Origin of the sequence: Brevibacillus sp. HB1.4B (assembly GCF_013284285.1) — a bacterium.
GTDB lineage: Bacteria > Bacillota > Bacilli > Brevibacillales > Brevibacillaceae > Brevibacillus > Brevibacillus porteri.
Genome location: NZ_JABSUT010000003.1, coordinates 403,700 through 566,836 on the forward strand (window position 1 = coordinate 403,700; position 163,137 = coordinate 566,836).

171 protein-coding genes, 2 pseudogenes, 1 riboswitch and 1 other annotated feature (1 of these 175 running past the window's edge) are annotated in these 163,137 nt (G+C 47.2%); of the genes and pseudogenes, 133 read left to right on the top strand and 40 right to left on the bottom strand.

From position 1 onward, the window contains the following. From HP398_RS09800 to HP398_RS09830, 7 genes are all read left to right on the top strand, one after another. On the top strand, window positions 1-66 hold the final stretch of the coding sequence (locus HP398_RS09800) for an IreB family regulatory phosphoprotein (protein WP_007727936.1). The gene continues 195 nt to the left of window position 1, outside the view; only the last 66 of its 261 coding nucleotides appear in the window; its start codon lies off the left edge, out of view; its stop codon occupies window positions 64-66. Window positions 67-75: 9 nt separating this feature from the next. Continuing rightward, the gene (gene ruvX, locus HP398_RS09805) at window positions 76-492 is read left to right on the top strand and encodes a Holliday junction resolvase RuvX (protein WP_017247599.1); all 417 of its coding nucleotides are present in this window, start codon (window positions 76-78) and stop codon (window positions 490-492) included. Window positions 493-497: 5 nt separating this feature from the next. Continuing rightward, window positions 498-788, top strand: coding sequence for a DUF1292 domain-containing protein (locus HP398_RS09810; RefSeq protein ID WP_007727932.1), 291 nt, complete (start codon window positions 498-500; stop codon window positions 786-788). Window positions 789-935: 147 nt separating this feature from the next. Further along, on the top strand, window positions 936-2,036 hold the full coding sequence (gene mltG, locus HP398_RS09815) for an endolytic transglycosylase MltG (protein ID WP_017247600.1): 1,101 nt from the start codon (window positions 936-938) through the stop codon (window positions 2,034-2,036). Between the two features lie 106 nt (window positions 2,037-2,142). After that, on the top strand, window positions 2,143-2,793 hold the full coding sequence (locus HP398_RS09820) for an O-methyltransferase (RefSeq protein ID WP_017247601.1): 651 nt from the start codon (window positions 2,143-2,145) through the stop codon (window positions 2,791-2,793). Between the two features lie 36 nt (window positions 2,794-2,829). Further along, window positions 2,830-3,474 (top strand): uridine kinase, encoded by a 645-nt coding sequence (gene udk, locus HP398_RS09825; protein WP_017247602.1) that lies wholly within the window; start codon window positions 2,830-2,832, stop codon window positions 3,472-3,474. 106 nt (window positions 3,475-3,580) lie between these two features. Next, window positions 3,581-5,407, top strand: coding sequence for a peptidoglycan D,D-transpeptidase FtsI family protein (locus HP398_RS09830; RefSeq protein ID WP_173622471.1), 1,827 nt, complete (start codon window positions 3,581-3,583; stop codon window positions 5,405-5,407). Here HP398_RS09830 and HP398_RS09835 read toward each other — a convergent pair. Then, window positions 5,319-5,810, bottom strand: a complete 492-nt coding sequence (locus HP398_RS09835; protein WP_082192159.1) for a Mov34/MPN/PAD-1 family protein — start codon at window positions 5,808-5,810, stop codon at window positions 5,319-5,321. The genes HP398_RS09830 and HP398_RS09835 overlap by 89 nt on opposite strands. 217 nt (window positions 5,811-6,027) lie before the next feature. On the opposite strand from HP398_RS09835, the gene HP398_RS09840 reads away from it, so the two are divergent. Together HP398_RS09840 and HP398_RS09845 are read left to right on the top strand one after the other, a co-directional pair. Next, window positions 6,028-7,092, top strand: coding sequence for an HD-GYP domain-containing protein (locus HP398_RS09840; RefSeq protein WP_017247604.1), 1,065 nt, complete (start codon window positions 6,028-6,030; stop codon window positions 7,090-7,092). Window positions 7,093-7,283: 191 nt separating this feature from the next. Then, window positions 7,284-7,850 (top strand): GNAT family N-acetyltransferase, encoded by a 567-nt coding sequence (locus HP398_RS09845; protein ID WP_017247605.1) that lies wholly within the window; start codon window positions 7,284-7,286, stop codon window positions 7,848-7,850. Window positions 7,851-7,923: 73 nt separating this feature from the next. Here HP398_RS09845 and HP398_RS09850 read toward each other — a convergent pair whose 3' ends face one another. The 4 genes from HP398_RS09850 to HP398_RS09865 form a co-directional block, all read right to left on the bottom strand. Continuing rightward, on the bottom strand, window positions 7,924-8,553 hold the full coding sequence (locus HP398_RS09850) for a LysE family translocator (protein WP_017247606.1): 630 nt from the start codon (window positions 8,551-8,553) through the stop codon (window positions 7,924-7,926). 166 nt (window positions 8,554-8,719) lie between these two features. Further along, entirely contained in the window at window positions 8,720-9,412 is a 693-nt protein-coding gene (locus HP398_RS09855) for a DUF1266 domain-containing protein (RefSeq protein WP_173622472.1), read from the bottom strand. Between the two features lie 20 nt (window positions 9,413-9,432). Next, window positions 9,433-11,427: a J domain-containing protein gene (locus HP398_RS09860; protein WP_173622473.1), complete on the bottom strand. Its 1,995-nt coding sequence runs from the start codon at window positions 11,425-11,427 to the stop codon at window positions 9,433-9,435. Beyond that, window positions 11,427-13,127, bottom strand: a complete 1,701-nt coding sequence (locus tag HP398_RS09865; protein WP_017247609.1) for a molecular chaperone HscC — start codon at window positions 13,125-13,127, stop codon at window positions 11,427-11,429. The genes HP398_RS09860 and HP398_RS09865 overlap by 1 nt, the downstream gene beginning before the upstream one ends. A 190-nt stretch (window positions 13,128-13,317) precedes the next feature. Here HP398_RS09865 and HP398_RS09870 point away from each other — a divergent pair, with 190 nt between their 5' ends. The 3 genes from HP398_RS09870 to HP398_RS09880 are packed head-to-tail and all read left to right on the top strand — an operon-like array spanning window position 13,318 to window position 15,630. Beyond that, the gene (locus tag HP398_RS09870) at window positions 13,318-14,637 is read left to right on the top strand and encodes an SMI1/KNR4 family protein (RefSeq protein ID WP_017247610.1); all 1,320 of its coding nucleotides are present in this window, start codon (window positions 13,318-13,320) and stop codon (window positions 14,635-14,637) included. 56 nt (window positions 14,638-14,693) lie between these two features. Then, window positions 14,694-15,122 carry an immunity 22 family protein gene (locus HP398_RS09875; RefSeq protein WP_017247611.1) on the top strand — a complete coding sequence of 143 codons (429 nt, stop codon included), beginning with the start codon at window positions 14,694-14,696 and terminating at the stop codon, window positions 15,120-15,122. Window positions 15,123-15,135: 13 nt separating this feature from the next. Beyond that, window positions 15,136-15,630 (top strand): ankyrin repeat domain-containing protein, encoded by a 495-nt coding sequence (locus tag HP398_RS09880; protein WP_254475998.1) that lies wholly within the window; start codon window positions 15,136-15,138, stop codon window positions 15,628-15,630. Between the two features lie 20 nt (window positions 15,631-15,650). Here HP398_RS09880 and HP398_RS09885 read toward each other — a convergent pair whose 3' ends face one another. Beyond that, the gene (locus tag HP398_RS09885; RefSeq protein ID WP_173622474.1) at window positions 15,651-15,848 is read right to left on the bottom strand and encodes a hypothetical protein; all 198 of its coding nucleotides are present in this window, start codon (window positions 15,846-15,848) and stop codon (window positions 15,651-15,653) included. 182 nt (window positions 15,849-16,030) lie between these two features. Between HP398_RS09885 and HP398_RS30900 the strand changes: the two genes are divergently transcribed. Then, entirely contained in the window at window positions 16,031-16,579 is a 549-nt protein-coding gene (locus HP398_RS30900; protein WP_254476000.1) for a sigma-70 family RNA polymerase sigma factor, read from the top strand. Window positions 16,580-16,697: 118 nt separating this feature from the next. Here HP398_RS30900 and HP398_RS09895 read toward each other — a convergent pair whose 3' ends face one another. Continuing rightward, window positions 16,698-17,108 carry a hypothetical protein gene (locus tag HP398_RS09895; RefSeq protein WP_173622475.1) on the bottom strand — a complete coding sequence of 137 codons (411 nt, stop codon included), beginning with the start codon at window positions 17,106-17,108 and terminating at the stop codon, window positions 16,698-16,700. Window positions 17,109-17,477: 369 nt separating this feature from the next. Here HP398_RS09895 and HP398_RS09900 point away from each other — a divergent pair, with 369 nt between their 5' ends. From HP398_RS09900 to HP398_RS09910, 3 genes are all read left to right on the top strand, one after another. Continuing rightward, window positions 17,478-18,668: a hypothetical protein gene (locus HP398_RS09900; RefSeq protein ID WP_173622476.1), complete on the top strand. Its 1,191-nt coding sequence runs from the start codon at window positions 17,478-17,480 to the stop codon at window positions 18,666-18,668. A 106-nt stretch (window positions 18,669-18,774) separates the two neighbouring features. After that, window positions 18,775-18,975, top strand: a complete 201-nt coding sequence (locus HP398_RS09905) for a hypothetical protein (RefSeq protein WP_173622477.1) — start codon at window positions 18,775-18,777, stop codon at window positions 18,973-18,975. Window positions 18,976-19,107: 132 nt separating this feature from the next. Then, window positions 19,108-19,695, top strand: a complete 588-nt coding sequence (locus HP398_RS09910; RefSeq protein WP_173622478.1) for a hypothetical protein — start codon at window positions 19,108-19,110, stop codon at window positions 19,693-19,695. Between the two features lie 521 nt (window positions 19,696-20,216). On the opposite strand, the gene HP398_RS31365 is transcribed toward HP398_RS09910, so the two are convergent. Then, the gene (locus HP398_RS31365; protein WP_173622479.1) at window positions 20,217-20,384 is read right to left on the bottom strand and encodes an IS3 family transposase; all 168 of its coding nucleotides are present in this window, start codon (window positions 20,382-20,384) and stop codon (window positions 20,217-20,219) included. Beyond that, complete coding sequence (locus HP398_RS31370; RefSeq protein ID WP_371736731.1) at window positions 20,318-20,578, bottom strand: DDE-type integrase/transposase/recombinase; 261 nt, start codon at window positions 20,576-20,578, stop codon at window positions 20,318-20,320. Before HP398_RS31370 ends, HP398_RS31365 begins: the two co-directional genes overlap by 67 nt. Before the next feature lie 330 nt (window positions 20,579-20,908). On the opposite strand from HP398_RS31370, the gene HP398_RS09925 reads away from it, so the two are divergent. From HP398_RS09925 to HP398_RS30905, 10 genes and pseudogenes are all read left to right on the top strand, one after another. Continuing rightward, window positions 20,909-22,408: a recombinase family protein gene (locus HP398_RS09925; protein ID WP_173622480.1), complete on the top strand. Its 1,500-nt coding sequence runs from the start codon at window positions 20,909-20,911 to the stop codon at window positions 22,406-22,408. A gap of 427 nt (window positions 22,409-22,835) precedes the next feature. Then, on the top strand, window positions 22,836-23,150 hold the full coding sequence (locus HP398_RS09930) for a hypothetical protein (protein ID WP_017247623.1): 315 nt from the start codon (window positions 22,836-22,838) through the stop codon (window positions 23,148-23,150). Between the two features lie 255 nt (window positions 23,151-23,405). Then, on the top strand, window positions 23,406-24,209 hold the full coding sequence (locus HP398_RS09935) for an extracellular solute-binding protein (RefSeq protein WP_173622481.1): 804 nt from the start codon (window positions 23,406-23,408) through the stop codon (window positions 24,207-24,209). A gap of 38 nt (window positions 24,210-24,247) precedes the next feature. Beyond that, a complete protein-coding gene (locus HP398_RS09940) occupies window positions 24,248-24,736 on the top strand; it encodes a hypothetical protein (RefSeq protein WP_173622482.1) in 489 nt (162 codons plus the stop codon). A gap of 96 nt (window positions 24,737-24,832) precedes the next feature. After that, window positions 24,833-25,378 (top strand): RNA polymerase sigma factor, encoded by a 546-nt coding sequence (locus tag HP398_RS09945; protein WP_069850421.1) that lies wholly within the window; start codon window positions 24,833-24,835, stop codon window positions 25,376-25,378. A gap of 59 nt (window positions 25,379-25,437) precedes the next feature. Further along, window positions 25,438-26,097, top strand: a complete 660-nt coding sequence (locus tag HP398_RS09950; RefSeq protein WP_254476002.1) for an anti-sigma factor — start codon at window positions 25,438-25,440, stop codon at window positions 26,095-26,097. Between the two features lie 381 nt (window positions 26,098-26,478). Beyond that, window positions 26,479-27,033 (top strand): GNAT family N-acetyltransferase, encoded by a 555-nt coding sequence (locus tag HP398_RS09955; protein WP_173622484.1) that lies wholly within the window; start codon window positions 26,479-26,481, stop codon window positions 27,031-27,033. A gap of 185 nt (window positions 27,034-27,218) precedes the next feature. Next, a pseudogene (locus HP398_RS09960) lies at window positions 27,219-27,593 on the top strand (sigma-70 family RNA polymerase sigma factor); the annotation flags it as partial. A gap of 63 nt (window positions 27,594-27,656) precedes the next feature. Then, entirely contained in the window at window positions 27,657-27,815 is a 159-nt protein-coding gene (locus HP398_RS30690; protein WP_217368612.1) for a hypothetical protein, read from the top strand. 118 nt (window positions 27,816-27,933) lie between these two features. After that, a pseudogene (locus tag HP398_RS30905) lies at window positions 27,934-28,107 on the top strand (glycoside hydrolase domain-containing protein); the annotation flags it as partial. Between the two features lie 585 nt (window positions 28,108-28,692). On the opposite strand, the gene HP398_RS09970 reads toward HP398_RS30905, so the two are convergent. The 4 genes from HP398_RS09970 to HP398_RS09985 all read right to left on the bottom strand — a co-directional run bounded on the left by HP398_RS09970 (window position 28,693) and on the right by HP398_RS09985 (window position 31,299). Continuing rightward, window positions 28,693-28,845 carry a hypothetical protein gene (locus HP398_RS09970; RefSeq protein WP_170831622.1) on the bottom strand — a complete coding sequence of 51 codons (153 nt, stop codon included), beginning with the start codon at window positions 28,843-28,845 and terminating at the stop codon, window positions 28,693-28,695. Between the two features lie 192 nt (window positions 28,846-29,037). Continuing rightward, window positions 29,038-29,907 (bottom strand): discoidin domain-containing protein, encoded by an 870-nt coding sequence (locus HP398_RS09975; RefSeq protein ID WP_173622485.1) that lies wholly within the window; start codon window positions 29,905-29,907, stop codon window positions 29,038-29,040. A gap of 201 nt (window positions 29,908-30,108) precedes the next feature. Then, on the bottom strand, window positions 30,109-30,900 hold the full coding sequence (locus tag HP398_RS09980) for a DUF2935 domain-containing protein (protein ID WP_026042976.1): 792 nt from the start codon (window positions 30,898-30,900) through the stop codon (window positions 30,109-30,111). A gap of 210 nt (window positions 30,901-31,110) precedes the next feature. Then, window positions 31,111-31,299: a hypothetical protein gene (locus tag HP398_RS09985; RefSeq protein ID WP_017247634.1), complete on the bottom strand. Its 189-nt coding sequence runs from the start codon at window positions 31,297-31,299 to the stop codon at window positions 31,111-31,113. A 314-nt stretch (window positions 31,300-31,613) separates the two neighbouring features. Here HP398_RS09985 and HP398_RS09990 point away from each other — a divergent pair, with 314 nt between their 5' ends. From HP398_RS09990 to HP398_RS10010, 5 genes are all read left to right on the top strand, one after another. Then, window positions 31,614-32,108 carry a DUF1648 domain-containing protein gene (locus HP398_RS09990; RefSeq protein ID WP_173622486.1) on the top strand — a complete coding sequence of 165 codons (495 nt, stop codon included), beginning with the start codon at window positions 31,614-31,616 and terminating at the stop codon, window positions 32,106-32,108. A gap of 138 nt (window positions 32,109-32,246) precedes the next feature. Then, window positions 32,247-32,672 carry a DMT family transporter gene (locus HP398_RS09995; RefSeq protein WP_017247636.1) on the top strand — a complete coding sequence of 142 codons (426 nt, stop codon included), beginning with the start codon at window positions 32,247-32,249 and terminating at the stop codon, window positions 32,670-32,672. Window positions 32,673-32,695: 23 nt separating this feature from the next. Next, window positions 32,696-33,394, top strand: coding sequence for a Crp/Fnr family transcriptional regulator (locus HP398_RS10000; protein ID WP_017247637.1), 699 nt, complete (start codon window positions 32,696-32,698; stop codon window positions 33,392-33,394). A gap of 21 nt (window positions 33,395-33,415) precedes the next feature. Then, entirely contained in the window at window positions 33,416-33,883 is a 468-nt protein-coding gene (locus HP398_RS10005) for a DMT family transporter (protein WP_017247638.1), read from the top strand. A gap of 102 nt (window positions 33,884-33,985) precedes the next feature. Beyond that, a complete protein-coding gene (locus tag HP398_RS10010; RefSeq protein WP_017247639.1) occupies window positions 33,986-34,489 on the top strand; it encodes a CarD family transcriptional regulator in 504 nt (167 codons plus the stop codon). Between the two features lie 68 nt (window positions 34,490-34,557). On the opposite strand, the gene HP398_RS10015 is transcribed toward HP398_RS10010, so the two are convergent. Both HP398_RS10015 and HP398_RS10020 read right to left on the bottom strand, forming a co-directional pair. Beyond that, window positions 34,558-35,526, bottom strand: coding sequence for a GNAT family N-acetyltransferase (locus HP398_RS10015; RefSeq protein WP_017247640.1), 969 nt, complete (start codon window positions 35,524-35,526; stop codon window positions 34,558-34,560). Between the two features lie 151 nt (window positions 35,527-35,677). Continuing rightward, window positions 35,678-36,745, bottom strand: a complete 1,068-nt coding sequence (locus HP398_RS10020) for a CapA family protein (RefSeq protein ID WP_026042978.1) — start codon at window positions 36,743-36,745, stop codon at window positions 35,678-35,680. Between the two features lie 151 nt (window positions 36,746-36,896). Here HP398_RS10020 and HP398_RS10025 point away from each other — a divergent pair, with 151 nt between their 5' ends. Next, window positions 36,897-38,063, top strand: a complete 1,167-nt coding sequence (locus HP398_RS10025; protein WP_173622546.1) for a UDP-N-acetylmuramoyl-tripeptide--D-alanyl-D-alanine ligase — start codon at window positions 36,897-36,899, stop codon at window positions 38,061-38,063. A 132-nt stretch (window positions 38,064-38,195) separates the two neighbouring features. Further along, window positions 38,196-38,546 carry a transporter gene (locus HP398_RS10030; protein WP_082192161.1) on the top strand — a complete coding sequence of 117 codons (351 nt, stop codon included), beginning with the start codon at window positions 38,196-38,198 and terminating at the stop codon, window positions 38,544-38,546. 59 nt (window positions 38,547-38,605) lie between these two features. Here the strand turns inward: HP398_RS10030 and HP398_RS10035 are convergent, their stop codons facing one another. From HP398_RS10035 to HP398_RS10060, 6 genes are all read right to left on the bottom strand, one after another. Next, window positions 38,606-39,379: a FixH family protein gene (locus tag HP398_RS10035; RefSeq protein ID WP_173622487.1), complete on the bottom strand. Its 774-nt coding sequence runs from the start codon at window positions 39,377-39,379 to the stop codon at window positions 38,606-38,608. Window positions 39,380-39,385: 6 nt separating this feature from the next. Beyond that, on the bottom strand, window positions 39,386-39,997 hold the full coding sequence (locus HP398_RS10040; protein ID WP_173622488.1) for an SCO family protein: 612 nt from the start codon (window positions 39,995-39,997) through the stop codon (window positions 39,386-39,388). Between the two features lie 34 nt (window positions 39,998-40,031). Beyond that, window positions 40,032-40,901 carry a cytochrome c oxidase assembly factor CtaG gene (gene ctaG, locus HP398_RS10045; RefSeq protein ID WP_017247646.1) on the bottom strand — a complete coding sequence of 290 codons (870 nt, stop codon included), beginning with the start codon at window positions 40,899-40,901 and terminating at the stop codon, window positions 40,032-40,034. Between the two features lie 177 nt (window positions 40,902-41,078). Then, window positions 41,079-41,549, bottom strand: coding sequence for a thioredoxin family protein (locus HP398_RS10050; protein ID WP_017247647.1), 471 nt, complete (start codon window positions 41,547-41,549; stop codon window positions 41,079-41,081). Between the two features lie 3 nt (window positions 41,550-41,552). Continuing rightward, on the bottom strand, window positions 41,553-41,981 hold the full coding sequence (locus HP398_RS10055; RefSeq protein ID WP_017247648.1) for a disulfide oxidoreductase: 429 nt from the start codon (window positions 41,979-41,981) through the stop codon (window positions 41,553-41,555). Window positions 41,982-42,152: 171 nt separating this feature from the next. Then, window positions 42,153-42,938, bottom strand: a complete 786-nt coding sequence (locus HP398_RS10060; RefSeq protein ID WP_173622489.1) for a metallophosphoesterase family protein — start codon at window positions 42,936-42,938, stop codon at window positions 42,153-42,155. A 178-nt stretch (window positions 42,939-43,116) separates the two neighbouring features. On the opposite strand from HP398_RS10060, the gene HP398_RS10065 reads away from it, so the two are divergent. From HP398_RS10065 to HP398_RS10080, 4 genes are all read left to right on the top strand, one after another. After that, window positions 43,117-43,872 (top strand): cupin domain-containing protein, encoded by a 756-nt coding sequence (locus HP398_RS10065; RefSeq protein WP_173622490.1) that lies wholly within the window; start codon window positions 43,117-43,119, stop codon window positions 43,870-43,872. A 103-nt stretch (window positions 43,873-43,975) separates the two neighbouring features. Then, a complete protein-coding gene (locus HP398_RS10070; protein ID WP_017247651.1) occupies window positions 43,976-44,698 on the top strand; it encodes an NAD-dependent deacylase in 723 nt (240 codons plus the stop codon). Window positions 44,699-44,962: 264 nt separating this feature from the next. Continuing rightward, window positions 44,963-46,879, top strand: coding sequence for an ABC transporter ATP-binding protein (locus HP398_RS10075; RefSeq protein ID WP_173622492.1), 1,917 nt, complete (start codon window positions 44,963-44,965; stop codon window positions 46,877-46,879). Between the two features lie 90 nt (window positions 46,880-46,969). Beyond that, a complete protein-coding gene (locus HP398_RS10080) occupies window positions 46,970-47,191 on the top strand; it encodes a hypothetical protein (RefSeq protein ID WP_017247653.1) in 222 nt (73 codons plus the stop codon). A gap of 47 nt (window positions 47,192-47,238) precedes the next feature. Here the strand turns inward: HP398_RS10080 and HP398_RS10085 are convergent, their stop codons facing one another. Together HP398_RS10085 and HP398_RS10090 are read right to left on the bottom strand one after the other, a co-directional pair. Then, window positions 47,239-47,610 (bottom strand): L,D-transpeptidase, encoded by a 372-nt coding sequence (locus tag HP398_RS10085; RefSeq protein ID WP_017247654.1) that lies wholly within the window; start codon window positions 47,608-47,610, stop codon window positions 47,239-47,241. Between the two features lie 77 nt (window positions 47,611-47,687). Then, window positions 47,688-47,933 (bottom strand): hypothetical protein, encoded by a 246-nt coding sequence (locus HP398_RS10090; RefSeq protein ID WP_007727802.1) that lies wholly within the window; start codon window positions 47,931-47,933, stop codon window positions 47,688-47,690. 201 nt (window positions 47,934-48,134) lie between these two features. On the opposite strand from HP398_RS10090, the gene HP398_RS10095 reads away from it, so the two are divergent. The 4 genes from HP398_RS10095 to HP398_RS10110 all read left to right on the top strand — a co-directional run bounded on the left by HP398_RS10095 (window position 48,135) and on the right by HP398_RS10110 (window position 52,585). Further along, window positions 48,135-48,893 carry a DUF4931 domain-containing protein gene (locus tag HP398_RS10095; RefSeq protein ID WP_017247655.1) on the top strand — a complete coding sequence of 253 codons (759 nt, stop codon included), beginning with the start codon at window positions 48,135-48,137 and terminating at the stop codon, window positions 48,891-48,893. Window positions 48,894-48,915: 22 nt separating this feature from the next. Beyond that, complete coding sequence (locus HP398_RS10100) at window positions 48,916-49,776, top strand: GNAT family N-acetyltransferase (protein WP_017247656.1); 861 nt, start codon at window positions 48,916-48,918, stop codon at window positions 49,774-49,776. A gap of 102 nt (window positions 49,777-49,878) precedes the next feature. Then, the gene (locus HP398_RS10105; RefSeq protein WP_173622493.1) at window positions 49,879-51,009 is read left to right on the top strand and encodes a virulence factor; all 1,131 of its coding nucleotides are present in this window, start codon (window positions 49,879-49,881) and stop codon (window positions 51,007-51,009) included. A 280-nt stretch (window positions 51,010-51,289) separates the two neighbouring features. Continuing rightward, entirely contained in the window at window positions 51,290-52,585 is a 1,296-nt protein-coding gene (locus tag HP398_RS10110) for a phytoene desaturase family protein (RefSeq protein WP_017247658.1), read from the top strand. A 107-nt stretch (window positions 52,586-52,692) separates the two neighbouring features. Here the strand turns inward: HP398_RS10110 and HP398_RS10115 are convergent, their stop codons facing one another. Next, window positions 52,693-53,505: a serine hydrolase gene (locus HP398_RS10115; RefSeq protein WP_173622494.1), complete on the bottom strand. Its 813-nt coding sequence runs from the start codon at window positions 53,503-53,505 to the stop codon at window positions 52,693-52,695. Between the two features lie 111 nt (window positions 53,506-53,616). Between HP398_RS10115 and HP398_RS10120 the strand changes: the two genes are divergently transcribed. The 6 genes from HP398_RS10120 to HP398_RS10145 all read left to right on the top strand — a co-directional run bounded on the left by HP398_RS10120 (window position 53,617) and on the right by HP398_RS10145 (window position 58,567). Then, window positions 53,617-55,242 (top strand): peptide ABC transporter substrate-binding protein, encoded by a 1,626-nt coding sequence (locus HP398_RS10120; protein WP_173622495.1) that lies wholly within the window; start codon window positions 53,617-53,619, stop codon window positions 55,240-55,242. A 27-nt stretch (window positions 55,243-55,269) separates the two neighbouring features. Continuing rightward, window positions 55,270-56,007, top strand: coding sequence for a gamma-glutamyl-gamma-aminobutyrate hydrolase family protein (locus HP398_RS10125; protein ID WP_026042981.1), 738 nt, complete (start codon window positions 55,270-55,272; stop codon window positions 56,005-56,007). Between the two features lie 292 nt (window positions 56,008-56,299). Beyond that, entirely contained in the window at window positions 56,300-56,776 is a 477-nt protein-coding gene (locus HP398_RS10130; RefSeq protein WP_173622496.1) for a hypothetical protein, read from the top strand. A gap of 22 nt (window positions 56,777-56,798) precedes the next feature. Further along, window positions 56,799-57,239: a peroxiredoxin gene (locus HP398_RS10135; protein ID WP_069850362.1), complete on the top strand. Its 441-nt coding sequence runs from the start codon at window positions 56,799-56,801 to the stop codon at window positions 57,237-57,239. A 73-nt stretch (window positions 57,240-57,312) separates the two neighbouring features. Beyond that, entirely contained in the window at window positions 57,313-58,365 is a 1,053-nt protein-coding gene (locus tag HP398_RS10140; RefSeq protein ID WP_017247664.1) for a DNA polymerase IV, read from the top strand. Between the two features lie 13 nt (window positions 58,366-58,378). Then, window positions 58,379-58,567, top strand: a complete 189-nt coding sequence (locus HP398_RS10145) for a hypothetical protein (protein WP_173622497.1) — start codon at window positions 58,379-58,381, stop codon at window positions 58,565-58,567. A gap of 51 nt (window positions 58,568-58,618) precedes the next feature. Here the strand turns inward: HP398_RS10145 and HP398_RS10150 are convergent, their stop codons facing one another. The 3 genes from HP398_RS10150 to HP398_RS10160 all read right to left on the bottom strand — a co-directional run bounded on the left by HP398_RS10150 (window position 58,619) and on the right by HP398_RS10160 (window position 60,934). After that, window positions 58,619-59,065, bottom strand: coding sequence for a GNAT family N-acetyltransferase (locus tag HP398_RS10150; protein ID WP_017247666.1), 447 nt, complete (start codon window positions 59,063-59,065; stop codon window positions 58,619-58,621). Beyond that, the gene (locus HP398_RS10155) at window positions 59,062-60,279 is read right to left on the bottom strand and encodes an MFS transporter (RefSeq protein WP_173622498.1); all 1,218 of its coding nucleotides are present in this window, start codon (window positions 60,277-60,279) and stop codon (window positions 59,062-59,064) included. The genes HP398_RS10150 and HP398_RS10155 overlap by 4 nt, the downstream gene beginning before the upstream one ends. Before the next feature lie 106 nt (window positions 60,280-60,385). Then, a complete protein-coding gene (locus tag HP398_RS10160; protein WP_017247668.1) occupies window positions 60,386-60,934 on the bottom strand; it encodes a TetR/AcrR family transcriptional regulator in 549 nt (182 codons plus the stop codon). Between the two features lie 214 nt (window positions 60,935-61,148). On the opposite strand from HP398_RS10160, the gene HP398_RS10165 reads away from it, so the two are divergent. The 9 genes from HP398_RS10165 to leuS all read left to right on the top strand — a co-directional run bounded on the left by HP398_RS10165 (window position 61,149) and on the right by leuS (window position 69,105). Continuing rightward, window positions 61,149-61,673, top strand: coding sequence for a YqeG family HAD IIIA-type phosphatase (locus tag HP398_RS10165; RefSeq protein ID WP_017247669.1), 525 nt, complete (start codon window positions 61,149-61,151; stop codon window positions 61,671-61,673). Next, window positions 61,670-62,791, top strand: coding sequence for a ribosome biogenesis GTPase YqeH (yqeH, locus tag HP398_RS10170; RefSeq protein WP_017247670.1), 1,122 nt, complete (start codon window positions 61,670-61,672; stop codon window positions 62,789-62,791). The genes HP398_RS10165 and yqeH overlap by 4 nt, the downstream gene beginning before the upstream one ends. 75 nt (window positions 62,792-62,866) lie before the next feature. Beyond that, window positions 62,867-63,718: a shikimate dehydrogenase gene (locus HP398_RS10175; protein WP_069850353.1), complete on the top strand. Its 852-nt coding sequence runs from the start codon at window positions 62,867-62,869 to the stop codon at window positions 63,716-63,718. A 30-nt stretch (window positions 63,719-63,748) separates the two neighbouring features. After that, window positions 63,749-64,039, top strand: coding sequence for a ribosome assembly RNA-binding protein YhbY (gene yhbY / locus HP398_RS10180; protein WP_007727776.1), 291 nt, complete (start codon window positions 63,749-63,751; stop codon window positions 64,037-64,039). Window positions 64,040-64,053: 14 nt separating this feature from the next. Then, window positions 64,054-64,647, top strand: coding sequence for a nicotinate-nucleotide adenylyltransferase (locus HP398_RS10185; RefSeq protein WP_017247672.1), 594 nt, complete (start codon window positions 64,054-64,056; stop codon window positions 64,645-64,647). After that, window positions 64,631-65,221, top strand: a complete 591-nt coding sequence (gene yqeK, locus HP398_RS10190) for a bis(5'-nucleosyl)-tetraphosphatase (symmetrical) YqeK (RefSeq protein WP_017247673.1) — start codon at window positions 64,631-64,633, stop codon at window positions 65,219-65,221. The genes HP398_RS10185 and yqeK overlap by 17 nt, the downstream gene beginning before the upstream one ends. Continuing rightward, window positions 65,221-65,577: a ribosome silencing factor gene (gene rsfS, locus HP398_RS10195; protein ID WP_173622499.1), complete on the top strand. Its 357-nt coding sequence runs from the start codon at window positions 65,221-65,223 to the stop codon at window positions 65,575-65,577. The genes yqeK and rsfS overlap by 1 nt, the downstream gene beginning before the upstream one ends. A 6-nt stretch (window positions 65,578-65,583) precedes the next feature. Continuing rightward, window positions 65,584-66,333 (top strand): class I SAM-dependent DNA methyltransferase, encoded by a 750-nt coding sequence (locus HP398_RS10200; RefSeq protein WP_173622500.1) that lies wholly within the window; start codon window positions 65,584-65,586, stop codon window positions 66,331-66,333. A gap of 39 nt (window positions 66,334-66,372) precedes the next feature. Beyond that, window positions 66,373-66,618: a binding site (T-box leader), on the top strand. A 69-nt stretch (window positions 66,619-66,687) separates the two neighbouring features. After that, the gene (leuS, locus tag HP398_RS10205; RefSeq protein ID WP_173622501.1) at window positions 66,688-69,105 is read left to right on the top strand and encodes a leucine--tRNA ligase; all 2,418 of its coding nucleotides are present in this window, start codon (window positions 66,688-66,690) and stop codon (window positions 69,103-69,105) included. A gap of 93 nt (window positions 69,106-69,198) precedes the next feature. Here leuS and comER read toward each other — a convergent pair whose 3' ends face one another. The 3 genes from comER to asnB all read right to left on the bottom strand — a co-directional run bounded on the left by comER (window position 69,199) and on the right by asnB (window position 72,855). Beyond that, the gene (gene comER, locus HP398_RS10210) at window positions 69,199-70,032 is read right to left on the bottom strand and encodes a late competence protein ComER (protein WP_017247677.1); all 834 of its coding nucleotides are present in this window, start codon (window positions 70,030-70,032) and stop codon (window positions 69,199-69,201) included. A 74-nt stretch (window positions 70,033-70,106) separates the two neighbouring features. Beyond that, a complete protein-coding gene (locus HP398_RS10215; RefSeq protein ID WP_173622502.1) occupies window positions 70,107-70,811 on the bottom strand; it encodes a helix-hairpin-helix domain-containing protein in 705 nt (234 codons plus the stop codon). Between the two features lie 118 nt (window positions 70,812-70,929). Next, a complete protein-coding gene (asnB, locus tag HP398_RS10220) occupies window positions 70,930-72,855 on the bottom strand; it encodes an asparagine synthase (glutamine-hydrolyzing) (protein ID WP_173622503.1) in 1,926 nt (641 codons plus the stop codon). Window positions 72,856-73,059: 204 nt separating this feature from the next. Here asnB and HP398_RS10225 point away from each other — a divergent pair, with 204 nt between their 5' ends. The 4 genes from HP398_RS10225 to holA all read left to right on the top strand — a co-directional run bounded on the left by HP398_RS10225 (window position 73,060) and on the right by holA (window position 78,202). Further along, a complete protein-coding gene (locus HP398_RS10225; RefSeq protein WP_173622547.1) occupies window positions 73,060-75,462 on the top strand; it encodes a DNA internalization-related competence protein ComEC/Rec2 in 2,403 nt (800 codons plus the stop codon). A 53-nt stretch (window positions 75,463-75,515) separates the two neighbouring features. Then, entirely contained in the window at window positions 75,516-76,061 is a 546-nt protein-coding gene (locus tag HP398_RS10230; protein ID WP_012685711.1) for an RNA polymerase sigma factor, read from the top strand. Beyond that, complete coding sequence (locus tag HP398_RS10235) at window positions 76,061-76,924, top strand: hypothetical protein (protein ID WP_173622504.1); 864 nt, start codon at window positions 76,061-76,063, stop codon at window positions 76,922-76,924. The genes HP398_RS10230 and HP398_RS10235 overlap by 1 nt, the downstream gene beginning before the upstream one ends. Window positions 76,925-77,164: 240 nt before the next feature. Next, window positions 77,165-78,202: a DNA polymerase III subunit delta gene (holA, locus tag HP398_RS10240; RefSeq protein WP_173622505.1), complete on the top strand. Its 1,038-nt coding sequence runs from the start codon at window positions 77,165-77,167 to the stop codon at window positions 78,200-78,202. 64 nt (window positions 78,203-78,266) lie between these two features. Here the strand turns inward: holA and rpsT are convergent, their stop codons facing one another. After that, window positions 78,267-78,542: a 30S ribosomal protein S20 gene (gene rpsT / locus HP398_RS10245; RefSeq protein ID WP_005833151.1), complete on the bottom strand. Its 276-nt coding sequence runs from the start codon at window positions 78,540-78,542 to the stop codon at window positions 78,267-78,269. A 177-nt stretch (window positions 78,543-78,719) separates the two neighbouring features. Here rpsT and gpr point away from each other — a divergent pair, with 177 nt between their 5' ends. The 8 genes from gpr (at window position 78,720) to HP398_RS10285 (ending at window position 87,534) form a co-directional block, all read left to right on the top strand. Continuing rightward, window positions 78,720-79,820: a GPR endopeptidase gene (gene gpr / locus HP398_RS10250; RefSeq protein WP_017247683.1), complete on the top strand. Its 1,101-nt coding sequence runs from the start codon at window positions 78,720-78,722 to the stop codon at window positions 79,818-79,820. Between the two features lie 140 nt (window positions 79,821-79,960). After that, window positions 79,961-81,139 (top strand): stage II sporulation protein P, encoded by a 1,179-nt coding sequence (spoIIP, locus tag HP398_RS10255; RefSeq protein WP_017247684.1) that lies wholly within the window; start codon window positions 79,961-79,963, stop codon window positions 81,137-81,139. Between the two features lie 5 nt (window positions 81,140-81,144). Further along, complete coding sequence (locus HP398_RS10260) at window positions 81,145-81,453, top strand: YqxA family protein (RefSeq protein WP_007727739.1); 309 nt, start codon at window positions 81,145-81,147, stop codon at window positions 81,451-81,453. A gap of 313 nt (window positions 81,454-81,766) precedes the next feature. Beyond that, the gene (locus HP398_RS10265; protein WP_173622506.1) at window positions 81,767-82,735 is read left to right on the top strand and encodes an ABC transporter ATP-binding protein; all 969 of its coding nucleotides are present in this window, start codon (window positions 81,767-81,769) and stop codon (window positions 82,733-82,735) included. Between the two features lie 18 nt (window positions 82,736-82,753). Next, complete coding sequence (locus HP398_RS10270; protein WP_371736730.1) at window positions 82,754-83,725, top strand: ABC transporter ATP-binding protein; 972 nt, start codon at window positions 82,754-82,756, stop codon at window positions 83,723-83,725. Between the two features lie 128 nt (window positions 83,726-83,853). Then, window positions 83,854-85,509, top strand: a complete 1,656-nt coding sequence (locus HP398_RS10275; RefSeq protein WP_173622508.1) for an ABC transporter substrate-binding protein — start codon at window positions 83,854-83,856, stop codon at window positions 85,507-85,509. Window positions 85,510-85,601: 92 nt separating this feature from the next. Continuing rightward, window positions 85,602-86,612: an ABC transporter permease gene (locus tag HP398_RS10280; protein WP_017247688.1), complete on the top strand. Its 1,011-nt coding sequence runs from the start codon at window positions 85,602-85,604 to the stop codon at window positions 86,610-86,612. A 16-nt stretch (window positions 86,613-86,628) separates the two neighbouring features. Then, on the top strand, window positions 86,629-87,534 hold the full coding sequence (locus HP398_RS10285; RefSeq protein WP_017247689.1) for an ABC transporter permease: 906 nt from the start codon (window positions 86,629-86,631) through the stop codon (window positions 87,532-87,534). A gap of 58 nt (window positions 87,535-87,592) precedes the next feature. On the opposite strand, the gene HP398_RS10290 is transcribed toward HP398_RS10285, so the two are convergent. Further along, window positions 87,593-88,414 (bottom strand): alpha/beta fold hydrolase, encoded by an 822-nt coding sequence (locus HP398_RS10290; protein ID WP_254476005.1) that lies wholly within the window; start codon window positions 88,412-88,414, stop codon window positions 87,593-87,595. 73 nt (window positions 88,415-88,487) lie between these two features. Between HP398_RS10290 and HP398_RS10295 the strand changes: the two genes are divergently transcribed. The 11 genes from HP398_RS10295 to HP398_RS10345 all read left to right on the top strand — a co-directional run bounded on the left by HP398_RS10295 (window position 88,488) and on the right by HP398_RS10345 (window position 100,044). Next, window positions 88,488-89,582, top strand: coding sequence for a M24 family metallopeptidase (locus tag HP398_RS10295; RefSeq protein ID WP_173622549.1), 1,095 nt, complete (start codon window positions 88,488-88,490; stop codon window positions 89,580-89,582). Window positions 89,583-89,595: 13 nt separating this feature from the next. After that, window positions 89,596-89,795, top strand: a riboswitch (cobalamin riboswitch). 170 nt (window positions 89,796-89,965) lie between these two features. Further along, complete coding sequence (locus tag HP398_RS10300) at window positions 89,966-90,985, top strand: ABC transporter substrate-binding protein (protein ID WP_173622509.1); 1,020 nt, start codon at window positions 89,966-89,968, stop codon at window positions 90,983-90,985. Window positions 90,986-91,009: 24 nt separating this feature from the next. Beyond that, on the top strand, window positions 91,010-92,068 hold the full coding sequence (locus HP398_RS10305; RefSeq protein ID WP_371736732.1) for a FecCD family ABC transporter permease: 1,059 nt from the start codon (window positions 91,010-91,012) through the stop codon (window positions 92,066-92,068). Then, window positions 92,065-92,880, top strand: coding sequence for a heme ABC transporter ATP-binding protein (locus HP398_RS10310; RefSeq protein WP_173622510.1), 816 nt, complete (start codon window positions 92,065-92,067; stop codon window positions 92,878-92,880). The genes HP398_RS10305 and HP398_RS10310 overlap by 4 nt, the downstream gene beginning before the upstream one ends. 181 nt (window positions 92,881-93,061) lie before the next feature. Further along, window positions 93,062-93,529: a RidA family protein gene (locus HP398_RS10315; protein ID WP_017247695.1), complete on the top strand. Its 468-nt coding sequence runs from the start codon at window positions 93,062-93,064 to the stop codon at window positions 93,527-93,529. 1 nt (window position 93,530) lies between these two features. After that, entirely contained in the window at window positions 93,531-94,181 is a 651-nt protein-coding gene (locus tag HP398_RS10320; RefSeq protein ID WP_173622511.1) for a helix-turn-helix transcriptional regulator, read from the top strand. A gap of 22 nt (window positions 94,182-94,203) precedes the next feature. Then, the gene (locus HP398_RS10325; protein WP_173622512.1) at window positions 94,204-95,247 is read left to right on the top strand and encodes a dipeptidase; all 1,044 of its coding nucleotides are present in this window, start codon (window positions 94,204-94,206) and stop codon (window positions 95,245-95,247) included. Between the two features lie 24 nt (window positions 95,248-95,271). Continuing rightward, a complete protein-coding gene (locus HP398_RS10330) occupies window positions 95,272-97,446 on the top strand; it encodes a CocE/NonD family hydrolase (RefSeq protein ID WP_173622513.1) in 2,175 nt (724 codons plus the stop codon). Between the two features lie 6 nt (window positions 97,447-97,452). Beyond that, the gene (locus tag HP398_RS10335) at window positions 97,453-98,466 is read left to right on the top strand and encodes a methyltransferase domain-containing protein (protein ID WP_017247699.1); all 1,014 of its coding nucleotides are present in this window, start codon (window positions 97,453-97,455) and stop codon (window positions 98,464-98,466) included. Window positions 98,467-98,521: 55 nt separating this feature from the next. After that, on the top strand, window positions 98,522-99,070 hold the full coding sequence (locus HP398_RS10340; RefSeq protein WP_026042989.1) for a sigma-70 family RNA polymerase sigma factor: 549 nt from the start codon (window positions 98,522-98,524) through the stop codon (window positions 99,068-99,070). Beyond that, window positions 99,040-100,044, top strand: a complete 1,005-nt coding sequence (locus tag HP398_RS10345; protein WP_173622514.1) for a hypothetical protein — start codon at window positions 99,040-99,042, stop codon at window positions 100,042-100,044. The genes HP398_RS10340 and HP398_RS10345 overlap by 31 nt, the downstream gene beginning before the upstream one ends. 54 nt (window positions 100,045-100,098) lie before the next feature. Here HP398_RS10345 and HP398_RS10350 read toward each other — a convergent pair whose 3' ends face one another. Further along, window positions 100,099-100,977 (bottom strand): GNAT family N-acetyltransferase, encoded by an 879-nt coding sequence (locus tag HP398_RS10350; protein WP_173622515.1) that lies wholly within the window; start codon window positions 100,975-100,977, stop codon window positions 100,099-100,101. 303 nt (window positions 100,978-101,280) lie between these two features. Between HP398_RS10350 and lepA the strand changes: the two genes are divergently transcribed. Beyond that, window positions 101,281-103,098 (top strand): translation elongation factor 4, encoded by a 1,818-nt coding sequence (gene lepA / locus HP398_RS10355; protein ID WP_017247703.1) that lies wholly within the window; start codon window positions 101,281-101,283, stop codon window positions 103,096-103,098. A gap of 271 nt (window positions 103,099-103,369) precedes the next feature. Then, entirely contained in the window at window positions 103,370-103,501 is a 132-nt protein-coding gene (locus HP398_RS31175) for a hypothetical protein (RefSeq protein ID WP_256436338.1), read from the top strand. 157 nt (window positions 103,502-103,658) lie between these two features. On the opposite strand, the gene ycaC is transcribed toward HP398_RS31175, so the two are convergent. Next, the gene (ycaC, locus tag HP398_RS10365; RefSeq protein ID WP_173622516.1) at window positions 103,659-104,291 is read right to left on the bottom strand and encodes an isochorismate family cysteine hydrolase YcaC; all 633 of its coding nucleotides are present in this window, start codon (window positions 104,289-104,291) and stop codon (window positions 103,659-103,661) included. A gap of 392 nt (window positions 104,292-104,683) precedes the next feature. Between ycaC and hemW the strand changes: the two genes are divergently transcribed. The 12 genes from hemW to HP398_RS10425 all read left to right on the top strand — a co-directional run bounded on the left by hemW (window position 104,684) and on the right by HP398_RS10425 (window position 116,291). After that, entirely contained in the window at window positions 104,684-105,826 is a 1,143-nt protein-coding gene (gene hemW, locus HP398_RS10370; RefSeq protein WP_017247714.1) for a radical SAM family heme chaperone HemW, read from the top strand. A 153-nt stretch (window positions 105,827-105,979) separates the two neighbouring features. Next, window positions 105,980-107,005, top strand: a complete 1,026-nt coding sequence (gene hrcA / locus HP398_RS10375; protein WP_017247715.1) for a heat-inducible transcriptional repressor HrcA — start codon at window positions 105,980-105,982, stop codon at window positions 107,003-107,005. A gap of 58 nt (window positions 107,006-107,063) precedes the next feature. Beyond that, window positions 107,064-107,606 (top strand): nucleotide exchange factor GrpE, encoded by a 543-nt coding sequence (gene grpE / locus HP398_RS10380; RefSeq protein ID WP_173622517.1) that lies wholly within the window; start codon window positions 107,064-107,066, stop codon window positions 107,604-107,606. Window positions 107,607-107,658: 52 nt separating this feature from the next. Next, window positions 107,659-109,485 carry a molecular chaperone DnaK gene (dnaK, locus tag HP398_RS10385; protein WP_017247716.1) on the top strand — a complete coding sequence of 609 codons (1,827 nt, stop codon included), beginning with the start codon at window positions 107,659-107,661 and terminating at the stop codon, window positions 109,483-109,485. Between the two features lie 150 nt (window positions 109,486-109,635). Next, window positions 109,636-110,763, top strand: a complete 1,128-nt coding sequence (gene dnaJ, locus HP398_RS10390; protein ID WP_017247717.1) for a molecular chaperone DnaJ — start codon at window positions 109,636-109,638, stop codon at window positions 110,761-110,763. A 99-nt stretch (window positions 110,764-110,862) separates the two neighbouring features. Next, window positions 110,863-111,804, top strand: a complete 942-nt coding sequence (gene prmA / locus HP398_RS10395; RefSeq protein WP_017247718.1) for a 50S ribosomal protein L11 methyltransferase — start codon at window positions 110,863-110,865, stop codon at window positions 111,802-111,804. 18 nt (window positions 111,805-111,822) lie between these two features. After that, window positions 111,823-112,581, top strand: coding sequence for a 16S rRNA (uracil(1498)-N(3))-methyltransferase (locus HP398_RS10400; protein WP_173622518.1), 759 nt, complete (start codon window positions 111,823-111,825; stop codon window positions 112,579-112,581). Between the two features lie 101 nt (window positions 112,582-112,682). Beyond that, the gene (gene mtaB, locus HP398_RS10405) at window positions 112,683-114,041 is read left to right on the top strand and encodes a tRNA (N(6)-L-threonylcarbamoyladenosine(37)-C(2))-methylthiotransferase MtaB (protein ID WP_017247720.1); all 1,359 of its coding nucleotides are present in this window, start codon (window positions 112,683-112,685) and stop codon (window positions 114,039-114,041) included. Continuing rightward, on the top strand, window positions 114,038-114,466 hold the full coding sequence (locus tag HP398_RS10410) for an NUDIX hydrolase (protein ID WP_017247721.1): 429 nt from the start codon (window positions 114,038-114,040) through the stop codon (window positions 114,464-114,466). The genes mtaB and HP398_RS10410 overlap by 4 nt, the downstream gene beginning before the upstream one ends. Before the next feature lie 4 nt (window positions 114,467-114,470). Next, entirely contained in the window at window positions 114,471-115,136 is a 666-nt protein-coding gene (gene deoC / locus HP398_RS10415; RefSeq protein WP_069850293.1) for a deoxyribose-phosphate aldolase, read from the top strand. A gap of 101 nt (window positions 115,137-115,237) precedes the next feature. Continuing rightward, window positions 115,238-115,633, top strand: a complete 396-nt coding sequence (locus HP398_RS10420; protein WP_173622519.1) for a CidA/LrgA family protein — start codon at window positions 115,238-115,240, stop codon at window positions 115,631-115,633. Beyond that, window positions 115,626-116,291, top strand: coding sequence for an LrgB family protein (locus HP398_RS10425; RefSeq protein WP_173622520.1), 666 nt, complete (start codon window positions 115,626-115,628; stop codon window positions 116,289-116,291). Before HP398_RS10420 ends, HP398_RS10425 begins: the two co-directional genes overlap by 8 nt. Here HP398_RS10425 and HP398_RS10430 read toward each other — a convergent pair. Then, window positions 116,257-117,240 carry a Na/Pi cotransporter family protein gene (locus HP398_RS10430; RefSeq protein WP_173622521.1) on the bottom strand — a complete coding sequence of 328 codons (984 nt, stop codon included), beginning with the start codon at window positions 117,238-117,240 and terminating at the stop codon, window positions 116,257-116,259. The two genes, HP398_RS10425 and HP398_RS10430, sit on opposite strands and share 35 nt — an antisense overlap. A gap of 89 nt (window positions 117,241-117,329) precedes the next feature. On the opposite strand from HP398_RS10430, the gene HP398_RS10435 reads away from it, so the two are divergent. Next, window positions 117,330-118,625, top strand: coding sequence for a class I SAM-dependent rRNA methyltransferase (locus HP398_RS10435; RefSeq protein WP_173622522.1), 1,296 nt, complete (start codon window positions 117,330-117,332; stop codon window positions 118,623-118,625). Between the two features lie 58 nt (window positions 118,626-118,683). Here the strand turns inward: HP398_RS10435 and HP398_RS10440 are convergent, their stop codons facing one another. Further along, window positions 118,684-118,872 carry a DUF4177 domain-containing protein gene (locus tag HP398_RS10440; RefSeq protein ID WP_007727654.1) on the bottom strand — a complete coding sequence of 63 codons (189 nt, stop codon included), beginning with the start codon at window positions 118,870-118,872 and terminating at the stop codon, window positions 118,684-118,686. A gap of 102 nt (window positions 118,873-118,974) precedes the next feature. Continuing rightward, window positions 118,975-119,466: a hypothetical protein gene (locus HP398_RS10445; protein WP_017247727.1), complete on the bottom strand. Its 492-nt coding sequence runs from the start codon at window positions 119,464-119,466 to the stop codon at window positions 118,975-118,977. A 233-nt stretch (window positions 119,467-119,699) separates the two neighbouring features. Between HP398_RS10445 and HP398_RS10450 the strand changes: the two genes are divergently transcribed. From HP398_RS10450 to HP398_RS10490, 9 genes are all read left to right on the top strand, one after another. Continuing rightward, on the top strand, window positions 119,700-120,827 hold the full coding sequence (locus HP398_RS10450; RefSeq protein WP_173622551.1) for a D-alanine--D-alanine ligase: 1,128 nt from the start codon (window positions 119,700-119,702) through the stop codon (window positions 120,825-120,827). A 114-nt stretch (window positions 120,828-120,941) separates the two neighbouring features. Then, the gene (locus HP398_RS10455; RefSeq protein WP_173622523.1) at window positions 120,942-122,087 is read left to right on the top strand and encodes a WD40 repeat domain-containing protein; all 1,146 of its coding nucleotides are present in this window, start codon (window positions 120,942-120,944) and stop codon (window positions 122,085-122,087) included. A gap of 270 nt (window positions 122,088-122,357) precedes the next feature. Continuing rightward, complete coding sequence (locus HP398_RS10460; protein ID WP_173622524.1) at window positions 122,358-124,163, top strand: IucA/IucC family protein; 1,806 nt, start codon at window positions 122,358-122,360, stop codon at window positions 124,161-124,163. 40 nt (window positions 124,164-124,203) lie between these two features. Beyond that, entirely contained in the window at window positions 124,204-126,069 is a 1,866-nt protein-coding gene (locus HP398_RS10465) for an IucA/IucC family protein (RefSeq protein WP_173622525.1), read from the top strand. 1 nt (window position 126,070) lies between these two features. Further along, on the top strand, window positions 126,071-127,315 hold the full coding sequence (locus HP398_RS10470) for an AMP-binding protein (protein ID WP_173622526.1): 1,245 nt from the start codon (window positions 126,071-126,073) through the stop codon (window positions 127,313-127,315). Next, a complete protein-coding gene (asbD, locus tag HP398_RS10475) occupies window positions 127,312-127,578 on the top strand; it encodes a petrobactin biosynthesis protein AsbD (RefSeq protein WP_017247733.1) in 267 nt (88 codons plus the stop codon). Before HP398_RS10470 ends, asbD begins: the two co-directional genes overlap by 4 nt. 32 nt (window positions 127,579-127,610) lie before the next feature. Then, a complete protein-coding gene (locus HP398_RS10480) occupies window positions 127,611-128,594 on the top strand; it encodes a DUF6005 family protein (RefSeq protein ID WP_069850273.1) in 984 nt (327 codons plus the stop codon). Between the two features lie 7 nt (window positions 128,595-128,601). Then, a complete protein-coding gene (locus HP398_RS10485) occupies window positions 128,602-129,441 on the top strand; it encodes a sugar phosphate isomerase/epimerase family protein (RefSeq protein WP_017247735.1) in 840 nt (279 codons plus the stop codon). Window positions 129,442-129,551: 110 nt separating this feature from the next. Continuing rightward, window positions 129,552-130,682, top strand: coding sequence for a TolB-like translocation protein (locus HP398_RS10490; RefSeq protein WP_017247736.1), 1,131 nt, complete (start codon window positions 129,552-129,554; stop codon window positions 130,680-130,682). A 52-nt stretch (window positions 130,683-130,734) separates the two neighbouring features. Here HP398_RS10490 and HP398_RS10495 read toward each other — a convergent pair whose 3' ends face one another. Next, complete coding sequence (locus HP398_RS10495; RefSeq protein WP_017247737.1) at window positions 130,735-132,117, bottom strand: UDP-N-acetylmuramoyl-tripeptide--D-alanyl-D-alanine ligase; 1,383 nt, start codon at window positions 132,115-132,117, stop codon at window positions 130,735-130,737. A gap of 149 nt (window positions 132,118-132,266) precedes the next feature. On the opposite strand from HP398_RS10495, the gene HP398_RS10500 reads away from it, so the two are divergent. The 25 genes from HP398_RS10500 to HP398_RS10620 all read left to right on the top strand — a co-directional run bounded on the left by HP398_RS10500 (window position 132,267) and on the right by HP398_RS10620 (window position 153,560). Beyond that, on the top strand, window positions 132,267-132,590 hold the full coding sequence (locus tag HP398_RS10500; protein WP_012685763.1) for a histidine triad nucleotide-binding protein: 324 nt from the start codon (window positions 132,267-132,269) through the stop codon (window positions 132,588-132,590). Window positions 132,591-132,703: 113 nt separating this feature from the next. Then, window positions 132,704-132,877 (top strand): 30S ribosomal protein S21, encoded by a 174-nt coding sequence (rpsU, locus tag HP398_RS10505; protein WP_007727630.1) that lies wholly within the window; start codon window positions 132,704-132,706, stop codon window positions 132,875-132,877. Window positions 132,878-132,894: 17 nt separating this feature from the next. Continuing rightward, the gene (locus tag HP398_RS10510; protein ID WP_017247738.1) at window positions 132,895-133,341 is read left to right on the top strand and encodes a GatB/YqeY domain-containing protein; all 447 of its coding nucleotides are present in this window, start codon (window positions 132,895-132,897) and stop codon (window positions 133,339-133,341) included. Window positions 133,342-133,508: 167 nt separating this feature from the next. Then, a complete protein-coding gene (locus tag HP398_RS10515; RefSeq protein WP_017247739.1) occupies window positions 133,509-134,852 on the top strand; it encodes an NfeD family protein in 1,344 nt (447 codons plus the stop codon). 7 nt (window positions 134,853-134,859) lie between these two features. Next, window positions 134,860-135,864 carry a flotillin-like protein FloA gene (floA, locus tag HP398_RS10520; protein ID WP_017247740.1) on the top strand — a complete coding sequence of 335 codons (1,005 nt, stop codon included), beginning with the start codon at window positions 134,860-134,862 and terminating at the stop codon, window positions 135,862-135,864. An 11-nt stretch (window positions 135,865-135,875) separates the two neighbouring features. Continuing rightward, window positions 135,876-136,382, top strand: a complete 507-nt coding sequence (locus HP398_RS10525) for a hypothetical protein (protein WP_017247741.1) — start codon at window positions 135,876-135,878, stop codon at window positions 136,380-136,382. A 162-nt stretch (window positions 136,383-136,544) separates the two neighbouring features. Beyond that, on the top strand, window positions 136,545-136,742 hold the full coding sequence (locus tag HP398_RS10530; protein ID WP_017247742.1) for a hypothetical protein: 198 nt from the start codon (window positions 136,545-136,547) through the stop codon (window positions 136,740-136,742). A gap of 205 nt (window positions 136,743-136,947) precedes the next feature. Beyond that, complete coding sequence (yqfC, locus tag HP398_RS10535; RefSeq protein WP_007727617.1) at window positions 136,948-137,244, top strand: sporulation protein YqfC; 297 nt, start codon at window positions 136,948-136,950, stop codon at window positions 137,242-137,244. Window positions 137,245-137,272: 28 nt separating this feature from the next. Beyond that, window positions 137,273-138,457: a sporulation protein YqfD gene (gene yqfD / locus HP398_RS10540; RefSeq protein ID WP_017247743.1), complete on the top strand. Its 1,185-nt coding sequence runs from the start codon at window positions 137,273-137,275 to the stop codon at window positions 138,455-138,457. A gap of 56 nt (window positions 138,458-138,513) precedes the next feature. After that, window positions 138,514-139,485 (top strand): PhoH family protein, encoded by a 972-nt coding sequence (locus HP398_RS10545; RefSeq protein WP_017247744.1) that lies wholly within the window; start codon window positions 138,514-138,516, stop codon window positions 139,483-139,485. Window positions 139,486-139,488: 3 nt separating this feature from the next. Continuing rightward, window positions 139,489-139,998, top strand: coding sequence for an rRNA maturation RNase YbeY (ybeY, locus tag HP398_RS10550; RefSeq protein ID WP_173622527.1), 510 nt, complete (start codon window positions 139,489-139,491; stop codon window positions 139,996-139,998). Window positions 139,999-140,007: 9 nt separating this feature from the next. Beyond that, complete coding sequence (locus HP398_RS10555) at window positions 140,008-140,379, top strand: diacylglycerol kinase family protein (protein ID WP_017247746.1); 372 nt, start codon at window positions 140,008-140,010, stop codon at window positions 140,377-140,379. 155 nt (window positions 140,380-140,534) lie between these two features. Beyond that, a complete protein-coding gene (locus HP398_RS10560) occupies window positions 140,535-140,933 on the top strand; it encodes a cytidine deaminase (RefSeq protein WP_017247747.1) in 399 nt (132 codons plus the stop codon). Next, complete coding sequence (gene era / locus HP398_RS10565; RefSeq protein WP_069850248.1) at window positions 140,926-141,843, top strand: GTPase Era; 918 nt, start codon at window positions 140,926-140,928, stop codon at window positions 141,841-141,843. The genes HP398_RS10560 and era overlap by 8 nt, the downstream gene beginning before the upstream one ends. A gap of 104 nt (window positions 141,844-141,947) precedes the next feature. Continuing rightward, a complete protein-coding gene (locus HP398_RS10570; protein WP_012685773.1) occupies window positions 141,948-142,103 on the top strand; it encodes a YqzL family protein in 156 nt (51 codons plus the stop codon). Continuing rightward, window positions 142,094-142,867 carry a DNA repair protein RecO gene (gene recO / locus HP398_RS10575; RefSeq protein ID WP_173622528.1) on the top strand — a complete coding sequence of 258 codons (774 nt, stop codon included), beginning with the start codon at window positions 142,094-142,096 and terminating at the stop codon, window positions 142,865-142,867. Before HP398_RS10570 ends, recO begins: the two co-directional genes overlap by 10 nt. Window positions 142,868-143,185: 318 nt before the next feature. Continuing rightward, complete coding sequence (gene glyQ, locus HP398_RS10580) at window positions 143,186-144,112, top strand: glycine--tRNA ligase subunit alpha (protein ID WP_035290997.1); 927 nt, start codon at window positions 143,186-143,188, stop codon at window positions 144,110-144,112. Continuing rightward, complete coding sequence (gene glyS / locus HP398_RS10585; protein WP_173622529.1) at window positions 144,105-146,174, top strand: glycine--tRNA ligase subunit beta; 2,070 nt, start codon at window positions 144,105-144,107, stop codon at window positions 146,172-146,174. Before glyQ ends, glyS begins: the two co-directional genes overlap by 8 nt. Window positions 146,175-146,296: 122 nt before the next feature. After that, window positions 146,297-146,941, top strand: a complete 645-nt coding sequence (gene ccpN / locus HP398_RS10590) for a transcriptional regulator CcpN (RefSeq protein WP_012685777.1) — start codon at window positions 146,297-146,299, stop codon at window positions 146,939-146,941. A gap of 11 nt (window positions 146,942-146,952) precedes the next feature. Continuing rightward, window positions 146,953-147,789 (top strand): pyruvate, water dikinase regulatory protein, encoded by an 837-nt coding sequence (locus HP398_RS10595; RefSeq protein ID WP_017247752.1) that lies wholly within the window; start codon window positions 146,953-146,955, stop codon window positions 147,787-147,789. Between the two features lie 204 nt (window positions 147,790-147,993). Then, window positions 147,994-149,868 carry a DNA primase gene (gene dnaG, locus HP398_RS10600; RefSeq protein ID WP_173622530.1) on the top strand — a complete coding sequence of 625 codons (1,875 nt, stop codon included), beginning with the start codon at window positions 147,994-147,996 and terminating at the stop codon, window positions 149,866-149,868. A 34-nt stretch (window positions 149,869-149,902) separates the two neighbouring features. Continuing rightward, window positions 149,903-151,033 (top strand): RNA polymerase sigma factor RpoD, encoded by a 1,131-nt coding sequence (gene rpoD / locus HP398_RS10605; RefSeq protein WP_007727582.1) that lies wholly within the window; start codon window positions 149,903-149,905, stop codon window positions 151,031-151,033. A 93-nt stretch (window positions 151,034-151,126) separates the two neighbouring features. Next, window positions 151,127-152,041: a hypothetical protein gene (locus HP398_RS10610; protein ID WP_017247755.1), complete on the top strand. Its 915-nt coding sequence runs from the start codon at window positions 151,127-151,129 to the stop codon at window positions 152,039-152,041. 76 nt (window positions 152,042-152,117) lie between these two features. Then, on the top strand, window positions 152,118-152,282 hold the full coding sequence (locus tag HP398_RS10615) for a hypothetical protein (RefSeq protein ID WP_017247756.1): 165 nt from the start codon (window positions 152,118-152,120) through the stop codon (window positions 152,280-152,282). Window positions 152,283-152,420: 138 nt separating this feature from the next. Then, window positions 152,421-153,560, top strand: a complete 1,140-nt coding sequence (locus HP398_RS10620) for an acyl-CoA dehydrogenase (RefSeq protein ID WP_173622531.1) — start codon at window positions 152,421-152,423, stop codon at window positions 153,558-153,560. A gap of 79 nt (window positions 153,561-153,639) precedes the next feature. On the opposite strand, the gene HP398_RS10625 is transcribed toward HP398_RS10620, so the two are convergent. Further along, a complete protein-coding gene (locus HP398_RS10625; protein WP_017247758.1) occupies window positions 153,640-154,929 on the bottom strand; it encodes a S8 family peptidase in 1,290 nt (429 codons plus the stop codon). A 382-nt stretch (window positions 154,930-155,311) separates the two neighbouring features. Between HP398_RS10625 and HP398_RS10630 the strand changes: the two genes are divergently transcribed. The 5 genes from HP398_RS10630 to HP398_RS10650 all read left to right on the top strand — a co-directional run bounded on the left by HP398_RS10630 (window position 155,312) and on the right by HP398_RS10650 (window position 162,306). After that, the gene (locus HP398_RS10630) at window positions 155,312-156,046 is read left to right on the top strand and encodes a tRNA (adenine(22)-N(1))-methyltransferase (protein ID WP_017247759.1); all 735 of its coding nucleotides are present in this window, start codon (window positions 155,312-155,314) and stop codon (window positions 156,044-156,046) included. Beyond that, window positions 156,022-157,137 (top strand): Nif3-like dinuclear metal center hexameric protein, encoded by a 1,116-nt coding sequence (locus HP398_RS10635; RefSeq protein ID WP_017247760.1) that lies wholly within the window; start codon window positions 156,022-156,024, stop codon window positions 157,135-157,137. The genes HP398_RS10630 and HP398_RS10635 overlap by 25 nt, the downstream gene beginning before the upstream one ends. 56 nt (window positions 157,138-157,193) lie before the next feature. Then, on the top strand, window positions 157,194-159,194 hold the full coding sequence (locus tag HP398_RS10640; protein ID WP_017247761.1) for an S-layer homology domain-containing protein: 2,001 nt from the start codon (window positions 157,194-157,196) through the stop codon (window positions 159,192-159,194). After that, window positions 159,191-160,687, top strand: a complete 1,497-nt coding sequence (locus HP398_RS10645) for a S41 family peptidase (RefSeq protein WP_173622532.1) — start codon at window positions 159,191-159,193, stop codon at window positions 160,685-160,687. Before HP398_RS10640 ends, HP398_RS10645 begins: the two co-directional genes overlap by 4 nt. 134 nt (window positions 160,688-160,821) lie before the next feature. After that, window positions 160,822-162,306, top strand: coding sequence for an alkaline phosphatase family protein (locus tag HP398_RS10650; protein ID WP_173622533.1), 1,485 nt, complete (start codon window positions 160,822-160,824; stop codon window positions 162,304-162,306). Here the strand turns inward: HP398_RS10650 and HP398_RS10655 are convergent. Beyond that, window positions 162,260-162,940 carry an endonuclease/exonuclease/phosphatase family protein gene (locus HP398_RS10655; protein ID WP_173622534.1) on the bottom strand — a complete coding sequence of 227 codons (681 nt, stop codon included), beginning with the start codon at window positions 162,938-162,940 and terminating at the stop codon, window positions 162,260-162,262. The two genes, HP398_RS10650 and HP398_RS10655, sit on opposite strands and share 47 nt — an antisense overlap. Window positions 162,941-163,137: the final 197 nt, after the last annotated feature.

Sequence of the window (163,137 nt, forward strand, 5' to 3'; positions counted from 1 at the left end):
GGCAAATTGGAACGGGACAAAATCATAGAAGAGTTGGTGACCGTTTACTTGTCAGAGCGCAAGTAGACCTTAACGATGACACGATTGATGGGTTTGGATGTAGGCGACAAGACGATTGGAGTGGCTGTCAGCGATGAGCTGGGATGGACTGCGCAAGGAGTAGAGACCATCAAGCGACAATCCAAGGAAAAGGATTTTGCTCGCCTGAGCGAATTAGTTTCGCAGTATCAAGTTGGGGCTTTCGTTGTTGGTTTGCCCAAAAACATGAACGGAACCATTGGCCCGCGTGCTGAAATGTGTCAAGCATTTGGCAAGCTTTTGGAGGAACGCACGTCTCTTCCTGTCCACATGTGGGACGAACGCTTGACGACCATGGCGGCAGAGCGTATGCTGATCTCTGCTGATGTCAGCCGTCAAAAGCGAAAGACAGTGATAGATAAAATGGCGGCCACTTTAATCCTCCAAGGATATTTGGACGCGAAATCGAGGTGACCACAATGAGTGAAGAGATGATGGAAGAGTTCGAAGTGGGCGATGTGATCGCGCTGACGGAAGAAGGTACCGAGGAACCGCGAGATTTTCGTATCATGTACATTTTTGACATTGAAGACCGCAGCTATTTGGTGCTCGTACCAGTAGATCAGGAAGAGGAAGAAGAGTACGAGGTTCACTTCCTGCGTTATGATGGTACAGACATGCTCATGCCAATCGAAGATGATGAAGAGTGGGAGCAAGTAGAAGCTACCTTCGAAACGTTGATTGCCGATTTGGAGAAAGACGGAATTTAATAGATTCGTGAGAAAAGGGTCCGCAACTGGCGGGCTCTTTTTTTATGACTTTTTTCGCCAAAATCATCCATGAAGTGACAGTTGGATAAGCCTCTTGTATAATGGATGGGATGGAGATAAAGAGACCCTAAAGGGAGGATTTCTAGCTTGAAACCAATGTCAGCGAAGCCTGATTTTAACCCCGGCCGCCCTCTGGCGCATCGACGCAGACGCGGCGGACGAATTGTGATGTGGCTGGTTGCCTTGTTGTTGTTGATCATTTTGGCTGCGGGGGGAGCAGCGTGGTACGTGTACCAGCAATTACAACCCGTTGCAGGTGAACAGACGGTGAAAAACGTGGCGATTCCGTCCGGGTCATCCGTACAAAAAATTGGTCGACTTCTGGAAGAACAAGGTCTGATCCGAAATGCCGATGTATTTAATTACTACGTGAAGTATAAAGGCGTGGCCCCTGATCTTAAGGCGGGAGAATACCAATTTACGACTGGTCAAGCCATTGATGAGATACTAACTGCTATGGTGGAAGGAAACACGGTGATCAATGCGAACCGATTTACGATCCCAGAAGGCTGGAATGTTGAACAGATCGCAGATCATCTCGATAAAGAAGGCATTGTAGAGAAGGCGGCATTCTTAAAAGAAGTAAATGAAGGTGCATTCCCCGACTATCCTTTTGTCGCAGCCATACCGAAGCATGCAGACCGAAAACACCGTCTGGAAGGATATCTGTTCCCGGAAACGTATGAGGTGGACAAAGATGCTACAGCACATGATGTCGTCTCGCGTATGCTGGCTCAATTCCAAAAGGAATGGAAGCCAGAGTGGACAGAGCAGTTGAAGCAGCACGATTTAACACTGGATAAGGCGGTTAATCTCGCATCGATCGTTGAGCGTGAAGTAACAGTAGACAAGGAGCGCCCACTTGTAGCAGGCGTGTACTATAATCGGATTCGCGATAAGTGGCCGTTGCAGGCTGATGCTACCGTCCAGTTTGTTCTCGGCAAACAACGAGACCGTTTGACCTTCGAGGACCTAAAAGTAAAAAGTCCGTACAACACATACACAAATCCTGGATTGCCACCGGGGCCGATTGCCAACCCAGGCAGAGCTTCGCTTGCAGCCGTCGTCAATCCAGCTAAACACGATTACTTTTTCTACGTGACGAAAAAAGACGGAACGGCCGAGCATTACTTTTCCAAAACACTGCAAGAGCATGAAGCAAATGATAAGAAAAGCAGGGGAAACTAACCAAGTTTCCTCTTTTTTTTTGCATGCGATCAACAGCGCTTGACGTAGCCAAGCTTTCTCAAGGTGTGCTATAATAATTCGGTTGTAACGAAAGAGGAGTGAAATCATGATTACCAATCCGGCAATTGACGACTACGTGTCAAGCCTGGTACCCGAGCGTTCTCCGCTGCTCAAGCGACTGGAGCAGGAGGCGGCAGAGGAAAACATTCCGATTGTGCAGCTCCCGTCCGCTCAAGTCATGCGGATGTTGTTATTGCTGCATCGTCCCAAAGCGATTCTGGAAGTGGGTACGGCAATTGGCTATTCCACCATTTGGCTTGCAGAAGCTGCGCCGGAAGCGCGAATTGTCACGATGGACATAGATGAAGATCGATTGGCGAGAGCACGGGAAAATATAAAAGAAGCAGGATGTGCAGATCGTGTGGAAATACTCTCACGTGACGCCACTTTAGGGTTGCCGGAGTCATATCAATTTGACTGCTTGTTTATCGATGCGGCTAAAGGTCAGTATCGAGTATTCCTCGATTTGTATCTACCGCTTCTCCGCGAAGGCGGTTTGGTAATCAGCGACAATGTCCTGTTCCGAGGACTGGTGGCGACCCCAGAAGAAGCGGGCAAGCGCCAGCGTCCGATGGTGGACAAGCTGCTTTCTTATAATTCGCATCTGATGGAGCGTCCTGATTTAGAAACGACATTTATTCCAGTCGGAGACGGGCTGGCCATCAGTATGAAAAAGAGTAAAAACATAGGGTCGTAAACGGTGTAAAGCATCATGAGGAAGGGGACATGAAGCATGGGTAACCCCGTATTGATTGGGGTAGCGGGAGGCAGTGGTTCTGGAAAAACGACTGTAGCAAAGGAGCTGTACCGCCAGTTCCAAAATGATAGTGTAACGATGATTGAGCAGGACTCCTACTACAAGGATCAAAGCCATTTGAGCCCAGAAGAGCGGGCGTTGACTAACTACGACCATCCCTTCGCTTTTGACAACGATTTGTTGCTTACGCATTTGCAAGAGCTGATGCAAGGAAAGGCGATCCAAAAACCGATCTACGACTTCAAGGAGCATAACCGTAAGCCAGAGCAGATCCAGGTCGACCCGAAGGATGTCATCATTCTGGAAGGAATGCTGATTCTGGAGGATGAGCGAATTCGTGATTTGATGGATATTAAGGTATTCGTTGATACCGATGCGGATGTGCGTATTGTACGCCGAATCGTACGTGACATCGAAGAGCGCGGTCGTTCCCTCGATTCTGTCGTGACACAGTACCTAACCGTCGTTCGACCGATGCATTTGCAGTTTATTGAGCCGACCAAGCGATATGCAGATGTCATCATGCCAGAGGGCGGCTACAACCGAGTAGCATTGGATCTGTTATCCACGAAGATCAGCAATATTTTATTGGAGAAGCAACAGTTCGCCAATCAATCTTAAATACCTAAAAGTGCACCGTGACATACGGTGTGCTTTTTTCTTTGTTCGTTGTTTCTGTCGCGTACATTCCGGCAATACTGGTGAAAAAAGCCAGGGAGGGAATTCGATGCAGCTGGATCGACGAATCAAAAGACGTCACTTTCTTGTATTGTTGTCCATGTCGTTGTTATGGCTCGGTTTGGTCATGCGATTGTGGTGGATTCAACTCGGATCGCCCCATCGGTTTTCTCGGCATGGCGTTGATTTGGTAAAGGCAGCAGTAAAGCAAAGACAGCAAAGCATCGTGCTGCATAGCGGGCGTGGCGATATCGTGGATCGAAGTGGGTACGCCTTTACCGGAGAAGAGCATCTCGCCTTGATTTTGTTCCCATTGGCGCGTGGGAGGCTGCAAGGAACAGATGGCTTGCAGCAATTGGCTCAAATAACCGGAGAATCCAAGGAACGGCTGTCGGAGACCATGGAAAAGGCAAAAGTACCACTGCTCATGCGAGAGGAGTCAGGCAAGCTGGTGATGCTCACCGAGCGGCAGGCTGATGAAATCAATGCACTTGCCATCCCAGGAGTTGTGGCATTGGCGGTGACAGAGCGATATCGCGCTGATGAAGTAGCCAAGCATCTGATTGGTTTTATCCATAAAAATCCTGACATGGTGCAAAAGCTGTATCCAGATGAATGGACAAGCGGCAAAATGAATGCCGAGAGCACGCTGGGGGCATCGGGTTTGGAGCGAAGCTTTGACCGGTTTTTACAGGGAGTAGAGCCGTCTGTCTTGTCCTATTATGTAGATGGGCACGGACAACCGCTCCGAGGGCTGGATATTCGCTATACGAAGCAGTCGAATCAATACTATCCGCTTTCATTAACGACTACCTTGGATGCAGCAATCCAGAGAAGTATGGAGTCAGCAGCCGATCAAGTAGGATTAAAAGAGGGCAGTATCGTCGTTTTGGACGTACAAACAGCCGATGTTCTTGCAGCTGTGAGCCGCCCTACCTATGATCAAACGAATGTTGCAGGAAACATCAGCGACTGGAAGAATCGCGCATTCAAACAACTCCCGCCTGGTTCTGTCTATAAAACAGTGGTAGCGGCAGCCGCTTTGGCGGAAGGAATGGTTTCACCAATTGACCGTTTCACATGCACGGGGGAGTACGGGAAGTACCATTTCTCCTGCTGGAAAAAAGAAGGTCACGGCAGTGTGACGCTGGAAGAAGCGTATGCCCAATCCTGCAATATTGCGATTGCCCATATCGCCAAGCTGGTGGGTGGAGAAAAGTTGGAGGAATATGCAAAAAAGCTAGGCTTGACCACTCAAGTAGGGCATGTTACCCCTCATCTGTATAAACTCAAAAACTTTAAGCAGCTGGATGGCGAAGAGCCGGGGAGAGTCTTTGCAGAGGGTATATCCCGCGACGATGAAGGCGTCCTGATTCAAAGCGCCATTGGTCAGCGGGATGTACGTATTACCCCCTTGCAAGCAGCCAACATGATGGTAACGATTTTGCGTGGCGGTCAAAGCTCTCAGGTACGGCTGGTAAAAGAGATCGCATACCGAAATGGTCAGTCGTTCCACACATTCCCCGAGCAGGAGCTCTCTTTGGACGGAATTGACTACGTCACAGCCAATAAATTGCGAAAAATGATGCGTAAAGTCGTCACAGAGGGAACAGGACAGATGCTCATGAATGCCGCTTGGCAGGTGGCAGGTAAAAGCGGGACTGCGCAAATCGGGGATGCGAATGGAAACAACCATCTGTGGTTTCTCGGGTACGCTCCGCTAGAAGATCCGCGTTACGCCATTTGTGTCGTGGCAGAAAATCAGCCGAGCTGGGGAAAAAACCAGGCTATGGAGCTTTTTCACCGAGCTGTCGCTGGGCTTGCCGATCATACAGCTCAATCTTCCCAACCTCGCGAAGAGTATTTCCGAGGATGAATCCTCTTGCGTTAATTTGATTGTTTTTACCTAGCCCGACGATCAGCATGAGGGGAGAGGAGGACATGTACATGGATTGCGACGCTTTTGCCCAAATGGTTCGCTTATCACCTTTGCTGGGAGATAGGCGTTTTACCGTATGGCTATGCCAATCACCAATGTATTTCCATTGTCGATGTGTGCTTAATTTGCGGACGAGCTTATTGAGATGCGTGTCATCGAAAAAAATAGAATGTGGCTGGTGAATCGCATTTGGGCCTGGTTCACTTGCATACGTAACGACCCATCTATCCTCACCAAGTGGGTATCCCATCATCACCCCTCCTGTTTCCAGCGAGGGTTTTTTTCGTACGGCCTGCTCAATCTGTTTCCACGCTTTTGGTGTGATGTACAGCGTCGTCATGAGACGTTCGTCCCTCCTTGATAAAACCACTGACATTTGCTTGATATCATATGTATGCGAATAGTGAAATGTACCGTTGTCCAGCAAAGTTATGAATGGTCGAAAAAAAGATTGTAACTCACCCTCTTCCTTTCTATAATTTGAGTAAAAGTGTGAGTTCAAAAAGTCGCCTTTTTGAACAACCTCTAAAAAGACGGAGACTGGAAAGGTTGATTGTATGCCTTTGGCACCTGTTGATCTCTCACTGATTGGACAAGTTTTAGCGGCTGATTTGTACACCGAACAAGGAATTTTGCTGCTGGGACAAAACACGACGATCACGCCGGCCCATGTGATCCTATTGCAAAAGCAACGAGTCCGTGAGGTTGACATTATACAGAGTCTTACGGAGGGAACCGGTGAGGAAGTAACTTCTCAACTATTCCAACTAGAGGCAGATTCTGAGACCGTTGCTGCTTATGTACAAGCCCTCGACAAAACGAGACTACTCTTCGATGAACTGACAGTTGGCGGGACACCGAGTCTCGATCATTTTTCCAACATCTTTTTTGATGTATCAGAAAAATCGACGAAGCATTTGGGTTTGTTCCGGAACTTGTACGTACTGGAAGGGGCAGATAGCTATACATACCGACATTCATTAAATGTAGGCATTCTCTGTTCGCTCATTGCTCGCTTGATGAAATGGGATGAAGAGCGAATATCATTCATGGGGACAGCCGGATTTTTGCATGACATTGGAAAAATGAGAGTACCAAAAGAAATATTACTTAAGCCAGGCAAGCTAAGTGAAGAAGAATTTGCGATCATGAAGAAGCATACCATTTACGGCTATGAAATGATCCGTGAGATGAAGGGTGGGTCTGAGCTGTTGGCATTGTGTGCCTTGCTGCATCACGAGCGACTCGATGGGTCTGGCTATCCGGAGCAAAGAAAAGGCGATAGCATTCCGATCGAATGTCAGGTGCTCGCCGTTGCCGACATGTTTGATGCGATCTGTTCTGATCGGGTGTACAAAGGGAGGACGTCCCCATTCGAGGCGGCACAGCTCCTGTGGAAGGAAGCCTGTAACGGGACGTTGAACGTTGAGATTGTTGCACAGTTTGTCCGCTACATTGCCTTGCTGTACGTAGGCGCGAAGGCGAGGTTGAGTAGCGGGGAAGAAGTCGAAGTGATTCTTATCCATCAGGATGAGCCAATGCGTCCGTTGGTAAGAAGAATGGGTGAATTCCTCGATTTGCGGCATGATCGTAAACTGACGATTGAAAAAATGATAGGATAGGAAAGTCGATGCAAAGAAGGTGAAACCGCTCTTGGGAAATGAGAGCGGTTTCATTGTTGCTGATCTGTGAACGATCATCGGGAAAGCTCGATCAGATTGGCAGATTGTGACACAATGAAAGTGTGCATGATAGACCAAGAAAAGATAAAGAGCCGTGTCGTGCGAATGCTCGAAACGCAAGGAGGAAACACATGATACGCAAAGCGGAACCCACAGATGCAGCTTTTGCTGCGCCATTAATTTATGATGCCATTGGAGATATCGCCCATACGTTGACAGGTGCAACGGAGGAAGCGGATGCGATTCGCATGATGGAGGAGTTTTTTGCGAAGGAAAATAACCGACTCAGCTACGAAAACGCGGTGATTGCCATGGATGGAGATGTACCGGTAGGACTTGCGCTCTTTTATCATGGAAGCCAAACAGAGGCACTCGATCGCCCATTCGTTGAGCATGTCCAACGTTTGACTGGCGAGACGATTACGCTTGTAAAAGAAGCAAAGGATGACGAATTCTATTTGGATTCTGTCGCGGTTGATTCCTCATGCAGAGGGAAGGGGATCGGATCACTTCTGCTGGATGCCTTTGAAAAAGAAGCGATTCAGCGCGGGCATGACCGAATCGCTTTGCTCGTAGACGAGGAAAAACCACGTGCGCGCAAGCTGTATGAATCGCTCGGCTATCGTGAGGATGGGACAGTGATCGTAAGCGGGCATAAATTGAGCCATATGGTGAAGGACATAGCGGAAAAGGCGTAAGAAGAATACAACAGCGGCCACCTAAGACCTGAAAATAAAGTCTTAGACTGGTCGCTGTTTTTTATTGAACGATCTATCTGCGATCAAAAGCAAGACTCGCAGCAAGACCTGTCAAGACGCTTGCCATTAGCCAGCGTTGCACCCGTAGCCATGTTGGGCGTGTACCAAACCACAGAGCAACTCTGCTCGCTACAAGAACAATAAGCAGGTTAATGGTAAAGCTGACAGCTATTTGTGTTAGACCTAACGTAGCACTTTGCAGGAGCACCGATCCCCGCGCAGGATCTACAAACTGCGGTAAGAGTGAAACATACAAGATAGCAATTTTGGGGTTCAGTAGATTTGTGATCAATCCCATCAAAAATAACTTTTTCGGCGGTTCAATAGGAAGAGTATCAGGCTTGAGAATGGAGGAAGCACCTGGTTTGACCGCATTCCAAGCGAGCCAGAGCAGGTAGACAGCCCCGGCCCACTTGACTGATTCGTAAACGAACGGAACCGTTATGAAAAGAGCCGAGAGACCGAACATGGTTGCAATCATGTAAATTACGAATCCAAGTATAACACCAAGAAGCGAGATGACTCCGGCTGTGCGACCTTGCGAAATCGTACGAGAAATGAGGTAAATCATGTTAGGACCAGGAGAACAGACCATACCAAGCGAAACAAATACAAAGGTAATAAGAGTACCAAAACTCACCAATTTTCATTACTCCTCTCCGTGGTTCATCAAAGTTACCAAGATCGCTGCAACTATTCCATTAAACTGCCAAGACAGGCAACACATCGGCGAGCGAAGCCAGCTTACTGGGGCAGCAAAGCGGTGTCTAGCCCCAGTTTCTTTCTATTAACCTGCCTTTACAGAGAGATTAATTGGGTGAGGGCAGGTAAGGTGTGAGATCAAATTTCCAGTCAAATTCATGGATCGGACTGTACTTACCCGTCAGGAGCTTCAAAATATGAGCTTCGGTTGCTTTACTCGTATTTTTGGACGCACCTGCTTCGTCGTAAAGATTGCCACATGCATACGCAAATAAATACTCTTCCCAGCTCGAATAAGCGAGTTGGATTCGCTTGGCTACGTCTAGCATGCTTTCTACGGCATCCGCTTTGGGAAGATAGGACTGCTGGGCGCCTGCTTTGCAAATAATGAGATACCAGGCGTAATCAAAGGCGGCAATGCCGGCATGTGGGAGTCTGTTCATATACGAGTATACGATCAACTGCCGGGCTGACTCTGTGTCGCCTTTTTTTAAGGACTCGATGTAGTTGGAACGATTGGCAGCGCTGAGTGCAGATAATACGTGGCGATGCTGATCAAATTCAGCTCTTCGCCCATGTTCCAAAAACCAAGTCAAGCGCTCTTGCGTTTTGGCGGCATCTCCCGTGTCCCATCTGTTATCAATTCGAAGCCGCAAAAACGTATCGCGCAGGCGGTTGTATTCGTGGATGGCCAAATAATACGCGAGTTGCTTCTGATTTAAGCAAACAGAGGAGAGAGCATGCAAGTAGCGGCTTAATTTTGGGTCGATCTCTTTTTCGTTTTCTGCTTCTTTTGTCATGGAATTCCTCTCTGCCTCCTTTAGTGGAATGTCAATGCTTTGCGAGTTTTGGGAATCTCACGAATGATGCGGATGTAATACAGCATGGAGATGATTGCGAGAATGCCCAGAAGCCATGATCCCGTCCATCCTTTTTCTTCTAAATCAGGCTTGGCATTGATATACATATTGGTCACGAGAACTGCATTGTGAGGATGCTTGCGTTTGTCCAAAGCATTCACAATGACAGGTAACATCTCACCATCCGGTATCGCCTTGAGCGTTCCTCGCATCGTAATGGAATGTTTGTCATGAATTTCTTTGGCATGATCGTAGTCCGTAATGACAATGATCGCTTGTTGATCCAGATAACCCACATTTACATAACCGGTGTCAGAGTTTAACAGATCTCGCTCTTCGGCTTTGGCAGCAGGAATGAACTCGGCTTTTGGCTCGGGATGCTTCTCTTTGTCATAGACGCGGAGCATATTGATATAAGAAGCTTTGGTCAATGTAAATTGCACCTGGTAGCCAAGAGGCGTTTGTTTCAACTCGTCCATCGTCTCAATTGGGACAGGCTTATATTTATTGACCAAGGAGTCAAATATCTGCTCCGAAGTCATCTCCAGCTTCATGGATACAACAGCAAACATAGCGTAATGGAGCAGAAGGAGAAAAATAATCGTCCAAATGTTACGTCTCGTGTAGATGGCAAAAAATTGCTTGAACCTTACTAGCTTGCCAGGAAGCCCGAGTACGCGTAAGGTTTTTCTCCTAGCTGCTTTGGCTTGCTTGTTCGCAGTTGGTTCGGTCATCTTGTTAAACGGAGATTGTATTTGCGTCAGACATATCTTCGCATCAATATCGGAGGGATTATGCGAAAGCATCTCCTGGAAAACCTCTTGAGCCTTCTCCCATTCGCCCAGTTGAAGATAACTTTTCCCCAGCAAGCTGCGAGCGTCCCACAGTTCTGGCATGCGAGTGAGGATTTCCTCGCAATCTTTGATCGCATCAGCAGCATCTCCCTTTTCGAGAAAAAGTCGGGCACGATACAAATACGCATCGATGTTATCTGGATCAAGACGTATCAGTTGATCAAAGGTATGAAAGGCACGATTCTTATTTCCGGTTCGTAAAAAATATTCGCCCTGTAAACGGATCAAATCGGGATCAAGAGGGTACAGGGCATGGGCGTTTGCCAAATAGCTCTGAGCCGTTTCCCAATCATTTTCCATGAGGGCAAATAACGCATCGCTGCGCCATTCTAGAAACGCTTCAATATCCAAGTCCTCGCGATTCTCAAAAGAGTGGTAACGCAGTGTGAAGGTCTGATTGAGCTGGCCGTTCAGGTAAGCGACAAAACGCCCTGAGAGCTGGCTTGCGAGCTTTTCCGATTTCTCCCGCCATTGAAAATGGGAATTGAGCAGCTTCCACACCTCATGAGGCAAGTGATAGTGTTCTTCTAAAAAGTGGAGAAATTGCGTATCGATGAGTTGATGGCAACCGACATTCCACATGGCCTCGTCATTCAGCAACTCACGCCAGTTTTCAAGCTTGATTCGTTCGTGATAGTTATCGTACAACTCTTGCGTACGGCGGAAAAAACGCTCCACCATATCATTGGGGTTCATGGAGCGTTCGAAATGAGCGTAGCTCTCCGTGAAATCGTACCGCTGGGGAATGGGGATTTCTTCTTGAGAGACCACTTCTTGCGTTGTTTCCTCTAAAAACCTGTCAAACAGGGTGAGTCGCTGCGGTGGATCGTAGTTAGGCTGCTCTTCTTCTTCCGATTCATGATTCTCCCCCTCATCGAGCTGTCTCGGCTGTCTTCTTTCCGGTAGGGGCGTTTCTTCGAACATTCGATTGCGCTTGGTATTGCGTGTGTACTTCAGGGCGAGGTCATACGCCTCTCGCAATCGCTGAAAGCCTTCAGGATCAACCTCCGGATTGTGCACCTTCAACATTTTGGCATACGCCTTTTTTATCTGGGCAGGATTGTCCGTCGGTTCAATCCCGAGAATCTCCCAAATCCCCATTAATACTCATTCCACCCTTCAAACATGTCCAGCTGCTGCTTCAATTCTTCTGCTGCTTTGGCGATGTCTCTTTCATTTTGGGTGGAGAGGACACTTTCGAAGCGGCGTAAGTAATTCGCAATGATCATACGGTCTTCGCCCAACGCTTCCTCATACATACGCTCGCCTTTTGCCAGAAGCAATCGATTTTCGGTTCGCTCTCTAGGGTGGATCTTAATGTTTTGAAGAGCTTGGAAACGCTCCTCAATTTCTTGTTTTGATAGGCTACCCGGATTTTTTTCGATGACGGCCTTGGTTTTGACACCTGAGGATACGACAGTCACTTCGACTTCCAGAATCCCGTTGATGTCATATGTATAACGAACATCGATAGATTCCTCGCCCTTTTTGGCAGGAGGAACTTTTACATTCAATTCGCCCAGCTTGAGGTTATGTTCGACGCGTCGGCTTTCCCCTTGATACACGTCAACGAGAATAGAGCGTTGATTATCGAGAACGGTGTATAGCCGTTCTACCCGACTGACCGGGATTGGCGTATTGCGCTCGATGATCGGAAAGAAGTAGCCATCCTCGTGTTTGCCGTTTGCCATGGTTTGTACAATACCCGTACCGAGTGTGTATGGGCAAACATCGGTCAAAACAAGCTCGTTTAACGCCTCGTTGCGTTCCTTGAGTGCTGCTTGAATCGCTGTTCCCAATGCAACAGCCTCATCGGGATTAATATGGGAATGGGGCAGGCGCCCAAATATCTTGCTAACGATGGATTTGATAAGCGGCATCCGTGTCGCACCGCCAATAAGCACGATTGCGTCCAGTTCCCGGGGTGAGATGGAAGCGTCTCGCAAAGCACGTTCGATCGGCTGACGCAGTCGTTGCAGCAGAGGAAACGCGAGTTCTTCCAGCTGATTCCGGCTGAGCGTTGTTTCAACCAGCTCTCCCTGGATATTGACACTCATTTTCCCTTCTTGGTCGGAAAACAAGGCGCGCTTGCACAGCTCAGCTTGTTTGTGGATGGACGAACGCGTTTTGCTGTCCAGCGTGTTGATATCGAGTCGATGGGCTTCTAAAAAATAAGAGGCAATCAGATCGGTAAAGTCTTCGCCGCCCAAAAAGTTGTCTCCAGCGATTGATTTTACTTCCATCACACCTTCGAACATTTCTAAAATAGAAACGTCAAACGTTCCGCCACCTAAATCGAATACGAGGAATTGTGTCTCGGATTCCTCTTGATGGAGCCCATATGAGATCGCGGCGGCTGTTGGTTCGCTGATCAAACGCTCTACTTTCAGTCCAGCGAGCTCTGCTGCTCGTTTCGTTGCTTTGCGTTGTGTGTCATTGAAATAAGCAGGTACACTGATAACCGCTTCGTGAACGGAGTGCCCGAAATGAGCCTCAGCATCGGCCTTCAAAGATTTAATCACAAAGGAGGAAAGGTCTTCGGCAGAAAGAGAATATCTCCCCAGTTGGTATCTTTTTTCTGTCCCCATAAACCGTTTGAAGGTAGAAGCAGTACGATCTGGGTGTGTTAAGAGGCGCTCTCTGGCGATTTTTCCAATCAAGATCTCGCCGTTCTCATCGACGCTGACCACAGAAGGAGTCAGTGTTTCTCCGAGCGCGTTTGGAATGAGCACGGATCCATTCTCAGTCCAGTAGGCCACCAGACTGTTCGTCGTGCCCAAATCAATTCCAATGGTGGTCATCAGTTAGGTCCTCATTTCCGTGTTTTTTCTACTAATATCGGTAAAATTAGAGACTTTGTAGATAATTTTACCATGAAAAAAATGGATATAATTGGTGCTTTAGTAGGATATGAAATCGAATTTTAGATAAAGAAAATAGAAATAGAATTCGGAAGATAGAAAACGACAAACGAGAGAGGTCGTTATGCCAATGGAGCAGCGAATGGAAAAGTGGTTTAAAGCGTGGAAGTTACTTATGCATGATATGGAGCGACAAGGTGCCCAGGTTTGGCCGCTCACGGTAGAACCACCGGCGGCGCTGGAAGAAATCGAAAGAAGAGAGGAAAGTCTCGGGGTTAGCTTTCCCCCGACGATCCGTACCATTTTGCTTGCGGGCAGCAGTCAAGTTCAAATAAATTGGTCGTTGCCATCTCGAGCGTTAGACCCTTTTTCACTCAGTGGAGATTTGGGATGGTCATTGGATGCATTTGAGTGGCCGTACTTTGGCGGAGACGAAGAGAGTGAGGACGAGAAAAGGTATCTCTGTTTTCACGTCGGCGGTAATGGCGACATGCTCCTCATCGATTTGTCGACAGGCGCGGATGACCCACCTGTCTATTCTTGGGGGCATGAGACAGACGAGTTCCAATTACTCGGCAAAAGCTTCACAGAGTTCGTAGAGCGAGTTACGGAGCTGGGCTGTATTGGGGCAGAGTGCTGGAATTATGAAGCACTCGCTGGTGCAGATGGGCTCGATGTCGAGGGGCAAGTCGCACAAGAGTGGAAAGAATGGCTGCAAATCTATCGAACGCTCACCTTTGAAGAGGCGGCGCAAGATTTCGAGAAGCTGGTCTTGTTTGCAAAAATGCATGGTGCAGGAGATACACGTATCCAAAAGGCATTTGCTCAGTACGATTGGGAGCCGGTTTTGCATAAATGGGTAGCGCAAATCGAGCAGGAAACCTCATCAAGCAATCTGCTACTCTGGTGCCAGCTCATTGTCGAGACAGTAGGTAAAAAGGCAGAGGGGTGGGTGCGCTCGCTCTGGGAGTCCGGGCCACATTATGAACGGATAGGCTCGAGTCTACGTGCATACGTGACGGCAGCTTGTTTGCCAGAAGAAGAGGGCTTGCAGCGAGTTTTGGCTGAGATGGACGAAGTTGTTGCCAGAAAAGAATGTCTGGTAGGCTATGCTGCCAACAGTCATTTGCATCACTTTCGCTCCCGTGAAGTCATTTTGTGGATGGAACCGCATGTGGCGTACCCGATTGAAGGCTGGGATGAGCTTTTCGCGATGTCACGTCCACAATGGGATGATCTGATTCGCTGGCTGGACGGAAATGAAGCACAGCGGCAGATTGCGTTAAGTGCTTGGGGGAAAATGCTGACGAGTGGCGAGTCGCCTTCTGGTGAAGCGAATTGGCAAGAAATCAATCGGTTGTTGGATGTAGCGTACGAGAAAGCCATTTTGCGCAAGGAAAAGGAGCGTGTAGATCGCATTCTCTCTTCCTTGGAAACAGCAAAGCATTAGACGAAGGGGCATTGACCCGTGTTTGTGCAAGAGGAATGGACCAAGGGGGAAAGACAATGAGAAATGTGGTAACGGTATGGGGAACAACCTTGCAGTCTTCTGATGAACTAGCGGATTTTCTGACTCCGGTTTACGATGAGGACGGGGATGTGATACCGTCTGGCTTTTTAACAGCGTCAGGCCTTGAATGGGTAGACGAAGATTTTTTTGAAGTGCATGAGGTGCAGGATGCAGAAGCCAGAGCTGACTTTTTCACGTATTTGGAAAACGAATATGCGATGAATGCAACGCTCGATAGAAAAGAATGGCCCAAACAGCTAACAGAGGAGATTGGCAAGTACCCCCATGTCATTTTGCTGTACGGCAATGAATCACGCTATGGTCCGATTAACGAAAAATTGTTCGATCTCACTGAGGGCGGGTTAGAAAAAGATTCACCGGTGGTCCTGCTCGCCAAACTTGTATTTGAGACAGAGGAGCGGTAAGGAGCAGGGAGGAATGCGTAAGAAAGGAGATACAGATATGGCTTACAATTTCGCAGATTTATATGATGCAGCTGAAGTCGGAGACCTTGAGCTCGTAAAAAAGATCGTCACGAAACAGCCGGAATTGCTGCATGAAAAGGATGAGTATGAGTTTTCCGTCCTGCATGGCGCTGTGATGACAGACGATGTTGACCTTATTGCGTATTTGGTCGCACAGGGAGCAGATGTCCATGCGAAAAACGATGAGGGTATTACCCCGTTGCATATCGCGCTCTATCCAGAGGTCGCAGAGGCGCTAATCGCGCACGGTGCAGACATACATGCCAGCGCTCATGATGGAAGTACTCCGCTGCATACACAGGTAGCGGATGGAGAGGAGCGTGTGGATGTGGTAGAGCTGCTGCTGGCTAAAGGTGCGAATCCTAACAAAAAGGACATGGAGGGGCAAACACCATACGATATAGCACGTGAGAGAGAAGACGAAGAGATGATGGCTTTATTTGAATAGGGGAAAAAGGGAAGCGTCCGTTATGATTTCGGACGCTTTATTTCTTGCTCGAGTGTTGCGACGCGTTTTTCCAGCTCGTCGATGGCTTTTTGCTTGGTTGCTGTGCGTTTTACGATGAACAAGCAGCAAGCAATGACTAGTGCTAAAGGCAGTAATAACATGACGAGTTGAAAGAGCACTGTACGCCATTCGATCGATACGGCGCCAAATTCTACCATGGGTGATCACTCCAATCATTCGTTTTGTTCATTTTGCCAAAATATCTCAATTCTTCGAAACAATCCTTTACCATACAAGCAACAGTGAATTAATCGATAACAACTCCCTGCGTACAGGCACGCATAGGCAACCGCCCACATAAGGATAGAAGTAAGCTATTCCAGACGTGGAGGTGGCAGCCATGTCCAGCATTATCGCGGCGCTTTCCCTTGTTTTTAAAGAACTTCTTGTTTTCGTGGCTTATGTCAAGAACAATGCCTTCCCGCAACCGCTTCAGGACACTGAAGAAGAAAAGTACCTCCGACTCATGGCCAAAGGCGACCCTTACGCCCGTAACAAGCTGATTGAGCACAATTTGCGTTTGGTGGCGCATATTGTGAAGAAATTCGAGAACACAGGTGAGGACAGTGAAGATCTGATTTCCATCGGTACCATCGGCCTGATCAAAGCAATCGAGAGTTATCAGGTGGATAAGGGCACCAAGCTGGCTACGTATGCTGCGCGTTGTATTGAGAATGAGATTTTAAAGTCAAAAGGGTGTCTTGTGATGAAGAGTTATGAAAAAGGGGACCCTTATGGTCCCTTTAAACTGTTATCAAGTGATTTGGGCATTCATCGTATGTTAGGCCATCAATCATGCTTCCGTTTTGATATTTCTGAACGCCGAACCCACTTTTGCTTTTTGGACGAGCACCTGGTCCAGATTCTCCACCAACAAAAAGCGGATTAGTGAAAAATCAAAATAGGTACTAAAGCAAACTAACTCTAAGAACAGTATCATTATTTTATTTGAAAAGAAGAAGACTGTCGAAAAATCGACAGTCTAACAATCTCCATGCTTCAACCAATTAAAACCAAAAACGCCAATTGTCATTTTGTTTTGCTTCAAAATCTTTATACCACGATTGTCCGACTTGATTACCGAACTGGTCTAAAGCACGAACCATAATACTGTAATGATTTCCAACTCTTAAGCTACGAGCCGAAAATTCTGTAGATGTTTGTCGGCTTTTTTCCAAAACATAACCATCTGTAACGTTTGTAACAATAACTTCAAATCTTGTTGCAGTTGGTGGTTGATTCCAATATAAGTTTATGGTGACAAACTCAGCGAAAGGCTTTACCGCTTGTTTATCAGATGCTTTTTTCGTGCTGGCAACATTGGTAACTGGTGCAAGCTGCTGTCCCTCTTGCGCAAATACAGGTGTCGCTGAAGTCAATAATGCCAGTGTTGCGAAAGCAGTAATAAACTTCTTCATTCTAACCACTCCTTCTATTTTCTTGCGCCCGATACAAAACAGGTTTGTTTGGACAACCACAATATACACCTTTTTCCAATATGTGTAAATATATGGAAATTTTAATTTTTTGTTACAATTTCTTTTTGCGAAATAATGTTCAAATAATTTTTGAAAGTGTGTAGATTAGTCTAACTGCCTAAATTAGTAAAGGACATCAATGGGGTTGGCTTGCGGAGGAGACCTCTGCCCGAAGGTTGAGTATCTCAGGGGAATCATGGGTGAGATGTAACTTTATTCAAGAAGCGTTCGTCTATCAAATGTATTTGCAAACTCCCGTGAATCAAATTCCGATACGTTTGCCACCACACTGAGGAGGGAACAAAATCCATGAAAAAGGTTGTGTTCACCGCTGCAATCGCAGCCGTTCTGTCTGTCGGACAGATCGCCTATCCAATTCAAGAAGCAGGAGCGGCAACGGCGGCATCCTATCGCATTGCCTACAATTTGCCCACGGTTCATACGCTGGAAGAAAAAGAAGTTTTTCATTCTCTCCTAAAAGATGCGCTTAAGATCAAAAATCCGCATCCCGCAAACATCCTGGACAAAAACAGAAAAAGCCTCACGGAAATCGTCGGCGAACTTAACGGTACAGACACGCCGCGCGGTTTCATGATCGATGAATTCAGTGTCTCTAAAGATGGGTATTTGCTGGCCTTGTACAATGAGATCGGAATATTGGATCCCGTCTATCCCCAAGGTTACGATCCGGCCGCCATCAGCAAGCAAATAAAGCAGCAGCAAGCCTCTGGCCAATGGGAAGGCGAGCTACGGCAAAAGCGGGGAGAAATGGAACTAAAAGCGCGGATAAACGCACTTGTCCAGGCGGGGTACGTACTGCCTGAGGACCTGAATGACCAACGGCTTACGAAGCAATTTATTGCGGAGACGTTGTACCGCATGTACAAAAAAGTTAGGCCTTACAAGGGGAGTGTAGCTCCCAAGGACAGCCAAAGTGAAGCGGTCCGCTGGGCAGTAGAGGTGGGAGTGCCGGGATTCCAGGTCGATGCAAAAGGGTATGTGTATCCGCAATCGCAGCCGTACTACACAGAAATGCTCAACTTCATCCATCTGTTTTTGCCGAGCAAAAAAACTGCGACTGGATGGGAGTATTTTCAATACGAAGTCAATCAAGACTTGTTGCTAGAGACCGTGCACAACTATTCGGGCGAATTGTTGCTTGTAAACAACAAGCCAATGTCTTCCCTTCCCAACTATGTGATGCTGTCTGATCTTCCGGAGAAGAAGAAGGCCGAAACGCAGTTCAGCGCCTCTCTTGCACCTAAAGTAATTGAGATGGTGGAACAGGTCCGGCAAGAAGTCCAAAAACCGCGCGTGTGGGACTGGCGAACAGACGTAATCCGGCATCCCTCCTTTGTCAAACTTGTGAGCGAGTACCGGAAAACGAAGAGCCAAAAAGCGCTGAATCAGGTCTCTCAAACAGTCAAAGCCCGCTATAATTTATTCGATCGGCAGGACTCGCCGCAGGTTATGAAAAGCGTACTAGATCATATTCGGTGAGCGTCCGACGAGAACGGTTGGGGAGGGCCATTCCTAATTATCTATATACAATTATCGAACAAAAGCACCCGTGTGGTGCTTTTTTCATGGAGGTGGGTGAAATGTAGTGCGCCAGTCGGACGAGATTGTAAAAGTCTTTCGTCTAGTTCGAACCGCTGGAGAATCAAGCCACCTCTGTCGGGCATTTCTCAACGGCAGAGGACGACCAGCAGACAACCTAGATTATGAGGTCGATCCTTATATGCAAAAGCTCATTATGGCTTGCCAAGCAATTGAAGCAGAAGAAGAGGAGAAAGTTAGCACATAGCTTTCTCCTTCTCCCGAGCGATAGGGGGCTGGGGAGAGGAAGAAAGTCACATTTTGTCGTATGCACTCGAATTATATGGACTGACGCCTTTTGGTAGGAGAGGTAGAATGTAGACAGGAGGGAGTAGTATATATGAGACAGATTTTAATTTTATTAGTATTTCTGCTTTTAGCTGGCTGTTCTAATGTATCGGATAAAGAAAAGACCTTGGTTGAGGTATTTGGCGAATCTACTAGTGAAATAAAAGATAAGTTGACCAATACGTCTGACTGGTATCAAAGTTCGCAATCGTTCCCAAATCTTAAAGCTTCATCAAAATGGTTCGAACGTGACGAAGGTAACGGATTCAAGACATATTTTACTTTTTCTGAGGACAGTACTCATGCATTCGGATTAGTTGTAAACAAAAACGAGAACAAGTTAGTTCAGGTTCTGGTAATGTCGGTTTTGGATCCAAAGTTTAATGAGAACGCGAGTGAAAAGGCAGTTGCATCAGCCCAGATGATAACCACTGCGGCAGGCTGGACATTAGATGAATCCAATGAAAAAATCAAGCAAATAACAGAAACAAGCATAGAGAAAGATACAGATCAGGTTAGTCACAATGGATTTGTTTTGAAAAGAGAAAGTAGAAGAGTGGAACAAATGGTATTCTATTCGATAAGACTGGAGAACGAAGAGGTTCCTGTAGAGTTTATGAGAGTATTAACTAATACATAGCAAAAGCGAAAACCATCTTATTTAGGTGGTTTTTCTATTTGGAGGTGAGACAGTGGGTGCAGTTGTAGGGCTTACCGCGTATATCCAAGCGAAAAATCGTACATGGAAAAAGAGTAAAGGATTCGAGCTGACTCCTGTTTATTCATACTAAGCGTTCATGATTTTACAAAGTTTTATAATTTGCGTCGACGTTTTTGCAATATTTTCAAGTAATTACTATTATTATGATTAAGAGAACGATGATTTGAGGTGAGTGATATTATCAGAAAAATTCTTTTGGTCTTACTTCTGGTGCTGCTAGCTTTCAGTTTTTTTGATCTTGACGTTAGCATGGGAATAAGCAGAAAGATTGTTGTAGTCCTCACAGTTGTAGTGGCTTTTGGGATTATTTATCTGGATAATAAAGGTGGAGGCAAGTTTTAATATACTCCTTGAAATTGCAAAATCTGATTTGGAAGAAAACACCTTTGTTAAGAATGGTCAAGACCCCATTTCGTAGACAGTAAGAAAAACCCCGGCCGTTAGGACGCTAACTGAGGCCTAAATTCACTAGGCGTCAGCTTTTTTAATTTCAGTTGAAGACGTTCGTCGTTGTAAAAATGGATATATTCTTCAATTCTTCTTAGGGATTTAGAGCTTCGGTTTTCAAATGAGAAAAGAAGCTTTCCATCGAGGAGTTGTCTAGGCAATTACCTCGTCGTGACATGCTGATCTGGGCGCCAACAGTAGGCAGCATGTCGTGGTATGCATGGGACGTGTACTGGTGACCCTGATCGCTGTGAACGATCACACCAGTCACGTCTTTTTGTGTTCTAAATGCTTTCTTGAAAGTCTCAAGAACTAGCGCATTGTCGTTTCGAGAGCTGATATGATAGGCAACCATTTCGCGCGTACACAAATCTTTATTGGCTGAGAGATAGATGCGTTCCTTTCCTTTGCTTATAGATCGACCTGATCTTCTCTTTCAAAGACCCTTAAAGTTCATCGGTAAACCACAGGGGTTATTCCAATGTTTACTTTAAGGGGTGCACTTCATTTTGAGGAGACGGGTTTTTCATGTTTCTCCACTACTTTTGACAAGCCGTTCACGCATATCTTCTCGACAGGAGGGGATGAACGGTGAATGTAAAGATGATACCGGGCAGTTCTACTGACAGTATTCGTTCCGCCTGTTACCACTATTTATTAGGAAAATACAGGAGGGAGAAGCCGTATGATCGGAATATATGCCAGGGTGAGTACAGAGGAGCAGGCGAAAAGCGGGTTCAGCCTCGACGATCAGGTAAGGGAATGCAGGAAAAAGGCAGCGACGAGTGAAGCTGCCGAGTACATAGATGATGTATCAGGCGAGTTTCTAGATCGTCCGGCTCTCTCAAGGCTAAGGCAAGATGTGAAAGATGGAGTCATTACAAAAATTGTTTGTCTGGACCCTGACCGTTTATCGCGTAAGCTAATGAACCAGCTGCTTATTACAGATGAATTTGATAAGCGTGGTATAGAGCTTGTGTTCGTGAATGGCGAATATGCAAAAACGCCTGAAGGTCAACTCTTTTATAGCATGCGTGGAGCGATTGCTGAATTTGAGAAGGCAAAAATTAATGAACGGATGAGTCGTGGGAGAAGAGAAAAGGCAAGACAAGGCCGCGTTCTCCGTGACTTTCAAATATATGGATACAGTTATGATTCAGAGAAAGAACAGATCGTAATTAATGAAGTTGAGGCAGCAGTAGTGCGACTAGTATTCGATCTGTTTACTCAGCCCAACGAGCTAGTTCAAGGTATCAATGGGATAGCTGTTTATTTAACCAATAAAGGAGTCCCTACAAAGCGCGGTGCGAGCGTATGGCATCGTCAGGTGGTACGACAGATGCTGATGAATGAGGCGTACGTGGGGAGATTTTATCAAAATAAGTGGAATACAGAAGGGATGCTGGGTAATCAGTTTCGCCAGCCAGATGAGAAAGTCCGTATGAAAATGCGTCCAAAAGAAGAGTGGATATCCATGCCCTGCCCATCCATTATTGACGAAGTGAAATTTGAACATGCCCAGCGACTACTAAAGGAATCCAGAAGAAGATGGGCGGGACGGAGCTTCAACGAGTACCTCTTAAGCGGCCTAGTACGTTGTGGGTCCTGTGGAAATACGATGTCAGGAAGAAAAGCGAAAAACTGGAGCCAGCATGTTTTTGAGTATACTGATGTTAAGAATACAGCAGGTGCAAAAACTAAGGGGTGCGGTCGTCGTGTAAGATGTGAGCAATTGGACAATCAGGTTTGGGAAGCGGTTGCGTCCTGGTTGAATAATCCTGATGAGATTGCGGCGGTAGTGGAAGATAAAGTGGAAACTCCATTCGAGCAAGTGGAGTTGGAGCGATTGCAAAAGGAACTCGAAAAAACAAAAATAGGACGCAAGAGATTGCTTAAATTGTTTGCGTCTGGTGAAGGAGATATTGGTGAAGAAGATATTCGCCAGGAGTTGAAAGAACTGAAGGAGAAGGAAGATAAACTGAATCAGCGTCTAAACGAGCTGCTGGATCAAACAAAACAGCAGGTCGATTATGAGTCTAGTCGCAACTTGATTCAAGAAGCTGCTGAATATTATTTATTAAAAGCTCAGGATGAGCTCACCTTTGAGGATAAAAAAGAGCTGATCCGTCAAGTGGTTAGGGAAGTAAGAGTTTTCGAAGAGGGTGTGGAGATATTCACGTTCTAATGTTCTGAGTAAATAAAGTTGTGGAAGTTAGACCGGAAAATAAAGCGTTAGACAGAGCCGCCGATAGTTACAATTCTCCAATCAGAAATATTAGAAATATAGTCATAACCCTGTTGTACGAGGATAAAATCAGCTCAAATCAATTTCGCGCTTCCTGGTATGAGTGGAATAAGCAGACGGACATTAGCGTTCTTGGGGAGCAGACCTTACAAATAGACCTTGTTGAAGAGGGGGAGGTATCACCAATCGGATCGGAACAAATGAGTTTATTCTAAGTCAAAAGCCTGCCTCTTTATAAGGTGGGCTTTTTTGTTATTACCAATGTCATATTAATTTGTAAGCATTCTCCACAATAACTAACATGCGTTTGAACTTCCAAAATAAAGGGAAAAGATTTGTAGAATCATAACCATAGGGAGAGATATCATTGCGCTATTTTATCTGGCTATTCCGTATCGTCATGCTATTATTGGTTTTTAAAACAGGTTCAGACCTCAGTGGATTACAAAGTAGTTACCGCTTTAATGTAGAACTTGGGGCTAATACTTCTGCTGTTCAAGCGACCCAACTTTCAAATGAGTATTTGTTAAAAGCCGTTAGTCAGCTTGGTATATTGTTGTGTGCTTTTATGGGGTACATTGTATTTGAATTTATGGCTCGACCAATCAGGCATTCAGAAAAGAAGGTCGAAAAGAAAGTGGAAAAAGTAGCTCCTGCTGCTACACCTACACAAAAAAAGTAACGTAACAAAAAACCCACAAATTGTGGGCTTTTTTATTTATGTTAACAGACCATGGATCGTCTTGAGGCTTCCGTAAAACCTGGCCAAGCTGGCATAGGTTGTGTGGCGTTCTTTCTTTATTTTTTACCAGACTAGTTTTCCATAGATTTATGAAACTTTCTAACTATTTTGCGATTACAATCAAACCGTTTACAGCCTCCCTTCGTTTCCTTTGATAGTACCGTTAAAAAACATGTGTGAAATGGAGGAAGAATCATGAAGAAGACCGTGTTTCTAGCAGCTCTACTGCTCTTTGTCTTTACAGCTGCTGGAATGTCAGCCTATGCACAAATGGACGGTAAGCAGGCGTCCCAGGCAACATCAAATGCCAGCCAAAGTAATAAAGTCATCCGGGTGTACGGACCAGGTGGACCACTTGGACCGATCAAGGAAGCTGCTGAACAATTTTCAGCTGAAACAGGAATGAAGGTGGAAGTAACAGCCGGACCAGAGGGCAATTGGATCGGCCAAGCAAAGCAAGATGCAGATATTATTTTCGGCGGCTCCGTGTATATGTTGCAGGACTTCATCTTTAACCACCCCGAAATGATCGACACTAAATCACGTACGGAGCTTTACCCGCGTGCTGCAGGAATCTTGGTGAGGAAAGGAAATCCTAAGAAGATTGAAAGCCTGGAGGATTTAACGAAAAAGGGAGTAAAAATAATCGATGTGAATGGGGCTGGCCAGCTTGGCCTGTGGGAAGACTTGGCAGGCAGAAAAGGGCTGATCGAAGGCATTTCCCAAAATATTAACCTTTCTGTAAAGTCGAGTGCCGAAGCCATTGAACGATGGAAATCGAATGACAGCCTGGACGCCTGGATTACCTATGAATCGTGGCATTACCGGCTCCAGGATGTGACTGACCTGGTCAAACTGCCCGAAGAAGAAAAGCTCTATCGTGGAACGCCGATCGCCCTGACGAAAATCACTGATCAGAAAAAAGAGGCACAGCAATTTATTGATTATTTAAGAACGGAAAAATCTCACCAAATCTTTCAAAAATGGGGCTGGAAGTAAGGTCGAGTCATACATCTAAAAAACTGGGAGGAACATACATGAAAAAAGCAGTTTTTACCCTTGCGATACTTTCGATTATTTTTGTTTTGGCTGCCTGCGGAAAAAGCACGGAGGTAAAAACAGAGACGGTTCACCCCGATCAAGCCCAAACGGAATCAACTAAATCGGAACAAGCCCCGGTTGACAGCCTCCAGCTTTTGAAGAATGAGAAAGCTGGAGAGTACCTGGCGGACCCACAGGGAAGGGCCCTGTATTACTTTAAAAAGGACGAAGCAGGAAAAAGCAATTGTAGCGGAGACTGCCTGGCAAACTGGCCGGCATTTACCCAGGAGGATTTCGCCGTCCCGGAAGGTTTTGACAAAAAGGATTTCGATACGATCACAAGAGAAGACAACGGAAAGAAGCAGGTTACGTACAAAGGCTTTCCTCTCTATTATTTTGCAAAAGACCAGCAAAAAGGGGATGTAAACGGACAAGGAGTAAAAGATGTATGGTTTGTCATAAACAGCGAAACAGCATTTGAATAAGCTTGCCCAGGGAACGATTAGTCGCGGTCGTTCCCATCTTTACTTTTAAAATAGTGTTATGGCAATATATTTTTATCCAAAAGCAGGGAGTGCCCCATGAAAGAAAATTACGATGCGGAATTAATGCGATTGGTAAATGAAAAAAATGGTCACGCATTAGAGGAGCTCTATGATCGATATATAAAGCTTGTTTACGGCTTCGTTATGAAGTTTTGCAATGGGAATGAGGATAAGACGAAAGAGATTATTCAGTTGGTCTTTTTGAGGCTATGGACAACAAACTGCCATTACGATCCTGCTCAAGGCAGCTTTGTAAATTGGCTGCTCACGATTACTCGCAATATTTGCATTGACTACCTCCGAAAAGAGAAGAGGCATACGCAACACCATCAAGAGGAACATGAAGAGATCGCTGACCCTGCTAATGAAGTCGAGCAACGAGTAAATACGAATGATATTGCGATGGCGAAAAACAAATTGCCGACGGCGCAAAGAAAATTAATCGATTTGCTTTATTGGAAAGGGTATTCTCTTTCAGAGATCGCCAAGCTGGAACAAGAGCCGCTCGGCACGATTAAAAGCAGGCTTCACCAGGCTCTTAAAGGATTGAGGAAGCATCTGGAACTGGAGGATTTAAAATGAGAAGGGTTTGTGATCAGTTAATTCCATATATAGCAAATGAGCTCAAGGAGAGCGAACACATGGCCTTTGCTGAACATTTAAAGAATTGTACGGAGTGTAAGAAAGAATATCAGGAATTATCCCAGGCCTGGCATGCTTTGCCATTCGATTATACCGAAATCGAGGTGCCTGAATCGCTAAAAGGCGAGGTGCTGGGGTTTGTTTTTGAGCACAAAAGGAAAAGCGGTACGGAAACATTCATGGCTAAGATGAGCAAGCTCGCCATGAGGCTCAAAAGCCAGTTCACTCCAGTTTCAACCAGTATCGTGGCCGTCTTGTTACTCGCGTTTATTGGTCTTGGAATAGCGAATGTACAGGTAAAAAATCGTCATGTCGAAAATATACCCATTGAAATTTTAACGGCGATTCCCTTAAAAGCAGCCAATCAAAGCCACCCGGGAACAAACGGCATCGCCTATATTGTCCAGCAGGGATCAGAGAAAAATTTGGTGGTGCAGGTTCACGAATTGCCCGGCGTCGAAGGTTCACAGGTTTATCAGGTTTGGCTGCTGAAAAACAGCACGAGGGAAAATGGTGGCATATTCAAGCCGGACGAAAACGGATCCGGAATACTGACCTACCAGCTCGCCGAAGGGCAGACTTTTGATCAAATCGGCATCACTGTCGAACCGGACGCCAATAGCAGACAACCAAGGGGAAAAAAAATAGCCGGGTCATAGAAATATCTGGCTAACCTGTCGCAGAAGTTTTACGAGGCGGGCCGGGACTGACGAGTTGTAAGAGCATATTATTGTGTGGCAAGAGCAAGATCGATCCGTAATCCGCCATGATTCGTGAGTTGATCGAAAAGGAAACACCCTATAATTAACGGAAGTAGTAGGAACAACGAGGCAGTAATTATACGCGTGATCAAGCTAACGGGCTTAACGATTATAAAGCTGTCGCACCTGCTAAGCAATGCTTGTACAATTATCTAAAGAATCTAAATGCTACATAATACTTGGAGGTTATGAAAATGATGGAGCAATATGTATTCCGTTAAGTCCGTGGTCCCCCTTGCTATCTCTATTCTCACCTTATAAAAATAGAGGAGGACGAATATGGATATTTTCATTAGAGAACTGAGAGCTGGGGACGATGAGTGTGGTGCAAACATTGATGGGAGCTTTATCGTGGACTCTACCCTTGTCTTGCAACTAATGGGACAGCGAATCGGATATACGGTGATGGAGAGACCTCTTAGAAATAAAAGCTACGAAGATGAACAGCTTGAAGAAGATACAGTTGAGGATTATTCGAACTATATCGGCAATCCCCATCAAATCATTTATTTAGCGCTCGTAAACAATCAAGTTGTGGGTCAAATTGTTTTGAAAAGAAATTGGAACAAATTTGCCTATGTGGAAGATATCAAAGTTGATAAGCAATATAGAGGATACGGCGTCGGTAAAAAACTAATCGAACAGGCTAAATGCTGGACGAAGGAAGGCGGCATGACGGGAATCATGCTGGAGACACAAAGTAATAATGTCCGCGCATGTAAATTCTACGAAAGTTGTGGTTTTGTCATCGGAGGTTTCGATTCCTACCTCTACAGAGGTCTAGATAAAGATAGTGATGAGATAGCAATTTATTGGTATCTCATGCTTGATTAATAAGTGATTGATCTTCAGCATATGTCTTAAAAAGCCGAAATAAGGGAAGCTTCTTAAAGACATTCCCCAAGTTTGGGAATAAATTTTTCTTGAAACAACTCCCGGCATATCAAGGATTCCAGTCTATTGCTTTATTTTCAATGAACATCTAAATCTGTCGATGCTCCCCTTTTGACATTTAGATTGAAATCCTCATGCATCTGAGAAGCTTGAAAAAAACCAAAAAAGACGTATCCTTGCACGACCCAATCGGAACGGACAAAGAAGGCAATGAAATCACTTTGATCGACGTCCTTGGCACAGAAACCGACGAAGTGGTCGACGCTGTGCAGCTCAAGCTGGAGTCCAATAAAATTTACCAGCACATCCACATCCTCGATGAGCGCGAAAAAGAGGTGATCATCGGCAGGTTTGGGCTGGATCAGGACAAAGAAAAGACACAGCGCGAAATTGCGCGTGAGCTGGGCATTTCTCGTTCGTATGTATCCCGTATCGAAAAGCGAGCGTTAATGAAGTTGTTTAATGAGTTTTATCGGACGAAACAGCCGCAGAATCGGTAGTTTTTTCGCAGCGGAGGACGCTATTTTGATGGAGGCATTTCGTAGTTCGTTCTCTGCAAAGAAATGACATTTCATTCCAGTAACATACAGACAAGTGAAAGGGATGAAGCCACTCGGATGCCGGGTGGCTTTTCTATTTGCTTGCTGTATCGTTTCGGCGAGTATACGGCAGCAGATGTCACCCGTTTTGTAGAGCTAGGAAAATTAACACCCGAACAATAATGAAGGGATTACCGGTGAAAAATATGATGCATCGGTAGTAGAACAGCAGGAAACGGTGCAATAAGCGTCTTGTAGTGACTTTGGCAGTGGGCGGTGGGGTATGTAATTTGTCTGCCGCTATCTTGTTCCTGTGCAGTATGAATGGAAACGTCTCACACGAGCAGAAGCGGAGGCGATCACGGTAGCTGGGATGCAAATGGTCTCCGTCTTTCAGCGGGGAACAAACGATGCTGCTGGTGGAGCAATCAATGGCAAAAGGGACGGAAAAGCAGCAGCTTTCCAAATCCTTTAGTTACTTTTAAGGAAATGGCGCTCCAATAAACACATGATTCAGTTGCTTAACATCCGTAATGGTCACTGGAAAAATAAGCGGAGTGAAAGCGACTAAAAGGAAACTTGTAATGAACGTGTATAAGACAAACTTTTTACTCATTTTTATCTTCCTCATAATGTCGAATACCAGTATCTTACAATGGGGTCATTGTGAACTTACGGTTTTTCTTCCGTTCAAATGTTCCTAAAGAAGCCATGACAACGGCAAGGCATAGCATCGTTACTATTCGTAAGAAAGTCACATGTGTAAAAACGTTCACTACTGCCATGGAAAGGGCAACTACTGAAAAGATATTGAACCAAAGAGGTCTATTTTTCATGAACGATCACCAGTATTTTCCTTTTCGCAACAATTTTAACAGATGATTTGATTGTATGCACTACAGCGAATGCCATCAGTCTGTTGTTTGATAGTCAATGTTTACTAAACACAAGATTTTTAAATTGGTGCCAGGAATTGTAACAAGAAAAACTCCCTAATAATCAGGGAGTGGTGATAACGCAACCAATGTGTTTAGCATGATGTTTCTTGGAGAAGGTCACATTACATAACGGGTTCTGGGCACCACCAACCGCACCCATGACGCATGCAAATCCAGATACAACCTCCAGCTTGAGCTGGATAATAAGATGAATGTTGTACCAATTGACCTTTTACTTTCTTGTATTTCTTAGAATTAGATTTCTTCTTTTTCATGGGATATTTCCTCCTTTATAATGATCTAAAATAAGGTATTAACATAATTTTCCTTTTGACTGTACGAGTGTTCTCAAGTGACGGAAATGGACGCAAAAAAAGGTATTAGGAAGGTCGCCACAGATAATATCGACAGTATAGATATCAACACGATGAGGCACCATCCTGTTTTATAGGAGGTGCCTCGTTGTATTATTTGGTATATTCCATGACCTCAAAGGATTGGATCTTACTGAATGCTACATAATCTTTTCTAGCGGTAAATAGCCCCTTGTTAAAGTCCTTATCGAACATATAAGTTTCTTTTCCACGTCCGTCTGCACGGCCATTATACCAGTCGATAAAGTCTTGAACTTCGGATGTAGTTAATTCAAACTCTTTCTCGAGTCCACTGATCATCTTGATAACAAGAAGTGCGTTATCACCGGATGGCTGAGGATCGGGATTAGGATCGGGATTAGGGTCTGGATTAGGATCCGGATCTGGATCTGGCATCTCAGCATTTCCTTGCATGAATTCAACTTCACTAATTACGGTATGAGTATTGCCATGCCCATTATTGGCAGTAATATTGAAGCGATACGCTTTATAGGGCTTGGAGTTATCAAATGTAAATTCTCTTTTCTCACCAAGCTTCCATCCGGTTATATTCGTTTTTATGTCAAGGGTAATCCAGTTCGTACCATTCCATCCTTCAAACGTCCAAGTGGTAGGAGCTTCTAAATGTCTATATGTCATGTCAGAGGCTAATTTTATCGTATACTTTCCAACTACTGTTTCAGTTGGAAACTCATACCCCAAATAATAGGGGAAATGACTAATATTGGCCGGATGCCAAGAGGTTTTTTCATCATCGTCGAAGGCTTTATATGCATCATTTTCTGCATTCCAAATGTTATTCGCACTTGCGATGCCTGTAGGTGATGTGTTACTCGTCATCGTTGGAATTAAATCAACTGAGTTTTGATCTTCTGCATGCCCAATGCTTTGACCAGAAAATAGAATAGAGAACATGAGTGCCAAACTAAAAATTTGCTTACGATACCTTTTTGTTAAAAACATCAAAAACCTCCCTGAATTGTTAAAAATGGATAATTTGTCTATTTCCAATAAAAATATAGTATAGTTCTTTCGTTTAAGCAAAACATAAAAAGGAATAAATTACAAATAAAAGGATAAATTTGTAATTTTATTTAGGTCGTTCAAGAAATACAAAACCCGTCCCTGTTTTTATAGGAGACGGGTTATTCTTATTTCTGATAGCTATTTTGTGTGTGTAAGGGATACCTCAAAGGCATCTAAAATCTCTAGAAAATGCGAGGCTTCTCTAAACACATGGTCAGCGAGCAATGGGGGGATTATGCTCTTAATTTTGCATTCCTCAATCAGATCACGAGCTGTTTTTTTGAAGTCACGCAATTGACGGACGGATACGCGATTTTGATCGACAAATTGATTCAGTAGCGGTTTCGTTTGAGACTGGGGGCGCATGGAATCTAGATCCTGAGCTTGGAACAATAATTGATCAAAATCATGACTAAACTCTCTAGCCTGATCCACTAGCTTTCTTTCGGAAGGATCGAGCAAATGGTTAATAAATTTCGCATGGTCAGCCATGATTCGTAGGAAGAAGACATTTTCATTAATCACCGCATCTGGTAAGGGATCAAGGTTTCCCGTATTCAGTTGTTCTAATCGATTCCGAAAATAGGCAGCCTCTCTACTTGTGTGATCGACCAACAGCGGAAAGTTGTTACCACCGATTTTGCAACGAATAATGAGTCCGAGTACTTTGCGTTTAAAGGCCCAAATATACGAAACGGCATTGTGAACCATTTGATTAAAGTCATAGATTCGTTGGGGGTCTACGTCAGAAGAAAAGGCCAGGGCTTGGCTTTCAATTTCTTCAAAAATGCTGTAAAAGCGATTCGCTTCTTCAATCAATTTTGTGTCTTCGCAGTTAAAGCCTAATTTGAGAAACAGGGAGTGTTCTTTCATGATGCGAGACCAAAAACGTATTTCCTCTAACGAGCGTTCAACAAAAACATTTGTCATATAGTACCTCCGCATAAGGATGTGGGCGGATCATAGCCCATTTTCCACTTTTGATCACACATGATGTATGTCTATGCGTTTACCCAGTTTCGTGAATGGGCATGAGCACAGAATCCACATCCGAACCAAGCCCATTTCTCCATACGATTGTTTCGGGCGTTTTCTCGCTTGTCCCATAAAAAAAACTCCCAATAACGGGAGTTTTCCAAGTTAATAACGACGCATCGAATGCATTTGCGTTCTGTGGTGATGGGCCCGCATGCGATGGAAGTGTTCTCTTTCTCTAAAGGTATGATGACGCATGCGATCATGGCGATGTTCAAAAGCTAAAGAGCGATAACGTTCTGCTTGCCTCATGTGGTGATGCATTCGCTGTCTATGATGCTCAATCGGATCCATGACACTTCCCCCTTAACGGTTGGTACTTTATAGGATATGAGGACAGCTTCCTGCTTGCTTATGCATGAGTGGATATCGCAAAGAAGGAATGAAAAAGAGGCGTAAAGCCTTTAGCTTTCGCCCTGTTCTGAAAAAGGTTAATCCTCTACTCGATGTATACGGCTCTTTCAATCGCCTGCTCTTCATTCGGAGTGAGTGATTGAAAAATAAAGCGGGCATAATCGCCCAGAAGTGTGTGACGGATTGACCTTGACTCGCAAATAAACATTAATGGTAAAATACTTGTAGGAGGAGCAGCAGTAAGGGGGGAGAATATGAAGCGACCAATCATAGATATACCAAAGACAGGCAGCGAATGGTTATGGGATGTAGTTGGTTGTTTATTTTTCGTGGGATCACTTCTCTTTTTAGTCTTTGTCTGGAATCAGCTTCCTGACGAGGTGCCTGCCCATTACAATGCTTTGGGGGAAGTAGATCGCTGGGGCTCAAAATGGGAACTGCTTCTTTTACCTGGGATTGGCGTCTTTATCATTTTCCTCATGCAGGTACTCGAAAAACATCCGGAGCTCCATAACTATCCGGCACGCTTCACTGAATCGAATGCCGATCAGTTTTATTTGCACAGTCGAAAAATCGTGAACCAAATAAAAAATAGCTGCTTAATTATTTTTTCCGTAATCTTGTTGGAGTCGGTTTCCATTGCTCTAGGATGGGGAGACGGCTTTGGGAAGTGGTTTCTGCCGATCACCATCATTGGGATGATCGTTCTGCTTGTGATAGGAATCGTGAAACAAAAGAAGATTCAATGAGAAGAATGAGCGAGAGGTCCTTCTAACGGGAAGGTCCTCTCCTTTGTTTTTTGCAACGAAAATCATGAGGACATATGTCCTTCCCTATCCACCTTGCGATCCTTTTTAATTAGGAACAGATCAGTGTGAGGTGAGAGGATGAAAGGAATTATTTTTGCTTTTTTGGGCGGTGTTTTCATTACCTTGCAAGGTGTAGCGAATTCAAGAATCAGTCAAGATATTGGTACTTGGCAAACCGCGACACTTACGCAGTTAACGGGCTTCCTCACGGCTTTTTTACTCCTGTTGATTTTTCGAGATGGAAAATGGCAGGCATACAGGCGAGTGAAACCGTTATATTTGACAGGTGGGGCATTCGCCGCGTTTATCATTTTTAGCAATGTTACAGCTATCCACCATATCGGGGTAACCATGACGATTTCAGCCCTCTTGATTGCGCAGCTTAGCCTGACTTTTCTCATTGACAGTAATGGGTGGTTCGGTGTTGATAAACAAAAGATGAGGCTACCGCATTTTATCGGGATCGGGATGATGATTCTGGGGGTACTGATACTGAGGGCCTGATGACGAGAGGGTGAAACAGAGGAATGAAGGAAATCGAAAATCGTGAGCTTTTGCAAGATTATCTCCATGCCCATCAGTTAGCGTCTGTTTTTCATGAGCCTTTTCTGCCGCATTTGTCCTTGTATCAATTTGATCAAGGGGAGCTCATTTGTGCTCAAGGCGAATCAGCCTGTCATCTGTACGTTTTGGTGCAGGGAAAAGTAAAGATTTTTACGACTTCCCCCGAAGGAAAAACCCTGATCCTTTCCTTTAAAAAACCGCTTGAAGTGATCGGAGATATTGAGTATGTAAGAGGAATTCCTTATCTAAATTCGGTGGAAGCGGCCTCGACTGTTCTGATGATCGGAATTCATTATCGCTGGTTGAAAAAATACGGAACAGACTACGCTCCACTCTTGCAATTTTTACTGCAAATCATTACGCATAAATTTTGTGTAAAGTCCAACTCATTAAGTATCAACCTTCTGTACCCAGTAGAAGTACGTTTTGCTCGTTATTTGTTGTCCGTTTCGATAGAAGAGTGGAATCCTGCCAACAAAGAACAGATCAGTACGAGCAATCTCTTGGATGCAGCGAATATGATCGGAACGAGCTACAGACATTTGAATCGGGTCATCCAGCAGTTCTGCAAGGAGGGACTGATTGAGCGTGCCAATGGATTCCTTCTGATCAAGGATCGGGAAGGTTTAGCTAAAATGGCGAGCGAGACTCCGAATGAATAATGAGACAGGAGTGTCAAAATCATGGTAGTCGGGCTATTCTTCGCGTTACTGGCTGGCTTGTTGGTCAGCCTCCAAAATATTTTCAACAGGAAAGTAAGTGAACAGGCAGGAACATGGTCTACGACGACACTTGTGCTTGGGATGGGATTTCTGTCTTCTTTGACGATGGGTCTCATTTTCGAAGGAACGCAGTTGTTTTCACTTCCATCTATGCAGCCGTGGTACTGGTTCAGTGGCATGATCGGCGTTGGGGTGGTCTTTTGTCTGGTGCAAGGGATGAGACTGCTTGGCCCAACGTATGCCATCTCCATCGTTCTCACTGCCCAGCTTGGCTTCGCTTTATGGTCGGATTCAATCGGCTGGTTAGGGCTGGTTCAAGTGCCGATTACTTTTACGCAATTGTTAGGGGTTCTGGTCATTGTTGGCGGTGTGATCGTATTTAAACTAGGCGGCGAATGGCAACAGAATCGCTCAATAAGTAAGATGTAATTTTTTTGTTGACTTAATTTTAAACGTCATGATAAAATAAAAAATTTTAAATTCAATATTTGTGCTATAATGGATATAGATTGCTTTGAAGGAGGTGGACGTATGTTTCAAGTTGGAGACAAGGTTTTTTATCCGATGCACGGGGCAGGCGTAATCGAGGCGATGGAGGAGAAAGAATTTCTGGGTGAAAAACACCTCTATTATGTGCTCAACATGCTGCTGAAAGAGTTAAACATCATGGTCCCGGTTGAAAAGATGTCCGCTCTTGGTATTCGAAAGGTGGTCGAAGCCGACATTCTGGAGAATGTTTTGGCCGCCATGCGAGAGGGGCAACGCGACACCACCTTGAATGCAGCGCAGCGCTACAAGCTTCATACAGAGAAAATGAAGAGTGGCGATATTTACGAGCAATCTGAGGTCATTCGTGATTTGGTTGGCATGAGTAAAGAAAAAGTATTGGGAACGAGTGACAAAGTGATGCTGGATAATGCGCAGCAGCTCCTCATTAGTGAGATTGAACTGGTAAAAGACGTAAATACGGATCAGGCAACAGAGATGCTAAAGCAAGCTGTATGCCCAGAAGAAATGTCTGAGATTGTGCCATAAATTTTGTTCATATGAGGTAAGCAAGGGGAGTGATTGTTACTACAATCGCCCCCTTTTTTGTATGTCCATTACAGCAACAAGCCAGAATCTAGAGAAAATTCTTGGCGACTGGCAAACTGGTGGTATCCAGCCCGTAAAAAGGCTTTAGCCATTGGCGTGTTTTTGACATCGGTATCTGCGCGGATGTATGTTTCTCCTGCTTGTACAAGAACGTCAGTGGTCTGCTTCAGCAATCGATCAATATAGCCGTGTCCTCTCTGCTCGGGGAGAACACCGATGTATCCAATTGTAGCAAAGGTGGGGCTGACCGTAGGCATCAAGAAACCAATGAGCTCATTTTTTTCTGTATAGGCGAGCTGCCACCATTCCGGTTCGTATTTCATTTGTTGCAAATCTTGGAACATTTCCTGTGCTTGGGCTAGAGGGCCTTTTTCCAAGCGCTCCTCTGTAATTTGTTGATCATGGGTGAATTGCGAGACGCGCATGATGGCATCCACAAATGCAGCCTCACCAACCTCAGGAAGACTGCGGTACACGATCAGATCATGCGTTCCTTCTGACGGTATAGCAGTTGCCTCAATCGGTGCATGCCATTCGAAGCGGTTTGTTTCCCGGCTAATTCGAAAACCGAGCGCTTCCAGAACATTTCTTCGCTCTTGGTGATCCGTTTGCCATTGGGGAGAGGAGGAAGGTGAATCCAGAATATAGCCGATTTTCTCCGAAAGATTCCCTGCCATGAGTGTGAAGACTTCGCGTAAGAAATGAGCTCCGAGCGAAGGACATTCTGTTTCTTTCCATGGAAGCTCCCACAATACCAAATCGGTTGCTTGTTTACTGCCAGGCAATGTCCAGAAGGCAAGACGACCAGCGATCTTACCCTGTACCTCCAGAATGAAGCACCAGTCCTGACGCATGGCTCCTTGTGTGAACATTTTGTCGAGGTAAAGAGCGATATCATCCCGAACGGACGCAGGGTGATCCGGGAAGGCAAGAAATGCAGGTAAATCTTCTGGGTGGATACGGCGAACAGTGATCATGCAAGTCATCTCTCCTTTGTAACTACCTAAATTAATTTCGTTAGTTACAAAAGAATTTTACCAAAATGTTCTGTGAATCGTCAATCGTGGTCTATGTAGGAAAAGAGGAAGGGTAGGGAGCAAACTGCCCGCTCCCTCGTTTGCTCCCGTGTTATTCAATCAATACGCCCCGCGACCTGCCTATGATGCGGATGGCGCGATTCCATAGCAAGAGGAGCTTTTTTCTCTGCAGGGGTCGTACATACAGATCAGGGCTTTTCAAATAGGAACGCATGGGGATGACACGAAAGCGTATACGCCCTTGACTTACATACCGTTGCGAAAACGTCGGGATGACTGAAATTTGCTCGAGTGAAATCTGATTCCTCTCATCCTTTTCGACAGTAAATCGCAGGATTGCTCCGCACAGAGATTGATCAAACGAGAGCATTTTCTCTGATGTGAAATTGCCCAAAGAATACGCGACTAGCGTTTGTCTCTTTGTTCCGTGAGCAGTCGTGATACTCGGGGTGACAACAGGCTGTAGAACATGTGGATGAGCCCCGAGGATGACATCAGCACCGTTGTCGAGCAGGCTTTGTACGAGCTGTCGCTGGCGAGTCGTCGGTGTATAGCGGAATTCAATCCCAAAGTGAAGGGAGATGATCACAACATCGACGAGAGGACGGACTTTTCTCAGGTCGGATAATATCGTATCAAGATGGAGAAGTCGGACAATCCATGGCGTATGAGCGGGGATCACCTGCTTGTTTGTCCCGTAGGTGTAAGCAAGCATAGCGATGCGAATGCCGTTTACCTCCTTGATCAGGTAGGTATTTGCCTCCTCAGGGCTTCGATAGGTTCCGGTATGAGCAAGCTTGTATCGATCCAAAACATCAAGGGTTCGGCATAGTCCGGTTACTCCGCCATCCAGACAGTGGTTATTCACTGTAGTCAATACGTCAAAGCCAGATGATTTCAAGTCCCGAGCCAATTCATCTGGACAGTTGAAGCGAGGGTAACCGGTTCGTGCCGAACCGATTTGATAGGGCTGTGTTTTCCCGGAAAAGGTGGTTTCTAAATTGCCAATCGTGAGATCTGCCGCTGAGAGAATCGGTGTCACGGAATGAAACATATCCGTAAAAGAGAATTGATCTGTACCAGGCAGTCTGGCAGTTGCCACCTGCTCTTTCCACATTAGGATGTCGCCTACAGCGGCGATGGTGGCCTTCTTTTTCATGCGCTTCACCTCCCCTCCCACTCTATTCCAGAAGTCGTCCGTCTGATTTGGATAGTAGCGGAACGTTTTCATAGATAATGGTCTATACAGGCTGTCTATGCCGTTCATACAATAGGTAAGCTGATCGAGAGAAGAACGAGGCAAAGGGGTGATACCCGTGAAAAAGAAGAGAAGAGCTGCTGTACCGGTAAAGACACTGATTCTCGACAAGCCGGTTATCGCTGTGACGGGAAGTGCAGGAAAGACCACGACAAAGGAAATGATCTATACCATCCTGAATCTTCGCATGCCCACATATAAATCGATGCACAACAAGAACTTCCTGGGAAATACAAGAGCGCATACCAAAAGAATTCGGGACGAGCACAAGGCCGCAGTGCTTGAGTATGGTATTTATCGAAGTGGTCATTTGCGACAGCATTGCAAAATCATACAGCCGTCGATGGGAGTCATTACGAATATTGGCACGGCTCATATCGGAAATTTTGGCGGTGACGCTAGGCAGCTGGCATTAGCAAAAACGGAGTTAATTCGTCATATGAAACCCACAGGAACCATTTTTCTGAATAGGGACTGTCCCTATTCTCGCCAGTTTATTCAACAGCCTTATCTGGGTTCGTTCACGGGAAAAATCATTACATTTGGCAAGGAGCAGGAGGCGGACTATAAGGCGGGGCGAACGAAAATAGAGGGCAATGGGTTTCGATTCGAATGTTCTTTGCGTGGAGAAAAGGAGTCATTTTTTGTCCCTATTCCCGGCGAGCATAATTTATACAATGCATTGGCTGCTATCGCAGTCGCTCATACGATGGGGATTCCCGTCGATGATATTCGTCGCGGATTAAGTCAGTTTCGCGGACAGCGAAAACGCCTAACCAGCTATCGACTTGTGAATAACATTCAGGTGCTGGATGATACCTACAGCTCGAATCCAGATGCGGCAAAGGCAGCGATTGATGTGTTAAGCCAGGTAGGGCATACCACAAAGATTGCGGTGCTCGCCAGTATGCTGGAAATGGGCAAATACGACGTGAAAGGTCATGAGGATGTCGGGAAATATTTGAGTCAAAAAAATGTAGACTACTTATATACGCTGGGAAGAAGTGCTAGGAATATTGCCAGAGCAGCGATTCTCTCCGGTTTTCCGGCAAATCGGGTCAGGCATTGCTTGAGTAAGGCAGGATTGCATCGTTGTCTAGCAAAACAACTGAAGCCAAATACAGCCTTCCTCGTAAAAGGATCGCATCGGTTGAAAATGGGAGAGACTGTACAATTTCTGTGCAGAGTAACAGCCAATCGGAGCAATCAGCAAGGATGAAAGAGTGAGGACGTCAGCGGGGACTATACAGGCTATTGCGGAAAAAATAGGTGAATGACGGCGGGCAAACGCACATACCATCTGTGCGTTTGATGCATTTCCTATAGGGAGACTAGTAGGAGGTGACACGTCATGTCATATCAATTTCCCCCTGGCGGCCGCGAAGGTTCCTCAGATTTTCCCGGCTCGCCTGGTTCCCCCGGTTCACCAGGAGGTTTTCCCCCTCCGCCATCAGGCCCTCCACCGAGCAGGACGCCAAGTGCACCGGGAGCAAGAGGTTATGGGGGAACACGCCGGATTGATGCTGGCGGATTCTATCCCTGTTTATATCGTTACACATACGTTTGGCTGCGAAATGGTCGCTCTTTCTGGTTTTACCCCGTCCATGTCAGTCGTCACTCTGTAACTGGATACCGCTGGACAGGATATCGATGGGAGTATTACGGGACAGACTTGAATCGAATCGCTTATTTTACCTGCTAACTCCATTTACGAGCAAAAAGGCCAATCCCTGGGAGGATGGCCTTTTTATTTTGAAGTCCTTATTTTATGGTGAGGGAAAAATCCTTGTGATCATGAATATCTCCTTTTTCCACATGGACCTTCACTGTATAATCTCCGGCTGTCGGGAACTGTACGTTGCCTTCATACTGGCCAGCCGCAGTTTCCGTTGCATCGACGAAGCTGTGCTTCTCGTCATTTCCCAGCCAGAACTCGAATTTGACTGTCGCTTTGTCCAAAGCTTTGTTGTCCTTCATCAGATGAACAGTGAGAGCAGCAGGTGATGCTACTTGAATATTGTCGGCTGGGGAGAAATGATAATCAACTGTTTCACCATTCGCGTGACCTGCAGCCCCATGATCGTGTGCCTGACCTGCGTCAGCTTGCGGCGCAGATGGCGTCACCCCAGGCGTCTCACCAGCCTTGCTGTTTACGGTAAATGGGGTCTTCTGCATATTGTGGAAATCACGTGCCGTTACATGGTAGTAGACAAAATAAGAACCTGGCTCGCTAATGGTTTGTTGGGCCGTGTAAACACCGTCTCCTTGCAGCGAAGCCGGGATCGTTTCATGCTTTTCTTGCCCATCTTTCCACCATTCGAACTTCACTTCCTTGGCATCATCCACGGGTTGGCCATCTTGTGTAACTGTAACGGAGAAGGTAACGGTGTCGCCCGCTACTAGCTCCTTTGGTTCCAATGTAAAGGCAGCCTCGACGGGAGATCCGGGTAGCAAGGCTTGTTGCTCGTTCTCTTTTCCACAAGCGGCTAAAAGGAGCATGAGCATGGATAAGAGCAGAATCGTTGTACGTTTCATGTTGGTTTACCCTTCCTTCTTCAATTTCAACAGTTCCTGATAAATTTGTTCGGGATCGAAATCGTCACCCATGCCGAATTTTTGAATAACGGCATTGTTATCATCCACGAGATACGTACTCGATGTATGAGAGATGAATCCATCATCCATCTTATTGGCAAAAAAGCCAAGCGAATTTGTAACCGTTTTGATCGTTTCGTCATCACCCCGAAGCAGGGTCCAGCCTTGGTCTTGAATCCCCAACTGCTTGGCATAGTAGCGCATGACCTCAGGGGTGTCGTTTTGCGGATCAATCGTGATGGTCAAAAATTCAACGTCTTGCCCCATCAAGTTTGCTTCGAGCAAGCGCTTTTGCAGCTGAACCATTTTTACCGTTGTCGTGGGACAAATATCCGGGCAACGGGTATAAATCAACTCCACCAAGCGAAACGTTTTCTTTTGCGGTGCTAGCGAATAGGATTGTCCATCGATGGTTTGCAGAGTCACATCAGGTAATTTCGCCTGGGCGTTTTTGGGCCCAAACCAAACCCAAGAAGCGACAAGAGCAACAAGGACAAGGACGGGTAACAACAAGAGCAACCGTCGGATTCGGATAGCGGTAGCAGGGGCGATATTCACGTGTGGGTGGCGCCTCCTTTCTGATTCTTTTTGGCTATGGCGTCATGAGGCCGTCCTCTTCCTGATTCTTTTCTTTTCGATACCAGGTAGAGAAGATGTAAGCCAGGACGACTCCGTACGTCAGCTCCTGCATGAGCTTCATCACAATTCCGCCCAGCCGTTGATCCTCCAGAGGGAGCAGTGGAACGGCAAACATCGATTTGTCGATCGGCGTGGAAAAGAATGGCGCGCAGAGCATGGAAGGACCGTCTACATATGTCGCATACAACGGTGTGGCTGAAAAAATAATCAGTGCACATGCAGGCGTAATCAAAACACCGTTAGCAAAGATGTAGGCAAGCTTTTGCAGTTCCGACAGGCGGTGAATTTCCGGTATCGGTGCGACAACAGGCATCCACATCAATATCGCAGTCACCAGCAGCAGTAAATGAATCAAATTATGTAGGGCTAGGTTGTTCATTGCCAAGTCTAAAATAACAGGCATATGGTAAAACGAGAACAGGGCATTGAACATGAGAATAGCAGGTATCGGGTGACTCGCTATTCGCATGAAAAGCTTGAGCCCTCGACGATAGAAAAGGCCGCGGATCAACCATGACGGGGTCCCTGCCAAGAGCAGCAAGGGCATTACGAGATAGAGTAACGATTGCTGCAGCATGTGGGCGCTAAACAAAAAATGCCCAGCTACGTTTAAAGGACTCCCCATACTAAAGTAAAAACCAAGTAAGCCGAGAGTGAAAAAAGTCTGTTGCTTTCGTGTAACAGGTGTGGAATCTTGAAAAGTTTGGCGTAATGGTCCGATCAGCGCGAAATAAGCCAGACCGATCAAAAAGGTCAAAAGAATCAGCTCTGGATTCCATGTCGCCCGAAAGCCAAAGGTTTCAGTGAAATAAGTGAGGGTCATGCGATTACCTCCGTTTTCAAGGATTATCCCCAGTACTCATTATAGGCAAATAACTGGAAAAGCCTAATGACTCGTTCGGGCTATTTCTTCCAAGGGAACAGAAATCTTCACATATTTGTCACGTATGTCCAATATGAAAAGAGCCTCCCGCAAAGAATCGAGGGAGGCTACCAAATGTTATGATTTTTTCTGTTCTTCCAACCATGTTTTCCATTCGCTTGCTTCGCGACCACCGACGAGTCGAGCTACTTCCTTGCCGCCCTTGTAATGAACGAGGGTCGGGGTGAATTCGATGTTGTATTCACCATAGCTGGCGTTAAACTCTAGCAAATTGAGCTTTTTCATATCGATGTCCAAGCTTTTCACGATCGGTACAAGGACGGGGGTAGTTGCTTTACAATGCTCACAAACCGGGCTGTAAAAGTAAACAAACGCGTCCTCCTGATTATTGAGCTTACCTTTGAGCTCATTAGGCATAATGAGATTATCGTACAGTGGGTCACTCAATTGTTCGAGAGTAGCGGGGTGCAAATTGGCTTTACCGTAAGGGTTTCCTTCCGCAAGCTGACGGTTCGAAATGTCAGCATACACGATCGCACCGATCAGGAGCGCAGCCACAAGGATGGATAGAAAGATGACTTTCTTCATGAATCATTTCTCCTTTGCATTTTTCATAACGATGATAAGCAGGATGCTGATCAAGGTGAAGGCAATGAGAGCAAGGAACGGAATAGTGATAAAGCCTAGCCAGTTAATATAGTCCGTGTTGCATGGCACAATGCCGCAAGCGCTACCCAGATCTTGCAGAGCAGGTATTTTTTGAATCGAGTAATGATACAGCGATGTGAGTCCTCCTATGATGGAGAGAATCAAGGCGTACGAAGCGATCTTGTCATCTTTCTTCGCGGAGGCCACCCCGAGTAAGATGACGAGCGGGTACATCAAGATTCGCTGGTACCAGCACAGGTCACATGGTATGTACTTTAATACCTCTGAAAAAAACAAACTACCTCCTGTTGCGATCAGGGACACACCCCAAGCGGCAAACATGGCTTGTTCCACGATTTGCTGACGTTTCATATAAACACCTCGTCCATATCTTAACATATTACAAATCGAAAGTAGATTATAAAAAGTAATAATTTGTTGAACGAATGGGCTTGTCTCTCGAATCATACTGGATGCACTACCCGATGCGCTTGCAGCAGGTAGGAGCACCAGTGCGAAAGCTCCCAGTTTTCCCTAGCACGATCAGTAGACCCGTACTTGTGGAGAGGATTGCCTATCCCGAATCGGTACGAAAATGGATTGAAGAGAAGGCCATTCGATGAGCATGACGCCTCGCCAATATCCTGCGCCACCATCAATGCCGACCATATTGTCTCTGCGCCAAGGACCGCTGCCTGAGTATTGAGGTAATCCTGGAACAGGGGTATGGCCAAAGATGATAGGGAGTTCTCCATCATAATAAAGGTAAAAAGGCTCGCGAATCCATAGTAAATCTTGTGGGTTTTGTTCCTGCAAGGGGATGCCGGGTCGAATGCCTGCGTGTACCAAAAGTGCGGCTGGAGTTCCGGTTCGCGGATCGGCTGGCAGTTCTATATACAAAGGAAGAGACGACAAGGCTGGCAAAATTGTTGGATAGTGAGAAAGAATAAATTGCCGCGCTTCTTCTTGTTCCTGCAAAGAAGGCATCCGGTTAAGAAAAGCTCGCCGCAGCGGGTGATTCCCTAAGAAAGAACGCATGGTGGCATCGCCGCCATTGTAGCGCAGGTATAGCTCCGGATTGCCGTTTCCGGACAGCCAATCCTCGAGCATTTGCTCGTGGTTCCCTTTTATGAGATAGATTTGATTCGGATACACCTGCCGAAGAGCGAGTAGATCGAGCAATACTTCCTTTGATTCAGGTCCTCGATCGACCATGTCCCCCAATACGTACAGACGATCACCAGCTTGGGGAGAGAAGGAAACGTCCCGCAGCGCCTTTTGAAAAGCTTGATTCTGACCATGTATGTCCGAGACCAAATAAGTAGCCAAACAAGATCACCCTCCTCGAGTACCCGTTATGCCTTTTAGTAGGATATGTTTGTGTAAAGGGGAGGGTGAAAGGTGTGTCTCTTTCTCGATGGAATAGATGGGTGCACATATTTTGTGAAAGAGAATAAAGATACAAAAATGAGTCAAATACCCATACGGTGGGAGGATCAAACGACAGATGGCTACTTCCTATCGCGACTATACATCGCCAAATACTCAGTTCACGTACGATATGAGAAATAATCTGTTTTTTAAAAAGGACGATCGGAATTTCATCGATTCCCTGGGAATCGCACAGTTAAATACATTAGGTAACAGTTCGTTGCTGGATATTTTCCTGACAACCGGAAATGTTGTCGAGCCACACATCCATCAAAATGCATCGGAGCTGGTGTACTGCATCGCTGGTGAGGCCATTGTGTCCCTAATCAATCCTTTTACCAATCAATTGCTCAATTACAATATTAAACCGAGACAAGTTGCCAATATCCCGCAGGGCTGGTGGCACTATGAAATGGCCTTGACTGACGATACGCACTTACTGGCTATTTTTGATGCGCCAACTCCTGAGGTGATCTTTGGCTCCGATATTTTGCGGTTGACTCCAGCAAGTGTGTGGGCACATACGTATTGTTTAGATGAAGCAAAGGTAAAAGAAACATTTGCGCCTCTTACCAAAACAGTCGTGATTGGCCCGCCAGTAGGATGTCAGCAGCAGGGGCAGTTGCCAGATAGAGCTGCCTCAAGCCAGTACCCGTACTATGGCTACTCGAGCCAGTTGCCAGACAGTTACGGTTATTACGATGCCAACTATGTGCAGCAGGGTGGGTATGGACAGCACCCAGTCTATCAACAATCGACCGGGTATCCACAATATGGCACGAATCCCTACCATACCGGATATACGCCACAACCCGTTTATCCATCCTATTGAATGGTAAGACAGATAGTGCCTTGATGGGCAGGTCTCCCAAATTCGGCATTCTTCTATTACAATCAGGAGAAGAACATTTTCAAAGATGAAGGGGAGAACCATGATGGATCATCTGGCACACTGGTTGCGGACATCTTCCTTTACCGTTGTATTCACCGGAGCAGGCATGTCGACAGAGAGTGGCTTGCCTGATTTTCGTTCACAGTCTGGGCTGTGGCGCGGCAAAGATCCGATGCAACTCGCGAGTACACGCGCAATGATGGAGAATCGGGAAGCGTTTGTGGAATTTTATCAGATGCGCATTCAAGGTCTACTGTCTTGCAAGCCACACACCGGACACGAGTGCTTAGCTGAATGGGAGCGGCGTGGATTGGTTCATGGAGTCATTACACAAAATGTGGATGGCTTTCATCAAGAGGCGGGAAGCTTGGCTGTAGCCGAACTCCATGGCTCCCTTGCGAAAATCCGCTGTCTTGCCTGCGGGACCGAGTATGCCAATACACGTTATCTGGAGGATCAAGGGACGATTTGCGCATGCGGAGGATTTTTGCGTCCGGGTGTTGTCCTGTTTGGCGAATCTTTGCCGCAATCACAAGTCGATCAGGCCATCTCGTGGACGGAACAAGCCGATTTGTTCATCGTATTAGGTTCTTCGCTTACGGTGAGTCCTGCCAATTGGTTTCCGCAGCATGCAAAAGAAAGAGGAGCCAAACTGGTCATTGTCAATCAGGAACCAACCCCATTGGATGCGTGGGCAGATGAGGTTATCCAAAATGAACGGATTGGCAGCGTGCTGCAAAGAGTAGGACAGTCGTTAGGAGAGTAAAAGCAGGCGTGCTCGATGAAAAGAGTACGCTTCTTCTGTTTGGGCCCGTTGACATGCCTGATTGCTGGTGACGCTTCCTATTTTATTTTTATATTTGTGTCATTATTACTTCATATTCAATATTTTACCATTAATGAGATGGTATTCCAATATTTGTACAATCCATTTGAATCACCCTAGAGCTTGCGCGAAAAACATGATACCATCGAGTGTAAGATTCATATGGCTTCTCGATACGCAAATAGAAAAGTACAGGTGACGTTCATGCAAATATTATCAGTAGAAAACCTCTCCAAAGGCTATGGAGAAAAAGTATTGTTTGATAACATTTCCTTTCATATTGCCGAGCAAGAGCGCATTGGTCTGATCGGTGTAAATGGTACGGGAAAATCCTCGCTCTTGAAAATCGTGGCGGGCTTGGATACAGCGGATAGCGGGAAGATTATTCATGCGAATCATTTCCATGTGGAGTATTTGCCGCAAAATCCCGATTTCGACGAAAACTCCTCCGTACTGGAACAAGTATTTTACGGCGATTCTCTACTCATTCAGCTTTTGCGTGATTATGAAACAGCGCTTGAGGCTGTTCAAGAATCGCCTGACGACGAAAAAAAGCAGGCGCGATTGTTTGCTGTTCAAAACAGGATGGATGCGGCTGATGCGTGGGAGAGCAATACACAAGCCAAAATGATCCTGACCAAGCTTGGCCTGCACAATTTCTCGCAAAAGGTAGGAGAGCTCTCTGGTGGACAAAAAAAGCGGGTAGCAATGGCACGAGCTTTGATCCAACCAGCAGACCTGCTCATTTTGGATGAGCCTACGAACCATATTGACAATGAGACAGTCGAGTGGCTGGAAGAGTATTTGTCACGCTACAAGGGTGCTTTGTTGCTCGTCACCCATGATCGCTACTTCTTGGATCGCGTGACGAACCGCACGTTTGAACTGGATCGCGGCAAGCTGTACAGCTATGAAGGCAACTACGCGATGTTCTTGGAGAAAAAGGCAGAGCGTGAAGAAAATGAAGCGGCCGTAGAAAGCAAGCGGCAAAATCTGCTTCGCCGCGAGCTGGCATGGCTGCGTCGTGGAGCAAAAGCGCGAACGACCAAACAAAAGGCGCGTGTGCAACGGGCTGAGGAGTTACGAGATAAAGCCGTAGATGGACCTGCCGCCAAGATGGAAATGGCACTCGGGGCCAGTCGTCTCGGCAAAAAGGTGATCGAGCTCACAAATATCAATAAAGCATACGGTGAGCGAAAACTGATCAACGATTTCAGCTATATTGTCCTGCCGGGTGATCGTGTGGGAATTATCGGGCCAAACGGAAGTGGAAAAACGACACTTTTGAACATGCTCGCAGGAAGAATTCAACCGGATAGTGGTTCATTGGAAATCGGGACGACCGTTAAAATCGCCTACTACACGCAGGATAGCGTCGAGATGGACGAAAAGCTGCGCGTCATCGAATATGTAAAGGAAGCAGCAGAGGTCATTCAGACGAGCAATGGTGAGTCGATCACGGCTTCGCAAATGCTGGAGCGATTCCTGTTTTCGCCGCATATGCAATGGACACCGATTTCCCGCCTGTCTGGTGGAGAACGTCGTCGTCTCTACCTGCTCCGTACACTGATGGGAGAGCCGAATGTGCTGTTTTTAGATGAGCCTACGAATGATTTAGATATTCAAACGCTCAGTATTTTGGAGGACTATCTCGAGCAATTCCCAGGCGCAGTCATTACGGTATCGCATGACCGCTATTTCCTCGATCGTACAGTTGACCATTTGTTTGCCTTTGAAGGGCAAGGAAACATTCGTCAGTACTACGGCAACTATTCCGAGTACCTGGAAGACAGACGTCAGGAAAAAGCAACACAGGTGCAAGAAGCGGATCAGCAGGCAGAAAAGGCGCAAAGCAACAGCGGGGCTAATCGCGGCAACAACCGCACGCGCAAGCTGTCCTACAAGGACCAGAAGGAATGGGATGCGATTGAAGGAAAGATCGCGGCTTTGGAAGAGCGCAGCGTCAAGCTAAAACAAGAGATTGCAGCGTCTGGCAGCGATTACGGCAAAATCGAAAAGCTCTATGCTGAAGAACAGCAAGTGGCGGCAGAGCTGGAAGCAACCATTGAGCGTTGGGCGGAATTATCTGCATTGGTAGAGGAATTGGAGCAAGGGAAATAATTAGTGGCGTAGCCAGTAATTGAGGGCTGGGAATGGGACGCTTCCACCTGTAGACTAGAGTAGATTACTAGAGTAGAGGAGTCGCTGTCGTTGCCTGCCTATAAGTTAGACCCGGAATGGGTGATGTCTTACCTAGAGCTACAAGAACAACAGCTCTCTTCCGAAGTGCATCCAGAGGATAAAGAAGTGATCATGAACAAGATCAGGGAAATGACGTTATCGATCATGTACAAGCAAGCAAGAAGATATCTTGTATTCTTGGAAGCGGATGAAACGGAAGCAGAAAGAACGAAAAAGACTCATCTTATGTAAAGAAGACCCGCCCTTGGTTTAAGAGAGGCGGGTCTTTGCATGTTTATTTATTGCTGTCTGATTCGAACGGGCGTACCAATGGGCACGATTTTTGCCAGAGCATTCACGTCCTCATTGTACATGCGAATACAGCCGTGAGATACATACTTGCCGATTGAGGAAGGATCGTTCGTGCCGTGAATGCCGTAGTGTGGCTTACTTAGTCCCATCCAGATGGTTCCGAATACACTCAGAGGACCTCCCGGATAGGAATTCGGATAGGGGACTTTGCTGATGATGGTAAAATCCCCTCGTGGCGTCGATGTGGCAATTTTGCCCAAGGCAACAGGATAAGAACGGATGAGTCGGTTCCCATCGAACAGATCGAGACGTAGCTTTGCAATCGAGATACGGATGTTGTAGGACGTCAGCTTCTTCACCTCCCCCACAAACGATACGAAATGCCGCTCTTACTATGTTATGAAAACCGACGATACCGGTCCCTTTCCTCTCATGATTAATGTAGTTTGAAATCTAACGAAAACGTATCCGGATAGCGAAGGCCGTCACGATAGAACAAGGTTCGCACCCAGACGTACATCCGTAAAGGAATGGAAGGAAAGACGATGGCCAGCTTACCTTCTTCCAAGACAGGCAAATCGAGCGGGGATTGAATTTCATAAGGGACTCCTTCTTGATCAAGCAACGTTTTGTAATGTTGGGCCTCGCTCCAGCTAACAGGATAATAAAATGATTTTTCCATCCAATTCCAACACCTTTCCAGGTTTCACTGCTTTCCATTGTATGTAAAACATTTGAGATAAAAAAAGAAACAAACGCCACAGACATTGAAAAATAGGCAGTCCAATTGTGGTTTCAAAAGTGTCGTCTGGGCAAAAAACGTCATGATTTTCCCAGGAAATGCGTGTAAAGTGGAAGTAGCACAAACTGGAGGGACATGGGAATGAAGCAGACGCACTTGCACTTTAACATGCAAATAGGCAGAAAAAAGCCAGTGAGTGTAAACAACACAGAAACGGCCTGTCCTTTTTGTGATCGAAACAGTCTCACAGACGTTTTGGAGCAGCGGGGCTCCATGATTTGGCTCATGAACAAATTCCCTGTTTTGGAGGAGACACATCAGACTGTTTTGATTGAGACGGATGAATGCCAAGGGGATTGGTCTGTCTATTCCAAAGAGCATGTACGAGCATTGCTGGCATTCGGGGTAGAGAAGTGGCTGGAAATGGAGCAAAGTAACTCTTATCGTTCTGTTCTGTTTTTCAAAAACCACGGCTCGTATTCCGGGGGGAGCATCCGTCATCCGCACATGCAGATCGTCGGATTAAATGACTATAACTATCTGGATCAGGTAAAAGACAGTGATTTTAATGGCATGACTATCGATCAAGAGGCAGGGATTGAATGCAATCTGTCTACGCATCCCCGTGCAGGTTTTTTTGAATACAACGTCATTCTATCGGACTTTGATCGATTGCCGAAAATGGCAGACTACTTACAAATTTTAGCACATTGGATACTGACTCATGTCAATCCGCGCAACCAAAGCTATAATTTTTTCTTCTACCATTGGGGAGAAAAGCTGATCGCCAAAGTGGTTCCCCGGTTTGTTACCTCGCCTCTTTACGTAGGCTATTCTATTCCGCAGGTCGCCAATAATTTGGAAGATATGGTCGCTGAAATGCAACGCCGATACTTCTAATCATAGAAAGGGTGCTTACGCTATGACGTATACGATCACGGCAAGAAAAACACTCACCTCAGAGGAACTGGCACAAATTAAAGAATTGGTTGGGATTTGCAATGAGCAGGATGGGATTGATCTCAAAGTAAACCCGAGTATGCTGGAAAAGCGTTCGGGAGAGCATGAAGAAGATTTTGTATGTTATGCAGATGGAAAGCTGGTTGGCTTTCTGGGGCTCTACGTGTTTCATGGCGGTGAGGCAGAAGTGAGCGGCATGGTCCACCCAGCCTACAGAAGAAAAGGCATATTCACAGCGTTGCAAGCACAAGCCGCAGATGCATGCAGACGAAGAGGCATTCCGGCGCAGTTGTTTATCGTTCAGCGAGAATCAGAAAATGGTAAGTCATATATGGAGCGAATCGGTGGGGAATATCAATTCTCGGAATATTGGATGGATTTGGGAGAGAAGCAAAGAGCAACGGTTTCTGGAAAGGTGCTGCTTCGACCGGAGATCGCCAGTGACTACGAAACGTTGATTTGGCTGAACGTCCATGGTTTTCAAATGGAGGAAGAACGCGCGAGGGAAATGGCCGAAAACATGGCGGGTGATCCCAAGGCCACCACACATTTGATGATTGTCGATGATAAGGCCATTGGCAAAATAAGCGTGAACAAGGATGAGGGCAAGGCGTTTATTTATGGATTTTGTGTCCACCCGGATTACCAAGGGAAAGGATATGGACGCCAGGCATTGGCACAAACGATCGAGATGCTGGGGAAAGAGGGATACCAGAACGTATCACTGGAGGTAGCCTGTGAAAACAGCAATGCTTTGGGACTGTATGAATCATGCGGCTTTTTCGTAAAGTCGGCCAATGATTACTACAAGCTGGCGTTGTAGTGGGCAAACTGCTTTTCCCTATCTCTCGGGTTGGAAAACGTATCAGGATACATGCTACGATAGAAGAGAAAGCAAGTGTGTTGTAAAAAGGAGTGACTCAATATGAAACTGTTGTCCATCGAACCGACGCCGAGTCCAAACGTCATGAAGCTGAATGTAGACGAGCGTTTGCCGGATGGGGTCCAACATGTCTATACAAAGAAAGATGCGAGTAAAGCACCAGAACTCATGAACAAGCTCTTGGAGATCGAAGGGGTTACTTCCATTTTTCATACGGCAGATTTTCTCGCGCTGGAGCGAAAATCTAATGCAGACTGGCAGCGTATTTTGACAGTCGCGCGCGAGGTTTTGCAAGCAGGTGGAGGAGCGGCTGTTCCTGACATGTCTGCGGAGGAAGCGGGGGCATTTGGAGAGGCGCAAGTGTACGTTCAAATGTTCCGCGGTGTACCGATGCAGGTCAAGGTGACCATGGGAACAGAACAGATTCGTGCAGCCCTGCCAGAGCGTTTTGGACAGGCAGCCGTGCGTGCAGGCTCTGCTTCGCCCAACCTTATTATGGAGCGAAAATGGGTCGAGCATGGCGTGCGTTACGGCGATTTGCGTGAGATTGGTGAAGAGGTCGCATTGGAAGTCGATGCCTCCTATCCGGAGAGTCGTGTAGAAGAAATCGTGGAACAGGCCATGGCGCTTGGTCCCGGGGAAACCCCAGAGCCAGTCGTGCGTGAAAAGAAAGTCGTTACGCTGGAGATGCTCGATGATCCGGATTGGCAAAAAAGATATGAAGTGCTGGATCGAATGGAGCCTACCGAAGAGGATTTGCCTGTTTTGGAAAAAGCGCTTCGTGATGGCAAACCGTCGATTCGCAGGCTGGCGGTTGTATATCTGGGCATGATCGGCGGCGATGATGTTTTCCCGCTGTTGTTTGAAGCGCTCCGCGATGATTCCGTCTCTGTACGACGCACAGCGGGCGATACCTTGTCTGACTTAGGCGACACGCGCGCGATTCTACCGATGTGTGAAGCGTTGAAGGATAAAAACAAGCTGGTACGCTGGCGCGCTGCTCGCTACTTGTTTGAGGTGGGGGATGAAACCGCCTTGGACGCTTTGCGTGCTGCACAGAATGATCCCGAGTTCGAGGTCAGCTTGCAAGTCCAAATGGCCGTGCAGCGCATTGAAAGCGGCGAGGCGGCTAGCGGTACCGTTTGGCAGCAAATGACTCGCCGAAACGATTAATTCGCTGCTTGCAATGACGCAAGAGCCCTCTATCAAGCAGATAACTGCTATAGAGGGCTTTTTTGTCGTGTTTTCATTGGCTGGATATACGGCGAATAGCGGGGCATACTGCTTCAAGAAGAGCGGTAAACAAGTTGGTTCATTAGGTAAATATTGGTATAAGTCAGTATAAAAATAGACACAGTCCAATAATAGTTGACTTCCACCTTATCCATCCCTTAGACTAGGATAGGGTTTAGCTTATGTATTCAACATCGCTAGTGCGTAGGGGAGATTGTGTATGACAACCAATCACTATGACGTTGTTATTGTAGGTGGGGGACTTGCTGGTCTTTCCAGTGCCGCCTACCTGTCGTCGAAAGGCAAAAAAGTTGCAGTTTTGGAACGCGGTCAATTGGGTGGACGTGCCGTTACACTGAAGATCAAAGGATTTAACTTCAACTTCGGTGCCCACGCCATTTATGCTCGCGACAGCTCCGTTTTGAGAACGTTTGAAAAAGAATTGGGTCTGAACATCGATTGGCAGGATTTCAATCCGACGAAAGCCAAGTACGATATTGGTAGCGATCTGACTGCAGTTCCGGCGAATGTACAAGGACTTTTCCAAACGAAGCTCTTAAAAGGCATGGACAAAGTATTGTTCACGTTTGAGATTTTGAAAACGATGCTAAAAATGGAGAAAGGCCATCCACATATGTCGATTCAAAAGTGGATGGAGAAAAAGCAAGTCAACGAAGAAGTGCGAGAAATGATGTTGACGCTTGCATCTTCTAACTTCTTCACACGTGAGCCTGAAAAGATTCCTTCTGACGTATTCTTTGCGTACTACAGTCGTTTGTTTACAACGAATAAACCGGTAGCGTATATCGGTGGTGGTTGGCAAGCGTTGATCAATGAATTCGTACGTATCATTGAAGCAAATCAAGGTACGATTCTGATCAAAACCAAAGTAGAGAAGTTCCAAGTAGAGAATGATCGTGTGGTTGGAGTGGTGACACCGGAGGGCGAATTTACGGCGGATGAGTTTATTTGCTGTATTCCGCCGAAGGAGATGGCGAAGGTCTTTGCGGAGACGCGCCTGGAGCATGCGGTTGCACAGCATGCTGAATACGAGCCAACGGTTGTTATGGTGTATGACATTGGCTTGAAAGAGCGAATTGACGTACCGTACTCTTACATCTACGAAAAAGCAAACAATATTTTCATTACCGATATTTCGTATTATGACCGTACTTGTGTACCTGAAGGCGGACAGCTGCTGCAGGCGACTGCTTACATGCGTCAGGATGAAGTAGGGAACAAGGAAGCGGCCGAAATCCGCAAACAAGAGATTGAAAACCTGTATGACAAGCATTTCCCAGGCTGGCGTGAGCAACTGGTTGTGCCGCGTGTTTCTGCTCGTGCAGTCGTACAGGAGATCAAGTGGACCATGAATCAGAAGCCAATGCCGATCTTCATGCCAGATTACCGCAACCTGTTCTTCGCGGGTGACTGGTGTGAAGGACAAGGTCAGCTGTCTGAGCTGTCTTTCTCTAGCGCGATGAACGTTGCCAAGCTGATTTTGGAAAAAGAATAAGTCGATGACGAGCGGGTGTTCCTTGAAGAAAGGAATGCCTGCTTGTTTTTTCTCATGCAAAGTTACATAGAAAAAAGCCCGCCAATGGAGATGGCAGGCCACATGGATTATGCTTTCTGACTATATACGTGATAAACGAGATTGCCGATTTGCGCCATGACGTCGGCAGCATCCTTTTGCTCGAGTCCCTTGTTTAAAATGGACAAGGTGACAGCATGAGAACCGATGTAGAGGATGCCGACATCATGCGTGATTTTGGTCACAGAGCCAGTCTTGTTGGCGAATTCCCATTTCGGAATCATCCCGATCACATCACCGTCTGGGTCAGGCAAAAGGAAGGGGATGCGGTCACGGTGCTGCTGAGTCTTCAAGATGGCGACCATTTTCAAACAGCTGTCGTAGGAGATCACTTTTCCTGTTGCCAAGTATCGGAGGTGGCTTCCCATGTCTTTTGCCGTCACCTCATTGTATCCTTCTAATTCGGCTGGGATGACCATGAGCTTATTGTAGAAGTGACTGTTTGTCATTTCTGTTTTCTGCATCGCGTTGCGAATGCTCTCTGTTCCGACGAGATCAATCATTATGTTCGTCGCTGTATTGTCGCTTTGGATGATCATCAGGGTAACCAGATCGCGAATCGTAAATTCAGTGCCGGGAGTCATATGCTGAAGAACACCTGCACCGCCAACGAGATCCTCTGCACGCAGCTTGATTTTGTCCTCTAAGGCAAACTTGCCTGCGTACGCCTCTGCAAAAACAGCTGTCATGATCGGGACTTTGATCACACTGGCTGCATAAAAGCGTTGAACTTCGTTGATGGATAAGGTTTCACCGGTTTGTAAATCTTCGAAAAAGATTCCCCATTCCCCTCCTGCGTCCTTAATCAGGCTGGATATTTGGGCAAAAAGACTGGATAACATGTAGACCCATCTCCTTTTGTTTCGATGTAGACAAAATTTTCTCAAGATAATATTATTTAGTCATGCTCCTAACAATCAAGAAGAATTATTCCTAAGATGGGGGTTTTGCTGTTGCAAAAGTGGAAGAAACTATCATTTTGTGCTGTTCTGTTAACCAGTTTAGCGTTCGCTGGTTGTGGAACACCGCAAGCAAGCACCACGGGGGAGACGACAGGTGCAAAGCAGGAGCAGAGTAGCGCCCCTCAAACAATGCAGGTCAACCTGAATTCTGGTGAGCCAAGCACGATCGACCCTGGACTGGCAGAAGATATCCCTTCGATGTCTGTTGCCCGTGCAGCATTTGATGGCCTCCTGCGCTTGAATGAAAAAGGCGAGCTGAAAGAGGCGGTCGCAGAGAAGTACGAGGTTTCCGCTGATGGTCTCACGTACACCTTTCATCTGCGGGAGTCCAAATGGACCAATGGAGATCCGGTTACCGCTCATGACTTCGAGTACGCATGGAAACGGGTTCTTGACCCGAAAACCGCATCCGGTTACGCGTACCAGATGTACTATTTGAAAAATGGGCAAGCCTTTAACGCCAACAAGGCAAAAGCCGAAGATGTCGGCGTGAAGGCAACCGACGACAAGACATTGGTTGTTACACTGGAAAACCCTGCACCGTTTTTCCCGGAACTGGTTGCATCTGTCACCTATTTCCCGGTTAACAAAAAAGCGGTTGAGGGCAACAAAGAGTGGGCTTCTAAGCCAGAGACGTACATGACAAACGGGCCATTCACCTTGAAAAATTGGGAGCACAAATCAAAGATCGAATTCGAGAAGAGCGATTCTTACTGGGATAAGGACGCTGTCAAATTGTCCACGCTGACCTTGAACATGATCGAGGATGCCAATACGGAGCTGTCGATGTTTGAAAAAGGTGACCTGGATTGGGCAGGCTCACCATTGGGCGATTTGCCACTGGATGCGCTGGATGCTCTGAAAGAATCCGGAAAGATGCAAGCTCAAGCGACAGCAGGTACGTACTGGTACATTTTCAATACGACGCAAAAGCCGTTTGATAACAAAAAGATTCGTCAGGCGTTTGCTACGGCAGTCAATCGTCAGGAAATCTCCGATAATGTCGTACCATACAAGAGCACGCCAGCGACGGGGATTCTCCCGCCAACCATGGCACTTACACCAGAGGGCTACATCAAAGACGGCAATGTAGAGACCGCGAAGAAGCTCTTGGCAGAAGGCATGCAAGAAGCGGGGATCAAAGAGTTGCCACCGATCACGATTGCATACAATACGTCAGAGGTCAATTCACGTATTGCGACAGTCATTCAGGATCAATGGCGCAAAGCATTTGGCATCGAAGTCAAACTGGTTAACAAAGAGAACAAGGTTCACCGCGAGGACATGAAGCAAGGAAACTTCACAATCGGTCGTGGTAGCTGGATTGGCGATTTCAACGATCCGATTAACTTCCTGGAAGTCTTCAAGGGTGGACTGAATACATCCAAATGGGAAAACAAGGAATTCATCGATTTGCTCGCGCAATCTGCCAAAGAAGGGGATGTAGCGAAGCGTAAGGAAATCCTCAAGAAAGCTGAACAAATCGTCATGGATGAAATGCCTGCGTTGCCAATCTACTATTTCACCTATGCGTGGGTGAAGCAGGATAGCGTAAAAGATGTGGTGGTAGATGCACTCGGGTTCATCGACTTCAAGTACGCTTCCAATCAAAAGTAATCATGAGTCTATGAAGGAGTGACTGGCGTGCGTCCGATCATTGGTGTGGCATGTACGAAAATGTATTTTCCGAAGAACGATCTCGACCAGTTTTTCTATGTAGGTTCAGGCTATGTGAACGGAATTGCGCGCAGTGGCGGTACTCCACTGATCTTGCCACTGCTGACGATTCAGGAAGCTCCGTTTCGTGAGATGATCGAATCCCTGGACGGCTTGATTTTGTCCGGTGGTGAAGATCCGTCGCCGCATTTGTACGGCGAAGACCCGCTGCAAGGGCTGGGCGATATCAATTACGAAAGAGACATCACAGAGCTTGAGATTATCAAGATTGCGCTGGAGCTGAAAAAGCCAATCCTGGGCATTTGTCGCGGGATGCAAATTTTGAATGTGGCGTGTGGCGGCACCCTCATTCAAGATATCCCGAGTCAAGTACCAGGAGCATTACAGCATGCGCAGAAGGGTTCACGGCAATACGGGGCGCATAAGATTACGCTGCAACCTGGCTTTGTAGCGGATGCCCTCGGAAAGACAGAGGTGCTCGTGAACACTTCTCACCACCAAGCAGTCAAAGACATAGCACCGGGCTTCAAAGTCACAGGATGCGCGGCTGATGGTGTGATTGAGGCGATGGAAAGCCTCGACGGGCTACATGTAGGTGTACAGTGGCATCCAGAACGGATGTGGGCACACGACGACGACATGTTGAAGATTGCCGAGGCATTTGTTGCCCGGGTAAAGCAGTTGAAGCTGCAAGCGACTAAATAGAATAGAAATGAGAGAAACCGTTCTGGGGTTACCCAGAGCGGTTTTTTGCATACAGGAGGGCTTTCTAATCTAGTGAAAAAGGGCGTTTCAACCAGACTGGTGCAGTACTGTAACCAAACTAAGAGGGCAATATAGGGCGATCAAAAGCAGGCGTAAAACATGAAGGTGATGGTAGAGCCTCGCGTATCGCAGCGGATACGTGGGTTTTTTCAGTGTTAGGGTGGTGAAACAAGGATAAATGACAGGCAGAATCGAACTTCACGTAAGAGAATTGATTCCGTGAGGTGAGTTTTTGAAGAAAATAATTGTTGTTATTTTGCTTTTTCTACTCGTTTTTCCACGGTTCCTCTTCACGGAGTATTTTGCAGAACGCGAAATGAAAATGATAACCACAAACTATTATCAAGCGCTTATCGATGAAGACTATGAAAAAGCATTCAACACCCTTTATCTTTATGATTTTGCGGAGGATAAGCATCCAGTTGATGGCACGACGTTAAGTGAACAAGAAGCGAAAGAATTTTACATGAAAAAGATCGCCTTCTTAAAAGCTCATCAGTACAAACTGAACGATTATGAGATCAAAAAGATTAGATACGAAGATGGGCATACCGCCTTTCTTGAAATGCAGCTTGAAGTTGAGCATGATGGACAAAAATTTCAATATGCTGAAACCGTACATATTTGGGAAGGAAAGGTATGGACTATGGGAGAGGAAGAAGATCCGTTCACAAAGTATCGGGATGGGAAAATGAATTTTCCTCTGTAAACTGAGCATAGAGGTGAGAGAAATGTTAAAGGTTGGAGACTCGGCTCCCGTCTTTACGGCGACGAGCACAAAAGGAACCATTGATCTTACAGCACACATCGGCAAAGAAAATATCGTCCTCATCTTCTATCCGGGAGATGATACCCCGATTTGTACGAAACAGCTATGTGCAGTTCAGGAGCATTACACGACAATCGAGCGAGCAAACACCGTTGTTTTTGGCGTCAATCCAGGTGGCATGAACAAGAAACGCTCGTTTGCTGATAAGTTCCGCTATGAATTTCCATTAATCGTGGATGAAGACGAATCGATTCGAAAAGCATATGATGTCGGAAAGGTTCTCGGATTGTTTTTCCAGCAACGCATCGTGTACATCATAGGCAAAAACGGAAATATCATCTACGCCAAAAAAGGCAATCCGCCGGTGTCTGAGCTGCTACAGGTAATCGAAAGCCAAGCCTAGAACGTTCTCGCTTGCGTCAATGGAGCAAAACAGGGATAATAGAAATGAGAATGTATGTTTGGTGGGTATCCCTATGAAAAAAATTCTTCACTTGGATATTGACGCATTTTTCGCGAGTGTAGAGCAGTTAGATCGCCCCGAATTGCGGGGCAAGCCAGTCATTGTCGGGGGAACTGGCAATCGCGGTGTCGTATCGACTTGCAGCTACGAAGCTCGAAAGTTCGGTGTTCGCTCCGCAATGCCTGTCGCCATGGCGAGGAAAAAATGTCCGCAAGGCTTTTATTTGCCTGTCCGCTATAGCCGTTATATCGAAAAATCTGCTGAAGTCAGACAGATATTTACTTCTTATACAGAGCGTTATCAAACAGTGGGTCTAGACGAGGCTTATTTAGATGTGTCCCACTATGAGAATGCGGTGCCCATCGCCCGCGATATCAAGAGGCGAATCAAACGGGAGACCGGACTTACTTGCAGCATTGGACTTTCCTACAATATGTCGTTGGCTAAGATTGCCAGTGACTTGAAAAAGCCGGATGCCTTTGTAATCATTCGACCTGAGCAGGCTTTGGATGTACTGCGGTCGTTGCCAATTGGCACCTTGCATGGAGTCGGCAAAAAGTCGCAGGAGCTGCTCGCGAAAAAGGGGATTGAGACGGTAGAGGATTTTTGGCGACTTACGCTCGATGAGGCTACTACCTTATTTGGGAAGTTCGGTCGTTCCCTCTATTACCGGGCGAGAGGAGAAGACAATCGCGAAATCGAAATGGACCGCGCGCCGAAATCATCGAGCCGCGAAACGACACTGCCCTTTGATTTGTTTGACAGGGATGCGATTGCTCCGATTGCCACCTCCCTTTTGCGTGAGGTCGAAGAGGACATCCGCGAGGAAGGGGTCGAGCCTCAGACGATAACGCTCAAAATTAAGTACGCGGACTTTACCCAGCGGACCAAGCAGCTCAAGGCTGTAGCCGGGGCCAATTGGCAGGATTTGTTGGACGATCTACTCGACGCCTTTGACTATACAGCGGGCGTTCGATTGGTGGGCGTTGGCTTTTCGAATTTTGCCGAGCAGCAAGGGGAGCGGTACGAACAGCTCTCAATGTTTTCGTGGAAGCTGGGGAAGTAAGGGAGGGAGAGCCGTGGAGACAGAGAATGCCTTTCATTGCTGTGCGACCTGTATTCATTTTCGCGTAGAGAAAGGGACGGGAGGAGTCAGCTATCGATGTTCTCGTCTAACCTACGAGACACGTCCGGACTATCGATTCCAATGCTGGACTCCGACAGAGAAGGTCAAGCGACTGATGGAAGCGCGTAAAAGGCAACGATAGCGACAAAAAGAGGCACCCCCTACGTCAGTTTCGACAGAGGGGGTGCCTTTTCTATTCATGTGTCAGGTCGAGGACCATCACTTCCTCCGGACCATCCATTTCGCCATTTGAGGAAAAGCCGATCGCCTCATACAGCTTGCGAGCGAACTCGTTTTCAGGATGAATACTCAAGTAAATGCGCGTACAGCTGTAGCGTCTGCACATTTCTTCAACGAGCATGCGCAGGAACCTTTTGGCGTACCCCTTACCCTGATGGCTACCATCAATCATAAAGCGATCCAGCCAAATTCGGCCATTCTCTACTTCGATTCCATGCATGGCATAACCGATAGCGATGTCCTTGTCATACAGACCGCATGATATCCATTCCGGTTCAAAACCTGATTGGGCGATGGAAAAAGCGTTGCTCTCGATAAAGGAGTGTTGACCTTCCGTTACAGTCAAGCAGGCTATTTGGCGCCAATTTTCTTTCGTAATTTCACGAATAGACAAGCTCAAAATTTCATCTCGCTTTCATTGGTGATGAAACTGGCGGATTTGCTTGCTTTTAATTGGACAAAAAGTAAAATGCCGAAGCCAAGGATGGATGCTGCCACGATCAGGAGGGCAGAGGATACTGGTAGTAAATCCGTCAAAATTCCCCCAGCCAGTGGGCCTGCAACCATTCCGATTCCGTGAAACATATTAAAGAGAGAGTATGCCGTGCCGTATGCGCCGCTTCCCCCTTGGTCAATGATGGCCCCCAGTGTAGCCAAGGTAGGCGATAAGGTAAAGCCAATACTAGCCCCGACCAATGCCATTGCGAGCATTGCCTGCCAGAGGGAGTCCGCCCACGCCAAAAATGGCAGAAACACAGCCAGCGTAATGATTCCGACAAACATGAGCTTATACGGATTCATGCGGCTGGAAAGAGAGCCGGCAACTGGGGCGATCAGTCCGTATGCGAGTGTCATGACCCCAAACAAAAGACCAATCGTTGTCGGCGTCATGTTGAGTTTCTCTGTAAAAAATACGGGCAACGTCGGTTCAAGCAAACAAAGGGAAATCTCAGCCAACATGACGATTCCAGCAATAAAGATGACTTGCGGATTGCGAATGAATCCACCGACATGAAGCTTTTCACTGACAGTTCTCGTCGTGTCTTCCTTCAAGAACAAGTAGACCAGCACAATGTTGATCACGGTAAAGGCTGCTGCTGCCAAGAAAGGCATGCGATGGTCACTGATTTCAAACAACCATCCGCCAATCGGCGCTCCAAGCAATGTACCGGTCGAAATCGCCGTCAATGCAATTCCCATTACAGTTCCGCGCATTTTGGATGGGAACAAATCCGCCAAGAGGGCAAGGGCAGTTGGCCATGTAGCCGCAGCAGCTATACCTTGAACAAAACGAGCGGTAATCAACATGGCCATTGTCTCAGAGAAAGCAAACAATAACGTGGAAGCGGCGAGACCGAGCAAGCCGATCAAAAGCAGGGTCCGTCTGCCGATCCGATCGGATATCGGCCCGAAAATAGGGGTGGCAATGAGCATTGCGATGGCATAGCTGCTAAACAGCACGCCCATCATGGTGGAGGAAGGCTGCAGCGCTTCCGTAAAATAAGGAACAATCGGAATCAACAAGCTGTACAACAGCATATCGATGAAAAGGATCAGGATGACAAACAGAAGTCCTATTCGTTGTTGTTTGGTCATTTTTGTAAAGATGGACATGATGGAACACCTCTTAACTATAAAAACTATTTTTGTTTTATCGGTTTTCTTGCGAAAAACGATATCGTGGCCTACCAAAGTTAGTGGAATGACCACGAGCCATTTGTTACCTTTTATTCGCTGGTACCAATCCAAACAAGAGGACATCTACAATAGCGGAAAGCGCCTCTGTAACTGTAATCTGGTTTTTCATGTAAAAACGTTGGTCGAGTGTAGAATTCAGGGCATCGACAATGACCTTCAGCATGAGCGTGACGTCCATATTGACGATGAGTCCTTCTCGAATCGCTTGCTCGAGAAGGACGCGAAGCGTCTGCCAATCCTCGGATAGAGAAGCCTCGACTTGGGCATATTGCTCAGGATAATATCGCTTCATCTGTTCGAGGATGCGCAAATCATAAAATTCATAGTGTGTCGGTAAAACCATCATGACGCCTTTGATTTTATGGATAAGAGAGAGACTGTCATCTGCGAGAATTTGCTGTGTTTTTTCATCGCCCTCTTCAAAGGACTGTTGAATGATTGTTTCCAGAATTTCTACCTTAGATGAGAAGTGCTCGTATAACGTGCGTTTGCTGATCCCGAGCCGCTTCGCCAAATCATCCATGGAAAATTTCATGCCTTTATCGCGAATCTCTTCAATAAAACCTTTCATGATCCGGTTTTTAATTGCAATCGACCCCCAGTCAAAACAACCTAGTAGAAAACCGAAAAAACAAAAACAGTTTCCTCAGTAACGTCATTTTACACAGGATGACAGAGCAATGCAAGCAGTGATCATGCTTTTTGTTTTGCAACCAAGTGGTCGATTATGGTATAGTAGGTGCCGAAATCGCGGTTGATTGCTTCACATCATTTGGAGGTGCCCCGTGTTTTTAGAGAAGCTGATGCCTAGTCAGTTCGTCGAATCAATCCATCACATTGACATAGATCAATTGAAACGAAATAACATCCGTGCGGTGATTACAGACTTGGATAATACCTTGGTGGAATGGGACAGGCCACATGCAACCGAGGAGGTCATCAACTGGCTTGCTCGCATGCATGAGGCAGGCATACAGGTCACTGTTGTCTCCAACAACAACAAGGAGCGTGTAGACCGCTTCTGTGCCCCATTAGATCTCGGGTTTATTTATGCGGCCAAAAAGCCGACAAACCGTGCCTTTTTGCAGGCAGTGCGGCAGATGAATGTAACCATCGCTGAGACTGTTGTCATTGGCGATCAATTGTTTACCGATGTGCTGGGAGGGAATCGATTAGGATTTCATACGATCCTGGTTGTTCCTGTGGCCCAGACGGATGGTTTTTGGACGCGCTTTAATCGTCAGATGGAGCGTGTGGCCCTTATTTGGATGGAGAGGAAAGGAATGGTTTCGTGGAGGAGAAAAGCATGACGGAACAAATGCATGGCTCTTGTGCTGGATGTGGGATTGCCATTCAGACAGCAGATGCAAAAAAGCCTGGCTATGCACCTGAATCCGCGCTTGGCAGAAAGGTAGTCATTTGCCAGCGTTGTTATCGCATCAAGCATTATAATGAAGTAGCTCCCGTAGGAATGGGCGATGACGATTTCCTCAAGATTTTGGATGGCATCGGTTCTACGGAGTCTCTTGTCGTAATGGTAGTCGATATTTTTGACTTCCAAGGCTCCTGGCTCAAGGGTTTACCACGCTTTGTCGGGAAAAATCCGATTTTGCTCGTGGGTAACAAGGTCGATCTGCTGCCGAGAAACATCAACCTGAACCGCGTGCGCAACTGGATGCAGCACGAAGCAAAAGAACGCGGACTGCGCCCAGAGGATGTCGTACTTATCAGCGCGCAAAAAGGGCTTCATATCGATGAACTGTTGAATCGCATTGGAGAGCTGCGCAAAGGTCGAGATGTTTACATCGTCGGTGTAACCAACGTAGGAAAGTCGACCATGATCAACCGCATCTTGCATGACTACGGTGCGGCTGAGCTGGAGATTACGACTTCGCCGTTCCCAGGTACGACGCTGGACAAAATCGAGATTCCGCTCGAGGATGGCCGTTCCATTTTTGATACACCGGGAATCATTAATCGCGACCAGATTGGACATATGGTATCCCCGACTGATCTGCGAAAAATTACCCCGACCAGCCGGATTAACTCCAAGGTGTATCAGCTCGATGCTGGACAATCACTCTTTTTGGGTGGTCTAGCCCGTATCGACTTCGCACGTGGAGAGAGACAGCCGTTGATCGTCTATGTCGACAACGACCTGTACATCCACCGGACGAAGCTGGAGAAAGCAGACGAGGTGATGCAAAAGCACCATGGAACCCTGCTGGTACCGCCAACAGGGGAGGAAGCTGCGAAAGCACTTCCACCATTTGTGAAGCACACCTTTAAAATCAACAAGTCCACCACGACGACTGACATCGTAATTTCCGGTTTGGGCTGGGTCAGCATCCAAGGAAAACACGAAGCAAGTGTTGTCGTGCATGCACCTAAAGGCGTAAGTGTTGGGATGCGCAAAGGGCTGATCTAGCTTAAGCAAGAAAAGTCGAGTTAGCCTTGCCCCTTGCCATATGCTATAGAGAGACGTCCGGGGAGGAAAAGCTCCATGATTACAAGCAAAACACAACTGGTTGGCCTGTTTGGACATCCAGTTTCCCACTCGCAATCACCGATGATGCACAATACAGCTTTTTCAGAGACCGGGTTGGGGTTTGCCTATGCTGCGTTCGATGTTGAACCGGAAAATCTGGAAGATGCAGTCGCGGGTATTCGCGCGTTAGGCTTGAAAGGGATTAACGTCACGATCCCCCACAAGGTTGCTATCATGCCGATGCTGGATGAAATCGATCCGCTCGCCAAACGAATCGGCGCCGTCAATACCGTCGTTTCTCGTGATGGACGCTTGATTGGCTACAACACAGATGGTATGGGCTATGTTCGTTCGCTTGTGGAAGAGACGGGAATCGTTCTTGAAAAGCAAGTGGTAACCATGGTAGGGGCTGGAGGCGCAGCGCGTGCAGTGGCGTTTACCTTGGCTGAACAAGGAGTCAAGGAAATTCGCATCATCAATCGTTCCCGGGAAAGAGCCGCGGTATTGGCTGAGCATGTCGGGACGATTGTACCTACGAAAATCGTAGAACAGGGCGAAGGGGCAGCTGCCATCGCAGACTCTTCGCTGTTGATCAATACGACATCGATCGGAATGCTGCCAAACGTACAGGAGACACCTGTGCCAGCAGAATGGCTTCATTCTGGTTTAACCGTTAGCGATCTGATTTATAACCCCCTCGAAACGCGTCTGCTCAAAGAAGCGCGTGCCATCGGTGCCACTGTTCATTCCGGAATCGGCATGTTCGTGAATCAAGGTGCACTAGCTTTTGAGCTGTGGACGGGCGAACGAGCACCAACTGGGGTTATGCGTGAGGTCGTCTTGCAACAATTAAAGAAAACAACCTGATTTTGCAGGATGAAAAAGGAGGCATTGCCGATGTTGACCGGCAAGCAAAAGCGCTTTTTGCGCGCAGAAGCACATCATCTCACCCCGATTTTCCAAGTAGGAAAAGGCGGCGTAAACGAGAATATGATCACTCAGATCAAAGAAGCGTTGGAAGTACGTGAATTGATCAAGGTAGCGATTTTGCAAAACAATAACGACGATAAACATCAAGTGGCAGAAGATCTGGCAGCAGGTGCTGGAGCAGAGCTCGTGCAGTTGATCGGCCATACGGTTGTCTTGTACAAAGAGTCCCGGGAGAACAAGACGATCAAGCTGCCATAAGTGATCTGCATGCAATGAGACAGCCAATCAAGCAAGTAGGGATCATGGGAGGAACGTTTGACCCGATTCATTGCGGGCACTTGCTGGCGGCTGAACAAGCCAGAGAGCAAGCGGGCCTGGATGAAGTCTGGTTTATGCCTACACACGTTCCACCGCACAAAAAGAGAGAGAGTCTGACGCTGGCGAATCACCGCTTGCAAATGGTTCAGCTCGCCGTGTCTGATCACGAGGTGTTTCGTGTAACAGATGTGGAGTTCGCAAGAGAAGGTCCATCGTACACCTATGACACGATGATTCAGCTCATCAGGCAGTTCCCAGATTGCCGTTTTTCTTTTATCATGGGAGGAGATATGGTAAAAATCTTGCCCAAATGGTACCAGTACCAAGAGCTGATTCATATGGTACGCTTTATAGGTCTAGCGAGGCCTGGAACCGAACTAGATCAAGAATCGAGCGAGGATGTCACATTTGTGGAGATGCCTGTTTGGGACATTTCCTCCACGATGATTCGCGAGAAGGCAGCTGCCAGGAAAAGCATTCGTTATCTTGTACCTGATGCCGTGGAGCGCTATATAAAGGAGAACCGAATCTATGAGACTTTTGGATAATCGGGAAGAGCTTCTCGTTCGCGTACGGCAACAAATGCATGAAAAACGCTACATGCACACGCTTGGGGTGGCTGCGTCAGCTCGCGAGCTGGCAGAGAGATTCGGGGCTGATCCTGACAAAGCCGAGCTTGCTGGACTGTTGCACGATTACTGTAAGTGCTGGCCTGTGGAAAAAATGTTCGAGATTCTCGTTCGCCACGATATGCCTACAGAGCTTTTGGAAGGGGAAAAAGAGCTGTGGCATGCCTTTGCAGCAGCTATTGTGATCCAGACTGATCTAGGTGTGACGGATGCAGATATTTTACAAGCTGTTCGCTACCATACAACGGGTCGGGCTGGCATGTCCCTGTTAGAAAAAGTCGTCTGTGTGGCAGACTATATAGAACCAAACCGGGTTTACCCGGGTGTCGATTTTATTCGCGGCAAAGCCATGCTTGATTTGGATGCCGCCCTGGCACTCGCCTTGGGAGGCACGATTCAATTTTTGATAGAGAAGCAAAAGACGGTTTTCCCGTTGACATTGACCGCATATAACGATTTGGTTTCCCGCAAAGGGAGAGAAGGAGGGTTTTGATGGTTAAAACAGTAGAAGATTTGGCACAGTTGGTAGTGAAGGCAGCAGAGGACAAGAAAGCAGAGAACTTGAAGGTGCTCGATATTAGAAAGCTGTCCGTGATCGCAGACTATTTCATGATTTGCCACGGAAACAACGAGCGTCAAGTACAGGCAATTGTTCGCGAAATCCGTGATCAAGCCCACAAAAACGGCTTTGACGTCCGCGGTATCGAGGGAGCAGATGAAGGTCGCTGGGTACTGGTTGATCTGGGCGATATCGTTATTCACGTTTTCCATCGCGAAGATCGCGAGTTTTACAATCTGGAGCGCCTGTGGAAGGACGCAGAGGAAGTTTTCTTCAGCGTGCAAGGGTAAGGACAGATGGCATACGCACATATGGCCGCAGTATATGACAGGCTGATGGCGGATACTCCGTATGACCAGTGGCTCGATTGGGTCGAGCGTCATTGGACAAAGGGAGAGAAGCCTGTGCGGGTCATTGATCTTGGCTGTGGGACTGGCACGATTGCGATCCCACTCGCCAAGCGGGGATACCGTGTTACGGGCGTGGATCTCTCAACAGAAATGCTTGCGATCGCCTATGACAAAATGAGGCAGGAACAAGTGGATGTAGCGTGGGTCGAGCAGGATATGCGCGAGCTGTCCTTGCCCGAAGCGGATGCGGTCATCTCCTTGTGTGATTCATTGAGCTATCTTACAGAGGAAGCGGATGTGCAGGAAACGTTCAAGCGCGTTTTCGCTCATCTCGCGCCCGGTGGGAGCTTTCTGTTTGATGTGCACAGTCCGTACAAGATGCTGCACATTTTCGGAGACGAGACATTCACACATGTAGAAGATGAAGTTTCGTACATTTGGCAATGTTTTTGCGACCCGCTGCGACTGGAGGTAGAGCATCAGTTAACGTTTTTCATTCGTCAGCCAAACGGATTGTACGAGCGGATGGAAGAAGAGCATTGGCAACGGGCTTACCAGCCTGTCCAACTGATGCGCTGGCTGACAGATGCCGGCTTCACAGACATTGTCATCACCGCTGATTACTCGGATATGCCGCCACAAGAAACGAGTGAGCGCCTATTTTTTTCAGCCCGCAAGCCGAAAAGTTTGACATGATTGGTTCGGATTGACTATAATGGCGTTATAACTACAGATTTCGACGCGTTTAAGAGGAATAGTAGGCATAGGATTCGAGCATTCACAGAGAGTTGACGGATGGTGCAAGTCAACCCGAATCTATCTGAACTCACCTCCCAGCACTTGCCCCCAAGGTCATTCAAGCAATGACTGCGTAAGGGTGAGCGGCTTATCCCCGTTACGGATGAAACAAGTGGGTGAATGCTTGTCATTTGCCAATCTGGGTGGTACCGCGGGAATGTTAAATAACCTCTCGTCCCTTTCGCAACAGCGATCTGGGATGTGAGGTTTTCTTTATTATTTTCACCTATTTTAAGATGGGAGTGCTTTACCATGGTATTCAGTCATCAAAATGTCGAAAAGAAGTGGCAGCAATATTGGGAGCAGAACAAGACCTTCAAAACCTCCGAGGATGAGGGCAAGAAAAAGTTTTACGCACTCGACATGTTCCCATATCCATCTGGAGCTGGCCTGCACGTAGGACATCCGGAAGGCTATACGGCTACTGATATTTTATCCCGCATGAAGCGGATGCAAGGATATAACGTTCTCCATCCAATGGGCTGGGATGCTTTTGGTTTGCCAGCGGAGCAATACGCTCTCGATACAGGAAACGATCCGGCGGAATTTACCGAGCACAATATCAACACCTTCCGTCGCCAAATTAAGTCACTCGGATTTTCCTACGACTGGGATCGCGAAATCAATACGACCGATCCGAATTACTACAAGTGGACACAATGGATTTTTACGAAGCTGTATGAGCACGGCTTGGCTTATATTGACGAGGTAGCTGTAAACTGGTGCCCTGCTTTGGGAACGGTTTTGGCGAACGAAGAAGTCATTGACGGAAAAAGTGAGCGTGGCGGACACCCAGTAGAACGCCGCCCAATGAAGCAATGGGTCTTGAAAATTACTGCGTATGCGGAAAGACTCTTGGCTGATCTGGATGAACTGGATTGGCCAGAGAGCATCAAGGAAATGCAACGCAACTGGATCGGTCGTTCTGAAGGGGCAGAAGTAACCTTTGGTATCGAAGGTCATGACGAATCCTTTACCGTCTTTACAACTCGTCCAGACACTCTCTACGGAGCAACTTACGCGGTATTGGCTCCTGAGCACAAGCTGGTTGAGCAAATTACCGTACCAGCTCAAAAAGAAGCAGTGGAAGCATACCTGGATCAAGCGAAGCACAAGAGCGATCTGGAGCGTACTGATCTGGCGAAAGAAAAGACAGGAGTATTTACCGGAGCATATGCGATCAACCCGGTTAACGGCGAACGTCTGCCAATCTGGATTGCAGATTACGTGCTGATCAGCTATGGAACAGGCTCCATCATGGCGGTTCCAGCGCATGATGAACGCGACTATGAGTTCGCAAAAACATTCGATCTGCCAATCAAGCAAGTAATCGCTGGCGGAGATATCTCCAAAGAAGCGTATGCAGGCGATGGAGAGCACATCAACTCCGGTATGCTCGATGGCTTGAACAAAGAACAGGCGATCACCAAAATGATCGAGTGGCTGGAAGTGGAAGGCAAAGGAAATCGCAAAGTAACATTCCGTCTGCGCGACTGGCTGTTCAGCCGTCAACGCTACTGGGGTGAGCCAATTCCGATTCTCCATCTGGAAGACGGCACGATGAAAGTCGTTCCAGAATCCGAACTGCCAATCGTATTGCCAAAAACAAAAGAAATCAAACCATCTGGTACAGGTGAATCGCCATTGGCAAACATCTCGGAGTGGGTAAACACCGTCGATCCGGAAACAGGTATGAAAGCACGCCGTGAGACAAACACGATGCCACAATGGGCGGGTAGCTGCTGGTACTTCCTGCGCTTCATCGATCCGCACAACGATAAGGCAATGGCTGATCCAGACAAACTGAAAGAATGGCTGCCAATCGACATTTACATTGGCGGTGCCGAGCATGCGGTGCTGCACTTGCTCTACGCTCGCTTCTGGCACAAGTTCCTGTACGATATCGGTGTCGTACCAACCAAGGAACCATTCCAAAAGCTGTTTAACCAAGGAATGATCCTGGGTGAAAACAACGAGAAAATGAGTAAGTCCAAAGGTAACGTCGTAAACCCAGACGATATCATCGACAGCCATGGTGCCGACACACTGCGCATGTACGAAATGTTCATGGGACCACTGGATGCTTCGATCGCTTGGTCGACAAAAGGCTTGGATGGCGCACGCCGCTTCCTGGATCGCGTATATCGTCTATTTGTAGGTGACAACGGTGAGCTGAACGGAAAAATCGTGGAAACCTCCAACGTGGCTGGCATGGAGCGCGTGTACCACCAAACGGTGAAAAAAGTAACAGAAGACTACGAAGGCCTGCGTTTCAATACGGGTATCTCTCAGTTGATGGTATTCGTTAACGAAGCGTATAAAGCAGAAGTTCTGCCGAAGAAATTCATGGAGGACTTGGTAAAAATGCTGTCTCCAATCGCTCCGCACTTGGGTGAAGAGCTGTGGGAAAAACTGGGCCACAGCGAGAGCCTGGCATACGAAGCATGGCCTACGTATGACGAAGCGAAGCTGGTTGAAGACGAGGTAGAAATCGTCCTGCAAATTAACGGCAAAAACAAAGAGAAGCTGCTCATCGCTTCTGATTCGACGCAAGAACAGATGGAAGAGATGGCGAAAAACAATGAGATGATTAAAGAACTGATCGAAGGAAAAACGATCGTCAAAGTCATCGCTGTTCCAGGCAAACTGGTGAATATCGTCGTTCGTTAAGAAAAGGACGGCAAGAAATAAGGAGAGGAGTGGAGCCTGTGAGTGACAGGTATCCACTCCTTTTTTCGTAAATCAACGCTTCTTCGCCTTGCGCTAATGTGGCTGATTGCTCAAATTTCGTGCAACCAGTTCCTGGTCCTCGGCAAACTTTGCTTGTGTACGACGAAATACTTGGGCGAAAAGACCGGGAATACCGTTTTGCAAAGGAATCAGACCTTCCCCAGTAATTCCACCGGGCACGCAGACCCTCTTTTGCAGAGTAGGAAGGGTGAACGCTTCTTCTCGTAAAAGATCTGCGATCCCAATTAGCATTTGCGTGGTCATGTAGGTAGCAGCTTCTTCGGAAATGCCAGTTTCTTCAACAGCTTCTTGAATCATTTGCTGCAAAATATAGCTGATAAAAGCTGGCCCACAACTCACAATGTCAGAAGTAATTCGTAAAAAAGGCTCCGAAATCTCAATAGGGGAGCTAATGTGGGCAAACAGACTTCGTATAAAATGACGTTGTTCCTCTTGGATTCGTGATCCAAATTCACATAAGCTGACACCACTCATTACGGCATTTGTGATAGAAGGAACGACTCTGGCAACCGCACATGGAACTTGAGTCTCCAAATCCGCAAGCTTGATCGGACTGGTGATCGTAATCAATAGGTGGTCTGGCGTTAAGGCAGGAGCAATTTGTTCGAGCATCACGCTATATTCCAGTGGCTTGACGCACAGCACGATCGTTGTAGCTTCTTTGACCAAATCGGCATTGCTGTGCGCGACAATGAGCCCGGGATGTTTTTCTGCCAGTTGCTGCGCCTTCGAAAGGGTTCTGTTGCTGATAATGACATGACCAGGAGTCAGCGCCTTGGCTGACAGCAATGATTCAATCAAGATACTGCCCATGCTGCCCGTACCAATAAACCCAATTCTATTCATGGGCATACCTCCCTCCGATATTCTTTTCCCATTCTATGTAGGAGTGCCTATGATCATGACCGGATGCTGAGCACTCATTTTACCACCAGCCGATCTTTTATCCGTGCAAACATCTTCTCGCCAATTCCCTCAATCTGTTTCAGGTCATCCGCTGAACGAAATGGCCCTTGTTTTGTCCGGTACTCCACGATTGCCTTGGCACGAGCTTCTCCAATCCCGGGAAGACTCATGAGCTCTTCGACAGTTGCCATGTTGAGATTAATGGCTGAGGAGGCACCAGTGGTGGATACGCTGGAAGCAGATTGTACAAGGCCAATGGATGCGGAGACTGGCGCGGTGGCCCCTTTAGCCGGGATGACAAGAGCAGCTCCATCTGTGAGCGGCACTGCCAAGTTGATCTGGACAAGGTCAGCATCAGGAAGTGCTCCTCCTGCTTTCTCGATGGCATTTGCGACACGCGTACCTGGTTCGAATTGGTATAATCCAGGATTTTTCACTTGTCCTTTCACATCGACATAGAGAGGAGAGAGGAGTGGTTCCTTATCCTTATCTTTTTCCGGTGTCGCTTTTACAGATTTGGCAGGTTGAGCAGCTGCTGAATCATCTGTCAGTTCTTTTGTTTCAAGATTCGATGCTGCATAAGCAGGAGAATGCAACGGTAGTTCGTCAGTCTTATGTGATTGGTCGCGTTGATAGATCCAATAGCTACAACCGACAAACAGAACAGCCGCAGTCAGCAAGATGATACGACGATAACGCTCCCACCACTCCAGCACCATAACAAAAACCCTCCCGTCCTTCACATAGCGATACGTTCATAGAGTGAACTTGTTCTCTATCAACGATGCTACGAAAAGTAAGAGAGGGTCTGCAAATCTATTTATTGCGTTGTCGCTGTTAGCCGATATGCTGCAGCGAATTTTTTTTGCGGCGAAGGTCTACATTTGGGCTGACAAAAGGCTCAAAATTGTGCTTTTGCTCAATGAAGATTTGATGCCACAACATGAAGACCAGGATCGTCCAGATTTTGCGACTGTAATCCGCATTTCCTTCGCGGTGTTCATCGAGCAAGTACAGCACATAGGCCTTATTGATCAAATTATCCACCTTGGATTCAAAAATGATCTCTTTTGCCCATTTGTAAAATTCGTTTTTGAGCCAGTGACGAGTCGGAACAGGGAAGCCCAGCTTCTTTCTCGTTTGGATCTCAGGTGGCAGGAAGTCTTTCATTGCTTCACGAAGCACGTGCTTGGTCGTGCCGTTGGCAATTTTGTACTTCGTTGGAATGGTAGCGGCGAATTCAAATACCTTAAGATCAATGAAAGGTACTCGTAACTCCAAAGAATTGGCCATCGTCATCTTGTCGGCCTTCATCAAAATGTTGCCTCTGAGCCAAGTGTGAATGTCCAAGTATTGCATCTTGGTCACATCGTCATATTCGGAAGCGCGTTTGTAAATCTCTTCTGTGATGGTGAAAGGAGATACATACGATTCCGAACGGGTGATATCTTCCATGACGACACGCTTTTTCATCTCTTCGCTGAAAATCAGTGCGTTTCCGAAGAAGCGTTGCTCAACTGTTTTCGATCCGCGGATGAGGAAGTTTTTCCCTTTTACCTGATCAGGGAGGCGTTCTGCCATATATCCGATGGAATGGCGCATCCAGCCAGGCATCCCGGAAAACATTTTGAGAGAATGAGGCTCTCTGTAAATATTGTATCCGCCAAAAAATTCATCTGCACCTTCACCGGACAATACGACGGTTACGTGTTCACTCGCCATCTGCGCTACAAAATAGAGCAGGATGGCAGAGGGGTCCGCTACTGGTTCGTCCTGATGCCAGATAAGTCGCGGCAATTCATCCATGTACTGCTTGGCGTTTATCACGCGCTCGAAATGCTCCGATCCCAAATATGCGGCGGTTCGCTTCGCATAATCGAGCTCGCTGTAACCAGGAATATCTGAGCCGACAGAAAAAGATTTGACTGGCTCGAATGTACGCAACATCCCAACGATACTGCTAGAGTCAACACCACTAGACAAGAAGGCTCCACGAGAAACTTCGCTAATCCGGTGTTTGTCGACAGATTCGAGCATGACACTGCGCGTACCCTCAACAAAATAAGAGAACGGCTTGCTTTCATCTGGCTTGAATTCTACATCCCAGTACCTTTCCAGCTTGATCTGGTCGTTTTCAATCACAAACGAATGAGCAGGCGGTATACGGTAAATGCCAGCAAACATCGTGTCAGGATCGGGTACATATTGGAACGTCAAATAGTGATAAAAAGCGGTTGGATTCACTTCGCGATTGAATCCTGGCAGCTCCAGCAAGCTTTTAATCTCGCTGGCAACCCCGATCGAATCATTTGTCTCGACATAGTAGAGAGGCTTGATTCCAAAATGGTCGCGTGCCCCAAACAGACGTTTTTTACGGGAGTCGTAGATCGTAAAGCCAAACATCCCGCGCAAATGCTTAGGTGCATCTGTTCCTACCTCTTCATAAAGGTGGAGGATGGTTTCAATATCAGAATCGGTATGGAAAACGTGACCGATGTCCTTTAACCATTGTTGTAACTCTTTGTAATTGTAGACTTCACCGTTACCAATAATCCAGATGTCACGTGTTTCGTTAAACAGCGGTTGATGTCCGCCTTCCACGTCAATGATGCTTAAACGACGAAAGCCCAGGGCGATGTTGTCTTCAAGGTGAAAACCATCGTCATCTGGACCACGGTGCAGGATGACACCCGTCATTGCACTAATCGCTTCTTGTTGAACAGGCTTTTGCCGCTTGTTATAGAGTGATACGATTCCGCACATAAGAAATGACTCTTCCTCTCACTGGATTGCTCCTGCTAACTCTATCATGTATCGACCATCAGCGCAATCTCTTATGAGTGCCAGTAATTGACCTCGAAAACGCTGATTCTACAAGGGAATTAGCCTTTCGTCTTTTCTATTTTTGTCCCCATTCGGTTAGATATACTCCCTTAGGAGACCATGATTCGTTCGACAAAACGGTTCATGAAAGAACAGGACGGGGGAATTGCAGTGTCAATATGGATAGCAAGCCTAGCGATGATGATCGGCCTCATTTTGTCCGCCTATTTACATCCTGCTTGGCTGCTGTTGGCTGCAGGCGTATCATGGGCAATCGTTGCATGTATCCCGTTACCATACCGCAAATTCGTTGCATGCTACTCACTGATTATTATTCTAGCAGGTCTCTTTTTTTGTGGGTACGAGATTCTCCACAGCTCTGAAGTGAAACCATTGGCAGAAAGGGAGCAGAGCATCTGGATAGAAGGTGTCATTGATTCACCTGTGAGACGGGACGGGGATGTAGCACGATTTTTTGTCACGATAACATCCTGGGGTGAAAATCAACCTGATCAGAACGTGCATCGGTCTCTCGAAAAAATCGCGCTTCGTGTTAAACTTGCTTCTTTCCAGGAAGCATCACAAATAGAGCAGTGGAGACGTGGCAGTGTTATCGTGGCTCCGATCCGATTATCCCTACCAGCTCCTACGCGTAATCCTCATGCCTTCGACTACGCCAGCTACTTGTATTGGCAAGGCGTCCATGTTACAGGAGAAACAAGCTATCAAGCGATTGATGTGATACCTGCTTTTTCTGTATCGGCGAGCTTTCAAGAGTGGCAGGACTCGGGTGCAAAGAGAATTGAATCATTATTTACTGATCCAGAAACAGCGGGTTACATGAAGTCGCTGCTGCTTGGTCTTGGACAAGAGGTGAACCTTGAGCTTGCGGCGATGTATTCGAATTTGGGCTTAAGTCATATCCTCGCGATTTCCGGTTTGCATGTGACGTTGGTTAGCTCCATGTTTATGTGGTGCTTGGAACGGATTGGAATCAGACGCAGACTCGCATTTGTCGTAACGATTTTGTTTTTGATCGGATATGTGCTTCTGGTGGGAGCCAGCGCGTCCGCGATCCGATCTGGACTGATGGGGAGTGTGGGTCTTCTCTGTCAAGTATTTGGAAAGAGGTTGGACGGCAAGGACGTCTGGGCAGGTGCACTCATTCTGATGCTGGTGTTGAATCCGTATCAGCTGTGGCATGTCGGTTTTCAGCTTTCCTTTGCGGTGACACTTGGTCTGATTATTTTTGTGCCATACAGCTTGCATGTGTTTGTGCGGGTACCCGTCTGGATTCGTACACTTGTGTCGGTTACTTTGTCAGCCCAGCTCGTTTCTTTCCCGTTTCTTATCTATCATTTTCATTTGTTTTCACCAGTGTCTTGGCTGGTCAATTTGGTAGTGACACCGATTCTCTCGGCTATAGCGCTACCGTTCGGGTATATCGCGGTTGTCCTCGATTTCGTCCATCCGTTTTTGGCCGTGATCCCTGTTTGGGTATCAACGGCTATGCTGAAATGGATTCATCTCCCGCTGTTTGCTATCGAAAAAATGAGGCTCCCTTTCACATATTGGCCGCATCCTTCGTGGTGGTGGCTTGTTTTGTATACCTGCTTTTTGGGTGTTCTGCCCATTTCATGGAAGTTGGGCTATCATCGAAAGCGTGATATAATGCTTACTTTCGTTATATTTCTCATGTTTATTGTAGCAGCTAGACAGCCGTTTTCAGGAGTCGAAGAAGTGCGAATTACCTTCCTTGATGTCGGACAAGGGGATTCCATCGTTGTCGAAATTGGTGATCAGAAGGTATACTTAATGGATGCAGGTGGGACAATGCGGTTCCCAGCTGCTGAACCATGGATGGAAAAGCGTGACCCATTTGAGGTGGGGAAAGACGTCGTTCTGCCGTTTCTGATGGCCAGAGGAATCGAGAAAATCGACCGCGTCGTCATGACGCATGGTGACCTGGATCACATCGGGGGAGTAAAGTCGCTTATTCCTCATTTTTCTTTTGGAGAGGTATTGGTGAATGGGACAGCACCTTCCAAATTGGAGGGCGAGATTGTCCAGCTTTTTCAACAAGAAGGGGTTCCGATTGTAACTGGGCTCCCGGGTCAATCTTGGTCAGATGGGCCGGGAATCGAGTGGAAGTGGCTGCACCCGGGGGAATCGACCTTCTCAGGAAATGATGCATCCGTAGTACTCCAGCTGACTGCTTATAACAAGACTGTATTGTTTACGGGTGACATTGAAAAGGATGGGGAAAGCCAGCTTGTTCAAAACGGTTTGACTTCTGTGGATGTTTTGAAAGTAGCCCACCATGGAAGCAATACCTCGAGCACCGAAGAGCTCCTTGCAGTCACAGCACCAAAAGTTGCTGTAATCTCTGCCGGGGTGAAAAATCGGTACGGGCATCCATCGTCCGAAGTACTGCATCGCTTAAAAAAATCGGGTTCCGCCGTGTACAGGACTGATGCTCATGGAGCGATTACGCTGGTTATTACACCTTCGGGATTATATTGGCAGACCCAAATATTGGATACATAAACTGTTTGCAACTTTTTCAATGAGCGAACCGTCTGTAGGGGGGAGAAGAGAATATGCATGAAGCAGAGTTGATCAGGATGGCGCAATCCGGGGATCATGACGCGCTAGTCGAACTGCTTCGATCTATTGAGACCTCCGTTTACCGAAGCGCTTATTACATTCTAGGGAACGAACAAGACGCGCTAGATGCCTCCCAGGAAGTCCTCATTCGTATTTATCGAAAGTTGGACACCTATCAGGAAAAAGCAAAGTTCTCAACCTGGGTACAACGCATTGTCAGCAACGTCTGTATGGATAAATTTCGCGCGAAGAAGGAAACGGTCTCAATTGACGAGCACGAGTTGATCATTCCTGATCGTAACAACGTAGAAGAAGAAATCCTTCTCACCGGGCTGTCGAATGACATCCAGGAAGCCATCGGAAGATTGCCAAAGCAATACCGGATGGTTGTAGTACTCCGCTATCTAGAGGATTTGTCCTATCAAGAAATAGCGGAGGCACTAGATTTGCCGCTTAACACGGTAAAGTCGTATTTATTTCGGGCTAGGCAACAGTTACAGGAGCTGTTGTACGACTACCAGAAAGGGGGGATCGGTTGATGACCAACGAAGAGATTTTTGAACTCATGCAGCGGGATCTGGATCGAGATCTGGTGGAGTCAGAGCAGCAATTGCTCCATCGTTTGATTCAGAAAGATGTTGATCTGCAGCTTATGTACAACCGTTTGAAAGATGTGTCACAACAATTGGAACATCTGCCCCCTGTCGTACCTCCGTTCAGCATCGTAGATTCTATCCTGCCCAAGCTGGAATCAGCCGCTGCAAAGCCTGCTGCGGTGACATCTACGATGAACGAGGAAATCCTGCCCACTCTGGAAGTTAAGCGTGAGTCGTCTTCGCTGCCGGAATCAAAAAAGTGGAAGCGGATGAAAGTGTGGATGGCCAGTCTTGGTAGTACGGCCGTCGCTGCTAGCTTATTGGTTGGCATGCTGTTTTCGGGCGGTGATGGTAAGAAGCAAGAAGTCGATTCGTTCCAGAACGGAACGGACATGACGCCAGCGGTCGTGGAACAACCCAAAACCCCTGGGCCAGATGATCCGACTCCTCCAAGCAATAATCCAATACCATCGAATTCAAAAGAGGAAACGGACAAGGCAAAAAAGTCAAGTGGAGCAACTACTCAGACGAAGAGTAAAAGGCCACCGGCAAAGACCGAGAAAAAGCAAACATCGCCACCGAAGAAAACGAAAACGCCGCCACCACCACAAAAGAAGCCTGTACCTCCAACGCCAGTAATAACAGATGATAAGCCACCGGTATGGCCGATCGGACTGGAGGAGAATCAGGACAGAGAAGACAAAGAACCTGCTAATGACGATAAGGACGACGGTGGGGACAAGCAAGAGGAGAAAAACAAGGGAAAAAATAAAGAGAAGAAAAAAGATAAAGATGATAATGACTAACTTTTTTCCACGTATGGACCGGCACCGCTTGCGAGGATTTTGCGTATAGTACATTATCAAGCACCCCCTGCTTACCGTTTGGGGAGGAGGAATCCCGGGGCTTTTCCCTAAACGTTTACATAGAGGTGCCAACGGATGAAAAAACCGCTACCGATTCACTGGTGGCGGTTTTTTTCGCTTTGTTCTGAGCAACATGTGCTATAATAACGCAGGTAAGAAGAAGGAAAGGGGAGAAAACGTATGCCACTCCTATCGGCTATTCGCGAAATACGGCAAAAACAATTCTCGCCGATCTACGTCTTATACGGGCCGGAGTCTTTTCTGGCCGAAGATTTTTTGGCGTTGGCTCGTAAAGAAATGATTGATCCAGAATTTACGGATTTGAATATGAGTGTGTATGATTGTACTGAAATAGGATTGAGTGAAATTCTACAGGATGCGGAAACCTTGCCGTTTATGGGCGAGCATCGATTGGTGATTGCCAGACAAGCCTACTTTTTAACAGGAAGTAAGCCTTCGACTAAGGTAGAAAGCGACCCGGATGCTTTGCTCGATTATTTGCAAAATCCGCCTCCCTACACCACACTTATTTTACATACAGAAGCTGACAAGCTCGATGAACGAAAAAAGCTGGTCAAGACGCTGCAGCAAAAAGCGAAAGTGATCCCCTTTCCGTTGTTAAAAGACGGAGATTTGTACGGCTGGGTAGAGCGGCATGCGGGTAAATACCAGGCGAAAATCGATCGTCAGCAAGCCATGAAGCTTGTGGAGCGAGTAGGAGCCGAGTTGCGTCTTCTGGACAAGGAAATCGAAAAGATGGCTCTGTTTGTCGGGGTGGGTGAAAGCATCACGGACAACGTCATCGAGCTGCTTGGAGCACGTACGCTGGAGCAGGATGTATTTGCGCTAATTGAGCAGGTCGCTTCGGGGAGATTGGACAAGGCACTCAGGATGATGTACGACTGCATGAAAACAGGAGAGGAGCCGATTAAGCTGCTGGCTCTCTTGGCGAGGCAGTTCCGCATGCTGTTGCATGTCAAGCAATTGGCGCCGCGTGGTTATTCGCAGCAACAGATGGCAGGTATGATTAAGATGCATCCTTACGCGGTAAAAAAAGCAATGGAGCAAGCACGTCATTTTTCTGAGGAGTCGTTGAAAAAACTACTGGGCATTCTGGCGGAAGAAGATTTTCGGATGAAGTCAGGGCAGGTAGACAAACGTCTCGCCCTCGAATTATTCATTGCACGTGCACATGACGAACGAACAAAACGGTCATGACGTTTATTACAGTAAAAAAACCCCTAGAACAAGATGTTCACGGGGTTTTTTTGCGCTTGGTCTCTTACGCTACAGGAGCGCTCAGAACGTTAAGCTTTTTCATCAAACGAGACTTTTGACGGTTTGCTGCGTTTTTATGAATGAGACCTTTCGAAGCGGCCTTGTCCAGCTTTTTCACAGCCACCAGAAGAGTAGATTTCGCCAATGCTACATCGGAAGCAGCGACAGCTTTCTCAAAGCTCTTGATGGAAGTACGCAGATCAGACTTTTGAGAAGCACGGTGTGCGCGACGCTTTTCGATTGTTTTGGTGCGTTTAATCGCGGATTTAATATTTGGCATGTGTGTCACCTCCTTAGACGACCATAGACATACAGTCATACAACAAAGTAATTCTAGCATGGGGCGAACCCATTTGCAAGAAAGGATTCGGAATAAAAATGAAGGATTCAAGCAAGCTAGTAGCAGGAACAAAATGGTCAGGACTTTATTCACTTCGGATCAAAGGAGCTGATGAACATGGCACATAACATTGATTTGTCTGGTTATTCCATTCGTACGGATCTTGCAGTGGAGGCCCACGAGCTTGCCCAGCAACAAAACCAGAGCGATATTGAGGGCGTTTGGCTGCAAGCTGATGACAGCGAGCCCAATGTGAAAGTAACGAGATTACATGTGGAAACAGAGGGAGCGGGGAAGGAAATCGGCAAGCTTCCGGGGCATTACCTTACGATTGAAGTGCCAAAGCTGCGGGATAATGATACCTCGATCGAAGAGCAGGTGGCCAAGCGATTCTCCGTCGAATTTGCCATGTTTCTCAAACAACTGGGAATCACTGAGGACAAAAAGGCTCTCGTCGTTGGTCTCGGCAACTGGAATGTGACCCCGGATGCGCTGGGGCCGATGGTTGTGGAAAATTTGTTGATTACACGTCATCTGTACACGCTGGCGCCTGAAACCGTTGGAGAAGGGTATCGGGAAGTCAGTGCGCTATCACCGGGTGTCCTTGGGATTACGGGTATAGAAACGAGTGAGATTATTTTTGGTGTCGTGGAAAAAAGCAAACCCGATTTTGTCATCTGTATCGATGCTCTTGCGTCCCGCGCTCTGCACCGGGTCAACACGACGATTCAAATATCGGATACAGGGATTCATCCCGGTTCAGGGGTCGGAAACAAGCGCAAAGCGATTGATCAGTCAACGCTTGGTGTACCTGTGATTGCGATAGGAGTCCCTACGGTCGTTTTTGCCTCCACGATTGTCAATGATGCAATTACGTACTTGATGGGGCATTTTGGACAATCGATGGTGGAGAGCAAGCGGGCGTTTAACAAACTGGCAATGAGCACGCTGCCAGAGCGTAAGGAACCGTATACGGAAGAGGACTTGCCCGACATGGAATCACGTAAGACATTCATGGGATTGGTAGGTTCACTGCCGGAAGAAGAGAAACGACAACTGATTCATGAGGTCCTCCGACCGCTTGGACAGGATCTGGTTGTCACCCCAAAAGAAGTGGACGATTTTATTGAAGGCGTGGCGAATGTGATCGCAACAGGTCTGAATCGCGCCTTGCACAGTGCAGTGAATGAAGAAAATAGCGGCTCGTATACCCACTAAGTCGTAAAAAGCTAGAGTGAGAGAGAAAAGCTAGAAAAGGGTTCTATCGTCTCTATGAGCCTCATAAGCTAAAGCATAGACAAGCACGAGGGGAAGTTCTCCCGACGTGCAAACATGCTACAGCTAGAGGAGTGAGACAGATGGCGACCCTCATTCAACGCCAATTCGTTGTTCTTTCATTTATAACCGCCTTCCTGTTTGTCATGACAGGAGTGCTTTCGCTCGGCGGGAACCGAATCGCAATTTCTTCCTCCGCCATTCAACAGGCCGCTTCTCATATTTCCAGTCTGGCGATTTTGGGGTGGATGGGGCAGGAAATTCCGGTTTTGTCCGAAACGGTGCAAGCACAGGCTGATGATCGCACGAATAGCGTAACGGGTTTTCTCTTTCGCTTGGCAACCAATATACAGCCAGGAGACTTGCGTAGCTTACTAGGCAGGGAGCTCCCTGGGATGGTAACGACAGAGGATGCCAGGTTTGTCGTACAGGGAAAAGGAGCTTCTCTCGCAGATTTTTATTTGGAGTACCCCGCTCATCCGAGACAGGTAGAGGATCAATCGCAAGTAGTTCCGATCGTAGAGCCAAAGCCGGAGGATACCACGAAGTCAGGCGAAACGAAGCCAGTTCCTGTACCCAATTCCATCACGAACGGCAAAAAAATCGTTTACGTCTACAACTCGCACAATCGTGAATCGTGGTTCAGTGAAACGAAGCCAGTGGGAACCTCCGTCGATCATCCTACGAGAAATATATCGTTAATCAGCAAGTATTTATCAGAAGCGTTGAATGACAGAGGAATTGGTTCGGACGTGAGCACCGACGACATCTATCAGCAGCTGTTGAACAAAAAAATGCACTACTCCTTCTCCTACGCGGAATCTTTGCAAGTAGTCAAATCAGCAACGGTGAAAAACAAGGAGCTGTACTACTTTTTCGATCTGCATCGAGACACAGCGCCACGAGAGCGTACAACGGTCACGATCAAAGGAAAAACGTATGGAAGAGTATTGTTCGTCATCGGGAAAAGAAACAAAAGCTACGAGAAAAATGAGGCGTTTGCAACGGAGCTTCATGAGTTGATGGAAAAAATGTACCCAGAGCTTTCGCGTGGCGTGATGGAAAAAGGCGCAAAAACGGATCATGGCGAGTATAATCAGTCCCTCTCCCCGGGAAGTCTGTTAATAGAAATAGGTGGTACGGAAAACAGCGTGCAGGAAAGCATGAATACGGCAGAAGCATTGGCTGATGTTTTCGCAGCCTATTATCAGCAAGCTGAAAAAGTAGGCAAAACAGTTTCTGACGAGCCTGCAAAGAGGTGACGGGCATGAACGTGACGATGAAGCTGACTGGACTGTTAATCATCTTGCTGGTCGGGGTAGTTTTGGGATTGCAAACGGCTGAGCGTGGAATATCCAAGGTAAGTGGAGTGCCTGAGGGGCAGGCTCAAACCTTTTCCATCAAAAAAGTGGATCAAGGGCAAGTGGAGATCGCGGTAATGGGCAAGCAGGTTCAGACCGCCAACCCGAAGGAAATGGTCAACTACGTCAGTCGGATCGGTTTGACTTTGGGTGGAAGCATTAAAAGTGGGGCGCAGAGTTTTGTCGATTGGGTAGGGAGTTTTTTTGAACCGTGAAAATGGTTTATGCGCAAAAAGAAGGGGTGCAGAAAGCCCCAGTGACAAAAGACCCGTACAGGCGGGTCTTTTGCATGCGACCACAGATGCTTCATTCGATCTGCTAAAACAGTGCAAGTGAGGCTACATCAACAATGAAAGGGCTATCATAAAATTCTTTTACATAATTTTAAAACGCAAGTGAAATATTCTTTTTAATCAGTAAAGAGATAATAGTTTGAATTTATTGTGTTGCGAAAAAATTGAATAAATGGCATAATGTCTACTGATAGGTCTATTTTGGAAGTATATATCGGTGAGAGAGGTGAGCCACGTGTCACATCCTGTCCTACAAATCGAAAACCTGCAAACGCACTTTTTCACGGACCGCGGCCAAATCCCTGCCGTTGATGGCGTGACGATCACGGTACAAAAAGGAGAAGTAGTCGGCATCGTAGGAGAATCCGGCTGCGGAAAGAGCGTTACCTCCCTTTCCGTTATGAAGCTAGTACCCAATCCCCCAGGGAGAATCGTGGGAGGCTCGATTAAATTCAAGGGGGAGGACCTCGTATCTGTCGACGAAAAGCGAATGAGAGACATCCGCGGAAATGAAATTGCGATGATCTTTCAGGAGCCGATGACGTCGTTAAATCCGGTGTTTACGATTGGAGACCAGATAGGAGAATCAGTCCGATTACATACGAAGGCGAGCAAAAAGGACGCAAGAGCACGTGCCATTGAGATGTTGAAAAAAGTCGGAATTCCTCGAGCAGAAGCCATCGTCGATGAATACCCGCACCAGCTTTCCGGGGGAATGCGGCAGCGTGTCATGATTGCGATGGCAATGGCTTGCAATCCTGAGCTTTTGATTGCAGACGAGCCTACTACCGCGCTCGACGTGACGATTCAAGCGCAGATTTTGGACCTGATGCGCCAACTCAACCGGGAAGCAGACACAGCCATTCTCCTCATTACCCACGATCTTGGAGTCGTTGCGGAAATGTGTCACCGCGTCGTGGTGATGTACGCAGGAAACGTGATTGAACAAGGCGACGTTCGTAAGATCTTAAAAAATCCGAAGCATCCTTATACGATCGGCTTGTTGAATTCGTTGCCGAAGCTAGAAGGATCACAGGAGCGTCTCTATTCGATTCCAGGCAACGTCCCGATTCCGGGTTCGCTTACTGTCGGATGCCGTTTTGCACCTAGATGCGATAAAGTATCAGACCGATGCCGCAGTGAGATGCCAGAATTAAAAGTGGTAGGGGACAATCACCTTTCCCGCTGCTGGCTGACCGAATAACCCGAGAGGAGCATGCAGGTGGCAGAAGATCTTCTGATCGTAAAAAATTTGAAAAAATACTACCCAATCACAGGCGGTGTTCTTGGAGGGGAAGTAGGTGTAGTAAAGGCGGTAGATGATGTATCGTTTACTGTTAAGAGTGGAGAAACTTTGGGGCTGGTAGGTGAGAGCGGCTGTGGAAAGTCCACGACGGGACGTTCCTTGCTGCGACTGATTGAACCGACCTCCGGTGAAATCACCTTTGACGGGACCAATGTCATGTCGCTTTCAACAGATGCGATGAGAAAGATGAGACGTGACATGCAAATTGTCTTTCAGGACCCGTTTGCTTCACTTAACCCTAGACATAATATTGAGAAAATTTTGGAAGAGCCCTTGATTGTACATGGTTTGGGTTCTTCGGCAGAACGAAAAAAGTGCGTGCAGGAAATGCTGGAGATCGTTGGTCTGAGCAGCTATCATGCGAGCCGTTATCCGCATCAATTCAGCGGAGGACAGAGGCAGCGGATCGGTATTGCGAGAGCACTGATGCTCAAGCCCAAATTGATCGTTGCGGATGAGCCCGTGTCTGCACTGGACGTGTCCATTCAGTCGCAGGTGCTCAATCTCATGCAGGATTTGCAACGCGAATTCGGCCTTACATACTTGTTCATTGCCCATGATTTGAGTGTAGTGCGTCACATCAGTGATCGGGTAGGCGTGATGTACCTTGGCAGAATTGTCGAACTGACGACGAGTAGCCAATTGTATTCCAATCCGCTTCATCCCTATACGAAAGCATTGCTGTCGGCGGTACCTTCGCCAGACCCTGATGCTGTACGAGAAAGAGTCATCCTCCAGGGAGATGTGCCGAGCCCTGCAAAACCTCCAAGTGGCTGTACATTCCATACGAGGTGTCCCCATGTGACAGAGGAGTGTCGTACTGTGCGACCAGAATTTATGGACGCAGGCGACGGACACTTTGTTGCTTGTCACTTATACAAGTCCTAATCGACAAAAGGGAGTCTGCCTGCCGAATAGGAAGTCTTGTAAAGGGGGGATGCAAAGCAATAGGTATTGTATCGACCATCTACCAAAAAGGAACATGCGAACATTATTAGAAAAAGGGGGATGTTTTCATGAAGAAGAGAGTTCTCTCCGCAACCATGACCAGCCTAGTGGCGCTGGCCATGCTGATTGCTGGATGCGCTAGCACTCCAACGACACAAGCGCCGGCAGAACAACCAAAGACAGAAACTCCGGCACCTGCAACTGAGCCTGCAAAAACTGGACCGAAGCAATTAATCGTCGGTCGGGGTGCAGACACAAAGGGGCTTGACCCAATCGGACAAACAGATGGTGAGACCTTCAAAGTAACAGAGAACATCATGGATACTTTGATCGGTTTTGCTGACGGCTCAACAGAGCTCGCTCCATCGTTGGCTGACAAGTGGGAAGTATCTCCTGATGGTCTTGTTTATACGCTGACACTGAAATCTGGCGTGAAGTTCCACGACGGTACTGATTTCAATGCAGAGGCGGTCAAATACAACTTTGAGCGCTGGAGCGACAAGAGCCATCCACAGCATTCGCCAGAGGGCTTCGAGTATTACATTAGCCAGTTTGGTGGCTACAAAGGCGATGCGAATCACGTAATCAAATCCGTGGAAGCAGTAGATCCAACGACTGTAAAATTCACACTGACTCGTCCACTCGCTCCATTCCTTGCTAACCTGGCTATGTCTCCTTTTGCAATCGGTTCGCCTGAAGCATTGAAAAAAGATGTTAAAAAGTTCAATGAGCACCCAATTGGTACAGGACCATTCAAATTCGTTGAGTGGAAACGTAACGACACCATCACTCTCGAGAAAAACCCTGATTACTGGAACAAAGGGTTCCCGAAATTGGATAAATTGGTATTCAAGGTCATTCCAGAAAATACGGCGCGTCTGACTGCTTTGGCATCAGGTGAGATCGATTTGATGGATGGTCTGAACACAGATGATATCCCAGCAGTAAAAGACAACAAAGAGCTGCAACTATTCCTCCGTCCTACTAATAACATTGGTTACATTGGCTTTAACGTAGAGAAGAAGCCACTCGACAATCCAAAAGTTCGTGAAGCCATTGCTTATGCAATTAACAAACCTGAAATCGTAACGGCCTTCTTCGATGGCGTTGGAGAACCAGCAGTCAACCCAATGCCAAAGACCATGTGGGGACATAACAACGATATTAAAGATCGTGAGTTCAACCTCGATAAAGCAAAACAATTGCTTGCAGAAGCAGGACATCCAAACGGTTTCAAAATCAAGTTCTGGGCAATGCCAGTACCGCGTCCATACATGCCTGAAGGTGTGAAGATTGCAGAGGCAATCCAGCAAGACCTGAAGAAAATCGGGGTTGATGCTGAGATCGTGACGATGGAATGGGCAACGTATTTGGAAAAGACTCGCTTGGGTGAGCAAGAAATGTTCATGCTTGGTTGGACAGGTGACAATGGCGACCCTGACAACTTCCTGGCTGTGTTGCTCGACAAAAACAACATCGGCAGCAACAACTATACACGCTGGGCAAACGAAGAAGCACATCAATTGATGATGAAAGCACAGTCCACTCCAGACCAGGCGGAGCGCGATAAACTGTACAAACAAGTACAAGAGATCATCTTCAAGGACGTGCCAATGGTTCCGCTGGCACACTCTACACCAGCATTGGCTGGAAAAGCGAATATCATAGACTACAGCCCGCATCCAAAAGGGTCTGAAAGTTTGGAAAAAGTAGATTTCAAGTAAGCTGGTTCATCGTAAAAGGGTAAGAGGAGTGCATACCTCTTCTTACCCTTCTTTCATTACTTGGCGATTATTTTATGCAGGAAGGCGAGGAGATGGCATTGCTAGCTTACAGCATTCGAAGAATTTTAATGCTCATTCCTGTCTTAGTGGGCATGTCAATCATCGTTTTTTCCATTATTCGTGCCATCCCTGGTGATCCGGCTTTGACGATTTTGGGAGAAAAGGCAACACCACAAGCGATTGCAGACATACGAGAGGCATTGGGATTGAATAATCCGTGGTACATACAGTATTTCGATTATATGAAAGATATTTTGAGCGGAAATCTTGGGGAATCGTTACAAACGAATGCGCCGATTTCAGATGAAATCTTGCCTTATTTGGCGGCGACGACTGAACTTACGATTGTGAGTATGCTGATTGCTGTGTTTATCGGTGTAAATGCAGGAATTCTTTCTGCGTGGAAGCAAAACTCCTGGTTTGACTACTGTGCGATGTTGATCGCCTTGGTTGGTGTATCCATGCCAATTTTTTGGCTAGGTTTGATGGAGCAGTGGGTGTTTGCCCAAGAACTGAAATGGCTGCCATCAGTTGGTCGCGACGATTCGCGTAATCCCGTAGAGGCCATTACGCACTTTTATATACTGGATACGATGATCGCTGGAAGTTGGGATCAGCTGTGGGAAGTCATCAAGCATTTGATCCTGCCAGGAATCGCGTTAGGTACGATCCCGATGGCGATCATTGCGCGTATTACTCGATCGAGCATGTTGGAAGTCATGCGTGCCGACTATGTCAGAACCGCTCGTGCAAAAGGGCTAGCACAGTTTTGGGTGGTGTACAAGCATGCACTGAAGAATGCGATGATCCCTGTCTTGACGGTAATTGGTTTACAAACAGGGTTGCTGTTGGGTGGAGCTGTTTTGACAGAAACGATCTTCGGATGGCCAGGTGTCGGTCGTTATATTGTGACCGCCATTGGAAACCGTGACTATCCGGTTATCCAATCCGGTATCCTTGTGATCGCGACGATTTTCGTCCTGATCAACCTCTTGGTCGACCTTCTGTACGCCTATATCGATCCACGCATCAAATATCGCTAAGGAGGGACGAAGAGACATGGCACAACCACAATTACAACCACAAGCACATGTAGTACCTTTAAAAGTGAAGCAAGAAGAAGTCGTCTCTCCTTGGAAGGATGCATGGAGAACGCTACGAAAAAACAAGCTCGCGTTGGTGGGCTTCGGGATTATTTTGTTTTTCATTGTTGTGGCGGTTTTAGCTCCATGGATTGCTCCGTATCCGTACGATGAAGGCAAGCTCGTGATGAAAAACAAGCCACCTTCCGAAGAGCATTGGTTTGGAACAGATTACAATGGTCGCGATGTATTTAGTCGCGTGATTTATGGGGCACAAATCTCTTTGTGGGTAGGGACGTTCTCTGTCATTGGCTCCGTTCTCGCAGGGACCTTGCTCGGTCTTTTGGCAGGATACTATGGCAGATGGATCGATACGATTATTTCGCGTATCTTTGATATTATGCTTGCCTTTCCTAGTATTCTGTTGGCAATCGCTGTTGTTGCCATCTTGGGTCCTTCCTTGCAAAACGCCTTGATTGCGATTGCGATTATTAACATTCCGACATTTGGACGGTTAGTACGCGCCCGCGTATTGAGCTTGAAGGAAGAAGAATTCGTTATGGCCGCACGGGCAATTGGGATGAAAAATTCCCGGATTATCATGCAGCATATTTTGCCGAACAGCCTCGCACCAATCATTGTGACCGGGACGATGGGGATCGCAACAGCGATTATCGAAGCAGCTGCACTTGGCTTTCTCGGACTGGGAGCACAAGCGCCAGAACCAGAATGGGGAAAAATGCTCGCTGATTCACGTCAGTACATTCAGAAAGCACCATGGACTGTTATTTTTCCGGGGCTCTCTATCATGCTGACAGTTCTCGGCTTTAACTTAATCGGGGACGGCTTGCGCGATGCACTCGACCCGCGTATGAAGAGCTAGTCAAAACGCAAAAAGACAGAAGGGGCTGGAGGTACCCGTCCTTCTGTCTTTTCTTTTTTTATGCTTCTTCCATGAAGGTGCGGCACAACTGATTGAAAGCAGGAGCAGCTTTCGTGATGACTTGATGCTTCACGTTAGGGATCATCTCGAGTTTTGCTTTTGGCAATTTCATGGTAAGCATCTGCGCATAATGGTGCATCCGTTGATCTTGTTTGCCATAGGCAAGTAAAATCGGAAGCTGGATGTTGCCCAGACGCTCCGTACAATGATAACGATGTCCGGCAGCGTAAAGGTATTTCAGGCTAGTGGGATCTGTTTTGGAGGCCTGTACCGTCCATTTTTCACGCATTTCTGGGTCAGCGACATGTGAGGAAGCAATCGAACGGGCAAGAAGAGGGACTCCGTGAAGCATCGACATTGCCTGTGCCATCCAAAATCGTCCATGTAAATACAGGTCATTCACTTCGGAAAAGCCGCTCACGAGTATGGCGCCTTTTACAGCATCCGAATAGCGAAGACAATATTCAAGGGCGATGGAAACACCTTGGGAGTACCCCAAAATAAAGGGACGTTCAATGCCGAGTGACTGGACAAGCTTATGGAGCTGTTCTGCCAGCTCCCCAATGGAAAAGGGCTTCTCCATCGGTGAACTGTCGCCATGTCCGGGCAAATCAGGGACAATGATCTGATATGTATCTGCGAGTGTTTGCTGATAAACAAAATTGATAGAGCCGATGCATGGCGCATGGATACACAATAACGGCTGGCCTTTTCCCGATATGTGAAAAGCAAACTGCTTGCCATCCTGATGGACGAGTATTTGTTCCATTTTCATTTTCACCCCACCCTTAGGTTGTCCGATATGAAGTAGATTTTTCATTTGAACTCTTCTTTTTTTGATGGGGAAGTGGTATTCTCGCAATAGAATAATTGGTGAAAGCAGGGTGAAGAAGTTGTTTCAAGAGCGCATTTCGAAGCTCCACACGTTTTTGACAGAGCAAGAGCTGAACGCGGTGTTGATTACCTCCCCTAAGCACGTTTACTATTTGACCGGATTTTTTACAGACCCGCATGAACGTTTTATGGGTCTCGTTATTCCTGCTGAGGGAAAACCTTCTTTGATTGTACCTGCTCTTGATCGTGAGGCAGCCGCAGAGGCTTCGTTCGTTCAAGATATCCATACACATACGGATATCCAAAACCCCTATGAAATCCTCAAGCAAGTGTTGCCAGCGAACTTGACGAAGCTCGGTATTGAAAAAAGTCATATGACTGTCGAGCGCTATGAAGCACTTGGACAAGTTGTTCTGGCGTCGAGCTATGTGGATGTGGAAGAGCCACTGCGTGAAATGCGTTTGATCAAATCGGCGGATGAAGTGGAGCGTTTGAAGCACGCTGTTCAGTTGGTCGAGGAGTCCTTGCGGGAGACCCTGAAAAAAGTCAAGACAGGCATGACCGAGACAGAAATCGTAGCTGAGCTGGAATTCCAGATGAAGCGCTTGGGTGCCGAAGGTCCGTCCTTTACATCCATGGTATTGGCAGGGGAGAAGTCGGCACTGCCACACGGGAAACCAGGAACGCGCCAGGTGCAAGAAGGCGACTTGCTTTTGTTTGATATCGGGGTAGCAGCCAACGGATATGTATCCGATATTACCCGTACCTTTGCTGTAGGCGAGATCAGTGCTCAGCTTCAAGAAATTTACGAGACAGTATTGGCTGCCAACGAAGCGGCCATTGCTGAGATTCGTCCGGGTGTGACTTTTGCGCATTTGGATAAAACCGCTCGCGATGTCATCACCGCAAAAGGCTACGGAGAATACTTCATGCACCGTCTTGGGCATGGACTTGGGATGGATGTACATGAATATCCATCTGTTCACAGCCAGAACCAAGAAGTGCTTCGTCCAGGGATGGTCTTTACGATCGAGCCAGGCATCTATCTGCCAGGTGTAGGCGGAGTGCGGATTGAAGACGATGTATTGGTTACGGAAACGGGCGTTGAAATTCTCACGCAGTTCCCGAAAAAACTGACTACTATCAATGAATGAATAAATCGTAAAAATTGAATACGTATCGAATGGTGCTAGATGGCATATGCCGTCAGCTTAAAAGGGAAGTCCGGTGAGAAACCGGCGCGGTCCCGCCACTGTAACGAGGAGCAACTAGCGAATAGCCACTGTTTTTTGCGAGACAAAAAATGGGAAGGTAGCTGGGTGTGTTGATTCGTAAGCCAGGAGACCTGCCATGCGATCATATACAATCGACCCACGAGGATGGGGCAGATGTGGAAACAGCCTATGAAACGGCGCCTTTGTGCCTGCTTATAGCTATATCTACGTTTGTCATGCACCTCCCGATTGAAATGGGGGGTGCTTTTTTTGTGGAGGATTTCGTTCAACTCATCATATACATACAGAGAAGGGGATTACAGATGTTGAAGACAAACAAACCACATACAGTAATGAAAGGACTAGCTTTCGGTATCATGACAGCTGCCATGCTTTTGGTTTCGGCATGCGGCTCCACTACGACAACACAGGCTCCAGCCAAAACCGAACAAACGGCTGCACCAGCAGCAGAGAGCAAGCCTGTAACACTAACCAATAATGGCATCGAAATGACCTATCCAACAGCACCTGAGCGTGCAGTGACTTTGAACCAACACGTTACCGAAATCATGCTGGCATTGGGCCTGGCTGATAAAATGGTCGGAACTGCATACCTAGACGATAAAATCCTTCCAGAGTTAAAAGCAGATTACGACAAGATTCCGGTACTGTCTGACAAGTATCCTACGAAAGAAGTGCTGCTGGCAGCGAACCCAGACTTCGTGTACGCCGGATGGAAAAGCGGCTTCGGCGAAAAGGGTGTAGGATCGATGCAGGATTTGGAAAAGGTCGGCATCAAATCGTATCTGCAAGCGTCTTCTAGCATGCCTGGCCCGACAATCGACGATGTGTTTGCAGACATTACGAATATTGGACGCATTTTCCGTGTGGAAGACAAAGCCAATGATTTGATTAATAAAATGAAGAGTGAATTGGATCAAACGATTAGTAAAATTGGCAAAGTGGACGAGCCGCTTAAAGTATTCGTGTACGACAACGGAGAAGATAAACCATTCACAGCAGCCAACAACTACATGACGTCCTTAATCAAGACTGCTGGTGGTAAGAACATTTTTGATGACATTCAAAAGGGTTGGGCAGAGGTCAGTTGGGAACAAGTAGTGAGTCGCAATCCTGACGTGATTATTATCGTAGACTACGGTGATAGAACCGTTGAGCAAAAACGCAATTTCCTTTTGACCAAAAAAGAACTGGCGGATATCCCGGCGATTAAAAATCAACGACTAATGGTATTGCCATTGTCCGCGGCTTCTGAAGGCGTTCGAGCACCGATTGCGCTAAAAATTTTGGCGGAAGGACTCTACCCGGATAAATTCAAATAGAGTACACCCCTTTTAAGGGAGGGAATAACACTGCAACAGATCAAGTTACCTTATATCATCATTACTCTACTGGTCGGACTCTTCCTCTCGATTACGTTCGCAGTTACCTTGGGATCAGTGGAGATTAAGCCGACAACGGTATGGAAAATCGCCTTATCAAAAATTCCGATATTGACCCAATGGATTGAGGTGGATTGGTCCAAAGGGGAGCAAACGATTATTTGGGATATTCGCTTTCCGCGTGTACTCTTGGGGGCGATCGTCGGCGCAGGTCTGTCTGTCGTGGGAGTAGCGATCCAGTCGTTGGTTCGCAACTCCCTGGCTGACCCGTATGTGTTAGGTGTATCTTCAGGTGCTTCGGTTGGAGCTACCTCGGTCATTATATTCGGAGCATTCAGCATGTACGGGCAGTATGCGCTATCCTTTGGCGCTTTTACAGGCTCCCTTGTGTCAATCATTCTCATTTTTACGCTATCCCGTATCGGAGGACAAAACTCCACAGTACGCCTGCTCATGGCTGGAATTGCGATATCTGCGATCTTGTCTGCCATTACCAGTCTCCTTGTCTTTTCAGCGCCGAATGAGCATGGAATTGGGACGGTCCTGTTTTGGTTAAGTGGAAGTCTGGCTGGCGGGAAATGGGAGTACCTGACTATTCCTACATTGATTGTCGTCATCTGTCTCATCGTCTTAATGGCCCAATACCGCTCGTTGAATGCGATGCTGATGGGCGAGGAGTCAGCGGGGACATTGGGGGTTAATACGGTACAATTCCGCAAGCTTCTCCTGGTGATCACGGCACTTCTCACGGGGGTAATCGTGTCCATCGCGGGATCAATCGGTTTTGTCGGATTAATGATGCCCCACATCGTCCGTGTGATGGTCGGATCAGATCACAGACGTGTTCTTCCTGTCAGCGCTTTATTTGGCGCGATATTTCTAATCTGGGTTGATGTAGTCGCCAGGCTCGCATTTGCACCGGAAGAGCTGCCAATTGGTATTTTGACAGCGCTGTGTGGAGGTCCATTCTTTATCTGGTTGATGTTGCGGAGTTCTTATTCCTTTGGAGGTAGCGGACGATGAATTTGTTGGTGGAGAATATATCGGTCGAACTGGAGAAAAAGGAAATCCTTCGCAACGTCAGTCTGGAGGTGCGCTCTGGAGAGTTTGTGGGGCTGATCGGGCCGAATGGCAGTGGGAAGTCCACATTGCTAAAAAGCATTTATCGCGTATTGAAGCCGCGTTCGGGATGGATCTCGCTTGATGGCGACGACGTGTATAAGTTAACCTCACGTCAAAACGCTCAGCGAATGGCGGCAGTACGGCAGGAGTCCTCTGTTGAATTCGATTTTTCGGTAACCGAAATCGTGAATATGGGACGTGCTCCGCATAAACGGCTGTTTCAGTCCGATAACGCAGAAGACGCTCGAATTTGTGAAGATGCGCTACAGCGGGTAGGGATGCATACATATGCCGATCGCAGCTTTTTCAGTTTATCGGGTGGGGAGAAGCAGCGGGTGCTGATTGCCAGAGCGTTGGTGCAGCAAGCTGAGTTTCTTGTCCTTGATGAACCGACGAATCATTTGGATGTTCGATACCAATTGCAGGTCATGGATCTGGTCAAAACGCTGGGAATTACGGTCTTGTCTTCGTTGCATGATCTCAATATCGCAGCGATGTACTGTGATCGTCTGTACGTGATCTGTGAGGGGGAAATCGTTACCTCAGGGACGCCGGAGGAAGTCTTGACACCCCAGCTGATTCGGAATGTTTTCGGCGTAGAGACAGAAGTGACGACCCATCCCATTACAGGCAAAAGACATGTGTATTTCTACTCGGAAGCGATCCGTGTGAAACCATCTATCCAGAAGGTAATGAGTGGAGCCAACGGATAGGGGCGGAGTTGAGTTTTCTGTGATTTTCATAAGGGGATGCCTAGTCGGCGTCCTTTTTTGTTAAGGCTACAGTATAAGGATTTCAAATAAATTTTTTATCATACAAAAAATTGTTGAAGAAGAATTTACAGAATAGTATGGTTAAAGAAAGGGATGAAATTGATGACGAGGTGATGGTCTTATGTCCAAAGTAGAGCAGCGTTTAAAAGAGTTAGGGTATGAGTTGCCGCCAGTTCCTCCAACCATGGCGAACTATGTGTCATGTGTACAGACTGGCAATGTCATTTATACATCCGGTGCTGGGTGCTATGTAAATGGAAACCCGATATATCTAGGCAGGCTCGGATCGGATGTGACGATCGAGCAGGGCTACGAGGCTGCAAAGGTCACGGTTCTGAATCTGCTAGCCATTTTGAAAAGCGAGATTGGTGATTTGGATCGAATCACACGGATTGTCAAGCTGTTCGCACTCGTCAGCAGCGCCCCTGATTTCTACGAGCAGCCGCGGGTGGTTAATGGAGCTTCTGATTTCCTCATCGAAATTTTTGGTGAAGCGGGTAAGCATGCGAGAGCGGCAGCTGGGACATCTGTTCTTCCGTTTAACAATCCGATCGAAATTGAGATGATTGTGGAAGTGAACGAGGGGTAATATGAAAAACGTACATCCGATATTAGCAAGCTACATTCCGGTAGTAGGGGGACTGGCACGGACATTTGGCGAGCATTGTGAAGTGGTGTTACATGATCTGACAGGCGATATTTCCTCATCGATCATTGCCATTTCCAACGGCCATGTCAGTGGCAGGCAAATTGGTTCGCCGGTAACGAATTTGGCACTGCAAGCTCTACGTACGGCGAAGGTCAGTGAAGAAGCTTTTGACCTCAACTACCGCAACGACACCATCAAAGGCAAACAGATCAAATCGAGCTCCATTTACATCAAGGATGAGCAAGGAGAAGTCATTGGCAGTCTGTGCATCAATCTTGATATCACTCATCTCGCAATGGCGCAATCATTCATCGAATCGATGATGGTGATCCAAGACAAGCGTGAGGCAGAAAAAGCGGAAGAGAACTTCGCTCCGACTGTCGGGACTTTAATGGAGCAAATGATAGACGATTGCCTGAAACGAACAGGCAAACCAATCGCCCTGATGCAAAAAGAAGAGAAGATTCAATTTATCCACCAGTTGGATGAAATGGGTCTCTTTTTGATCAAAGGAGCCGTGCAATACGTCGCGGATTTGTTGGATATATCCAAATTCACGGTTTACAACTATCTCGATAAGAAAAATCCATAGAACAAGATGGGAGATGACCCGTATGACGGAAGTAACGAGAGAACAGGCGCGCAAATTTCATGACGGTGTTCACGTTCTAGATGGGCATTTTGATCTGCTGATGGATGTGGAGATTCAGCGTGGATACGGTCGAACCAAAATGATCGAGACAGAGTATTTGCCACGGTTCCAGCAGGGTGGCGTGCATTCCATCGTAGCAGCAGTGTTCGTAGAGGATGCGTTTGTACCAGAGATGAGTCTGCGCAAGGCACTCAACCAGATCAGCGCTATGCATGCAGAAGCGGCAGAGTCTCCCGAGCACATCGTCATCGCCAAAAATCTGGATGATTTGCAACGGGCAAGAGCGGAGCAAAAAGTATCGTTCATTCTGTCGTTGGAAGGGGCAGAGCCACTGCATAACGACCTGAGTCTCTTGCGTGTCTTTTATGAGCTCGGAGTACGGATGATGGGGCTTGTCTGGAGTCGGCGCAACTTCGTTGGGGACGGCAGCTTTTTTGCACCGGTACGCGAAGGGAAAAAAGGGGGCATCACTGATTTCGGTGTGCGCCTTATCGAGGAAGCGGAAAAGCTGGGCATCGTCATCGATGTGAGCCATTTGAATGACGAAGGGTTCTGGGACGTGATGGAAATTGCTGAAAAGCCCGTGATTGCATCTCATTCCAACAGCCGAACAGTCGTGCCGACGATGCGCAATCTGACAGATGAGCAGATCAAAGCGATTGCGGAAAAGGACGGACTTGTCGGGCTGAATGCGTTTAGCATGTTTACAGCGGCTAACAGCGCTGACGCAACTATTGAGAGACTGATTGATCATGTTGACTATATGAAAAAGCTTGTTGGAGCAAAGCACATCGGTATAGGCCTTGACCTGTGCGATGATTTGACGAAATATTTGCCCTTGGACAAGATTGCCAAAACCAAAGAGATGCCATTTGATGTAGTAAAAGGCCATGCGTCACTTCCGGAAATTACGCGTGAGCTAATGAAACGCGGGTACACGGATGCAGAAATCGAAGGAATCTTGGGTGGTAATTTCCTCAGAGTGTATCAGGAAGTGTGGAAGTAGATCAGATAACAGGAGGAATGGCGGATGGCACAGACTGGGCATAAACGAGCTTCTTTTGGCTATTATCAATCCGGCATCAAGGTAGCTGATATACGCTTTGAGGATGGGGAAGTTCGACATCGGAGTACAGGATGGGATACGAGCAGAGCGACGGACGGTCTGTTTGCCAAACTGGCTGAAGGGGAAGCAGTCTACGAATTGCCTCTCCTCACCCTGGCACAAAAGCTACCGGAATGGGAGCAAATCGACTGGGAGAGCGATCAAGTCGTGTTTCCGGAAAGTGGAGGGCACTACCAACGTCACCTGTCCATCGAAGGTACAGGTCCTGCAGGGCAAAAGCAAGCGTGGATATGGGCGGTGCGCGAAGCAGCGCAGCCAATTGACTTGATCATTTGTGAGAACGAAGTCATCGCTTTTGTGCTGACAGGTCGTGGCGATAGCGCTGTATTGGCTAAAACAGGGTGGGAGGATTTGACGCCGCTCACGATGTGGCAGGACCCTCAGTTGTCCGAAGTTAACTACGGTGTACATCATTTGGGTAGGCATGATGTAGAGATGAGAGATGGCATTCGTCTGGCGACCGAGGTTTGGCTGCCCGCAGGTTTGACGGAAGGACAGCGAGTTCCAACGATTTTCATGCGCACTCCCTATGGACGAATGGATGGCATTTTTCGCCGTTTACCCTTTGTAGCTCGCGGATATGCGCTGGTTGTTCAGGATACGCGCGGGCGTGAAGATTCCGAGGGAGAGTGGATTCCACTCGTTCACGAGCGCAATGATGGAGACGACAGCCTCAACTGGATCGCGAGTCAGGAGTGGTCGGATGGCAACATCGGGATGCTCGGCGGTTCCTATGTGGGCCATGTGCAGTGGGCTGCGGCCGCAAGCGGAAATCCACATCTGAAGGCGATTTTCAGCTACGTGACAGTTGGGACACCTTACGTGGACATCCCACGCAAAGGGGGAACGATTCTTGGTGGTCTGTCATGGATTTTCATGATGGCAGAGAAGCGTCGAAATGTCGCGGCTCTTTCTCGGGATGACTGGAGTGAGGTCATCAAGGTGCGCCCGATCAAGGAAATCCCGCAAAAAGTGCTGGGGAAAGAAATCCCGTTTTGGACAAAGTGGATGGAACATCCGGACGGAGACGAGTTCTGGGCTATGTCAGACTGGAAACGGCATGCGGATCAGGTAAAGGTGCCTGCACTTCTCGTATCAGGCTGGTATGACGACAACGGGATGGGGACGAGCGAATCGTGGGAGGTTATCTCGCGAAATGTGCCAGAGCACGCCAGACTCATCTTGGGGCCGTGGTATCACAAGGCGAATACGACGCGAGAAATCCATCATGTGCCCTTTGGAAACAACGCAATCCGCTACGATCTGGATGTGACACAGCTCCGCTGGTTTGACCGTTATTTAAAAGGAGTGGAAAATGGCGTCGATCAAGAGCCTCGTGTTGAGTACTACATGGTGGGAGAAAACGAATGGAAGACTTCGCAGACTTGGCCGCCAGCGGAGACGACGCTGACGAATCTGTATCTGAGCAGTGGGGGAAACGCCAATACGAGTGGCGGAGATGGAACACTGACTCTGTCTATCCCAGGTGAACAGGCGGTGGATACATACAGCTATAATCCGCTAGACGCAGCACCGTATCTGCTGGATTTGTCCGAGAATGAAAACAGCGTTCCGGAAAACTATCGGGATGTGGAAGAGCGGGCAGATGTCCTTGTCTACACATCAGAGCCATTGGAAGAGGAAGTCGTTATCGCGGGAGAAATCTCGGCTGTTATCTATGCATCCAGCTCAGCGCGTGATACAGATTGGCTGGTCCGGCTGTGTGATGTAGATGAGGAAGGCAATTCGATTCGTCTATCAGACGGGATTATTTGCGCACGCTACCGTCACTCATTCCAAGAGCCTGAGCTACTTGTTCCCGGACAAATCGAGTGCTATGAAATTCGCATGACCAAGATCGCCAATGTTTTCCGAAAAGGTCACCGCATTCGCGTCTCGGTTACTTCTGGCGCTGAGAACTTCTCGTTCCCCAACCCGAATACAGGCAATGATCTGGCAACGGAAACGGAGACTCTCATCGCCGTGCAACGTGTCTACCATGACAGCCGGTATCCGAGCCATATCAAGCTCCCTCTCTTGCGTTCTGGGGGAAGTAAGCAATCTTCAGGAGGTATCTAAAGCAATATGACAGTTTACAGTTGTAGAATATGCAAGTTCCGTTACGACGAGTGGTTAGGTGATACGAAAAATGGCGTCCCGCCCGGGGTGCCTTTTCCTCATTTAGCAGGTTCTGTGTGTACCGACTGTGGGATGGACGAGGAAGGTCGGCACTTGCCGCTTCCTGAAACGAAGTACACGAACGTAGAAGCTACGTATTACGATCAGTTTGCGGGGAAGGCTAGCATCGCTTTTTATCGAAACTGGTTGGTGCGGGAAGCGGAGCAATCACCAGTCTCCGTACTGGAGCTGGGGGTTGGAACAGGGAGAATTGCCATTGAACTGGCACGGAATGGCTTGTCAGTCTGCGGGATAGATTGGAGCCCGGATATGCTAGAGATGGCTGCAAAAAAGAAACGGCGCATGTTAAAAGGGAAAGAAGATCTGCTGGAGCTGGTCGAACAAAATATGTGGGGGCTGGAGCTTGAACGGAAATTTACGCATGTGCTTCTTCCAGAAGGGATTTTTCAGCAGGCCACCTGTAGAGACAAACAACGTCAATTGCTTTCGGTCATCCTCGATTACATAACGGAGGACGGAACAGTGGCAATTGACTTACTCTTGCCGCCAGTAAAAAATCAATGGACAACGATGCAACGCAAATTCGTTTTCCCGGACCGAATGGTGTATCAAAAGGTGGAGGGGGAAACCTCACTCTTGGATCAAAAGTTCCGCTACACGCTTACTTATGAGACTTTTCTTGATCAGATCGAGCAGCCGAGGTATCGTGTAGAGCGCGAGATGGCACTGCTTTTGCCTACAGAGCTTGAACTGTTATTGGAAGGATCAGGCTTTCACGTCACTTATAGCAAAGAGAATGTATTCCACAAGCAAGACTTCGATCCGAGTCAAGCGGACGAGGGTTATGATATGGATCGTTGGCAGCATGGAGGGTATCCATTCGCTGAATCTGTAGGGACACCGGGTGGAGCTACTCGCTGGACGATTTTGGCGAAAAAAATATCTTCCTCCACTTTGTAACAAAACGTCTGCTGCTGCATCTAACCAGTGAATGCGAGTGAAGGAGGTCACGCCCTTGAAAAAATTGCAGCCAACGACTGCTGCTGCGTTTGAACAAATCATGAGGGAATATGGGACCCGCGTGCTTCGACTCGTCACTTTTCTGGTCAAAGATCGTAGTTTGGCAGAGGATATTACCCAAGATGTATTCGTTAAGGTGTATCGGCATCTTCCCTGCTTTCGGCAGGAGAGCAGTGTGCACACGTGGTTGTATCGAATCGCGGTTAATGAATGCAAAGGTTATTTGCGTTCTTGGTCGTTTCGCCATATCCTTCCCCGCTCGTGGATTAGACAGGATGGGGAGCTTTCTACAGAAAGTCTTGTGCTCGATCAAGCCGAGAGGGACCAGCTCGTAGCGGAAGTGTTGCAGCTTCCTCCGCTCTATCGCCAAGTGATTGCCCTTCATTACTATGCGGATTTATCCATCGGAGAGGTGGCTGAGGTGCTAGGAGTAACGGAAGGAACAGTCAGAACTCGGTTGCATAGGGCCAGACAGCAGCTACGGCAGAGTATGGGAGAGGGGAGGGACTGGGAATGGACGAAAACCGATGGCTCACGGACTTAAAGGAACGGGCAGATCAGACCATTTTTTGTGATGTACAGTTCACTGCATCGATGGAAGAGCGAGTGCGGCAGAGGGTGAGGCACAGAACTGGGTGGATGACTGGCTGGAGGAAGCTAGCCTTGTCCGGCGTTGTTCTGACGATGGGCTTGCTATTGTGGTTCGGGCACCCCATTCAGGAGGAGAGACAATCTGCACAGCATGAGGAGAGACCTTCACAACAAGAGGCACAAGTACCCTCCTTGTTGCCAGGGGGCCAAATCGTCGAAGCGGATTTGTGGAAGTTGTCGCCTTCTTTGTCTTCCACTTACGACAATCAGTCCTTTTCTTATTTGGGAGAAAATCCTGTCCGCATCATGACAGATCAGGACGGTTTCTACGAAGGGCAGACGCAGCGCGTGATATGGCTGTTGAATGGGGACTATGCACAAAAAGTAGAGATCGCTGCTTACAACACCGATGGGACCCGTCTGTCATTGGGTAGCTACGAGGCTATGGACCCGTTATACGATGCGGATGGTCATTTTCCATCAGGGATCGTGTTACCTGAACCGGGAAAATGGAAGCTAGAAGTAAGAGCAGGAGGCAAACATCTCGGACAAGTTTTTGTCGAGGTGAAAAAAGGGATAGCACCTGCGAACCGTCAATTGGTTGGACCTATCATTCAGCAGTATTTGGAGACGGAAAGTGATGAGCTGGTGTGGCTGGGAAAACATCGCGAGATTAACGTCGAGCTCCTCGGTGTGGAAGCGCCAGATGCTGCGAAGCGAACGGTATACGCTTGGGTGAAAATAACGGGTAGCAATTCTTCTGCGCTCAGTGCACCGATGGCCTTTCAAATCGTATACAATGGAAATGATTATCGGGTGACTGACTTCCAAATGCCCGAAGACGGCAGCAACTACCAGGGCAGTCTGCAAAAACTGTTTCCACCTAAAGTGCTAGAGCAAGTTCACAATCGATCAAAAACAAAGTAAGAATGACAAAACGGACCTTTGCCTAAAAGAAGGTCCGTTTTTCGCTGTTCATGTTTATCCGTATATTTGAGCACCTATCGCCCAATACGTCCCAGCCCGGCGTGGCAGGCTATCAGTATTCGCAACCATCACTGGGGGATGAGAAACCTGTATGAAGCCGTTTTGCTCCAAATAAGTGTGAAATGCTGTTTGCTCATCTGGTACGTCTATCCGCACACGTCCAGTATGATTTTGTGTCAGCTTGTACAGGATGTGTTCAGCCATGAAGGCATTTTCTGCGACGATCGGTCCCGCGATAAGGTTGACTGGGCCTTGGACGGCGAAGCCATACCCGATGATTTTGCTGGAGCGATTTTTGACTACCAGACAGGTAGTGGCTTGTCTCATGCGTGTCTCGAGAAAATGAGTGCGTCTGCTACCCAGTGCTGCTTTGTCCAATTCAACCACACTCGAGAAATCGTCCAACTCCATAGGTACCATTTCGAATTCGTCACTGGCTTCGTTTTGCAGAGGTGCTTCAGGCACAAAGCGTTCAGCTATGAACTTTCGAATACGATCTACTGTCTGGAACCTGAGATTTTTGTACAATGGCTCTCCTTCTGGAGTTGCAATGAGCATGATCGTTGTATCGGTAGAAACAGACGTCATGCACGCCTGCATGAGCTGGCGGCCAAATCCTTTGCCTTGTGACGAGGGATGGACGATCACCATACCGATGCTGGCAAGCTTGTCATCGTACGGGATGATAGCCGCACATGAAAGTAGGGTGCCACTCGCGTCTTTGTGACCGAATACGGTGCCGATAGACAGAATTGTGTGAATTTCAGGTTCGTCGTAATCCCAGCCTACGGAATCAGATAAGGCAATGAGACCGGGAATATCTGCTATCGTCAAGCAATGCAAGCAAGAGTCAACGCTGTTCACTTTGATCATTCTCCGTTTCTTTCGTTGTGTTCACGGCGGCGGTATCGCCTAAGGAATCGTTAAATGCTTCCGCAACTTTTGAACGTGTAGCGGCCAGGCGCTTCGCAGCTCCATGCTCATGCAGCGGATCACTCCATGCTATTTACCACTTTAGCACAGGAAAAGTTTGGATACGAGAAAAAGGAGGCAAATGCCCGATTCTCTTTGGTTGCTCTTTATATCATCGGTTTGTTATAATTACTGTTAGTGTATTTTTTGTGAGGCGCAATCTGAACGTTTGAATGGATTCGCGTGGGAGGGAACGAACAACACATGGATCGTCGTGAAAGACAAAAAAGGATACGAAATTTTTCCATCATCGCCCACATTGACCATGGAAAGTCGACGCTGGCAGACCGTATTTTGGAGCTGACCGGTGCTTTGACTGCACGTGAGATGGAAGCCCAGTTTCTTGACACGATGGAGCTGGAAAAAGAGCGCGGGATTACGATTAAGCTCAATGCCGTGCGTTTGAACTATAAAGCAGATGACGGTGAGGAATACATTCTCCACCTGATTGACACCCCTGGACACGTCGACTTTACGTATGAAGTATCCCGCAGTTTGGCTGCTTGTGAAGGGGCTATTCTCGTCGTGGATGCGGCACAAGGGATCGAAGCCCAGACATTGGCAAACGTCTATTTGGCGTTGGACAGCGACCTGGAGATCATTCCGGTTATCAACAAAATTGACCTGCCGAGCGCAGAGCCTGAGCGCGTGAAGCAAGAGGTTGAAGACGTAATTGGTCTGGATGCCAGTGATGCGGTTCTGACATCTGCCAAAGCAGGTATCGGGATTAAAGAAGTGCTGGAAGCGGTTGTGCAAAAAGTACCGGCTCCAGAGGGAGATCCAGATGCACCTCTGCAAGCTTTGATTTTCGACTCCTATTTTGATGCGTATCGTGGCGTTATTGCCTCTATCCGTGTCATCAACGGGACCTTGAAAAAGGGTATGAAAATCAAGATGATGGCAACAGGCAAGTCGTTTGAGGTAACAGAAATCGGTACCTCTACACCACGCCAAACACAAGTTGAAGAGTTAACGGTTGGAGACGTAGGTTACGTAGCAGCTTCCATTAAAACGGTGGGAGACACCAGTGTGGGGGATACCATTACAGATGCGAATCGCCCTGCACCTGAACCGCTACCTGGCTATCGCAAGATTAACCCGATGGTATTCTGCGGTCTGTACCCAATCGAAACAAACGAGTACAACGATCTGCGTGATGCGTTGGAAAAGCTCCAGCTCAACGATGCGTCTCTGCAGTTTGAACCGGAGACTTCCCAAGCACTTGGCTTTGGTTTCCGTTGTGGTTTCTTGGGACTTCTGCACATGGAGATCATCCAGGAGCGGATCGAACGGGAATTCAACATTAACTTGATTACTACCGCGCCGAGCGTTATTTATCGCATTACCAAAACGAACGGCGAAGTATTCGAAATCGACAACCCGTCTAAAATGCCGGAAGCGCAAAAGATCGAAATGGTCGAGGAGCCTTACGTTACTGCGACGGTCATGGTGCCAAAAGAATACGTCGGCGATGTTATGCAGCTGTGCCAAGGTAAGCGCGGTGAGTTTCTTGACATGCAGTACTTAGGTGAGAATCGCGTGCAGCTGAAGTACGACATGCCATTGTCCGAGATCGTCTACGATTTCTTTGACATGCTGAAGTCGGGAACAAAAGGATATGCATCCTTTGACTACGAACTGGGTGGCTACAAAGCTTCCAAGCTGGTGAAAATGGATATTCTCCTCAACAGCGAAGTGGTGGATGCTCTGTCGTTTATCGTACACAAAGATACAGCCTATGCTCGCGGTAAGGTCATCTGCGAAAAGCTGAAGGAATTGATTCCTCGCCAGCAATTCGAGGTGCCGATTCAAGCGACGATCGGACACAAGGTTGTCGCTCGTGAAACGATCAGTGCGTTGCGTAAAAACGTTCTTGCCAAATGTTACGGCGGGGACATCTCACGTAAGCGCAAGTTGCTCGAAAAGCAAAAAGAAGGAAAGAAGCGCATGAAGTCTGTCGGTTCCGTAGAGGTACCACAAGAGGCGTTTATGGCTGTATTGCGCATGGATGATAAGAAGTAGCACTCTCCCCCCACCGTACAGCCACCAAATTGGCGAAATGGTGGGGGATTTATTTACCTTCATACATAATTTACCCGAAGGTTAACGGCATGAAATGGGATGTAGAATGCGACGACATACGCAGAATTTACAAATCTGCTTCTGTCGTCTTTCTTTTTGGCAGATTCCGTTCTGGTGACCACTCGACCCTGGGGAGGATCGAGTGGTCACCAAGGATGTGGTGGTTGGGGATGATTGGTTACAGGTGGTATCGCTGGTGGGTGTGGATTAATTGGGGGGAGTGGTACAGGAGTTGGGGGATGGGGATCGAGGCTGTGTGGTGGCCAAGGAGTTGGTGGATGTGGGACTTCACTCGATGGCGGAAATTCGGGATTTGGTAAGTTACAATCTGGTGGACAATTAGATTTTGCTTGGGAATCGTTATTGGTTGGTGACAATCAGAACTACCTCCTTTACTTGTTTGTAGTATCGAGTAATGGAGGAGACATTATTCAAATGATTAGGGAAGCAAGTAATAGTAAGGGGTACCGCCAACAATATGGAGGTACCCCAAGTGGGTTCTATTTGACAAGTTCGTTCTGCGCTCGATAACTTTCGATTACATGTTGATAGCCGGGAAGGTTACTGGCTAGTAAAGCACCAAAACCTTCGACGTCGTTGCGCCAATCCCGTTGTAACTCGCACGCTACACTAAACCAGTTCATGAGTTGCACGCCAGCGTGTGCCATTCGCCTTAACGAGGCCTCCGCTACCTGTTTGCTGAAAGTGCCAGAAGCGTCGGTGACAACGAATGCTTCATACCCCGCATGAAGAGCGGAAAGTGCAGGGAAACTTACGCAGACATCGGTAACCACACCGGCAATGATAAGTTGCTTCTTGCCGGTTGCCTGGATTGCTTTTACAAAATCCTCATTATCCCACGCATTGATCTGTCCTGGACGAGCAATCTTGGGAGCTTCTGGAAAGAGTTCGACAAGTTCCCTGATTAATGGACCGTTTGGACCACTCTCGAAGCTTGTGGTAAGAATGACAGGCAAATTGAAAAATTTCGCGGTCTTAGCTAGAGCCATGACATTGTTCTTGAATTCATCAACCCCGTAATCACGTACAAGTCCAGAAATAAGGCCGGTTTGATGATCAATCAGAAGAACAGCAGCATCATTTTGAGAAATACGGGAATAGAGATCAGTCATTTCATAATCCTCCTCAAAAACAAGTAACAACTCTAACATGTCTATTCGAAATGAAACGTTTCATTCACGAATTTGAACAACCGGCTTTTTACGTAAATCTCTCCACTGAATAACGACTACTTTTAGGAGTATAAAAGTCATGTTTGACTCGATATTGAAAAATACACTATGATAATCAAGCTGTTACAAATGCTTGTTGTATCAATGTTTGCAGTCGATTCTCTCATTTACTGTGTTACAATAAAATAACGAGGTCAATCAAAGGCGTATATGGCTGTTTTACGCATGGATGATAAGAAGTAGGCCTGACCTTGTGTCAGGTCTTTTCCATTAAAGAGGTTGTCAAAAAGTTGTCTTTTGAACAACTCAATTATAAAAGGAGGGAAAGGGACATGATGCCACAATCGGTTTACATTCACATTCCCTTTTGTACAAATAAATGCTACTACTGTGACTTCAACTCATTTGTGACGAACAATCCGCAGCTCATTTGGGATTATTTAGACGCATTGAAAAGCGAGATGGAGCTTACCTTTAGCCAGCAACCGATCGAGCAGGTGAAAACGATTTTTGTCGGCGGAGGGACGCCTACGTTTCTCGATCATGCCCAAATGCGCGCGTTTTTGGAAATCGTACAAAAGCAATTGGGCAAGTACTGGGCGGATGATATCGAGTTTTCGATGGAAGCGAATCCGGGAACGACAGACATGGAAAAGCTGCGGATCATGCGAGAGCTGGGTGTCAATCGTCTGAGTTTTGGTGTGCAGTCCTTTGACGACGCGCTCTTAAAACGATTGGGACGAATCCATGACCAGGAAGCCGTATACCGCAGTATCGATAATGCGAAAAAAGTAGGCTTCGACAACTTTAGCATCGACCTGATGTTTGGATTGCCGGATCAGACACTAGACATTTTCCGCCAGACGTTGGACAAGGCGTTTGGGCTAGGTACCACCCATTTCTCCGCGTACAGTCTCAAGGTGGAGGAGAACACGTTGTTCCACACGCTCTACCAGAAGGATCAGCTGCCGTTGCCATCGGAAGAGACAGAGCTTGAGATGTACATGGTATTAATAGAAGAGATGGAGCGTCACGGGTACACGCAGTATGAAATCAGCAATTTTGCAAAACCGGGCTTCGAGAGCAAACATAATAAAACCTATTGGCTCAATCGTGAATATTATGGGGTGGGTGCAGGTGCCCACGGCTATGTGTGCGGCCATCGACACGTGAATGCTGGCCCGCTTGCGATTTACATGCAGAAGTGCAAGGAAGGGCTGCCGCGTGTTGAACAATTCGAGGTGCCGCGCGAGGATGCCATGGAGGAACAGATGATTTTGGGGCTGAGGTTGAGAGAAGGAGTTGACCTTTCGGCGTTTGCATCCCGTTTTGGTGCAACTGTTCATGATGTTTTTGGGACAATAATAGAAGAGGAGGTAGCCAAAGGAATGCTGGAAGAACAGGACGGGTTTTTGAAGCTGACGAAACAGGGGCTTCCGCTCGGAAATGAGGTATTTGCGCGCTTTCTCCGTTAAGGATAAAGCAAAACTCGCGAAAAATGAGATTTTTTGTCTGGAGAACTCGCTCAAGTTCGTTGACAAATCCTTCTACTATTGATACCTTAGTATATAGATTTAGCACTCGATAAGCATGAGTGCTAACAATCCAACAGGAGGCGAGCGACATCCATGTTATCAGACCGTCAACAAATGATTTTAAACGCGATTGTCGATAATTACATTCATTCTGCCGAACCTGTTGGTTCCCGAACCATTTCCAAACGGGAGGACATCGGATTCTCTTCGGCAACGATACGCAACGAGATGTCTGACTTGGAAGAGCTGGGATACCTAGAACAGCCCCACACATCGGCGGGACGCGTTCCTTCTACAAAAGGATACCGCTTCTACGTCGATAACTTGATTCAGCCTCATCTTTTGGAGGAAACTGAGTTGGGTAAACTAAAACAGTTGTTTGCCGAACGTATTCTCCACTCAGAACAAGTGGTAGAGTACACTGCCCAAATTCTCTCTCAGCTGACAAACTACACGGCGATTGTCTTGGGTCCAGAGATTTTTGAGCATCGGTTAAAACATATTCAAATCGTTCCTCTCAATGCTGCACAGGCTGTCGCGATTGTGGTGACCCATACCGGACGAGTGGAGAACAAGCTGATCGATCTTCCAGAAGGCATTGGTGCCGGGGAAATCGAGAGACTCGTCAATCTGTTGAATGCAAAGCTGACCGACGTGCCGTTATGGCAGCTTCGGCAACGTCTTTATCAAGAGATTTCCGGTGAAATGCAACGTCATACGGAACAGTATGAAGAAATTCTTCAGCTCCTCAACAACTCGCTGACACAAGAAGAAGAACGAGTATACTTACGCGGTGCGACCAAGATCTTGAACCAGCCGGAATTCCGAGACGTGGATAAAGTCAAGGATATTCTGGAGCTATTGGAGCAGCACGATCAATTGCTGAATGTGATCGGCATGCAGGGTGATGGTTTAACGGTACGCATCGGACAGGAAAACCAGCTAGACGCGATTAAGCAATGCAGTATTATTACCACTTCTTATTCGCTTGGAGGCAAGCCGGTAGGAATGGTGGGGATACTTGGTCCGACGCGAATGGAATACGGCAAGGTCATTACGGTGCTCAACCATTTAGCGGAAGGCCTATCGCGCATGCTGACTTCGCAGTTTGAGAAATAAATGGAGTGAATGGCTAAGCAGTCTTTTGACTGGGAAAGGCCGTCAGGAGGTAGTGAAGTTGAGCGAGGAAAAAGTAGCGCAAGACCCGATTCTCGAAGAAGAACAAGTAGCAAAGGATGTAGACCAAGCGGAAGTAACAGAGATGAACTTGGAGCAAGAGGCTGCTCACTGGAAGGCTCAGGCTGAGGATCACCAAAACCGCATGCTGCGCGCCATGGCCGATATGGATAACCTTCGCCGCCGTGTTCGCAAAGAGCAGGAAGATCTGGCTAAATACGCTTCTCTTAAAATCGTGGAAGAGCTTCTGCCAGTTCTCGATAACTTCGAGCGAGCACTTGCCGCTGACAAGGATTCCATGACGGTAGACTCCCTCTTGGAGGGCGTAAATATGGTATATCGTCAGATGGTCCAAGTTTTCGATAAAGAAGGCTTGGCCGCAATCGAGGCTCAAGGAAAACCATTTGACCCTCACATCCACCAGGCGGTTATGCAAACACAAGACCCTGAGTTTGAATCAGGTGTTGTGGTAGCCGAGCTGCAAAAAGGATATATGTTCAAAGACCGCGTCGTTCGTCCGGCGATGGTTCAAGTGAACGAGTAATCTCAAAAAAACGTAAATTCACTAGAAGCATAGTGTTAGGAGGACATTTTGTATGAGTCGCGTAATCGGAATTGACTTGGGAACAACCAACTCTTGTGTAGCAGTAATGGAAGGCGGAGAGCCTGTCGTTATTGCCAATGCGGAAGGTAACCGCACTACACCATCCGTAGTAGCATTCAAAAACGGCGAGCGCATCGTTGGGGAAGCGGCAAAACGCCAAGCTATCACGAATCCAGACAATACCGTAATCTCCATCAAGCGCCACATGGGTACTGCTCATAAAGAAACGCTTGAAGGTAATGCATACTCCCCTGAGCAGATTTCTGCTATGATTCTGCAAAAGCTGAAAGCAGACGCGGAAAGCTACCTTGGTCAACCTGTGACGCAGGCAGTGATTACGGTTCCTGCATACTTCAATGACAGCCAACGCCAAGCAACAAAAGATGCTGGTAAAATTGCTGGCTTGGAAGTACTGCGTATCGTGAACGAACCAACCGCAGCTGCACTTGCATACGGTATGGAGAAAACAGAAGATCAAACCGTTCTCGTATTCGACTTGGGTGGCGGTACCTTTGACGTATCCATTCTCGAATTGTCCGACGGCTTCTTCGAAGTAAAAGCGACCTCCGGTGATAACAAGCTGGGTGGAGATGACTTCGACGATGTAGTGATGAACTACCTGGTGAGCGAATTCAAAAAAGAACATGGCATCGACTTGTCCAAGGATCGTATGGCACAACAACGTTTGAAAGACGCTGCTGAAAAAGCGAAGAAAGACCTGTCCGGTGTTCTGACTACGACTATTTCTCTGCCGTTCATTACAGCAGATGCAACAGGTCCAAAACACTTGGAGATGAACCTGACTCGCGCAAAATTCGAAGAGATCTCCGCTGATTTGGTAGAGCGTACGATGGGCCCAACTCGTCAAGCGCTAAAAGATGCTGGTCTGACTCCAAGCGAACTGGATCGCGTTATCCTGGTTGGTGGTTCTACTCGTATCCCAGCGGTACAAGAAGCAATCAAGAAATTTACAGGAAAAGAACCACATAAAGGTGTAAACCCAGACGAAGTAGTAGCACTGGGAGCGGCTGTTCAAGCGGGCGTACTGACTGGTGACGTGAAAGACGTCGTTCTTCTCGACGTAACTCCACTGTCCCTCGGTATCGAAACATTGGGTGGCGTATTCACCAAGTTGATCGATCGTAACACGACGATCCCAACAAGCAAATCCCAAGTGTTCTCTACAGCTGCTGACAACCAAACATCTGTAGAAATCCACGTTCTCCAAGGGGAGCGTCAAATGGCGAACGACAATAAATCTCTCGGTCGCTTCAACCTGTCTGATATCCCGCCAGCGCCACGCGGCATCCCGCAAATCGAAGTTTCCTTCGATATTGACGCGAACGGTATCGTAAATGTACGTGCAAAAGACCTGGGTACAGGAAAAGAGCAACGTATCACGATTACTTCCAACTCCGGTCTGTCCGACGATGATATCGATCGCATGGTAAAAGATGCCGAGTTGAATGCAGAAGCGGACAAACAACGCAAAGAGCAAGTGGAAGTTCGCAACGAAGCTGATCAGCTTGTATTCACGACTGAGAAAACACTGAAAGAAGTAGAAGGCAAGATCGATCAAGCTGAAATCGACCGCGCTAACGCTGCAAAAGATAAAGTGAAAGCTGCTCTGGAAGGCGGCAACATCGAAGAGATCAAGACAGCGAAAGATGAACTGTCCGAGATCATCCAACAAATTTCTGTGAAGCTCTACGAGCAGGCTGCTCAAGCGCAAGCAGCACAAGGCGGCGCTGAAGGTCAAGAGCCGAAGAAAGACAATGTTGTTGATGCTGACTACGAAGTGGTAGACGATAAAAAGTAACACGCTGGAACTGTGAGGGGAGAGATTTCTTCCCTCACTTCCCACGATGTGACCCATGAAAGTCAAAGTCACGGAATGCTGACTTTGACTTTTTTTCAAGTCTGTCACATGCTATGATAACAGTTGACTGTCATGGGAGTGATGTAGGAGATGAAACGTGATTTATACGAGGTTCTGGGCGTTGCCAAGGACGCGGACGCTGATGAAATTAAAAAAGCGTATCGCAAGCTGGCTCGCCAGTACCATCCGGATGTAAATAAAGAGGCTGACGCGGAAGAAAAGTTCAAAGAAGTAAAAGATGCGTATGACATCCTGTCCGAGCCACAAAAGCGTGCGCAGTATGACCGTTTTGGTCACCAAGACCCGAATCAGGGCTTCGGTGGCGGAGGTTTTGATGGATCAGGCATGGGCGGCTTCGGAGATATTTTTGATATGTTCTTCGGTGGTGGCGGCAGACGTTCGAATCCAAATGCACCACGCAAAGGATCTGATCTGCAATTTGGCCTCAGCATTGACTTTATCGACGCGATTTTTGGAAAAGAAACCGACGTGGAAATTCCAAAAGAAGCAGAATGCGATACATGCCTTGGTTCTGGCGCGAAGCCTGGTTCCGGTGTAGATACATGTAAGACTTGTAGCGGAACTGGACAACAAGAAGTGGTGGCGAACACGCCATTCGGCCGAATCGTCAATCGCCGTGTTTGCTCGACTTGCGAAGGCAAAGGGAAAGTCGTCAAAGAAAAATGTTCAACTTGCCGTGGCAATGGACGTGTCAAGGTACGCCGCAAAATTCATCTCAACATCCCAGCAGGTGTGGACGATGGAGCACAATTGCGCGTAACAGGCGAGGGAGAACCGGGCGCAAACGGTGGACCTCCTGGAGATTTGTACGTCGTATTGCGTGTGAAGAGTCATGAGTTTTTTGAGCGTGAAGGAAATGATATTTACTGTGAGGTTCCGCTTACTTACGCACAGGCAGCACTTGGAGATGAGATCGAAGTGCCGACTGTCGATGGTCGCGTGAAGTTGAAGATCCCGGCAGGTACCCAAACAGAAACATTCTTCCGCTTGCGTGGTAAAGGTGTTCCGCATTTGCGTGGAAACGGCCGTGGTGATCAGCATGTGAAAGTGCGCGTCATTACACCGACCAAGCTAAGCGATAAACAAAAGGAATTGTTGCGTGAGCTCGCCGAACTGTCTGGAGAAAAGCCAGGGCAGCATGGGGGAGAAGACGAAAGCTTTTTCGAAAAAATGAAACGGGCATTCCGCGGCGAGTAATCCGTCGCGGTTTTGTCCGCTTTCTGCCTAAAGTTTCATGTAGCGAAGTCGATTAAATGAAAAGCCCGATTGGGAGCTTATGTGGGGAGTGGTAGATTCGTGAAATGGTCAGAAATCAGTATCCATACTACAGCGGAGGCTACGGAGGCGGTGTCGAGCCTCTTGTATGAATTGGGTGCCAATGGTGTCGTAATTGAAGACCCGGAGGTGCTTTATCGTGAGTGGGATACCCCCTTTGGCGAAATCTACCAGCTTTCTCCTGATGATTTTCCAGCCGAGGGCGTATTCGTTAAAGCATACCTGCCGGTTGACAGCAGCGAGCTGCTTGATGTAGTAGAAGAGCTGAAAGAGCAATTGGCGCAGTTGATCGAGTACGGTCTGGATATCGGCAAGGCATCGATTGCTGTAAACGATGTCCACGAAGATGAATGGGCCCACGCCTGGAAAAAATATTACAAACCGGTTCATGTGTCTGATCGCATGACCATCAAGCCAGTATGGGAAGAGTACGAACCGAAGAATTCCGATGAGATTATTATCGAGATGGACCCAGGCATGGCATTTGGAACAGGTACACATCCGACGACCATTCTTTGTCTGCGTGCACTTGAGAAGTATATGGCAAAAGGCGATCAGGTGTATGATGTTGGGACAGGCACAGCTATTTTGAGTATTGCTGCTATCAAGCTCGGAGCAAAAGATGTGCTGGCAATGGACTTGGATGAAGTAGCCGTACGCTCTGCACAGGCCAATACCGAACTGAATGGTGTGCATGAGCATATCAACGTGAGACAAAACAACTTGCTCGACGGCATCGAGGAGCAGGTGGAAGTGGTCGTGGCTAACATTTTGGCAGAAGTCATCGTGCGTTTCACCGATGATGTATTCCGCGTGTTGAAGCCAGGTGGCACCTTTATCTCTTCAGGTATTATTGCTGCACGTGAAGCGGATGTAAAAGCGGCGTTGGCGACTTCAGGTCTTGAGGTCGTGGAAACCATTTTCATCGATGACTGGGTAGCAATTGTAGCAAAAAAACGATAGAATAGTGGGGTTGGCGAGATGCAACGATATTTTGTCGAGCCACATTCCTTTAGTGAGAATGAGCTAACGATTGTCGGAGACGATGTACACCATATCGTAAATGTAATGCGTGCTCGGGAAGGCGAAGAAATCATCGTTTCTGATGGAGCGGGCAGGTCTGCACGGGCCAAGCTTGTCTACCTTTCTGCCAAGGAAGTACGGGCAGAAGTAATGGAAATGCTTCAAGAAGAACGAGAACTGCCGATCCGGATCACAATTGGTCAGGGGCTTCCAAAAGGCGAGAAGCTGGAGTGGATTTTGCAAAAGGGGACGGAACTTGGGGCGTACTCTTTTTTCCCGTTTTCTTCTGAGCGAACCATCGTAAAGCTGGATGCCAAAAAAGAAGCAAAAAAACTGGAGCGTTGGCGCAAGATTGTCAAAGAGGCTGCTGAACAGTCTCATCGTACTGTTTTGCCAGAGCTTTTATCTCCTGTTTCATTTCGTGAGATACTTCAAGCTGGCCAGTCGTATACGCATTGCGCCATTGCCTATGAAAAAGAAGGCAGTACGACGATTCATCCAGTGCTAGAAGAGATGACTGCGGGTGATTCACTTCTCGTCCTCGTTGGACCGGAGGGAGGCTTCTCCCCTGAGGAAGTGGCCCAAGCAGAGAGCAAAGGGTTCCTGACGGTTTCCCTCGGCCCGCGCATTTTGCGCACGGAAACGGCAAGCCAGTACGTTTTGGCCTGCGCTTCCTATCAGTTTGAACGAAAGGCTTCATCACTTCGCAGAGGATGAGCAGGAATCAAACGGTTATGACCGTTTGGTTGACCGCAAGCGGTCACATCCACTTTTATGAAAAACGTCGAGACGTTTTTCACGGAAAAGGAGGAATGGCAATGTCTACCGTTGCTTTTCATACATTGGGCTGCAAAGTAAACAGCTATGAAACAGAGGCCATCTGGCAATTGTTCAAGGCAGATGGCTACGAGAGAGTCGACTTTGAACAAGATGATGCAGATGTTTACGTCATTAATACTTGTACCGTGACTAACACGGGAGATAAGAAGAGTCGCCAAGTGATTCGTCGTGCGATTCGTCGTAATCCTGAGGCGATCGTAGCCGTAACTGGCTGCTATGCGCAAACCTCTCCAAGTGAGATTGCGCAAATTCCCGGTGTGGATATCGTAGTAGGTACACAAGGGCGCGAGAAGCTGATCGAGTACGTGGATCAAATTCGTACAGAGCGTCAGCCGATTAATGCAGTTGGCAACATCATGAAAGCACGCGAATTCGAAGAGCTAGATGTTCCTAACTTTACGGATCGCACACGTGCTTCCCTCAAGATTCAAGAGGGCTGCAACAACTTTTGTACGTTTTGTATTATTCCTTGGGCGCGCGGTCTGATGCGTTCCCGCAAACCGGAAAGCGTCGTCGAACAGGCCCAAAAGCTGGTGGAAGCGGGCTATCTGGAAATCGTTTTGACTGGGATTCACACGGGTGGATACGGCGAGGATTTGGAAGACTACAATTTGGCCAAGCTGTTGCTTGACCTTCATCAAGTAGAAGGCCTCAAGCGCATCCGTATCAGTTCGATCGAGGCGAGCCAAATCACCGATGAAGTGATCGAGGTCATCAACAACTCCGATCGTGTCGTGCGCCATCTGCATGTACCGCTGCAAGCGGGCGATGACGAAGTGTTGAAACGCATGCGCCGCAAGTATACGACGGCTGAGTTTTACGAAAGAATGGTCAAAGTACGCGAAGCATTGCCAGGAGCAGCGATTACAACAGACGTTATCGTAGGCTTCCCGGGTGAGTCCGAAGAGCAATTCTGGAACGGATACGAGTTTATGAAGAAAATCGGTTTTGCCGAGATGCACGTATTCCCTTACTCCATGCGTACAGGTACACCAGCAGCGCGTATGACGGATCAAATTCCTGAAGAGGAAAAGAATGAGCGTGTAGCGAAGCTTCTGGAGCTCAATCAGGAATTGACCTTGGCATACTCCAAGAAATTCGTAGGGGATGTACTGGAAGTCATTCCGGAGCGTCCATTTAAAGAAGCACCTGATAGTGGTCTTCTGATGGGCTATTCGGACAACTACCTGAACGTTGTCTTCCCTGGCGATGAGAGCATGATCGGCAAGATTTGCAAGGTCAGACTGGATGAACCAGGCTCGGAATACTGCAAAGGGACTTTTGTCCGCGTAGTGGAAACAGAGGCGCTGCCTTACCTGAAGGAGCGAGCTATATGAGGGAGATATCGGCAGGAGGCGTTGTATACCAGAAGCAAGACACAGAGTACATGCTCCTATTGATTGAAGACCGCTATGGCAAAGTAACACTCGCAAAAGGGAAGCAGGAGATGGGCGAGACCATCGAAGAAACGGCTCTGCGCGAAGTTTTGGAAGAAACAGGCGTAGCAGGACGATTGGGGTCCAAGCTCGACATGATCACCTACGTATATACGCATCCGGTGACGGGCGAATCCATCGACAAAGAAGTCCATTATTATTTAGTAGAAGCTTACAACACAGAAATCACCGTACAGCTAGAAGAAATCAATGATGTTCATTGGCATTCAGCTAAGGAAGCTTGGGATTTGCAACTGCAACGAGGATACCGTAACAATGACAGCATTTTTCGCCTTGCATTCGAACAATTAGGGATAGAGGTGTAGTTCTATGAACATGAACAAATATATCGACCACACGCTGTTGAAGCCTGATGCTACACAAGAGATGATTGACAAGCTGTGCCAAGAAGCAAGAGAGCACGATTTCATGTCTGTATGCGTAAACCCTTACTGGGTAAAACGCTCTGCTGAACTCCTGGCAGGTTCTGATGTAAAAGTGTGCACGGTTATCGGATTCCCTCTGGGAGCGAGCACGATCGAGTCCAAAGCAGCCGAAACCCGCGATGCGATTGCAAACGGAGCGACTGAGGTAGATATGGTACTGAACGTAGGTGCCCTGAAATCCGGCGACCTGGAAACTGTCAAAAAAGACATCGTTGCTGTGAAGCAAGCTGCTGGCGATATTCTCTTGAAAGTGATTCTGGAGACTTGCCTCTTGACCGAAGAAGAAAAAGTAGTTGCGTGCAAGCTCTCCGTAGAGGCTGGTGCTGATTACGTAAAAACCTCCACAGGATTTTCAACAGGTGGAGCAACGGTTGAAGATATCGCCCTGATGCGTAAAACCGTAGGACCAAATGTAGGTGTAAAAGCGTCTGGTGGCGTTCGTGACGGCGAAGCAGCGGTTGCGATGATCGAAGCAGGCGCGAGTCGTGTCGGTACAAGCTCCGGTGTTTCCATTGTAACTGGAGCAAAAACAACAGGCAGCGGATACTAATACGAAAGAAAAGCCTGGCCGAGGAAAGGCCGGGCTTTTTCCGTCCTGCATGCTGATGTTCCTATAGAGAGAGGATAGGGAGCGGGGAGGAGATTAGCAAAATGAAATTTGTTAAAGGAATCGTCATCCTGTTGGCTTTTTATGGAGTAGGCGTAGCTGCGAGCAAATGGCTGCATATTCCCCTGCCCGGTAACTTGGTGGGAATGCTGCTGTTAACTCTGGGACTTTGTATGGGATGGATACGAATGGATTGGGTGGAACAAGCGGGTACTTTTCTAATCCGACACATGTTGCTCTTTTTCGTACCGATCATCGTCGGAGTTGCTTCCTATTTAAACGTATTCACGCAAAATCCATTGCCAATTATACTATCGATGGTAATCGGTCCATTGTTAGTCATGCTTGTGACGGGTGTGGTCGTGCAATGGTATTTGAAGCATCATAAACAAAAATCAGAATCGTCCTCGCAGCAAGAGAGGAGGACTCTGGATGCTTAGTCAATTTTTCGCCATTTTGGTATCGATAGCAGGGTACAAAGGTGCAACAATGATCAACGCCCGATTCCAACGATTGCAGCCTCTCCTGGTGGCTGTGATCTTGGTCTGGACCATGTGGTGGGCGTTCAGCGGCGATTGGGAGGCGTTTGCAGCTGGAGGCCAGTGGATTTCCTTTTGGCTAGGCCCTGCAACAGTTGCACTCGCTATTCCGCTGGCTAAACAGATCAAGGAGTTTGCTCATATTTGGCGTGGTGTATTACTTGGTGTCTGTGCAGGCTGTGCAGTTGCAATCATCGTCGTTATCGCGGTTCATTGGTGTCTGGGATCAGATGAGCTCGTATACAAAAGCATGCTGAGCAAATCCGTGACAACCCCGATTGCGTTGGAGCTGAGTCGTTCCATAGGTGGGGAACCTGCGCTTGCAGCCTTTTTTACCGCGCTGACAGGGATGGTCGGTGTAATGATTGCCCGTCCTGTTCTCAAATGGGGAAAAATCACCGATGATTGGGCAATCGGTATCGCCATTGGTACGAGTGCACACGCCATTGGTACGGCTAGCTTGAACCGCGTTTCTCCCGTTCAAACGGCAGCGTCCAGTGTCGCAATGATCGTGGCAGGCGTCATTACTTCCATCTACTTGATACCATTTTCTTTCTGAAGGTGAGGTCAGCAGGACGACGCCTATCAGGGATCAGCCATTGAATAAACCGGGCTATCTGCGGCACGAATGGCAGCGCGACCAACGAGCAGACGAGATTGAAGATCGTCTGTGAATGGGCGATCTGCATAGAAGGACTATCCGTTAAAAATGCACTGACGAGGGCAAGCTGGGAAAGAAACGGTAAAAAAACAATCGCGCCTGCGACGTTGAAGAGCGTATGGCACCATGCGACCTGTTTGGATGCCGTATTCGTGCCAATGGCAGCGATGACAGCGGTAAAGCAAGTTCCGACGTTCGCGCCCAATACGATGGCGAGTGCCGTTTCCATCGAAAGAATTTGATGACTGAGCAGGCCCATCGTGATCACGGTCGTAGCGGAACCGCTATGAATGAGAGCGGTGAAAATGATCCCGGTGATCAAACCGATCCAGATGGAATGACTGCTCTCCAGAAAAAGGGAACGAAACGTCTCAGACTGCTCCAAAGGCTTCGCCATGACTTTCAATGTATCGATTCCGAGGAAGATCAGTCCGAAGCCGGCGACGACGAGACCAATGCAACGAATGTTTCGGCGCGGCATCAGCCACAGAGCGACTCCGATGAGAAGCATGGGAATGGCAAAGGACTCGAGCTTGAGCGCAACCAGCTCCGTTGTCACTGTCGTGCCCAGATTGGTTCCCAAAATGATGCCGACGGTTTGTGTGAACTGGATGATGCCTGCGTTCGTCAGCCCAATTGTCAGGACGGTTACCGCACTGGAGCTTTGCAAGACAAAAGTAGCGAAGAGACCAATCCAGAAGCTATGGAGCGGGGTACGTGTAAAGCGCCCCATCCATTCTTCCATTTTTTTGCCGGCGAGGTTTTGAAAGCCGGAGCGCATGGCGTACATACCGAAAAGAAAAAAAGTGAGCCCAAAGGTAAAAGGGGCGAGGATGGAGACTATCACAAGATACGTTCCTCCCTGTCCATTTTTAGAAAGTTACTATAACGCTATGCCTGTACAAGGGCAAGCATGACAAGAGGAGGAATAGCTGCATGGCACGTGTGCTATTGAATCAACATCGGAAAAAGCGGCTAGAGGTAGGACATCCGTGGGTTTTTCAATCGGAGGTATTAGAAATTCAAGGGGATGTAGAACCAGGTGAAATCGTCGAGGTCACCAATCACAAAGGGTATTTTTTGGCAAAGGGCTACATCAACCCAGCTTCCCAAATGATCGTGCGCATTCTGAGTTATGACCAAAAGGAAGAGATCGACTATGACTTTTTCTTGCGCAAAATCAAGCAGGCGGCAGAATTCCGGACGAGATTTGTGGACAATCCGCGGGCTTGCCGCGTCATTTACGGGGAAGCTGACTTTTTGCCAGGACTCATCGTCGACCGCTACGAAGACACATTGGTTGTCCAAGTCCTCTCATTGGGGATGGAGAAGCGCATCGATTGGATTCGGGATGCACTCGTAGAGGTATTTGCACCGACCGGTATTTATTTGCGCAATGATGTACATGTCCGTGAACTGGAAGGACTGTCACAGGGCAAAGAAGTCCTGTATGGAGAGTGCCCACGTGAGGTGTTGATCGAAGAAAACGGATTGAAATACTATGTGGATATCGTAGAGGGGCAAAAGACCGGCTTTTTCTATGATCAGAGGGAAAATCGTGCTTCCATCGCGCCTTTGATGAGAGGTTGGGGCGAAAAGCACGGCATTACCCTGACGAGCATGGAAGTAGACGGCGAGACAAAGCAGGTGCCTGTAGACAAGCGAGGTAAAGTGGTCAAAAATCCGTTTTGGGATGGCGCTGAGGTATTGGAATGCTTTACACACACTGGTTCCTTCACCCTGAATGCTTGCAAGCACGGTGCGAAAAAGGTGACAGCCCTCGATATTTCCGATCACGCCATCGAAACAGCGAAGCGAAACATTACACTCAATGGCTTCTTGCATCGCGTAGATTTTGTTGTGGCTAATGCGTTTGATTACTTGCGTGAAAATGTAGAGGCAGGTAAGAACTGGGATGTGGTCATTCTTGATCCACCAGCATTCGCAAAATCGCGTGGAGCAGTGAAAGGCGCTTGCCGCGGTTACAAAGACATTAACTTAAACGGGATGAAGCTCGTTCGTCCAGGCGGATTTCTCGTTACCGCGTCTTGCTCGTACCATATGTCTCCTGAGCTGTTCCTGCAAACGATTCAAGAGGCAGCGGTCGATGCGAAAAAGATATTGCGCCTGATTGAATGGCGAGGCGCGGGCAAGGATCATCCGCAAATTAGTGGGGCTGATGAGGCTCATTACTTGAAATTTGCCATCTTTGAAGTAAGAGATCGTCGATAGAGAAAAAGAAAAACAGCGTCCGCTACGGCGCTGTTTTTCTTTTCGGCTTCAGTTTGATTTAAGACTTTGGTTTTTCAAAAATCAATTCGAAGTATTTGGCCATACCGTCGCCCCCGATGCTTGGAGCAAAGATTTGCACCAAACGCCAGCCTTCCTTGGCATGCTCGTGGACGACGGTCTGATAATCTTCTTTTGGTTGGCGTCGAAAAGAGGACAGCTCAACTCGGACGAATTTGTATTCAAACATGTTCTTTCCCCCCGCTTGTATCATCGTCTCTCTTTTTATACGCGCGATGAGCGGAAAGAGTTGCAAAAGAATGTGAATCATTTCGAATAAAGAAATAAGTGCTCATGACAATTGCTTGTCATTTTTTACACGCCTGACGAGATCGAGAGCCTGCTTGAACCCGAGCTCCTTGCCTAAAAAGACTTGTCCTTCGGCGGGGGTAGAAGCGCGGGCCTGGCTTAAGTTCTGAAGCTCGTGGTTCAAGAGATGCTCGACCAAATACAGCTGTACCTGACCAATTTCCCGTTCGCTTTTCCGATCACGCTCCTTAAACTTAGCCCGTTGCTGACTTTCCTCCACGTACTTGTCGATATCATTCTCCAAAAAATGGGAGGCATTGCAGATGATATGGCGGTAGTCATCCGTCTTAGAGGGAATGGTACGGATGGTGTGACCGAGATGGGCGAGGAGAAATTTGTTCAAGACGATTGCGTCTCGGGTGTAGTTGTTATGCAGCAGGGAGTATTCCCCCAAGAAAGACCCGCTTTCCTTATCATAGCTGTGCAATAATGTGTAAGAAGAGCAATATGTGCAGTACAACAAGTAATCTCTCATGGAAATCCCTCCAGAAAAATAGCTCCATGACAGGATTTTTATTTATATGTATGAGAAAAAACGTGAGCAGGTGATACTTGCTTCTCTTGTTTTTGGCGTTTGGTTTGTGTATGCTAAATGACGGGCTCGGCCCGGTAAATAGAGCAGATGTTGGGCTTTTGCATAGCATAGGAGAGAGTAGAAACTGGGTAGACTCTTCGGTTTCGTACGGAGGGGAAAGGAGCATGACACAGATGGGAAATCAAAAGATTCGACTGGGCATTATTTATGGAGGAAAATCCTCAGAGCATGAAGTTTCATTGCGTACGGCCATGTCCATTATGCAGGCTGTGGATGCAAATAAATATGAGGTAACCCCTGTGTACGTTCAATTGGATGGCTCTTGGGTGACTGGAGAAACACTGGCTGGTCAACTGCCGGAGACGATCGAAGCGTTGCGCTTATCGGCAAAAACGCCAGCCATTACCGAGGCAACAGAGACAGGGAAAGAGCTGGCGGTCGCAAGCCAGCCAGGGCCGCTGTTTGCTATGAATGAGCAATTGGATGTTATTTTCCCTGTGGTTCACGGACCATTTGGCGAGGATGGGACGATCCAGGGATTGTTGGAATTGGCGAATATCCCGTACGTGGGAACCGGAGTAATGGCTTCCGCTATCGGAATGGATAAATGGATGATGAAGACTGTCTTTGCACAGGCTGGACTCCCGCAAGTGAAATATGTAGGCTTTCTGCGCTCGCAATGGGAAAAAGGCCAGGACGATGTCATGGATCGGATCGAGAGTGAACTTGGCTATCCATGTTTCGTCAAACCAGCGAATATGGGTTCCAGTGTAGGGATTAGCAAAGCGAAAAATCGTGAAGAGCTCAAGCACGCATTAGAGGTAGCTGCCAAATTTGACCGCAGATTGATTGTGGAAGAGTTCGTTCACGTACGTGAGTTGGAGATTGGCGTTTTGGGGAATGAAGAGCTGATGACATCTGTCGTTGGGGAAGTCATTGCTGCTAAAGAATTTTACGATTACGAAGCCAAGTACAAAGGGGCGGGAACAGAGCTCTCCATTCCTGCGATCGTTCCCGAGCATGTATCCGAACAAATCGCGGAAATAGCCAAGCAGGCCTTCCAAGCACTTGATGGCTCTGGCCTTTCCCGCATAGACTTTTTCTGGGATGAGAAAAACGACAAGCTCTATATTAACGAAGTGAATACGATGCCAGGCTTTACGCCGTTTAGTATGTATCCTATGCTTTTCCAAGCTGCGGGTGTGAGCTACAGCGAGCTGATCGATCGTCTGGTGCAACTCGGTATCGAGCGACATGCGGATAAAGGTCGCAATGTCGTAGATGCGGAAGAGTTGGACTAATCATGAGAAAAAAGATGCTGATGAATCGGCATCTTTTTTCTTTTTGTATAAAATTTGGTAACCAAATGGTAATGGGGCACGTCTGAGTATTGATAACAGATTAGGAGGACCTTAATGAAAAAACAGTTCTTGCTCTCATGTTTGCTAGCTACACTGCTAAGTTCCTTTTTTCCTGGACAGACGGGTGCAGCCATTCCTACATCACAGGACCCGCGAAAACCTGACATGGTGACGATTTATCATGCGACCCCGGATGGAAAGACGAAAAAAATCCAGACCAACATGCCCTTGATTCATCGCGCAAGCATTTCACCCTCAGGGAGATTTGTGTACGGAGAACGAATCGGGTATGGTAAGGAAGATCCGACAATCCCTTTCCTGTACGACATTCAGACGAAAAAGCTGATGCAATTGTCGGGGATTGCCAAGTGGTCAAACAAGCAGGACGTACTGTACATCCGTGAAAATGACGGAATCGTCAGGCTGACAACGACAGACGGTAAAAAGACCGTGCTCGTTCCGGGCATTGTCCAGTATCCAGTGCTCGATTTTGCGATTTCACCGGATGAACAGTACTTGGCTTTTACCCGCAAAGATGAAAAAGCTGCTGATTCAAAAGGAAGTGCTCATCTCTACATTCAACATCTGCCAACGCTTCAAATCAAAAAGCATGATCAATATGAGTGGAGACAAGACAAAGCTGAACTAGAAGAGAAGTATTATTGGATGCCAAATTCCAAAAAGCTGTTTTACTTAACGAAAGAAGCTTCCAAAGAATTGGACATGTCCACAGGGATGAAAACGGATCACAAAACGACCGCTCTTCCCTCTTACTCCAGCGATATGAAGTATCAGTATATCAAGACAGAACAAGAAGAATATGTGCTGGATTTAAAAACGGGGAAAAAGAACTTTTTAAAGGTCGTAGAGGAGTACACAGCAGCCCTGCGAAGAATCCTATGGTCGCCAATTGGCCATCAGTTTGCTGCTGAACAACTTTTGAGCTGGTCCAGTTCCCAGGATAATTACATGTTGATGTTCGTCTTCAATGAACCGAACAAATACGGAAATCCTTTCGGCAGTCATGTAAATCCCGGGCTGTTGAGCGCCTACATGCAGGATAAGGACAATTATCAACTGATTGGGTGGGCAGGTGATGGAAAATCATTTTATTTTGCTGATCTTGCTTCCACTCATATTTACGATTTTGGTCCGGGCAAGATTAACTGGGAAACGTATGAATTTTATGAAAAACGGTAGCTTGTAAACACGCCGGGAGATAGTCTTTGTCTATGCAGAACAGATGGACGAACCATGAGAAAAAAGATGCTGATAAATGGGCATCTTTTTTCTTTTTATGTAGGAGGGAGGAACTAATTTCTGTCAGCTCATCTCTCTTAACTGTACAAGATGAATATTACTGCTTGAAATGAGAATGATAATCGTTTACATTATTTATGGGACGTTTTACCAGTTATGTAAGTCACAATGCTTGGATAAAAAATTGGATCAAGCAAGAGGAGAGGTAACATGTTCGTAGTCAAGCATATCGCAGAGCATGCAACGATGCAGAGCTTTCTCAATTGTTATCTCCGAGAAACAGGTAGGGGCGAGTGGATCGATCGGAAAGACGAGATTACGAAGCAGCTAACGAAAATCATACAGCCGAGTACAACAGGTAAGTACCTTCATTGCGAACTCCCGCATCAGGGGATTTCCCTCTATGTCGGTGTCAAATATCATTCGGTGACTGGCAGGCATTTGTTTCATTATCCAGCTTGCTACCGAAGTGGTGACTGTACGCGTTTCGTTCAGGCAGACTATTTGACATTAGCGGTTCTTTTGATTAAAGAACTAACGCTTCAGCATGGGGAAAATGCCGTTCCAGATGAATTAGTCTTGCGCATGATTCAAAGCTGCCAAAGCATTGAGAAATTTGTTCGGACTCGCCAAAGTAATGGTGAGATTTTATACGGAATGGAACAAAGCTTCATCGAAGCAGAGCAGGCGCTTTTGTTCGGTCACTTGTTCCATCCGACACCGAAGAGTCAGCAAGGAATTCCAGAGGCCAAGCAAGCGTTGTATGCCCCGGAGTGTTGCGGGAGGTTTCAACTCCACTTGTTTGCTGCCCATCCGTCGATTGTTCACGAAAAATCTGGGCTAACAGAATCCGCTACGCAATTACTGAAGGGTGAGTTTCCTTCGATATCTGATGTCGATCCATCATTTTCAATCGTCCCGATACATCCGCTTCAAGCAGAATGGTTGCTTGAACAGGTAGCCGTTCAATCCTTGATCGAGAAAGGATTACTTCTTTACATAGGGCCAGCAGGTGAAGAGTATATGGCAACATCTTCTCTCAGAACGGTTTATCATCCTGAAAAGAAATACATGCTCAAGCTGTCCGTCCCAATCAAAGTTACGAATTCTTTACGGATCAATAAGTTAAGTGAAATGGAGATTGGTTTAGAGGCGAAGCAACTTTTTGAAACAGGGATTGGTGAGGTAAGTCGCAAGTATCCAGGCTTTGGTTTTATCTCTGATCCGGCTTACATTACGATCACGTTGGATCAGGCGGAAGAAACGGGATTTGAAGTAATCCTGCGTGATAATCCCTTTATGGGGAGTCATGCTCGTCAGGTCACCCAAATCGCTGCACTCGTACAAGATCCACTTCCTGGGTACAAGAGTAGGTTGGCAACGCTCATTCACCATCTGGCACAAAAAGAAGGGAAGGCACTGGAAGTAGTTAGTTTGGAATGGTTTAAGCGCTATGTAGATATTTCTTTGAAGCCAATGGTATGGCTCTATCTAAAATACGGAATCGGCTTGGAAGCCCATCAACAGAATAGTGTTGTCACGCTGAAAGACGGATACCCCGCTCAGTTCTTTTATCGTGATAATCAAGGCTACTATTTCTCAGAATCGATGCAAGACGTATTAGAGACAGAATTGCCTGGGATTGGCAAGGCGAGTAAAAACATCTACAAAGATCATCTTGTAGACGAGCGAATCACCTATTACATGGTTTTTAACCATATGTTTGGACTCATCAATGGATTTGGAACGGAAGGATTAATTGATGAAAAAATCTTATTGGCAGAGATGCATGAGGTTTTGACGGAATTTTTACCTATGAATCGAGAGGCGTCGAAGTTTCTGGAGAATCTACTTACTCGTAAACAGCTTCCGTGTAAGGCGAATCTGCTCACGCGCTTCTATGATCTGGATGAATTAACCCAACCGGAAGAGCGATCATCTGTTTTTGTTTACATAGATAATCCTTTAGCAAAAGTAAAGCAGACCGAAAAGGCAGGGCTGCATGCTTTTGGATAGCTTACTAGCGTCTAGCTTGAAGAGATTTGGAGGATAAGGTATGGAGTTAACTTTACAGGATTTCTCGATTGAAGAGGCACTTCACTCGACACAGTACGTGCAGGTGAGAAGAAGGGTGTTTCGACAATGCATAGAGTCTTTGTTATATGAGGGAATTGTGATTCCTGAGACCCTGCAAGAAGGTGACGAGACGATTTACACCCTACATGGACTTGATGAGGGTGACCTGCCTGTTCGCTATCGTTGCCGAGGGCGGAGGAGTGCTAGTTTTGGGCTTGTTCGTTTAGGGAACGACCCTGTTACTCGTGTTGTTTACGATCAAAGCGGAGTTGCCCAGCAAGAATTTGAAGCGATATCCCTCACGCGTTTTTTAGTGGAAGTCTTCCGAATGAATACGGTAGATGAACAAAGACTGAAGCTATTTGCCAATGATTTGGAACAAACGTTGTTAAAGGATACATTGTCCCAATACTATCGGGTACAAAATGATATTCGGATGCAGGGCAAATCGTACGATGAGCTCGAAGGTGATCTGATGGACGGTCACCCTTACCACCCTAGCTATAAATCACGTGTTGGATTTACCTACATAGATCATTTTGCTTATGGTCCTGAATTTAAGCAGGAAGTTCGTTTTCTTTGGTTAGCGATAAAAAAACAATATTCTCAAGTGTCCATTGATCAAGGGAAAAATTTCGATGACCTTCTTTTGGAGGAAATAGGACGGGAACAAAAAGAAATCTTTCAGCAAATCATCGTCAATCATGGATGCGATCCTGAGCAGTATGCCTTCGTGCCTGTCCATCCTTGGCAGTGGCGTAATCATGTTGTGCCAGGATTCCTGGACGATATCCATCGCAAAGAGATCATTGTGTTAGGAGTAGGGGCTGATGGTCATCGTCCACAACAATCCATCCGGACCTTTGCTAACAAAAGTAATCCGCATAAACCGTATCTGAAACTCTCGATCAACGTGGTGAATACATCAGCGCCACGTCATCTCACTCCCCATTCACTGGCAAGTGCCCCCATTGTTTCGAGGTGGCTCAAGGGGATTACGGACGCAGATTCGTATTTACGAGACGTACAAAAGGTGATCATGCTCCAAGAGTTTGCGGCAGTGGCATACGATCCTCCACCTGCTTCTGATCTGGTGGAAATGGTTACATTCGGAGTAATTGGGTGCATGTGGAGAGAAAGTCTCATCCCTCATCTCGAAGCGGGAGAAGATGCGGTACCTTATAACGCATTAGCGGCAGTAGAGGTGGATGGGGTGCCATTCATTGATCGTTGGATTCGTGAGCAAGGGCTAGAGAATTGGCTTGCGCGATTATTGGAAAACAGTGTAGTGCCGGTCGTTCATATATTGGTGAAACACGGGATTGCGATGGAATCCCACGGGCAGAATATGGTCTTGGTGCATCGGGATGGTGTCCCTACTCGGGTGGCATTAAAGGATTTTCATGAAGATTTGATTTTTTGCCAACCGTTCTTGAGTGAGCCAGACAAATGCCCGAACTTCGCGGACGTGCATGAATATTACGCAACGAAGCCAGATGATGTAATGTTCCACATGAATGAAACATCAACAGTCAGAGATTTGACGTTAGAGACTTTATTTCTAATCAATCTGGGGCAACTCGCACGGGTGTTAGAGGAGCATTACGGATATGCCGAAGAGCAATTCTGGGAGATGGCCGTAAAGGTATTGGAGGGTCACGAACAACGATTCCCGGAATTGGCGGAGCGATTTAAGCGATTTGATCTGTTTGTTCCAAGCGTGCAGGTAGAGAAATTGACCAAGAAAAAGCTATATACAACAAACGAGAACTATCATTTACATGAAGTTCCCAATCCTTTGTTCGAGGCAAGGAAAAAGCTTCATTCCATGGCTGGAGGTTACTAGCATGATCATTGTGAATCAAAATGAGATTTCTGTGCATGAAATGGAGAGACATAAGCAAGGGTTCGAAAGTATGGATCATTTTCGACAGCCGGAAGGAAAGAGGTACGCAGTCTGCATAGCTGACCCTCTTGACGTGATTAGTCTTGTTCAATATTTACGTGAGCATAACGCTTCGGTGCTATTAATTCATGGGGAAACCCCAATGGAAACCGCCTATCAAATGGCAGTGAAGGCAAGATGTTATGGGCTTGTTTTTCAGGAGACGAAGCACTTCTTATCCATCACGGAAAAACAAAAGAGCGAGAAACCATCGCTCTACCAATATAGCTCAGGTACTACGGGGGACGCGAAGCTAATCGGGAGAAGCTGGGATGATATCCAAACCGAAATTCATGCCTACAACCAATTGTTTCAGGGAGAGGAAGCGTTAACCCCGATCGTGCTGGCATCGGTGACACATTCGTATGGATTGATATGTGGCGTTTTGGCAGCACTGGAACGGGGAAGTAAGCCTTCGATTGTGACGCACAAAAATCCGAAGTTTGCTCTGCAAGTGATTCAAGATACTCCCCAGCATATTGTTTATGGTCTGCCAGTCTTTTATCACATCTTATCAAGCTTTACGCGAGAGCAGGTACGCTTTCACCGGTTAATGACATCTGGCGCTCCAATGCCAGAAGGCTTGTTTCAAAAGCTGCAAGGCATGAGCGACATCTTGATGCAACAATATGGATGCTCCGAGGCGGGATGCGTCAGTATGAGTAAACAGATGCGGACGCATACAGATCTGGGTGTCCCCCTTTCCCATGTGAAAATGACAGCAGGTGAAAATGAAGAACAACCTGCGGAAATAGTCATTCGAATTGGACAGAACGAAATAGCGACGCAGGATTTAGGTTTCTGGACGGGAGAAGGCCATATTCAATTTGTGTCGAGGATGGATGATGTGATTAACGTCTCTGGCTTAAAGGTATTTCCTTTAGAGGTTGAGGACGTCATCTTGAAAATGAATGGGACAAAAGAAGTGGTTGTGTATCGCGGACGTCATCCGGTCATGGGAGAGATTGTGAAGGCGCAGGTTATTACAGAGGGAGGAACTACTCCTGAACAAATCTGGGAATGGTGCCAAGATCGTTTGCCAGGCTATAAAGTCCCATTCGAAATCCAATGTGTGACGAGCATTCCTAAGACAGCCACAGGAAAAATCAGCCGTCGATTATTAGAAATGGAGACGATCAGCAAATGATTCGAACAGAAAGAATGAAGCAAATCCATACGATCATGACCGAAAAATTAAAATTATCGCATATCCTCACGCTGGAGGAGTCCATGCGATTGAATGAGGATCTACATATTGATTCAATTATGCTGTTACAACTGATTGTTTATATTGAGGAAGATTTGAAATTGGTAGTACCTGCTCATGAGTTAGATCCACGAATCTTCCAAACGGTTGGATCACTCCTTACTTTTGTTGAACAGCTGGAACCGCAGCATGTATCGAATTAGCGATTATACAAACATCGAGTGGGGGATACAGAATGGTTAAGGTTCATTGCATTATTTCATGCCTATGCGAAGTGATTAAGCGTCGCACAAAAATTGATTATCGTCCCTATTACTTTGGCATATGGGATGCCGAGTACTCCATAACGGATCAAGGTGTGGTTACGTACTACATTGATAACCATGAGGAGATTATCAAGGGATATGAACGACTTTTTCGAGCGAACGTAACGGAATGGTATGATCATTCCAAAGATAAAGCCTCCAATCTGGACATGTTCTTAGAGCTAATTGATAAGCGTACCGAGGATCAGTTTGTCCTTGTTCAGATAGACATGTCGCTGGTTCCAGAGCGAGATAATAAATTTGCGTTGAAGCCATTCCCGCATTTTTTGATGATTTCAAAAACGGAGAATGAAGATGAGTGGTTTATGTTTGACCCGGATTTTCGTTGGGAAGGCAATGTGAAGAAGGAGACGGTGATCAAAGCCTTCTTAGAAAATCCGTTTGGTGGCGGCTTTATGGTGGATGCGAGTGAAATTAAGGAACCAACCTATGAAATGATCCACGACTACTTCTACGCAGCACTCAAACGTGATCATAATCCGTTTACGGTTGAATTGAAGCAATTGATTACGGACATGGCAGAAGGGCGCAATGGATACAACTTGGACATGTTACTCCCAGCAGTGACTCAGGTTAAAGTGATTGCGATCCGTAAATACAGCTATGAGTATGCATTTCTATATCTGCAAGATTACCTGCAATACCATCGTGATGAGTTTTTGCGCATTGCCTATAAAGTGGAGGACATCTACCAAGGGTTTACGACAGCGCAGTACTTGTCTGTCAAAATGGCGATGACCAAGAATATGGCGTTGTTACCTCCGATTATCGAGGCGTTAGAAGAGATTGATCTGATTGAACTTGAAGTGAAAAAAGAGTTGGAACGTCAGTTTGTTCTGTGGACCCAAATGGATAAAAGTCTCGTCACTGTAGACGAAAAAGGGTGGAGGTAATGGTCAAATGAAACTCTCATTGTGCACAATCACTTTTCGCCACCAGTTGATTTCGTTTGCGGAAATTGTTCGGTTTGCTCATCGTCATCATTTTGAGGGAATAGAGTTGTGGGGAATTCACGCTCAAGATCTGTACGATCATGATCGAATAGAGATGGAGGAACAGCTAGGAATACTCAGGGATCAAGGCATGTGTATCTCTATGCTTAGCGATTATCTGGATATTACGACCTCATCTGGATTTCATCGTACACTGGAAAAAGCAAAAAGACTCATTTCATGCGCGAAATGGCTAAATGTAAAGCAAATTAGGACGTTCGCTGGACAGAAGGCGAGTAAGGAAGTTGGGCCAGAAGAGCGGGCGCGTTATGTACATCATTTGTACATCTTATGTCAGATGTGTCAGGAGCACGGAATTCAGCTCTTGGTCGAAACACATCCGAATACGCTCACGGATTCTATGAGTTCGACACTTGCTCTGTTGCAGGAAGTCAATCATCCTGCACTAAAAGTTAATCTTGATTTTCTTCATGTCTGGGAATCAGGTGCTGATCCAATCGACGCATACAACCAATTGAAGCCGTGGGTGGCTCATTATCATTTGAAAAATATCTCTTCATCGAATCATCTGTCGGTATTCGCTCCGCATAATGTATATGCCCCTAACGGGGATCGTGAGGGAATGGTACCACTCGGTGAGGGTGCTGTAGATTATGGACCTATTTTAGAGAAGATTGCAGATACCGATTATTTTGGTTCTATCGAATGGTTTGGTCAGAATCCGAAGCTTGTGTTAGCTGAAGAGGTAGAATGGCTGCGGAAGGGTATGCTGCTAGTCCGTAAGTGAAAGAAAGGTCGGGAGCGAGGGGATTGCTTCCGATCTTTTTTTATTCCAAAAGAAACCAAATGCCTTCAGTGAACGTCTTCGTATTGATCACTTATTCAGGAGGACCCTAGATGAAAAAACGCATATTGCTCTCATGCTTGCTGATTTCCTTGCTGGGTATCCTTGTCCCTGGGCAAATCAATGCCTCTGCTCCTGCGAAGGCAGACCCTCGCAAGCCAGAGCCGGTCGTCATCTATAAAGTAACGGTAGATGGAAAAGTGACAAAAACCGTTACGAACATGCCCTTGATCCACCGGGCGAGCATGTCGCCATCGAGCAGGTTTGTATACGGGGAGAGAATCGGATACGGGAAGGCAGACCCAACCATACCGTACTTGTACGATATGCAAACAAAAAAGATGACGCAGCTATCCGGTTTTGGCAAATGGTCACCGAAGCAGGACGCGCTCTACGTTCGTGAAAATGGCGGTATCGTGAAGCTCAGTCTGCCAGACGGCAAAAAAACGGTACTCGTCCCGGCAGAAGCTCAGTATCCCGTCCTTGATTTTTCCGTTTCACCGGATGAACAGTACATGGTCTTTACCCGTATGGACATGCTTTCATCCAATACCAAGGTAAGCGCCCACCTGATCTTGCAGCATCTGCCTACACTCAAAATGAAAAAGAATGACCAGTATGAGTGGCGGAGTGGAACAGACGAAGAAATGTATTACTGGGTGCCGAATTCGAAAAAGCTGTTTTACAGAACGCAAACCGCATATAAGGAGTTAGACTTACCGACTGGCCTAAAATACGATCACAATATGACCACATTTCCTTCTTACTCCAACGATATGAAGTACCGTTATATCCGAACGATGACAGAAGAATACATGTTGGATTTGCAGACAGGGAAAAAGAACAATTTGAAGGATCCCGTGTTCACTGAGAGACACTTGGACAAAATTGTTTGGTCGCCATCAGGAAATCAGATGGCAGTAGAACAGCACTCTCGTACTTCTAATTCTCAGGATTCGTATATGTATATTCAAACATGCAAACAAGTCACAAAGTGCGGCTATCCATTCGGTTCTCCTGACAAGGGAATGCCTGGTTATTATCGTTCAAGTGACAATCATCGCATCATCGGCTGGGCGAAGGACGGGAAGTCATACTATGTAGCTGATCTCGCATCGATCCACTATACCGATTTTCCGCTTGAAAAATTGGGTCCTTCCAACAATGTCATTGAACTACGATGATAAAAAAAGAAGCCGTCTCCCGTATATACGAGAGGCGGCTGTTCTTTATCTATTATTCGTGACCTTCCAAATCAGTGATAAGCGTCCATAATGACATACCTTTGGAGGCTTTAAACAGGAAAGCGTGTTTGTCATCGCGTAGCGGCAGTAATGCACGCAGTGCCTCTGCTTTTGTGGCGAAATGCAGCTTGTTCCCCGTGTAAGCAGCATGGAGATGGCGAGTATTCTCACCAACTGTCACGAGCAGCTCGAAGCGCTCAGCGATGTCTTGAAGCGAGGCTCCGACGCCCGCATGCATAGCCGCACTGTCTGGCCCGAGCTCATACATATCCCCTAAGATAACGACTCTCCCGCGATCAGGGTACAAGTCAGCAAATGTGCGGACGGCAGCTTCCATGGAAACAGGGCTGGCATTGTACGCGTCACTGATGTACACCGTACCGTGCTTGGATGTGATCTGCTCAAATCGCATGGCTGAGAGCTGGACGGTAGACAAGGCGTGCACAATTTGCTCCGTATCCATCCCGAGCCTTTTGGCAATCGCAACAGCAGGCAGAGCATTCAGGACACTATGCCGACCGTGCAGAGGCAGGAATGCCTCGAAATGCTCCCCGGAGGCAAAGCACACTTTGAAGCCGGTTCCACCTTCAACCGATTCGATTTGCTCCGCCCAAATATCCGCCTTCTCATGAACAGAGTAGTACATGACCTCACCCGGATACAGATGGGCTACCAATCGCAGATATTCGGAATCTTTGTTGAGCAGTACGAGCCCGTCAAGAGCGGTATGTGGAAGCAGCTCTGCCTTTGCGAGAGCAATTTTTTCACGCGTGCCAAAATGTTCAATATGGGACTCACCGATAAATGTAATCACGCTAATATCTGGCTGGACCAGCGAAGCGAGCAGATCGATTTCCCCGGCGTGGTTCATCCCGAGCTCCAGTACAGCAGCTTGATGTTTTTCTTCCATCTGTAAGAGCGACAAAGGCACACCGATGTGGTTGTTGAAGTTTTTATACGTCTTGTATACGGGCGAACGGCTCGCAAGTACGTGTGCCACGATGTCCTTCACGGTTGTTTTCCCGATACTTCCTGTAATGGCGATGCGAGGGAATGAAAAGCTTTTCCGATAAGTGGCAGCCAGCTTTTGAAAGCCACGCAGTGTATCATTGACGAGAATTAACCCAAAATCGTTTGGCAAGTTCGCAGGAATCTTCTCCTGATTCGAAACGAGTGCAGCTACAGCTCCTTGTTCAGCTGCTTGTAACAAAAAATCATGTCCATCCCGTGCGCCGCCTGTCAGCGCTACAAACAAAGATCCCGCAGTCAACTCGCGGGTATCAAAGTGAACGGATGACAAGGCAAGCCCTGGGGAACCAGTGAGCAAAATCCCTTCTGCGTTGATTGCTGCCTGATCCAGTGCAATTGGTTTCATCTGCACGAACTCCTTCTGTAATCCAGTTTCAACCTCGAAGTCATGCTACCATGCGTTAGGTAGCGCCGCAAGACAAAAGTGAGGGAATATGATACGATCAAGTCTTACATACATAACGATCCACATACAGAGGAAGAAAGGAGTCTCCCATGGAAAAAAGTATTTTTACCAAAATCATGGACGGTGAAATTCCTGCTCGTATCGAGTATGAGGATGAGCACGTCATTGTCATCCACGATATTGCACCAAAAGCACGCGTTCACTTGTTGATTATCCCGCGTAAGCCAATTCCCACGCTCATGGATGTAAGCGCCGAGGACCTGCCGCTGATCGGGCATATCCATCATGTAGCACAACTCTTGGCGAAAAAGCTGGAGTTGCCAGGTTTTCGCCTGATTAACAACTGCGGCAAAGAGGGTGGACAAGAGGTTTTCCACATTCATTATCATCTTTTGTCCGGTTTTTACGAATAAAATTGAACTAAAGGTTGACCTTCTTTAGTCATCTATCCTATAATGAAGTGTGACAGTCTGTTCGTACGTTCGACTCAGGCGTCCCACGGTTTTAGCGGAGGGAGGGAAGACAAATGGCAGAAATTCGAGTCAAGAAAAACGAGTCTTTGGATAGCGCACTTCGCCGCTTCAAGCGTGAAAGCGCAAAATCCGGGGTGATGGCGGAACTGCGTAAACGTCGCCACTTTGAGAAGCCTAGCATTAAGCGCAAGAAGAAATCCGAAGCAGCTCGCAAGCGCAAGTTTTAATTGACGGAGGGCTCATCATGAGTGTAATGGAGCGACTCGATCAAGATATGAAGCAAGCAATGAAGGACAGAGCTGCTCTAAAACTCTCTGTTATTCGCATGGTGAAAGCCGCATTAAAGAACGAAGAGATTAACAAGGGCAGACTTTTGTCTGAAGACGAAGTGCTGACCATCTTGACTCGTGAGTTAAAACAACGCCGTGAATCCCTCCACGAATTTGAGAAGGCAGGCCGCGTGGAACTTGCCTCGAAAACGCGCGAAGAGATCGACGTGCTCTCCGCTTACTTACCCGCTCAGCTTAGCGAAGACGAAATTCGCGATATCGTTCGGGAAGGTATCGTAGCTACCAATGCCTCCTCCAAAAAGGAGATGGGCAAAGTGATGGGTGCGATCATGCCGAAAGTGAAAGGCAGAGCAGACGGAAACCTCGTGCAAAAGATTGTATCTGAGGAACTACCATCGTAGACGAGAGTAACACCTCATATAGATACGAACAGAAAAACTCAACCTGTAAAGGTTGGGTTTTTCTTTTTTTCCCCAGATGTGAAATAAATATGAAACAATTGCCTCACTCTTTCGTATACCTTATTGCACATACGTTGAAGCTGATAGATGGAAAGGAGGTACATGCAATGAGTGCAACAAGGCTAGTAAAAAGCCGCGTGCGATTGCTTTTTTCACTTCTTTGCCTGATTATGGGAATGACGATGCTTCTTGCTCCCGCATCCACAACAGCGCAGACCTATCAAAAAGCTGTCTGGATTCCAGTAGATAGCACGATCGAGCGAGGGTTGGAGAGCTTTTTAGAAAGAGCATTTGCTGACGCACAGGACCAGCAGGCAGATCTTGTAATCCTGCATATCAATACGCCAGGTGGAGAAGTGAATGCTGCCGACCAGATTGGTCAGTTGATCCGTCAGGCTCCCATGCATGTGATAGCCTATATTGATAACCAGGCTTTTTCAGCGGGAACGTACATCGCCCTGAATGCAAATGAAATTATTATGACTCCAGGTAGTAGCATGGGGGCAGCCGCACCGATTGACTTGGCAGGGAATGCAGCAGATATCAAGTTCATTTCCGGTTGGAGCAATAAAATGAAGGCGGCAGCGGAGTTGAACAATCGCAATCCTGACGTTGCTCGCGCGATGGTGGAAATTGATACAGAATTCCCAGGATTAAAGCCAAAAGGCACGGTGCTTTCTCTCGATGCCCAACAAGCGAAGCAGTTGGGTTATGCAGATGATGTGGTGTCCAATAAGGAAGCGCTGCTCAAAAAGTTCGGCATTCAGTCAGATTCCCTTCAGGCGATTGAGCCAACAGGTGGAGAGCTAGTCGCTAGATGGGTGACGAGTCCCATTGTCATGAGTCTGCTGCTCATCATTGGACTTGGAGGAATTGTAGTAGAACTGTTTGCCCCTGGCTTTGGTGTTGCGGGGACGATTTCGCTCGTCGCGTTCAGTTTGTATTTCTTCGGGCATTATGTAGCGGGATTTGCCAGCTGGTTGCACATCGGCCTGTTTGCTATCGGAATCTTACTGATGCTTATGGAAATTTTTCTTCCGGGCGGCATTGTCGGAGCGATTGGCTTCGTGAGCATTGTGACAGGCCTTGTTATGGCAGCCTATGACACACAGCAAGGGCTCGCATCGCTGGGTGTAGCTGCATTGATCACGGCAATTGTAACGTTCCTGTTAGTGAAGAAATACGGGGTCAAAGGTCTATTCAACAAGTTTGTCTTGGGTGACACGCAGCGCAATGAAGAAGGCTACGTAGCACCGCGCGATCAGCGTGAGCTGGAAGGAAAATCAGGCATCGCCCTTACAACATTGCGCCCGGCAGGGGTCGTCAAGGTGGAAGGAAAACGTGTGGATGCAGTATCGGTTGGTGGTTTCATTGAAGCGGGTACCGCCATCACCGTTGTGCAAGTAGAAGGCACGCGTATCGTCGTTGCCGAACTAGAACAAAAGGAGTGAGTTCTTCATGTTTGAAGGTGGTTTGATTCCCCTTATTTTTATGGTGGCAGTAGCCATCGTTGTACTTTCTATTTTCTTCTCGTTCGTACCAGTTATGCTCTGGATTTCTGCACTGGCTTCCGGTGTGAATATCGGGATTATTACCCTCGTCGCTATGCGCTTGCGTCGCGTCGTACCATCTCGTATTGTGAATCCTTTGATTAAAGCGCGTAAAGCCGGCTTGCAGTTGGATACAAACCAATTGGAGAGCCATTATCTCGCAGGCGGTAACGTAGACCGTGTAGTAGATGCGCTCGTAGCAGCACAACGCGCAGATATTCCACTTGGCTTCGAACGAGCAGCAGCCATTGATCTGGCTGGTCGTGATGTATTGGAAGCAGTACAAATGAGCGTGAACCCGAAAGTGATTGAAACACCTGTGGTAGCAGCAATGGCAAAGGACGGTATCGAGCTGCGCACTCGTGCAAAAGTAACGGTTCGTGCCAACATCGATCGATTGGTCGGTGGTGCTGGTGAAGAAACGATTATCGCCCGCGTAGGTGAGGGGATTGTATCGACAATTGGTTCGTCAAAAGGACATAAGGACGTATTGGAAAATCCAGATTTGATCTCTAAAACGGTATTGAACAAAGGTCTGGATGCCGGAACTGCTTTTGAAATTCTCTCGATTGATATTGCGGACGTGGATGTAGGGAAAAACATCGGGGCACAATTGCAAACCGACCAAGCAGAAGCAGATAAACGTATTGCCCAAGCGAAAGCGGAAGAGCGTCGCGCCATGGCGGTAGCCCAAGAGCAGGAAATGATTGCGCGCGTACAAGAAATGAAGGCAAAAGTAGTAGAAGCCGAAGCACAAGTACCACTCGCTTTGTCCGAAGCATTGAAAAGTGGCAAAATGGGCGTAATGGATTATTACAACATGCAAAACATTGCTGCTGATACACAAATGCGTCAATCCTTCGGGCATGCAGGTGACAAACAAGATCCTGCTATGCCAGACGAGAAAGAATAAGGGCGATTGCCATGGAAGATCTCATGGATCTCGTCGTAGATTTACTGGGTTTAGTCGAGTGGATCATCCCGCTCATCGGCAAGTTCTGGTTTGTCATCCTTGGTTACTTAGGATATAAAGCTCTGGGCAAAGCCGGAAAGAAAAAGATGTCTCAAGGCAAAAAAATGCCTCCGCTTACCCCGGCCACAACGTCGGATATCCCTAGGGAAACGGAGGATTACGGTAGAGAGACGGTGCGGGCATCCTCCAAATACGAGCCACTTCAGCAAGAATCGATGGAAGGGATTGGAGTCGAGCAGGAATGGGCATTCTCCAGTACAGCTCGTGCTTCAACGGGTCCAACTATCACAGTGAAGCAATCGGAAACGATGAAGGTCGCTGATTCGGAACGAGCGGGAACAATCCCATCGAAACACGGCAACCCACGTGATGGGATGAAGTGGGCGCTCATTTTTGGAGAGCCGCGCTCAAAAGCTCCGTACGCCCAGCAGGTTCGGCAAAGAAAAATGATAGAATAGCAGCTAGTTAAACAGGTGAACCTCGGTTCGCCTGTTTTTTATGGAAACCAATGTTTTCGTGTCGAAATATATCGAATAACTTGTCTTGTTTCTCGTATCCTTGTTGACTATCCTGAATGTAAAGAAAATTCTTCTAATAGAAGAAGGGGTAGAGGTCAAGCGATGAATCAACAAATTTTTGAACAAATGGGGCAGTTTCGTCAAAAAGTGATTCGGCTTGCCATCTTCGAAAACAAATCGATATATGAAACGGCGATCGCGTGCGGTTGTTCAGCTGAAAAAGTAAAACGAGTCATGAAAAAATGGAAGGCGCTTACAAAAGGAAAAGAGCTGGTTTCTCCTGCAAAAGAAAGCAAATAATCAATGGAGTTTGTTGAAGTATTCCAAAGTCTGAGTTCTCAAGTGCTTGCGAAATTGCGAGCGACGAGAGCTCTTTTTTTGTGACTGTTTTTGATGAATGCCTCTTTATGCTCCCGCATACGCATAGATAAGAATGGTTTTGCACCTGCAAACAGATGAGATCGTCATATTCGCCAATATATAGAACGAGAAGGGGGGCTAATCCATGAAGCGTTGGAGCCGCCGTCTGCGCCAGTTGGCCGGAGGGGTGTTGGATCTGCCGCAAGATGTAGTCCTGGAAGTCCCGCGTATCACGATGATCGGTCATTTGCAAATGTATATAGAGAATCATCGAGGAGTCTTGCATTTTAGCGAAAAAGAGCTTCGCCTGCTGTTGACGAACGGTCAAATGATTGTTTCAGGTGAACAGCTTGTCATCCGAGCGATTTTGCCTGAGGAGGTTTTATTAGAAGGCAGAATCGGTGGCGTGAAATTTTTGGAGACGGGACCACAGAGCTCGTAATCTTTGTTAGAGGGAGGGGGCGGCACGTATGCGGAATGGAATCAAGGAGTGGGTGGATGGACATGTAACCATTACCGTTCGGGGAAAACGATTTGAGCGGATGCTGAATATGGCCGTACGGGATGGAATTCGAATCTGGAATATTCGCAGGGTAGGAGAAGAGGTGACTCGCTGTGATATTTTGATTCGTGATTATTTTCGTTTACGGCCGCTTTTAAAAGAGACAGGCTGTCGTAGTCACGTTGAGGCAAGAGACGGGCTGCCTTTTTGGCTGCTGCGGTTACGTAGACGAACTGGACTGGCAATTGGGGCTGCTCTTTTTTTCATCGGATTGTACATGCTCTCCTCTTTTGTCTGGAGTGTCGAGGTAAGTGGGACAAAAATGGTCGATCCACGACGGGTGATTCAAGCTGCCGAACAAGTGGGGATTAAAGAAGGGGCATGGAAGGTCAAACTAAAAGAACCGTTGGTTTTGCAAAAAGAGCTGTTGAGTCTGCTGCCTGAAGCGTCCTGGGTTGGAATCGAGATTCAAGGAACCAAGGTCATGCTTCAAGTGGTTGAAAAAGAGGCTCCCGTTAAGCCGCTTGCAACAGGTCCCCGTCATCTTGTAGCTAAAAAGAGGGCTGTCATCCATAAAATTCTCCCAGAGGTTGGCCGTAGTCAGGTTGTGAGCAATCAATTGGTGGAAAAAGGCCAAGTGCTCATTTCTGGGATCATTGGCAATGACGCCCGTCAACAAGCTGTATCAGCGCGAGGCAAGGTGCAAGGGGAAGTGTGGTATATGAGCAACACATCGGTCCCGCTAAAACAAACGATGCACCGTCTGACGGGGGAAAAGTTGGAACAGCAATACCTGCTTGTTGGCCCCTATGCGATATACGTGTGGCCATTTGAAAAACAGTCCTTTGCACAAGCTGAAATGGCAGAACAAAGGTTTTTGCCCTCGTATGCGGGATATACCTCACCACTTGGCTGGAAGACAGTAACGTACGCTCAAACAGAACCCGTTCAAACAGAAATGAGCGTGGAGGAAGCGACGGAACTGGCTAAAAAATTCGCCAGGGAGGATATCTTGCAAAAAGCTGGAAAAGATGCGTTCATTCAGGACGAAAAAGTTTTGCACGTCACAACAGAGAATGGTAAAGTTTACGTAAGCATTCATTTTTCCGTCATTGAAGATATTGCCATTGAACAGCCTTTCGTGGGGCAGTGAGGGATGGCAAGCAAATGACGCATTGCTGATTACCGTTGCAAGGAGATGGAAGCCTGTTGCACGTACAAGATGAGGTAAGAATCCCGTTTTCAGACGCATCTGAGGCCTTGCTGTTGTTCGGACCACATGACGCGTACCTAACACTGATCGAGCAAAGAAGTTCCGCTAAAATTATGACCCGAGAAGGCGAACTGGTTATTAGCGGGGATAAGCCGGAAGTGGACAAACTGACAGAGTTGATTGAAATTCTGCTACAGTTGATTCGCAGAGGGATTGCCCTGTCCGAACGAGACATCTCTTATGCGATGTCGTTGATTGAACGGGGAGAAGGTGCCCAACTGCTCGATGTGTATGATGAAGAAGTCGCTCGTACCCAACGTGGCAAAGTAATCAGGGCAAAGACATTGGGCCAGCGTCATTACTTGTCTGCGATCAAGAAGCATGACATTGTGTTTGGAATTGGACCAGCTGGTACCGGCAAAACGTATTTGGCTGTTGTCACAGCAGTAAATGCGTTGAAAAATGCGCGTGTCAAACGGATCGTTCTTACCAGACCGGCCGTAGAAGCGGGGGAGAGCCTTGGATTTTTGCCAGGAGATTTGCAGGAAAAAGTAGACCCTTATCTGCGTCCGCTCTATGATGCCTTGTACGACATGCTGGGCAATGAACAAGTCGCCAAAATGATGGAACGTGGACTCATTGAGGTTGCACCTTTGGCGTACATGCGTGGTCGTACGCTCGAAGATTCCTTTGTCATTTTGGATGAAGCCCAGAACACAACTCCCGAGCAAATGAAAATGTTTTTGACCAGGCTTGGTTTTGGTTCCAAAATGGTCATTACGGGTGATGTGACCCAGGTGGATTTGCCAAAAGGCAAGAAATCCGGATTGCGCGAAGCACAGCGCATCTTAAATCCGATTTCCGATGTAGCCTTTATTCATTTCCAAGAGGGAGACGTCGTTCGTCACAGTCTGGTACAAAAAATCATCGCTGCCTATGCCAAGGAAGAAGTAGATCACGGCTATTAATAAATGGCGTCACAAAAAGGAGATCGTTTATCTGTGTTATCTGTAGAAATCCTTCATGAAGAAATCGAGCCGATCGATGAGAATTTGCAAAACCTGCTTGTCCGTTGCCTGGAAGCAGCGGCTAAGCTGGAAGACGTACAAGGAGAAGTCGTTGTCACGCTGGTGAACAACGAGCGCATCCACGAGCTGAATCGCGACTATCGAGGCGTTGATCGGCCTACGGATGTTCTGTCCTTTGCGATGAACGAGCCGGGTGAAGGGGAAATGGAAATCTTCATCGATGAGGATGAGGCTAGCGAGTTTCCGAATATGCTTGGAGATATCATCATCTCCGTGCCAAAAGCACAAGAGCAGGCCGAAGACTATGGCCATTCATTTGAACGCGAACTCGGATTTCTCACGGTTCATGGTTTTCTTCACCTTCTTGGCTATGATCATGGGACGCCAGAAGAAGAGAAGGAAATGTTTTCACGTCAAGAAAAGGTGCTGGAAGAAATCGGCTTGACGAGGTAGGAGATTACGTTGAAGGAATGGCGACGATTGACTCGCAGCTTTGCCTACGCTCTACAAGGAATTTCCTATACCGTACGGACACAGCGAAACATGCAAATCCACGTAGCCGCAGCCATTGTAGTGCTGGCGGCAGCGTGGTGGCTGCAGATACCACGCAGCGATGTTTTGCTGGTCCTTTTTTCTATCGGTTTGGTCTTCTCCCTTGAGCTGGTAAATACCGCGATTGAAGCAGTCGTTGATTTAGCTTCCCCGGAATGGCACGCCAAGGCGAAGATTGCCAAAGATGTGGGAGCAGGAGCTGTGCTTGTAGCGGCGATCCTGTCCCTTTTCATCGGAGTCCTCGTATTTGGACAACCACTGTTGCAAAAAGTATGGGGATAGTTTTTACTAGTAGAGAAGAAGAAATTTTTTCATAGTCAAATGAGGTACCGGACGGGTCATTCTAGTTGACCTTTCAGTCTGGTTTCTTCGTGTCTCATTGGACAGATTCTGTTGTGAAATGATGTTAAAGATCAATCATATGAGGAATGATGAGAATGGATAAACAAGCATTATTAGCACAAGCAATCGAAGCCAGAAAGCTCGCTTATGTACCGTACTCCAAGTTTCAGGTAGGAGCAGCTCTTTTAGCTGAGAGTGGCAAGGTTTATTTGGGGGGCAATATTGAAAATGCAGCGTACTCGCTGTGCAACTGCGCAGAGCGTACGGCTCTTTTTAAAGCGTACTCGGAAGGCGATCGGACTTACAAAGCATTAGCCGTTTCTGCCGATACGCCGCAAGCTGTATCACCGTGCGGGGCTTGCCGACAAGTCATGGCAGAGCTGTGCCCGCCGGACATGCCTGTATTTTTGACAAATCTCAAAGGCGACATTTTGGAAACGACAGTATCTGCCCTGCTTCCAGGCGCATTCACCAAGGAGGATTTACGTGGATAATCGCAAGACCAAGCAATCGTTTAAATCGGGCTTTGTTTCCATTGTGGGGCGGCCAAATGTTGGAAAATCAACACTGTTGAATCATATTGTAGGACATAAAATCGCCATCATGTCGAATAAGCCGCAAACGACACGCAACAAAATTACGGCTGTTCATACGACAGAAGAGGGTCAGATCATTTTCTTGGATACACCTGGTATTCATAAGCCGCAGTCCAAACTCGGAAACTACATGGTTTCCGTTGCCGAAAATACATTGAACGAAGTAGATCTTGTTCTGTTTGTTGTCGACGCAACAGAGAAACGCGGAGCCGGGGACGACTACATCATCGAGCGTCTGAAGCAGGTCAAAACGCCAGTATTTTTGGTCATCAACAAAATTGACAAGGTGCATCCGGAAGCACTGCTGCCGATTATTGACGATTACCGCAAATTGTATGATTTCAAGCAGATTGTTCCAATCTCTGCGCTAGAAGGAAACAACACAGGTTCATTGCAGGAGGCTATTTTGGGCGAAATGGAAGAGGGCCCCATGTATTATCCTGCGGATCAGGTGACGGATCATCCTGAGCGTTTTGTAGCAGCCGAGTTGATTCGGGAAAAAGTTCTGCATTTGACGAGAGAAGAAGTACCTCACTCCATCGCTGTCGTGATTGAAGAGATGAAGCGAGGCGAAAATGGTAAAACGCTTTACATTTACGCGGCCATTTACGTAGAGCGGGATTCCCAGCGCGGTATTTTAATCGGGCAAAAAGGTCAGATGCTCAAAGAAATCGGTCAACGTGCGCGCAAGGATATCGAGCGACTGATGGGCGACCAAGTATTTTTGGAGCTCTGGATCAAAGTGAAAAAGGATTGGCGCAACCAAGAGCGGATGCTGCGTAACTTCGGTTTCTACGACGAGCAATAATATTCCCATCGCAATGTGTTAATTTTTCCAAGGCATAGAATAACGGGCAAAGGTGATTCTAAGAAGGAAGTGGATAGACCCGATATAGGAAAGGATGATGCTCCATGCTTCGTGACTTTTCTTGGAGAGTTTTCGCTTCAACCGGTGATATCCATGCTTACCTTCTCTACCGTGATCACCATCAAACGGATGTTTCCAGCGAGGAAACCTCGTTTGATCTCGCCCAGGAAGAATTGGGTGACACGCAGGCATGCTTGTAAAGTGGGAAGGGATTGTCATTCGCAGTGTGGACTATGGTGAGTCCAGTAAAGTGATGACATTGTTTACCCGGGAGAACGGCAAATTAGGCGTGATGGCCCGTGGTGCTAAAAAGACCAAAAGCCGCATTGCCGCCGTCTCCCAGTTGTTTTCGCATAGTTATTATCTATGCAAGGCAGGACCCGGTACGGGAATGCCAGATCTCTCTCAGGGAGATATGTTGGATTCGTTCCGGGATATGCGGCAAAGCCTGACTGCTACGGCTTATGCTGCATACATAGCAGAACTTTTGGATCGACTGACGCAGGAAAGGGAGCCGAATCCCTACTTGTTTCAGCTACTCCTTCATACGTTCCGCTATTTGGATGAAGGACGAGATGCTGAGATCCTGTGTCGTATTTTTGAGACCAAGATGCTAATTGTAGCGGGGATCTCCCCGCAGCTCACGGCGTGTGTAAACTGTGGCGAACAGCGGGAGCCCTATGCTATCAGTGTTGGACAGGGCGGCCTGTTGTGCCCAGTTTGCCAGCCCTCCGATCCGTATGCGATGGTAGTTACACCCTCTACCTGGAAGCTGTTACGGCTATTCCAGGTATTTGATTTGGAGCGGCTTGGTGACATTGAAGTAAAACCGGCTACACGCAACCAGCTCAAGCATGTGCTGCGGAGTTTTATGGACGAGTATCTGGATCTCAGGCTGAAAAGTCGAGCATTTCTGGAACAACTGGAGCGTATGGAAAGAATGACGCAATCCGATCAGGACTAATTGACATACGAATTTGTTTTCGTTATGATAAGAACCAAACTTGTATACCGAATGTTGCCATGAAGGAAAAGAGTAGTCGGCCACTGGCTGTGAATAGCGAATCGGGGGTAGTGAGAGCCCGGTCACCATGCTGATGAAGGGCGTTCTGGAGCAATTTGATTGTAAGGTGGGCGAAGAAGTCATTCGCCAAGTAGGGTGGAACCGCGAGAATCCTCTCGTCCCTACACTGTCGCATCAGGCAGTGTAGAGGCGGGAGGTTTTTTTAGTTTCGACTTAAAGCCAAGTTCTAATAAGTTTAGAGGAGGAAAAAGCATGAAAATGACATTTCAAGACATCATTTTGACGCTGCAAAACTTTTGGGCAAAGCACAACTGTCTCATTGTCCAGCCGTATGACGTTGAAAAAGGGGCAGGTACGCTAAACCCAATGACCTTCCTTCGTTCCATTGGACCTGAGCCGTGGAACGTGGCATATGTAGAGCCTTCCCGTCGCCCGGCTGACGGACGCTATGGGGAAAACCCGAACCGTTTGTATCAGCATCACCAGTTCCAAGTAATCATGAAGCCTTCCCCGGACAACATTCAAGAGCTGTACCTGGAGAGCTTGCGCGAACTCGGAATCGAGCCACTGGAGCATGATATCCGATTTGTAGAGGACAACTGGGAGCACCCAGGGCTTGGCGCTTGGGGTTTAGGCTGGGAAGTTTGGCTGGATGGAATGGAGATCACACAATTCACGTACTTCCAGCAAGTGGGCGGTCTGGAATGTAAACCAGTGGCAGTCGAGTTGACTTACGGACTGGAGCGTTTGGCTTCCTATATTCAGGAGAAAGAAAATGTGTTCGATCTGGAATGGTGCAACGGGTATACGTACGGGGATGTATTCTTGCAACCAGAATACGAGCATTCCAAATACACATTCGAGCTGTCTGATGTCGACATGCTGTTCTCTCTCTACAATACGTATGAGGCAGAAGCAAAGAGACTGATGGCGGAGCGACTGGTTTACCCGGCTTATGACTACGTACTGAAATGCTCCCACACCTTTAACTTGCTTGATGCGCGTGGAGCCATCAGTGTGACGGAGCGTACTGGCTACATCGCTCGTGTACGTAATCTGTCTCGTGAAGTAGCACAAACCTACTATAAAGAGCGTGAGCGCCTCGGTTTCCCGCTTTTGCAAAAAGGCAACGCAGACGCTGCGGATCAAGTGAATCAGGTGAAGGGAGAGGATACAAATGAGTAAGCGCGATCTACTTGTAGAGGTTGGTTTGGAAGAAATGCCTGCTCGTTTTGTCGCACAGGCAGCGGCACAATTCAAGGAAAAAGTAGAAAAGTGGCTGACTGCTGAGCGCGTGCCGTTCGATCAAATTACGGCATTGGAGACACCTCGTCGTTTTGCCCTGTTGATCAATGGATTGGCAGAAAAGCAGCCTGATCGCAATGATGAAGCGAAAGGCCCTGCACGCAAAATCGCACAAGATGAAGCGGGGAACTGGTCCAAGGCAGCACTCGGATTTGCACGAAGCAACAATGTTGAGCCTGACCAACTGTATTATAAAGAAGTAAACGGGATCGAGTATGTTCATGCGCGCAAATCCGAAGCGGGAAAACCAACTACCGAGCTGTTGCCGCAACTGGCTGAAGTGATCACCGGTATGAGCTTCCCGAAAAACATGCGCTGGGGCGCACGCGATTTGAAATACGTTCGTCCGATTCGTTGGCTGGTTGCTTTGTTCGGCGATGAATTGATCGATCTGGAGATTGCAGGCGTAAAAAGCGGACGCGTTTCTCGTGGACACCGCTTCTTGGGAACAGAGGTTACGTTGAATCACCCAAGCGAATACGTGAGCAAGCTGGCTGAGCAATATGTCATGGTGAATCCCGACGAGCGCAGAGCAGCCATTGTAGAACAGATTCATCGCTTGGAGAAGGAACATGGCTGGACGATTCCAATGGACGAAGGACTTCTGGATGAGGTAGTCCATCTTGTAGAATATCCAACCGCTCTTTACGGTACGTTTGAGCAAGAATTCCTTTCCATTCCACGTGAGGTTTTGGTTACCTCCATGCGTGAGCACCAGCGTTATTTCCCTGTGGAAAACGCACAGGGTCAATTGCTGAATCATTTTGTGACAGTGCGTAACGGAGACAGCCGCGCTCTGGATAACGTAGCGAAAGGAAATGAAAAAGTTCTTCGCGCACGTCTGTCTGATGCTCGTTTCTTCTACGTGGAAGACCAAAAGCTGTCCATTGAGAGCTGCCTGAAACGCTTGGAGACAATCGTTTACCATGAAGAGCTGGGAACAATCGGTGATAAAGTTCGTCGTGTACGCAAAACAGCTGCGCAAATTGCAAGCAAGCTGAGTGTGAGCGCGGAAGAGACGAAACAAGTAGACCGCATTGCAGAAATCGCAAAATTTGACCTCGTTACCAACATGGTAGGTGAATTCCCTGAACTGCAAGGGATTATGGGTGAAGATTACGCGCGCAAAGCGGGTGAGTCCGACCTCGTCGCAAGTGGCGTATTCGAGCATTACCTCCCGCGTTTTGCAGGGGACAAAATGCCTGCTTCCGCCCAAGGCGCTATCGCCAGCCTGGCTGACAAGATGGACACGATCGTAGGCTGCTTCTCGATTGGGATTGTGCCTACTGGCTCACAGGACCCGTATGGTCTGCGCCGTATGGCAGCGGGGATCGTTACGATTTTGGTGGAGCGCGACTGGCAAATTTCTCTTGCTGACCTGTGGAATGCCGCGATGGAAGGCTATGTAGCACAAGGCGTAAACAAGAGAGCGGCAGAAGACGTGAAAAAAGACCTCGTAGACTTCTTCGCACTCCGTCTGAAAAACGTCTTGCAGGATCATGGCGTTCGCTACGATGTCATCGACGCCGTTCTTGCTGCTGACCTGACACTGGTTCCAGAGGTGCTGGCAAAAGCGAAAGCACTGATGGGAGCGGTACAAACAGAAGAATTCAAGCTGATTGTGGAGCAGTTTAACCGGGTGAACAATCTGGCACAAAAAGCGGAAGCAGACCAAGTCAGCGAAGCTCTGTTCGCAGAAGATGTGGAACGTGCTTTGTATCAGGCATTCCAAGCTGTTCAAAAGGATGTAGAGGGTCTGAAGGATCAAGAGAAGGTGCTCGCAACCTTGTCAACCTTGCGCCAGCCGATCAACGCATTCTTTGATAAGGTAATGGTCATGGCCGAAGATCAGGCTGTTCGTGCGAATCGTCTGGGGCTTCTCTTGCAGCTTTCTCGTGTGCTTTATCGCTACGCAGATTTTTCCAAAGTTGTATTCGCGTAAACAAAATAAAACCGGTGCCTTCGTCTGAAAATCAGGCGGGGGCACCTTTTTTCCGCGTGAAAGAAGGAATATCCCGTCGAATAGAGTAATACTAGGAAGAGGTAAAGACAGAACCGGGGTGATTGGTCATCGAGCTTACCAAACGACAAGAGCACATCTTACAGATAGTGAAGGATGACGGACCGATAACAGGAGAGCATATCGCGGAGCGGCTGAATTTGACTCGCGCGACGCTACGCCCTGATTTATCCATCCTCACAATGTCAGGATATCTAGAAGCCAGACCTCGGGTCGGGTATTTTTATGCCGGCAGACCCGCAAGCTCAGTCATAAGTGAACGGCTTCACAAGCTTCTCGTCAATGACTACAAGGCGGTACCGATCGTGGTTTCCGAATCCGCCTCGGCATACGACGCCATCGTTACCCTCTTTTTGGAGGATGTTGGCACGTTATTCGTCGTCAATCAAAAAGGATATTTGGCTGGCGTGATCTCACGAAAAGACCTCCTGCGGGCTTCTTTAGGCAATAAGACGCTGGAGGATGTACCGGTCAGCATTATCATGTCTAGGATGCCGAATATCATTACATGTGCACCTGATGAGACCTTGTACGCAGCCGCCAAAAAGCTGATTGATTTTCAGATCGATTCTCTGCCTGTCGTAAGGCCGAGTGAGGAAGATCCGAAGCAAATGGAGCTGTTGGGGCGCGTCACCAAGACGACGATCGCGAAAGCATTTGTAGAATTGGGTAGCGAACCGAAAGTGTAGGAGGAGAAGCGATGCAAGGTAATCAGCAAGGACAGCTCATCTATGTAGTCTCAGACTCCATCGGCGAAACGGCCGAACTTGTCGTTCGCGCAGGAGCTAGTCAGTTTGATCGTTTTTTGTTTGATGTACAAAAGTATCCGTATATAGAAGACAAGGAATCGATTGACGAAATTATTGCTTCGGCAAAAGAATCGCGGGCAATGATTGTGTTCACTCTGGTCATTCCGGAGCTGAATGCGTATATTACACAACAAGCTGCTCTTCACGGAATTCCAGCTCTTGATGTTATGGGGCCTCTGATGAATACATTGCAGGGCATGTTAAAAGAGCCACCAACAGGAAAACCGGGCTTGGTTCGCCGTCTGGATGAAGAGTATTTCCGCAAAGTAGACGCCATCGAGTTTGCCGTCAAATATGACGATGGTCGGGACCCACGCGGCCTGTTGCGCGCAGATGTGGTTTTGATCGGCGTTTCGCGTACTTCCAAGACGCCTCTTTCCATGTATTTGGCTAACAAGCGACTTAAGGTTGCCAATGTTCCGCTTGTCCCGGAGGTAGAGCCACCAGAAGAATTGTTCCAACTGCCAATAGAAAGGTGTATTGGGCTTACCATCAATCCGGAGCAACTGAACGGCATTCGGACAGAGCGTCTGAAGGCACTAGGATTGACTGCCCAAGCAAATTACGCCAATCTCGAACGGATTGCTGAAGAACTGGCTTATTCCAAGCGCATTATTGAGCGCCTTGGATGTACCGTTATCGATGTATCCAACAAGGCAGTGGAAGAAACGGCAAACATCATTTTGGAGATGATTAGAAAAAACAATCTCCGTAATGAAAGGAAATAGGCCGAAAGAAGGAATTTGACGTTTTTTGTAGAAAATCAATTAGCCGGGGTACTTATCATAGGTGAGTTTCTCAGCGTTTATTGCACTTAGAAATGTGGAAAAGTAATAAAAGAAGAAAAGAAGTTTGATGTAAAGAAGGAAATTGACGAATTTTGACGAACTAAATATTCTCACGTGCGATTCTCCTTATAAAGGTGGAAAGACATGACTGGTCCCACTTCAGATGAATTTGTAAATCAAGTGCGTGCCGCTGTCGACATCGTAGACGTTGTAGGAGAGTACGTTCAACTGAGAAAAAGCGGTCGTGCCTTTCTCGGTCTATGTCCGTTTCACTCTGAAAAGAGCCCTTCCTTCAACGTAAATGCAGAGCGACAGTTTTTTCATTGCTTTGGCTGTGGAGCAGGTGGGGATATCTTTTCCTTTTTAATGAAACTGGAGCAATTGACTTTTCCAGAGGCACTGCACAAATTGGCGGAGCGTGCCGGGATAGCTGTGCCCCAGCCGCAGCAAGTAGAGGATTCACCTGAAAAACGGATGAAACATGCGATGCAGGAAGCGCATACGTTCGTTTCACGCCTCTACCACTACGTGCTTACGAAAACCCCTTATGGCGCAGAAGCGATGAAGTATCTCGCAAAGCGCGGAATGTCTGAGGCGACAATAGCCGAATATCAAATCGGATTCGCCCCGGATTCCTGGGATTTCGTAACGCAGCAGTTGACAAAGCGGGGATTTTTACAGGAATTGATGGTGGAAGCAGGGCTTTTGGCCAGAAGCGATTCAGGAAAAATCTTTGATCGCTTTCGAGGTCGTATCATGTTTCCAATCCAGGATTCCCAAGGTAACGTCATCGGATTTGGAGGACGCTTACTGCAAGGATCAAAGCCCAATTCCAACCAAAAGTCTCAACCCAAGTATCTGAATAGCCCGGAAAGCCTTTTGTTCAACAAAAGCGCTACGCTGTTTAATCTTCATCGTGCGCGCCCCATTATTAGAAAGAGAAAAGAGGCGCTATTGTTTGAAGGATATGTCGATGTCATATCGGCATGGCAGGCGGGTTTTATGCAAGGTATTGCCACTTTGGGAACAGCCTTGACGGAGCAGCAGGCCAGAATTCTTCGTCGCAATACAGAGTCTGTCGTACTCTGTTATGACGGAGATGCTGCAGGACAAGAAGCAACGAGCAAAGCGATTCATGTTTTGCAGCAAGCCGGTTTGATCGTTCGAGTTGCTCCACTTCCACAAGGAGTAGACCCGGATGATTACATCCGCCAGCATGGGGCTGAAGCATTTTCCCAGCAGGTATTGTTACAGGCGATGCCAATTACGGCTTTCCGTCTGAAACATTTACGCAGTCAGTTCGTAATAAAAGATGAGACGGACAAAGCTCGCTTAATCGCGAGGGCGGTCGAGATCATCAACGAGTTGGGCAGCCCGGTGGAACGGGACATGTATCAACGGCAATTGGCAGAAGAATACTCCCTTACTCTCGGTGATCTCAAATGGGAGTCCAAACGCGCGTACAATCAGCAAAAAAGTGAGCGCCAAAGGGATAAAGTGACGCCAGCATGGAATAATAGTATAAATAATGGCAAAGTTACGCTCGCGAAAACACTGCCACCCGCTTATCACACGGCTGAGCGCATGCTGCTTTACTACATGATGCGGAACGAAGAAATAGCCGCCCGCGTCCAACAGGAATGCAGCGCCCACTTTCAGGTGGATGAACACGATGCGCTGGCTGCCTACCTGTACGCCTACTATGCAGAGGGAAACCCGGAAGACCCTGGAAAGTTTATACATTACGTGCAAGACGATTTGTTAAAGCAATTAGCCTCGGGATTGGCCATGATGGAGTGTAACAACGATGTATCTGAATTAGAGATCGGTGACTACATCAAACAAGTGAATAACTACCCGAAGCGTGCCGAGTTGGAACGATTGCGCGATGAGCAGCGGAGCTTACACCTCCAAGCGGCCGCAGCGGACAGCGAGGATGCGCGCAAACAACTTGAACTTCAAGCAGCCGTTACAGGGATGAAGATTCTTGAATTGGAAAATGCTTTAAAAGAAGGGTAGCTTCAGATCATTCCCGGGGAAGGAGGGAAAGTAGATGAACAAGCAAAATATCACTTCCGACATGGAAGCAACGTCCATCGAACAAGTGAAGGAACAGCTGGTCGAATTAGGTAAGAAACGCGGCGCACTGTCGTATAAGGAGATTACTGCTCGCCTGGCAGGTTTCGAACAGGATTCTGATCAAATGGATGAGTTTTTTGAATATCTTGGTGATCAAGGCATTGAGATTAACAACAATGAGAATGAAGATGACGATGATGAAGTCGATCAAATGATCATCAAGGACGAGGACAACGAAGAATTCGATTATGACGATCTCTCCGTTCCGCCTGGAATCAAGATCAATGACCCTGTACGGATGTATCTGAAGGAAATTGGTCGAGTTCCTCTGCTCTCCGCAGAAGAGGAGATTAAACTGGCACAGCGAATTGAACAAGGTGATGAGGAAGCCAAAAGACGTCTGGCTGAGGCGAACTTGCGATTGGTTGTATCGATTGCGAAGCGTTATGTAGGACGCGGCATGCTATTCCTTGACTTGATTCAAGAAGGGAACATGGGTCTGATTAAAGCGGTGGAAAAGTTTGACTATCGCAAAGGCTACAAGTTCAGTACGTATGCGACCTGGTGGATTCGCCAAGCGATTACCCGTGCCATTGCGGACCAGGCTAGAACGATCCGTATTCCGGTTCATATGGTGGAAACGATCAATAAGTTAATCCGCGTTTCCCGTCAGCTTCTGCAAGAGCTAGGTCGTGAACCTATGCCAGAAGAAATCGCTGAAAAAATGGATCTCACTCCGGAAAAAGTTCGGGAAATCATGAAGATTGCTCAAGAACCAGTATCCCTGGAGACTCCAATTGGGGAGGAAGACGATTCCCACCTAGGTGATTTCATTGAGGATCAGGATGCATTGGAGCCATCTGATGCAGCTGCCTATGAACTCTTGAAAGAACAGTTGGAAGACGTTTTGGATACATTAACAGACCGGGAAGAAAATGTACTGCGTTTGCGTTTTGGATTAGATGACGGTCGTACACGGACGTTAGAAGAAGTAGGGAAAGTGTTTGGCGTAACCCGTGAACGGATTCGTCAGATCGAAGCAAAAGCGCTTCGCAAATTGCGTCATCCGAGTAGAAGTAAACGCTTAAAAGATTTCTTGGAATAACCGATATAAGAAGTATGTGGCCTACGTTAGCCGACGTAGGCTTTTCTTATTCATGAAAGTAAACACTTTTTGTCGTAGTTAGGAGGGGCCGCGTTGGACGACCAGCGCAAGCGCACGATTATCGCCGAAATTGAAAACTGGCGGCGCAACCATTTACTGCCTGAACATTACTGCATCTTCTTGTTAAATCTGTATACAGAAGGGGATCGGCCAAATACACCGGCATCCGCAGGCGGGAATGAGCGAATGGGAACGGCACCGGGTGTGCTGTCAGGAAAAGTCAATTCAACATCATCTGTCATAAATACATATGCACCTAGAACTGTCTCTCCAGTGACGGGGAAAATGGTAGTGGCATGGCTTCTTGGTGCCTTTGTTATTGCTGGTTTGATCTTACTTGCTTTTCATTTTAACCGTTTTCAAACCCCAATGCAAATTACCATCTTTGCCTGTTTCGCTCTTGTTTTCTATATTCTGGGACTCGTTTATCGAAGGTCGGCCCCGCCATTGACGCATTTATTCCTGGCTTTGTCATTTTTGATCTTGATCGCGGGAGGCGTGTATTGTATCCAAAAACTGGATGGTAGCATGCCGTTTGTCCTGTTCTACTTAGGCTTCGTTTGCATGTTACTGTGCATTAGCGCAATTGTTTTCGGCTACGCTTATTTGCTCTATGCGGGGTTACTGGGTTTGGCCATCTTGTATGGCATTACAACCGTTCATCGGGTAGGGATGGACTATACATGGTGGACTTCGGAGTTGTACTGGGTACCGCTTGCGTGCTTGCTCACAGGTATGGGCTTCTTGATGAATAAGGCCAATGCGAAATGGGCGGGAGTATTTGCAGTATGTGGACTTGCCTTTTTCTTTGGTGCAGAGATACAGGCTCTGTATATTCCAGATGCGAAGCGGGATATGATTCAATTACTGTTGTTCATAAAGGTGTTCATCGCGTCAACTTTATTCTTCTTCACGCGAGGATATTGGTATGCGTGGTTGCGACTATAGGACTCTGCATGACTTCTCGTTTTCCTCTCCCTGCTTATCTGTTACAATTTCAAAAGAGAGCAAACGGGGTGAATAGATGAACAACAAGTGGAAAGTATTAATCGGTATTTTGCTGGCGGCTATTTTTCTGGGTGGAGAAACAGTTGCCAAGTTTATGGGTGTAAATACATACAGTCTCGGATTCATAGCAGCCTCTGTATCTTTTTTGGGAGCGATTTTATTAGGAGCACGCCGATCATAGGCGTGTTTTTTTTGAGAAATTACCACATGAATCCAAATCGTGGTGTATAATGGTAAGAGTATTCTGAACAAACGCTCAGTCAAAATTGTGTGTTTCTTGATGGTTCTTTACTAAAGCGTTTTCAAGGGGGCAGCGATTATGAACTTCGATTTGACTTCAGAACAGCAAATGTTAAAAAAAATGATCCGCGAATTTGCTGATGAGGTAGTGGCACCAGGAGCAGATGAACGCGATCAAACCAAACAATTCCCTGTCGAAATATTCAAGCAGATGAGCGAATTGAACCTGATGGGTCTTCCTTTCTCTGAGAAATACGGGGGAGCCGGAGCCGATTCCACGAGTTTTGCGATCGTGGTAGAAGAGCTTAGTCGTGCATGCGGTTCTACAGGAATCACGTATTCGGCGCATATTTCGTTAGGTGGCGCTCCACTTGCTTTGTTTGGAACAGAAGAGCAGAAGCTGAACTATTTACCCAAAATCTGTTCGGGCGAAAGCTTTGGTGCGTTTGGCTTGACGGAACCGAATGCAGGGTCTGACGCAGGTGGTACGAGGACGAATGCGGTCTTGGCTGATGGGGAGTGGACGATTAATGGCTCCAAGTGCTTCATTACCAATGCCTCCTATGCTTCGTTTCTCGCCTTGACAGCTGTAACGGACAAAGAGCAGGGCTCACGCGGTATTACTGCTTTTATCGTTCCGACTGATGCATCTGGTTTTCAAGTGCTGGCTAACTATGAAAAGCTCGGCTTGCACAGCTCCAATACGACCGAGCTCGTGCTTGAAAATGTCCGGGTGCCAGAGGAAAACATCCTTGGGAAAAGGGGCGAAGGCTTCAAGCAGTTCCTCATTACACTTGATGGTGGGCGAATCGGGATCGGCGCTATGGCAGTAGGAATTGCACAGGCTGCCTACGACAAAGCGCTGCAATACTCCAAGCAGCGTACGGCATTTGGTAATTCCTTAAGTCATTTTCAAGCGATCCAGCACAAGCTGGCGGATATGGCGATGCAAATAGAGCTGGCGAGAACGATGGTGTATAAAGCAGCTTGGCTGAAGGATCATGGTCGCAAATTTACGAAAGAAGCAGCAATGGCAAAATTGTATGCTTCAGAGATTGCCATGTCTGCTACTCATCAGGCCATTCAGATTCACGGTGGCTATGGTTATATGCGGGAGTATCAGGTGGAACGATTTTTCCGCGATGCCCGTCTGTTAGAGATCGGCGAGGGGACATCAGAGATTTTACGTAATGTGATCGCTAGAGAAATCGGGTGCTAGCCTTTCGATGTTTACAATGAAAGAGCATGACTGCCAGCGAAAACTGACAGCCATGGCTCTTTTTTTGTTTCTTATTATTTTATTGATCGCCAGGTTGTACAGTTGGGAATCCAAAGCCACTAGCGATATCGTCACCTACAGCAGCGTTTGAGCCACCTTTGATGTCATTTCCTGTCGCACGTTTTTGCAATTCTACGCGAACATCTTGATTGCTCCAAGATGGATTGGATGCCCAGATTTTTGCAGCCAAACCTGAAATGTGTGGTGTTGCCATGGAGGTTCCGCTAATGGAGTTATAGCCTCCGTTATTCCATGTAGACTGAATAGCGCGTCCTGGTGCTGATACTTCCACATCGCGCTCTTGAATCACGTAGTCTCCCGCTTGCCCGCTCTTGCCGCGAGAAGAGAAGTCAGCTACACGGTAGGTACCGTTTTGTTGAACATTCTCTAACGCTGCTACGGCTACTGTATTCACTAATGCGCCAGGATAGCCAATGCTATTCACTGTCGGTCCAGAGTTACCGGCTGCAGCGACGACTAATACACCGTTTTGGTTTGCATACGTGATGGCATTTGCCATAAGGGTGCTCTTACTGCTAGAGCCAAGGGACATAGAGACGATCGTTTTCACGCCTAATTGAGCGGACTGGTCAGCAGCGTAACGAATGGCATAGGCAATGTCATCCTCATAGCCGGAGCCTGAGTCATCCAATACTTTATATGCCCATAGCTTAGCATCTGGTGCTACACCATAAATACCTGCGCCACCGCCGCCGTCAGCGAGAACAGTTCCAGCGACGTGTGTTCCATGACCATGCGCATCATTGCAAGCACCGGTAACAACAGGAGAAGAAGCTTGTGTGAAATCGTTGCACTGCTCTGCGTTAGCGGTTAGGTCTGGGTGCTGCGTATACACGCCAGTATCCAGGACTGCAACACGAACATCTGCACCGCCAGTCGCAGCAGAGAGGGACTGGTTCTTATAGATGGCTTTAATTCCCCACGGAACGACTGCTGCAGGAGAGAACTCTGGCTCGCTTGCCTGATCTTCTTCTATATACTCAGCGATCTTAAATTTTTTCAACACGGTAATTTTTACATTGGGATCGCTTTTCAGCTGGTTAAGTTGATCGCTATTTACATCGAGAGTAAAGCCCTCTTGACCAAAATCATGGCGTACATCCAGTGGTTCAGCAAAATAACCAGTTCTCACATCCGAATCTGACTGAATTAATACCCGTGCAGTACCAAGTTCACTGAATTCACTGGTTGAATCATTACTGGCTGCCCCCGCACCTGTGAAGACACTCATCACTAGCGCCGAAGAGAGTAAACCCATTGCCCACCACTTGCCGGTTCTTTTTTTCAAACTGTTCTCCTCCTTAAAGAAATTTAGTCTGTGTAGTTCATGATGTGCATGGCGTTAATATACATATCTGTAAAAAATTTGTAAATATTTATTTATTAAAATAAAGTTCACAATTTGGTAAAAATTAAGTTAAATTACATAAAATACCAAAAATATTGTCATGTTTAAAAACTTTCCTTGTTATTCCGAACATTACATCCAGCAGAATGGCTACCTGTAAGCTCCCGACTACTACCCAAGAGCCCCTCTTAGTTGCATTGTCCCTGCTTGGATGCAACAGCGAGGATTTTGTCGTTCTTTGCTGATCATCTGTTAGGGAATTAGCATTTCGCAATTGCTGCCAAATAGGGTAGAATAGAGGCAACGGAAGGTGAATATACAGATGACATCAGTATCAATATCCAAGCGGCTACAAACGATTGCCCGCTATTGTCCAGAAGGAGCCCGCGTCGCCGACATCGGGTCGGATCATGCGTTGTTGGCTTCTTATTTGCTTGTAAAAGGAATGGCTTCCTTCGTGATCGCAGGCGAATTGAATGAAGGGCCTTTTCAAGCGGCGCAAAAACAAATACATACATTGCAGGTAAAAGATCGCGCTTCGGTGCGTAAAGGAAACGGACTCGCAGTATTACAGCCTGGCGAAGCAGATGTAATCTGCATTGCGGGGATGGGCGGACAACTGATCGTTTCCATTTTGGAAGCAGGAAAAGACAAACTCGAAGGTGTACAACGCCTGATTCTGCAACCAAACGTAGGGGAAGAAGCGGTTCGCCTGTGGATGATAGAGAATGGTTGGCAGTTAATCGCAGAGTCCATTTTGCAGGAGGACGGCGTGATTTATGAGATTCTCGTTGCAGAACGAGGCAATCCTACCTTGCCTTATGAGGGCAAAGATCGTACACAGCAAGAGCTTCTGCGCATTGGTCCATTTCTTTGGGAGGAAAAATCAGAAGTATTACAAGAGAAGTGGCTGAGCGAGCAAGAAAAATGGCAAAAGGTCATCGTTCAATTAAAGCGTTCGGACAAGCCGGAAGCAGCAGAACGAATTAAAGAAATCGAAGCAGAAGTAAAATGGATCGATGAGGTGATTGCATGCTTGCGCACGGACAAACAGTAATCCAGTATGTAGAACGTCTGGCGCCAAAATCGTTGGCGATGGAAGGCGACAAGATTGGCCTTCATGTAGGCACCTTGCAAAAAAAGGTAAAAAAAGTAATGATCGCACTAGATGTGTTGGAATCTGTGGTGGATGAAGCAATTGCAGAGGGTGTAGACCTGATTGTGGCTCACCATGCCGTCATTTATCGACCACTCAAACACCTCCGGACGGATCTCGCCGCAGGACGTGTGTTCGAAAAGCTGATCAAGCACGACATTGCTGTATACACAGCCCATACTAATTTGGATGTTGCGTACGGGGGGATGAACGATTGGCTTGCAGAAGCGGTTGGACTCACTGACATAGAAGTACTGGATGTTCTTTCACGAGAGGCTTGGAAGAAGCTCGTCGTATTTGTACCCGCTACCCATAGAGAAGCAGTATTTTCCGCTCTTGCTGAAGCGGGTGCAGGGCATGTAGGCAACTATAGCCACTGTTCTTTTCAGACAGAAGGGACTGGAACCTTTTTACCAGGAGAAGGAACGAATCCCCATATCGGTTCGACAGGCCAGTTGGAAAAAGCAGAGGAAGTTCGCATCGAGATGATTGTTCCTGCTTCCAGACAGTCGGCTGTGGTCAAAGCCATGCTTGCTGCTCATCCCTACGAAGAAGTCGCCTATGACATCATTCCTTTGGAGCAGTCCGGAACTGCATATGGAATTGGACGTATTGGCAGTCTTCCTGCACCACTGACGCTGCGTGAGTTTGCTTTGCTCGTCAAAGAACGTTTTTCCCTCCATGGTCTTCGCGTAGTTGGTGACTTGGATGCGATAGTCAAAAAAGTAGCGGTAGTAGGTGGAGACGGTAGCTCTTTTGTTTCCAAAGCCATTTTTAAAGGCGCGGATGTTTATTTAACCGGAGACATTGGGTATCACACCGCACACGATGCACAAGCAGAAGGCTTGTCGATCGTAGATGCTGGTCACAATATCGAAAAAATCATGAAGGAAAAGCTGGCGGCCATCTTGCTTGAACAATTGCAGGCAAATGGTTACGAAACAGAGGTTATTCCTTCGCGCGTGCACACAGATCCGTTCCAGTTTGTATAAGACGTAGCAGGATCAACCTTTGATTGCCTGCCAGATGAAGTGTAGGAGGATTTTATGTGCAAAAACTAATCCGAACGATTTCTTGTGGATTATTAACGTTAAGCTTACTCACCCCCGGCGTCGCATCAGCGGCTGGGGGCTTATTGCCATACAATGACATCAACAAGCACTGGGCGAGAAACGCAATCATTCAAGGTGTGCAGCTCGGTTTGTTTGAGGCTGGTCCAAATGTTCCGAAGTTTTACCCAAATCGTGACATGACACGTGCGGAATTTCTCGTGATGATCGATCGTCTTTATTACGGTGGGCAGTATCAGATCTATCCGCTTACTTTCTTATCCGAGCATTCAGAGTGGGCGCGAGCAGAAGGTTTTCAGGAACCGTATTTGCCGTATAAAGATGTTGATCGCCTGACCTGGATGTACAAACCAACGTTGCGCATTTCCACGATCTTGGACAGACTGTACGGGCCAAATGCGATTCAGTACATTTTTCCTGGTGAGATGATGAAGCCGAATCAGCCGATCACCAACGAAGAAGCTGCCAAGATATTGCAAATGTTCACGATGTCTCCAGATAGTAAAAATGCTTGGGAAGAAGTGCGTTCATGGGGATGGCTAGACGGAGAAAAAACGGATCGGGTGAAGCGGGGAGATGCTGCTGTCGCAGCTGATCGCATGGTGAATTATTTCCTTCAGGATGGAATCATGCCTCTGTTGGATTATGATGGGAAAAAGTTCCCGATGGTCCCGGATATCGAAGAGGTATTGCCGTTATTCGCTACCTATGTAGATCCCAAAACAACCGAAGAACAGATTTACGTAGATGCGGCTGCCGCTATTCGCAGTAGAAATGATAGTGAAGAGACATTTGCGCAGTTACGCAAGCTGGCCGATTCCTCCTTCCCCAATCAAGTCGGTGTTCACTATTTATTGAGCTGGAATCCTGAAACACCGCTTGAAACCAATCTGGATGAAGCTTTTCTTGCTATCGACGCTTACCTCGAGGACAGAATCATTCTCCCAGGCACACTCGGGCTATTAACTGCCAATGTGTACGATATTGCCTTGCAGCTAGGGAACACGGATCAAAGCCAGTATCAAAAAGTGCTCGACCGCTTCAGTGTCTATGAACAAAAATTCAAGCGAAATCCCAAAGAATGGGAATCGGTTGCCGTGTATTTGGGGGCACTAGAAATCAGGGGTGGTCAGATAGACCTGGCGTTGGCACGTTACAAGCAATTTGCTGACAGAAGCCCAGAAGCATTGTTGAATACTTCCTATTATTATTTGCAGGAAGGACGTATTCAGGAAGCAGAAGAAGTTCTTGCTGCGATGAAACCGAAAGCGTCAGACAGCAGAATGAAACAACTGGACAAAATGTTGCGTCAAGAGTTTGCCTCTTTAAAAGATCAGCCAGCTATTATTTCTGATTTGGGATACTCTTTGCGTCAGTTGGACAATGCCGACACCTACCAAGTGAAGGGCGAAGCGGTGTTGAGTGGATTGACGTTCTCATACACGCAGGATATTAACAAGGAAAAACAAATAAGCAGAATATCCGGCTTTTATCAATCTCCTCAAAAACTAATATCAGACAAGCTGCTCTCTTATACAGATGGGAAAACAAACACGCAATACTCGTACGATACGGATCGGCAGACATGGGACAAGAATAGAACGGACAAAGTTGACTTTTTGCACGAGTGGGTTGGTGCTGTCAAGGTAACCGATCGTGCTAAGGAGCTTCATGCTCGCTACTACAAGCAATCTTACGGGAAGTACGATGTCATTACGGAATGGATTCCGGGCTCTATGCTAGTAGAGAAATCAAAGAAGGTTACGCTCGGACAAGGAAAAGTGAAAGACGTTCCTTTGTTCATGAACAAGTATTATATTGATCGGGCCAGCGACCAAATTGTTAAACATACGTGGCGTTATGAAGAAATTTATGAGGGCGACGGATATGTAGCCTATTCGGGTACCGACAATTACGACTTTACAAGCAATGTTGTATTTTCGATACCTGATGATGTTCGAAAAGGGGTGGCTCCATGAAGCGAATTAGTCAATGGGCAATAGCAATTGTCCTACTACTTACAACTGTTCTTCCTGTGCAAGCGGCAGAGTATCCTTACGAAGAAACGGAAGAAGTGTTCCTGCACGTCATGGAGAGCCACTTGAGCAAGCCGGCAGCCAAACAATTGGTAAAAGGGGCTCTAGAGGTGGTCAGCGAGCAGGCCAAACTGAAAAAACAGCTTCAGTTCGAAGTTTCTGAAGAAGATGATACTTGGGACGAGTTGGAATTGAGGCTTGCAGAATGGCAGAAGAAAGGCGGGTTTGATACGCCGACGATGAACATTTGGGCGATTGATGGAATGCTCTCCACGCTCAATGACCCGCACAGCGTATTTTTTACCCAAGACGAATTGCGTCTGTTCCAATCTGACGTTGAAAATCAATTTGTTGGATTTGGCTTTCGTCTGCGGCTGCAAAATGATCATATTATCATCCGTGAAATCGTTCCGAATTCTCCAGCAGCAGCATCTTCCTTGCAACGAGGCGATCAATTGATCAATGTCAATGAGACCTCGTTGGTCGGAAAGACTTTTGAAGAAGCGTATGCTTATTTGAAGGGAAACGAAGGGACCGAAGCCGTTCTTACTGTGTATCGTCCATCCGACAAACGGGAGCACCAAGTGAAGCTGAAGCGTGCCTTCATGACCTTGCCGGAAGCGGAAGGACAGATGTTTACGAAAGGCGCGGTTGGCTATATCAGTCTTGAAACATTCGGATCAGAAGGAGCTATCCAGGTAAGGGATAAGCTCGCAGAACTTTCCCGTGTGCAAAAACCGTTGTCCGGATTGGTGTTAGACCTGCGTGATAATGGCGGGGGATACTTGGTCACAGCGCGGGACATCGCGAGTCTCTTTATGGAAGAAGGCCTGCTTATGTACACCACGAATCGCAATGGGGTAGAGGTAGAGACGTGGGTACGAAATGGGCAGGATATCGGCATTCCAGTGCGAATTTTGGTAAACGGCGGAACAGCTTCTGCATCTGAGCTGTTGTCAGGTGCGCTGCGTGATCATGGTATCGCCAAACTTGTGGGTACCAAAACATTTGGAAAAGGGAGTGCTCAACAAGTTATTCCGTTGTCAGACGGTGACGCACTCAAGCTTACACTGAATGAATATTTTACTCCTAAGCATACCGTGGTAAATCACGTAGGGCTTCAACCAGATATGGTTGTGGAGGATTATGGAGCACAAGTAGTAGAAGCTCTCCACTCCTTGAACGTCAGGACGTGGGAACTGAGTGACGCAGAAGGCGACACAGTCATCAATGGAATTCCTTTCCCGACAGTGGATCCTCTCTTTAAACAAACGCCTCAAGGGCTGCAAATCCGAGCTGCTATACTCTCACATTTGCTGGGTGATCCGTCCATTGGTGAAAAAGATTATGTGGTACTCGCTCCGTATTTGAAAAAGTACCCTGCACTCAAACTGCAAACGAAAAATGGTGTTAACACCCTCACATTTACTTCGTAAGCAAGATCCCCTATCGCTTTTTGGCGAGCAGGGGCTTTTTCTTTTTCAGGCGTATACTCGGTAATGGAAAATCGAACACTATCAGGTGCGACTATGACTACTACGTCTACTACGACAAGAAGGGTGGCAGCCGGATGAAAAAGGTCATACTTTTCCTGATCGACTCCATGATGCCTGATGTTCTGGAGCGATGCATTGCTGCCAATAAAGCACCGGCACTTCGGTTTTTCATGGAGCATAGCCAGTACATACCAGATTGTGTGACTGTTTTCCCTACGATGACGGCTTCGATAGACTGCTCCCTCATAACGGGGGTATACCCCGATCAGCACAAAGTACCGGGGCTAGTTTGGTATGATGCAGAGCAGAAAAAGATGGTGAATTATATAAATGGGGCCAATCCCATCCGAAAAATAGGAGTCTTAAGCTGTGCAGAAAATGTCCTTTTTGATTTGAATGAACGTCATCTTAGCAAGGATGTCAAAACCATTCATGAGGTACTGGAAGAAAACAATTTCGTATCGGGTTCCATCAATGTGATTGCCCATCGCGGACATAAGCAGCATAAGGTGAAAATGCCGACCTTGCTTGATACAATCACATCTTTTTCCTTGCGAGAAAAGGTGAGTGGTCCAACGATCATGAGCATGGGGACGCTAGTCCGTCCTGCATTGTTTCGCTCTGTCCCTTGGGATTTCGCCCAATCCGCTTTAGAAGGCTACGGGATTAACGATGCCTATGCAATCGATGTCATGATCGAAGTGATACGCAGTGGTCAGCAGCCGCATTTTACGCTGGTCTATTTGCCAGAGAATGATCATAAACTCCACAATTCCCCGGAGGATGCCGTACAGCACTTGGCAGATGTGGACAAGCAATTGGCTCGTTTGCTGGATAGCTTCGCGTCATGGGAGCAAATGCTGGAAAGAAACGTATGTATTTTGATTAGTGATCATGGGCAAACCGTTATCGGTGCAAGTGAAGACCACAATATTCCACTGAATCATCTCCTGGCGAATTTTTCGATCCATGCGCTTGGTGCCGAGGTGACACCAGAAGTGGAAGTGGTCATTTGCAATAATGAGCGTATGACTTTTTTGTACCCAGTGAATGGAACGAATCCACTTTCTATTGTAGAAGCGGTTAGTGTGGAAGAAAGAATTGATTTGATTGCTTGGAAAGAGGGAGAGAAGGTAAAGGTGCGTCGTGGTGGAACACAACAGGAAATGTGTTTTTGGCGCAATGGGGAGTATCAAGATGCGTATGGTTCTTCTTGGTCTGTTGAAGGGGACGTTTCCGTGCTGGATGTGCAATATGATGGAGAGTGTCTTTCTTTTGATACATACCCGGATGCTTTTTCTCGACTATACGGGTCGCTGTTCTCGCAGACCGTTGACGTGGTAGTCGTTACTGCTGCCAAGAGCTATGAATTTTTATCGGAATGTGCTCCCACGCATTTAGGTGGAGGAAGTCACGGCTCACTGCATAAGCAAGATTCGCTGATTCCGTTAGTGATTGCAGGTGCTTCGGAGATGTTTCCACTCCCAGCAAGACTGGTTGATGTCAAAGATTTTATTCTTCGAGAGCTGGGGATTCCGTCAGTCTCAAATCGGCAATGAGCGGGACATGATCGGACCAATTGACAGGAAGCAGCTCGTAGTGCTCAATATTCCAGTGATGAGAAGCAAAAATATAGTCCAGACGTCGGCGGAAGGCTGGAAGAGTTGGTATTTTTTCCTGACCTGAGACAAGAGCACAGTCCATCAGGTGTGGAGTAAAGGACACATTACTCGCGTTGAAATCCCCCATTAGGAGTAATGGGGCTTTTGCGTGTTGCTGTATTAATGTCGACATGAGCTGTAGCTGGGCCAGTCTGCTTACTTGATTCAAGCTGCAGTGTGTAACGCAAAGCGTAATCGTACGACCGTACCCTTGGAAGGATGCATACAGGAGGGTTCGTTGCTCTTTTCTGGCTGGCAAAACGATGGCGTCGACATTTTCAAGCGCGTACTTCGATAGCAGTGCATTGCCGTAATACCCATCTCCTATCGCAATTGAAGGGGAGAAGGCTAGGTGATACTGTAATTGATCGGCGATGTAGCTCGCTTGATACCCATACTTCCCGTTTTGGTGGACTTCCTGAAGACCGATGATGTCTGGTTGCAAGTCCTTTAAAGTCAGAGTCATTTCGTTCAAACGTTTTCGCCACCAGAGGTCACGGCCGCTATGAATGTTGTAGCTGACTACACGCACCCTCGTTCACTTCCTTTGTTAGACGTCATTTTTTTAACTTATTTAGTTTTTCCTATTGCATTAGGTTTTAGTCTATGCTATATTAAAAAACGTCGCCTCTGCTTGAGGCACAGATGGAATAAAATGCTCCTTGAAAACCGGAATAGAATTAATCTGTGAAAATAAGCTTGTGTTTTACTTGAAGTCAGATTCATCTT

What these genes read in the sequence shown, in the direction of transcription:
- HP398_RS10290 (WP_254476005.1), bottom strand. Translation starts at nt 88,414, where the DNA reads ATGAAAAATCTACTTCATATCGGACAACCTAAGGGTGGGGTGAAAATG.
- HP398_RS10075 (WP_173622492.1), top strand. Translation starts at nt 44,963, where the DNA reads ATGCAAATATTATCAGTAGAAAACCTCTCCAAAGGCTATGGAGAAAAA.
- HP398_RS10160 (WP_017247668.1), bottom strand. Translation starts at nt 60,934, where the DNA reads ATGAAAGGTTTTATTGAAGAGATTCGCGATAAAGGCATGAAATTTTCC.
- HP398_RS10010 (WP_017247639.1), top strand. Translation starts at nt 33,986, where the DNA reads ATGTTTCAAGTTGGAGACAAGGTTTTTTATCCGATGCACGGGGCAGGC.
- hrcA (WP_017247715.1), top strand. Translation starts at nt 105,980, where the DNA reads ATGTTATCAGACCGTCAACAAATGATTTTAAACGCGATTGTCGATAAT.
- spoIIP (WP_017247684.1), top strand. Translation starts at nt 79,961, where the DNA reads ATGGCGACCCTCATTCAACGCCAATTCGTTGTTCTTTCATTTATAACC.
- HP398_RS09925 (WP_173622480.1), top strand. Translation starts at nt 20,909, where the DNA reads ATGATCGGAATATATGCCAGGGTGAGTACAGAGGAGCAGGCGAAAAGC.
- HP398_RS10030 (WP_082192161.1), top strand. Translation starts at nt 38,196, where the DNA reads ATGTCATATCAATTTCCCCCTGGCGGCCGCGAAGGTTCCTCAGATTTT.
- HP398_RS10155 (WP_173622498.1), bottom strand. Translation starts at nt 60,279, where the DNA reads ATGTCCATCTTTACAAAAATGACCAAACAACAACGAATAGGACTTCTG.
- ybeY (WP_173622527.1), top strand. Translation starts at nt 139,489, where the DNA reads ATGGCGTCACAAAAAGGAGATCGTTTATCTGTGTTATCTGTAGAAATC.
- HP398_RS09865 (WP_017247609.1), bottom strand. Translation starts at nt 13,127, where the DNA reads ATGACCACCATTGGAATTGATTTGGGCACGACGAACAGTCTGGTGGCC.
- HP398_RS10285 (WP_017247689.1), top strand. Translation starts at nt 86,629, where the DNA reads ATGGCACAACCACAATTACAACCACAAGCACATGTAGTACCTTTAAAA.
- HP398_RS10330 (WP_173622513.1), top strand. Translation starts at nt 95,272, where the DNA reads ATGGCACAGACTGGGCATAAACGAGCTTCTTTTGGCTATTATCAATCC.
- HP398_RS10500 (WP_012685763.1), top strand. Translation starts at nt 132,267, where the DNA reads ATGGAAAAAAGTATTTTTACCAAAATCATGGACGGTGAAATTCCTGCT.
- HP398_RS10345 (WP_173622514.1), top strand. Translation starts at nt 99,040, where the DNA reads ATGGACGAAAACCGATGGCTCACGGACTTAAAGGAACGGGCAGATCAG.
- HP398_RS30900 (WP_254476000.1), top strand. Translation starts at nt 16,031, where the DNA reads ATGTCCAGCATTATCGCGGCGCTTTCCCTTGTTTTTAAAGAACTTCTT.
- glyQ (WP_035290997.1), top strand. Translation starts at nt 143,186, where the DNA reads ATGACATTTCAAGACATCATTTTGACGCTGCAAAACTTTTGGGCAAAG.
- HP398_RS10645 (WP_173622532.1), top strand. Translation starts at nt 159,191, where the DNA reads ATGAAGCGAATTAGTCAATGGGCAATAGCAATTGTCCTACTACTTACA.
- HP398_RS10510 (WP_017247738.1), top strand. Translation starts at nt 132,895, where the DNA reads ATGAGTGTAATGGAGCGACTCGATCAAGATATGAAGCAAGCAATGAAG.
- HP398_RS10350 (WP_173622515.1), bottom strand. Translation starts at nt 100,977, where the DNA reads ATGATCAAAGTGAACAGCGTTGACTCTTGCTTGCATTGCTTGACGATA.
- glyS (WP_173622529.1), top strand. Translation starts at nt 144,105, where the DNA reads ATGAGTAAGCGCGATCTACTTGTAGAGGTTGGTTTGGAAGAAATGCCT.
- HP398_RS10300 (WP_173622509.1), top strand. Translation starts at nt 89,966, where the DNA reads ATGTTGAAGACAAACAAACCACATACAGTAATGAAAGGACTAGCTTTC.
- HP398_RS10335 (WP_017247699.1), top strand. Translation starts at nt 97,453, where the DNA reads ATGACAGTTTACAGTTGTAGAATATGCAAGTTCCGTTACGACGAGTGG.
- HP398_RS10530 (WP_017247742.1), top strand. Translation starts at nt 136,545, where the DNA reads ATGAATCAACAAATTTTTGAACAAATGGGGCAGTTTCGTCAAAAAGTG.
- HP398_RS10175 (WP_069850353.1), top strand. Translation starts at nt 62,867, where the DNA reads ATGATTACAAGCAAAACACAACTGGTTGGCCTGTTTGGACATCCAGTT.
- HP398_RS10320 (WP_173622511.1), top strand. Translation starts at nt 93,531, where the DNA reads ATGAAAAACGTACATCCGATATTAGCAAGCTACATTCCGGTAGTAGGG.
- lepA (WP_017247703.1), top strand. Translation starts at nt 101,281, where the DNA reads ATGGATCGTCGTGAAAGACAAAAAAGGATACGAAATTTTTCCATCATC.
- HP398_RS10235 (WP_173622504.1), top strand. Translation starts at nt 76,061, where the DNA reads ATGACCAACGAAGAGATTTTTGAACTCATGCAGCGGGATCTGGATCGA.
- HP398_RS09950 (WP_254476002.1), top strand. Translation starts at nt 25,438, where the DNA reads ATGGCCTTTGCTGAACATTTAAAGAATTGTACGGAGTGTAAGAAAGAA.
- HP398_RS09830 (WP_173622471.1), top strand. Translation starts at nt 3,581, where the DNA reads ATGCAGCTGGATCGACGAATCAAAAGACGTCACTTTCTTGTATTGTTG.
- HP398_RS09935 (WP_173622481.1), top strand. Translation starts at nt 23,406, where the DNA reads ATGAAGAAGACCGTGTTTCTAGCAGCTCTACTGCTCTTTGTCTTTACA.
- HP398_RS09975 (WP_173622485.1), bottom strand. Translation starts at nt 29,907, where the DNA reads ATGTTTTTAACAAAAAGGTATCGTAAGCAAATTTTTAGTTTGGCACTC.
- HP398_RS09845 (WP_017247605.1), top strand. Translation starts at nt 7,284, where the DNA reads ATGATACGCAAAGCGGAACCCACAGATGCAGCTTTTGCTGCGCCATTA.
- HP398_RS10020 (WP_026042978.1), bottom strand. Translation starts at nt 36,745, where the DNA reads ATGAAAAAGAAGGCCACCATCGCCGCTGTAGGCGACATCCTAATGTGG.
- udk (WP_017247602.1), top strand. Translation starts at nt 2,830, where the DNA reads ATGGGTAACCCCGTATTGATTGGGGTAGCGGGAGGCAGTGGTTCTGGA.
- HP398_RS10280 (WP_017247688.1), top strand. Translation starts at nt 85,602, where the DNA reads ATGGCATTGCTAGCTTACAGCATTCGAAGAATTTTAATGCTCATTCCT.
- HP398_RS10515 (WP_017247739.1), top strand. Translation starts at nt 133,509, where the DNA reads ATGAGTGCAACAAGGCTAGTAAAAAGCCGCGTGCGATTGCTTTTTTCA.
- HP398_RS10185 (WP_017247672.1), top strand. Translation starts at nt 64,054, where the DNA reads ATGAGACAGCCAATCAAGCAAGTAGGGATCATGGGAGGAACGTTTGAC.
- HP398_RS09810 (WP_007727932.1), top strand. Translation starts at nt 498, where the DNA reads ATGAGTGAAGAGATGATGGAAGAGTTCGAAGTGGGCGATGTGATCGCG.
- ctaG (WP_017247646.1), bottom strand. Translation starts at nt 40,901, where the DNA reads ATGACCCTCACTTATTTCACTGAAACCTTTGGCTTTCGGGCGACATGG.
- HP398_RS10310 (WP_173622510.1), top strand. Translation starts at nt 92,065, where the DNA reads ATGAATTTGTTGGTGGAGAATATATCGGTCGAACTGGAGAAAAAGGAA.
- rpoD (WP_007727582.1), top strand. Translation starts at nt 149,903, where the DNA reads ATGAACAAGCAAAATATCACTTCCGACATGGAAGCAACGTCCATCGAA.
- HP398_RS09895 (WP_173622475.1), bottom strand. Translation starts at nt 17,108, where the DNA reads ATGAAGAAGTTTATTACTGCTTTCGCAACACTGGCATTATTGACTTCA.
- HP398_RS10015 (WP_017247640.1), bottom strand. Translation starts at nt 35,526, where the DNA reads ATGATCACTGTTCGCCGTATCCACCCAGAAGATTTACCTGCATTTCTT.
- HP398_RS10135 (WP_069850362.1), top strand. Translation starts at nt 56,799, where the DNA reads ATGTTAAAGGTTGGAGACTCGGCTCCCGTCTTTACGGCGACGAGCACA.
- HP398_RS09870 (WP_017247610.1), top strand. Translation starts at nt 13,318, where the DNA reads ATGGAGCAGCGAATGGAAAAGTGGTTTAAAGCGTGGAAGTTACTTATG.
- HP398_RS10615 (WP_017247756.1), top strand. Translation starts at nt 152,118, where the DNA reads ATGAACAACAAGTGGAAAGTATTAATCGGTATTTTGCTGGCGGCTATT.
- HP398_RS09945 (WP_069850421.1), top strand. Translation starts at nt 24,833, where the DNA reads ATGAAAGAAAATTACGATGCGGAATTAATGCGATTGGTAAATGAAAAA.
- HP398_RS10460 (WP_173622524.1), top strand. Translation starts at nt 122,358, where the DNA reads ATGTTCGTAGTCAAGCATATCGCAGAGCATGCAACGATGCAGAGCTTT.
- HP398_RS10005 (WP_017247638.1), top strand. Translation starts at nt 33,416, where the DNA reads ATGGTAGTCGGGCTATTCTTCGCGTTACTGGCTGGCTTGTTGGTCAGC.
- HP398_RS10525 (WP_017247741.1), top strand. Translation starts at nt 135,876, where the DNA reads ATGGAAGATCTCATGGATCTCGTCGTAGATTTACTGGGTTTAGTCGAG.
- HP398_RS09955 (WP_173622484.1), top strand. Translation starts at nt 26,479, where the DNA reads ATGGATATTTTCATTAGAGAACTGAGAGCTGGGGACGATGAGTGTGGT.
- HP398_RS10435 (WP_173622522.1), top strand. Translation starts at nt 117,330, where the DNA reads ATGGCACGTGTGCTATTGAATCAACATCGGAAAAAGCGGCTAGAGGTA.
- HP398_RS10260 (WP_007727739.1), top strand. Translation starts at nt 81,145, where the DNA reads ATGAACGTGACGATGAAGCTGACTGGACTGTTAATCATCTTGCTGGTC.
- HP398_RS10420 (WP_173622519.1), top strand. Translation starts at nt 115,238, where the DNA reads ATGAAATTTGTTAAAGGAATCGTCATCCTGTTGGCTTTTTATGGAGTA.
- yqeH (WP_017247670.1), top strand. Translation starts at nt 61,670, where the DNA reads ATGACGGAACAAATGCATGGCTCTTGTGCTGGATGTGGGATTGCCATT.
- HP398_RS10140 (WP_017247664.1), top strand. Translation starts at nt 57,313, where the DNA reads ATGAAAAAAATTCTTCACTTGGATATTGACGCATTTTTCGCGAGTGTA.
- HP398_RS10230 (WP_012685711.1), top strand. Translation starts at nt 75,516, where the DNA reads ATGCATGAAGCAGAGTTGATCAGGATGGCGCAATCCGGGGATCATGAC.
- HP398_RS09940 (WP_173622482.1), top strand. Translation starts at nt 24,248, where the DNA reads ATGAAAAAAGCAGTTTTTACCCTTGCGATACTTTCGATTATTTTTGTT.
- recO (WP_173622528.1), top strand. Translation starts at nt 142,094, where the DNA reads ATGCTTGTAAAGTGGGAAGGGATTGTCATTCGCAGTGTGGACTATGGT.
- HP398_RS10485 (WP_017247735.1), top strand. Translation starts at nt 128,602, where the DNA reads ATGAAACTCTCATTGTGCACAATCACTTTTCGCCACCAGTTGATTTCG.
- HP398_RS10200 (WP_173622500.1), top strand. Translation starts at nt 65,584, where the DNA reads ATGGCATACGCACATATGGCCGCAGTATATGACAGGCTGATGGCGGAT.
- HP398_RS10490 (WP_017247736.1), top strand. Translation starts at nt 129,552, where the DNA reads ATGAAAAAACGCATATTGCTCTCATGCTTGCTGATTTCCTTGCTGGGT.
- HP398_RS10000 (WP_017247637.1), top strand. Translation starts at nt 32,696, where the DNA reads ATGAAGGAAATCGAAAATCGTGAGCTTTTGCAAGATTATCTCCATGCC.
- HP398_RS09840 (WP_017247604.1), top strand. Translation starts at nt 6,028, where the DNA reads ATGCCTTTGGCACCTGTTGATCTCTCACTGATTGGACAAGTTTTAGCG.
- floA (WP_017247740.1), top strand. Translation starts at nt 134,860, where the DNA reads ATGTTTGAAGGTGGTTTGATTCCCCTTATTTTTATGGTGGCAGTAGCC.
- holA (WP_173622505.1), top strand. Translation starts at nt 77,165, where the DNA reads ATGCCACTCCTATCGGCTATTCGCGAAATACGGCAAAAACAATTCTCG.
- HP398_RS09875 (WP_017247611.1), top strand. Translation starts at nt 14,694, where the DNA reads ATGAGAAATGTGGTAACGGTATGGGGAACAACCTTGCAGTCTTCTGAT.
- HP398_RS10400 (WP_173622518.1), top strand. Translation starts at nt 111,823, where the DNA reads ATGCAACGATATTTTGTCGAGCCACATTCCTTTAGTGAGAATGAGCTA.
- HP398_RS09835 (WP_082192159.1), bottom strand. Translation starts at nt 5,810, where the DNA reads ATGACGACGCTGTACATCACACCAAAAGCGTGGAAACAGATTGAGCAG.
- HP398_RS10445 (WP_017247727.1), bottom strand. Translation starts at nt 119,466, where the DNA reads ATGAGAGATTACTTGTTGTACTGCACATATTGCTCTTCTTACACATTA.
- HP398_RS10560 (WP_017247747.1), top strand. Translation starts at nt 140,535, where the DNA reads ATGGATAAACAAGCATTATTAGCACAAGCAATCGAAGCCAGAAAGCTC.
- rpsT (WP_005833151.1), bottom strand. Translation starts at nt 78,542, where the DNA reads ATGCCAAATATTAAATCCGCGATTAAACGCACCAAAACAATCGAAAAG.
- HP398_RS10635 (WP_017247760.1), top strand. Translation starts at nt 156,022, where the DNA reads ATGCTTGCGCACGGACAAACAGTAATCCAGTATGTAGAACGTCTGGCG.
- HP398_RS10105 (WP_173622493.1), top strand. Translation starts at nt 49,879, where the DNA reads ATGAAACTGTTGTCCATCGAACCGACGCCGAGTCCAAACGTCATGAAG.
- leuS (WP_173622501.1), top strand. Translation starts at nt 66,688, where the DNA reads ATGGTATTCAGTCATCAAAATGTCGAAAAGAAGTGGCAGCAATATTGG.
- ruvX (WP_017247599.1), top strand. Translation starts at nt 76, where the DNA reads ATGACACGATTGATGGGTTTGGATGTAGGCGACAAGACGATTGGAGTG.
- mtaB (WP_017247720.1), top strand. Translation starts at nt 112,683, where the DNA reads ATGTCTACCGTTGCTTTTCATACATTGGGCTGCAAAGTAAACAGCTAT.
- HP398_RS10630 (WP_017247759.1), top strand. Translation starts at nt 155,312, where the DNA reads ATGACATCAGTATCAATATCCAAGCGGCTACAAACGATTGCCCGCTAT.
- HP398_RS30690 (WP_217368612.1), top strand. Translation starts at nt 27,657, where the DNA reads ATGACATTTCATTCCAGTAACATACAGACAAGTGAAAGGGATGAAGCC.
- HP398_RS10065 (WP_173622490.1), top strand. Translation starts at nt 43,117, where the DNA reads ATGGCTACTTCCTATCGCGACTATACATCGCCAAATACTCAGTTCACG.
- yqeK (WP_017247673.1), top strand. Translation starts at nt 64,631, where the DNA reads ATGAGACTTTTGGATAATCGGGAAGAGCTTCTCGTTCGCGTACGGCAA.
- HP398_RS10225 (WP_173622547.1), top strand. Translation starts at nt 73,060, where the DNA reads ATGAAAGAACAGGACGGGGGAATTGCAGTGTCAATATGGATAGCAAGC.
- HP398_RS09985 (WP_017247634.1), bottom strand. Translation starts at nt 31,299, where the DNA reads ATGGATCCGATTGAGCATCATAGACAGCGAATGCATCACCACATGAGG.
- HP398_RS10570 (WP_012685773.1), top strand. Translation starts at nt 141,948, where the DNA reads ATGCTTCGTGACTTTTCTTGGAGAGTTTTCGCTTCAACCGGTGATATC.
- HP398_RS10620 (WP_173622531.1), top strand. Translation starts at nt 152,421, where the DNA reads ATGAACTTCGATTTGACTTCAGAACAGCAAATGTTAAAAAAAATGATC.
- rsfS (WP_173622499.1), top strand. Translation starts at nt 65,221, where the DNA reads ATGGTTAAAACAGTAGAAGATTTGGCACAGTTGGTAGTGAAGGCAGCA.
- dnaJ (WP_017247717.1), top strand. Translation starts at nt 109,636, where the DNA reads ATGAAACGTGATTTATACGAGGTTCTGGGCGTTGCCAAGGACGCGGAC.
- HP398_RS10115 (WP_173622494.1), bottom strand. Translation starts at nt 53,505, where the DNA reads ATGTTATCCAGTCTTTTTGCCCAAATATCCAGCCTGATTAAGGACGCA.
- yqfD (WP_017247743.1), top strand. Translation starts at nt 137,273, where the DNA reads ATGCGGAATGGAATCAAGGAGTGGGTGGATGGACATGTAACCATTACC.
- HP398_RS09880 (WP_254475998.1), top strand. Translation starts at nt 15,136, where the DNA reads ATGCGTAAGAAAGGAGATACAGATATGGCTTACAATTTCGCAGATTTA.
- HP398_RS09855 (WP_173622472.1), bottom strand. Translation starts at nt 9,412, where the DNA reads ATGACAAAAGAAGCAGAAAACGAAAAAGAGATCGACCCAAAATTAAGC.
- HP398_RS10050 (WP_017247647.1), bottom strand. Translation starts at nt 41,549, where the DNA reads ATGAAGAAAGTCATCTTTCTATCCATCCTTGTGGCTGCGCTCCTGATC.
- dnaG (WP_173622530.1), top strand. Translation starts at nt 147,994, where the DNA reads ATGACTGGTCCCACTTCAGATGAATTTGTAAATCAAGTGCGTGCCGCT.
- HP398_RS10090 (WP_007727802.1), bottom strand. Translation starts at nt 47,933, where the DNA reads ATGGAAAAATCATTTTATTATCCTGTTAGCTGGAGCGAGGCCCAACAT.
- HP398_RS10650 (WP_173622533.1), top strand. Translation starts at nt 160,822, where the DNA reads ATGAAAAAGGTCATACTTTTCCTGATCGACTCCATGATGCCTGATGTT.
- HP398_RS09910 (WP_173622478.1), top strand. Translation starts at nt 19,108, where the DNA reads ATGAGACAGATTTTAATTTTATTAGTATTTCTGCTTTTAGCTGGCTGT.
- HP398_RS10495 (WP_017247737.1), bottom strand. Translation starts at nt 132,117, where the DNA reads ATGAAACCAATTGCACTGGATCAGGCAGCAATCAACGCAGAAGGGATT.
- yqfC (WP_007727617.1), top strand. Translation starts at nt 136,948, where the DNA reads ATGAAGCGTTGGAGCCGCCGTCTGCGCCAGTTGGCCGGAGGGGTGTTG.
- HP398_RS10215 (WP_173622502.1), bottom strand. Translation starts at nt 70,811, where the DNA reads ATGGTGCTGGAGTGGTGGGAGCGTTATCGTCGTATCATCTTGCTGACT.
- deoC (WP_069850293.1), top strand. Translation starts at nt 114,471, where the DNA reads ATGAACATGAACAAATATATCGACCACACGCTGTTGAAGCCTGATGCT.
- HP398_RS10410 (WP_017247721.1), top strand. Translation starts at nt 114,038, where the DNA reads ATGAGGGAGATATCGGCAGGAGGCGTTGTATACCAGAAGCAAGACACA.
- rpsU (WP_007727630.1), top strand. Translation starts at nt 132,704, where the DNA reads ATGGCAGAAATTCGAGTCAAGAAAAACGAGTCTTTGGATAGCGCACTT.
- HP398_RS09990 (WP_173622486.1), top strand. Translation starts at nt 31,614, where the DNA reads ATGAAGCGACCAATCATAGATATACCAAAGACAGGCAGCGAATGGTTA.
- gpr (WP_017247683.1), top strand. Translation starts at nt 78,720, where the DNA reads ATGGCACATAACATTGATTTGTCTGGTTATTCCATTCGTACGGATCTT.
- HP398_RS10070 (WP_017247651.1), top strand. Translation starts at nt 43,976, where the DNA reads ATGGATCATCTGGCACACTGGTTGCGGACATCTTCCTTTACCGTTGTA.
- HP398_RS09995 (WP_017247636.1), top strand. Translation starts at nt 32,247, where the DNA reads ATGAAAGGAATTATTTTTGCTTTTTTGGGCGGTGTTTTCATTACCTTG.
- HP398_RS10440 (WP_007727654.1), bottom strand. Translation starts at nt 118,872, where the DNA reads ATGTTTGAATACAAATTCGTCCGAGTTGAGCTGTCCTCTTTTCGACGC.
- HP398_RS10275 (WP_173622508.1), top strand. Translation starts at nt 83,854, where the DNA reads ATGAAGAAGAGAGTTCTCTCCGCAACCATGACCAGCCTAGTGGCGCTG.
- HP398_RS10100 (WP_017247656.1), top strand. Translation starts at nt 48,916, where the DNA reads ATGACGTATACGATCACGGCAAGAAAAACACTCACCTCAGAGGAACTG.
- HP398_RS10110 (WP_017247658.1), top strand. Translation starts at nt 51,290, where the DNA reads ATGACAACCAATCACTATGACGTTGTTATTGTAGGTGGGGGACTTGCT.
- hemW (WP_017247714.1), top strand. Translation starts at nt 104,684, where the DNA reads ATGATGCCACAATCGGTTTACATTCACATTCCCTTTTGTACAAATAAA.
- HP398_RS10035 (WP_173622487.1), bottom strand. Translation starts at nt 39,379, where the DNA reads ATGAAACGTACAACGATTCTGCTCTTATCCATGCTCATGCTCCTTTTA.
- HP398_RS10325 (WP_173622512.1), top strand. Translation starts at nt 94,204, where the DNA reads ATGACGGAAGTAACGAGAGAACAGGCGCGCAAATTTCATGACGGTGTT.
- HP398_RS10425 (WP_173622520.1), top strand. Translation starts at nt 115,626, where the DNA reads ATGCTTAGTCAATTTTTCGCCATTTTGGTATCGATAGCAGGGTACAAA.
- HP398_RS31370 (WP_371736731.1), bottom strand. Translation starts at nt 20,578, where the DNA reads ATGGTTGCCTATCATATCAGCTCTCGAAACGACAATGCGCTAGTTCTT.
- HP398_RS09860 (WP_173622473.1), bottom strand. Translation starts at nt 11,427, where the DNA reads ATGGGGATTTGGGAGATTCTCGGGATTGAACCGACGGACAATCCTGCC.
- HP398_RS10450 (WP_173622551.1), top strand. Translation starts at nt 119,700, where the DNA reads ATGGGAAATCAAAAGATTCGACTGGGCATTATTTATGGAGGAAAATCC.
- HP398_RS09970 (WP_170831622.1), bottom strand. Translation starts at nt 28,845, where the DNA reads ATGAAAAAGAAGAAATCTAATTCTAAGAAATACAAGAAAGTAAAAGGT.
- HP398_RS10470 (WP_173622526.1), top strand. Translation starts at nt 126,071, where the DNA reads ATGATCATTGTGAATCAAAATGAGATTTCTGTGCATGAAATGGAGAGA.
- HP398_RS10480 (WP_069850273.1), top strand. Translation starts at nt 127,611, where the DNA reads ATGGTTAAGGTTCATTGCATTATTTCATGCCTATGCGAAGTGATTAAG.
- HP398_RS10315 (WP_017247695.1), top strand. Translation starts at nt 93,062, where the DNA reads ATGTCCAAAGTAGAGCAGCGTTTAAAAGAGTTAGGGTATGAGTTGCCG.
- HP398_RS10455 (WP_173622523.1), top strand. Translation starts at nt 120,942, where the DNA reads ATGAAAAAACAGTTCTTGCTCTCATGTTTGCTAGCTACACTGCTAAGT.
- comER (WP_017247677.1), bottom strand. Translation starts at nt 70,032, where the DNA reads ATGAATAGAATTGGGTTTATTGGTACGGGCAGCATGGGCAGTATCTTG.
- HP398_RS10055 (WP_017247648.1), bottom strand. Translation starts at nt 41,981, where the DNA reads ATGAAACGTCAGCAAATCGTGGAACAAGCCATGTTTGCCGCTTGGGGT.
- HP398_RS09820 (WP_017247601.1), top strand. Translation starts at nt 2,143, where the DNA reads ATGATTACCAATCCGGCAATTGACGACTACGTGTCAAGCCTGGTACCC.
- ycaC (WP_173622516.1), bottom strand. Translation starts at nt 104,291, where the DNA reads ATGACTGATCTCTATTCCCGTATTTCTCAAAATGATGCTGCTGTTCTT.
- HP398_RS10465 (WP_173622525.1), top strand. Translation starts at nt 124,204, where the DNA reads ATGGAGTTAACTTTACAGGATTTCTCGATTGAAGAGGCACTTCACTCG.
- HP398_RS10095 (WP_017247655.1), top strand. Translation starts at nt 48,135, where the DNA reads ATGAAGCAGACGCACTTGCACTTTAACATGCAAATAGGCAGAAAAAAG.
- HP398_RS09980 (WP_026042976.1), bottom strand. Translation starts at nt 30,900, where the DNA reads ATGACAAATGTTTTTGTTGAACGCTCGTTAGAGGAAATACGTTTTTGG.
- yhbY (WP_007727776.1), top strand. Translation starts at nt 63,749, where the DNA reads ATGTTGACCGGCAAGCAAAAGCGCTTTTTGCGCGCAGAAGCACATCAT.
- asnB (WP_173622503.1), bottom strand. Translation starts at nt 72,855, where the DNA reads ATGTGCGGAATCGTATCACTCTATAACAAGCGGCAAAAGCCTGTTCAA.
- asbD (WP_017247733.1), top strand. Translation starts at nt 127,312, where the DNA reads ATGATTCGAACAGAAAGAATGAAGCAAATCCATACGATCATGACCGAA.
- dnaK (WP_017247716.1), top strand. Translation starts at nt 107,659, where the DNA reads ATGAGTCGCGTAATCGGAATTGACTTGGGAACAACCAACTCTTGTGTA.
- HP398_RS09885 (WP_173622474.1), bottom strand. Translation starts at nt 15,848, where the DNA reads ATGGTAGAATTTGGCGCCGTATCGATCGAATGGCGTACAGTGCTCTTT.
- HP398_RS10595 (WP_017247752.1), top strand. Translation starts at nt 146,953, where the DNA reads ATGCAAGGTAATCAGCAAGGACAGCTCATCTATGTAGTCTCAGACTCC.
- HP398_RS09900 (WP_173622476.1), top strand. Translation starts at nt 17,478, where the DNA reads ATGAAAAAGGTTGTGTTCACCGCTGCAATCGCAGCCGTTCTGTCTGTC.